This is a genomic window from Adlercreutzia caecimuris B7, from assembly GCF_000403355.2.
Classification (GTDB): Bacteria; Actinomycetota; Coriobacteriia; order Coriobacteriales; family Eggerthellaceae; genus Adlercreutzia; species Adlercreutzia caecimuris.
Map to the genome: position 1 here is coordinate 2,662,645 of NZ_KE159646.1, position 230,686 is coordinate 2,893,330.

Here is a 230,686-nt window from a genome sequence, read left to right on the forward strand (position 1 = left end):
ACTCCCCTCGGTTGCGGGGCGCATTCGGGACCGCTTCAAGGCTGGCAGCGGTTCTAACCACAAGGTGCCGGTGCGCAGGATGCCGCCTGTGGGCGGATGCGCCGACACCCTCGCTGTGGGGCCCGACGTCTGGAAGGAGCGTCGGGCCTCTGTGCTTTTTCCCGAGAGGATGTGCGCAAGTCGTGGCCGGGTATCCTCGATGCTAAAATAACGAATACCTATAACTGATGGAGGTATTCGTGGGTTCACGTGCAATGAAGCGCCGCAACGGCACTCGAACGAAAAACAAGAAGGCGCCGGTTCTCGGCATTATCTCGGTCATTGTGCTGGCCGTCGCGGCTGCCGCATTCGGCGTGTACAGCCTGTGCAACTCGTGGTTGGAAGATCTTCCCGACTATCAGAACGCCGACGCCTACAACACCGCGCAGCCCACCATGGTCTACGCCGCCGACGGCACGACGCTGCTCGCCGAGTTTCAGCTGGAGAACCGCGAACCGGTTGCTCTCGACCAGATCAGCGAGTACGTGCTGAAAGGCACGGTGGCCACCGAGGACGAGCGCTTCTACAGCCATGCAGGCGTTGACTACCTCGGTGTGGCCCGTGCGCTCGTGAACAACCTCATGGGCGGCGCGCTCGAGGGCGCGTCCACCATCACCCAGCAGTTCGTGCGCAACACCATCCTGTCCGACGAGATGCGCGACATCTCCTTCAAGCGCAAGATTCGCGAGATGTACATCTCCCAGAAGCTCGAGCAGCAGTACACCAAAGACGAGATCCTGCTCATGTACTTGAACACCATCAACTACGGCTCGGGCGCCTATGGCATCGAGGCCGCCGCCGAGCGCTACTTCTCGAAGGACGCGAAGGACCTCACCGTCAACGAGGCGGCCACGCTCGTGGGCATTCCGCAGTCGCCCACCTACAACAACCCCATCGACTACCCCGAAAACTGCCTGAAGCGCCGCAACCTCGTGCTCGACCGCATGGCGAAAAACGGTGTTATCAGCCCCGAAGAGGCGGCCCAAGTGAAGGAGGAGCCTATCGAGCTCGATCCCTCCGAGCCCTCCATGACCGGCATTCTGGCCTATCCCTACTTCACCAGCTACGTGCGCAACCAGCTGACCGATCCCAATGGAAAGTACGCCTATTCCACCTCCGAGCTGTTCAAGGGCGGCCTGAAGGTCATCACCACGCTTGACATCGATGTGCAGAAGGCAGCGGAAGAGGCTGCGGCCAAAAAGGAAGAGGAGGCTGGCGATCCCTTCGAGGTGTCCATGGCCGTCGTCGATCCGGAAAACGGCTACATCGATGCGCTCGTGGGCGGCCACGATTACGAGAAGTCCCAGGTGAACATGGCTACAGGCGAAGGCGGTACGGGCCGCCAGGCTGGTTCGGCCTTCAAGCTGTTCACGCTCATGGCCTGCCTGAAAGAGGGGATCGATCCCGACGTGCTCGTGGACGCCGGCTACAAGGTCGACCTCGAGGGCGGCGAGCCGGTGTACAACAACGACCGCGCCGACTTCGGGACGCGCACCATCAAGAGCGCCTTCGGCCTGTCGTCTAACACCGCGTTCATCCGCCTGCTGCTCACGGTGGGCGTCGACAAGGTCATCGAGACGGCAAAGGCCATGGGCATTCAGGCCGACATGCCCTCGGTGGCCGGTCTGACGCTCGGCATTGCCTCGGTCACCCCGCTCGAAATGGCCGATGCCTACGCGACGGTGGCCAACGGCGGCGTGCACTACGATGCCGAGTGCATCGTGAAAATCGAAGATCGCGAGGGCAACGTCATCGTGGACAACAGCGACCCCGAGGGCGAGCGCGTCTTCTCGAAGGAGGTGGCGCGTGCCGGCATCGACTGCATGGAGCTGGTTATCGACAACGGCACCGGTAAGGCCGCCAAGCCCAGCAACGGCCAGGAGGCGGGCGGCAAGACCGGTACCACCGACGACAAGAAGGACAGCTGGTTCTGCGGTATCACGCCCCAGTACTCGGTAGCCATTTGGCTGGGCGACCGCAGCGACTACTCGAAGGCGCAATCTCCCTGGACGACGGCGGCTAGCGTGTTCGGCGATTTCATCGATCGGGTGATTCCCTCCGACCAGATCGAGCCGTTCTTCGAAGCCGAGAAGCCCGAGTATCAGAAGGACTATCGCGACGAGGAGAACCACATCGGTGGTTACTACTACAGCAAAAACGATTCGGACGCCACCAAGGTAAAGCCGAAGGATGAGGACGACGAGGACGAGGAAAGCGAAGAAGGCGAAGAGGGCGAAGAAGGCGAAGAGGGCGGCGGCGATGACGGCCACGGCAATGGAAACGGCAACGGCAACGGTAATGGCAATGGGAACGGCAACGGTAACGGCAACGGCGGGAACGAGCCGGCCCCAGAGCCCACGCCCGAACCCGAGCCCGAGCCCACGCCCGAACCCGAGCCCACGCCCGAACCGACCCCCGAGCCTACGCCCGATCCCGGTGGCGAAGGGGGAGATGCGGCCGCATAACGTGGCCGTGGCTTAAATATTGCGATCCCGTGACAGCGGCGCCGTTGCCTGAGCGGGCTGCTATCATGGGTCGTGAACAACGAGCGGAGCGTCCTTGCGGGAAAGCTTCGATAGCACGGAGAAACGAGAAGCGCCATCGGGCGCATGACGGGAGTCCATTCATGAAACGCAACCTTATCCGTTTGATCGCCACGGTGTGCAGCACCGTTCTGCTTGCGGGGCTGTTGGCGGGCTGCATGTCGCCCAACACCGGCGCTACCGACCAGCAGCGGGCGAATCGCACATACATGACCAAGGTGAATCAGGCCATGGAAGACCTGAACAGCCGCTTGGGCGATTTCGACGATGCCGTGGCCCGCGGCGACGTTGTGACTATGCGCACCCAGGCCGACAATGCGTTCTCCGCTATCGACGCGCTTGCCGCCATCGACACCCCTGATGCCATGAAGGGCCTGCAATCGGGGTATGTGGACGGATGCAATGCGTTGAAGGGCGCCTTGAACGACTACATCGACCTGTATACCGAGATCGATAGCGCCACCGAGGAGCACCCCTTCGATTATGGCGCCTACGACGAGCGCATCAAAGCAGTGCAGGATAAGTACAACGACGGTATAAGCAAGCTGAAGGCCGCTGACGAAGAGGCCTTGAAGCTCAACGAGGACTAGGCTATTTCGTTGTTGCTGACGCAACAACGAGAATGCCGATGCTGCGGGCCCGACAGGCACCTGCCTCTGCGCTTCAAAGCTTACCCTCACGTACGAAGTACGCTTGGCCGCTTTTCAGCGCAGAGGCAGGTGCCTGTCGGGCCCTCGCTGAGTTCCTTGGGCGAACCTATGACGAGGATTGGGCGAACTTGCGTGATGAGGAGAGATAACGTGAAGCACGTGGAACTGCTGGCGCCGGCCGGGAATGTGGTGGCGCTCCATGCGGCGGTGGCGGCGGGGGCCGATGCGGTGTACCTGGGGCTCGAGACGTTCAACGCACGCCGCGGGGCCGACAATTTCACTATCGAGACCTTGCGGGAGGCCTGCGATTTCGCGCATCTGCGCGGCGTTTCCGTCTATGTGACCATGAACACGGTGATCCTGCCGGGCGAGGTAGATGCGGCGTTGGAATGCGTGCGCCAGGCCTACCGCGCCGGCGCCGACGGCTTCATCGTGCAGGATATCGGCCTGGCTGCCGAGATCACCCGCACGCTGCCCGAGGCATCGCTGCACCTGTCCACCCAGATGAACACCCACAATCTGGCCGGTGTGCGGGCGGCGGCCCGCCTGGGCGCCGAGCGTATCACGCTGGCCCGCGAGCTCTCGCTGCCCGAGGTGGCGCTGCTGTGCGCCGCCGCGGCCGAGGAGGGCATGGAAGTGGAGGTCTTCGCTCACGGGGCGCTCTGCGTGTGCTATTCCGGCCAGTGCTTCATGTCCTCCATGATCGGCGGCCGCTCGGCCAATCGCGGCATGTGCGCCCAGGCCTGTCGCTTGCCCTACGAGCTGAAGAACGGCGCGCTGCAGAAAAGCCTGCCCTCCCCGGGAGGTCATCTGCTCTCGCCCCAAGATCTCTGCACGGTGGATATGGTGCCCCAGCTGGTGGGGGCCGGTGTGGCCTCCCTTAAAATCGAGGGTCGCATGAAGTCCCCCGAGTACGTGGCCGCCGTGGTGGCCGTCTACCGCAAGGCCCTCGACGGCGCCCTGGCCGCCCGAGCAGCCGAAGATGCCACTGAGGATGCAATCGAGGCCCCCGTTCCCACGGCGCCGGTCACCGACGACGACCGCACGCGCCTGACCGAGGCCTTCTCCCGCGGCTTCACCACGGCCTATCTGGAAGGGGAGCGCGGCAACGCCATCATGAGCTACCAGCGCCCCAACAACCGCGGTCTGTTCCTCGGCCGGGTGGACGAGGTGCGCGACGGGGCCGCCTTCCTCAGCAGCTCCCAGGTCCTGGCCGAGGGCGACGTGCTGGAATTCTGGACCCGCAAGGGCAACGCCGTGGCTACCCTGGGCCCTGTGCGCACCGATCGGAAGGGCTGCTACCACATCCCCCTCGACAGCAAGACGCGCACGGTGCGTGCCGGCGACCGCGTCTTCCGCGTGCGCAGCGCCGAGGCCGCCTTCGCCGACGATGCTCGCGAGCCCCTGGTTCCCATCGTGGGCGTGGCCACGCTTCATGTGGGGGAGCCTCTTGCCGTGGAGTTCCACCCTGCGACGGTGGCCGATCTGCGGCAGGTCGGCTTCATCGACGATGACTCCCTGACCGAGGCCCTCGACAGCGCGACGACCGACGGCCTGGCCACCACGGCGGCCATCGCCCGCCGTCTCCAGATGCTTCCCGAAGTTCCCGTGGGCAGCGCCGAGGGCGCGCCGGTGGAAACGGCCCGCACCCGCCCCGTCTCCTTCGACGACGTGGCGGCCCACGTCGACCGCCTGGGCAACACCCCCTTCCAGTTGGTGCGCCTCACGGTGGATATGGACGACGGGGTCGGCATCGGCTTCTCGGCCCTTCACGGCGTGCGGGCCCGGGCCCTCGATGATCTCGCCGCAGCGCTGAACGCCCCCTGGGCCGGTCGCCGCCTGCCCCGGGTGGCCGATCGCGAGCCTTTGCCCGCAGCCCACCCGTCCGGCTGCCGCATCGCCGTCACCGTGACCAACCCCGCCTGCGCCCGCGCCGCCAAGCGCGCCGGGGCGCATCTCATCTACGTGCCGGCCCTCAACTACCGCCGGGGCGAGGCGGTCATCGCCGGCCAGAAGAATGCTGCCGCCGAGCAGGCCGGCTATCCCAAGGGCTGCATTCCCATCATGCCCGTGGTCGATCACGAGGCCGTCGGTCTGTCCCGCGAGGCCGCTGTGGCCTACGACGTGTGGAAGTACGCCGATGGGGGCAAGCCGCTCATGGCCGAGAGCCTCGCTTCCCTGGAGCGGGCCGATGAGGAAGGGGCGCTCATCAGCGTCGGTGCCCACGTGCCCGTCACCAACGAGCTGGCCCTGCGCACGGTGCGCGAGATGTACGGAGCCGAGCGCGTGTGGCTTTCCCCTGAGCTTACCCTGCGCCAGATCGAGGACCTTGCCCACGATGCCCCGCTGGAGCTGGGCGTGCTGCTCATCGGCGCCACCGAGCTCATGGTCACCGAGCACTGCATGCTCATGAGCCAGGGCCCCTGCAACGAGGACTGCGCCACCTGTTCCCGCCGCAAGAGCCCCCATTTCCTCAAGGATCGCAAGGGCTTCGAGTTCCCCGTCATCACCGATGCCATGGGCCGCAGCCATCTGTACAACGCCGTGGAGCTGGACGTGGCCTCGTCCATGCCCGAGCTCATGGCCGCCGGCATCTCCGCCTTCATGGTGGACGCTACCCTCATGAACGCCGAGGAGACCGCCCACGCCGTCGGCCGCGCCATCCGCGCCCTGCACGTGGCCCAAAACGACGGCAACGCCATCGCGAAAATGCCCAACACCACCTCCGGCCACCTCTACCGCGGCGTTTCCTAGCCAATCTCCGGTCAATCCGAAAGTAATGCAAAAGATTATGCAGTACAACATAATGTAACGCTGCATAATCTTTCCTTTCCTCTCCGAACGTGCTAGGATGACTCAGAGGTTTGGAGCTGACGCTGGGAGGTTCTCGTGGCTCGCTTTGTCGATCGCGTCTCTGAGATGGGAACGCTTGAGCAGGAATACCGTAGAGACGGCTCCTCTTTCGTTGTCGTCTACGGCAGGCGTCGTGTCGGGAAAACGACGCTCATCAACGAGTTCTGCCGCGGCAAGAGCGCCCTCTATTACTTGGCGACAGAGGAATCCGAAGCGCAAAATCGCATGGCATTCCGGGATATGGTGGCCGACTATCTGGGCAATCCGCTTATGCCTCAGGTTGCGTTCGGCCGTTGGGAGCCCCTTTTTGAGATGCTGGTGGCGGAAGGGCAATCCAGCGAAAAGCTCGTCCTCGTCATCGACGAGTTCCAATATCTCGGAAAGGCCAACGAGGCCTTCCCTTCAATATTCCAGCGTGTGTGGGACACTATTTTGAGCAGGCATAACGTGATGGTGATCCTCTGCGGCTCGCTTGTCACGCTCATGAGCTCGCAGGTGCTCGACTATGAAAGCCCCCTGTACGGAAGGCGCACGGCGCAGATTCACATGAGAGCGCTCCCGTTCTCCTATTACCACGAGTTTTTCAAGAAGAAGAGCCGCCGCGAACTCGTCGAATTCTATAGCGTGACGGGAGGTATACCCAAGTACATCGAGCTCTTCGAGGACGATGCTGACATCTACCGCGCCATCAGCCGCAATATCCTCAATCCCGACAGCTTTCTCTTCGATGAGCCCACGTTCCTCCTTCAGAAGGAAGTGACGGAAATCGGAAGCTATTTCTCCATTATCAAGGCCATTGCTGCGGGCAATCAGAGGGTGGGCGCCATAGCCACGCGGCTCGAAGTCTCTCAAACGGGGCTCTCCCGTCACCTCAAGACCCTGGTTTCCCTCGATGTGATTGAGCGCGAGGTTCCGGTGACCGAGAAGAGTCCGGAAAATAGCAAGAAGAGCCTCTACCGCGTAAAGGACAATTTTCTTCAATTCTGGTTTCAGTTCGTGCAGCCCGGTCTGAGCTATCTGGAATCGGGCCATGAGAAGGTGGTGCTCGAGCGCCTTAAGAAGAGCTTTGTCGATCGGCATGTCGCGTATGTGTACGAGGAAATTTGCCGCGGACGCCTCTGGGAATTGTCGGCCGAGGGTGTCGTCCCGGTGTTTCTCGAGAAAGTAGGCCGTTGGTGGGATGCTCACGACTGCGAGATAGACGTTGTGGGGCTTTCGGAAAGTGATAACGCGATTGTCTTCGGTGAATGCAAGTTTAAAACGCGTCCCATTGGCGTTGACGTGCTTACGGAACTTGAGGAAAAGAGTCGAAACGTAACATGGGGAAGCCCGAATCGGGTCGAATTTTTCGTCCTGTTCAGCATGAGCGGTTTCAGCGACGCTCTCAAAGCCCTGGCCGATGAACGTGCGGACGTTTTTCTGTTTGAATAGGTCTCCTATTTTCGGCAGCGTGCCCGCCACGTGGCCCAAAACGACGGCAACGCCATCGCAAAGATGCCCAACACCACCTCCGGCCACCTCTACTGCGGCGTAGCCTAGCCCTTAGCTTTCCATTGATGCCATGCGGAAGGCAGCGCTTGTGCTGTTTCCAGGATGGGATGCCAGATATGAAAAACGCCCCGGCAATAATGCCAGGGCGTAAGGGGAGGGTACGGTTATCGGACGCTTTGGGTCTAGATGCCCCGTGCCATGTTCTTGCCGGCGACATAGCCGTAGTACATGCACAGCGAGTGGGACATGCCGCTCATGGTGGGGATGTAGTTCACAGAGAACCTCTCGCCCTGGGTGTTGCCGGCAATGTAAAGGCCGGGAATGATTTCGTCGTTTTCATCGAAGACATGGCAGTCTTCGTCCCCGATGAGTCCCATAAGCGTAGCGAGATTAACGTTCATGCCGCCTTGGAATGCGTAGAAGGGACCGTTCTCGATGGGGAACATACGGCTCGCCGGCTTGCCGAAGTCGAGATCCTTACCGCTATGGGCGAGCTCGTTGTATCGTTCGATGGATGCCTTTGCCGCTGCCGCATCAGTAAGTCCTTCTAGCTTTGAAAGAAGCTCGTCTATGGTCTCTCCCTTGACGATGCTGAAGGGCCCCTCTTCTTTGCAGGCTTTCTCAATGGCGTCACGCGTAACGTAGGGGTGCACGTCGTTGATGAGCAGATTTTCTGGCGTCGGCGTATCGACCACGTAGTTGGTAGATGCGAAACGGGGCTGAAAGGCCTGAAGCTGCTCGGGCCATTTGGCATCGAATATCGTATAGAAAGCCTTGCCGGGGATGCGCTCGGCGGCGCTTTGGAACTGGAGTGCGCTGATGTCCTCGTTGGTGAAGCGCTTGCCGGTCAGGGTCAGGCTAAGGTAGGGGGCGGCGCCAATGGTCGACATGGCTCCCATATAATGAACCATGGGGGCTGCTTTCTGCTGAAGTTTTCCGCCAGCCCAGACGCCCATCTTCTCGCAATCGCCGGTGTTGGTGAAATTGCCTTCCACGTCCATGTCGGACCACATGTTCTGGATACCGTTCAATACCAAATCGGGCGCATAGTACGCATTCATCTCGAGGTTGTTGGAGATGTCGCCGCCGGCGAGCAGCACACCGTTGTTCGCCATTATCTTCTTGTAGGCCCCGGTTTCTGCGTTGCGGACAAATACGCCGGTTACTCGATTGCCCTCCTTGATGAGCTTCTCTGCGAAATGGCCAGTGTAGCAAATCGCACCCGCCTCTTCCGCCCTCTTCCAGTTCGCTGCAAGGACGGGCTGCTGGGAAGGGTTGAACGATACGCTGCTCTGAAATTCCTTGACGCGCTCTTTGGAAAGGTCGAAGTTCTCAGGCGCCGGATAGTGGCGAACCCATAGAGAGCAATCCTCTTCGGACGTAACGGCGGGGAGCGGATCGGTCGACTTTGCGCTGATGAACAAATCGGGTTTAGCGGCAATGAACCAATCGAACACCTCGCCGTTGTTGTGTGCCCATTTGCTTAGCAGGGTGCGGTTCGGATAGTACTGGCATTCCGTCATGACCGCCTCGACGACCTCATCGGGGTCGACATAGTTCGCCTGCCCTGCGCCGCGCTCCCAGCGCTTATTGGTTTCGCCGCCGATGACGGCCCATTGGCCGCTGCGACATACGGCCGCGTGGTCGGCCTTCTCGACGACGATGATCGAGGCGCCGTCCTCCGCCGCTGCTCGGGCGGCACAGGTTCCGGCTGTGCCGCAGCCCACGATGACCACATCGGCCGTCAGTTCCTCTTCGATATTCTCTGGGTCGGCCGGTTCGGGCCCGAGCCAGGTGAGGTCTCCCTTGGCTTGAGCGTCGCCTACGCTTGTAGGCTGTCCGGTCTCTGCTAGTCCGTCGTCGCTGGCGCCCGCGTTGGCCTCATTGGCTCGCGGCGCGCAACCGCTCAGTAGTCCAGCGCCCAGCCCCGATGCCGCCAACGCGCTCAGCCCAGCGCCCTTAAGGAATCTGCGACGCGAAATCTGCTCCTTGTTCATTTCAATCCTCCTTTGTTTGCCTCGTTGCTCGAGGTTCTTCTTTAGGCTTGGTGGCCTGTCTGAGAAATGATTTTGCGTGTCGTGGATGAGTGTTTCGACGCCCAGAATTGGTTATTTTTTGCACCAAAGGCATAACCGTTTTGGGTAATATCTAAGAAACCCCAGGTCGCGATTCTGTCAAAGATGGGCGATTTGCAAGATAATGAGCCCTATGAAAACGAACGCCATCACAGACCTGAATCCTATTTACGCCAGGAATCTTTTGATTCTCAGCGCAGTCATTGCGGGCAAAGCCATTGTATCCCTTGCGCTGTCTGCCCTTGTGGGGAACATCATGGCCGTTGACATCATCGCTTCTGCAGTGCTTGTTGCCGTTGTGCTTTTGCTCGTGAGAAGCAACGTGTTGCGATCGTCCTCTAGCGAGACCGACGACGATACCGCCCCGCTTTTCGGGAAGGATATATTGTCGTCCTTAAGGGCTGTTGCTATTCCTCTCGCAGGTTGCTTGGTGTGTCAATGCTCGTTGGGGATTGGGTGGGCGGCCATGATATTTGAGCACTACAGCATGGTGCTCCAAACACGAGATAGCTTTTTGTGCGTTTGCGCGGGGGCTCTTCTCTGCGCTCTATGCCTTGTGATGGTTCGCACTCACATCAGAAGTATCGTCAATTTTCGCTATTACGCCATTTTGGCCTGTCTGCTTCTCTTGGTGGTGCCGTGGGTGAGCGCAGATTTGTCTGGCGAGGCTCGCACTGTAAGCACGGCTCTCCCTTGGGGGTTCTCTTCTTCGTTTCTGTCGGCTATTGTCATCATGGATTTGGTGAGCATTCGTCGGAAAGCGTTTTATGCCGTTGGGCTGCTTATCGTGATTCTCAACGTGGCGGTATGGCTTGCGTCCGGGTTTTCCTTTGTCGTTCTTGGTGACGAGGTGGCTAATGCCCTTTGGCGTATTAGCCTCATTGCACTTATTGCTTTGAGTGCTCTCGAGATACTCCGGGAATATCGGCTTCTGGAGAAGCGCCTCGCTGAAACGTCCTCTGGAAAGCTGGATGGCGAAAAGCTCTCGCAGTTCAAGCTCACGAACCGTGAGAGCGAGGTGCTCGACCTTCTCATTCAAGGGAGGCGGGCCTCTTGGATCGCCCAGAAACTCTATATTAGCGACAACACGGCCCGGGCCCATGTCAAACACATCTACCAGAAGCTGGGGGTGCATACGCGCGAAGAACTTCTCGACTTTATCGAGTCGCTCGACTAATCGAACATCGCTCACATTCTTCTGTGCTAGAATTCCTACACTTATATAAGGCTACTAACCGATACACCAACGGAAAGCGAAGGCACCATGCTTATTCCCGAAGAGCAACTGCACATCATCAAGTCCGGTACGGCGCAGATCGTGCCCGAGGCGGCGCTTCTGGAGAAGCTCAAGCGCGGGGTTCCCCTGAACGCCAAGCTCGGCGTGGACCCCACGGCCCCCGACATTCACCTGGGACATGCGGTGCCGCTGCGCAAGCTGCGCCAGTTCCAGGACCTCGGGCACCAGGTCACGCTCATCATCGGCGACGGCACGGCGCTTATCGGCGATCCGTCGGGGCGCAACTCCACGCGCCCGCAGCTTTCGCGCGAGCAGATTAAGGAGAACGCCCAGACCTATGTGGACCAGGCCTTCAAGATCCTCGATCCCGAGAAGACCACCCTGCGCTACAACTCCGAATGGATCCTCGATCTGAACATGGAGTCCCTTCTCAAGCTGCTGGCGAACTTCACCGTGGCCCGCATCTTGGAGCGCGACGACTTCCACAACCGCTACACGTCCGGCCAGTCCATCAGCCTGCACGAGTTCCTCTACCCGGTCATGCAGGCCTACGACTCCGTGGTCATCAAGGCCGACGTGGAGCTGGGCGGCACCGATCAGCTGTTCAACCTGCTCGCCGGCCGCGAGCTCATGGAGAAGATGGGCATGGAGCCCCAGGTCTGCCTCACTCTGCCGCTTCTGGAGGGCACCGACGGCGTGAAGAAGATGTCGAAGAGCTACGGCAACTACATCGGGCTCACCGACGAGCCGGCCGACATGTTCGGCAAGGTCATGTCCATCCCCGACGAGCTCATGGTGAAGTACTACCGTCTGGCCTCCACCGAGTCCGTCGACGAGATTGACGCCATCGAGGCGGGGTTGGCGGCCGACGAGCTGCATCCCAACAAGGTGAAGCGGGCACTCGCCCGCAACATCGTGGCCGCATACCATGGTAGTCTTGTGGCTGAAGAGGCCGAGGCCGCTTTCGATCTCGTGTTCAAGCAGCATGCCGTTCCCGAGGACATTGCCGAGTTCGCCGCCGACCTGACCCCCAACGACGAGGGGCTCGTCTATGTGGCGCGCCTCATCCACCAGGCGGGGCTCGCGAGCAGCGTGAGCGAGGCGCGCAGCCTCATCAATCAGGGCGGCGTGAAGGTCAACGGCGAGGCTTTGGCCTCCAGGGCCTACAATGTGGAGCCGGCCCTGCTGGAAGGCGCCGTCATCCAGGTGGGCAAGCGCAAGTTCGTCCGCCTCGTGTAGGCCTTTTCGCGCCGGCACCGGACATTCCGAAAAGTTTTTCAAATTTCTTGCAAGGATTCGCAAGGCTGAATCGTGTTACTTGCAGAGATGGAAGAGAACTCGAGGAGGAACTTGAACCATGAAAAAGTCTACATTCGCCATTATCGTCGCGCTCGTTGTGGCCCTGTGCGTACCGGCAGTGGCGTTTGCCGCCCTCGCTCCGAGCCCGGTCTTCGCCCCCGCGGAGCCGATCGAGACGGCTCGTTCTGCTATACAGTCCAAGGTCGATCCGGCTCCTGAAGCTCCGGCCGAAGAGGCTCCCGCGCCCCAAGCTCAGCCCGATGGGTTCAGCGCCTACGGCTACCACCATCCTGAGGGTCGCTTTGGCGCATGCGGCGGTTACGTCGATGCCGACGGCGACGGGCTGTGCGACACCTGCGGTGCAGCGAGCCGCGCCTGTCCTAACTACGTCGATGACAACGGTAGCGGGGCGTGCGGCAGCTACGGCGGCAGCTGTCCTCGCGGTGCCGGTGCCTGCTCCGGTTACGCCGACGCTGACGGCGATGGCATCTGCGACAACTGCCTGGGCAACGGCGCGAACTGTCCCGGCTACGCCGATGCCGACGGCAACGGCGTCTGCGACAGCTACGAGGACGGCACCGCCGGCCGCGGTCATCACGGCAACGGTCACGGCCGCGGTCACGGGTGCATGCGCTAGCCGACCCTGATCGGTGCGACCTGCTGACGACATAGAGCAAGCCATGACGCGCCACGGCGACACCGTCTGGCGCGTCTGCCTTAATGCCCTGCGCCGTTTCGCCGATGCGGAAGACGCCTTCCAGGATGTGTTTTTGAAGTACGCTCTCGCCGATGACAAGGTCTTTGCCGACGAGGAGCATCGCAAGGCGTGGCTCATCCGCATCGCCGCCAATACCTGCCGCGATATGCAGCGACGAGTTGCATGGAACGCGCCTTCGCTGGAGGCGGAGGGCTGCACCGCCGACGCTCCCGTGTCCAGCGACCCCGCCGTCCAGCCCGATTCCCGTATCGCCGAGGTGCTCGATGCCATGAGCAACCTCGACGATCCGCCCCGCACCCCCGTGTACCTCGCCCTTTACGAGGGCTATACGGCCCCTGAGATCGCCGCCATGATGGATGTCCCGGCGAACACCGTCTACAGCTGGATCGCCCGTGGCAAGAAGACGCTGAAGGAGGCTCTGCGATGACCGATATCGAACAGCGCTTGCGCGAAGCCTACGACGGTCAGCACCTTCCCCCGTCTGTGCGGAATCGCGCCCTGGCTGCCATTGAAGAGGTCCGCGCGTGTCAAGGGGGAGCCGGCGAAACCTTGACACGCGAGCGGAGCGGCCTTCTTCCTTCCGCTGAAGAGGCAATCGTGCCTAGCGAAGCTCTCGCGTTCTCGGATTGTTCCGAAGCGCAAAGAGCGGCCGCGAAAAGAAACTCTGCGCCTGCGCCCTGGCGTCCCCGTCCCCGCTTCGTGGCAGCGCTGGCCGCGTGCCTTCTGCTGGTCTTGGCTGCATTCGGCGTCTATGGGGTGTACCAAACGCCTTCCGCCTATGTGGACATCGACGTAAACCCTGCCATCGAGCTAACCGTGAATCCCTTTGGCATCGTCATTGGCGCTGATGCTCTCAACGAAGATGGGCGCTCTGTGATCGACGCGGTGTCCGTGGTGCACCGCTCCTATCGCGAGGCCATCGACGCCCTGACCCGTAGCGAGATACTGGCCCGTTACGTGAGCGACGACAGTCTTATAGATATCAACGTAATCACTGAAAACGGTCACCAGGCCAACGCTCTTATAGAGGACAGCGATGCGGCGTTGGCCTCTATGCCCGGCGTCCATGCCTGTCACCGGGCCGATGCGGAGATGCGCGAAGAGGCATCGGCTGCCGGACTGTGCGTGGGGCGCTATAAGGCAGCGTGCGAGCTTATGGAGCTCGATCCTTCCTACACTCTGGAAGACTGTGCGGGGATGTCCATGCGCCAGCTGCGCGACCATATCGACGCGTGCCATGGGGAAAATGACGACCAAGGCGAAGAAATACCTGATAACTCGCATAATAACGGCCATGGGAAAGGCCATGGCGACGGGCATGGGCGTCATCGTAGCTAAAATTTTTTCAAAAATATTGAAAATACCTCTTGCGCTCCCTAGGCGAGAAGGGTAATATACTCAACCCGCGTTTGAGGAAGGCGCGGACGGCGACTCTCCATCGTGAGAGCGTTGGGCTCACCGAGCCGGCCGCAGGAACGGCAATCGAAAAAATTTCGAAAAAAGTTCTTGACAGTTGAAACGGATAAGCGTAAAGTACTTCCTTGCGCCGCTCGCGAGAGACGGCGGCGGGGAGAGGCCCCGCGGCACCTTCACAACCGGATACTGAGGATGGAAGCCCGAGATTCATCTCGGGCGTCAGACGGACATTCGAAGCGAAAAGCTTTACCAATTTCCCTGTCAGGGGCCGCGTGCCCCGACGGAGAGTTTTCAAACAGAATCGAGACTCACACGATCTGTGGCGCCCGGAAGGACGCTGTTTGAACGGAGAGTTTGATCCTGGCTCAGGATGAACGCTGGCGGCGTGCCTAACACATGCAAGTCGAACGGTTAAACCGCCCTCGGGCGGACATACAGTGGCGAACGGGTGAGTAACACGTGACCAACCTGCCCCGCGCTCCGGGACAACCGCTGGAAACGGCGGCTAATACCGGATACTCCGCGGCCCCCGCATGGGGGCGGCGGGAAAGCCCCGACGGCGCGGGATGGGGTCGCGGCCCATTAGGTAGTAGGCGGGGTAGAGGCCCACCTAGCCGACGATGGGTAGCCGGACTGAGAGGTCGATCGGCCACATTGGGACTGAGATACGGCCCAGACTCCTACGGGAGGCAGCAGTGGGGAATTTTGCGCAATGGGGGAAACCCTGACGCAGCAACGCCGCGTGCGGGACGAAGGCCCTCGGGTCGTAAACCGCTTTCAGCAGGGAAGATCCAAGACGGTACCTGCAGAAGAAGCTCCGGCTAACTACGTGCCAGCAGCCGCGGTAATACGTAGGGGGCGAGCGTTATCCGGATTCATTGGGCGTAAAGCGCGCGTAGGCGGCCGCCTAAGCGGAACCTCTAACCCCGGGGCTCAACCTCGGGCCGGGTTCCGGACTGGGCGGCTCGAGTGCGGTAGAGGAGAGCGGAATTCCCGGTGTAGCGGTGGAATGCGCAGATATCGGGAAGAACACCGATGGCGAAGGCAGCTCTCTGGGCCGTCACTGACGCTGAGGCGCGAAAGCTGGGGGAGCGAACAGGATTAGATACCCTGGTAGTCCCAGCCGTAAACGATGGATACTAGGTGTGGGGGGATCCCCCCTCCGTGCCGCAGCCAACGCATTAAGTATCCCGCCTGGGGAGTACGGCCGCAAGGCTAAAACTCAAAGGAATTGACGGGGGCCCGCACAAGCAGCGGAGCATGTGGCTTAATTCGAAGCAACGCGAAGAACCTTACCAGGGCTTGACATGCGCCTGAAGCCGCGGAGACGCGGTGGCCGAGAGGAGGGCGCGCAGGTGGTGCATGGCTGTCGTCAGCTCGTGTCGTGAGATGTTGGGTTAAGTCCCGCAACGAGCGCAACCCCCGTCCCGTGTTGCCAGCATTAGGTTGGGGACTCGCGGGAGACTGCCGGCGTCAAGCCGGAGGAAGGTGGGGACGACGTCAAGTCATCATGCCCCTTATGCCCTGGGCTGCACACGTGCTACAATGGCCGGTACAGAGGGTTGCCACCCCGCGAGGGGGAGCGGATCCCGGAAAGCCGGCCCCAGTTCGGATCGCAGGCTGCAACCCGCCTGCGTGAAGCCGGAGTTGCTAGTAATCGCGGATCAGCACGCCGCGGTGAATACGTTCCCGGGCCTTGTACACACCGCCCGTCACACCACCCGAGTCGTCTGCACCCGAAGCCGCCGGCCGAACCCCCCTGGGGGCGGAGGCGTCGAAGGTGTGGAGGGTAAGGGGGGTGAAGTCGTAACAAGGTAGCCGTACCGGAAGGTGCGGCTGGATCACCTCCTTTCTAGGGAGAACCTAGGCCGTCTTCTCCATTCCCCAGCATCCGGCTGCGAGGGCCCCTTGAGGCCCCCGGCACCTTGACAGCTGCATAGCGCGTGACATGAAAATGTCGCACATGATCAACACCTACATCAATTCCCTAAGCTGAGGCTTTAGGTTCGATGGGTGTTCGCATCATGGACACGACGATTCATCACGATCGCGAACGTATGTTTTTATCTTACGACGGATTTTTAATTCTCATAGATCTAAACCAGAGGACGAAGCCGGGGCCTTGTCGGCCCCGGCGCCTAGGGTATCTGAGGAAAGCGAAGATACCGAGGGCGCACGGCGGATGCCTTGGCACAGGAAGTCGACGAAGGACGCGGCAAGCTGCGATAAGCTGCGGGGAGTGGCAAACACACCTTGATCCGCAGGTCTCCGAATGGGGGAACCCAGCAGGGGTCATGCCCTGCTATCCCCGCCTGAATCAAATAGGGCGGGCGAAGGCAACCGGGGGAACTGAAACATCTAAGTACCCCGAGGAAGAGAAATCAACCGAGATTGCGCGAGTAGCGGCGAGCGAAAGCGCACCAGCCCAAACCCGGGCGCGTGTAAGCGGCAGGCGTTGCCGCCCGGGGGTTGCGGGACGCCCGTGCAGGAGCTGCCCTCCTGCGTGGGGTTACAAATCCGGCAGGTAGCGGAACGGCATGGAAGGGCCGGCCGCAGCGGGTGAGAGCCCCGTACGCGAAACCTGTCGGACCTCAGCGGCGTATCCCGAGTAGGGCCGGGCACGTGAAACCCGGTCCGAAGCCGGGGGGACCACCCTCCAAGGCTGAACACTCTCCTGTGACCGATAGCGAACCAGTACCGTGAGGGAAAGGTGAAAAGCACCCCGGGAGGGGAGTGAAACAGTACCTGAAACCGTGCGCCCACAAGCAGTCGGAGCAATCTTGCATTGTGACGGCGTGCCTTTTGTAGAATGAGCCAGCGAGTTGCGGTGTGCGGCGAGGTTAAGTTTGTAAACGAGCCGCAGCGAAAGCGAGCCTTTAAGATGGCGAGTGAGTCGCACGCTGCAGACGCGAAGCCGGGTGAGCTATCCATGGGCAGGCTGAAGCGGGGGTAAGACCCCGTGGAGGGCCGAACCCACTTCGGTTGAAAACGGAGGGGATGACCCGTGGATAGGGGTGAAAGGCCAATCAAACCCGGAGATATCTCGTTCTCCCCGAAATAGCTTTAGGGCTAGCCTCGGCCGTTCACCCGCGGTGGTAGAGCCACCGGATCGACGAGGGGGCTTCACCGCCTACCGACTCGAGCCGAACTCCGAATGCCGCGGGTACACAGGCCGGGAGTCAGAGGGCGTGGGCTAAGCTGCGCGCTCGAGAGGGAAACAGCCCAGACCGCCCGCTAAGGCCCCCAAGTCATCGCTGAGTGGCAAAGGATGTGCGTCTGCCCAGACAACCAGGATGTTGGCTTAGAAGCAGCCATGCATTTAAAGAGTGCGTAACAGCTCACTGGTCGAGTGGACATGCGCCGACAATTCACGGGGCTAAGCGATGCGCCGAAGCGGCGGACTGAAGATTCAGTGGTAGGGGAGCTCTCCGCAGGGGGAGAAGCCGAGGGGCGACCCCCGGTGGACCGTGCGGAGGTGAGAATGCTGGCATGAGTAACGAGAGCGGCGCGAGAAACGCCGCCGCCGTGAGCCTAAGGGTTCCTGGGCGAGGCTAATCCCCCCAGGGTCAGTCGGGAGCTAAGGCGAGGCCGGGAGGCGTAGCCGATGCGCAGCGGGCAGAGATTCCCGCACCGCCGACGGCGCGGCACTACCGATGGGGCGACGGAGAAGGGTAGCCGGGCGGGGTTCTGGACGTCCCCGTGAAAGCGCGTAGGGCGAGGAGCGTGGAAATCAGCTCCTCATGTGAGCCTGAGACGCGAGACGAAGCGACTTGGCGAAGCCGGTGAGCCCATGCTTCCGAGAAAAACCTCTAGGGAGTGCCGTCGGCGCCCGTACCAAAACCGACACAGGTGGGCGGGTAGAACATACCGAGGCGATCGGGAGAACCACGGTTAAGGAACTCGGCATACTGGCCCCGTAACTTCGGGAGAAGGGGCGCCCCCGCCGGTGAAGGACCTCGCGTCCGGAGCTAGTGGGGGCCGCAGCGAAACGGCCCAAGCGACTGTTTATCAAAAACACAGGACTCTGCAAAGCCGCAAGGCGACGTATAGGGTCTGACGCCTGCCCGGTGCCGGAAGGTTACGCGGATGGGTTAGCGCAAGCGAAGCCCTGAAGCCAAGCCCCGGTAAACGGCGGCCGTAACTATAACGGTCCTAAGGTAGCGAAATTCCTTGTCGGGTAAGTTCCGACCTGCACGAATGGCGTAACGATTTGGGCGCTGTCTCAACCGTGGACCCGGTGAAATTGTACTGTTCGTGAAGATGCGAACTACCCGCGGAAGGACGGAAAGACCCCGTGAACCTTTACTGCAGCTTGGCATTGGCATCTGGTACGGCGCGTAGAGGATAGGCGGGAGCCATCGAAGCGGGGGCGCAAGCCCCCGTGGAGGCGACCTTGGAATACCGCCCTCGTCGTGCCGGCTGCCTAACGCGCGGCCGTGATCCGGCGCGCGGACCGTGCCAGGCGGGTAGTTTGACTGGGGCGGTCGCCTCCCAAAATGTAACGGAGGCGCGCGTAAGGTCCGCTCAGGACGGTCGGCAACCGTCCCGAGAGCGCAAGAGTGCAAGCGGGCTTGACTGCGAGACTGACAAGTCGGGCAGGTGCGAAAGCAGGTTCTAGTGATCCGGCGGCCCAGAGTGGAATGGCCGTCGCTCAACGGATAAAAGGTACTCCGGGGATAACAGGCTGATCTTGCCCAAGAGTCCACATCGACGGCAAGGTTTGGCACCTCGATGTCGGCTCATCGCATCCTGGGGCTGAAGTCGGTCCCAAGGGTACGGCTGTTCGCCGTTTAAAGCGGTACGCGAGCTGGGTTCAGAACGTCGTGAGACAGTTCGGTCCCTATCCTCCGCGGGCGCAAGGGAGTTGAGGAGATCTGCCCCTAGTACGAGAGGACCGGGGTGGACGGACCTCTGGTGACGCGGTTGTCGGCCAACGGCACCGCCGCCTAGCTACGTCCGGCACGGATAACCGCTGAAGGCATCTAAGTGGGAAGCCGCCTCCGAGATGAGCTCCCTTTCCGGTAAGGGCCCTGGTAGAACACCAGGTCGATAGGATGCAGCTGCAAGCGCGGCGACGCGCTCAGGCGAGCATTACTAATAGCCCGAGCTCTTCGCTTACTTACACTCAGAGAGACGTACGTCTCGCGATCGTGACGGCATGGCGCGCGCATGCGGCCGCCAGGGCGCCGGGGACGCACCCGGGCCCCGGACGGGCGACATACAGTTGCCCGCGGGAGCGCCTCCCGCGAGCGGAACCACAGAGCGGGGGATCACCCGATCCCATTCCGAACTCGGCAGTTAAGCCCCGCCTCGCCGAAAGTACTGCGGCGCCAGGCCGCGGGAGGACAGGTCGTTCCGCTCGCAGGGGGCGCTTTTCTCGTTCGCTAGGAGATTTCTTGCTAACAAGCGATGTCGAATGACATCGCTTTTTTTGTTTAGGGATGAGAGCGGGCAAGGCTCATGGGCTCTCTCGCTCCTTTTTCAGAGGTATCTGGCGTATCTCGATGGGATGGAGGGCAGGCGCCTTGCGATGGTCTTTTGCCGTCCGGGCGAAGGCAGGGCTCCCGCCGACCGTTCGACAGGGGCCAAGCGCATCTGTTCTCGGCATCGGCGCGTATAATGCTCAGTGGAAGCGTGTGGACGGTCATGGCGAGCGAACAAGAGAGGATTGGTTCCCGTGAAAACCCAAACTCCTGAGGAAAAGAAGCAGGTTGAAGAGGCGATTGCGAATCCGGCGGCGCTGAACGAGTTGATCGAGGCGCTCTCCGGCGGGAGCCGACGCGGTCGTCAGCAGGCGGCTAAGGTGATTGCCGCTGTCGCTGCTGCAAATTCCGAGATACTGGTTCCCCATGCTGCGGCACTGGTGGATGCTCTCGAGCGTCCAGAGGCGCAGACGCGATGGGAATGCCTCGACACCTTGGCGCAACTCGTTCCGCTTGATGGGCGCACATGCGAGAAGGCGGTTCCGGGGGCGGAGACGGCGCTGTTCGACGAGGATAGCGGGCCTTTGCGTCTGGCAGCCATGCGGTTTCTGTGTCGCCTGGGCGCCACCACGGAGAAGCGATCGGAGAAGGTGTGGCCGCTTATAGACGAGGGTATCCAGTGCTGGCATGGCGATTTGGAGTTCCAGGATATGCTCATTGCCATCATCGATTTCTCTCAAGGCAAGTTGGCACCCGAGGTGAAAGCGGCTCTGGCCGATCGTATGCGCTTTGACGCTACCAACGGGCGCGGCATGCTGAAGAAACGCGCAATTCAGATCGTCGAGAACTGCGAGAAGTAGAAGGGGAGTTCATGAGCTTCGAGTCTTTGCTGAAAGTAGGCGACGCTGCCTACACGTATTACCCTGTGTCGGCCATTGAGGGTGCCGGCAAGTTACCGTTCTCGCTGACGGTGTTGTTGGAAAACGCGCTGCGTTGCGGGCGCACGCCCGAGGAGGCATCGGCTATGGCCGCTCGCATTGTGGGGGCAGGTTTGGCGGGCCAGACAGGGGACGAGGTAGAGTTCTCTCCGGCGCGCGTGCTGTTCCAGGACTTCACGGGCGTGCCGGTGTTCGTGGACTTCGCCGTGATGCGCGAGGCCTGCGCTGAACTGGGGGGCGATCCGAAGAAGATCAATCCGCAGGTACCGTGCGATCTGGTCATCGATCACTCGGTCATCGCCGATGAGGCCGGCTGCGCTGGATGCATGGACGAGAACATGAAGTTGGAGTTCGCGCGAAACAGCGAGCGCTATGACTTCTTGAAGTGGGCCCAGGAGTCCTTCGAGAACGTGCGCATCGTGCCGCCGGGGCAGGGTATCTGCCACCAGCTGAACATCGAGAAGTTCGCGAGCGTGGTCATGGAATCGCCTGCGGGTCTGACCGGCGCCGACGGCGAGCCAGTGGTGTACTTCGACACCTTGGTGGGTACCGATTCCCATACGCCCACGGCCAACGGCATCGGCGTGCTCGGCTGGGGTGTGGGCGGCATCGAGGCCGAGGCCGCGGCCCTCGGCCAGCCGATCACGACGCTCGTGCCCCGCGTCATCGGCGTGAAGCTGACCGGCGAGCTGGCGGCGGGCGTGTCGGCCATGGACGTGTCGCTGACGTTCGCGAGCATGCTGCGCGAGCGCGGCGTGGTGGGCTGCTTCGTGGAGTGCTTCGGCCCCGGCGTGAGCGGACTTTCCGCCACCCAGCGCGCCTGCATCTCGAACATGACCCCGGAGTACGGCAGCACCTGCACCCTGTTCCCCGTGGATGAGAAGACGCTGGAATACCTGCGCCTGACCGGTCGTTCCGACGATCAGGTGGCGCTCGTGGAGGCCTACGCGAAGGCCCAGGGCTACTGGAACGATCCCAATGCGGCGCCGCGTGTGTACAGCGATGTGATCGAGTTGGATCTGGGCAGTGTGCAGCCCTCCATTGCCGGTCCGTCACGACCCCACGACCGCATTGCCCTGGCCGATGCCGGCGAGCGCTTCCGCGCCATCTGCGCCGAGCGCGGCCTGGACGATGTGACGGCGCACGTGGAAATTGGCGGCGTCGACCACGAGCTGACCCACGGGGCCATTGCCATTGCCGCAGTGACGAGCTGCACGACGGCTACCGACCAGGCCATGATGATCGCCACGGGCCTTATGGCCCGCAATGCCGCCGAGCGCGGACTTGCGCCCGCGCCCTGGGTGAAGACCATTTTGGCTCCGGGCAGCCGCGCCACCGAGCTTCTGCTGGAGCGCGCGGGGCTGACCGAGCCCCTGCGTCAGCTGGGCTTTTTCACTTGCGGCTTCGGTTGCATGAGCTGCATCGGCAATTCTGGCCCGCTCATGGAGCAGATGCACGCCATCGCCGACGATATCGAGTTGGCAAGCGTCCTGTCGGGCAATCGCAACTTCGAGGGCCGTATCTCGCCGGATGTGTCGCAGAACTACCTGATGCAGCCGGCCAACGTGATTGCCTACGCCATTGCCGGCACCATGGATATCGATCTCGCGAAGGACGCCCTTGGCGTGGACGGCGACGGGAATCCGGTGTACTTCGCCGACATCGTGCCCGACGAGGCCGAAGTGGCTGCGCTGGTGGACCAGTACGTGACTGCCGACTTGTACGAGCAGGGCGCTGCCGGCATGTTCGAGGGCGATGCCGCCTGGCAGGCCCTGGGCGCCGAGCCGAGCGACACCTTCGCCTGGGATGAGGCGTCCACCTATGTGCGCCGGCCCCCGTACTTCGACGGCATGGGCCGAGCCGTGGAGGGCCAAGCCCCCATCGAGGGCGCCCGGGTGCTCGGGAACTTCGGCGACTTCATCACCACCGATCACATCTCCCCGGCCGGTGCCATTGCGCCCGATATGCCGGCGGCGGAATACCTCGAGGCCCATGGCGTGGCATCGGCCGACTTCAACACCTACGGCAGCCGTCGCGGCAACCACGAGGTGATGATGCGCGGCACCTTCGCCAACGTGAAGCTGGCGAACAAGCTGGCCGACGGCCGCAAGGGCGGCTGGACGCGCGACTTCACCACGGGTGATATCGCACCTTTGTACTATGCGGCTGAGCATTACCGCGCGGCAGGCGCCCCGGCGGCGGTGCTGGCGGGCAAGATGTACGGCTCGGGCTCGTCCCGTGACTGGGCGGCCAAGGGCCCCATGCTGCTGGGCGTGCGCGTGGCCATCGCCGAGAGCTTCGAGCGCATCCATCGGTCGAACCTCATCGGCATGGGCATTCTGCCGCTGCAGTTCGCCGAGGGCCAGAATGCTGACGAGCTGGGGCTTGACGGTTCCGAGGCTATCACCGTGGCTCCCATCGACTTCTCGGCGGGCCTGCCGGTCCCGGCGGTGGTGCAGGTGACGGCCGAGCGCGCCGACGGCAGCTCGGTGACCTTCGACGCCACCGTGCGCATCGACACCCCCACCGAGGGCCGCTACTACGAGAACGGCGGCATCCTCCAGTACGTCCTGCGCGACCTGATCGACTAGCAACTGGCTGTGGCTGGATGCTAGAAATAATCTCTCTAGAGAAAGGGGAGGGTTCGTGCCCTTCCCTTTCTTTTCTCCCTTTGTTAAAGTATCACTTAAGTGATATGTATGAGGAAGGGGAGCGGCATGTACGCGGCAAAGGAGTTCTTCGGGTGCGATGCGCTCGTCTTGTTTCACGGATCTCCGCAGGCCGTTCCGCGGCCCCAGTTTGGCAAGGGGTCGCCCTTCAACGACTACGGGCAGGGCTTCTACTGCACCGAGTCGCACCAACTGGCCAGCGAGTGGGCCTGCCCGACGCTGGAGGACGGGTGCGTGAACGAGTACTTGCTGGAATTGGAGGGGCTGAGCTTGCTGGATTTGGCCGCGCCGGAGTACTCGGTACTCAACTGGCTTGCGGTATTGCTGGCGCACCGCACGTTCGAAGTGGGGCCGGCCGGTAGCGTGGCGGCCCGTGACTTCCTTTTGGAGCGATACGGCGTTGATTTGAGCGGCGCAGACCTCGTGCATGGGTATCGTGCCGACGATTCGTACTTCTCCATTGCCCGGGATTTTCTGGCGAACACCATAAGCGTCGAGACATTGGAGCGTGCGTTGTTTTTGGGCGGCCTGGGGTATCAGGTAGTCCTGAAGACGCCGCAAGCCTTCGGGGCTCTGTCAAGTGCGGGGTGCGCCATTGCCGAGGGCGAACGGTGGAATCCCCTGCGCGTGGCGCGCGACGCGCAGGCGCGAGGGCAATACCGCGCCATTGCCGCCCAATCCATTGAAGCGGGGTTTGCGGGAACGTATCTTTTCGACCTGATGAGGAGGGCGTGATGGGGCGCATCGTGTACGAGGTCATCAATTTCGACTTCGAGTATCTCGACGACGCGCGAGAGACGCTAGGAGCGCTGTTTGACATCGGCGTGAACGAGTGGAAGGTGCCGGGGGATGATTTGGCCCAGGCCTTCCTGGCGTCGGGCGTGGCGGAGCAGTTCGAGCGGCGTAACCCGACCTACGTGTCGGGAAAATCGGCTCTCGATCTGCTGCGCCTGCTGGCCCCGTACCTCGATACCGAGCGTCCTGCGCCCGAGCATGCGCAGGTGGTGCCGCGTGAGGACTACTGGCTCGGCTGGATTCTGGCGTACTACCAGATGGAAACGGGACGCCCCTACCGCCAGGTGTTCGACGCCGTTCCCTATGAAGAGCTAGCGGGCATGTTCTATCCGCTGCACGAGGCGCCCGAGGGGAAGTTCGTCGAGGCGCTCAACCGTCGTCTGGCTGCGGCGCAGCTGCCCACCAGACTCTATCGTCAGCGGAAGATCTGCGGAATGTCGCAGAAGCAGCTGGCCGAGGCGTCAGGCGTCGGCCTGCGTTCCGTTCAGATGTACGAGCAGCGCCAGAAGAACATCAACCATGCCGCGGCCGAAACCCTCTACCGCCTGGCCTTTGCCCTCCGCTGCTCCATGGAGAATCTGCTGGAGCGGTAGGCCGAGTCTGGAGGAAAACCTCCTCCGTGCAGACGAACTTGAAATTCGAGCGTAAGGTCCCCTGCATGCTGATGCGCTCACAGCTGCTAGACTGCTTGCGGTATTGCGGCATAAGGCACATGCCGTCCCCACGGCACTGGCTGCGGAGAACGTGCGGAATAGCTGGCGTGGGCGGGGGATTTGCGATACGATTACGGGCACGTGATTTTTGACCCTAGGAGAACCGACGTAACTATGGAAGACTTCCGCAACGAATACTGCATGCATACGGCCACCTGCGGGCAGCTGCGTGCGACCGATGTGAACCAAGAGGTGACGCTGGCCGGTTGGGCGTGGCATACCCGCGACCACGGCGGGCTCATCTTCATCGACCTGCGCGACCGCGAGGGCTATACGCAGGTGGTCGTCGATCCGGATTGCGTGAGCGCGGAGGACTTCCATGCAGCCGAGCACTTGGGCCGCGAGTACGTGCTGAAGGTGACCGGCCGCGTGCGCGAGCGGGCGCCGGAGGCTGTGAACCCGAACATGATTACCGGCGAGATCGAAGTGCTGGCCAGCGCCGTGGAGGTGCTGAACACCTCGGTGACGCCGCCGTTTTCCATCGAAGACGGCATCGAGACCGACGAGATCACCCGCATGAAATGGCGCTACCTGGACATTCGCCGTCCTGAGATGCTCGCCAACCTGAAGCTGCGCCACACGGTGACCCAGGCCATGCGCCGGGCCCTCGACGAGCGCGGTTTCCTGGAGATCGAGACGCCGATCCTGGCGAACTCCACCCCCGAGGGTGCTCGCGACTACATCGTGCCGAGCCGTCCGAACCCGGGCAAGTTCTACGCCCTGCCCCAGAGCCCCCAGCAGTTCAAGCAGATGCTCATGTGCGCCGGCGTAGAGCGCTACTACCAGATTGCCCGCTGCTTCCGCGACGAGGACCTGCGCGCCGACCGCCAGCCGGAGTTCACCCAGGTGGACATTGAGATGTCGTTCGTGGAGGGCGACGATGTGTGCGACATGATGGAAGCGGTCATGGCCGAGACGCTTGCGGCCGTGGGCGTGACCGATGTGACCTTCCCCCTGCAGAAGATGCAGTACGCCGACGCCATGCGCCTCTATGGCTGTGACCGTCCCGACGTGCGCTTCGGCATGCTCCTGCACGATATTACCGACATTGTGAAGAACACCGGCTTCAAGGTGTTCTCGTCGGTGGCCCAATCTGGCGGCGTGGTGAAGGCCATCAACGCCAAGGGCGCGGGCGACTGGAGCCGCGGCGAGGTGGAGAAGATGGCTTCCATCGCCGAGGCCAACGGCGCCAAGGGCATGGCCTGGGTGGCGTTCACCACCGACGGCCAGGAGAAGAGCCCCATCAAGAAGTTCTTCACCGACGAGGAGTGGGCGGCCCTGAAATCCGAGATGGAAGTGGAGCCCGGCGACCTTCTGCTGTTCGCGGCCGACGCGCCCGAGATCGCCAATGCCGTGCTCTCCGCTCTGCGCCTGCACATGGCCGATGCGCTGAACGTGCCTCGCGAGGGTCACGCGCTTCTGTGGGTGGTGAACTTCCCCATGTTCCGCTACGACGAGGACGAGAAGAAGTACGCCGCCGAGCACCATCCCTTCACCCATGTGCTGAAGGAGGACTTGGATAAGATCGAGAGCGACCCCTTGGCCTGCGGCAGCTATTCCTACGACCTGGTGATGGACGGCTTCGAGGTGGGCGGCGGCACCATCCGCATCCACAACGCCGAGGAGCAGCGTCGCATCCTGCGCGTCGTGGGGCTCTCCGATGAGGAGATCGACGAGAAGTTCGGCCACCTCATCCGTGCACTCGAGCTGGGCGCCCCGCCCCATGGCGGCATCGCGCTGGGTCTGGACCGGCTGGTGATGCTCTTGGCCCGCAAGGACTCCATCCGCGACGTCATCGCCTTCCCGAAGACTTCCTCGGCGAGCGACCCCATGACCGGCGCGCCGAGCGCGGTGACGGGCCGCCAGTTGAAGGATGTGAACCTGCGCATTCTGTAGGGGCGCACGGCGCAAAAAGCTACGTGTCGGAGGACCCGTCTCCCGTAAGGGGGCGGGTCCTCTTACATGATGGTGCGGGAAAGCGGCTTGCTAAAGGTTTCGACGGGGTATCCGGTGAGGACGTTGCGGGCGGCCAGAAGATGCTCGGCGAAGGAGAGCTTGCCCGCCCCGTAGAGCCGGGCCGCCAGGCGCACGGCGGCTCCGTCTTCCATGGACACGTCGTCGGCCAGAAGCGCCATGACCGTGCCGATGAGCGAGCGCGGCACGTGGTAGTCGTTCTCGAGCGCCGCCACGCAGGCGACGATGGTTTCCGGGTAGGCCCGCGCCGCGCCGCCGGCGATAATGCGCCTTGCCTTGGCGGCGCGGCGCGGATCGTTGTCGAGCAAATAGTGCAGCAGGACGGTTTTGTCCACGATGACGATATCGCGGGAACGCCCCCGGGGCGTGCTTTTTGGCCGCTCGGCGTCGGATGCGCCCTGCTCCTTCAGCCATGCGGCGCGCTCGTCGCTCGACTGGGTCGGATTGCCGTAGTGACGCAGCTTGCCGAAGGCGCTCGTGGCTCCCTCGCTCTTGCTGAGATGCGGCGTGAAGGGGAGCCGCCTTCCGTTGACGCTCTCGGCTATGAAGAGCCGTACGGCCTCGGAGAGCGAGAGGCCTAGAGCCTCGAAGAGCTGTTCGGCCTCTGCCTTCATGGCGTCCTCGACGCGTACCTGCAAGGTGGCATGCTTGCCCATGGAGCACCTCCGAAAAAATTTTTCGCCCTGCGAAAGAGATCGAAAGCGGATGAAAATGCGCCGTATTGCGAGCGCTTTCGTGACATCTTCCCAGCAAAACGAGGGAAGATGTAGTGCAATTGTAACACACTCGGAAGGCCCCTGGATTCCCGCGCCGGAAGGCGGGATCGTCAGAAGCGGCGAAATAGGGGGTTGCCAATAGCCGTTGAGCGCGTTATAACGTCCCCAACAGGTCAAAGATGACTTTCCCGATGCGCAAACCCTGCGCGCTTTCCATAGATTCCAATCCGTTTCAGCAAGGCGTCCCACCGATGCCTTGGTCTCGTGCACCCCGGTTCTCGAGAAGGGGACAGGCAGGAGCGAAGCGGGGGAATAGATGCTTCGAGCTATGAGAAAGAGGAGGAGTTCATGGGTTCTAAATTCGTCATTGCCGACCCGGGCCTGTGCATCGGCTGCCAGACGTGCATGGCCGGCTGTCTGCTGAAGCACAGTGCGCCGGGGGACGTTGCGAAGCCCCGTCTGAACCTGATTACCACCCTGACCATCTCCGCGCCCATCGTGTGCCACCACTGCGCCGATGCGCCGTGCGTGGCCTCGTGCCCGGAAGGGGCGCTGTACTTCGACGAGGGTCGCGTGGCGGTGAAGCAGGAGCGCTGCATCGGCTGCCGCAGCTGCGTGCTGGCCTGTCCTTACGGTGCCGTGGACGTGGTCTCCCAAGAGGGCGCGGCAAAGCTGGGCGGCCTGACGGTGGAGTCGGCGCCCAAGGCTTTCCTGGTGAAGTGCGATTTGTGCTATGACCGCGAGGGCGGCCCGGCGTGCGTGGAGGCCTGTCCTACCGGCGGCCTTATGGTCGTCGACGAGGAGGAGCTTGCCGCTCGCCAGCGGGCCCGGCGCATGAAGGCCGCCGTGGCCTCGGGTGCGTTTGCCAGCGTGCCGCTGAATATGGATCTCAACTAGAACGGGGGAGTGAAACTATGGAAAAGCACATGGCCGTATGTCCCTACTGCGGCGCCGGATGCAAGCTCAACCTGCTGGTCGATGACGGAATGGTCATTGGCGCCGAGGGCATCGACGGTGTGACCAACGAGGGCGAGCTGTGCCTGAAGGGCCTGTCGGGCTTCGATTTCATCAACGATACGAAGATCCTGACGCCGCGCATCCTGCATCCGATGATTCGCCGCGAGAAGGGTGGCGAGCTGGAGCGCGTCACCTGGGACGAGGCGCTTGACTTCACGGCGCAGCGGCTGACCGAGATCAAGGAGAAGTACGGCCCGGACGCTATCATGCTGACTGGCTCCTCCCGCGGCCCGGGCAACGAGGCCAACTTCGTCATGCAGAAGTTCACCCGCGCCTGCATCGGCACGAACAACATCGACAACTGCGCGCGCACCTGCCACGGCCCCAGTGTGATCGGGCTTATGGACACCGTGGGATCCGGTGCCATGTCGGTGTCCATTCCCAACCTGGAGAACGCCGACCTCATCATGCTGTTCGGTTACAATCCCTCGGCCTCCCATCCCATTGTGGCTCGCCGCATCGTGAAGGCCAAGGAGAAGGGCGCCAAGATCATCGTAGTGGATCCGCGCTCCATCGAGACCGCCCGCATCGCCGATCTGTACATCCAGATCAAGAACGGCTGCAACCTCGCCTTCATGAACGCGTTCGCCAACGTCATCGTGTCTGAGAATATGCACGACAAGGCCTTCATCGATGCCCACACCAACGGCTTCGACGCGTGGTGGGAGACCATTAAGAACTACACGCCGGAATCGGTGGCCGAGGTGTGCGGCTGCGATCCCGACGACATCCGCAAGGCGGCGCGCATGTACGCCACGGCCCCCAACTCCGTCATCGGCTGGGGCATGGGCGTGACCCAGCAGCGCCAGGGCGTGAAGGTGGTGCACACCATCGCCGCCATCGCCTGCGTCGCCAACCAGATCGGTCGCGACAACGCCGGTCTGGCGCCGGTGCGCGGCCAGAACAACGTGCAGGGCTCCTGCGACATGGGCATGTGGCCGAGTCTTCTGCCGGGTTACCAGAAGGTGGAGAACCCCGAGATGCGGGCTAAGTTCGAGAAGGCCTGGGGCCTGCCGGCCGGCACGCTTCCCGCCGAGCCCGGCTTCAAGCTGACCGACCTGCCCCACGGGGTGAAGGAGGGCAAGATCCGCGCCTTCTACAACTTCGGCGAGGATCCGCTGCAGACCGAACCCGATTCCGCCGATATGAAGGAGACCCTGGAGAACCTGGATCTGCTCATCTCCCAGGACATCTTCATGACCCAGACGACGGCTTTGGCCGATGTGGTGTTTCCCGGCACGTCCTGGGGCGAGCACGACGGCGTGTTCTCCGCCTCGGATCGCACGTTCCAGCGCTTCACGGCCGCAGTGCCGCCCAAGGGTGAGTGCAAGCACGACTGGCAGATCTTCCAGGAGCTTTCGACGCGCATGGGCTACCCGATGCACTACGAGGATACCGAGGAGATTTGGAACGAGGTGCGCGAGCTGTGCCCCAACTTCTACGGCGCCACCTACGAGAAGATGGCCGGCACCGGTCATGCCCAGTGGCCCGTGCCCACGCTGGAGTGCCCCGGCACCCCGACGCTGTACAAGAACGGCCAGTTCAATACGGCCGATAAGAAGGCCATCCTCATGGCGCACGACTTCGTGGAGCCCACTGAGCTTCCCGATGACGCCTATCCGCTCGTGCTGTGCACCGTGCGCGAGGTGGGCCACTACTCCTGCCGCTCGATGACGGGCAACTGCAAGGTGCTCTCGATGCTGGCCGACGAGCCGGGCTATGTGCACATCAACCCTGCCGACGCCGAGGCGCGCAATATCCGCGACGAGGACCTGGTGTGGGTCAGCTCGCGCCGTGGCAAGGTGATTACCCGCGCGTGTTTGGACGAGCGCATCAACAAGGGCGCGGTGTACATGACCTACCAGTGGTGGATCGGCAAGTGCAACGATCTGACCATGCACGTGACCGATCCTCTGTCCGGCACGCCCGAGGACAAGTACTCCGCCTGCGAGGTGCACTCCATCGACGACCAGGTGTGGGCCGAGCGCCACATGCAGGCGCTCTACAGCGCCCTGAAGGATCGCCTGGCCGCTGAGGCTGCGCCCCAGAACGTGGCGCCGGCCGCCGAGGCGTCTGCGGAGTAGCCCGCGGCCGTCCGCTCTTTTTCACCCGAAAGGACTCTGATGAACACCTTCATCGCCATAGAGCCGGATAGGTGCATAGGATGCGGCACATGTCTCGCCGCCTGCAGCCATGGCCACCGTGTGGCCGGGCTGCAGGCGGAGCCCCGCCTCGCCCTGACATTCGCCCCGCAGGTGACCGCGGCGGTCACCTGTCATCAGTGCGAGGGGGCTCCCTGCTTGGCCGTGTGCCCCGTCGATGCCATTGTGCGCACCGACGAGGCCGTCGTTGTGAACGAGCAGGCGTGCATCGGCTGCAAGCTGTGCGCGATCGTGTGCCCCTTCGGCGCCATCCATCCGGCAGGCACGTCCACGGCAGGCGTTGCCGGCATTGCCTTTGAGACGCCGAGCCAGCCCCGGGGCACCTCCCCGCTGCTGGCCTGGAGCATCGGCGTCTACACCTGTGCCGTGAAGTGCGACTTGTGCTCCACGTACGACCCCGAAGGGGGTCCCCATTGCGTGAGGGCCTGTCCGACCAACGCGCTTTTTGTGCGAGATGCCACAACGCTCGGTGACGCTCGCAAGGACAAAATGAAAGCAGCCGCTACGGCCAATCAGATCATGATGGGCCGCTCGACCAACCTGAAGGAGGCCTAAATGCTGGAACTTATCTTCGTGTCCCTTGGGCTCTCCTGCGTCGCCGGCGCGCTGTCCCTGGTGGCGGGGAAGACCCCTGCCGCCTCTAAGACCATCGCCTGCGTGGGCGGCATGGCCTCGGCGGCCTGCGCCTTCATCGGCGGCGCCGGGGCCCTGCTGGGGCCAGCGGTGCACGCCAGCTGGGCGGGGCCCATGGCGTTTGCGAGCTTCACGCTGCTGCTGAATCCCCTGGCGGGACTGCTCATCGCAGTCATCTCGGCCCTGGCCTTCGTGGCATGGCTCTACGGTCTGTCCTATTTCGACGAGTATTACGAGAAGGGCATGGGGGTCATCGGCTTTTTCATGAACCTGTTCATTGCTTCCATGAACCTGGTCATTCTGGCCGACAACGCATTTTGGTTCCTCGTGTTCTTCGAATTGATGTCGCTTACCTCCTACGTGCTGGTTGTCATCGACCAGACGGAGAAATCGCTGCGCGGGGGCTTTTTGTACTTGATCATGGCCCATATCGGCTTTCTCATGATCGCTATCTCGTTCTTCGTGATGGCGTCGGCCGCCGGGTCCCTTGAGTTCGAGGCCTTCCGCACGAGCGCCTTTGCCCCCGGCGTGGCCACGGTGGCCTTCGTGCTGGCTTTCTTCGGCTTCGGCGCCAAGGCGGGCATGGTGCCCTTCCATTCGTGGCTGCCCCAAGCCCATCCGGCGGCGCCTTCCAATGTGAGCGCGCTCATGTCCGGCGGCATGATCAAGATTGGCATCTTCGGTATCTGCAAGGTGTGCTTCGATTTGCTGGGCGCGACCGGGGGCGAGATCGGTTGGGGCGTGCTCGTCATTATCATCGGCGCGGTATCGAGCGTGCTGGGAGTGGTGTACGCCCTGGGCGAGCATGATCTGAAGAGCCTGCTGGCCTATCACTCCGTGGAGAACATCGGCATTATCCTGCTCGGTGTGGGCACAGGCATCTACGGCTGGGCCGCGCATCTTCCGTGGCTTGCGGCCATCGGGCTTCTGGCCGGGCTCTACCACCTGGTGAACCACGCCATGTTCAAGGGGCTTTTGTTCCTGGGGGCCGGCAGCGTGCTGCATGCGACGGGCACGCGCAACATGGAGGTCCTCGGCGGGCTGGCGCGCCTGATGCCCGTGACGGCCCTGTGCTTCCTTGTGGGATCGCTGGCCATCTCGGCCATCCCCCCGCTCAATGGGTTCGTGTCCGAGTGGTTCACGTACCAAGGGCTCATCGGCGCGGCCATGGACGGCGACATCTTCATGCGCATCCTGTTCGCCTTTGCCGTGGTGGCCCTGGCCATTACCGGTGCTCTGGCCGTCACCTGCTTCGTGAAGGCCTTCGGCGTCACGTTCTTGGCTCGGCCGCGCTCTGAGGCGGCCGAGCGGGCCCGCGAGGTGCCCGCTCCCATGAAGGGGGCCATGGTGCTGCTCACCGTTGCCTGCGTCTTCCTCGGCCTGGGAGCGGCTCTGGTGACGCCGGTGGTGGATTCCATTGCCGCCGCCATGCTGTCGGTGCCCCCGGTGCCGGCCGTGGAGGGTGCGACGCTCGTGTCGCTGGATACGGCATCGGTGGTCTCGCCGCTGGTGCTGGCGGTGCTCATGGCCCTTGTCATCGCCGCGTGCGCCCTGGTGCGCAACAGCGCGAACCGCGCCGCCGGCATGAAGGACGATCCGCAGACCTGGGCCTGCGGCTACCAGGCGGACCTGACCATGGAGACGCTGGCCTCCACGGTGGGCGCCAACGTGAAGAACTTCATGGGGCCGCTGTTCGCCATCCGCTTCACTGTGAACCGTGCCGGTGCCGCCGTGGCCCGTCTGTTCAGTCGTGCCCTGGGGCTCGAAAAGACGGCTCCGTCCGCCTCCAAGGCCCCCGAGCCGGTGCTGTCCCGCTTCGACCGCGATCGCACGGTGGGCATCGCCGCGGCCCCGCACCGCGCTCCGGCGCTCTCGCACTCGGTGCTGTCCATCGTCAGCGATCTCGGTGCCTGGTTCAGCCGCATGGAGAGCGGCGATTTCCGCACCTACATCGTGTACATCGTCGGCGCCCTGGTGTTCTTCCTGGCGCTCATCATTCTGGTCCGATAGGAGGATGCCATGTCTGTCATTGTTGCGATACTCCAGGCTGTCCTCTTGGTGGCCGCCGCTCCGCTCGTGAGCGGCATCACGCGCAAGATTCGCGCCAAGATGCACTCCCGCACGGGTACCGACATCTTCCAGGACTACCGCGATCTGGCCAAGCTCTGGCGCCGGTGCGAGGTGCGCGAGGGCGGCAGCGGGCTTGTGTCCCGGGCCATGCCGCCGGTGTTCCTCGGCAGCTTCGTGCTCATTGCCGCGGGTCTGCCCCTGTTCATGCAGGCCTGCCCGGTGCCCATCCTGGGCGATATCATCACCATCCTGTACTTGATGGCCCTGCCGCGCTTCATGTTCGCCCTGGCCTCCATCGACTCTGCCGGCTCGTACACGGCCATCGGCGGTGTACGGGAGCTGCTGGTAGGCGTGCTCGTGGAGCCTGCGCTCGTGCTGGTGCTGTTCGTCATGGCCGTGGCCGCCGGTTCCACCAACACCGGGCTCATGGCTGCAGCCACAGGCTCGCTTCAGGCCCAGCCGCTCGTGGCCGTGGTAGTGGCCGGCGTGGCATTTGCCATGGCCTGCTACATCGAGATGGGCAAGCTGCCCTTCGACTTGGCCGAGGCCGAGCAGGAGATCCAGGAAGGCCCCCTGGCCGCCTATTCCGGGCCGTCTTTGGCCATGCTGAAGCTGGGCGTATCTGTGAAGCAGCTGGTGGTGGCGAGCTTGCTCGTGGCGCTGTTTCTGCCTTTCGGGGCCGCGGTGGACGCCTCGCCTGCAGCGGTGCTCGCGGGAATGCTGGCCTATGGCGCGAAAGTACTCGTCGTCATGGTTGCGGCCTCGATCATCGAGAACGCCGTTATGCGCGTGCGCTACAAGCTGCTCGGTCGTTATACCTGGTTCGTCACGGGGATTGCGCTTCTGTCCCTGGTGTTCCTCGTCATTGGAATTTAGGTGGTGATGAATATGTTCGGATACCCGTTAGTCAATGTGCTGGGGGCCTGCCTCATCATCACCTCGATGCTGGTGGTGCTCGCCCGCACGGGGCGCGCGGCGGCCTGGCTGTACTCGCTCCAGTCGCTCGTGCTCGTGGCCGTGCTCGCGTCGCTCGGCGCGGTGACCGGCTCGGTGGAGCTGTTCACCTGGTCGGCCACGGCCTTCGCCACCAAGGTGGTGCTCGTGCCCGCCATCCTGCTGTTCACCCTGAAGAAGATCGGCGATGACGCGCGGACGGATCTGCCGCCGAAGCTCAACCCCATGAAGTCGGTGGCCCTGGTGGCTGTGGAGGTGTTCGTGTGCTTCGTGGCCGTCTCCGGGATCGATTTGCCGACGGCTGCGGAGGTGCGCCCCACACTGGCGGTGTCGCTGGCCCACTTCTTCATCGGGCTCACCTGCATCGTCATCCAGCGCTCCATCTTCAAGCAGATCTTCGGATACTGCCTGATGGAAAACGGCTCCCACGTGACCTTGGCGCTCTTGGCGCCCCAGGCCCCGGAGCTGGTGGAGATCGGGGTGGCCACCGACGCCATTTTCGCGGTGATCATTCTGGCCGTGCTCGTGTGGCGCATGGCGCGCTACGCCCGCACCCTTGATGCCGACGACCTCTGCGAGCTGAAGGGATAAGCCATGGATTACTCTATTCTGCTAATCTGCCTGTTGGGCTGCCCGGTGGTTGCGGCCGCCGCCATGGCCCTGCTGCCCGCGAAGGCCACGCCCCGCGGCCTGTTCGAGGCCATTCACGTCCTGTCCCTGGCCGTTGTGGCCGTATCGGGGCTTTGGCTCGTGGCCTCGGTGTTCGCCGGCAGCGACCTCTTCGCCTTGGGCGGCTGGTTCCATCTGGACGGGCTGGGGGCGCTGTTCTTGGGCCTCATTGCCGTTATCGCGCCGGCCACGGGCCTGTACTCGCTGCCCTATGTGGCCCACGATGTGGCCGATGGGAAGCTCGGGCCCTCCCAGGTGAAACAGTACTACGTGTTCTTCAGCCTGTTCGTGTTCTCGATGATTCTGGCCGTCACCTCCAACAACATCATCATGATGTGGGTATCGGTGGAGGCCACCACCTTGTCCACGGTGTTCCTCGTGGGGGTGTACCGCACCAAGCTCGCCCTGGAGGCGGCGTGGAAGTACGTCATCGTCTGCACGGCCGGCGTGGCCTTCGGTCTGTTCGGCACGCTGCTCGTGTACGCGAACGCCGCCGACGTGATGGCCGACGCGCATCAGGCGGTGTTCTGGACGTCCATCCTACCCATGGCTCCCGCGCTCGACCACTCGCTCACGATGATCGCCTTCGTGTTCGCCGCCATCGGCTTCGGCACCAAGGCGGGCCTGTTTCCCATGCACACCTGGCTGCCCGACGCCCATTCCGAGGCGCCGAGCCCCGTGTCGGCCCTGCTGTCCGGCGTGCTGCTGAAGTGCGCGCTGCTCATCGTGCTGCGGTTCTACATTCTAGCCGCGGCCAATGTGGGGGCGGGCTTCCCCCAGCTGGTCATGGTGATTCTGGGTGTGCTCTCGGTGGGCTACGCGGCCTTCGAGGTGTACCGGCAGCGCGATATCAAGCGCAAGCTGGCCTACAGCTCGTGCGAGAACGTGGGCCTCATCGCCGTGTGCTTCGGCATCGGCGGTCCTCTGGGCATTATCGCGGGCCTGGTGCACTGCATCGCCCACGGCCTGACCAAGGCGCTCATGTTCTGCGTGGCCGGCAACGTGATGATGAAGTACCACACCCGCGATCTGGAGAAGATCAAGGGCATTCTGGCCGTGGCCCCTGTGACCGGCGTGCTGTTCGTGGCCGGTTGCCTCGCCTTGGCGGGCTTCCCGCCCTTCGCCATGTTCGTGAGCGAGATGGCCATGATCTTGGCCGGCATTGCCGCCGACGCCCTCTGGCTCGTGGCGCTTGTGCTGGTGGCTCTGGTGGTGGTCATCATGGCGCTTGTGACCATGATCACCGGATCGGCTTTGGGGCGTGCGCCCGAGGGGATGGCTCGCAAGGACGTGCCGGCCCTGGCCCTGGTGCCCGAATGCGTGCTTTTGGCTTTGGTGGTGCTGCTCGGCGTGGCCCTACCCGGCCCTCTGTTCGGCTCCATCGAGCGCGCCGGGGCCATCGTCATGAGCTACGAGGACGAGTACCCGGCGAGCGAGAATCTGTTTGAAGGGGCCCTGGCGGCCCTGGCTGGAGACGAGGTTGAAGAGGAGGTGTCCGAGTAATGGTCAAGAAGAAGGCGCCCTTGCGGGTGGGGGAAACCCACGTGCAGGCCGTGCGCGACACGTTCCCCGGAGCGGTGCTCGATGCCGCGTGGCAGGCCGAAGACCAGGTGACCGTCACGGTGCCCAAGGACATGCTGCCCGATGTGGTGGAGTTTCTGTACTACGGTCGCGGCGGCTGGCTGCCGAACATGGTGGCCAACGACGAGCGGCCCATCAACGGCAACTACGCCCTGTACTACCTGCTGTCCATGGAGGAGAGCGACCCGGGCTTCGTGACGGTGCGGGCCGAGGTGGACCCCCAGTCCATGGAGTACCCGAGCGTGACTCCGCGGGTGCCCGCCTGCGTGTGGAGCGAGCGCGAGGCCTTCGACCTGTTCGGCCTGCGCGCCCAGGGGCTGCCCGACGAGCGGCGGCTGGTGCTGCCCGACGACTGGCCGGCCGACCTGTATCCGCTGCGCAAGGATTCCATGGACTACCGCAAGCGGCCGGCTCCCGTCACCGATGTGGAGAACTACTCGTTCCTCTACGAGGGCCAGGCCGAGGAGGTCACCGAGGTGCCCATGGGTCCGCTGCACATCACCTCCGACGAGCCGGGGCACTTCCGCCTGTTCGTGGAGGGCGAGGAGATCATCGACGCCGACTACCGCTTGTTCTACGTCCACCGCGGCATGGAGAAGGTGGCCGAGAGCCGCCTGAACTACGACGCGGTCACGTTTTTGGCCGACCGCATCTGCGGTATCTGCGGCAATGCCCACTCCGTGGCCTATGCCGAGGCCGTGGAGCACGCCCAGGGCATCGAGGTGCCCGTGCGCGGCCAGTACATCCGCGCCATCCTGCTGGAAGTGGAGCGCTTGCACTCCCATCTGCTGAATCTGGGTCTCGTGTGCCACTATTGCGGTTTCGACACCGGCTTCCAGCACTTCTTCCGCGTGCGCGAGAAGACCATGGACTTGGCGGTGCTGCTGACCGGCGCCCGCAAGACCTACGGCCTGAACCTCATCGGCGGGGTGCGCCGCGACATTCTGGACGAGCAGAAGCTGGCCACCATCAAGTACGTGCGCGAGATTCGCAACGAGGTGGAGGCGCTGGTAGACATGCTCGTGTCCACGGCGAACTTCGAGTCGCGCACCGCCGGGGTGGGCCGGCTCGACCCGGCGGTGGCCCGCGACTACAGCCCCGTGGGCCCCTGCGTGCGCGGCAGCGGCATTGCCCGCGACGTGCGCTTCGATCACCCCTTCGACGGCTACAAGTACTTGAGCGGCATGAAGGCCCGCAGCCACGACGGCTGCGATGTGCAGAGCCGGACCTTGGTGCGCGTGGAGGAGTTCATGGACTCGCTGACCATGATCGAGCAGCTGCTGGACGGAGCTCCGGCGGGCCCGGTGCTCACCGAGGACTGGCGGTACACGCCGCACAAGTTCGCCTTGGGCTACACCGAGGCGCCGCGCGGCGAGGACATGCACTGGGCCCAAGTGGGCGACAACCAGAAGTGCTACCGGTGGAGGGCCAAGGCGGCCACGTACTCCAACTGGCCCATCTTGCGCTACATGTTCCGCGGCAACACCGTGGCCGATGCGGCCATCATCGTGGGCTCCATGGACCCGTGCTATTCCTGCACCGATCGCGTGACGGTGGTTGATGTGAAGAAGAAGACGGAGACGGTGCTCACCAAAGACCAGCTGGAGGGCTACTGCCGTCGCCGCACCCACTCGCCGCTCTCGGGAACGGGGGTGTAGGCGATGTTGAAGCTGTTCAAGGAAATCCGCAAGGCCGGCGACGCCACGACAGGCTATCCCTTCGAGCCGCTGGCCATGCCCGCGGGATTCCGCGGCAAGCCGGAGCACAACGAGAAGCTGTGCATTGCCTGCGGAGCCTGCGCCATTGCCTGCCCGGCCAACGCCATCACCATGGACTTGAACGATGATCAGTCCTATGTGACCTGGGATATCAGCTACGGCCGCTGTATCTTTTGCGGGCGCTGCCAGGAGGTGTGTCCCTTGTTCGCCATCGAGTTGACGACCGACTTCGAGCTGGCGGTGCTGAACAAGGCCGATCTGTCCGAGTCCTGCGCCTACGAGGTGGCGCGCTGCGCGGTGTGCGGCAAGCCCTACGCCGCCGCCAAGGAGGTCGACTATGCGCGCCGGGTTCTGAAGAGCGTGGGAGGTCCCGCCGCTGCCGATGTGGGGAAGCTGGACGAGTGCCTGGCCTGCCGTCGCCGCGAGGATGCCCGCGCCTTCCAGGCCCAAGCTCGCACCGAAGGAGGTGCCCGATGATCGAGAACGATTTCCCCGCGTCTCTCCAGTGGAGGCCGGACCCAGTGGCCCTGGACGCGTCGGTGGCTAAGGCCAAGGAGAAGCTGCTCCAGTCCATCAAGCGGTCGGTGTACGTGTACCGCGTGGACTGCGGCGGCTGCAACGGCTGCGAGATCGAGATCTTCGCCACCATCACCGCTGCCTTTGATGCCGAGCGCTTCGGCATCAAGGTGGTGCCCTCGCCGCGCCACGCCGATGTGCTGTTGTACACCGGCGCCATGACCCGGGCCATGCGCGAGCCGGCGCTGCGCGCCTATCAGGCGGCGCCTGATCCGAAGATCGTCATCTCCTACGGGGCCTGCGGCTGCACCGGCGGCATCTTCCACGACAACTACTGCGTGTGGGGAGGCACCGACCCCATTCTTCCCGTGGACGTGTACATTCCGGGCTGCCCGCCCTCGCCGCCGGCCACTATCTACGGCTTTGCCTGTGCCTTGGGGCTGCTCGACCAGAAGCTGCATGAAAGCCGCCATGTGGCCCCGGCTGGCGAGCAGGCGCCCGTGGCCTTCCCGGCGATACCCTACAAGGTGCGCACCGCCTTCGAGCGCGAGGCGCGGCGCATGAGCGGCTACTACTACGGCAAGCAGATCGTGGACGAGTTCATGATGACGCTCGCCAAGGACAAAACCGACGCTCTGGCCGCCGCCGACAGACTCGTCGAGCGCGAGACCGATACGCGAAAGAAGGCCGTGTTCATGGATTTGAAGGCGCTTCTGCTGAGTAAGGTCGTGCAGGAATGAGCGTGACGGTGCGCCAACGGCCGTCCGCGCCGGGTGCGGGGAGGGCGCCCGGTGCGGACGGGGGAACAGGAGCAGAGCGCGGACGGGCCGTGCGCCCGGCGGCGGCCCACACCACCGATGGGCGCACGGCCCGGGACGTGGTGTTCTACCGGCTGGGAAAGAAGTTCGTGGATCACGAGCGCTCTATTCCCGAGGACGTGCGTTCGGTGCTCTACTACACCCTGGCCATCGGGCACCATACCGGGGTCATCGACTGCCTCGAGCCGCGTCTGGCCACGTCCAGGGTCGTCTTCTCAGACGTGCTGGCGGCCCTCGGTACCGGCGAGGCGGCCGACAAGCTGAGGGGCATCGAGCGCTTCGGCGAGATCGAGCTGAAGAAGGAGCATGTCCCCCTGCTGAAACCGGCGGTGCTGGCGGCTCTGGAGGGCTGCGGTACGGTACCCGAGCCGGGGACGGCTGCCGCGGGCCTGGTGGTTGCCGCGGATGTGCCGTCGTGGCTGGAGGAGTTTCTGTTCCTGCTGGACGAGGTGCAGTGCGAGCCGGCCGTGTACGCCATGGGAAGGAGGGTGTCGTGAGCGCGAGCGCCGAGGACATCCTGGCCGCGAGCGAGGCCGGGGCGCGGGGCGGCAACGTCGTCTTCTGCGTGGGCAGCGTCCTGCGCGGCGACGACGCCGCCGGCCCGCTTCTGGCCAAGCGCCTGGAGGACGACCCCGTGGCCGGCTGGCTGGCGGTAGACGGGGGCCAGACGCCCGAGAACGATTTGGGCTATCTGCGCCGCCTTGCCCCGCAGCGTCTGCTCCTGGTGGACGCGGCGGCCATGGGGCTTGAGCCGGGGGCCGTCCGGCGTCTGCGCGCCGAGGACGTGGCGGTGCAGTCGCTCATCACCACCCACACGCTGCCCATCACCTACCTGCTGGGAGAGCTGGAGCAGATGTGCGGGGAGGTGACCTTCCTCGGCATCCAGCCCGGGGGTACCGAGTTCTTCGATCCCGTGCACCCGCGCGTGCTGGCGGCCGTGGAGTCGGTGTACGCCGCCCTTGCCGAGGGCGGCAATTTCGAGCAATACCCGTTTGTAACGTTATGATAGGGGAGGAATATCCATGTCAATCGTAAAAGAGGATCTGCTGTCCATCAGCCCCGATGCGCTGGCGCCGGCCGCCACCGAGGCCAAGGCCGAGGCTGTCGGCGTGACCAAGGCCTCCATGGGCGGTGCTAAGTGCTTTGTGTCCGCCATGCTGGCCGGCGCCTTCATCGGCTTCGGCGGCATGTATTTCTGCACGTTTCTGGGCGATACCACCATGGCCTTCGGGGCGCAGCGCCTGGTAGGCGGCTTGTGCTTCTGCCTGGGCCTGTGCCTGGTGCTCTGCTGCGGGGCCGAGCTGTTCACGGGCAATGTGCTCATGGCCTGCGCCAAGGCGTCGAAGAAGATCAGCTTTGCCGGCCTGCTGCGCAACTGGGGTATCGTGTGGCTCGGCAACCTGGCCGGCTCCCTGGTGGCGCTGGCTATCATCTACTTGTCGAATTTGCAGGCCATGAACGGGGGCGCTGTGGGCGAGGCCTTCGTCTCAGTGGCTGCCGGCAAGGTGGCCCTTGAGCCGGTGACCTTGTTCTTCAAGGCGGTGCTCTGCAACATTCTCGTGTGCCTGGCCGTGTGGATCGGCTTCTCCTCGAAGACCACGGCCGACAAGGTGCTCGGCATCTTGCTGCCCATTTCCGCTTTCGTGGCCTGTGGTTTCGAGCACTGCGTGGCGAACATGTTCTTCCTGCCCATGGGGCTGCTCCTGAACACGGTGGCCGGTATCGGGGCCGCAGGGGCCATCACCGCGGGGGGCGTGGCCTACAACCTGGTTCTCGCTACCCTCGGCAATATCGTTGGCGGCCTGGTGGTGGGCCTGGCCTACTGGTTCATCTACCATAAGAAGCAGGCTTAAAGAGGCTGCGACGCACGCTGCCGGGAACGGGTGAAGGGAAGAGGATCGTGAGAGTGGTCGACCGATATCGAGAGGGCGAGGCCGTGGAGGTCTGCGACGGTGCGCTGCTGCGTCCCGACGGATCCTTCGAGCCGGTGCGCCGGCCGGTGCTCGCCGAGCACGCTATGGAGGTGCTCGTGAACACCGTGCCCACCTTGCGGATGGTGTGCACCCCCGATCATCTGGTCGATCTCGTGGTGGGGCGGCTGTTCACCGAGGGCATTGTGGGGGATGTCGACGAGATCGAGGAAGTATATCTCTGCGAGCAGGGGACCCGCGCCTCGGTGCTGCTCGGCTGCAACCGGGCCGACTTCTCCCGCCGCGGAGTGGAGACGGTTCCCTCCTGCTGCACCGGCAACCGCACCTACAACCGCTATTTCACAAGCGACGCGCCCCCGGCCAAGGTGACGCCTATTCCCTGGGAGGCTGAATGGGTGCTCGCCGCGGCCCGGGCCTTCGCCGAGGATACGCCCCTGCATCGGCGCACGACCGGCACCCACAGCTGCTATCTGGTGCTGGGGGGTACTGTGGTGGCCTGCTGCGAGGACCTGGGGCGCCATAACGCCTTCGACAAGGTGGTGGGCCTGGCCTTGCGGCAGGGGATCGATCTGCGCGACGCCCTCATCTTCTCTAGCGGGCGATTGCCCGTGGACATGGTCATGAAGGCCATTCACGCCGGGGTTCCGCTGCTGGCCACCAAGGCGGTTCCCACCGACGAGACCATTCGCCTGGCCCGGGAGTTCGATCTGACCCTCATCTGCCAGGCCCGGCCCGACGGGGCCATCGTGTACAACGATCCGACGCGGCGCTGAGAAGTCGCCGCGGTCGCTGCGACAACGCGCTTTCCGTGCGCTGCGCGGGCGAGGGGAGACGGGAGACGGCAATGACGCGGCAGAGCGCGGGGGCCGGCGCGCTGCGGGGTATGTGCGCCAGCCTGCGGGCGGGCATGCGGCCGAGAGATGCCGGGGAGGGAGGTTCGCCGTGGGCGCAGGCAGGTCGCTCAAGCGGATGGGAAGGCTCATCGGCGCCGCGGGGCTTTTGGGCCTGGTGGTGGGCCTGCTGTCGCTTGGGCTGGGCGCGGCGGTCGATGGCGCCGCGGCGCTGTTCGCCGCCCAGCCGGGCTTGGGATGGGCCATGCCCGTGGCGGGCTTCGCCGCGTTCGGGCTTTACCGGTTGCTGCGCGTCGATTTCTCCTGGAGCACGGCCCGGGTTGTGAAGGCGGCCAGAGAAGGGGAGGAGGTGCCGCTCCGGCTGGCCTTTGCGATTATCGCCGGAACGGCCCTGACGATACTGGGCGGGGGCTCGGTGGGCAAGGAGGCCGCCGCCCTGCAGATGGGCGTGGCCGCCTCCGGGCCCTTGCGGCGTCTTGCGGCTCCTGCCCAGCGGCGCCTTCTCGCACCGGCGGCCATGGCGGCGGCCCTGGGTGCGCTTCTCGATGCGCCGCTGGCCGGTATCGTGTTCTCCTTCGAGGTGATGCGCAAGCGTCCGGCGGGGCCGGCCGAGGTGGCCTGCCCCGCTGTTGCGGCCCTGGTGGCTTGGGGCGTTGCGCGAATGGGGGGCGCTCGGCTTTTGCCGGGGTCCTTCCCGAAGGCGGCCCTTGTCGTTCCCGACGAGGTGCTGCCGGCCTTGGGGTTGGCGGTTGCCGTCGGTCTCATCGCTGCCGCCATGGCCCGAGTCTTCTGCGGGGCTCTGCATGGCCTGCGACGCGGGCTTGCCCGTTTGGGGGCGCCCCTGTTCGCCCTCGCGGTGGGAGGGGCGGCCACTTCCCTGGGCCTCGGCTATGCCGAGGTGTTCGGTTACGAGGGGCTGCGCGCCTATTGCGGTACCGGTGCGGCGCAGATTGCCGCGGCGCTGGCCGGCGATGCGCCCTGGTGGGGCTTTGCCGCGAAGGCCGCGCTCACGCTGCTCACGCTGGCCGGCGGCTACAAGGGCGGTGAGATCATGCCCGTGCTCGCCGTCGGCGCCTGCCTCGGAGCGGCGGTAGGAGAGGGGGCCTGCGCTCTCGCCGCGATGGGCGGTGCTGCTGTTCCATGTTCCAGCGGCCTTGCGGCTTCGGGCGCCCTTCCCGCTATCCTGGGATTCTCGGCCTTCTTCGCTGCCTGCGCGAAGTGCCCGCTTGCGGCCGGGGTCATGGCCGCCGAGCTTTTCGGGCCTGAGGCGGCGGCCGTCTCGGTGCCCGCCATTGCGCTGGCGTATCTTTGCTCCGGCCAAAGGGGCCTGTATCCCACCGCAATCGCCTTGCGAGATGATTGCGGCGCCCGGCGGGGCGTGTTGGGCTAAAACCATGCTCGCTGCCTCATCCTGGTGTTTTTGCCAAATTGCATGTAATATGCATGCATAAAGAATCAGCTTGGGAAGAGGAGGGGCGATGCCGGCTTTGCAGGTGCGGGAGTTTCCCGAGGAGCTGTACGAAGAGCTGCGGGCCTATGCGGCGCTGCACCATCGGAGCATGGCGCAGCAGACGGTGGCAGCTGTCGATAGGATGATTCACGGAGATGCGGGGAGCGAGCGGTCGAAGGGTTCTCGCATCGTCTCCTTCGAGTCTTCCGCCGAGCGCGAGCGTCGGCTGGAAAAGCGTCGTGGCATATTCGCGCGGGCGGAAGAGCGCCGGCGCGTTGCAGCGTGCCTCATGCCCGAACCGTCGGCTCTGCTGGCTGAGGCCCGCGCTGAACGCGACGCGCGGTTCGACGAGCTGGCTGCGGAGATTGCGGAGAAATGCCGATGATCGTCGTCGATGCCAACGCGGCCATCGCCATAGCGCTGGGTACGGTCTACGGGGATGGGCTTAAGCAGCTGCGGCTGGAAGACGAGCGCATAGCGGCGCCGTCGCTTCTGTGCGCGGAAGTTTCCCATGCCATGACGAAGTATGTGCGCGGCGGTTACCTGACGGCGGTGGAAGCCCTCGATTGCGGCCGAGACGCTATCTCCCTCGTAGACGATATGCGTGATGACGAGGATCTGTGGGCCGAGGCTCTCACCGAATCCGTTCGGCTTGAGCACTCCTCCTACGACCTCTTCTACCTGGTTCTCGCCCGCCGAGAGGGTGCGACGCTGTTCACCGTCGACCGCAAGCTCCAAGACCTCTGCGCGAGAAACGGCGTGAACTGCATCTGGCTCGAAAGGGAGTTTTGAGCCGCTACCCCGCTAGGGCGCGGAGGCTCGCGACAGCCTCGTCGGTGAGGCGGAGGCCCTCGCGCACGTAGGTGGGAAAGTCGCCGTAGCGGCGATCGATTTCGTCGAAGTAGGCGGCAAGGTAGGCCGGGCGCGCTTCGAGAAACGACAGGAGGCAGGCGTGCTCGTAGTCGGTCATGCCCGCATCCAGCCGCGACGCCTCGGCGGCGATAAGATCGGCGTGGTCCTCGTTCACGCGCAGGTAGTCTTCTATGATGGCGTCCTCGTCGGCGCCGGCCACGCGCAAAAGCGTGGCGCAGAGCACGCCGGTGCGGTCCTTCCCGTTCGCGCAGTGGATGAGCGCGGGCTTGCCCTCGGCGGCCATGGAGCGCAGCGCCTGGCCCACCAAGGGGTATTCGCTCACGTAGCGCCGGTAGTTGGCGCTCATGCGCTCCTCGGGCGCGCCGTACTTGCCGATGACGCCGGCCACGAGGCGCTTGTCGGCGTCCTTGCGCCGGGTCTCGGCGGCGGGGGTGAGCGCGATGGTCTTCATCCCCACAATGTAGGGCTCGGGATGCGCCGCTACCTCGCTGGCGGTGCGCAGGTCGTACACGGTGGCCACGCCGAGGGATTGGGCGAGGAAGGCGGCCTCCTCGGGTGTGATGGCCGCAAGCTCGCGGGAGCGGAAGATGCGCGCCTCGGCAAACGAGCCGCCTACACCGCGGATGCGCGCCGTACCGAAGGTGCGGGCGAGGGGGAGGGCCTCGAAGGCGAATCCGGCCACCAAAGGCGACGGCTCGCCGTCCTCGGTCACCGGCCGTACCTTCAGAAGATAACGCCCGGCCTGCGGCGGTGTGTAGACGAATCGCCAGTTCACACCTCGGGTCTTGTCCACAGCTTCGGTGGGATATGCCGTCCACGAGGCTCCGTCGTCCAGCGAGAATTCCATGGCGCGGATGGTGCGGTCGAAGTCGTCCACGTAGCCGGCGAACTCGATGGGGCGCCCCGCGTAGTACGGCGGTCGCGTGGCGGGAACGAGGGCGTTATCGGCGGCATCGGGCATGGGGTTCCTTTCCGTCGAGTATCTACACCAAGTCGCTGCGGATTTCGAAGAGGGTGCGGGCCAGATGGGCGAAGGCCTGCTCGCCGGCGGCGGAGTCGGGGGCGCTCGTCATGATGACCATGAGGTAGTCGCGGTCGTTGATGGTGACAATGCCCGAATCACAGACGGCATCGTCCTCTTCGCCGTCGATCCAGCCGGCCTTGTTGCGCACGACGATGTTCGTGCCGATGGAGGCCACGGTGGCCGTTTGCCCCTCGTCGGCATCTTCGACGGCTTCGTTGCCGCCGGCTTCCTGATCGGCATCTGACGCCGTGCTCTCTGCGCCTTCGGCGGCATCGATGAGCAGATCGGTATCCTTCTCGGTATCGCCGGACGAGATGGTGATGGCCGTAAGGCCGTTCTCGCCGCCGGTTTCGCTGGCGGCGGCATCATCGCTGTCGCCTTCGCTGGCGCCCTGCGTCGCGCCGTTTTCCCCGTCGCCGGTGGCTCCGTTGTCGCCATCGGCACCCTCGTCGTCCACGCCTTCTTCGGTGCCCGAACCTTCGGCGGGCAGATAATCGGTCTGCCCCGTACTGGTGGTGCCCAGCGCGCCGTTGCGCAGGAAGGAGACTTCCGTGCCCTCGAAGGTGTCCGACAGCCACTGGGAAGCCGAGGTACCGGCACGCTCCAGGTAGTCGTAGATCTTCAGCCACATGAGGGCCGCCTGGCGCCCGGTGTAGGCGGGGAAATAGGTGTCGTCTACGAGGTTCTCGTCCACGCCGGCCTCCGAGAGCCACTCGCGCATCCCGTCGGTGCCGAAATCACGGCGCAGCTGTCCGTAGGAGGCGTTGTCCGACCACATGATGGTGTTCTCGATTTGCTGTCGCCGCGAATCACGCACGCTGTTGATGTCGTTGGGCAGCTCCTTGTTCACCACGTAGACGCAAAACGGCCCCTTGAAAGAGCTTGCGCCGTAGATGGACGCATCCAGGTTGCCGGCGATGCCGCGCCCGGTGCCCAAGTCCATGAACAGGTAGCTGGCATCGTAGTCGTTGGCATCGTAGTAGGCGAGTGCGTTGCTGAGGCTGACAAGCGACCGATCGGACAGCACTGGCGCGCCGGCGGCATCGCTGTCCTCGCCCTGGTTCGCGTCCAGCGCGAAGGCGAAGGGAGCCTTTTGGTCGGAGAGCGCGGAAATCTCCTCGCGTGTGGGCGTGTGCGGAGTCAGCTTGGCTAGGTCGGGTTCGACAGGTCGGGCAAGGCTGACCTGCGTGGCGATATTCTGACCGACGTACATGGCATTGTTGGCCAGCCCGTCGATGCTCATGGCCCCGACGTGCTTGGAGTAGTCGCCGTGCTCCGCGCTGGGGGCGAAAGGCCCGACATGGGCTATGGCCATGGCGAAGACGGCGCCGAGCGCCACAACGGCCGCACCGGTGCCGATACGGCGCAGATCGAGGCCTGATCCGGGATGGATGCCATGGTTGCCGATGGTGTGCACCTGAGGGGCGAAGGGAGATAGGACATTCTTGAGCGTGGCCTTCCCCGTGCCCGAATGGCGGGTGCCGCTGCTGCGCGCCTGCTCGCGGCGCCCAGTGCTGCGGCTGTTCTCCTCGGAGTGGTTGCGGGGAGCGCGACCGGAAGTCGCGCGCTCGTCACGCAGGGGATTGTGCCGGGTCCGTCGCGCCTCGGTGGCGGTGCGGGGCCGACCCTCGAGCCGCCCGGTCGAGAGCGTGAGGCCTCCTTGGGGCCTTGGGCGGTTTTCCCCACTGGAGGGGTGGCGATGGTCGGTGGGGGCCATGGTCGTCCTTTGGAAGTGGTTCGTTTGAGTTGCGTGTTTCCGTGGGTTTATGGTAGCAATTTCCCGCGAAAAATCGAGAGTCTTACCAAAACCTTAACGCGAATGGCTCGCGAACAGCACGGAAAATGCGCACAATCGCGCGGAAGGGTATGGAAGTTTGGTCACGGGAAGTGCGAGCGGCGCCGTAAGGGGCTCCGATCGCCTATACTGTCTCGTTACGAGTTCGAGTGCCTCGAATGGGTATGGGCGGCGACATGTTCCGAACCTGGTCAGGTCCGGGAGGAAGCAGCCATAAGGGACCGCTGACGAGCGCCCATACCTATTCGGGGCACTTTTTCATGGCATTACGCGCCGCGGTTGCCGGCGCCGTTTGAAAGGTTCGAAGGCTCCATGGGCATTATCGACTTCTTCATCAATCTGCTGAAGGATCCGCGCGGGTTCATCGCCGGATGGATCATCGCGCTCGGGCCGGTGTGGGTGTACACGCCGCTGTTCCTCATCGTGTTCGTGGAGACGGGACTTGTGTTCTTCCCGTTTCTGCCGGGCGATTCGCTTCTGTTCGCGGCCGGCGTGTTCTCCGCCGACGGCGGCGGCCTGAACGTGTGGGCCACCCTCGTCGTGTTCTGGACGGCGGCCATTTTGGGCAACACCTCGAACTATTGGATCGCGCGCCTGTTCGGCAGCCGTATCATCGACTCGGGGAAGGTGAAGGCGCTCACGCCCGAGCGCATGGCCAAGCTCGACCACTTCTTCGAGCGCTACGGCGGCCTGACCATCATCATCACGCGCTTCATGCCGTTCTTCCGCACCTTCGCGCCCTTCATCGCGGGCACGGGGCATATGAACTTCGGGAAGTTCACGCTGTTCAACGCCATTGGCGGCATCACCTGGGTGAGCCTGTTTGTGCTGGTGGGATACTTCTTCGGGGGCATTCCGCTGGTGCAGGAGCATTTCGAGGTGATCGTGCTGGGCATTGTGGCCGTGTCGGTGGCGCCGGCGTTCGTGGGCGTTATCAAGGCGGCGATGAGCAGTCGCCGCGCCAAGGCGGGAGACCCGGTGGCCCAAGCCGAGGAACGGGTGAGCGAGGCCGAGTACGAGCGCGAGCTGACCGAGGAGAAGGTGCTGCGTGCCGAAGCCGCGGCGAAGGCCGAGGCCCGCGCGCGGGTGGCTGCCGAGCGGCAGGCGTCTTCCGCATCTGAGGAGAAAGACGGGGAATAGGCTATGGCAGAGGCTCTCTACCGCAAGTACCGACCGCAAATCTTCGAGGACGTGGTCGGGCAGGAGCACATCGAGCGCACTATTAAGAACGCCATCGCCCAGGACAAGGTGAGCCACGCCTATCTGTTCACCGGTCCGCGCGGCACGGGCAAGACCACCACCGCGCGTCTTCTGGCCAAGGCGCTGCTGTGCGAAAACGGCCCCACCGCCGAGCCCGATGGCACGTGCGACGACTGCGAGATGATTGCCGCTGGCGAGCATCCGGATGTCTACGAGCTGGACGCCGCGAGCCGCACGGGCGTGGAGAACGTGCGTGAGGAGATTATCGGGCGTGTGCAGTTCGCCCCCACGCGCGGCCGCTACAAGGTATACATCATCGACGAGGTGCACATGCTCTCGACGGCTGCCTTCAACGCGCTGCTGAAGACGCTGGAGGAGCCGCCGAGCCATGTGGTGTTCATTCTGGCCACCACCGATCCGCAGAAGGTGCCCGAGACCATTCACTCGCGCTGCCAGCGCTTCGATTTCCGCCGCATCTCCACCGAGGCCATGGTGTCGCGCCTCGGCGCTATCTGCACGGCCGAGGACGTGGAGTTCGAAGGGGAGGCGCTCGAGCTCATCGCGCACCGGGCCGAGGGCGGCATGCGCAACGCGCTCACCTCGCTTGAGCAGCTCATCGCCTTCGGCGACGGCGCGGTGACTATGGAAGTGGCCGAGCGCATGCTGGGCGCGGTGGACTCCACCGATCTGGCCGATATCGTGCGGGCCGTGGGCGCGCGGGATGCGGCCGCGTGCTTTAAGTGGGTGGCCGAGTACGTGGAGACCGGTGCCGACATGGCGCAGTTTGTGGGGAATCTGGCCGAGCATGTGCGCAACATGTATGTGATGGCCGTGGCCGGCGCCGACGTGGTGCTGGATGTGAGCGAGTCGACGCGCCGCGAGCTGGCCGAGGAACTGCCGCTGTTCGGTCCCGACCGTCTGGCGCGGCTCTTGGAGGTGCTGGGCGATGTGGCGAGCGATCTGAAGACGTCCACGAATCCGCGGCTCACCTTCGAGATCGCCTTGACGCGCATGGTGCGCCCCGAGTCGGACACCACTTTGGAGGCTTTGGCGGAGCGCATCGAGCGATTGGAGCGCCAGTTGGCGGGTGCAGCCGTGGTGGCTGCGGTGTCCGCCGGCACTCCGACCGTGCCGGCAAGTGCGCCTGCGCCGACGATGCCCATTGCCGCTCCGACTCCGGCCCCCGTGGCACCCGCTGCGCCAACGCCCGCTCAGTCGGCGCCTGCTGCGCCGCCTGAGGCTCCAGCTGCTCCGGCGCCGAGTCCCGCTCCTGCGGCCCCGGCGCCTGCCGCCGCGCCGCCGGCTGCCTCCGAGGCTTCGCCGGCTGTTTCGGCTTCCGCGCCGGCGCCGCAAGCCGCGCCTGCTCCTTCTGTTTCGGCCCCTGCCCCTGCGCCAGCGCCCGCATCGGCCCCGGCTCCCGCGGCCGCTTCCCCGGTCGCCTCGGGCGCGGTGCCCCCCGAGGTGGCGGCCATCCTGGGTAATGCCGCTTCGCTGCAGCGGCTGTGGGCCGGCGTGCTCGCCTCGCTCAAGAAGTCCAAGGCCGCCTATGGTGTGCTGTTCATGAACACCAAGGCCGTTTTTGACGGTCGGGCCCTCATTGTGGAGTTCCCCGCCGAAAACGACTTCGCCTTCCGCGCGGTGCAGAAGCCCGATGTGCAGCAGGAGCTGGCTGCTGCCCTGCGCCAGGAGGCGCGCTGCGACATTCCCTTCGAGCTGCGTAAGGCCGGCTCGGGCGCGGGGGCGTTTGCCGTGGCGGCCGCCGCGCCCTCGGCCGGCGGGGTGGCCCAGCCCAATCCCGTGGCCGCTGCCGCCGCCCGTGCCGCGGCGAGCGTGGGAGCTTCCGCTGCCGCGCCGTCTGCGCCGTCCGCTCCGCCGGCGAGCGCTCCGACTCCGGCCCCGGCTGCCCCCTCGCCCGCACCGGCGCCGCGCCCCGCTCCGGCGGCCCCCGAGGAGGTGCCCCCCTGGGAAGCTGCTCCTCCCGCCCCCGCGGCGCCCAAGCCCGCGGCCGCTCCCGTGCCGGCGCCCGACGACGACCGGCCGCCCTACGACGACTACGTTCCCTACGACGACGCCGACATTCCCTTCGAGGAGCCCGACGCCGCCCCGGCCGCCCCTTCCGCCCTCTCCGCGGCCCCGACACTTGCGCCGGTCGCCCCGAGCGCTGCGCCCGCACCGGCCATGGCGCCGGCTACGACGCTGCCGCCGGAGCCCGACTCGGTGTCGGGTCCGTCGCCGAACCCCGTGTCCGAGCCCGACGATGACGACCTGAACGCGTCTTTGGCCTTTGGATTCGGTGACGGCATCACATTCCAGGAAATGTCCTAGAGCCCGATGGCCTACAATAGTCCGCACCGTTCAACTCGACAGAAGGAGTCCCTTTTATGGATATGAAGAAGATGATGAAGCAGGCTCAGAAGATGCAGCGCGATGCCGCGGCCGCTCAGGAGGAGATCGCCGCCATGACCTTCGAGGCCTCCGCCGGCGGCGGCATGGTGAAGGCCACGGCCACCGGCGACGGCGCCATTACCGGCATTGTCATCGATCCGGCTGCCGTGGATCCCGAGGATGTGGAGATGCTCCAGGACATGGTGACGGCCGCCGTGAACGAGGCTTTGCGCTCTGCCTCCGAGGCGGCGAACGCCCGCATGAACGCCATCATGGGCGGCATGAAGATCCCCGGCCTGATGTAGTCGCAGGGGTTTCCCGTGCAGGCGGCGCCTTCCATCCAAAAGCTCCTCGACGAGCTGGAGCGGCTTCCCGGCGTGGGGCCCAAATCGGCCCAGCGCATGGCCTACTGGATCCTGAATACCGACGCGGCCGAGGCGCTGCGTTTGGCCGATGCCATCCGCGAAGTGAAGGCGGGCGTGCACTTCTGCGCCCGCTGCTTCAACTACGCCGAGGGCGACGTGTGCGAGATCTGCGCGAGTGGCAAGCGCGACGGGTCGGTCATCTGCGTGGTGAGCGAGCCGCGCGACATTCCGCCTATCGAGCGCACGGCGGTGTTCAACGGGGTGTACCATGTGCTTGGCGGCGTGCTCGCGCCCATGGAGGGCATCGGCCCCGATCAGCTGCACATTGCCGAGCTTATGGCGCGCTTAGGCCGCGAAGAGGTGAGCGAGGTGCTTTTGGCCATGAACCCCAACATCGAGGGGGAGACCACGGCCGCCTACCTGGCTCGGCTCATCAAGCCCTTGGGTGTGAAGGTGACGCGTCCCGCCAGCGGGCTTCCCGTCGGTGGCGACTTGGAGTTCGCCGACGAGGTGACGTTGGGCCGTGCTCTGGAGGGCCGCCTGCCGCTGTAAGCCGTGCCTTCGCACCTCTGAAAGCAAAAAGAGAGGCGCCGCTGCGAGCAATTTCGCAGCGGCGCCTCTTGCGTTTGAACACGGAGGTGCTACTTGATGCAGCAGGAGGGAACCTCGTGCTTCACGCGGTCGTGCTCCTCGGCGCGCTTGGCATCGTTGAAGCGATCCAGCGTGCCCACCAGATAGCCGGTGATGCGGCGGATGCGGTCGAACTTCACCGGGGCGAGCCCGTAGTGGATGCCCACATCCTCGCCGTCCACGTCCAAGGTGAGGGATTCCAGCTGGCCATGGGGGTACTTGTCGTGGGCGCGCTTGATGTAGGCGGCGATCTCCTCGTCGGAGACGGGGGCGTCGCTTGCCTGGGCGTAGTTCACGGCCACCTTCACGCCGTCGATGGTCTTGTTCTCCATGGGTGCTCCTTGCTGTCGGCGGAACGAGCGGTTAGCCGCTGCGATCCCAAATGTTCACCATATGTAGTTAGCGATTGAGAATACTACCACAATATCTGGGAGATACAACGGTTGTTCCCGAGAAGTTGAAAAGTTTCCGCGTATACGGGGAGAAGTTCAATGCCCAGTGGGAGCTGGACAACAACAGCGCGGCAGCTCATGAGTTCTCGATTCGCAAGAAGATCGTGCTGGTGATCTTTGTGATGGCCTTCGTCATCATGATCATCGGCGTCATGAACCTCGGCTGGTGGTTCCCGCAGATGGCAGCTGAGTTCGTGACCTTGTCCATTCTCGTGATGTTCATCGGCGGCCCGATGTTCGTGATCTGCTTGCTGCTTATCTTCTTCGTGCTCGGATTTGTGGTGCCCTCCTCCAGCGGTCTGGCCGTGCTGTCGATGCCCATCTTCGCGCCGCTGGCCGACACCGTGGGCATTCCGCGCTGGATCATCGTGGCCGCCTATCAGTTCGGTCAGTACGCCATGCTCTACATCGCGCCGACTGGCCTGGTGATGGCGACCTTGCAGATGCTGGACATGAAGATGTCCCACTGGTTCAAGTTCGTGTGGCCCATGATGGTGTTCACCCTCGTGTTCGGAGCCATCCTGCTGAGCGTCTGCTCCGTGGTGTTCGCCGTGTAGCGTCCCAGCCGCCATCGAGCGCCCGTTGCGGCTCTCTGCCATGAGGCCCTCCCCGCTATTCCGGAGAGGGCCTCCTTGTTGGCGCGGGGCCCAGGTCTACGTCCTGCGCCGCACGGGACCGTCCTGGCATTCGGGGCGATCCAGCTCGGGCATGTCCGGTGCCGTGCGGTTGCGCCGGCGCCCAGGGCTATGGTGTGGGCAGAGGAAGAGGTCGGGGAGCGAAGAGCGGAACCGGGTTAATTCTCAAAAGGTGTGTCTAAGAATCATACATTCTCCCAGATCATATAGCTCTTTTTAGGTCAAAAAGTTGGTACGGCCCAACTTTTGGGAGTCTCAAAAAGTGTGTCCGGCTTGCTCTTGACGTCCCTGTTCAGACATTCTTTTCCCAAAGAAAAGTTGAATCTGGACGGGAGCTTGGTGTGGACAATCCAAAGTGCGGCGCATGCGGGGCATCGATGAAGAGAAACGGCAAGACCGAAGCGGGTGCTCAGAGGTGGCGCTGCAAGTCCTGCGGGGCATCCAAAACCCATCGGATAGACAATTCCGCCAAGCAGCTTAAGGCATTCCTCGGGTGGCTCATGGGTAAGGGCTCGCTCAAGGAACAGAGGTGTTCGAAGGCGACCTTCGAGCGTCGGGCGCAGAGATTTTGGTCCCTTTGGCCGCTGCCGGACTTTGCCGGTGAGGTCCATGATGTCCTGTTCGTTGACGGGATCTATATCTCCAAACGGCTCGTGGTGCTTATCGCCTGCACCAAAAGGCATGTTGTGGCATGGCATCTGGCCGAGAGCGAGTGCTCGGCATCCTGGGCGGCCCTCATGGCCAAGGTGGCGCCTCCGACCATGGTGGTCACCGATGGCGGATCGGGCTTCAAGAAAGCGGCGAAGGCGATATGGCCCGACACCTCGGTACAGCGCTGTCTCGTCCATGTGAGGAGGCAGGTAATACGCAGGACGACCATGCGCCCGAAGCTCGACTGCGGCCGGGAACTGCTCGATCTTGCCCGCGCCCTTCCGAAGATCAAAGGAGCGGATGGCGCAGCGAAGTGGCTGGCGGATTATGCGGAATGGTGCTCCAAATGGGAGAGGTTCCTGCGTGAATTCACCTTGAAGGACGGCCGCAAACAATACGTCCACGAGCGTCTCAGGAGCGCGCGGCATTCCCTCAACGGTCTCGTCCGGGACAGGACGCTGTTCACGTTCGCCGAGATGCAGGAGAGTCTGGGAGGAGTATGGGACTCGACCAACAACGTGATCGAAGGTGGCGTCAACGCCCAGATTCGACTCATGCTTCAACATCATCGGGGACTTACAACCATACGCCGTGCCAAGGCTGCGTTTTGGTGGTGCTATCTGCACTCCGAGTACAAAGTCGGTGAAGCGGAAATGCTCAAGACGATGAAGACGGACGAAGAGGTCGCAGGGCTGTTCATGCTCGCCACCAATAGATCAGAGCACGAAGATGGGGCGCCTGATGAACATGGAACATCTCTGCCGGAATGGAGTGAGATGAGAATGAGTGGATCAAAGGAGACGGGTTGGTTCTAGACAGTAGTGAATAATACGCCTAGACACACTTTTTGAGACCTAACCCGAAAAGACAAAGGGTTCTGTCCCCTCCAAAAACAGAACCCTCATCTATGCGAAGCTTGGACGCTTCCTCGTAAGTCGTTGACCATTATAGCAGCATCATAGAAAAAGCAAAACAAAAACTTTAGCCGTTACTTTTGATGCCTACGGCCCTTCATGAGCTTGGCGCCGAAGGCGCAGATGTCGGTGGCGCCCAGGCCGATGAGCAGCATGGAGAACCCGGCCTTTAGGATTTGTTGGGCCGTGGCGCCGGTTTCGGACCAGCCGGCAGTGCCGTTCATGCGGTAACTGTCGAAGAACTCGCTCACCTCGGCGGGAGTGTAGAAGGCCAGCATGCACAGGCCGAACACGACGATGATGCAGCCCACCACCATGCCGCAGATGAGGAACACGCGCTCGGGATCGAGGCTCGCAGACTGCTTCTTGAGGGTAGCGGCTCGAACGGCAGCCTGGGGGTCGCAGACGCCGGCGTTGCCCGGGCCGGGCTGGCACGCTGCAGCGGCCGACTGCGAGGGCGCGCTGGGGGCACCGTAGGCTGCCTGGTAGGCTGCCTGATGGTTGGCGACGGTCGCGGGGGCGCCCGGAGCGATAGGCTGGCCGGGATAGGATTGGGCGAGGTTCTCGCGCTCCATGGCGCGGCCTTCGGCGACGTAGCCGGCATCGGCGGCGGGAACGGTGGGGGCCGCGCCCTCCAGGGGAACGGGCTCGTTGGTCACGGCCGGCTCGGCAGGGTTTAGCTCCTGGGATTGCAGCACTTCGCCGAGCATCTCGCTTGTGTCTCCCGCGGAGGCGAACTCAATGTCGCCGCATGCGCGGGCGGGCTCGCCGCACGATAGGCTCTCGGTCTCGAGAACGCGCCCGGCGGCCTCGTCGTCGGGAAGGGGGTGGGCCTCGGCGACGGGGTAGCTGCTGTTCTCGAGTGCTTCCTGCTCGAGCTCGCGGCCCTCGGCGGCGTAGCCGGCAGAGGTGCCAGGCGTCGGATGGGTGTTCTCAGCCATGGAAAGCTCCTCTCAGGGACGGGGACGATAGAACACCTGTCAGCATAAGGAGCGCGCCGCCCCGAAAACGGAGCGGCGCGCTAATCGTATGGCGACCGTAGGATTTCCGCCACCGTTTCGCAAAACGCCACGGTGCGCCTCACATGTCGCTTTCGGCCATGGCTTGCTCGCGGGCCTCGTTGTAGTTGGCGACGTACACGCGGGACAGCAGGATGGAGGCGCGCACGATGAGCCACACCGCTATCGCTATGAGGGCCATCATGAAGCCGCTCGCGATACCCTCGACGAAGTCCCCGCTCCCATCGGTGAGGCTCGCTCCCACGATGCCGACGAAGATGAGGAAGATGCCGGCGACGAGGTTGATCACAAAGGAGCGCTGGGTGGCGTGGCGGTCGTCGGCGGTATAGAAGTCCTGGACGTAGGGGTGGCTGCGCTGAAACTCTGCATGCTGGAACGAGGCCGTGAGGATGAGGGCGGTGCCGACGCCGATGCCGACGAATAGCGGAATGAGCGTAAGGGCCTCCAGGTTCGGATTGAAGCGCTCGGCGGCGGTGCCCACGAAGATAAGCAGCGACACGCCCAGGAGAATGGAGAAGACCCCGGCGGCGATCTTCGTGGCGAAAGCGCGCATATGCTCGTCGTAGCCGCATACGTCCAGGGGTGGGCCGCCGGCGTTCTCGCGCATGGCGGCAGCGGCGGCCTGGGCCCGCGGGGTGGGGGAGGTGGCAGTCAGGTCGCCCGTCACCAGCTCGTCCAAGGTGCAGTCGAATATCTGGCACAGCTTCAACAGCTTGTCCATCTCGGGGTAGGCGCGCTCGGCCTCCCATTTGGTGACGGATTGGCGGCTCACGCCCACCATCATGGCCAGCTGCTCTTGGGTCATGGCGTGGGTGGCGCGCAGATACTGCAGGTTGTCTCGGAAACTCATAGCGGGTCCTCTCGGGGTGAATATGCGATCGATCAGGCGGTGTCGACGCACTCCACTCTACGGTAGCCGGCGAGCCGAATCCACCAACTTGCGGCATCATTTTCAAGCGCCCTGCGGTTGCCAACCCCAGGTCAGGCTAGCGACTCGGTGCCGAGCGCGGCAGAGGGACGCGATTCCGTGGCCGACTTCGCGCTCATCCCCTTCCGAACGCGATCATGGCAATAGCGAAGACGACGCACGCATTTCGGTACCATCCCGTAATCGCCGATGCTGAAGTGGAAGCTATTGCCTGGCAATCGCGTTCTCCAGGGGGCGCTCAGACGTCCCCGGAATCGCGTCCCTCTGCCGCGCTCGACGGTGGCCCTTACCAGCTGAGCAGCTCGTAGCCGTCGTCAGTGACGACGATCTGCACTTCCCACTGGGCTGTCAGCGACCTATCGGCCGTGCGCACCGTCCAGCCGTTGGGATCGGTCATGTCGATCTCCTGGGCGCCGGCGTTGATCATGGGCTCGATGGTGAACATCATGCCCGGCACCATGATGGGGCCTTCTCCCGGCTCGGTGACGAAGCTGACGAAGGGATCCTCGTGGAATTCCAGGCCGATGCCGTGGCCGCCGAACTCGCGCACCACCGTGTAGCCGTGGGCCTTCGCGTACTCGTTCACCGCGGCGCCCACATCGCCCAAATGCCCCCAGGGCTTCACGGCCTTCAATCCTTCCTCTACGGCTTCCTTGGTCACGCGCACCAGGTCGGCGGCTTCGGGCGATACCTCGCCGATGCAGAACATGCGGGAGGAATCGGAGAAGTAGCCGTCCAGGATGGTGGAGCAGTCCACGTTCACGATGTCGCCCTCGGCGAGCACCTCGTCGGCGCTCGGAATGCCGTGGCACACCACCTCGTTGGCGGAGGTGCACACGCTTTTCGGGAAGCCCTCGTAGTTGAGCGGCGCGGGGATGGCGCCGTGCTCGACGGTGTAGTCGTGCACCCACGTATCGATCTGCTCGGTGGTCACGCCGGGCCCGATGCGCTCGGCCACGTAATCGAGCACGCCCACGTTCACGGCAGCCGAGCGCTTCACGCCCTCGATGTCGGCGGCGGTCTTCAGCAGATCGCGGGTCGGCACGTCCTCGCCGGCTTCGAAGAGCCCTTCTAGGCGCTCGTCGAAGTCGAGGTGGCACTTCTTGTACTTCTTGCCGCTGCCGCACCAGCATTCGTCGTTGCGGCCGGGGCTCGTCAGTCCATCGTACATGACGCATCTCCTTGCATGTTCGCTGAGGAAAACTGTTCAGCGCCCATGGTACTACAAGTTTTCCTCGCGCCGTTGCCGCGGAGCGTGCGCCGCGCTAGCGGGCCGTCTCGGCGTTCGAGATGTCAAGAGCGCGGTAGAGCCGATCGGGCACGAGGCTGACCAGGTCGTCGGTCCAGCGGGCCAGATCGGTGGGCTCGTCGGAGCGGAACCAGTCGTTCAGCACCTCGCATTCCAGCTTCGAGAACACCTCCACGATGAAGCGCAGGTTATCGGTCACGGGTACGTGCCGGTAGTTCTCCAGGGTGTCTAGCAGCACCGTCTTACGGTTCTCGGGCATGATGGTCTGGCCGAAAGGGGTGTTGATGGAGTACTGAATGGACTCGCGGAAGAAGTCGCGCTCCTGGGCGATGAGACGGATGTGATGGTAGTAGCCGGTCTGCCAATCGATAGTGCGGCCGATCTCGTTGAGGTAGAACTGGCGGCAGAAGATGGAGTACCACCAGGGAATGTCGTACTTGCTCTCGAAATGGCGGTAGAACGTCTGACGCGAGATGCCCGCATTGCGGCAGATTTCGGCGACGGTGATCTGGTCGAGAGATTTGTCCACGGCGTGCAGAATTCTCATCTTGGTGCTCAATTCCGGTGAACTGAAAATATTCTCGCCTAAGGTGAGGTCAGTGATCATGGGAACGCCGCCTTCTGCTCGGTTCGAGTACGCATATGTGGTCGGTCATGTTCTCCTCAAAAGCATAGTACCTGATCGATGTAGCTTTGTTGGCGACATGTCAACCAATGTATCCAGGGATGAACGACAGAAGTTCCCCCTTGTTCCAATTCTGTTACATTCTGCCCCTTTTGTCCTGCGATTCAAACAAAATCCCTCTGACATTCTGTTACGGGGAACAGGTTTAGAAACACGACCTTTGCGCTGGGCGCAAGGCGTCCCCCACAATCGAATGCACAGGAGGAGGTGCTCTTATCCAGTGCCTTCAGGATCGGATAGGAAAGAGGGTTCCTATGAACGAACGGGCAAAGTACAAGCTCATCGGATTTATCATGATGTTCGCCTCGTCATCGCTGATGGGCGGCATCGGAGCGTTCACGCGCTTCATCGACGCGCCGGGCGACTTCGTGTCGTTCTGGCGCAACTTCGCGGGCCTTATCGCGCTTACGATCATCTTCTTGTTCATCGGTGGGTTCAAGAAGGTGAAGGCCACGCGCTTCTCGGGCATGATGCTGCTCTCCGGCATCTTCCTGGGCCTGCTGTCGGGCCTGTACTGCCTGTCCACCCAGTACACGACGCTCGCGAACGCGTCGTTCCTCATCTATACCGGTCCTATCTACTCCACGATACTCGCCGCCATCTTCTTGAAGGAGAAGATCGACTGGCGCGGCATTCTCTGCATCGTGGCCGTGGTGATCGGCATGCTGTTCATCGTCGGCATCGTGACGCCCGAGGGCCTCACGCTCGATCTCGATCCCACCTATACCTTCGGCAACGCCATTGCCTTCGCCTCTGGCGTGGCCTACGGCCTGTACCTGTTCTTCTCCCGCTATCGCGAGGACTGCGATTCCAACGTGCGCTCCTGGTGGAACTTCCTGTTCGCCTCGCTGGCCATTCTCGTGCTGCTGCTGTGGCATAACTTCTGCCTGCAGCCGCTGTCCTACACCGAGAAGGTCAACGGTGTGACCCAGATCGACGCGGCCGGTCAGATCATCACCCATCCTTGGAACTTGTTCACCATGCCGCTCGATTCCTGGCTGTGGCTCATCGCCGCTGCCCTTATCACCGGCTTCGGCGCGTTCTACCTGCTCACTCATGCCACCAAGCGCCTGAAGGCCGGCGAGTTGGCCGCCATCTCCTACCAGGAGACCATCATGGCCTCGCTTTTGGGCCTGTGCCTGTTCGGCGAGACCATGACCACCTTCCAGCTCATCGGCGGCGCTCTTATCATTATCGGCGGCGTGGCCCAGATCGTCTTCGCCACCAGCGCGGCGAACAAGGAAGTGGACGATGCCGCCGTGGACGGCGAGGTGGCGCTTGCGGCCCAGGTGGGCGCGGGCGGCGCCGGCTTCATCGACGCCACCCCCGACGGCATGGATCCGAAGTTGGCCGCCATCGCCGATGGCGCCCAGGAGGCCGCCGACACCTATGAGAAGGAGCATCCGGAAGCCGATCGCTAGGCGACCGCTCCGCCAGGGCGGAGGCCGGGAGAGGGATTGCAGGCCCGGCCCTCCGCTCGCTCTACAGTCCATCGGGCCCGTGGGAGGGCGGGTCCCTGCTTTCAAGGAGGTACCATGAAGAAATCCGTGTTTATGGAAGAGATGGACGCGTTCACCTATCGCGACAAACTCGCCGGTGATGCCGTGGTGTTCATCCCCGTGGGCGCTCTCGAGCAGCACGGCAGCCACATGGCCATGTGCGTCGACGCGGCGTTGACGCGCGATATGGCCGGCGCCACCGCCGAGGCCCTGGCCGCCGACACGAACGGTGCCCTCCAGGGCATCGTGTGCTCGGCCATCAACTTCGGCTACCGCTCCCAGCAGCGCTCGGGCGGCGGCTTCCACCTTTCCGGCACGACCTCCCTTTCCGGCACGACCATCATCTCGCTGGCCCGTGACATCTGCTACAGCCTCATCGAGGATGGCGCCCGCAAGATCGTGTTCATGAACGGCCACTACGAGAACTACCAGTTCATCTTCGAGGGAGCCGAACTCGCGCTGGAGAAGGCATCGGCCGAGGGCATTAAGGACGTGAAGATACAGCTGCTGTCCTACTGGGACTTCGTGGACGAGGCCACCATCGAGGCGCTGTACCCCGACGGGTTCACCGGCTGGGATCTGGAGCACGCCGGCGTTATGGAAACTTCGCTTATGCTGCTGTTCCACCCCGACCTGGTGGATATGGATCGCATTGACGACGACCTGTACACCGGACTTCCTGCCGAGCTGCCCAACTACGATGTGCTGCCCATTGTGGCCGACTACACGCCGCCCTCGGGTTGCCTGTCGCACCCCGGCGCTTCTACGCGCGAGAAGGGCGAGATCCTGCGCGATGTGGCCGTGCGCAACATGGTGGCTGCTATCGAGAACGAGTTTGCCGGAACAGGTGATTTCCATGAGAACTAGCGATGGCCCGGCTTCGGGCGGCATGTCCGCAGGGGCCGACCAGCCCCATGGCGACCTGAAGCGCGTCGCCGCCTCTTCGTTCCTCGGCAACTTCATCGAGTGGTTCGACTACGCCACCTACACCTACTTCGCCATTACCATCGGCATCGTGTTCTTCCCCGAATCCGAGGTGAACTCCACGCTTCTGGCCTTCGCCATCTTCGCCCTGGCCTTCATCTTCCGTCCCTTGGGCGCGATGTTCTGGGGCAACATGGGCGACAAGAAGGGCCGCAAGCAGTCGCTCGCCATTTCCGTTTTGCTGATGTCCGGCGCTGCCTTCCTCATCGGGTGCTTGCCGTCGTATCAGGCCATCGGCATTGCCTCGCCTATCCTGCTGCTCGTGCTGCGCAGCGTCCAGGGCTTCTCGGTGGCTGGCGAGTACTCCGGCGCCGCTGTGTTCTTGGCGGAGTACGCTCCGCCTGAGAAGCGTGGCCGCTACTGCTCGCTTGTGCCGGCCTCGACGGCCACGGGCCTGCTCGCGGGTTCCACGATGGCCCTCGTGCTGAAGATGGCGCTGCCCGAGGCCGCCATCATCGAGTGGGGCTGGCGCATTCCGTTTTTGCTGGCCGGCCCGCTCGGCTTCATCGCCCACTACATCCGCACCAAGCTGGAGGATTCCCCGGCATTCAAGGAGATGGAGAAGGAGAACAAGGAGGCGGCTCATCCTACGCACCTCGTGTTCAAGAAGTACCGCAAGCGCCTTCTGTCTTCCATTGCCGCCACCATGGTAAATGCCGTGGGCTTCTACCTGGTGCTGACCTATCTGCCTACCTATTTGACGAGCTACACCGCGATGGAGGCCTCCCAGGCCCAGCTGGCCACGGATATTGCGCTTGTGGCCTATCTGTTCATCATCTTCGGCGCGGGCACCTTGTCCGACAAGGTGGGTCGTCGGCGCATGCTGCTCATTGCGTGCGGGGCGTTCATCGTGCTGTCCATCCCGTGCTTCCTCATGTTGGGCACGGCCGCCTTGCCCGTTGTCATCGTCGCCGAGCTCATCATGTGCGTGACGCTGTCGCTTAACGATGCCAACATCGCCTGCTACCAGGCTGAGATGTTCCCCACTGAAGTGCGCTACACGGGCGCTGCTTTGGGATCGAACCTGGCCTACGTGGTCTTTGGCGGCACGGCGTCGTTTGTGGCCACGGCGCTTATCGATGCGACCGGCAACGGGCTTATGCCGGCCTTCTATATGATGACCATCAGCGCAGTCGCTGGAATTATCTTGTACTTCACGGCCCATGATTATAATGGGGTACCCCTGGATGAAATCGAGTAGTTGGTTGGTTGATGCTGGCCCTGTGCCCTCTTTTGGGGTCAGCTCCCTCTGAGGTGCCGACTTTCGACGCTCTCCAGGCGGCGCGCGTCCTCGGTTTTCTGGCGTTTACCGAGGCGCGCTTCGGGACCCTGCGGCCTGCCCTGGCTGCGGGGTCCTTTTGCGTGAAGGCGTGCTTCGGCTCTTGGTTGTGGGAGGTTTCAGGATCGACTGCGGTTCATTGACGCATCTTCCATTTCATTCTGCGCGGCCCAGTGTTACCCTAGGGGCGTTGCCTCGGATGCGGAAGAAGGGAAGGGATGCGCGGTGGCGGCGGTGAGCCCGGGAGTGTACAAGAAGGTGCTGGCGGTGCGACAGGCCTATTCCTTCGATATCGCGTGTCTGCTCATGCGTTTCTTCGGATCCATGCTGAACATCGGCGTGGTCACCATGATCACGCTGTCGGGCTACTCGTTTCTTACGGCCGGCCTCTCCTCGTCGCTTATCGCGCTGTCCATTTTCGTGGTGACGCCGCGGGTGTCCAAACGCATCGACGAGCGCGGCCAGTCGGCCGTGGTGCCCAAGGCCGCTGCCGTGTCCCTGGCTGGCTTAGTCATTCTTGTGGCGAACGTGGCGCTTCATGGTCCGGCGTGGCCCCTGTTTGTCGGCGCACTGCTCGTTGGGTTCTATCCGAGTCCTCAGGCGATGGCTCGTGCGCGGTGGACCTACCTCATCCGCTCGGGACGTCTGGGCGAGGCGGCACCCGATCTGCGCACGATGTTCTCCTACGAGAGCGTGCTCGACGATGCGGCGTTTATCTTCAGCCCATCTATTTCCATCGCTCTGGCAGCGGCCATCTCGCCGGTGGCCGGCATGGTGACCGGCGGCGTTGCCTTTGCCGTGGGCGTGGTGCTGCTGTGCGCCTCCCGCTCCACCGAGCCGGTGCCGGGTTGGGGCGACGGAGGCGCCGGTGCGGCGAGCGCGGCGGCCGAAGTGGAGGGCGAGCCGGCGGTGGTTGCGGAGCAGCCCCCTCGCAAGAGCTTGCTCGCCACGTCGGCGGCGGTACGGGTGCTGTTCGTTACCTACGCCTTCGCCGGCTCCTTTTTGGGCCTGTTCGACACAGCCACCGTGTCGCTGTCGGAAGATCTGCATAGCCCCGATTTCGCGGGCGCCGTGCTCATGGCCTCGGGGGCGGTGTCTATGACCATGGGCTTTCTCTTCGGCATGGTGCGCTTGCGGGCGCCCTTGCCCAAGCAGTTCGTGGTGGCCGCCTGCGCGGTGGGGCTGTCTTTCGGCACGATGTTTCTCATCGACTCGGCGCCTACGCTCATGCTCGTGGCGCTTTTGGGGGCGGCCACCTACGCGCCGCTGCTCATCGTGGCCAACAGCGTGTGCGAGCGAGCCGTGCCCGATGCGCGCCTTACCGAGGCTATTACTTGGCTGAATGCCGGCTACACCTGCGGGGCCGCCTTCGGGCCCACCGTGGCCGGCGCCATCATCGACACCTTCGGCACCATGGCCTCGTTCAAGGTGGGCACGGTGCTCTGCCTTGGCATGCCCGTTACGGCTATTCTGTGCTACCGCATCGTGAAGCGCAATATCCTGCCTGCCTACACCGTCGTGGAAGAGCGCGGGGCGGGGAAGTAGGACGGCCGGCTGTTGGGGTTCTGCGCTTTGCGCGGCGGAGCGGTTTCGCCGTCCGGCTGCCCGTCTGGCCGTCTGACCGCCCGACCGTTCTACTGTCCGGCTGTCCGAACGCCTGACTGTCCGACCTCCTGGCCGCCTGACCTCCTGGCCGCCCGGCGGTGTTGGGTCTTGCGGGGCTGCGTGCGTCCCTTTGCAGAAAAAATGACGGTTTTCCTACTGATTGCATGTCAGTAAGCCCTACCTGTCACAATGGGCACGTGGGTTTCTCAGCCGTCTGGCGACAGGACGCGCGCAAGGCGTTTTCGCGCGAAACGAGCTGATGAACGGTGATGAGGTCGGGGCGCGTGCCCCCAAGAGAAAGGATCGCCATGGATCAGATGAACTATCAACCGCAGGCGCCGGCACCCCCTGCCGCCCCGCCGCCCGCATCGCAGCCGGTGTATGCCAAGGGATGTCTCAGCGCCGCCTGGGAGGACATCAAGACGACGCCGGGCTACGTCGGCAAACTGGTGGTGCTCGGCCTTATCATGTGCGTGCCTATCCTGAACTTCGTGGTTGCGGGCTATCTGCTGCACTGGGCGCGCGAGGTGCCCTTCGGCGGCCGTACGCCCATGCCGCCGAAGTATGTGACGGGCAAGAACTTCGAATACGGCTTCTATGCCTTCGTTATCGGTCTGGTGGTGGGTATTGTCGTCAGCGTGGCAGGAATGATCCTGGGCTTTATCCCGCTGCTCGGTGCCCTTGTCTCGTTGGCGCTGAGCCTGGCCGGTGCAGTGGCGGCGAGCCTCATGCAGATGCGCATGATCATGGGCTACACCATCGGCGACGGGTTCGCCGTGAAGGACCTGTGGGCGGTGGCTCAGCGCAACTGGGGCCAGCTGCTGTTGGTGACCCTCGTGCCCGGTGTAGTGGTCGGCTTCATCGTGGCGGTGGTGTCGATGGTGGTCTTGCTCTTCGCTATGCTGCTGGCCATGGGCGCTGCGATGCCGATGGCCGTTTCCGCCTCGGCGGCGTCCGATCCCTCCTTTGGCGAGGTAATGGGTCTGCTTGGTGTTATTGCGGGACCGACCCTGTTCGCAGCGCTCATCGTGTACGTGCTCGCCTGCTTTGCGGAGGCGCTGGCCTCGACCCTCACGATGCGCGGCCTCGGCCATTGGGTGGCCCGCTACGCCCCCGAGTGGACGACGCTTGTAGCGCCGGTGCCGCCGACGTATCCCACTACGCCCGCTGGTCCGCAGAATCCGGGCGTGCCCCAGTAGTGCTTCATGGCGAGATCGAACCGCCGACTTTTTCGCTTCCAGGGTTGGGGCGGGCTGGCGTGAAGGCCTTCCGACAGGTTTTCAGCAGGATCAGCCGGTTTTCGGCAGACGACCTGCGCAGATCGCGACCCGCTTCGCATTGATGCATAAAATGGGTCGATTTGTGCGGGTTGTCTGCATGGTTTGCCCTGATTTGTACAGATTCTCGATTGTAGAACGGTTGAAATCTGCACAAATCACGTCTTTAGGTGCATCGATGCAAGATGGAGTTCGATTCGTGCGGTGTAGGTGCATCGATGCGAGATGGGGCTCGATTCGCGCGGCTTCGATACAAGTTGGGCCCCGATCTGCCAGTTCCGATGCAGGTCGGGGCCCAACTTTACGCAGGGGCGTGCTTAGTTCAAGCCGATCTCCAGCGTCTTGATGCCGAAGGGGCACCAGCTCGTGCCGAAGGATTCCTCCATGGGGCCGCTGATGTACTTGATCTGGCGCCCGATGAGACTCTTGCCGTTGTCGTCGAGGCCCGATACTGCCACGGCAAGCGTGGTAAGACGGAAGTCCGTGCCGTTCAGCTTCAGCTCCACCGGCTGGCGCAGCTTCAGCACGAGCTGCACGTTGCCATCGGCATTGTCGGTGGCATTCTTGTTGCTGTATTTGTTGCCCTTGGCGAGATTGGCGGCCTTCTCCACCTTCTGGATGGTGCCGATGGCCGGTGCCGAGCTCGCCTTCTTGTCGCCAAGGGTAACGGTGTCACCGTATTTTACCGTGCCCAGCTTGATGGGATCGTTGGCGGAGGCTTCCACGGCGGCTTGGGCCCGGGCCTGGGCTTCGGCTGCTGCGGCATCGGGGATCTCGTCGCGCTGGTAGTCGATCTCGCCGGCGTCGGCCACGGAGACGACCCAGCCAGCCTCGGGCGACCAGGCCACGGCCAGCACCACATCGCAGGTGCGCAGCTCGTTGACGGTCGTGCCGTCCTCCTTCTTCTCCTCGATGGTCTTGGACAGGCTCACGGTAATGGGGCCGCCGTCGATGGTCAGCTCAGAGGTGGTCTTCACGATGGTGGCCTCGGCGATGGCCTCGCCGTAGGTGGCATCGTGGGCCATGAGGTGGTCGTCCAGGTCGGCTAGAATGTCGCTTGCGTTCGCGGAGGCCAGCGGCGTGGCAGTCGGCTCGCCTTGGGTCAGATCGCCGGGAACCCATGTCTCACCTTCGACGGAGTAGTCGAAAGGCAGCGTGACGGGCACGGTGATCTCGATGCCCTTGTTCTTGAATGTGGCCGTGGCGGTGGCGGTGCACTGGACGACCTGGTTGCTGGAGGCCCCCAGGTTCACCGGCTCATTCACGACGATGTCGTTGAACTTGGGGCCGATGAGGGCGTCCTGCGGCACGTAGGCGTACTTGGAGATGTCCGGCGGGTCCATGGTCACCTCGTCGAAGGCGGCCAGCACGCGGGCGTCGGAGAGGGGCACGCGCTGCGCATCGCCCTCCTCGGTGCTGACGCGATGGCTGAAGGTGCCGTTCGTGAACAGGAACGCGGCCACGCCTGCGCACACGAGCGCGCAGATGAGAAGCCCGATGACGATGGCCAGGCCGTGGCCGTGCTTGACGTTTTGGGCCTGCGCCTCGCCGACGGTGCCATAGGCCTCCTCGGCGCTTTGGGCAGCCGGGTTCTGCTCGGCACTTTGGATGAAGGCGGCAGCCGCTTCGCGGGCGGCGTTCGAAGGCGCGGCAGACGGCCCCTTCTGCGGATCTATATCGGTCATAACTCCTCCTGAACCTTGGAAGGGCGCGAGGAACCGCGGCCCTTAAGGGTGCATTGTACTCGACAAGGGTGCTCTTGGGCTAGAGCGTGGGCCCATCTTGCGGCGGACTTTTCCGCAGATTGTTGGCAATAACGGCGCAGATGACCATGAGCAGTCCGTTGAAGACGAGGGAGGTGGGCACTCCGGCGCCGGTGGCGTAGCACAGCCCCAGGCCAAGTACGGTGGCCACGAGTCCGGCCAATGCCGTGGTGTACAGGGCTCCAGCCCGGCGCTGGTTGCAGGAGGCAGCCACGCCCAGCACGCCGGCGGCGATGGTGACGCCCTCGGCCGCGATGGCCGCAATGCCGAAGACGGCCGAGCCAAGCGGCAAGGAGACCTCTGCGGCCCCTCCGTCGGCGAAGGCCTGGTAGACGATGGCGATGCCAGCGACGCACCCGATGACGCCGCAGAGGCCGAGGAGATAGGAGAAGGCGCGGAGATAGCGCATGCCGATGGGGGTCTGCCCTGATGTCACCGCGGCTCCTTTCGTCGGATGGAGGCCCCGTGATGCCCCGTGCGGCGCTGCGGTTTCAACTTGGTGGCAGCTTGCGGGCATGTTGTGGGCTTGGGGCCTGAAGATGGAGGTCATGATACCATAGTGCCATGGATTCGACGCTTCTCCAACAAACCCCCTTGCAGCCCGATCCCGGCATTGGTAGCGGGAGCGGTAGCGAGCGCACGCCTTGGGGCCTCAAGGTGTTCGGCGTGCTGCTCATGATAGGCGGTGTTTTGCTCATTCCGCAGGCGGTCGGCGTCGTCGTAGCGATGGTGGAGCTGTTCGCCGGTGGAGCCTACGGCGACGACTCGGTGTTGACGGTCATCCTCTCGCTCGTGCTGGCTGCAGCTGTGTGCTTCGCCATTGTAGCAGGGGTGGTGCTCGGCGTGCGCCTTGTGCGCGGCCGGCGTCGACGGGCGCGGCTCATCGCCGAGTCCATGGCCATCGCGCTTGCTTTGGCCTTTGCGAGCGACCTTATGCTCTACGGGGTGAATGAGGGCTTGTGGCTTTTAGGCGCGGCGGCCCTCATCTTGGTGGCGGCCCATGTCGCTGTGGATCCGTCGCTGTCCGACGAGCGCGAGCTGCAGCGCCGGCTGCGCCTCATGGAGACTCGCGATGAGCTGGAGGAGGGAATCCTCGGCCTGGACAAGTCGGGCGCGGGTTTCATCGAGCTCGACTTCTTCAACCTGTTCTGGATCTTCGTCATCGCCAGTGTGGCCGGGGTGGTGATCGAGTCCATCTACCATGTGCTCGTGGTGGACTTCGGCCACTACGAGGATCGCGCCGGGCTTCTGTGGGGCCCCTTCTCGCCCATCTACGGCTTCGGGGCGTTGCTTATGACGCTTGCGCTCAATCGGTTCCACAACGCTCCCGTTCCCGTGGTGTTTCTGGTGAGCGCCCTTATCGGAGGGGCCTTCGAGTACTTCGTCAGCTGGTTCATGGAATATGCCTTTGGCGCGGTGGCCTGGGATTACACCGGCACTTTCCTCAATATCAACGGGCGCACCAATTTCATGTTCATGTGCATGTGGGGCGCACTCGGGGTGGTGTGGGTGAAGTTGGCCCTGCCGGCGCTGCTGCACACGGTGAACCTCATCCCCTGGCGCTGGCGCTACTCCATCACGGCGGTGTGCGCCGCGCTCATGATTCTCAACGGCGTGATGACGCTCGTGGCGCTCGACTGCTGGTATTCCCGCTTGGCGGGCGCGGCGCCCGACAATGCGCTCGAGCAGTTCTGCGCCGAGCATTTCGACAACCAATGGATGGAGCACCGCTTCGAGTCGATGAGCATCGACCCGGGTGCGGCCCACCGGTCCTCCTAGGAGCGCACGACCATGGTAGACGACCCGTACAAGGTGCTGGGGGTTGCGCGCGACGCCTCTCCCGACGAGATAAAGAAGGCCTACCGCAAGAAGGCCCGTGAGAACCATCCCGACCTGAACCCCGATGATCCGCAGGCAGAGGAGCGCCTGAAGAAGATCAACGAAGCCTACGACCGCATTACGAACCCTGAGAAGTACGCGCGGGAAGACGCCCGGCGCCGCTACAGTGCGCCCTACAACCCCGGCTATGGCTGGGGCGGCCCGGGAGGCGCGGGCGGCAACCCCTTCGCCGGCGGCGCGGGCGGTGCGGGCACGGGGCCGGGCGGCTACCAGTACCAGTGGGTGGAGGTGGATTGGGACGATATCTTCAACAGCTGGGCCCGGGCGAGCTCCATCCCACGGCCCGAGGTGTCGGCCACCGATTCGGCCGAGCTGCGCCAGGCGGTGCTGTTCATCGATGCGGCCAACTACAAGGCCGCCCTCTCCGTGCTGGCGGCTCTGCCCCTGACCGAGCGCACCGGGCGGTGGTACTACCTGGCGGCTTTGGCGAACTACGGGGCCGGCAACGCCGTGGCCGCTGTGGACCAGATTCGCGCCGCCCGCAAGGCCGAGCCCACCAACGCCGACTACCGCCAAGCCGAGGCTGTCATCGGCGCACGGGCCCGGGCCTACCAGCAGGAGAGCGAGCGGCGAGGCTTCTCGGCCGGATGCGATCCCTCCACGTTGTGCTGCTGCGCCGTATGCGGTCCCACCCTCTGCCAGCCGTTTCTGTGCTGCCTGTAGGGGCGTGCTCTCGAGCTGTTTTCCCTGTGTTAAGATGAACGATTGACTGAAATGTGCGCCGCCTTCGCGGCGCTTCCCGTGTGAGGAGGTTTTCGTGCCCCAAGCGACAGATTGGGCCGACGTCCGCGTGGTGGGCATTCCGCGGGCGCTTCTGTTCTACCGGTTCGGCGTGCTGTGGACGACGTTCTTCGAGGGCATCGGCCGCACCGTCGTAGTGAGCGACGCCACCGACAAGGCCATCGCCGACGAGGGCGAGCGCCTGTCGGTGGACGAGTGCTGCTTGGCGTCGAAGGTGTTCATCGGGCATGTGGCGAGCCTTGTCGGTCGCTGCGACGCCGTGTTCGTGCCGAGCTATCCCACGGGCGACCATCGCGCCGGCTTCTGCACGAAGTTCCAGTCGGCGACCGATATGGTGAAGAGCACCTTTCGCGATCAGCACCTGCGCGTTGTCTCCTGCGAGGTGCGCGACGCCCGCAAGATGAAGGACGTGCGCCGTCCCTTCGAGGAGATGGCCGCGCGCATGGGGGTGTCGCCCCGCGACGGGCGCCGGGCATTCAAGGCGGCCTGGGATGCCCAGGAGGCCCACGACAAGGCCCTCTCCGATGCGCAGGTGCGCCTCATGCGCGCCCTGGACGAGCGCCGTGCGGCTGCGCGCGGGGCCGCCGGGGGCGCGGGCGCGGCTTCGGCCGACGCGGCCCCTCTGGGCATCCTCGTGGTGGCCCATCCCTACATCACCCACGACCCCTACCTGTCGGGCGCGGTGGTGGACGCACTTTCCGACATGGGCGCTACGGTGGTGCACGCCGACGCGGTGGACCATGACAAGGCCTACAAGAAAAGCTTCGAGTTCTCCGATACCATGCCGTGGCTTATCAACCGCGAGCTTATCGGGGCCATCCTCATGCTGGAGGATCACATCGACGGCATCGTGCTCATCAGCGCGTTCCCCTGCGGCCCCGACTCCATGACCGACGACGCCATCATGCGCTGCATCCAGGGCACGCCCATCCTGAACCTGATGATCGACGCGCAGTCGGGCACCGCCGGCGTGGAGACCCGCGTGGAGAGCTTCGTCGATATCCTGCGTTTCCAGCAGAAGGGAGGCTACGTCCGTGGCTAAGCCCCAGACCATGATCGAGCAGGTGCGCTCGAAGGTGTCCGTCGAGCGGGAGCGGCTGCGGCCGCCGAGCCTGCACGCCGATCGCAAGGCGGCCAAGCGCGCCCGTCACAAGGCCAAGCACCACAAGTACACCAAGGCGGCGTTCTTCCGCTACTGCTACTACGACCCGGCCTTCAAGTTCTTCTGCGAGCAGGTGCTCGACGTGGACTACCTGCCCCTGCCCGAGGCCACCCGCACCGCCAGCGAGGTGGGCGTGCAGAATTCCAGCGACTACGTGTGCACCCCCTTCAAGCACATTCTGGGCGACTTCGCCGAGGCGCTCGATTTGGGGGCCGACATCCTCATCCAGTTCGGCGGCCCGTGCCGGCTCGGCTATTACGGCGAGCTGCAGGACTCCATTTTGCGGGACATGGGCTACGACTTCATCATGCTGAACTTCGCCCATGGCATCGAGAAGGGCTATATCGGCTGGGCCAAGGAAGTGCTGAAGACCGTGAACCCGGATGTGGACATTCCCCACGGCGTGGTACAGATGAAGGCTCTGGCCCGCATGATTGCCCATCTGGACAGTCTGCGCGACTTCTATCTGGCCAATGCCGGCTTCGAGCGCGAGCGCGGGGCCTTCGACGCCGCCTGGGCGCGCGCCATGGACGCCATGCGCGCCTGCGCCGACGAGCGCGACATCGCCCAGGCCTATCGCGACGCCATGGGCGAGATGCGCGCCATTCCGCTGGACAAGCCGGCCGATCCCATCCGCATCGGCATTGTGGGGGAGATGTTCACCGCCATCGATGAGCGCAGCAATCTGGGGCTGGACCACAAGCTTGTGGCCATGGGCGTGGAAGTGCACCGCATGCTGAACTTCACCAACCGCTATCTGCGCTACAACGAGCCGAACCTGCGCGTGGGCGCGAAGGACTATCTCACCTACGATATGGGCCCCACCTCCACCTTAACGGTGCTCGCGGCGAAGAAGTACGCCGAGGGCGGCTTCGACGGGATCATCCACGCGAAGTCGGCGGGCTGCACCCCCGAGATCGACTGCATCCCGGTGCTGCAGAAGGTGAGCGAGGACTTCGCCGTGCCCATTTTGTACCTCACCTACGACTCCCAGACCTCCGATACCGGCCTGGACACGCGCCTCGAGGCGTTCTACGACATGCTCGCCATGAAGAAGGAGAAGAGAAAATGACCAAGGCTTACTTAGGCATCGACATCGGGTCCATTTCCACCAAGGGCGTCGTCATCGACGAGAATCGCACCATTATCGCGCGGTCGTATCTGTGGACCGAGGGCAACCCCACCGAGGCGTCGAAGAACGTCGTGCGCGAGCTTGAGGCCCAGCTGGCCGAGGCTGGCGACGACTTCCAGATCGTGGGCGCGGGCACCACGGGCAGCGCACGGCGGCTCGTGGGCGCCATGCTGGGCGCCTCGGTCATCAAGAACGAGATCACGGCCCATGCCGTGGGCACCACCTATCTGCATCCGGATGTGCGCACCATCCTCGAGATCGGCGGCCAGGACTCCAAGATCATCTGCGTATCGGACGGCATCGCCGTGGACTACGCCATGAACACCCTGTGCGCCGCGGGCACGGGCTCGTTTCTGTCTTCCCAGGCCCATCGCCTGGGCGTGGAGGTGGAGGAGTTCGGGGACGTGGCCCTCACCTCGAAGAAGCCGGCGAACATCGCCGCCCGCTGCACCGTGTTCGCCGAGAGCGACCTGGTGCACAAGATCCAGGTGGGCTACGCCCGCGAGGACATTATCGCGGGGCTCTGCAACGCCGTGGCGAGCAACTACCTGAACAACGTGGGCAAGGGCAAGAAGATCGCCGCGCCCGTGGTGTTCCAGGGCGGCGTGTCCAAGAACGCCGGCGTGGTGCACGCCTTCGAGGAGCAGCTGGGCATGCCCGTGGCGGTGGACCCGGACGGGCACCTCATGGGCGCCTTCGGCGCGGCGCTTCTGGCGGCCGACGCGGGCCCCATCGAGGGTGCCGAGTCGGGCCCGTTTGCGAGCGGCACCTTCGACTTCGAGGCCATGCTCGACTTCGACTTCAAGACCCGCGAGGTGGAGTGCAACAAGTGTGCCAACCACTGCGAGATCATCTGCGTCTACCGCGACAAGGACATCATCGACAGCTGGGGCAACCGCTGCGACAAGGGAGCCGTGAAGACCACGGCGTAGGGGCGGCTGCGGGAGGGCGGCGGGGCCGTTGTCCGAGCCCCCGCTCCGCTGTTCGCCTTCGGCTCAGGCGCTTCGCTCCTTCATGCTTTGACTGGGTGGTCTTCGACCACCCTTTCTTTTTGGCGTTCAGAGGCCTCGGCCAACGGCCCCGCCGCCCTCCCGCATCTTCTCTCGTTGGTTTCCGCCGATTGCGAAGAGGCCGCTTGCCGAGCGGCCTCTTCTCTTTTTCGGGAGAGTCGATAGCATCAGAACATTCGCTTTTTTCACGGACGAGACGAGAGAGGTTGGACGAGCATGGCTTTAGGCGTGGAGAGAAAAGAATTGGTTATGGTGGGCGTGCTTTTGGTGGGCGTGCTTCTGGCGGTGTTGAACCAGACGCTGCTGTCGCCGGCACTGCCGGCCATCATGAACGACTTGGCGGTGGACGCCACCACGGTGCAGTGGCTGACGAGCGGCTACTCGCTCGTGGAGGCGGTCGTCATTCCGCTGTCGGCCTACTTGATCGGGCGGTTCAGCACGCGCCAGCTGTTCATCTCGGCGTTCGCGCTGTTCACGGCTGGCAGCCTGGCGGCGGCTATTGCGCCCAACTTTTGGGTGCTGCTGCTGGGCCGCGTGTTGCAGGCGGCGTGCACGGGCATGTCGATGCCCATGGTGTTCACGGTGATCCTGCTCGTGTTCCCTCGCGAGAAGCGCGGCACGGCCATGGGCGTTATCGGGCTCATCATCGGCTTCGCCCCGGCCGTGGGCCCCTCTGTGGCGGGCCTGCTGGTGGACTCGGTGGGCTGGCGCGCCTTGTTCGGCGTCGTGACGGCGCTGTCGGTGGTGGTCATCGTGCTGGCCGTGGCAGTGCTGAAGAACTACGGCGACTTCGCCCGCGCCCCCTTCGACAAGCTGTCGGTGGTGCTGTGCACGGTGGGCCTCGTGTGCCTGCTCTACGGGCTTTCCACCTTCGCCTCCACCGATAACATGATCGTCACCGTGGCGCTCATGGTAGCGGGCTTGGTGCTGTGCCTGCTGTACGTGCGCCGCCAGCTGAAGCTGCCCGAGCCCATGCTGCAGGTGGGCATCTTGGGCACGCGCAAGTACGCCACCTCGGTCATCATTATCGTCATCGTGCAGGCGGCGCTTATGGGCACGGGCGTCATCACGCCGCTCTACATCCAGGGCGTGCTCGGCTTCTCGGCTACCATGTCGGGCGTGGCCATGCTGCCCGGAGCGCTTATCGGCGCCTTCATGGGCCTCGTGTCGGGCCGCATGTTCGACCGCTTCGGCGTGCGCCGCGTGGTCATTCCCGGCGTGATCGTGGCGGTGCTGGGCGCCTCGGGCCTGGTGCGCCTGGGCATCGACAGCGGATTCATCACCCTGACGCTCACCTACACGGTGCTCGTGGTGGGCCTGCAGTTCACCATGACGCCGCTGAACACCTGGGGTGTGAACTCGCTGCCCAACAGCGTCATCCAGCACGCCCAGGGCGTGTCGAACACCCTGAACCAGGTGGCCGCCTCCATGGGCACGGCCGTGCTCGTGTCCATTTCCGCGCTTGCTCCGGCCGTGGCTCCCGACGCCCCGGCGCTGGAGCAGTCGTATCTGGGTGACCACATGGCCTTCATCACCACCTTCGCGCTGATGTGCGTGGCGGCGCTGATCATCCTGTTCTTCGTGCGCGACAAGGCGCGCACGGCCGGGGCCGTAGCCGCGACGGCGGCCGAGCGCGGCCAGGAGCCCGTCGACTACGCTGCCGGCTTCGACGGCGTGACCGTGGACGCGACCGAGGGCGATGCCCTCGATCCGGATCACACCTATACAGCGGCCGAGGTGATGAACCGCGAGCCGGTGTGCGCACGGGACACCGCTGCCATGGCCGAGGTCATTCGCCTGATGGATGCCAACCAGACGAGCGGCCTTCCCGTGGTGAATGCGGCAGGCGATCTGGTGGGCTTCGTGTCCGACGGCGACGTGGCGAGCTATCTGGGCAAGACCGAGATCGCGCTGTTGGACTCCACGCTGCTGAACGGCTACCGCTACATCGATGACGAGACCGAGGCCAGCCGTCTGCGCGACCTTCTGGCCTTGAACGTCATGGCCGTGGCCACCAAGCGCGTGATCTCCGTGGACGCCGCCACGCCCGTCGACGAGGTGTGCTCGCTGTTCGCCGCCAAGCGCATCAAGAAGGTGCCCGTGGTGCAGGACGGCAAGCTCGTCGGCACCCTGTCCCGCCGCAACATCATGCGCTCCCTCGTGGAGGCCATCGACGCTTTGGAGAAGTAATTAGGAGAGCCTCTCAGCCCCTCTTTTTCACCTGATAAGCCCCGCTTTCTTTGGAAGGCGGGGTTTTTGCCGCTAAGTCAAGGGGAGTGTGCTATCCTGTGTCCCGCCAAACAGTCTAATACTACGCTCCCGCAAACACGGGTTTGCAGAAGGGTGTCTGCCCTCCCTGCAACGCGTGTTTGCGTGGTAAGGACTGTTTGGCGACATTGGGTGGACACCCTTCTCCAAGCGGTCGATATGCACTACCGCGATGCGAGCTAAGGATCCGCCCTCGGGTATTCGAGAGAGGATCCAGAACATGGTCGCCGCTTCTGCTTCTGCTGAGGTGCTTTCGCCACAGCGCTCAGTTCAAGATGCTCTGGCTTCGTATTATGGGCTTCGACAATACGTTGCACTCAGGCGTTTCGTTGAAGATGCTACTTCCTGCGTGTTTGCCGACAGAGAATTCCAACGAGCATTCAATGCTCTATATCGTGTGCGTCGGTCAGCGTCTTGGCAGGCAGCATTCTATGGCATCTTTCAAGAAGCGCGAACTACCCGTGAAATCGGTTTTCCCACGTTGCTGCATGAGGTTTACGAGAAAACAGGACGCGTTGAAGTATCTTTCGTGAGCAAGATGCTGGCAATGCTCGATGACGATCAGCCCATTTGGGACAGCCGAGTAGTTCGCCTGCTGAACGCAAGCGGCTATACCCATCTTGCGATTCCCTCTCACTATGCCAACTGTGCTGTGCGGCTTCAGGCGGCTGAGCAAAGCTATGCCGATTTGCAAAAGTTCTACCACCAGTTCTTGGCCAGCGACGAGGGCGGTGCTTTCATCGCTCAGTTCGATGCGCTTTTGCCGCGTTATGTGCATATTTCTGCAACGAAGAAAGCCGATTGCCTCCTCTGGGGAAGTGAGGCGTTGGAAAGGGAGCCACAGATCTGATGGATGATCTTGGTTGAGAGAAAGAGAGGTTAGCATGAGTGACAAGGTGAGGGCGACGAAGTTCCTCAAAACCGAAGATGAGGCAAAACGTGAGTGGTTGAGTCTCTTGACCGATGACCCGCATGTTCCTATCGATGTCGCTTACAAGGCCACGTGTGAGATCCGCCGGGAATATTATCCTTATGCAGACTATGACATGGTTTGCGCAGCAACCTGGACCGCGACGAGCATTAATGAGCACGAAGAAGAGTACCAGGTCGCCCGGGAAGAAACGGTCTATATTGACTATCGTGGGAAAGAGCACAAGACAGGAGGATGTGACTTCGAGAATATAGCTGGAGTACGAGAACCTGTAAAGCGTTATCGGCAGCCTCTTTCCCGAACAGTTTATGATACAAAGACGCGTACGGTGGTCGATGCGGTTTGGCAGAGTGACGGAGATGTCGGTCCCCTGAAGCTCATGCAGCGCGTTGCCACATGCGAGCTTCCGTCGCTCGATTGGGCGGCTCATTTCGAGAGCAATCAATTTATCGAGGCGGATGAAGATTATCTCAATGATTACCACCTCATGCCAGAGACGGTTTCGAAGGCTGATGCCCAGGAACGTGCGGAAAGCGAGTCTCTTTCGGACATGGCCCGATATGCTCAAAGGGACGTACCCGGTGATAGGTTCGAGGACTTTTCCCTCTGTTCTTTTAATGTTCGGGAAAGCACGAGATCCGATTTTCTTCTTGGTGTATATCACGTAGTCTATCAGTACGAAGGAGAATCTTACGAGTGTTTCCTCAGCGGCGGAGCCGCCGAGGGCGATTACCTATTCGGTCCTCGTCCTGTGGATGATTCAGTCAAGGAGCAATCTGAAGCGCTCGATGAGGTTCTTTCGAAGAATAGCGGCTGCTCGCGAAAGACCCTGTTTCTCTTGGCTGTTCCCGTGCTTCTCATTGCCTCTTGGCTCTTCTCGCTGCTGGGCTTCCGTACCCCATATGTGGCAGAGGACTATCTTGAGTACTCTATATTGGGGGCGATATCCATCTCTCTTCTCATCGCGGCGGTTTGTTGCGGAATGCGCTTTGCGCTCATGCAGATGACCTCCAATAAGATGAAGAAGGAAAAAAAGCAGTTTGAGTCCGATGGCCAACTTATGAGAAAGCAAGTGCTGGAGTTGGTGCAAAACGATGCAATTCCCGAAGCTGATAAGAAAAGCACCATTGAGCGATGGCTGACTGACCATTCGGGCAATGTGTCCATGAGCCGCGATCTGGTTGTTTCGACCATTGGAAAGCAGAAGAAGCAAGTGCGTTTACTCAATATGGTGACAATTGCGGCGATCGCAGTTGTTCTCGCCTTTGGCATTATTTCTGGCATAGTGGCATCCTCGAATCACATTGCTGAAGAGGAGCAGATAGAAGCCGAGCGTCAGTACCGGTATGAAAACCATTTCAGTGGCGGCGAAGATGATTCTTCGGTTGACCTCCAGTATCAGCCATAACCCACGACTCTTGCGAAGAAATCGGCGGTGATGGCTATGTCCTCTTTTGTTATAGAATGCCCACGGTGCGGAAAACCTGTGAAGGCGAATAAGGGTCTCTTTGCAAGCAAGCGTATTCTGTGCTCTTGCGGCCATACGATCAACGTCAAAAGCGAGGCGCTTGCGTCGCGGGAATGTCCCCAATGTGGCAACACTTTTGTCTATGACCAGACAAAGGGAAAAGATGCTGTCTGTCCCGTATGCCATACCAAGACGAGCGATTTCGCAACGGGGCAAAGGTTGGCAACGTTTTCTTGTAAACAATGCGGGGCCCAACTGTCGGCCGCGAAAGGGGCCGCTCATTATGAGTGTCCCCTTTGCGAGTTTGATAATGATGTGCAGGAGCGTCTTGCGTCTAAGGCGGTAAAGAGCGAAGAGCTTGCGAGTGTCATCAAGTATGAGGGCGACAATGGCGCGTTTGTGTGGAAATCGCCTATCGAGGATTTTCGCTATGGCTCCCAGCTCATCGTGCATGAAAGCCAAGAAGCCCTTTTCTTCAAAGACGGTCAGGCTCTCGACTTGTTTGGGCCGGGACGGTACACGCTGGAAACCCAGCAACTTCCGCTTCTGGACAAGGCCTATGTGCTGCCGACGGGGTCTGAAGGCACGTTCCATTCCGAGGTTTATTTCATCAACAAGGTCGTTTCGATGGCCGTCAAATGGGGAACACCCGACAAGCTGCGATTCATCGATCCCCTGACGGGCGTTCCCCTTCAAATTGGAGCTTCGGGTACGTTGAACTTGCTCGTGCAGGACTCGCGGAAGTTGGTGGTGAAGATCGTCGGCACTATGCGCGGTGTTGCATGGGGCGACGATGCTGGCTTTGCCCAATCGCTCTCGGAATCGTTCCGGCCGCTCATTGCGAACGAGGTTAAAACACAACTCACCAAGATCCTTTATGAAGAGGCCATAGACATTCTTGAGATAGATGCCTACTTAGAACTTATCTCCCAGCGTCTTCGGAAGGGGTTGCTTCCCGGGTTCGAGGAATACGGTCTGACCATTCCCCAGTTCTATGTCACCAATATCGTCTTACCCGAGGATGATCCTCATTTCAGACGAATCAGAGAGCTGCATACCATCACGCTGCAAACGCGGTTGTATCAGGCTGAGGCCACCGTGAAGGTCGCACAGGCTCAAAGTGAGCAGCAATACCGGACGGCTGAGGAGCAAAGCCAGGCCGCTATCGAAGCTGCGCGTCGCGAAGCAGTACTGCAGCGGCAGCTCACCGAAACCGAAGTGTTGAGGCGGGAGGCCGAGAGAACGGTTATTGCCGCTGAGGCTGAGGCAAAGGCGGTGAGTCTTGCCGGTCTGGCTGAAGCCGAGGTTATGAGGGCTCAAGGTTACAACGAACGTGATGTACTCCAGGCTGAGGTGCAGAAGGCCTATGCGGCCGGTATCGGAAACATGGGCTCTGTCGGAGGCGAGACCGGGGGTGGTGGCATCACGGGCGACATGATGGGTGTTGGCATCGGCCTTGCCATGGCGGGGGCCATCGCTCCACAAATAGGTAATGTCATGCAGAACATGAATCCGCAGAACGGTTTTGCTGGCAGAGGGGCATCGTTTGCCTCGCCATCGGCGAGCCTTTGGGATTGCTGTTGCGGGCAGCGGGAAAACATGGGCAATTTCTGCAGTAACTGCGGTCGGAAAAAGGGAGAGAACGATGAAAGTTAAAACTGCTCTTGCTGTCATCGCGGTTGCGGCAGTGTTCAGTCTCGTAGCCTTTGCAGTTCCCTTTATGCGAAATGAAGGATTTTGGATTGCCTATGGGTTCGGCATGATTGCTATTGCGGCACAGCTCTATTTTTTCCAGAGCGCTTTCTTCAGGCCGGGGACGTCGGCGAAAAGCAGAGTCTACGGGTTCCCTGTTGCGCGTATTGGTGTCATTTATTTGGTCGTGCAGTTTGTGGTCAGCGTCGGCGAGATGCTCCTTGCTGGCCAGGTACCGCTTTGGGTTTATCTTGTGCTCAACGGGGCCACTCTCGCTTTTGTGCTGGTAGGTGGTCTTGCGGTAGAGACGGCGCGTGGTGAAGTGGAGAAGCAAGATGCTCGGGGGAGGGCTGATACGTCTTCTATGCAAAAGCTTCGCATAGAAGCTGAGGGTCTGTTGTCCCGCTGTGATGATGCGGCCTTGCGGCAAGAGCTCTCGCAGCTTGCAACCGCCCTTAGGTTCAGCGACCCTGTTTCTTGTGAGGCGACGGTTCTGCTTGAGGGTGGGCTGGCGGCTGATATGCTGACGCTGCGATTTGCGGTGGTAACGGGCAATATTGCATCCGCAAGTATTGTGACGCAAAGGATGCTCGCCAATTTAAAAGAGCGAAACAACCTCTGCCGTCTAAGCAAATAACGTCGAAGCGTGCGGCAATACAGAACGGACGGGTTAAACCATGCCGATTTTGAAATGCAAGATGTGCGGCGGAGATCTCGATGTGACCGAGGGCGCATCGGTGTGTCAGTGCGGGTATTGCGGTACAAGCCAGACCGTTCCGAGTGCAGATGATAAAAAGAAACTGCGCATGTTCGAGCGCGCTGATAGCTTGCGCCGATCCTGCGAGTTCGATGCGGCGCTTAGGCTGTATGAGGGCATTATCGCCGATTTTCCCGAAGAAGCGGAGGCCCATTGGGGCTTGGTGCTTTGCCGCTACGGTATTGAGTATGTTGACGATCCGGCATCGGGGAAGAAGATCCCCACATGCCACCGCGCATCCTTTGAAAGCGTGCTTGAATGCGATGGGTATCGGCAGGCTGTTGTCCACGCCGATGCCGTGGCGAGGAGGGTCTACGAGAGCGAGGCGACGGAGTTAGAGAGGATTCGTGCGCAGATTGCGGGCATGGTGGCGACAAGCGATTCCTATGACATCTTCATCTGCTACAAGGAGTCCGATGGCGATGGCGGCAGAACCGAGGACAGCGTCATCGGCCAAGAAATTTACGATGCTCTGTCAGAGCGTGGCCTTCGCGTGTTCTTCTCCCGTATCTCACTTGAGGACAAGCTGGGAAATGAGTACGAGCCGATCATCTTCTCGGCGCTGCATTCAGCTCGAATCATGCTGGTGCTCGGAACGAAGAAGAAATACTTCAATGAGGTGTGGGTCAAGAACGAATGGCTGCGCTTTCTCAAGCTGATCGAGCAAGGCGAGAGAAAGACTATCGTGCCCTGCTATAAATACCTCAGTCCCGAAGAGCTCCCCAAGAAGCTTGCGCGATTGCAGGCGCAGGATTTGGGGAAGTTGGGGTATCTGCAAGATTTGGTGCACGGCGTTACGAAAATTGTCGGCGTCCGTCAAGAAAGGGCCTCGACGATCAGCCCGGTTGCCGCTGGTCCTGTGGCCTGCGGCGCATCGGCACTTTCGCAGCGAGGGAATATGGCCCTCGAAGACGGGGAGTTCGAGAAGGCGGATTCCTTTTTCGAACGAGCGTTGGACGCCGACCCGTCTGACGGTTACGCGTATTTGGGCAAATTTCTGGCGGCGAGACGGATTGCCTCGCTCGATGCGTTGAAAAATGACATCGTTGCTTATGAGGGAGATAGGAATTTCCAGAGAGCCATGCAATTTGCGAGTCCCGAGCTGATTCGCGTGCTTGCCGCTGCGATTGAGATAAATGATGTTAATGTTGCCGCGGCGAAAAAAGCTGAAGAGCTTGCGCGGCGCAAAGAACAAGAGGCAAGGAGGCGGAGGCGAGAGCTCGCGGAAGCGAAAAGGAAGTACGAGGCGGCTTGTATAGCGGTTGAGGCTGCCATACAAGAAGAGCTGGCACCTCTCGTCAATGCCATTATGGAACGGCATGAGCCGGAAATAGCGACGATCCGCGAACAGATAGGAGCTCTTGAGTCTTCGGTTATGCAAGAGAGGGTTCAATTGCAGATGGAGATTTCGCAGCTAAAACGGCAGAGGGCGTCGCTGCCTCTCTTTGATGTTCCTCGGCGTAGAGAGATCGATACTCGTATTGGCTGGGCAGACGAAAGAGTGAGAGCCCTCGACTCGACCGACGAGGCGAGGGAGGGGCACCGCACTCGGCTTAATGAGGCGCTCGCAAAGCGGGATTCGGAGATTTCGGCTACTGAAAACAGCGTGCGCAAGCGTCACCCCCTGCCAACTCTGGCAGAATTTGCTGCTACAGTTGCCTGAGATTGCGTGATCTTTTATGTGGCGCGGTGCTTAGCGCCAAGACGGTGTTTGCATCTTGGCAGTGGCAAAAGGGGATCTCCACTAAACTGTGAGCTGTCGAGTGTTTGGCGCATAATAGAAGCTGTTTAGTGAGGAGGAATCGGGGAGGCCAGTTCCCGGGCTTCTATAAGATAGGGGGAGGGCTTCGACGGTGCCGGGCGCGCCAGCATGTTCTGTTGCGACCCAGTGAAGCCCGGGCAGAAGGGAGGCCTGCGAGAAGAACCACGTGGAGCTCAGGGAGGTTATTCCCAAGGGCGCAGATCGCGACCGGCTCACGCAGCGGGACGTGGCCGTGGCATACGGCCACGCGAACTCGTGCGGGCGGAGCGCATAGGCGATACGGGCGTCCAGCTTGCTCGTGCAAACTTCGCCGGGACCCGTGTCAGCGCGCCCAAAACCAAGGGCGCGTCCGGGCTGCTGGCACGAAGAGAGCCGGAGGCCCGTTCTTCTTGACGGCCCCTGTTAGGTATGTTATACGTATAACAATCTTGATAGGAGGTTGCGATGGCCGCGAACGTACTGGTAAGCGCGCGGGTGCCGCAGGCGAAGAAGGACGCTTCGAGGGGCGTGCTCGCCTCCTTGGGGGCGAATACGTCGGATCTTATCAACAGCGCCTTCGATTACCTTCTCGAAAAGCGCGAGCTGCCGGCCGCCGCCGCTCCTCCGCGGCCGAGCGGGGAGGAACTCGACGCGTTCCTGGCGGCCTCGACGATCGACGTCGACTGGGGAGGCGATGCGCCCGATGGCGACTACCGGGCGATCCTGAGGGACGGAAAGCGGGAGCGCTATGAATCTCTTGCTTGATACCAATGTGCTCATCGACTACCTGGGTCGCAAGGAGCCGTTCTTTCCCGCTGCTTAGAAAGTGGTCATCGCGGGATTTTTTGGCGACGCGCGACTGTGGGCTCCTGCCCAGTCCTTCGTCGATGCCTTCTACGTCCTGAGCCGTTACGTCGAACCGGCGCGGTTGCAGACTGCCATTGCGAAGACGCTCACGGTAATAGCCCCCGTCGATCTGACGGGGGCCGCCCTCGAACGGGCAGCCCATCTTGGCTGGGACGACCTCGAGGACTGCCTGATCGCGCTTGCCGCCGAGAAGACGGGTGCCGACTACCTCATCACCCGCGATGCCAAGGGGTTCTCCCGATCCGCCGTTCCGGCGCTCTCGCCCGATGCATGGGCCGCGCTCATGCGCGAAGAGCGGAGCCTCGACTACGGCGAGGCTCCGCTCTAGGGAGGCGACCGCCCTCCGCCAGGTCTTCTTTCCCTATGCGGCGAAAGCTGATCGGGGATGCGGCGAAAGTCGAGCGAAACCTGCCCGCGATCAGGTGTTTTATCGGGCCATCACCAACCATGGGTGATGGCCCTTCTGATGTCTCTCTCACCAATGAATTCCCCCTTTTTCATCAATAGCGGACGTTTCGGGGCCCGATTGTTTCTCGGTAGAGTGCAGGCAACGCACAAGAGGCGAGGAGAGCCCCATGAACGAGAACACGACGATAGACGAAGCGCAGGCTCGGGCCGCCGAGGCCGTTGCCGCCGATGTGGCCCGACCGGCCGAGACTGCCGAGGAGGTTGTCCATACCTATGCCGAGGTTCGCGCGGCTGTGACAGCCAATCGCGCGAACACGCTCGCCCTGCTCGGATGCTTGCGCGAGGTGCCCGAGCCGCGCCCCTTCCGCGAGGCCGAGGCGGCCATGGAAGGCTCGCGTGCCATGGCCCTTACCATGCAGAACCCCCATGCGCTCTATGCCATCTTGCTGAAGTGCGGAGCCGTGGAATCCATCCCGGTGCCCGAGGACGATGCTGCGATTGCCGAGGCGCCCGAGGACGATGCCGCGGCAGCCGACGCCGAGGCGGTCGAGGCCCATGCCGAAGTTGGCGATCTTCCCGACCAGCCCACCGACTACCTGCTGGCCATCACCGACCTGGGCCGGGAGGCCCTCGACGAGTTCGAGCCCGCCAAGCGCTTCGGCGAGCTTCTGGCCGGCGAGCCCGAGGGCTATCGCAGCGCCTACGATACGGTGCTCGCCTGCTGCGAGGAGGGTGCCTCCAAGGCTGCCATCGAAGCGGCGCTAGCGGGTCACCCCGCCCTCGCGTTTCCCAAACAGGTTTATCCCGGCTACTTCATCTCCAAGCTGGAGACCGTTGACGGTATCTCATGGGACGGTGTCTGGCGCACGACTGAGGCGGGCCAGCGCATGCGCGCGCTGCTGGCCTAGCCGCGCCACCGTTTCTGGGACATAGACCAAGAGAGAAGAGAGAGTAGAAGGAGGAGGCTTATGAGCCAAGCCACGCTTACGCGCCGAGGATTCTTGAAATCATCGGCAGCCATGGGCGCGGTGGCGGCGCTGGGCATCAGCGCTGCCGACAGCCTGACGGCGGTTGATCCGGCCCACGCCGATGAGGCCGGCGAGGTGAAGATCATCAAGACCTCGTGTCGCGCCTGCATTGCCAGCTGCGCCGTGCTCGCCCACGTGCGTGACGGCCGTGTGGTAAAGATCGAGGGCAATCCGGAAAGCCCCATGTCCCAGGGCGGCGTGTGCGCCAAGGGTCTGGCGGGCATCCAGGCGCTCTACCATCCCAACCGCAACAAGTATCCCATGCGCCGTGTGGGCGAGCGCGGCACCAACCAGTGGGAGCGTATCTCCTGGGCTGATGCGCTCACCGAGGTGGCCACCAAGATCAACGAGGTGTCCGACAAATACGGCTCTGAGGCCATCTCCGTGTCCACGGGCGGTGGCGGAAACCCGCACTTCTCGAACGTGAAGCGCTTCGGCGAGGCCATCAACACCCCGAACGTGTGGGAGCCCGGCTGCTCGCAGTGCTACCTGCCCCGCATGGGCGCATCGCTTCTGGCCTACGGTGCCGGCAAGCCCAACAACCTGTCCTTCTCCGACTCCAACGGCTGGGACTACTACTACACCGATAGTCCCGTGACGTCCCTGGTGCTGTGGGGCACCGATCCGTCCAATTCCTCGGTGGCCACGGGCGGCCGCGCCCTGGCCGAGCTGCGCAACCGTCCGGAGGGGCTGCGCACGGTTGTCATCGACCCGCGCTATACCCTGGATGCCGCCAAGGCCGAGGTGTGGCTGCCCATCCGCCCCGGCACCGATGCCGCCCTGCTGCTCACCTGGACGCGCTGGATTCTGGAGAACGAGAAGTACGACGAGGAGTTCTGCCGTACTTGGACGAACATGCCCTATCTCATCAACCCCGAGACGCGTCTCACGCTGAAGGCCACCGAGGCCGGCCTTCCCGGCACTGACGAGGACTATGTCATCTGGGATCCGGCGAGCAACGCGCCGGTAGTGGTGACCTATCCGTTCAACGAGGGCGTGGCCGCACCTTTGTTCGGCACCTTCGAGGTAAACGGGATGCAGTGCCCCACGGGCGGCCAGCTGCTCAAGGAGTCCTGCGAGGAGTGGACGCTCGAGAAGGGCGCCGAGATCTGCTGGCTCGACGCGGGCCAGATCGAGCGCGCCCTGGAGATATACACCGACCCGAACGGCCAGTCCGGCATCATGCAGGGCGTGTGCATCGACCAGTACGTGCAGTCCCAGCAGTGCGCGCTGGGAGCCCTCAACCTCGAGTTCCTCATGGGCAACGTGGAAAAGCCCGGCACTATGCTCCAGAAGTTCGCTCCGGCCCCCTGCAAGGACCAGCTGGGCAACACGCCGCGCCTGCTTTCCAAGGAGAAGGTGATGAAGCGCTGCGGTACCATCGAGCACAAGGGCATCCTGTGCTGGGATATGGCGCACATCCCCTCGGTGTTCAAGGCCATGAAGGACGGCGACCCGTACCAGATCCATATGTGGATCGAGCGGTCGGGCAACAAGCACGTGGTGCTCGGCAACTCGTCGTGTCTCGACGAGATCGTGCCGAAGCTGGACTACGTGGTGCAGTGCTTCATGTACCCCACCGCCTTCTCGGTGCTCTGCGCCGACCTGCTGCTTCCCACCACCGAGTGGTTGGAGACCAACCTCACCATTCCGCAGCTGAACACCATCGTCATGCGCCAGGCGGTCACCCATCTGTTCGAGACCGTGGAAGAGGGCATCATCTGGACCCAGATCGTGCAGAAGTGCGCGGAGCTGGGCAATGAGCACTGCCCGAAGGCCTTCGACGAGGCGGCTTGCATGACCACTCCGTTCTATAAGAACGAGTACGAGAAGCAGAAGCAGCACCTGAACAAGCTGGAGATGAGCTGGGAGGATGCTTGCGAGCAGGGCGTTATCCAGTGGGCCACGCCCGAGGAGTACCGCACCTATCAGACCTATCTGGCCGACGATCCGGAGAATCCCGGCAAGCCCAAGGGCTTCGGCACACCCTCCAAGAAACTGGAAGTGTACTGCGAGTCGAACATCATCCTGGGTCGCACCGGTGCTCCGTGGTCGCAGTGTGCCGAGGAGGCGCCCCTCGTGCTGCCTCCGGCAAGCGCCGACTACGAGCCTCTGTGCTACTACCAGGAGCCGGCCGAGTCGCCCTTGACCGATACCGAGTACCCGCTCGTGCTCACCGAGGGACGCCTGCCCATGTACCACCACGGCACCCTGCGCAATATTCCCTACCTGCGCGAGATTTACCCTGTGCCCGAGATGTGGATCCATCCCGCCGATGCCGAGAAGTACGGCATCGCCGATGGCCAGTGGGTCAACATCGAGAGCCGCCGCGGCAAGACCCATGGCATGGCCCACGTGACCACGGCCATCGCCAAGGGCGTGGTGTACCAGGAGCGCTTCTGGGCCCCCGAGCTTTTGGATTCCGACGATCCGGCCCAGGCCTACAAGGTGATGAACATCAATGTGCTCACTAAGAACGACCCGCCCTACAACCCGGAGTACGGCACCTACACCCTGCGCGGCTTCCAGGTGAAGGTGAGCCCCAGCGACGACGAGATCTTGGACAGCGTGTGGGTGAGGCCCGAGCAGTTCCAGCCCTGGATGCCCGCCCCCAGCGATGCGACGGAGGATGTGTTCGACTATGGCGCGTAATTGTATTGTTGTGAACCTCGATCGCTGCACCGGGTGCTTCGGGTGCGAGGTGGCCTGCAAGATGGAAAACGGCGTGGCCCTGGGCGAGCGCTGGTCGAAGGTGCTCACCGTGGGGCCTGTGGGGGAGTATCCCGACATGACCCGCTACGCTCTGCCCACCATGTGCCAGCAGTGCGAGAACGCCCCCTGCGTGTCGGTCTGCCCCACCGGTGCCAGCTATCGCGACGAGGACGGCGTCGTGCTGGTGGACAAGGAGAAGTGCATCGGCTGCAAGTACTGCATGATGGCCTGCCCCTACGGCGTGCGCTCGTGGAACGCGGCCGAGAAGTGCGTCGAGAAGTGCACCCTGTGCGGGCACCTCACGTCTCAAGACAAGCTTCCTGCCTGCGTGAAGAGCTGTGCGGCCGGCGCTCGTTTCTACGGCGACTTGGACGACCCGAACTCCGACGCGTCCAAGGAGCTGGCGAAGTACGATGCAGCCGAGATCCACACTCTGCAGGACGTGGGTAACGCTCCGGCGACCCGCTATATCATGACCAGCATGATCGGGCAGTGGCAGGAGCGCGTAGAGCCCAAGGGCCACCCGCACACGGCCGCCTCTCCCGTGGCCGAGTAAGTTAGGAGCACCCATGGAAATTCAATGGTCCCTCGTACTGTTCACCGCTCTCTCCGGGGCAGGGGCGTGGCTTGTGGCCTGCGCCGGCCTCGATGCCTTCCGCGGCTTGGCCAGAAAGACCGTCGTTCCGGCCGTCATCTGCGGCATCGCGCTCATCATTGTGGGAGGCATCGCCTCGGCGACGCATTTGTCCCACGTCGATCGCATCATGGCCGTGTTGGCCCATCCGGCTCCGGGCATCTTCCTGGAGGCGCTGCTCCTCGGCATCGATGTGGTGGTGGCCGCTGCGTTTCTCGTGCTGTACAAGCGCGAGGCCTCAGCTGGGGCGCTCAAGGTTCTCGGCGTCGTGGCCGTGGCCATGGCCGCTATCTTCAGCTATTCCTGCGGGTCGTCCTACATGATGGCCTCGCAGCTGGCCTGGAACACCGTGGCGCTGCCCTTGGGCTACCTCGGTGGCGCCATGGCCTCCGGCACCGCCCTGTGGTACGTGCTGTGTGCCGTGCGCCGCGAAGAGGCCCAGGCCCTCTCTTTCGCCGCCCTCGAGACCCTCGTCGGCTCCGTTGCCGCTCTGGTGACGGCTCTGGTCTACGGCGCCGCTTCCGGCGTCATGGGCGGTGACGCCTCGGTGCTGTTCTGGCTGGGCGTCGTAATCTGCGGCGGTGTGGCCCCCCTGGCCTGCGCTGTGACGGGCCTGAAGAAGACCGAGGGCGCCCTGCCGTTGGCCGTTGTGGCTGCCGCCGGCGCGCTCATCGGGTCGGTTGCCTACCGCGTGCTCATGTGGACGGCATCTGTCGCGCTCATGTCGCTGTTCGGCGTGGGCATCTAGTCTCACTGTTTCCCGCCGCCCGGCCGCATTTCCCTCATCCGGCCGGGCGGTCACCGAGGTTTCAAGAGGAGTTGTCCTATGGAAGAGATGACGATCCCGCTTTGCGAGCGCGCCGAGGTGCGCGAGATGCGCGCGGCCAACGATGCGCGGGCCGCCTTCGCCCGCTTCCTTGCCAGTTTGTTCCTCTACGAGCTGACCGACGATCAGGTTGAGGCCTTCGCCGCTGTAGAGCCGGCCGGCGACGGATCGACGATCGACGAGGGTCTCGCCGCCATCCGCGAGTACCTGCGCCATCGCCATGGCGGTACGCGTCAGGAGCTTGCCGTCGACTATGCTCGGGTGTTCCTCGGCGCCGGCAGCTACGATCGTATCCTGGCGCCGCCCTACGAGTCGGTGTTCACCAGCGAAGAACGCATCCTCATGCAGGATGCTCGCGATGGGGCCGTGAGCTACTATCGCCGTGGCGGCCTCGATCTTCCCGCCGACAACACCACGCCTGAAGACCACCTCGGTTTCGAGTTGCAGTTCGTCGCCGAGCTGGCGGATCGGGCGAACGCGGCCATCGCCGCCGATGATGCAGGGGCCCTGGCCGATGCCGTCGATCTCGGGCGCAGCTTCTTCGTGCACCATCAGGCCAACTGGCTGCCGGCATTCTGCGATGCCGTCGACGAGTTTGCCCAGACGGATTTCTATCGCGCCGTGGCAACCATGACCCGCGGCTACGTTGAATCCGAGAGCGCGTTCTTCGCTGAGATCGCGGAACTTTTGGACTTGGGCGATGCGGTGGAGGAGGTTCGCCCGTCGTGGGCGGCCGAAGGCGAGGCCGCGTCGTGAGCGGCCTCACCCGCCGCAGCTTCGTGGGCCTTGCCGTCGCCTGCGCTGCCTGCGCCGGCGTCGGCGGGGTCGGCGTGGCCTTCGCCGGCGAAGGGGAGCTTCTGCGGCCTCCGGGCGGCCAGGATGAGCGGAACCTGGCGGCGGCCTGCCTGAAGTGCGACCGTTGCCGCAGCGCGTGCCCCACCGGCGCCATCGCCGTGGCTTCGGTGGGCGATGGGTTCCTGCGGGCCCGCACGCCTGTGCTCGATTTCCACAAGGGCTACTGCGATTTCTGCGACCGGTGCATCGAGGTTTGCCCCACCGGCGCCCTGCGCCCCTTCAACGAGGAGAGCGAGAAGCTGGGCGTGGCTGTGGTGCAGAAGGACCGCTGCCTGTCGTGGTTCCAGGGCTGCACCGTGTGCGAGGACTCCTGCGCCTTCGGGGCCCTTGCGTTTGTGGATGGGCATCCCGTTGTGGATGGAGTGCTGTGCAACGGCTGCGGGCAGTGCGAGTTCGAGTGCACCGCGCTCGTGTACGGCACGTTCGCCGGCGGTACGCGCCGGGGCATTGTGGTGGTGCCCCCCGATGTGGCCGGGGCCTTGGGCCGCACGGTCGTGGAAGACGGCAGCGAGATGGAGGTATAGGCCATGAAGCTCGCAACGAAGCGGACGTTGGCGGCTGTCGGCGTCCTGGGGCTGGTGGGCGTGGGGCTGGCGGTGCATACGGGTACGGGGACGCCCTCTGCCTGGGGCATTGCCGACATCGCGGCCATCTGTCCTTTGGGTGGCATCGAGGCGGCCATCGCCTCGCGTACCATCGTGCCACCGCTTCTGATCGGCCTTGCCGTTGTGGTGGCCCTGGTTGCCCTGGTGGGGCGCGCGTTTTGCGCTTGGGGCTGCCCGGTGCCGCTTCTGCGCCGGGTTTTCGGGGTGAAGGAGCGGCCGGCCGACAAACCCCGGCCGGCTGAGCGCGATGGTGCGAACGATTCGCGCAACTGGGTTCTCGGTGCCACGGTGCTTACGACGGCGGCCTTTGGGTTCCCGGTGTTCTGCCTCATCTGCCCGGTGGGACTCACGGTAGCCACCTTCGTCGCCCTGTGGCGCGTGTTCCAGTTCAGCGAGGTGACGCTGTCGCTTCTCGTGTTCCCCCTCATCTTGGTGCTGGAGGTGGTGCTGCTGCGCAAATGGTGCCATCGCTTCTGCCCCCTGGGGGCCCTGCTCGGTCTCATCTCGCGACTGAACCGCACCTTCAGGCCGGCCGTGGCCGAAGACGCATGCTTGCAATGCGCGGGCGGCACCTGCTCCCGTTGCGCCGAGGTGTGCCCCGAGGGTATCGATTTGCACCACCCGGCCGAGTCGGTCTCTCTGGCGGAGTGCACCAAGTGCGGCGAGTGCAAGGACGTCTGCCCGGCCCATGCCATCAGCTTCCCCTTCTTGGCACGCAAGAAGGCGCCGGTGTCGGAAGGTCTGCCGGCCGCATCCCCCTCGACTGCGGAGGCGTGCCTTTCGGAAGACGAGGAGCCCGTGGCCCTGGCCTAGGTTGGCATCGGGGGGCCGCCGGCATCTGCGGCGCGATCGCCCCTATGCGTCTGTGTATTCCGTCCAACGGAAAGGAAGCGTCGAAGGCGGCCGGTCGGTTTTCCGGTCCGCCCTGAAAAACGAGAAGGGGAGGGGCTGTGGCAGCCGTCGAGGGTATACAATGGGAGCCGTGGGAGGAGCGCTCAACGGGCGCCCACTCGGGTACGGTTGCGGCCGGGCGGTCTGCCCGCCGCCGGTCGTTGAGAGGGCAGATGTTCAAACGGTTCAGCGATAATCAGGAGGCTTTCGCCTCGAGCGGCGAACTCGCGCCGACGCGCCTCGGCATGGCTGTCGAGGAGCAATGGCCCGCGTTCAAACTTGTGGGCTTCGGCTTCTACTACGCCTGGATTTGGGTCTCCTACAACAGCAACGTGCTCGTGTCTCCCGCGGCAGCCTACGATTTGCCGCCCGACACCCTGTCGCTCACCTATCTGGTGTCCACGCTGGCCCTGGGCCTGTCGCTCATCGCGCTGGCCCTCGCTCGCGATGCCGCCCGCAGGGTGGTGGCGAGCAATGGTGCCTTGGGCATCATCGCCGTGGTGGTGGGGCTGGCTACGGTGGGCACGTATGCCTCGTCGAGTTTGGGCGTCGAGGGCAACCCCCTCCTCATCGCCAGCGCGGCGCTGACCGGCATCGGCACGTCGGCAATCGTGCTGCGATTCGGTGTGATTTACGCGAAGGTGCCGGCCCGCGAGGCGACCATGTACACGGCAGCCTCCTTCGTCTTCGCCATGATGATCTATTTCGTCGCCGTGGGGCTTCCCGATCCTGTGGGGGTGGGGTTCACGGCCGCGCTCCCCGCGCTTGCCGTGCTGTCCACGTTGACGAATCCCGAGTATGCGGGCATCGGATCTGCAATGCGGCCCGAGGGTCCGCGGGTGCTCAAGGGGTTCTTCGTTCGCCTGCTCATAGCGGTGGCGGTCTTCTCCGTCGTCGTGGGCGTTTCCCGCGGCTTCGCGGTGCCCCACTCGTCTATCGCCGCCCTCAATGACGAGGGCTCGCTTGTCATCTTCAGCACGGGCATGGTCGCTGCGGTCCTGTTCGCCATAGTGGGCCTCATGCGCCGTCAATTCGATGTGAGTCGCCTGTACTATCCCATCATCATCGCTGTGGCCGCCGGCATCCTCGTGACGCCGCTGTTGGGTGGCAACGGGTTCGGCAGCCAGTTCGTCACCGTGGCCTACAACTGCTTCGTGCTCGTCATCTGGTGCCTGCTTGCCTATGTGGGCTACTCGTCGGGCCTGTCTTCTATTCTGGTGTTCGGTCTTGGGCGCGGAGCTTCGGCTCTCGGTACAACTATCGGCTGGATGGGCGGCTTGGAGATCGTGCGCAGCCAGGGCGACGGCAGCCTGTCGCTGGAGGTCATCTCGGTAGCCATGGTGTTTGCCTTGCTCGTAGTTTCGATGCTTGTGTTGAACGATCGGCTCATCGGGGATGCCCTGCGCGTCGGTGGAGCCCGCGGCGAAGGCGGGAGCGTTCCAGTCGGCGCCGGGCGAGGGGCCGCGCATTTGGGAACAGGCGTGCTCGCTTCCGAAAACTACCCGCTCGAAGGCACCCCCCATGCTTCGGAGGGGTCTGAGACGGGGTGCGACGACGCGCAGGGCTCTCGGGGCTATGCAAGCGGCTGCCCTGGCGGCGCTGTCTCGGACGGAAGCGAGCGCGCTGCAGGGGAGGAGCAAGGGGACGGCATCGACCAGCCGCGTCGCCCCGGCCGCTACCAGCTGCGCTGCGATGCGGCGGCGGAGCGCTACGGGCTCTCGCCCCGCGAGCGCGACGTGTTCGACCTGCTCGTGCGCGGCCGCTCCATCGAGTACATCGCCCAGAGCCTCACTATCTCCTTCAACACGGCGAAGTCCCACATCCGCCATATCTATGTGAAGGCCGACGTCCACTCCCGCCAAGAGCTCCAGGAGCTTCTCGATCGCGAGGAGTAACCGGCTTGTCAATTGCTTGGGTAACTGGCCTCGGGCAATGCTGCCAAAGCCTTATTCCTGTTGCCGATGAGAAGGGTATGATGCTCGCCTATCTCTGCATGCGGGATGAGGCAGCGGTGTAAGCGGCGCGGTTTCCCGTTTGCCCAGTTCGCATTTCCGTCGGTTGAGCCGTGGCGACTCTTTCCAAACGTAGGAAAAACTTGATAGGGGTTGACTTAGGTTTCCTTCTGCGTAGAATGTGCTATTAGCACTCGTAACGGGAGACTGCTAACGTGGATGTCGCCGCAGGTCAACGACTGCCTTTCAGCGCTTGAGCACCGCGAGATCTTGCCCGTGCGCGGCCTACACTGAGGCGGTATGCGCTCCCACTCGTAGGAAAGAAGGAATGCCCGATGCGCAAGTTCAAGACCGAGAGCAAGAAACTGCTCGACCTCATGATCAACTCCATCTACACCAACCGCGAGATCTTCCTGCGCGAGCTTATCTCCAACGCCTCGGACGCCGTGGATAAGCTCTACTTCCGCAGCCTCACCGATCCGGATGTGGCCGTGGGCCGCGATGACTTGGCCATTACTGTGGGCTACGATTCCGAAGTCCGCACGGTCACCGTGTCCGACAACGGCATCGGCATGACCAAAGACGAGCTCGATCGCAATCTCGGCACCATCGCCCATTCCGATTCCTTCGAGTTCAAGGCCGCCCAGGCGGAAGCTGCCGCCGAAAGCGAGCCCGGCGAGGCCAAGGGGCTCGGCGATCTCACCGACGTGGACATCATCGGTCAGTTCGGCGTGGGCTTCTACTCCGCCTTCATGGTGGGCAAGAAGGTGCGCGTCGTCTCCCGTGCCATCGGGTCGGATGAGGCCTGGGCCTGGGAGTCCAACGGTGTCGACGGCTACGACATCAAGCCGGCCGAGCGCGCCGAGCACGGCACCGACGTCATCGTGTACCTGAAGGACGACACCGACGAGGAGTCCTTCGGCACCTTCGCCACCGAGCACGGGCTCATCCAGCTCATCAAGCGCTACAGCAACTACGTGCGCTACCCCATCAAGATGGAGGTAACGAAGAGCCGCAAGGTAGAGGCCCCCGAGCCGGCGGAGGGCGAGCAGCCTTCCGCGCCGACGTGGGAGAGCTACACCGAGGTGGAGACCATCAACTCCATGATTCCCATTTGGAAGCGCAAAAAGTCCGAGGTCAGCCAAGAGGAATACAACGAGTTCTACAAGACCGACTTCCATGACTTCGAGGATCCGGCGCGCACCATCTCGGTGCATGCGGAGGGCTCGCTCAACTACGATGCGCTCATGTTCGTGCCTTCTCGCGCGCCGTGGGATATGTACTCGAAGGACTACCAGCGCGGCCTGGCCCTATACTCGGCCAACGTGCTCATCATGGACAAGTGCGAGGAACTGCTGCCCGACTACTTCGGCTTCGTGCGCGGCGTGGTGGACTCCTCCGATCTCACGTTGAACATCTCTCGCGAGACGTTGCAGCACAACGGCCAGCTGCGCGCCATCGCCCGGCGCCTCGAGAAGAAGATCAAGGCTGACCTGGCGAGCATGCGCGACGATGACCGCGAGGCCTACGAGCGCTTCTTCGAGCAGTTCGGCCGCACCCTGAAGTTCGGCATCTACCAGAGTTACGGCATGGCCAAGGACACCCTGGCCGACCTGCTGCTGTTCTACTCTGCCAAGCAGCAGAAGATGGTCACCCTGGACGAGTACCTGGCTGATGCGCCGACCGGCTCCGATGCCATCTTCTACGCCGCCGGCGATTCCCGCGAGCGCCTGGCAAGCATGCCGCTCGTGACCACGGTGCTTGCCAAGGGCTACGACGTGCTGCTGTGCGATGCCGACGTGGACGAGTTCTGCATGATGGCCATGGGCACCTACGGCGAGCACGCCGTGGACGGCGACGACGAGAACAAGCAGCCCTACTTCATCAAGAACGTAGGTGCCGAGGATTTGGGGCTTACCACCGAGGAGGAGAAGAAGGAGGCCGAAGAGGCTACCGAGAGCAACGCCGAGCTGTTCGCGGCCATGGGCGAGGCTCTGCAGGGCAAGGTGGAGCGCGTCGTGGTGTCAACCCGGCTCACCGATGCCCCGGCTGTGGTCACCAGCGAGGGCGGGGTGTCGCTGGCCATGGTGCAGGTGCTCAAGAGCCAGCCTGGTGCTGATGACCTGCCCGATCTGCACCTGGTGCTGGAAGTGAACGCCAAGCACCCGGTGTTCGCCACCCTGCAAGCGGCCCACGAGGCCGGCGACGACGGCAAGGTGCGCACCTATGCGGGTCTGCTGTTCGATCAGGCCCTGCTCGTGGAGGGCATCATGCCCGACAACCCGCTCGCCTTCGCCCAGGCCGTAGCCGAGCTGATGAAGTAGGTGTGGCCGACAGACGCCGACGAGTACGGGGAATTCTCTCGAAGGGGCCGCGACGCGGCCCCTTTTCGTTGGGCGGGCCGCTCCTCTTTTGCGCCTCGGCCCCTGTTCCTCGGCCTTCGCGCCTCGGCCCTTGCGCTTCCGCCTCCGCCGCCCTTTTTTGCGCTTCCGGTCCTTTCCCTGCGCTTCGCCTCCCCTGCGGCGCCTTTCTTCGCCGCCCCGCGTCGGTGCGGCTCCTTTGCGTCTGAAAGAGCTAATTCTGTGCAGTAAACTCCGCGAAATAGATGTCAGGCGGCTCATGCGGCGCGATGATTTCAACGGCTATTCAAGAAACGCCTGTTCAGAAGGGGCAGGGTTGGATATGGCCGCTCAGAAACATGCCTGCGGCTCAACTCAGGAGTCTATCTCGCGGCGTTTGCCGCGCAAATTCCTTGTGAAGAGAAACACGGCAAGCGAGACGCCCATGAGCAGAAGCCCCGCGGCATCGAAGGCGATGAACAGGTCGATGCTGCTGGCAAGCAAATCGTGACCGGCGGGCAGGGTGGCGCGGATAGCGGACTCGCCGATAAGCCCGACGACTTGCTGGGCCAGTACCACGCCTGCGAGTGTAGTATGCCGTTGTGGCTTCCAAATGACCAGCGGATAGGTGCAGTTCCACATGAGGAAGGCCACGCCAATGCCCTGGGCGGCCACGCGCCCCGGCACGCCGGCCAGCTCGTAGGCGCCCATATAGGCTTCGGGCATGAGCGTGAACCCCAGGGCGCACTGCACGTTTACGACGAACACGAAGGCAAAGCACGCGCGCACGGCCCATGTGGCGACGACCATGGAGGTTGGGGGTTTCCGTCGGGGCGGCTTGTCCGCGCTGCCTTGGGCGGCTGCATTGCCTTGCACGGAGGCAGCGGAGCGAGGGGAGCGGGGCTCGTTCACGGGCTACCTCCCCAGCTGGCTCAAATGACGGAAGGCGTAGAAGGCCACAGCGCTCGATGCCGCCACGTTCAGGGAATCCACGCCGTGGGCCATGGGGATGCGCACGGTGTAGTCGCAACGGTCGATAGTGGCCGGAGCGAGCCCCTCGCCCTCGGTGCCGAACAAGAGCGCCAGCTTCGCGGGCGTGCCCGTAGCCGTTTCTCGCTCGGTCAGCAGCCCCGCAAGCTCATCGGGGGTGATCGAATCATCGGACAGGGCCATGGCAGCGCAGGTGAAGCCCAGTTCGTGCAGCTGATCGATTCCCTCGGCGCTCCAGGTGCCCTCGCCGGGGTGGTTAGGCACATCCAGCTCGCCGATACGCGTCCACGGCACCTGGAACACCGTGCCCATGGACACGCGCACGGCCCGGCGGTACAGCGGATCGTAACAGGCGGGGCTCGCGAGCACGGCATCGACCCCCATGGCCGCGGCGCTGCGGAAGATGGCCCCGACGTTGGTGTGGTTCGTGATGTCCTCCAGCACGGCCACGAGTCGCGCCCCTTCCAGTACGTCGGCCACGCTCGGCAACGCGGGGCGACGGAAGGCGCCCAAGGCCCCGCGGGTCAACTCGAAGCCCGTGAGGCGCGCGAGCTCATCGCGAGGCGCTATGAACACCGGCAGGCTATCGGGGTCGTCGAGCAGATGCGCGAGGGATGTCCCGGCCGTGCTTTGCGAGGCAAGCGCGCTAGTGGCCGGGCGGGCGGGTGCATATGCTGTTGCGCGGCGGCGTTCTTCCATCTGCGCGATGAGCGGGCCCATAGCCGCCAGCCACTTCTCCTCCATGAGCAGCGAAATCGGCTCCATGCCGCCCTCGAAAGCCCGCTCGATTACCTTCTCCGACTCCGCGATGAACAGTGCGCGCTCCGGCTCCAGCTTGCTGCGCAGCTGCGCCTCGGTCAGCCGTGCGTAAGCGTCCAGCCGCGCATCGTCGAGCGAGCTTACATATATAAGGGGCATGACGGTTCCTTCCAAAACAAAAGTGCCCGTCCATTATAGACGGGCACGGGAAAGCTTGCCTTTGGCGAAAGGTTAGGCCAGAGCGTCCTTCAGAGCCTGCATCTGGTTGGAGCCCAGACCCTGCAGACGGCGCTCGGCCGGAATGCCCAGCTCCTCCATGAGCTTCTCAGTCTTCACCTTACCGAAGCCGGGCAGGGCGTTCACGAAGGCCTTGACCTTCATGCGGCCGATAACCGGATCGCTGACCTGGTCGAGAACCTCGGCCGGGGTGGTCAGACCCATCGAGAGCTTGTTGGTGATCTCGGAGCGCTTGGCGCGGACGACGCGGGCCTTCTCGAGGGCGGCGGCGCGCTGCTCGGGGGTCATAGTAGGTGCGGGCATATCACATCTCTTTCTTCTCGTTGCCCTAGCTCTTTACCAGGGCATTCACTCGAGGAACGCTGACATTGCAGGGGGCAGTGTCAGCGTTCCTCGCTTTTAGCGTAGATGATAATAATGGAAAAGCCCCGCTTGTACACCCCTTTTCTCGGTAAAGTCGCCTTTTCTTCCCATTTTTCACTCTAATACGGTCGCGAAATGGGGATTTGGTGACGAAATGGCTTCGCTTTACATCGTAGGGCCACAATTATTTCGGGTAGCGCGGGCCGCTTGGTGCCCGGCGTTTTGGCGGCGCTCCGTCGATACGGCGCGCTATAATGGCGCGAAAAACCTCCCAGAAAGGATGCTCCATGACCGAGAAGTTCGTTGCCGAGGTGGAAGCCGTGCCGCACCCCGCCTTTGATGAGTTCGTTGCCACCATCGAGGCGCTGCGGGCACCGGATGGCTGCCCATGGGACAAGGAGCAGACCCATCGAAGCATTGCGGGCAACATGGTGGAGGAAGCCTACGAGGCGGTTGATGCCATCGAGGCGGACGATACGCCCCATATGCTGGAAGAGCTGGGCGACGTGCTGCTCCAGGTAGTGCTGCAGTCTCAGATTGCCGCCGATGCGGGCGAGTTCACCATCGACGATGTGTGCCGGGTGGTGAACGAGAAGATCGTGCGGAGGCATCCCCACGTGTTCGGGGAAATGACGGCGGGCGATGCCAACGAGGTGCTCGACGTGTGGGATCAGATCAAGATGGCTGAGAAAGAGGCTGCCGACGCTGCAGCTGATGCGGCGCCTGCGGGCTTGCTCGACGGTGTGCCGAAGAGCTTCCCCGCGCTCAAGCAGGCCCAGAAAATCTCGCGTAAGGCGGCGTCGGCCGGCTTCGAGTGGGAAATGGTTGACGATGTGTGGGCCAAGGTAGACGAGGAGATAGCGGAGCTGAAGGCCGCCTACGGGGCCGCGCCCAAGTCTCCCAACGGCAAGGTAGACGGAGCCGAGAACCCGGCTGCTCTGGCTGCGGTGGAGCTGGAGACGGGGGATGTGCTGTTCAGCCTGGTGAACGTGGCCCGCAAGATGGGCGTGCAGGCTGAGGAGGCCCTGCGCGCCACCTGTGGGAAGTTCCGCACGCGCTGGGCTTTCATGGAGGGCGCCGCCGCCGGGCAGGGACGCCGTGTGGAAGACCTCTCAATGGAGGAGATGGAAGAGCTCTGGCAGATGTCCAAGGCCCTGGAAGGATAGGACGGCCCCTCGATGCCCCGGCGAAGCAGGGGGCAGCCTTACCCGGTAAGACTGCCCCCCTTGGCGAAACCGATGGGGCGGGAAGCGCCGCCAAAGAGGATGGGACGGCGCGGCGGTCATCGCTGAACGGGCGCGTCCCGTGCCGTCTACGGGCGCTCGTACACCTTGCGGCCGCCCACGTAGGTGGCTTGCACCCGGGCCTGCTGCAGATTCTCGGGGGCCAAGGCGAAGGGGTTCGGCTCCAGAACCACGATATCGGCGAGCTTGCCCGGCTCCAGCGTGCCCAGCTCGTGTGCGCGTTGGGCGGCTACCGCGCTGCCGGCGGTGTAGGCGCGCAGGGCCTCTGCGAGCGTGATGCGCTCGGCGGGCAGCCAGCCGCCCTCGGGTTCGTGGCTGTCGGCGTCGCGGCGGGTGACGGCGGTGTATACCGCGTCGATGGGGTCGATGTCGGTGACGGGGGAGTCGGTGCCGAAGGCCAGCACGGCTCCGGCGTCTAGCAGGCTGCGGAAAGGCCACATGTAGGGTACGCGCGCAGGTCCCAGATCACGTTCGGGGCCCCCCGGATCCAAAGTGATGTGGCGCGGCTGCACGCTGGCCACGATGCCGGCCGCGGCCAACCGGGCAATGTCTGCGGGTTGGAAGTTCTCCAAATGCTCGATAGTGTGGCGGGGCCGCACCCCATCGCCTCCGTCGTCGGCCACAGGGTGTCGCTCGAAGATGTCGATGCAGCGGTGGATGGCCTCGTCGCCGATGGCGTGGATGCGCACGGGCGATCCTTCGGCTGCGGCCGGCGCCACGAGGCCCTCCATGACCTCGGCATCCACCGTAGGGCGCCCGCAGTCGCCCTGAAAGCGCGCGTTCGTGTAGGGCTCGCGTACCCAGGCGGTGTGCTGGCTCGACACGCCGTCGAAGAACTGCTTGAATCCGCAGGCGGCCACAAGGGGCCCGCGGCAGCGCTCGCGCAGGGCCGTCAGGCGCCCGCGGTCTTCCAGAAGGGTGGGGAACAGCGACACGCGCACGGTCAGCTCGTCAGCGGCTTCCAGGTCGGCATACAGGTCGTCGCGCACGAAGTCGAGCCCCGGCATGGCCATGAGCGATACGTCGCAGATGCCGGTAATACCGTGCTCGTTGCAGTAGGCCTCGAAAGAGCGGTAGGCGTCCAGCAGCTCCTCGCGGGTGAACTCGTCTACGATGCGCGGCATGAGCTCCATGGCTGCCGCCTCGCGCACGATGCCGGTCAGTCGGCCCTCGTCGTCCTTGTCGTAGCTGCCACCAGCGGGGGGCAGCGATTCCTCGGTAATGCCGAGCCGTGCAAGGGCGCAGGAGTTCAGCCACAGGGTATGGGCGTCTCCCGAGTACATGGCCACCGGCCGGTCGGGGTAGGCGGCGTCAAGCGATGCTCGGCTCGGCATACCGGCTGGGTTCCACAGGTAGTCGCGCCAGCCCTGGGCGAGCAGCCACGATCCTGAGGGGCGCCGTGCCGCAAGGGGGGCGAGCCGCGCCACGGCGTCGGCCTCGTTGTCGCCCACGAAGCGCTCGGCCAGGGGGGAGAGGTACAGGGCGGAATGGAACACGTGCATGTGAGCGTCGTGGAAACCTGGCATGATAAGTGCGTCACCGAGGTCTTCCACGGTGGTGTCGGGGCCGCGCAGGCCGTCGGGAAGCGTCTCGGCGGGCCCAACCCACACAATGCGGTCGCCGTGCAGCGCTACCGCACTGGGACGCGGGGCGTCTTGGGCGCCTGTAAAGACGGCACGGCTCGTCAAGATTAGATCAGCGGGTTTGACAGGGTTTTCCATAGACGATCACGCTTCCTTCCATCGCGTTCTCTTCGCTGTGCAGTATACGCGCTTCCTAAAAATTGTTCACGTGCACTACTACTTTTTTCATGCTGGACTGGGAAAAAGGAAGAGTCGCAGAAAAAATGCCCGATTTGAATAACCTGTTGTCGTAAAGTCCCTTTTTGTCAATAACTAGTCGCATTTTTGCTATATATAGATTTGGAAATAAAGTTTAACTGGGAATATATTGAACTCTAGTTGCCGTTCACCTGTTATAGCGTCCGCATGGTTGAGCCTCAATCTTCGGACAGCTCCAATCGTGGAATCTGATTGAATAAATAAGGGATTGGGAATTTTTTATTGCATGTGAACAAAAATGATGGTACTTTGAACCCGTCGGCGAAAGCAATATCGGCCAAGGGTATTAAAGGGGTCGAGCGGAGTCGACAATGCGCAAGGGAAGTTATCCGATCGTTCTGCTTCGGGTTTCATGACTTGACCTGGGGCAGGGGGAAATGTTCTAAGGGGCGTTTAAACGAGGTGTAGAAGGCGTGACAGGGGCTTAATTACAAGTTATACCCTCATCTACTACCGCTTTACCTCTTTTATCCTCAGGCGTTTCTGCGACATTGGGTGCATCCACCGCGCCGACCGCGATGGGCTGGGGGCGGCTGCCCGCAGCTTCTCAACTATGATGGTGCGCAGCAACGCGCCGGATTGGAGAGTCACATGCAAGGAGTAAACGTCAAGAGCGAGATCGGCAACCTCAAGAAGGTTATCCTCCATCGCCCCGGAGACGAGCTTCTCAACCTCACCCCGAACACGCTGGAGGAGCTGCTGTTCGACGATATCCCGTTCTTGGAAGTTGCTCAGGCCGAGCACGACGCGTTCGCCGACATCCTGCGTAACGAGGGCACCGAGGTGGTGTACCTCGAGGATCTCATGGCCGAGGTTATCGACGGCAACCCCGAGCTGCGCGAGCAGTTCCTCGACCAGTGGATTTACGAGGCGGGCATCCGCACCGATATCTACAAGAACATCATCAAGGATTACATCAATTCCGAGTACGCCGGCACCAAGGACATGGTCATGAAGACCATGGCGGGCATCAACCTTCAGGAGCTGCCCGGTTCCGACACCCACCTCTTGGTGGACATGGTGTCCGACCGCTGCAAACTCGTGTGCGCCCCCATGCCGAACCTGTACTTCACCCGCGACCCGTTCGCGATGATCGGCAACGGCGTGTCCATCAACCGCATGTACGCCCACACCCGCAACCGCGAGACCATCTACGGCGACTACATCTTCCGCTATCATCCGGACTTCGCCGGCACCCCGACCTACTACGATCGCAACGACACCTTCCACATCGAGGGCGGCGACATCCTGAACATCAACGACCACGTGCTGGCCATCGGCATCTCCCAGCGCACCGAGCCCGATGCCATCGACGCCATCGCCCATAACGTGTTCAACGATGAGACCTCCTCCATCGACACCATCCTGGCGTTCAACATTCCGAACAACCGCGCCATGATGCACCTGGACACGGTGTTCACCCAGATCGACTACGACAAGTTCACCATCCACCCCGGCATCATGGGCCCGCTGACGGTCTTCGAGATCACCCCCGACGGCAAGGGCGGCACCAAGATCCGCGAGCGCGACGAGGACCTGGAGTCCATCCTGACCGAGTACGTCGGCCAGCCCGTGCAGCTGATCCCCTGCGGCGGCGGCGACCGCATCGCCGCGGAGCGCGAGCAGTGGAACGACGGAAGCAACACGCTGTGCGTCCGCCCCGGCACCGTGGTGGTGTACCAGCGCAACAACGTCACCAACGACGTGCTGTACAAGAACGGCATCAACTGCCTGGAGATGCCGTCCGCGGAGCTCTCCCGCGGCCGCGGCGGCCCGCGCTGCATGTCCATGCCGGCCTGGCGCGAGGCCCTGTAGGCTTAGCGTGCAGCTGCGCACTCCGCGCCGGCGCCAGCGTCCGGTGCACCCGCGCCCTCGGGCGCATCCTGTAACGGCTTTTCCGGCCCAGTCTAGCCAGCCAGCGCTGGGCCGAAAAAGACGCGTGGGTTCCCCTGGTTCCCAGGGGGCCCGCGCGATATAACTTTCACTCTTTTCTAGGGAAAGGAAACAACATGCCTATCAATCTCAGCGGTCGCCCGTTCCTGCGCCTCCTGGACTTCTCCACCGAGGAGATCGACTACCTGCTGAAGCTCTCCAAGAACTTCAAGGACCTCAAGCGCACCGGCACCCCGCACCGCTACCTGGAGGGCAAGAACATCGTGCTCCTGTTCCAGAAGACCTCCACGCGCACCCGCTGCGCCTTCGAGGTGGGCGCCATGGACCTCGGCATGGGCGTGACCTACCTGGATCCCGGCTCCTCCCAGATGGGCAAGAAGGAGTCCATCGAGGACACCGCCCGCGTGCTCGGCCGCTTCTACGACGGCATCGAGTTCCGCGGCTTCGCCCAGACCGACGTTGAGGATCTGGCTGCCAACGCCGGCGTGCCGGTGTGGAACGGCCTGACCACCGAGTGGCATCCCACCCAGATGCTCGCCGACATCCTGACCGTGCAGGAGAACTTCAACTACGACATCAAGGGCAAGACCCTCGTGTTCATGGGCGACGCCGCCAACAACGTGGCCCGCTCGCTCATGGTCGTGTGCTCCAAGCTCGGCATGAACTTCGTGGCCTGCGGCCCGAAGGAGAACATGCCCGACGCCGAGCTCATCGAGACCTGCACCGCCATCGCCGCCGAGAACGGCTGCACCGTGAAGTGCACCGACGACGTGGCCGAGGCTTGCACCGGTGCTCATGTCATCTACACCGACGTGTGGGTGTCCATGGGCGAGCCCGACGAGGTGTGGGCCGAGCGCATCAAGCACCTCGAGAAGTTCCGCGTGACCAAGGAGGTCATGGCCATGGCTGACCCCGAGGCCATCTTCCTGCACTGCCTGCCGGCCTTCCACGACACCAACACCACCATCGGTGCCGACATCGCCGAGCGCTTCGGCGTGACCGAGATGGAAGTGGAGGACGAGGTGTTCGAGTCGAAGCAGTCCAAGGTCTTCGACGAGGCCGAGAACCGCATGCACACCATCAAGGCCGTCATGTACGCCACCCTCTGCGGCTAAATCGCTTAAGCGGGGAACGGGCCTGTGCGGCCCGTTCCCTTCCTTACTGTTTGCCAACGGACGTCATACGGGACGATGCCCGAAGTGGTGTCACCGTAGAACCGAATCCGTTGCATGTTCCATGTATCTTGTAACCGCTGTCTCGCCTCACTTACATGCAACCTATGGCTGGCACGCGGTTCATCGAAACGATTGAGGTGAAGTAAATGGCTTACGAAAAGGGCAACGGCAAGACCGTCGTCATCGCCCTGGGCGGCAACGCCCTGGGCAACACTCCGCAGGAGCAGCTCGAGCTCGTGCAGAACACCGCCAAGCACATCGTCGACATGATCGAGGAGGGCACCAACGTCGTCGTGTCCCACGGCAACGGCCCCCAGGTCGGCATGATCAACAACGCGTTCGCCTACGCCGCGGCCCACGACGACAAGACCCCGGACATGCCCTTCCCCGAGGCCGGCGCCATGAGCCAGGGCTACATCGGCTACCAGCTGTCCCAGGCCATCCTGAACGACGTGAAGTCCCGCGAGATCCCCCGCTCCACGGCCTGCGTCGTGACCCAGACCGTGGTGGACGCCGACGACCCGGCGTTCCAGAACCCCACCAAGCCGGTGGGCGCGTTCATGGACGAGGAGACCGCCAAGGCCAAGGCCGAGGCCATGGGCATCACGGTGAAGGAGGACGCCGGCCGCGGCTGGCGCCAGGTGGTGGCCAGCCCCATCCCCAAGCGCATCGTCGAGTTCGACGCCGTCAAGGATCTCGTGGACGGCGGCTACATCGTCGTGTCCACCGGCGGCGGCGGCGTGCCGGTGTTCGAGACCGAGGGCGGCTACGTGGGCACCCCGGCCGTCATCGACAAGGACCGCTCCAGCGCCCTCATGGCCTCCGAGCTGGGCGCCGACATGCTGGTGATCCTCACCGCCGTCGAGAAGGTGTGCATCAACTTCAACACCCCCGAGCAGGAGCAGATCTCCGAGATGACCGTCTCCCAGGCCCGCGAGTACATCGGGCAGGGCCAGTTCGCCCCCGGGAGCATGCTGCCGAAGGTGGAGGCCTGCATCGAGTACGTGGAGAAGTTCCCCGAGGGCAAGGCGCTCATCACCTCGCTGGAGTGCGCGGCCGCCGGCCTGCGCGGCGAGACCGGCACCGTCATCGTCGCCGATTAAGTTGCTCGAAATAGGGGGTTGCGCCGAAGGTGTGACCCCCTCTATAATGAATTAAATTTCAATGCAAAGCGCGTCTTCCGCGAGGGTGGAAGACGCGCTTTTTCGTTTGATTCGCATGCACAACGAGTCAACAAGAAAATATCTTCCAAACTGGGAAGTTTTTTGTTGCAGGTGAACAAAAATGGTGCTATATTATCGACATCGGCAAAGACAGTCCGATCACTTTTCTGGCTTTGCCGATTCATCCTATTCCTCATCGTCGCGAGCATGGTTAAGGCATGCTCAAGAAAGGAATGAACCATGGCAAAGATCGTCAGCTCTTGGAACGACTGGGATCCGCTGAAGCGCGTCATCGTCGGCCGCTGCGACAACTCCGTCATCCCGCCGGAGGAGCCCGCCACCTCCGAGAAGGTGCCCGTTGACTCCGAGATGCGCGGCATGTGGGGCCTGCGCCCGCTCGAGACCGTCGAGCGCGGCAACGAGTGCCTCGAGAACCTCGTGAAGATCCTCGAGGACCGCGGCGTCGTCGTCGACCGCCCGACCCCGCTGCAGTGGAACCAGGCCATCGGCACGCCGGACTTCCGCAACGACTCCATGATGACCTGCATGCCCCCGCGCGACATCCTGCTGACCATCGGCAACGAGATCATGGCCGCCGCCAACTCCTTCCGCTGCCGCTACTTCGAGTACCTGGCCTACTGGCCCCTCATGGAGATGTACTTCGAGCAGGACCCCGACTTCAAGTGGACCCAGGCCCCCCGCCCGCGCCTGACCGACCGCTCCTACAAGCACAACTACTACGACGAGAAGATCTCGCTGGAGGAGCGCCTCGAGCGCACCGCCGCCAAGGACTTCGTGACCACCGAGGTGGAGCCCATGTGGGACGCCGCCGACGTGATGCGCATGGGCAAGGACCTGTTCATCCAGCACGGCCTGACCACCAACCGCGCCGCCATGGACTGGTTCCAGCGCTACTACCCCGAGTTCCGCGTGCACGCCGTGAACTTCCCGGGCGACCCCTACCCGATCCACATCGACGCGACCTTCGTGCCGCTGCGCCCGGGCCTGATCATCAACAACCCGCACCGCCCGCTGCCCGAGCCGCAGCGCGCCATCTTCGAGGCCAACGACTGGCAGATCGTCGAGGCCGCCGACCCGGCCCACACCGAGCCGCCGGCGCTGTGCTACTCCTCCGTGTGGCTGTCCATGAACTGCCTGGTCCTCGACCCGAAGACCGTCATCGTGGAGGCCTCCGAGGTGCACCAGCAGGAGCAGATGGACAAGCTGGGCATGAACGTCATCCCCTGCGACCTGCGCGACGCCTACCCGTTCGGCGGCGGCCTGCACTGCTCCACCGCCGACGTCTACCGCGAGGGCGAGTGCCTCGACTACTTCCCGAACCGCGTCGAGGATCCCACCCTCGTGCGCCCCGAGATGTGGAAGTAAGCACTACGACGTTTGTCAACTGCTCTCAGATGCGACATGCGGCTTGAGAGCGCAACGTTCCGCCGGAATGCAGCTAAGGGCAGCTGCCTGACGGAAAGCTAGAAAGAAAGGGGAACAGGTTTCAACGCACCATGCGGCGGCCTGTTCCCCTTTTTTCGTACCTCGTTAAGGGCAATCGAGGCACGAAAAGGTGGTGCCGATCATGCGTCGGCGCCCCGACCTACATTCTCATTCACCTCAGAGGGAAAGAAAAAGGAGGGAAGTATGGCTCAGGATAAAATCGCTCCTCAAGGCGAGGGCAACGGCTTCCAGATGAACTATGCCAAGGGCCTCATCTTCATGCTCATCTCGGCGACGGGCATGGGCTTGGTGCCGCTGTTCTCGCGTTGGGCCACGCGCGTCAACATGTTCGACGGAACCGAGGGCCTTGCTGCCGGTGACTCCATCGGCGCACTTATGGCCTGCGGCCGCATGGGCATGGGCGTGCTGTTCTTCGTTATCTTGCTGTTTGCCACCAAGAAGGTGCAGACGTTCAAGGAACTGAAGCTCACCCCCGCCATTGCACTCGGCGGCCTGATGATCGGCATGTCGCTGGCCTGCTACGTGACGTCCACGCTGCTGACCACCGTGGCCAATGCCGTTATGTTCATCTACACCGGTCCGGTGATCTGTGTGCTGTGCGCCCGTATCTTCCGCAAGGAGCCCATGAGCGCCCTGCAGTGGGTCTGCCTGCTGATCGTGTTCATCGGCATGCTGTTCGGCGAGGGCCTGCTCGGCTTCGGCGTGGGCGGCCAGGCATTCGGCCTCGACTTCAACCTCGAGACCTCGACGCCCGAGTTCCCGCAGAAGGGTGTGGGCGACGCCTTCGGTCTTCTGTCCGGTCTGTTCTATGGCCTGTCCATGTTCTTCAACGGCTACCGCAAGGATGCCGACACCACCGCCCGCGGCGTGTGGAACTTCATCTTTGCCGTGCTGGGCGCGGGCATCATCACCATCATCCTGAACTCGCTGGGCAGCCAGCCCGGCATGGAGAACTGGGCGCTGTCCGTCCACTTCACCACCTTCAACTGGATCGGTGCGGTGCTCCTGTGGATCATCTGCGGCCCCATCGCCCTGGGCACCCTGCTCGTGGCCGGCCGCAACCTGCCGGCTATGGACTACGGCACCATCGCCTACTGGGAGGTGCCCGTGGCCATCTTCATCGGCATCGTGATCTTCGCGGAGCCGATGACCATCAACAGCTGGCTTGGCGTGCTGCTCATCTGCGGCGGCGGCGCCTTCCCCACGGTGAAGGCCATGCTCGCCCGCAAGGGCACAGGCTCGGTCGACCAGAAGACGCTCGAGAGCGTTCAGGCCGAGAACCAGGCCGAAGTGGAGACCCAGGATCTGCCGTAAGGCTGGGGTTTTCGCCGATCTGCCCGCAAGCCCGCGGGTGAACCAAAGCGATTCACGGCTTTTCAAAACGTGTAAAGGTGCTGGCTGGCACTACAGAGACTCCTAACAGGAGGAGTGCGAGCGAGTGCAAGGAAACGGAGGTCCGCATATCTGTGAGAGCAGAGGTGCGGACCTCTCTGTCTGAAAGGGGATGGTTCTCGTGAGAACCACGCAAAGCAAAAAGGGGTTTGGGAAGGATCTGGGTGATTTCCATGGCATCTAGTGACACAGTGACTGCGATCCATAGCGAGGAAGACGAGCACGCGACGCTGCGCCGTGTGGCGGTATCTTCCTTCCTCGGCAACTTCATCGAGTGGTTCGACTATGCGAGCTACTCGTACTTCGCGACAGTTATCGCGCTGGTGCTGATGCCGCCGGGCGACCCGACGGTGGCCCTGCTGGAGACCTTCGGCGTGTTTGCGCTGTCGTTCCTCATGCGTCCGGTGGGCGCGTTCTTCTGGGGCCACATGGGCGATAAGAAGGGTCGTAAGTGGGCCCTGGCCACCTCCATTCTCATGATGTCGGCCGCCACCTTCGTCATCGGCCTTTTGCCGACCTACGAGGCGGTGGGCATTCTGGCCCCCGTGCTGCTGCTTGCCCTGCGCATGGTGCAGTCCTTCTCCGCTTCCGGCGAGTACGCCGGTGCTGCCACGTTTTTGGCCGAGTACGCCCCGGCCAACCACCGCGGTCTGTACTGCTCGCTCGTGCCCGCCTCCACGGCCGTGGGCCTGCTCGTGGGCTCCACCCTGGCGACGCTCATGTTCGTGAATTTCGGCCACGACTCGGCCTTCGTGACTGAGTGGGGCTGGCGCATTCCGTTCCTTTTGGCCGGTCCGCTCGGCATCATCACGCACTACATCCGTACCCGCGTGTCCGACTCGCCGGTGTACCAGGAGATGCAGGACAAACTGGAGGCCAAGGGCGAGTCCGACGACCAGCCCATCAAGCTGCTGCTGACCAAGTACCTGCGCCCGCTCATCATCTCGTTCGGCGCCTGCATGCTGAACGCCGTGGGCTTCTACGCTGTGCTCACCTACCTGCCGAACTACCTGCAGGACACCGTGGGCTACGATGCGGGTGCCTCGTCGCTCATCACCACTATCTGCCTGGTGGCCTACGTGGCGTTCATCTTCTTCTCCGGTAAGATCTCCGACCACTTCGGCCGCAAGAAGATGCTCATCATCGCGTCGGTGGGCTTCGTGATCTTCACGGTGCCGGCATTCTATCTGCTGAACACGATGAACTTCGCGGTCATTCTGATCGCCGAGCTGTTCATGTGCCTGCTGCTTACTATCAACGACGGTACGCTCTCGAGCTATCTGTCCGAGACGTTCCCCACCGAGGTGCGCTATTCCGGTTTCGCGCTGAGCTTCAACTTCGCCAACGCCATCTTCGGCGGCTCGGCATCGTTCATCTCCATCGCGCTGATTCAGGCGACGGGTAACCCCATCGCGCCGGCGTGGTACATGGTGGTCATCTCCGTGGTGGCGCTTGTTGCCATGTGCATGACCCACGACAACTCCAAGAAGAAGCTGACCGACATCGAATAGGAAAGAATCTTCTCGAAGTGCTGAAGCACCGGCTTTGACCAGGCTGTTTCCCCGAAGCAGCCGTAATATCGACGGTGCTTGCCTCGGGTGAGCGCCCGGGCGGCAGGGGAGGGCCGCTCGGGCGCTTTTCGTTGTGCAGATGAACAATGAAGAATTGACTGGGAGTTTACTTCAATATTTCGGAAAATATAGCTTCATCAGGGCTTACAATGCTGTTGCATTTCTGTTAAAGTTGCACAAACGCCAACTATTTGAAAAGAGACTGCTATGACCAAGCCATTGGCCAAACCCAAGTCCCTGAAAGCCCAGATCACTCGAACCTCGTTGGTGCTGGCTGCGGCCGCGTTGTTGCGCGAGCGAGGGCCGGAGGCGGTCACCTATCGCAAAGTGGCGGAATGGGCCGGTGCCGCTTCGTCGTCGGTGGGTTACTACTTTGATTCCGTGACCGACCTGCTCTACGAGGCCGGTTGCTACAACATCGAGTTGTGGATTGCCCGCGCCGAGAAGGTGGCCCAGGCGGCCGATTCCCTGTCAACGGAGGAGTGCCGCGAGCGGGTGGTCGAGCTCCTGCTGGGAGCCTGCCTGCCCGACGACACCGTCTCTATGCCGGCACACTACGCGCAGCTCATTGCGGCGTCTGAGGCGCCGGTGGTGACCGAGGCCTATCGCAAGGGCCGCGAGGCGCTGGATGCGGCGGTGAACCGCATTCTCGTGCGCGCGGGCGTGCCCCTGGCTCCGTCGATCATCGGCGCACTTGTGGACGGAGGCGCGGTGAAGGCCATTTCCGAGGGTTACGATGTGCGCGAAATCGTGCGGGGGCTTTTGGAGGCGGCCATCAATGGCTAGCTGAGCTGTACTAAAGCGAAGAAGTGAGAACGGCTGAGGGCTCGCGTGCTGCACGGGCTCTCGTTGTGCATAGGGGGATGATAGGGGGCGCATTCTCGGCAATATCCTGGATGCGCGAGATGAGTTGACGACCTCCATATCAGGTATTGACAAGTTGTCTAAGTTTTTTTCTCATATTTGACTGAATATATCGGTAAAAGGCTTTTGTGCACGTGCAAAAAATGGTATAACGAATGCGTCTCGAAAACGAGGCGCATTTTGCTACTAGAGAGATAGGAGCACATTTATGGCAAAGATCGTCAGCTCTTGGAACGACTGGGATCCGCTGAAGCGCGTCATCGTCGGCCGCTGCGACAACTCCGTCATCCCGCCGGAGGAGCCCGCCACCTCCGAGAAGGTGCCCGTTGACTCCGAGATGCGCGGCATGTGGGGCCTGCGCCCTTCTGATACCGTTGCCCGCGGCAACGAGTGCCTCGAGAACCTCGTGAAGATCCTCGAGGACCGCGGCGTCGTCGTCGACCGCCCGACCCCGCTGCAGTGGAACCAGGCCATCGGCACGCCGGACTTCCGCAACGACTCCATGATGACCTGCATGCCCCCGCGCGACATCCTGCTGACCATCGGCAACGAGATCATGGCCGCCGCCAACTCCTTCCGCTGCCGCTACTACGAGTACCTGGCCTACTGGCCCCTCATGGAGATGTACTTCGAGCAGGACCCCGACTTCAAGTGGACCCAGGCCCCCCGCCCGCGCCTGACCGACCGCTCCTACAAGCACAACTACTACGACGAGAAGATCTCGCTGGAGGAGCGCCTCGAGCGCACCGCCGCCAAGGACTTCGTGACCACCGAGGTGGAGCCCATGTGGGACGCCGCCGACGTGATGCGCATGGGCAAGGACCTGTTCATCCAGCACGGCCTGACCACCAACCGCGCCGCCATGGACTGGTTCCAGCGCTACTACCCCGAGTTCCGCGTGCACGCCGTGAACTTCCCGGGCGACCCCTACCCGATCCACATCGACGCGACCTTCGTGCCGCTGCGCCCGGGCCTGATCATCAACAACCCGCACCGCCCGCTGCCCGAGCCGCAGCGCGCCATCTTCGAGGCCAACGACTGGCAGATCGTCGAGGCCGCCGACCCGGCCCACACCGAGCCGCCGGCGCTGTGCTACTCCTCCGTGTGGCTGTCCATGAACTGCCTGGTCCTCGACCCGAAGACCGTCATCGTGGAGGCCTCCGAGGTGCACCAGCAGGAGCAGATGGACAAGCTGGGCATGAACGTCATCCCCTGCGACCTGCGCGACGCCTACCCGTTCGGCGGCGGCCTGCACTGCTCCACCGCCGACGTCTACCGCGAGGGCGAGTGCCTCGACTACTTCCCGAACCGCGTCGAGGATCCCACCCTCGTGCGCCCCGAGATGTGGAAGTAAGTTTCGCATCACCTCTGCGCGAGAGCGTTTGCAAGGAACCCGCTTCGGCGGGTTCCTTTTTTTCGCCCGGAAGCTTCTCAGAAAATTGTGCACATGAGTAATTAGCTATTCTCGTCTGCACAAAAGTCCTGATGTGGTAAGGTGTAAAGCTAAGTCAGGGCATTATTGAAAGGAGAAGCCATGACCGCTTTCTGCTTGACACCCGAAGGGGCGGGTGATTCCCATGAGTAACGCAACCCCCGTGAAGAGCACCACCTACGCCGAGGCTACCGAGGCGGAGAAGCATGTCGTTCTGCGCAAGGTGACGGGGTCTTCCTTCCTCGGTAACTTCATCGAGTGGTTCGACTACGCGAGCTATTCCTACCTTGCCACTGTTATCGCGCTGGTGTTCTTCCCCGACGATGACCACACGGTGGCCGTCATGATGACCTTCGGCGTGTTCGCCCTCTCGTTCCTCGTGCGCCCGATCGGCGCAATCTTTTGGGGCAACATGGGCGACAAGAAGGGCCGCAAGTGGGCACTGTCGGTGTCTATCCTGCTCAGGAGCGGCGCTACGTTCCTCATTGGCTGCCTGCCGGGCTATGCCGTGCTGGGCGTAGGCGCGCCTTTGCTGCTGTTGCTGCTGCGCATGGTGCAGTCGTTCTCGGCGGCTGGCGAGTACGCCGGTGCGGCCACGTTTATTGCGGAGTACGCCCCGCACAATCATCGAGGCTTCTATTGCTCCATGGTGCCGGCCTCCACGGCCACGGGCCTGTTGGTCGGGTCGCTTCTGGCCACGTTCATGTTCTCGGTGTGGGGCGCCGATTCTGCCTTCGTGGTGGACTGGGGCTGGCGCATTCCGTTCTGGCTGGCACTGCCGCTGGGCTATATTACCCACTACATCCGCACGCATCTGGAGGATTCCCCGGTGTACGCCCAGATGCAGGACCGCATGAAGGAAATGGGCGAGAAGGTGGAGCACCCCATCCGTACCCTGTTCAAGAAGCACTTCAAGGTGCTGATCATCTCCTTCGGTGCCTGCGTACTGAACGCCGTGGGCTTCTACGCCGTGCTCACCTACCTGCCGAACTACCTGGAGACGACGCTGAACTACCCGGCGAGCGAGGCTTCTATCATCACCACCATCGTGCTGATCGTCTACATTGCCTTCATCTTCCTGTCCGGACGCATTTCCGACAAGTTCGGGCGTAAGAAGATGCTCGTCGGCGCCTGCGTGGGCTTCATCGTGCTCACAGTGCCGGCCTTCATGTTGCTCGGCACGATGAATTTCGGTGTGATTCTTGTAGTGGAGCTGGTGATGTGCCTGGTGCTGACTATCAACGACGGCACACTGGCCAGCTACCTGACCGAGACGTTCCCGACCGACGTGCGCTATTCCGGTTTCGCGCTCAGCTTCAACTTGGCCAACGCCATCTTCGGCGGCTCGGCCTCGTTCATCTCGTTCTGGTTGATCGATGTGACGGGCAATGCCATCGCTCCGGCCTGGTACATGGTGGCCATCGCGGTTATCGCGCTTGTCGCCATGCTCATGACCCACGATCATTCCGGCAAGAAGCTCGACGACGTGAGGTAGGCTTTTCGGTGCCGTTGGCGAGAAAGCCTGCGGTACCGTGGTTATGCGAGACTGGCTGGCTGGCAAGGGGCCCCGCATTGCGGGGTCCCTTTGTGTACGGGATGACCGACGGGCCGCGGGGATGGCTAGTGCGCCGCAGGGGAAGGCTGCGAGGCCTGCAGCTCTGAAACGCTTGCTTGCGGGAGGCGAGCCGTGCATCGGTCTCATGCGCTGGTAATGCGTGGCATGAGAAAAGCCCCGGGTGGGGCTTTTCTCATGGAATGGAAGGAAGGAGGCCTTTGGCGGAGGACTGTTCGGCGATTGCTTCCCGGTTCGGGGAAGGGGTTACTCGACGGCCTTCACGCCGGGGAGGTTGTTGGACTCGGCCATGGACAGCCAGCCCTCGGGCACTTCGGCCTGGGCGTGGCACTGGGTGCAGTACATGACCGAGGCGCGATGGGCCTTGTGACAGGTGGTGCATTCCAGCTCCTCGTGGTGGGCCCAGTGGGGGTTGTAGGTGCCCATGTCGGCCGTAAGCTCGTAGAGGTCGTCGCGGGTGAGGTTGTGGCAGCTCTCGTTCAGGCACAGCTCGTCGGCCTGGCGACCCGATGCCTCGGTGAGCTCGCTGGCCGTGCGTTCGACGAGGGGAAAGCCGTAGTTGCCGGTAAGCCACGCGGCGCCCTCGCCGATCTGCTCGCTTAAGGTGGGCACGTGGCAGTCCATGCAGTCGTCGCCGAGCTTGCCGTGGTAGGCGGCGAGCATGGTGTGCGGGTCTGCCACCTCGTTGCCCCACTTGTCGGTAGCGGGGCTGTTCAGGTCGGCCTCGTAGGTGGCCAAGTAGCTGTCCATGGGGGTGTGGCAGATGGCGCCGCAGAAGTTGGGCTGTTCGTGCCAGACCCACATACCGGCGCCAGCCACCACGAGGGTGGCCACTACCACGGCCGCCACCACGGCCGCGCGGCGTCTCCGACGCTTGGGAGAGGGGGCGCCGGCGGCCTCGGACGTGCCGGCGATGACGGGGTCGTGCTCGACGGGAGCCGCCGCGGAATTCTTCTCTTCGCTCATGATATCGCTCCTTTCAGCGGTTGGGCTAGGCGAGGTCGCCGGCCAGCAAGCGGGCCACATGACGGCCCTCGGTGCAGGTGCGGCCGCAGGCGCAGGCGACGATGTACTCGGGGTAGTTGTCGGAGTAGAAGCAGCCAGACACGTCACCGGCGGCGTAGAGTCCCTCGATCACCGAGCCGTCGGCGGTAAGTACCTGCATGTCCTCGTTGATGCGCAGGCCGTCCAGCGTGGTGAGCAGGGCGCCGCCGAACCAGCAGCCGTAGAAGGGCGGCTCGATGATTTTCGAGAGGCGGTGGGGCTCCTTGCCGTAGTCGGTGTCCACGCCCGATTCCACGATGTCGTTGTAGTGGGCGATGGTGTCCATGAGCTGCTGCTTGGCCTCGCCTTCGAAACCGAGCAGGCCGGCCAGCTCATCCAAGGAATCGGCCTTCTGCATGAGGCCGGTGCCCCCGTCCATGGCAATGAAGTCGTCGAGCGGCATGCCCATCTGCATAAAGGCGGTGGTGTAGGCGGCGCACCCCGTGGTGCCGAAGCGCAGGATGTCGTCCACGGCGTTTCCGTCGAAGATCTGACACCACACGCCGCCGGGCTGATAGCTCGCAGCGTTGCAGAGGGTGTCGTAGGGCAGGCTCTCGTTCACGAAGCGCTCGCCCTTGCGGTTCACCTTCAGGAAGGGCTGGCTGCCGATGTTCAGCTGGTAGTGGGTGGCGGGGAAGTGCTCGCGGCCGTCGGCGTCCACCACGTAGCCGCAGTCCACGCCGGCGGGCACGGCGCCGCGGTCGAAGATGACCGGCGCACCGTTCACGTCCTTCACGCCGCCGGCCCAAAGGCCTGCGCGCAGGCCGTAGCCATCGCAGCGCGGCGAGTAGCTGGCGGCGGTGCAGCAGGCGGGCACGAGTGGCAGGTTCGCGCGGATCATCTCGGGGTTGGCCGCGTAGCCGCCCGTGGCCAGCAGCGTGCCCTTGGCGGCGTTCACGCGCACGAGGCCCTCGGGGGTGGCGAACACGGCGCCGGTGACGCGGTTGCCGTCGTGGTCGAGCTTCACGAGGTCATAGTTGTAGCTGACCTCATGCCCCGCTTCCTGAATGTGCCATTCCAGAATATCGTTGCGCATGGGGTACTCGTAGGTGGGGTTGAAGAAGTGCTCGATGGTGGGTGCGAAGTAGTAGGTGCCCCCGGCGGGATGGTCGGCTTCCATGGGGGTGACGCCGAGGGTCTTGCCGTTGGCCTCCATGATGGGGGTGATCCACTCGATCATCTCCTTGCCCTCGTTCAGCCACGTCTTGATGACGCGCTGGTCCACGCGGCCCGAGGCGTAGCGCGTGAGCTCGTTGAGCACCTTCATCTCGTCGACAGGATCGGCGACCTCCAGCGTGTACTTGGAGTTGATGGCGCCCACGTACTCGCGGGTGTCGCCCACGCTCGTGCCCTTCTCGGCCACGATGAAATCGAGCCCGAGGTCGCTCGCGGTACCGGCGGCCATCATGCCGGCGTTGCCCGCGCCTATGATGAGGAAGTCGGTGTCGCGGGTGGCCACGATGTCGGCATCGGCCACCGTGGGCTCCTCGCCGAGCCAATAGGTGTGGGCCTCCTGCGAGGCGGTTTCGGGGTGCGGGGCCTCCTGGGCGCGCGGTGCGCAGCCAGCCAGCGCGCCGGCGGCAAGCGCCCCGGCTCCGGCCAGCATGCCTGCCTGCAAAAAGCCGCGGCGGGAAAGTCCGGACGAATCGGTCATGGTGAACCCTCCTTCTCGAGGAGCCGCCTCTTCTTCGTAGGAACGGCTCCGTGGCGGAAATCTCTCTGCCCGATACCTTAGGGCGACGCTCGTCCGGGCGCCCCACATCGTCGGGGCGGTTTTTCGCACGAGGGGAGAAAATGGGCAGGGTAGGGGCATCCCACATTCAGAATGTGGGGCGCGGGGGAGGCCTGCGTGGTAGGATTTATCGGATAGCGCACGAGAAGAGGGAGAGGGTTTCATGGGAGATGAGGTGCATCAGGGAGAAGAGCCGCAGGCCCGCGCCCCACAGGCGGGGAAGGACGCCGGCGCGGGAACGGCAGCGTCGGTGCGAGTGGCCGTGGCTATCGCTTGTGCTCTGTTCAGCTTCTTGGCCACCAACGGCAGCATCTACCCGGGCCTGGTGGCCATCGACCCGTGGGTGCGCGAATGGGCGACGCTCTTCGGCGTCGTGGTGCTCATGGCACTCGTGGCGGTGGCGCGCTACTGTCCCTGTTGCCTGCGCCCGCGCCTGTTCAACGGCGTGGCCTTGGGCGCTGTGGGCGGCTACCTTGTTTTGGGTAGTCTCGGATTTCGGTGGGCGAGCCCCGGCCTGCTGTTGGCGGGGTCGCTTTTAGACTCGCTCGCCGAGGCGTGGCTATTCGTGCTCGCCTATGTAGCTTTCGCGCAGCTGGAGGCGGCGCGTCGCCCCGTGGTGGCTATGGGGGCGTGCTTGGGCGCTTATCTGCTGCAGCCCTGGGCGAGCGTGCTGGCCCCGACGGCCGCCGTGGCCGCCAACGCCGTCTGCTTCGCGGTGCTCTTCATCTGCGTGCGTCCGCTCGTCGCGCGTCCGCTGCGGGAGGCCCAGCGCTCCGAGCCCCAGGCCGAGATGGCCGTGGCGAACCCCCAGTCGTTCCTGCCGGCAAATCACCTGCTGTTCGTGACCATCTTCGTGTTCAGCGTTGCCCAGGGCCTCGTGATAGCGTTGCCGGGCCCCTTCAACGACGCGCCGGCCCTGCCCGTGGCCTTCATACCGCTTGCGGTGATCCTCGTGGTGTATCTGGCGCGGCGGCGTATGCCGAATGCCGACGGCCTGTTCGCCCTGTGCGCGCTGCTCATCATCGCCGGCATGTTCCTGCAGCCGAGCGACCGGTTGGTCTCGGGAGGCGTCGCCTCGGCTTCCAACACGCTCATCGACGCGGGGGCCTCCTGCTTCAACTTGCTGCTCGTGCTGCTCGTGGGCAGCATCGCCGGGCGCAACCGCGTGACGGCGCTGCCCACGGCGGCACTCATGCTGGCGCTGTACTGGTCGGGGGTGGGTGCGGGCGCCGTGCTCGGCAACAGCGCCATGGCGCTGCTCGGCTGGACCGAGGAGGCGCTCGTGTGGACGAGCTTTGCCAGCGCCATGGTGTTTGTCACGTTCTGCTTCCTGGTGCTGAAGAATGTGAGCTTCGCTGAGACCATCGGCGCCATCCGGGCGCCCGAGCCTGCGGTGGTCGCGGTGAAACCCCAGGAGGAGGGCGTCGCTTCCGATGGGCCGGAGTCGGCTTCGGTCTCGGCGCGCTGCGATGCGGTGGCCGCGGCCTTCGGGCTCACCCCGCGCGAGAGCGAGGTGTTTGCACTGCTTGCCCAGGGACGCACGGTGGGGGTTATCCGAGAGAAGTTGGTCATCTCGCTGAACACTGCGCGGTTCCACACGAAGAATATCTATGCGAAGTTGGGGGTGCATTCCCAGCAAGAGCTTATCGATGTGGTGGAAGCCTCCGGTTCCGCATCGACCTCCTGACTCGCAAGAAGCTCTGCCGCGTTTGCTGGCTCTGCTCGGTATCCCCGGTGGTTCCGCAGGGCTTGAATTGGGCGAATGGGGATAGGTGGGCGCAATTGCCCGTTTGTCACCTATGCAAATCAGGCTCAAATACGCAAGGCTGCATGTTTTGGCTCGATCTGTACAGATTGGTTGCGCATTTTTCCTGATATGTATAGGTTTCGTCTTGTGAGGACTTCCGAGACTGTGCAAATCTCGCCAAAACATGCAACGAGGTGCGTTTTGGCGCGATTTGCACAGGCTCGCGAGGCGGGGCGGTCTGCGCGGATCGGTTCAGGTGGGTCTGGTTCTGCAGAAAATCAGAAACGTCGAAAATTGCCGAGAGCGGCAACCACGGTTTCCGAAACGCAAGAAATTGCCGAGGGCGGCAACCTCCCCCCCCCGAAACGCAAGAAACCCCGCCGCGCTGAGAGGGCAATGCGGCGGGGTTCTCACCTCAGAGGGCTGCGGGTAGGGCTCCCGCAGAACGGGCGGTTAACGCCCAGAGTGCTTAGCGGATGATGATGGGCCAGTCCATTGCGGGCCTCCTTATCGGAATGTCTCTTTCGATGAGTCTACTATACGGTGTGGGCTGGGTATTATCAATATCTAAATATCTGATAATAATAGAAATAGAAATTGATAGCACTCTGGTCAATCTCTAATATTTACATCGTCATAACTTAATAATAGGATAGGCAAAAGTTGAGAGTTTCCTGAAATGGGGACGTATGGGAAGGGGAGGGGTATGGCGAAGGGCGCTTCCTTGGCAGTGGACGAGCTGGTAAGGTTCATGTGCCACCCTGTGTTCTACGAGCTGCGCACTGCCGTGGATGTGGGCATTCTGCTCTTTGAGGACCTCGATGGGTTCTCGCTGCCTGAAGGCTATTCCAAAGACGACATCTGGCGCATTCTCACGGCCATTCGCAAGCAGGCTGCCGTGTTCATTCCCGAAGACCCCGAACGCGAGGCCGATATGTGGATGGTCACCACGAGCTCGCTTTCCTTTAACACCGAGATGCTGGAGGTGCGCTCGAAGACGGATTCGTCGCTCGGACGGTCGCTGTGCGAGATGCAGGGGTCGCCTTTCGTGACGCGGTTCATCGAGCGGACGCTCATCGGCGGCCTGCGGGCCGAGGGCATCGAGGCCGGCGAGGACCGAGTGCACGAGCTGTTCTCGGGTGCGGCGCCGGCCACCTCGCTCGATCGGCTGGTGGCGAACTATTTCCGCCTCTCCAACGAATGCGACAGCTTGGCCCGTCGCGAGGTGACCCATGGGCTTATCGAGACGCTGTACTACGAGTTGGTGGAGGGCGTGAATGTGGACGAGCTGCCCGAGCGGGTGCTGGCGCCTCTGGACCCGCGCCTGCCGCCGCCCCATTCCCAGGTGCTCATGGACCTTGTGTGCGCTCGGGCGCGCGAGGGCGGCGATGACATGCGCTTCGGGCCAGTACTGCGCATTCTCAATATCAGCTGGTTCTTCCGCTACTTCAACGTGCTGCCGCGCTTGAACGTGCTGGTGGGACTGCTGCTGCGCAACATCCTCGCCCTGAAATGGGACTTGCCGGTGCTGTGCTGGCTGCCGGAGGGCTTCGATCCTGCGCTGGAAGATGCCCCGGTGGATGCGGCCCGTTACCGGGCGGTGTTCGAGCACTGGTCCACCGACTACGGCTTCGGGTTCGATTTCACGCCCTACTTCGAGCTGAACGTGCGCCTGTACTTGCGCGAGTTGGAGCGCCTGGCGGTGTCCATCACCTACTTGGAGCAGCTCAACGAGCAGATCGAGCGCATCTTCGAGTCGCATATCAACGCGCGGCAGAAGTCGATTCTGGCGGCGCTGTGCCGCGAGCCGGGGGCCATTTTGCGCATCGCTCCCCACCAGCGCACCTTCCGCATCGCCTACGGAACGGCTCGGGCCGACTTCCTCGGGCTGGAGCGCGAGGGCTACCTCGTGCGCGAGCAGGAGGGGCGCGCCTTCGCCTTTCGGGCTCATCCCGATCTGCAGGATAAGATCGTCCAGCTGGGGGCCGCCGTGGTCGATTCGGCGGAAGCGACGCTGGGTGCATCGGGCGTTGTAGTATCCTGAGGGCGAATGTGCAAAAGGGCCGTTGCGGGCGAGGTACCTGGGGAAAGGAAGCGCTATGATTAACGAGAAGATGTATGGGCTCGGTGACGAGCCGAGCGCCATTCGCGAACTGTTCGCCTACGGGCTTGCTCGCAAGGCGGAAATCGGCGCGGAGAACGTGTTCGACTTCTCCATCGGCAACCCCTCGGTGCCCGCGCCCGCGCTCGTGGGCGATACGATGCGCGAGCTTTTGGAAACCGATCCGGTGCCGTTGCACGCCTACTCGCCGGCCGCCGGCCTTCCCGAGGCACGCGAGGCGGTGGCCGCCTCCATCGCCGAGCGCTACGGCGTGCGCGCCACGGCCGCCCACGTGTACCTGACTGCGGGCGCGGCGGCGGCTTTGGCGGCCTCCATTGCGGCGGTGACCGAGCCGGGTGATGAGGTGGTGGTCATTGCGCCGTACTTCCCTGAGTATCGCACCTGGATCGAGGCGGCCGGCTGCACCATCGTGGAGGTGCCCGCGGCGGTTCCCGCCTTCCAGCCCGATATCGAGGCGCTTGCGGCGGCCATCGGGCCGCGGACGAGCGCCGTTATCATCAACACGCCGAACAATCCGGTGGGCGCTGTGTACACCCGCGAGAGCCTGGAGGCCCTCGGCGCCATGCTGCGCGCGAAAGAGGCCGAGCTGGGCCGACCGCTGTACCTCATCAGCGACGAGCCCTACCGCGAGATTGCCTACGGTGCCGAGGTGCCCTGGGTGCCGAGCATCTACGACCGCACCATCGTGTGCTATTCGTACTCCAAGGCGCTCTCGCTGCCCGGCGAGCGCATCGGGTGGGTGTACGTGTCCGATTCCGCTGAAGACGGCGATGCCGTGACCGTGGCCGTGGCCGGTGCGGGTCGCGCGCTCGGCTACGTGTGCGCGCCGGTGCTGTTGCAGCGCGTGGCGGCCCGCTGTGTGAACGAGCCGTCGGATGTGGCCGCCTATGCCGAGAACCGCGCGCTGCTCACCGAGGGGCTCTCGGCGCTCGGCTACGAGTACGTGGAGCCCGACGGCGCCTTCTATTTGTGGGTGCGCGCGCTGGAGGAGGACGCTCAGGCGTTCTCGGATCGCGCGAAGGAGTTCGAGCTTTTGATCGTGCCGTCCGACAGCTTCGGCGTGGGCGGCTGGGTGCGCCTGTCCTACTGCATCGCACGCGACACCATCGAGCGCGCCATGCCGGCGTTTGCTGCGCTGAAGGCGAGCTACGCGGGGTAAGGGCGCCAATCGCTTAACGAGCGATGCCCGCTCTTGAACCTTGGTGCCATTCGTGAGATACTTTTGATATAGATAATATATATATTGGAAGGTGGCGTCATGACCACAGCAACGTTGACGAAGTGGGGAACGAGTGCCGGCATTGTTATTCCGAAGGCTCTGCGTCGCGACCTGGGTCTTGCTGTTGGAGACAAGCTCGAGATTCAGCGGGAGGGTGACAAGATCGTTCTTACTCCCCATGAGCAGGATTGGACTCTCTCGTCGCTTATGAGGGGCTACGATGGGCCTCCGCCCGAGGTGATTGATGCCGGTGAGCCCATGGGCAGGGAGGTCTGGTAGTTATGGCACTGCTCAGAAAGGGCGATCTCGTCGAGTTCGACTTCAGCCCGTCGAAGGGCCATGAGCCGGCGGGACGCCGTCCGGGGCTCGTGGTCAGTTCCGACGAGTTCAACTGGTCGACATCAATGACGCTCGTGTGTCCCGTTACCACGCGGGCCAACTATTTCCCCTTGCATCTGGAACTTCCCGACGAGCTTGACGAGCGCTACGGATGCGCGGCGCTCGAACAAGTTCGGGCCTTCGATATGGAGGCTCGAAACCCTGCGCTTGTGGCCCATTTCGATGAGAACTCTCCGTTTATGGAGCGCGTAACGAGCGTGATGAAGAGCTTCTTCGGATAGCTACAAGCGGCCGGCTGTGCGTTTTGAGAGCCAGAGCAGGACGGGGCAGGCGACGGCCAGCGCTATGAAGGTGGCGACGCGGCCGAAGCTGGGATCCTTGTAGCCGATGATGAAGACGCCGAGGCAGAAGGCGGCCATGACGGCGCAGAGGATGCCGAGCCAGCGCAGGTAGAGGGCCGCGCCCGTCAGGTTGCCGGATTGCTTGTTCGGTTGAGTGCTCATGGGCCTTCGCTTTCGGTCGGAGCGCGGCATGTTCGACGCGTCGCTCGCGTCATACGGCTGAAGAGGGCCCGGTGCAACGGGCAATGCCCTCAAGAGCCCCAGCTGGCCAGGTACTCGAGAATCTCCTGGCGGGAGTGCATGCCGCATTTGCCGTAGATGCGCTTGATGTGGCTGTGGGCCGTAGCGGGGGTGATGAATAGCTCTTCGGCCACTTTCTTCTGAGTATAGCCGAGGGCGTACAGGGTGAGCACGTCCACTTCGCGATCGGACAGGAGAAACTGCTCGCCCATGGCCCGCACGCGTTCGCGCAGCGGGTCGCTGATGATGGCGGCCGTGGGCGCGGTGACGTCGGCGATGCCCGCCTCGCGCCGCGTGCGCCCGAGGGGCGAGGCGCCGATGGGGGCTGCCGATCGGGCATGGGGGGCCGGGGCATTTGCGCTTTGCGGCTCGGCGGTCCGCGCCCCTGCCGGCTGCGAGGATGCGGACGCGCCTCCGTCGCGGGCGGCGGGGCGCTCGGGCGAGCAGCCCTCGGTGCAGTGCACGCAGCGCTGGGCCTGGGCGGCCGTCACGGCCTCGAAGGCGGCTTTCTGCACGGCGGCGACCGCCTCGGCCACGTGGGTCGCCTCGTGCTCGGCGGCATCGCGGGCGGCGCTGTCCAGGGCCCGCTCGGCATCGGCGAGGGCCAGTTGGGTGCGTGCCACCTCGGCTTCGGCATGCTGCAAATCGATTTCGACCTGGGCCTCGCGCTCCTCGGCCGCCGCCGTGTTCTCCTTATGCTCGGCGAGAAGGAACTGCACGAGCACCACTTGGGCCGACAGCAGGATGAGCACCCCGAGCACGGAGTTGATAAGCAGGTCGTTTCCCGTGAGCGGATAGGCGAAGTGCAGCACCATGCGCGCGACGGATCGGACGCCGAAGCAGACGACCCAGCCTCCCATAGCATAGAAGTACGGGTCGCGGCTGCCGAAATTCGTGAAAGCGATGATGACGTACCAACAGTAGGCGCAGATGACGATGTTCAGCGTGTTCACGAGCACCGCGCCGATTTCCCACTGGAAGGGGAAGGCCCCGAACAGCACGAGGGCGCCGGCGGCGAGCGCCTGCATGGTGACGAAGATGCCGACGGTCATGACGCGCTCGCGGCGACGTACCACGAAGATCGCCAGCAGGGTGCAGGTGACGATGGCCGCGAGGGCATAGGCGAAGCGGGTCGGCGGGGTGAAGGCGATGGGCAGCCCGTCGGGGTAGCCGCGCATAAAGCCGTCCACGAAGCTCAAGAGGCCCATGCCGACGGTGCAGGCTACGAGGAACCGCGCATCTTGGATGTGGCTGCGGGCGAAGGTGAAGAAGGTGCGGGCGCGTCGGTGGGCGCGCTCGGCGGCCAGCCCGTCGCGCAGCGCGGCGGGTCCCACCAAGGTCAGCTGGGCGAGGATGAGGACGCAGCCGAGGATATTCTGCGCGCGCAGGGGCAGAAACGCGATGAAGTAGACGAGGGCCACGCTGACGATGAACGCGCCGAACACGAAGAGCGCGGCGGTTACCTCGTCGGTGCCGCGCAGGCAGCGCAGCCAGTAGAACATGCACAGCGACAGGGCCAAGGTGTTGATAACGCTGAGGGCGAAGGCGATGCCGGCCAGAGCTGGGTCGGTGTTGTCCATAAAGGAGAGCGCGCCCGAGGCGGCCGCCGCCACCAAGGTGCTGCCCACGAGCGCCCACTGCACGGCGGTGTTGCTGAGCACACGGCGCGACGGCGTGAGGGCCAGAAGCGCCGCGGCGAAGATCACGCAGACGATGAGCATGGCGCCGTCGGTGAAGACGCCGTCGTCGGTGGCAGTATAGCTGCCGTAACAGGCGACGATGAGGGCCGTGCGCGCGCAGACGATGCCGGCCAGCATGGGCCAAAACGTCTTCAAGCGCGAGACGAGGCCCGCGAACAGGGCACCCATGGGACCCTCCTTCTCCTTATGCGAGGCGGTGCATCGCGACTGCGATCCTCCCGGCCGCCCTCCTCCTCAGAAACTCGTGCGAATGCACAAGCATGACCTATTGACTCCATGATAATCTTTCCCCGCCCATTATGCGGGCGCGTTCCATCTTGTTACGTATCCGCAAAATGACATCACCTGAAAGAGGGGAATCTGCGCAAAAAGGTCATGGTAGGCTGTGGGGAGCGAAGCCAGAAAGCGCGGCGGCTTCGGAAGAGGTGCGTCGCGCTGACCGAACGAGAGGGGCCCTATGAGCGAGCGCGATATCTACCATGAGCCGCCGACCCGCGTGCTGCTGCGCACGGCCGACGCCTATCAGACCGAGTCGATGGACGAGGTGACGGGCTATTCCGACAAGCTGCTGTCCATCGTGGCCGACTACCGCAACGGGGGGCGTCCTGATGGGGCCAACGCCCAGGCCATGGTGGGCAAGTCGAAGCGCGGGGAGGTGGCGTTTCGCTTGTTCGCGCGCATCAATCCAGAGACGCGCGTGATCGAGGCTGCGGGTTTCAAGACGCGGGGATGCTTGGCCATGACCGGTTGTGCGAGCGCGACCTGCGCGATGATCGAGGGGCGCACCCTTGAAGAGGCCCTAGCGCTGACGACCGACGAGGTGCGGGCCGCTGTGGGTGGTGTGCCCGCGGGCAAGGCGAACACGCTCACCTTCTCGGTGGAGGCTGTGCGCGCCCTCGTGGGCGACTTCCTCGTGCGGGAAGGCGCCGATCTGGCGGCCCTCGACGAGGTGGTGCCGTGCTCTCCCTACGGCGTGGAATGCCTTATGTGCGAGCACTGCTCGCTGCGGGACACGCGCAACGACCTGCTGATGAAGTCGCTGGAGGAATAGCCGTGCGCGAGGAAGACGAGATTCGGGCGGCGGTGATCGCGCTTGCCGAGGCTCAGGCGGCCGGCGAGGACATATCCGACGAGCTGCCTCACGGAGAAGTGGCGGCGGAAGCTGCCGAGGCGTCGCCCTTCGGCGATGATACGAGCGAGGAAGAGCAACGCGATGCAGCCATCGCGCTCGTGCTGGACGCGGTGCGCGCCGCAACGCGCGAGGGCCGGCTGGCCCAGCCGAGCGAATGGGAGCCGGCCGGTCTCGTGCCTACGTCCATGACGGCCGAGGACGTGGAAATGGCCGTTTACGACGCGCTCATGGAGCACGGCGACCCGATGCCCGAAGGGGCCTCAGCGACAGGGGAGGGCTCGGCCCAGGCAGCCCGCCCCGTGAACCGGCACGTGCATTCGGCCTTCTCCTCCTCCAACGGCCGCTGTGTGGGCACCTCCCCCTTCAAGCACAAGGCTGCCTCCGCGAAGGAGGAGCAGATGACTGAAATGGAACCGCTGGCTGATTCTTCAGCAGTGGAAGAGCCCAGAGGAGATGTCGGACGTTCCGACCGAGCGAGTTCCGCAGCGACTGGAACAGCCCAGTGGGCTGTTCCACCAAGCGAGGACTGTCCGAGCGAATCGGAATGCCCGGCAGCTCCGACCGAGATGAGCCGCGAGGGCGAATCGGAATGCCCGGGAGCTCCGACCGGGGCGACCGAGGCGGACGAAGCCGCCCCCCTTCCCTACGACTGCACCAACATCCGCCTGCTCATGGGTAAGGCGAGCTACTACCTCTACGATGCCTCCGCCATGACCGACGCCTACGGGCGCTGGGCCTTCCTCGCCGCCGAGGACGACCCGGTGACCGCCTTCGTCGAGTGCGTGCGCGAGGAGTCGTCGGTGTACCCGCGTCCCATGGCTCGCACGAACCTGGCCAACGACCCCTTCCGTATGGATGCCGAGGCCGTGGAAGCCGCCTTCGCCGAAGCGCGCGCCCAGGGCCGCGCCGACGACATTGAGCGCACCGAGGCCTCGAACGGCGATGTGTACTTCTACTCCACAGCCTATCTGAGCCCGGCTCGCGCCAAGGCGCTGGCCGAGTGGGATGCTGTGGAGCGCAAGCGCAACGTGTAGGGGAGCGCCTCCGCTTCCGCCCGCGCTTTCCGCTCGCGCCCCTGCTCGCGCTCGTCGAGAAGGGTCCCGTACCGAAGTGGTGCGGGACCCTTCGTTATGGGAGGGCGGCTTCCGGCTGCACGCAAGAAGGCCCCCGCACCGGTGATGCGGTGCGGGGGCCTCGTCACGAGGGGGCTCTTCGGGGCTCTACTTGGCGTCGGGGAGCAGGCCCAGGGCGGCCAGGTTCTCCTTCACGTCGCCCATCTCGTAGTAGTCAAGGCACTCGGCGGTGGGGCAGCCCAGTTTCGGATCCCAGCCGAAGCACTCGTACATCATGGTCAGGGCTGTCTGGAAGTCGTCCTTGTCCATCTTGATGGTGCCCTCGGTGAATACGGGGACGTCGGGGTCCTGGGTGAAGGGCCACTCGGTCACCACGTCGTGCACGGCGCGGAAGTCGTTGGTGCCCATCTTGCCCTCGGCGTCGGTCATGCCGCGGGCGGTGTTGGCACGCTGCAGGGTGGTGATCTTCGCGCCCATCTTGTACAGATCCTCGGTGGTCACGTCCTCGCCGGTGACGGCCTTCATGAACTTGGCCTCCAAATCCAGGTCGCCGCGATAGTCGCGAGCGGCCGTGGGGCTCATGGTCATGGGCCATACCCAGTTGCACAGGGTGAGCGAGTCGTGCAGCACGTCGGTGACCACGGACCACCAGGCGAAATTCGCCTTGTACTCGTTCATGGGGGTGTAGTTCTTGTCCGGGTCGATAGCGCTCGCGTCGCCCCATACCTCGGCGGCGATCTGCTGCTTCAGCTCGAAGGGCAATCCGCAGCCCTGGAAGTTCACGGCGGAGTGGATCATGTCGTCGCGGTTGAACACCATGTTGTAGAGCAGACCCACCTGGCCGAAGCACTCATGGGCGTGGTGCACCGGCCAGCCGCGCGGGTTGATGATGCAGGAGGCCACGGTGTCGTTCCATGCCTTGTCGTTCCAGCGGTCGGTCCACACGAGCGGGCCGTAGCCCACATAGGCGAGTTCGGAGTCGTTTTTCGCGATCTTCGTGAGCAACTCGGCCATGATGGAGGGGTCGTTGTTCTGGAACTTGGTCCAGTCGAAGGCAGCATACTCCTCGGCTGGCAGCACACGCTCGAATACGCCGCTGGCGTAGCAGTGGGCGATGTCGCGGTAGATCTGCCCGTAGTTGCACCACAGGCCCAAGTCGTCCATGACCGAGCCGGTCACCTGATCCCACACGAGCGCGTCCTCGCTGGCCGCCGCAACCGGCGTCTTGTCGCCCAGGATGCCGATCATGTAGTTGGTGAAGGGGAAGTTCGGCACACAGGTGTTGCCGGTGATCTCGTAGCCGCCGTTGGCCGCGGAGGCGGGCACGCGCATGTCGGAGTAGCAGTGGATGGGGCAGCTGTGGCAGCCGTCCATCTTGATGGTGTACTTCTCAGCCTCGGGGCCCTCGTCCTTGAACGACTTCATGCAGCGGTAGCCCACGGTGTTGATCTCGCCGGGCTTCGGCTCGCCGGTCTCGATGGGGCCGCCCTCGGCCAGCGCCCAGGTGAGGCCCTTCTGGGCCGTCCAGCGGCTGCCCTTGTCGAAGTACTCGGCCCATTCCTGCTGGGTGGAGGGCACCACGTGGTTGTTGTTCGAGCCCACGATCTCGCGCAGCATGTAGTCGGACAGATCGGCCACAGCCTGCGGATCGGCTACGTAGATGGGCTGGGTGCCGCGCACCACGAGCGCCTTCAGCTTCTTGGAGCCGAGCACCGAGGCGGTGCCGGCGCCGGCGGAATGGTTGCGAGAGTTGATGATGCAGGCATAAGGCAGCAGGTTCTCGCCGGCAGGCCCGATGGTGGCCACGCAGAAGTCAGTGCCCTCGCGGCGCGAGAGCGCCTCGGTGGTGGCGCGGGTGCCCATGCCCCATACCTTGTCGGCGGGCTTGATCTCCACATCGTCGTCGTCGATCTTCAGGTACACCGGCTCATCGGAGGCGCCCTCGATGATGATGGCATCCCAGCCGGCCTTCTTGATGGCGGCGCCGATCATGCCGCCGGTGTGGGCGTCCACCACCTGATGGTCTTTGGTGTAGGTGGAAAGGGAGGCGATGGTGGTGCGGCCGGCCAAAGGCACGCCGGTGGCCGTCAACGGGCCGACGGCGAAGACCACCTTGTTCTCCGGAGAGAGCGGGTCGGTGCCGGGGGCCACCTCGTCGTACATGATCTTGTTGGCGATGCCCATGCCGCCCAGATATTCTTTATAAGGGTCGGTCGGGGTCACCGAGACGGTTTTGTCGGTCAGGTTGACGCGGAGGATCTTGCCGGTCCAGCCGTAGGACTTGCCGGGATCCAGTTTTGAATCAGCCATGATGAAGCTCCAAATCTCTTCGTGTACTCGTGTTGCGTGGTATCAGTCGGCGATCTGGAGTAATCGTCGCTGGCCAGTATATATATGAGCGGGCAGGTCCCCTTCCCCTCAATGAGGGGATAGTTTTCAACGGAACCGTGACGGCGCGGCGAGCGGGCGCTCAAACGGAAACCTAACATTCGGTAATCCCCCTCAAAGAGGGTACACAGATCCTTCATTCATGACTATGATGCCTTTCGTTGCGTGGCGTCGCGATCTTGAGTTCTCTCTGAGACAAGCATCAGTTACAAGGGGGAGTTCAAATGTCAGACACCCAGAAAAACGAAACCGTGGCCACCGAGCAGCCTCCCGCTGCGGCCACCTCTGCTGCCGAGAGTGCCGGCGCCATGCCGGCCGATAAGAAGCAGCCCTTCTTCACCCGACGCACCGTGCTGGCCATGACCGGCTGCGGCGTTGCCGGCCTCGTGGTCGGCGGCGTGCTCGCATCGTGGGGCGTGACGACCCAGTCCATCGCCTCGGGCCGCATCGAGCTGCGCACCACTCCTGCGAAAATGATCGTCACCGACCGCGCTCGCTGCTCCGGCTGCCAGCGCTGCGAGATGATGTGCACCCTGAAGAACGACGGCGCCGCCCAGCAGTCCATCGCCCGCGTTCGCGTATGGGACAACTACAACTTCGGCTCCGGCGTCGATACCAACGACGGTATCTACGGCAACTGCCAGTTCACCGTGCAGTCCTGCAAGCAGTGCGCCGATCCCCAGTGCGCGAAGTACTGCCCGGTGCATGCCATCTCCGCCGACGAGGAGACCGGCGCGCGCGTGGTAGACGAGGAGGTGTGCATCGGCTGCGGCATGTGCTCGGCCGCTTGCCCGTGGGGCATGCCCCAGGTGAACGCCCAGACCGGCACCTCCACCAAGTGCGTATCCTGCGGCCGCTGCGCCGAGCAGTGCCCCAACGGTGCCATCAAGTTCATCGATTGGGAGGATATCGCGCAGAAGGCCATCGACGAGGGCGTGGTTTCCACGGCCACCATGGTGGAAGCGTAAGAGCGCATGCGCTCCGCTTTCGTTTTGTCGCCTTCGATTGAGAGGATAGAGCAATGACTCAGCCAATAACCAGGCGGACCTTCGTGGCCGCCAGTGCTGCGGGAGCCGCCTTAGCGGCATCCGGCGCGGCGCTCGCGGGTTGCGCGTCCAGCTCTGCGGTTGATACGGCCTACGCGGCCGAAGCGGTCAACACGCAGTGCGCCGCCTGTCCCAAACAGTGCAGCTATGCTGCCTACACCGTCGATGGCTCCATCGACAAGGTCGTGGGTAACACGACCGACCCGGCTTCGGCCGGCACCCTGTGCGCCCGCGGCTATGGCATGGCCACCGCCGCCACGTCGGCCGATCGTCTGGAAAGCCCGATGCGCCGCACCGACAGCGGCAGCTACGAGGCCATTCCGTGGGACGAGGCCCTCGCCGAGATCGGCAAGGCCCTGACCGATATCAAGGCCGACAAGGGAGCCGCGGCTCTGGCCGCCATCATCCCGGGCACGTCCACGGCCGATTGGTACACCGAGCGCTTCATGAACGCGCTCGGCAGCCCGAATGTGTACCTGAACGCCACGACGGCTTCGTCGTCGGTGGCTTCGGGTCTCGCCCTGGCCACGGGCTTCACCTCCTACGAGGTGGATTACGCCCAGGCGAAGATAGTGGTCATTCTGGGCGCGAGCACCGTCGAGATGCCCGATCCGGGCACGATCGCATCCCTCGAGGCGGCGAAGGCCGCCGGGGCGAAGATTGTGATGGTGGATTCGCGCATGCCCGCCTCGGCCTCGGTGGCCACTGAGTACCTCGGCGTGAAGGCAGGTACCGAGCTGGCGCTGGTGCTGGCCGTGGCCCGCGGCCTTCTTTCCAAGGACGACCTGGCCAACGCCGCCGCAGCCAAGATGGAGGGGCTGGCGGAATGGGAGCGCGCCCTGGCATCGTATACGCCGCAATGGGCCGCTTCGGTGACCGGCCTTGCCGAGGACCGCATCCAGAGCCTCGTCGGCGAGCTGGCCGCCGCCGCGCCCGCCGCGTGCATCGATCTGACGTGGATGGCCCTGTTCGGGGGCAGTTACGGCAACAGCGGCGAGCTCGCCCGCGCCGTGGCGCTGACGAACACGGTGCTCGGGTGCTGGAACGTTCCCGGTGGCGCCTACGTGGCTGCGCCGACCATCGACTGGTCTGCCACGGCCATGGCCCCCATCGCCGTGGAGGAGGCCGATGCGACGGCGGCCGAGTATCCTCTGGCCGCTGCCGGCTCTGCCGCCCAGGCGCTGCGCCTGGCCCACGACGGAGCCATCGCGGGGCTCATTCTGGTGGATGCCAACGTGGTGGCCGAGTACCCCGATCCCGATTACGTGCGCGAGGCCGTGGAGACCTGCACACTGTCGGTGGCCGTGACGCCCGAGATGACCGAGACGGCCCGCTGCTGCACCTACGTGCTGCCGGAGCAGGTGTGGGCCGAAAGCGCCCAGCTTCCCGTTGTGACCGGTGCTGTGCATCCGGCGTTGAAGGTGTCGTTGCAGGTGATCGATCCGGCCGTGAGCGAGGCTCGTTCCGTGTCCCAGATCGTGGAGGGCCTGGCCCAGGCCACTGATACGGCAGGTGCCTTCTCCTTTACCGTGGAGGACGCCGCCCGCGCGGCCTGCGAGTCCTGCGGTTGCGCCTACGAGGCCGCCGCGGCGCTCGGCGCCACCTCGCTGGCTCCGGTGGCGGCCGAGGCTGTGGTATGGCCCACCGCATCGGGCAAGGTGGAATGCGCCTGCGCTGCGTGCGAGACGGCTGGCTACACGGCTACTCCCACCTGGGTGGAGCCCTCCGTTTCTCCAGATGCCCTGGGCTATGGCTACTACCGCCTGACCACGGGCAACCAGGCTGTACAGGCTACGACCAAGACCGCGAATGCGGCGCCCGTGGCTGCCATAGCCGAGCAGTACGGCCTCGACGGTTTGTGGATGAATGCCGCTGCGGCAGAGGCTGCCGGCATTGCCGGGGGCGACAAGGTGGTTATCGAGAACGAGTATGCTTCCGCGCCGGTGCGGGTGCACGTGACCGAGCTCATCGAGCCGGCGGCCATGTACCTGGCAAGTCACTACGGCGTGGAAGATGACGAGCAAAGGCAAGCCGACGGGCTGGGCGTGCGCCAGGCGCGCTTCGCCACCTTCGGGCTTGAGCCGGGCTATGGCGCACCGCTTCTGCAGGAGACCATGGTGACGGTCGGAAAGGCTGGTGCATGATGACACGCTACGGAATGCTCATCGACACGACTAAGTGCGTCGGCTGCTACGCCTGCCGCACGGCGTGCCAGAGACAGAACAACCTGGAGCCCGACGAGGACTTCATCCGCTACGAGCGGGCCGAGACGGGAACCTATCCGAACGTGCGGGTGGAAACGGTGCCCCTGCAGTGCATGCACTGCGAGGACGCGCCCTGTGCGAGCGTGTGCCCGACGGGTGCGGCCCATGTGGGCGCCGACGGCATCGTGAGCGTGGATCAGGGCCGCTGCATCGGTTGTTTGTACTGCATGAGCGCCTGCCCCTACCAGGTGCGCGTGCGCAACTCCAAGACCGGTGCCGTGGACAAGTGCCGCTTCTGCGCCGTGCAGACGGAGAAGGGGGGCGCCACCTGCACCTGCGTGGATGCCTGCCCGACCCACGCCCGCATCTTCGGCGACTTGGACGATCCCGATTCCGAGCTGGCCCGCGCCATCGTCGAGAAGGGTGCCAAGCCCATCGCCGGTGACCTGACCCGCGCCAAAGTCTATTACGTGAGGTGATTGAGATGACCTACGAACCTATTTGGGGAGCCATCATCGCGTGGTATCTCTTCCTCGCCGGCTTGGGCGGCGGCGCTTTCGTGACGGCGGTGTTCATTCGCTTCCGCCACCCGGACTGCACCCGCCTCATGCGCATCGGGCGCATCATCGCCCCGGCGGTGGTTATCGTCGGACTGTGCCTGCTCATGTTCGACGCAGCCGCTGGCTTCGCGCATCCCCTGCGCTTCGCCCTGCTGCTGACCAACTTCGGGTCGGTCATGACCTGGGGCGTGGTATTTCTTGCCGTGTTCGTGGTGGTGGCCCTCGTGGTGCTCGTGCTCGACCTCTTGAAGAAGGCGGTGCCCGAGTGGCTCGATATCCTGGGCATGGTCATGGGTCTCGCCGTAGCCGTCTACACCGGCTGCCTGCTCGGCGTGTGCCAGGGCTTCCCGCTGTGGAACACCGCGCTTTTGCCCATCTTGTTCCTCGTGTCAGCGGTTTCCACCGGTATGGCGGCTGTGCTGCTGGTCGGGGTGTTCGCGGCTCCGATGGAGTTCAACGAGGTGGTGGTGCTGAAGAAGTTCCACTTCTGGCTGCCGGTGGTGGAGCTGGTGCTCGTGGCCGCGCTTCTGTTCGTGACCTCGGCCAACCCGAGCCCGGCCGGCTGGGAGAGCGTGGCGGCGCTCGTCATGGGCAACTGGGCTGCCTGCTTCTGGCTGCTGTTCGTGGTGATGGGCCTCGTGCTGCCCACGGTGCTGGAGTGCTGGATGCTGTGGATTGCCTCCCACGAGCTGGAAACGTCGCGCACGGGTCAGATGGTGAGCGCTCTGTCGGATGCGGGCGTGCTCATCGGCGGCTTCGTGCTGCGCCTCATGATTGTGAGCGCGGCGCTGCCTGTCACCATCGTTCAGCCCTGGATGCTGTAGATGCCCTCGGCCGGCGAGAGATTGCCGGCCGCCCGGCTCCGGATGCGGGGCAGAGGCGCCGTGCTCAAACAGTCCTCGCTCGGCGGAACAGCCCACCGGGCTGTTCCGTTCGCTGCGGAACTCCGCGCGGACCCCTGCCTCGCATCCGGAGCCTTCCGCCGGTCGGAGCCGCGCGGTATTCTGATTCGCTCAGACAGTCCTCGCTTTGGAGAGCAGCCCACTGGGCTGTTCTCGTCGCTGCGGAACTCGCTCGGTCAGAACACCCCGCGTCTCCTCTACGCATTGCCTTGATCGAGGTACTTTTCGATCCATTCTTCGAAGCAGAGGCCGCTTTCCGCTATGGCGAAGGCGGCCTCTTTGCCGACATAGCGGTAGTGCCAGGGCTCGTAGCCGATGCCGGTTATGGCGCTCTTGTCGGTGGGGTAGCGCAGGATGAAGCCGTATTTCGCGCAGTGCTTCATGAGCCATTTCTGGGTGGCCGTCTCCTCCTGCCTTTCGTCAAGCTGCTGGTAGTCGCCGTCGACGAGATCCACCGCGAGACCGGCCTCGTGCTCGCTTGCGTAGGGTGGAGCTACCCAGAAGGCAGCGTCGTCTTTGGCTTCCTGTCCGCGTTTGCCCTCGTCTTTGCTCTGGCTCACGCGGGCGCGGTACAGTTCGCGTTGGCGGTCGTGGCTGCGGAAGGCCGAGCAGACGACAGGATCGTGTCCTGCCTTGCGGGCGGCTTTCAAAAGTGCGGCCAGATCGTCGCGGATACGCACGTCCACGGCATAGCCGTCGATGATCTCCTCAAGATCGGGAAGGGGGAAGTCCTCATCGAGGGGATGGTCCTTGTTCACGAGGCGCAGGTTCCACGGAAGATCCTCCAAGCTCATGGAAGCCTTTGCCGCGGAATCGGCGACTTCCTCGGGAGAAGCGGCTGCGCCTTCGGGGGAGCGCTCCGATGCCGCCGCCTTCGGGTTTTCCGAGACGCCGGCCTCTGTTGAATCGCATGATTCCGACGAGCCTGCGCGCGCGAGGGAGGCCGGCCCGCTCATCGCTTCCGATGCGAGCACGCCCTCACCGAGGATAAGGATGCCGGCCCCCACGCCCGCAAGGGCGATGAGCTCGCGTCGTGTGAGAGAGGAAGGGCGTGGCATGGACTTTTCGCTCCTTCCTTGCTGCGTGGGTGATGATGGCCTCATCGTAGCACGCTGACCGTCATCGGCCGGGGTGTCATCGCGCGAAACCGCAGACCTTAAGCTTTTGTAAGTGCGCGGCGCAAGCTAGGCGCCTCGCTCGCGAAGAAGCTCGAGCCCCTCCTTGCCCGTCACCGATTCCAGATCGATGGCGATCACCTCGGTGCGATGGGCGGTGGTGGCTATCTCGTCGGAGACGACGGCATCAAGTCCCGGGGCGTACTTCGTCCCCAAGGCCCAGAGACCTTCCGCTTTCTCGTCGCCTTCCGCGCGGCGTGCGGTGCCAAAGGCAATGACACTGCAGAAGCGGTCGGTGAGCTTTTCCGGCACCGGCTCGCTTTGGGCGATGACGGTGAAGCAGACATGCGGATCGGCATCGAGCGCATCCAGCTTATGGCCTGTGGTGGCGCAGTGCAGAAAAATGCGTCCCCGTACGGCATCGGGTGCTGCGTCGTCTTCCGAGGAGGGAACGTAGGCGAAGCTCACTGGTACGGCGTAGGGGTAGCCGTCGGTGCCGGCGGTGCCGAGAACGCCGGCGGTGGCGCCGCGCAGGATGGCGGCGCATTCATCGGCGGGTAGTTGCTGCTTGCTGCGGCGCATGGGGACAAACATGGACTCGCTCCTCTCGTTCGACTTGTGGGTATAGTAGCACGTCGGCGTACCCACGGTATAATGCGAACGCGATAACCGATGGGAAGGAGGCGACGTGGCGAAACGGCGCGAGACGGCGCAGTCCGAAGTGGCCGACGAGACGATCGGCGAACGGGGCGATGCTCCGACAACTTCCATTCGCGTTTCGTCCGAGCCGGGACGCTACGATTTCGGCGTGGTGAGCACGGCCACGCGCAAGTCGATGCAAGGCAACAAGCGCCGCGATACCAAGCCCGAGATAAAAGTGCGTCGGATGCTGCGCGAGATGGGTTTCCCGGGGTATCGTTGCGACTGGAAGAAGGTACCGGGACATCCCGATATCGTGTTCGCCGGCCGCAAGCTGGCCATCGAGATTCGCGGGTGTTTCTGGCATCGGTGCCCCGTGTGCAATCTGTCGGTTCCCAAGAAGAACGTGGAGTACTGGGAGGCGAAGTTCGCCCGCAACCGTGAGCGCGATGCACGCAATCTGGCCACTTTAGAGGAGATGGGTTGGAAGGTGCTCGTGCTCTGGGAGCACCAGCTGAAGAAGAAGGAGCTTCCGGCCACCCGAAAGCTCCTCTACGATTTCGTGCGCCGCGAAGACGATCCGCCCTACGAGGAGGCCTTCCCCGAGGAAGCGGAAGGCGCGGCGGCTGCTCGTTAGGCGATAACCTCGCCGGTGATGGAGAACGTGACCACCGAGAAGGGGATGTCCTTGCCCGAGCGGGCGTGGGCCTCGGCTGCTGCACGCTCGAGGCCGCCGCAGCAGGGCACTTCCATGCGGGCCACGGTGACCTCGGTGATGTCGTTGGCGGCGATGATGGCGGCCAGCTTGTCGGCGTAGCTGCCCTCGTCGAGCTTGGGGCACCCGATGATGGTGACATTGCCGTTCATGAAGCGCTCGTGGAAGCTGGCGCAGGCGAACGCCGTGCAGTCGGCGGCGATGAGCAGGCCGCGTCCCTGGTAGTAGGGGGCGCTCACGGGCACGAGCTTGATCTGTGCCGGCCACTGGGCGAGCCGGCTCGGCAGGGCATCGGCGGCCGGGGCGGTTGCGGTCGCATCGGGCGCAACCAGGGTACGGGCGGCGCTGCCAGGACAGCCGCTGGGGGTCAGGGTACGGGCGGCGCTGCCGGGGCATCCCGCGCGCGGCGTGCGGACGACGGCGGCGTCGAGGATGTCCTCGGCCGAAGCCTCGGCGGATGCGCGGGCCGCGAGGTGGGCCTCCACGGCCGCCTCGTCGTAAGGCGCCGCCTCGCGCTCCACGAACGTGATGGCCTCGGTGGGGCAGGCCGGCAGGCAGTCGCCGAGGCCATCGCAGTAGTCGTCACGCAAAAGGCGCGCCTTGCCGTCGACCATGCCGATGGCGCCCTCGTGGCACGCATCAACGCATAGGCGGCAGCCGATGCACTTCTCCTCGTCGATCTGGATAATCTTTCGCAGCATGGTTCACCTTTCGCTTTACGGGTTCGTCGGGGAAGCATCATAGCGACCCGAGGATAAAGCGCAAGGCCCTCCACACAGATGGCGCGAACTTGTGAAGTGCCGCGTCGTGCCGGGGCTACTCGGCCAGCAGCTCCTCCACGGCTTCCACCTTGCGCGTGAGGGTGCCGGTATGCCCAGGGCGAATATCGGCCTTCAGGATGACCTCAGTGCGGATGCCCTGGTTGGCGAGGACCATGGTGGCGTCGCGCACGACGGCCATCACCTCGTCCCAGGGCCCCTCGATCTCGGTGAACATGGAGGTGGTGCGGTGCGGCAGCCCCGAATCGCGGATGATGCGGACGGCTTCGGCCACGTAGGGGGCCAGCTCATCGCCCACCCCGAAGGGCGCGATGGCAACGGCGACAAGGGTGTTCATGAAAGTCCTTTCGGATGGGAGCATCTCGTTCGGGCCTTAGGCTTCCTCGAAAGCGAGGGGCGCATCGGCGACTTCTTCGGGCGTAAGCGCGGCCAGCGCGTCGAGGAAGGCCACCTGGAAGCTGCCGGGGCCGCTGCAGCGCTCGGCCGCCTGGGCGCCGGCGCGGTTGTAGGCGACCGTGGCGGCCAGTGCCGCAGTGAGGGGGTCGGCCACGCAGGCGTAGACGGCCGCCACGCCGCCGAGGGAGCAGCCCGAGCCGGTGACGGAGCACATAAGCGGGCTTCCGCCCTCGGCCCGCACGACGACGGCGCCGTCGGTTACGAGGTCGGTGGGACCCGATACGGCCACGGCGCCGCCAGAGAAGCGGGCGATGGCCACGGCGGCGGCGCGGGCGGCCTCCACCGAGTCGGTGGCATCCACGCCGCGCGGGCCGCGTCCGTTGTCGGCGGCCGCATCGAGGCCCCACAGCTCGGCCACGGCGATGATCTCCGAGGCGTTGCCGCGCACGATGGCCGCAGGCCACGCCTTCACGGCGCGGATCAGCTCGGTGCGCAGGCTGCCGATGCCGACGCCCACCGGGTCGAGCACCCAGGGCTTGGCCGCCTCGGCGCAGGCGCGGGCCGTGCGCGGGACGGTTTCCTCGTACACGGGCAGAAGCGTGCCCAGGTTGATGTAGACGGCGCCTCCGAGGGCCGCCACGCATTCGCCCTCGTCGGGCAGGTACACCATGGCCGCCGAGCCTCCGACGGCCAGCTGGGCGTTGGCGACGAAGTTCTGGGTGACAGTGTTGGTGATAGAGGGCGCGAGCGGGTTGGTCGCGCGCACCTCGCGCACGGCGGCGGCCACAAGGCCGCGCTGCTCGGCTTCGGTGATCCGGGTCATGGGACCGATCCTTTCCGGAAGCAAAAAAAGCGCCCGCATGCGGAGCGCCTTATGCTGGTGGGCATGCTCCCTACGACAGTGTTAGCTGACAGGTTCGAAGGGTTGGGCGGCACCGCCCTCTCAACGGAAGGCCCGCGGCGTGCCGTGGACATCTTCCGTACCCCTGCATGGGTGCCAGCATAGCCTATAGCCCCCGTGCTATGATGGCGCCATGGACGAACGGATGGAAAATGCGCCCGCAAAGGCGCAGGGTAGGGCGCCTCTTCCCGGGGGAGCTTTCGACGATGCCGCCGCGGGCGCGGGCCCCACGGTGATGATGGCGATGAGCGGCGGGGTGGACTCGTCGGTGGCCGCCCTGCTTCTCAGTGAGGCCGGCTATGGGGTGACGGGCGCAACCATGAAGCTCTTCGGCGCCGATGTGGTAGCGCCCGACTGCGACTCGTCGTGCTGCTCGGCCGATGATGTGGAAGATGCCCGGGCCGTGTGCCGGCGCCTCGGCGTGCCCCACTACACGTTCAATTTCGGCGAGCTGTTCGGCGAGGCGGTCATCGACCGGTTCTGCGGCGCCTACCTTGGGGGCACTACGCCCAATCCCTGCATCGATTGCAACCGCTTCCTGAAGTTCGATGCTCTCCAGCGCCGCCGCCGCGAGCTGGGGCTTGGCTTTGTGGCCACGGGCCACTACGCTCGCCGCGCTTGGGATGCGCGAACCGGCCGCTGGCGGCTTCTGCGGGCGCGGGATGCGGCGAAGGATCAGAGCTACGTGCTGTACCACCTTACCCAGGACGCGCTCGCCCATATGCTCTTTCCCCTGGGCGAGCTGACCAAGCCCGAGGTGCGCGAGCTCGCCCGCGCCCACGGTTTCGCAACGGCCGAGAAGCCCGAGAGCCAGGACATCTGCTTCGTGCCCGACGGCGACTACGCCGCCTTCATAGGGCGGCGGTGCGGGTGCGGCGCAGCTTTCGAGCCGGGGGAGATCGTGAACCGCGCGGGGACAGTGCTCGGCGAGCACAAGGGGCTCATCCATTACACCGTAGGCCAGCGCAAGGGCATCGGCGTGGCTGCCCCCGAGCCGCTCTACGTGTTCGCGAAAGACGCGGCGGCTAATCGGCTCGTCGTGGGCACAGCCGCCGAGGTGCAGGTGCGCGAGGTGACGGCCCGCGATGTGAACCTCATCGCCGTCGAGCGCATCGAGGCGCCGCGCGCGGTGACTGCGAAGACCCACTACCGCCAGCGCTCCGTGGCGGCGACGGTGGAGCAGACGGGCGACGATGAGCTGCGCGTGGTGTTCGACGAGCCCCAGCGGGCCGCTGCGCCCGGCCAGGCCGCGGTGCTCTACGACGGCGACGTGGTGGTGGGCGGCGGCACCATCTGCTAGCCGATGACGGTGGCGATGAGGCGCTCGAGCCGGTGGATGTCGAGGGGCTTGGCCAAATGGGCGTCCATGCCGCTTTCCAGGGAGCGTTTCCGATCCTCCGAAAACGCGTTCGCGCTCACGGCGATGATGGGCACGGTGGAGCGCAGCGGGTCGGGCAGCGCGCGAATGGCTCGGGCGGCCGCATAGCCGTCCATCACGGGCATCTGGATATCCATGAGCACGAGATCGAACGCGTCCGGCGCAGCTCCGCCCAGCCGCTCGACGGCCACCTGCCCGTTTTCCGCTACTTCCACCGTGTAGCCGGCGTCCTCCAGAAGGCAGCAGGCAATCTCGCTGTTCAGCTCGTTGTCCTCTACGAGCAGGATGCGCCGCACCTCGCCGGTGCGCTCGCGGCGGCCGAAGGCCTCTCCCGCATCATCGGCGTGGGTCACGCGCAGCGTGAGCGTGACGGTGAACACCGAGCCTGCGTCCGGCGTGCTTTCCACGGAGAGATCGCCCTGCATGAGATCGAGGATGCTCCGCACGATGGTCAGGCCGAGACCGGTACCCTGCACGCCCGAGGCCGTCGTGTTGTTCTCGCGTTCGAAAGGCAGGCACATGCGGTCGGTGAAGGCCGCGTCCATGCCGATGCCCTCGTCGGCCACGGTGAGGCGGAAAGTGGAGAACCCGCCGGCACTGCCCGGCTCTTCGCTGGCGACGATGCGCACGGTGGTACGGGGCGGCGAGTACTTCACGGCGTTGTCGACCAGTTGGGAAAGCAGGTGCGTGAGGCGCACGACGTCGGCCTCAACGCGATCGTGCACGATGCCGGACACGTCGGCTTCCAGGGCGATGCCGCGGCGCTCCGCGGTCTCGGCGAAATCGCGCCGCACCTGCTCGACGGCGGAGGAGAGCGAGCACTCGGCCATTACCAGCTGCACATGGCCTGCCTCCATGCGGCTGATCTCCAGGGTTTCGTTCACCACATCGAGCAGCTGGTGCGAAGCGTCTAGCACGCGATCGGTGTAGGCGCGCACGCGCTCGGCTTCGTCCAGGTGCGCGCGGATGAGCTCGGCGTAGCCCACTACGGCGTTCAGCGGCGTGCGGATGTCGTGGCTCATGTTTGAGAGGAAGGCGTTCTTCGCCACATTGGCCGCTTCGGCTTGGGACAGCGCCCCGCGCAGCATGCTGCGATGCTCTGCCTCGCGCACGTGGGCCTCGGCGAGCTCGGCGCTTACGGAGGCGAGCTCTTTGCGATGCCGCTCGTGCTTCTCGGTGCCGTCGTTGATGAACACGTAGAAAAGGGGGCCGGCCTTGGTTTCCACATAGTGGCCGTAATCCTCGATCCAGCGCACGGCTCCGTCGGAGCGCACGATGCGGTACTCTACGTAGTCCATGTCGAACTGGTCGGCCGCGATCTGGCGGGCGATGGAGTCCTCAACCCGGACAATGTCGTCGGGGTGGACCATGCCGGGGAAGGTGAAGCCGGTGAGCCTTTTGAAGGCGGATAGGTCATCGCAGCCGAAGATACGGCAGCAGGCCTCGTTAGCGTAGATAAGGCCTTCGTCGGTATCGGCCCGGTAGACGAAAAAGCCGCCGGGCATGTGGGAGAGCACGCCCTCGATGCCCAGCGCGGCGAGGGCGGAGGCGCTATCGTCCGGCTCTGGGGCCATGGAAAGTTCCTTTACGACGAAACGGGTGTTGGCCCTATTCTACTACGGCCCCTGTTGTACGGTGGTTAAATTCCGCTATCTGCGAAATGTTCGTCCGCCGGCTCTCGAGCGACCGATGTGGAGAAAAGGGCAGGGGCCGCCCGGGAGGAGGGCGGCCCCTGGAAGGGGAGGGTGCGGGATCGTTTTACTTGCTGGCCACCGCGCGGCCGACGACGTAGCCCTGGGTGTGGCAGCGGCCCAGGGACAGGCCGGGCACCGTCATGGGGTAGTCGGGGCTTCCGAAGAAGTTGCCGGCGCAGTTGCCGATGGCGTAGAGGCCCTCAATGGGCTCGCCCTCGTCGTTGAGGGCCTGCATATCGGCGTTCACATTCACGCCGTGGATGATGGTGGACAGGCCGATGTGGCGATGGATGCCATAGAACGGCGGCTGCTTGATGGCCTTCAGGAACTGGGCGGGCTTGCCCATGTCCTCGTCGACGCCGCCTTCGGCCAGCTCGTTGTAGCGCTCGACGGTCGCGACGAAGGTCGGCACGTCGGTCAGTCCCAGCTTCTCGCCGAGCTCTTCCAGGGTATCGGCGGAGAAGGTGTTGATGAGGCTCTCGTAGACGCCGGTCTTCTCGCCCTCGACCTCGGGCATGTAGCTGGCCATGGCCTCCGGCGGCAGGGCCACGCCCGGCCAGCCCTCGGTGTCGGCCATATAGTTGCTGTCGAAGATCTGGGAGTACCAGCCCTGGTCGGCCTCGCTGCGCAGGAAGTTGCCCATGACGGCCATCTCGCAGGCTGCCTCGTTGCAGAAGCGCGTGCCGTCGTTCTTCACGGCGAGGAAGGGCATGTCAGCCATGGAGCCCGGGCCTGCATCGAAGTCGTGCTGCACCTTGGAGCCGCAGGCATCCTCCATCTTCGCCCCGGCCCAGACCATCATCTTCTGGCCGTCGCCGGTCTTGTTCTGCTCCTTGCGGTAGATATTGGCCATGGCCGGCTCGTAGTAGGCCATCATCTCGTCGTCGTTCTCGTAGTCGCCCGTAGCCACGATGACGCCCTTGGCGGCGTTGAACTGGATGTAGCCGTCAGCACCCTCGGCGATGACGCCGGTGACGGCGCCGGATTCATTCTGCACGAGCTGGGCGGCCGGGGTGGAGTAGAAGATCTCGACGCCCTGCTGCTCGGCCCAATCGGCGATGTCGCGCATGCCGTCGCCGGTGTTGTAGGGCTTCGGCCCGAAGTCGAAGGCGAAGTAGGACACGTCGTAGCCGTTGATGTTCTTGATGGCGCCGGTCCACTTCGCGGTGGAGTCCACCATCTGCGCGCCGGCCTTCTCACCGATGCCCCACAGCCACTTCAGGGCCTCGCCGGAGTTGTAGGCCCACAGGCGCACCTGCTCGCGATCGGACAGGTGGCAGCAGTCGGCGTTGACGAGGGAGACCACGGCCTCCACGCCGCCGGGAGCCGTTTCCTCGACGATGATGGAATCGCACGTGTTGCCCTGGGAGACCGCCGTGGCCTCCTTCTGCAGCAGGGCCACCTTGGCCCCCGCCTCGAAGGCGGAGATGGCGGCGGGTACGCCGGCGGCGCCGGCTCCGATGACGACGACGTCGTAGTCCTTCGTCTCGGCGATGTCGGTAATGGGCTCGGGCTTCACGAAGAACGCCGGGGTTCCGTCGGCGACGGCAGCGCTCTCGGAGCCGGTGCCAGTGGCCGCGGTAGGCTGCTGGGGCGAGCAGGCACCCAGCATGCTGGCACCCGCCACGCCGGCGGCCGCCACGCCGCCGAACTTGAACAGGTCGCGACGAGAAATGGTGGTCATAGTTTCCCTCCTAGTGAATAGACCGGTTGCGCCCCATCGCATTGCGGGCGCTGCTCGTACCCTAGCGCCTCGGGGCCGTCCTGCCCATCGTCCGTCGCGGGATTCGGGGGTGTAAAAAACGTAACCCCTTTCTGATCAGGTATATAACCCCCTGGTATAACCCCCTATTTTTCCAATTATGAGCAGAAGTATCCGCAATGAGGGAATAGCGCGGGATTCTATCTTCTATAATCGTGGAGTGGTCGGGGGCTCCCCGATGGCGGAGGGAGGTTCTACAGTGAGGGTGGATTTGCAGTGAGGGCTGAGCGCGGGTCGGCGGCGAGAGAGGACGCCGCGGTGGAAATCGAACGGGACGGAGAGGAAGCCGGCCGCCACAACGGTCGGCGCGTGCCGTGGTCGGCGCTGTGCGTGCCGGTGGCCTTTTTGGGGCTGGGGGTGTATCGCGCTTGGATCGAGATCGTCTTCGTGGGCTCGTTCGTCGGCTTTCCGGCCTCAAGCGTGCCGGTGCGCGACCTGTTCGACTGGACGATGGTGGCCACGGCCCTGGGCTGCACGCTGCTGGCGCGCCATATCGGCCCCTTCTTCAACAAGCGAAGCGTGTTCGCGCTGTGCGCGGCGGCCCTGATCGCCTCCACGGTGCTGATGTTCGTCTCCTGCTGGCACGTGGAGGCGGCCTCGGCTTTGGGGGTGCCCTCGGCGCTGCTCGGCGGCTTCGGCATTGCCCTCGCCATTCTCGTTTGGAGCGAGCTGTACAGCTGCCTGAATCCCCTGCGCGTCGCCCTGTACTACTCCGCCTCCATTGCGGCGGGTGCCTTGGTGCTGTATGTGTACCGCGGCTTTATGCTGCCGTGGCTGTTCGCCATGACGGCGCTCCTGCCGGCGGCGTCGTTGCTGATGGCGCGTCGGGCCTTTGCGAGCCTGCCTGCGGCCGAGCTGCCCTCCACATCGTGGAGCCGCTTCTCGGTGCCGTGGAAGGCGGTGCTGTTCATGGCGGCCTATGCCTTCGGTTACGGCCTGCTGGAGGGCGGTATGTACCAAGGTCCCTTCGGTCCCCATTCTGCGCCCGGGGCCGTGGTGGTGGCGCTGCTCGTCTACCTCGGCGTCGCCATGCGCGGCGGCCGCTTCGACTTCAGCCTCATATACCGGGTCGCTCTGCCGCTCGTGGTGGTGGCCCTCACCATCGTGCCGCTGTTCGGCTATGTGCAGGGCCAGGCCGCGAACTTCTGCATGAGCGGCGCCTATACGGCCCAGTCGATCATCATCATGCTCATCATGGCGAACATCTGCTACCGCTTCGGCGTGTCGGCTATCTGGCTGTTCGGCATCGAGCGCGGGGTGCGCCAGGTGGTCATGTGGCTCGGGCGCATGACGGCGGATGCGGTGGAGAGCCAGGAGGTGCTGGGCGCGATGGGGGATATGGCCGTGGCGTTGCTGGCCCTGGTGGCCGTGGTGGCGGCAACGACTATCCTCCTCTCGGAGCGTGATCTCACGAGCCGCTGGGGCGCGAATTTCCTCTCGGGCGGCACCGATTCGGCGGCCTTGGCCCGCAAGCAGGAGCTGGCCGACCGTTGCGCCGAGATAGCGCGGCGCTATAAGCTCTCGGCCCGGGAAGAGGAGGTACTGCTCCTCTTGGCGCAGCATAAGACCGTGGGCATCATCGAGCGAGAGCTCGTTATCGCCAACGGCACCGCGAAGGCCCACGTGCGCCATATCTACCAGAAGCTCGACATCCACACGCGCCAGGAGCTGTTCGACCTGCTGGATATGGAGCCGCGGGATTGAGAAGGCCGCTCGGCGGCTCTCGGGTGGGCCGCGGGCGCTGCCTACAGGCCCGCCAGGCCGATCTGGTAGCCTTCCACGAACAGGCTTAGCTTCTCGATGTAGCGTTGGGCCAAATCAGACAGCTGGCGTTCGTTATGCACGATGTAGCCCACGCGCATGAGCTCCTTGGTGGCCAAAGGAACGCTGGCAATGCCCGTGTGCATCTCGCTCGACAGCATGCCGGTGGAGATGGTGTAGCCATCATGGTGGGCCAGCAGGTTCGATAGCGTGCCCCGGTCGCTCACGGCGATGCGCTTGCCGTGGGGCAGCTCGGCGAAGGGCTCCTCGGCATAGAAGAACGAGTTGGCGTTGCCCTGCTCGAAGGCGTAGCGCGGCCAGGCTGCCAAGTCGTCCAGGGTGACCTCGGTTCGCTCGGCCAGGGGATGGCTCGCGCTCACGAAGATATGGGGCTGGGCGGAGAACAGCAGGTTGAACGAGAGGTTCGCATCGTCTAGGGCGTGGCCGATGACGCTCTCGTTGAACGACGACAGGTAGAGCACGCCCAAATCGCTGCGGAAATCGCGCACGTCCTCGATGACCTCGGCGGTGCGGGTCTCGCGCAGGGAGAAGTTGTAGGCGTCCTCCTCGTATTCCTCGGCCAGCTCCAGGAAGGCCTCCACGACGAAGGCGTAGTGCTGGGAGGTGATGGCGAGGCGCTGGGCCTGGTTGCCCCCATCGCCGCGACCGGAATAGCGCTGGGCCATGAGGTCAGCCTGCTCCACCACTTGCCGCGCGTAGCCGAGCAGCTCCACGCCGTCGCTCGTGAGCGTGATGCCGCGGTTGGAGCGCTCGAAGATGGTGACGCCGGTCTCGCGCTCGATGTCGCGCACGGCCACTGACAGGCTCGACTGCGACACGTAGAGCGTGTGGGCCGCGGCGCTGATGGAGCCGTGGCTGGCAATGGCGATGAGGTAGCGCAGCTGTTGGAGGGTCATGGGGTGCTCCGTGGTTCTCGGGTGCTCGTTAAAGTCTAGTAACTTTCTAGGAATTATATACCGCTATCGGGAAAGCGGCCTGGTGAAATTCTAAGCGGCGGCATCTGTTTCGCGGGATCGGCCATCGAAAACCCCTATGGCCTTCTCGGTTGACGGAGGTTCGTTGACAGGTACGATGGGCCCATCAAAAGTCACCGCCGGTCGGACTTTCGGGTAATGCTCAGTCGCTCGGACAGTCCTCGCGTACATGGGATGCACGCTGCGGAACTCGCTTGGTGAGCCCACCCGAAATTCCTCCCTGCCGCACCTCGGCTGAGGTAGAGCGTAGGGGGAACACGGGGCGTTCTGACCGAGCGAGTTCCGCAGCGACGAGAACAGTCCAGTGGGCTGTTCTCCAAAGCGAGGACTGTTTGAGCGAATCAGGATACCCCGTGGTCCCGACCGGGAAGAGTTGCAAGCGAAAGGACTTTCCATGAACGTGCACAAGAGCATTGCCGAGCTGATCGGGCACACGCCCCTGGTGGAGCTGGCCAATTACGAGCGGGCCTGCGGCGTGCCGGCTACGCTGCTCGGGAAGGTGGAGTCCTTCAACCCCACCGGCTCGGTGAAGGACCGCGCCGCCCTCGCCATGATCGAGGCGGCTGAGGCCGCCGGGCTCATCGACGACGAGACGGTGCTCATCGAGCCCACGTCTGGCAACACCGGCATCGGCCTGGCGGCTTTGGCGGCGGTGCGGGGCAACCGCATCATCATCACCATGCCCGAGACCATGTCCCAGGAACGGCGCAACCTCATGCGCGCCTATGGGGCCGAGCTCGTGCTCACCGAGGGCGCCAAGGGCATGAAGGGCGCCATCGCCAAAGCTGATGAGCTGGCCGCCGAGATTCCCAACTCGTTCATTCCCTCGCAGTTCACCAATGCGGCGAATCCCGCCGTGCACGAGCGCACCACCGGGCCCGAGATCTGGGAGGATACCGACGGGACGGTGGACATCCTCGTGGCCGGCGTGGGCACCGGCGGCACCATTTCGGGCACCGGGGCCTACCTGAAGGCCCAGAACCCGGACATCCAGGTGGTGGCTGTGGAGCCGGCCGGCTCGCCGGTGCTTTCTGAGGGGCGCGCGGGCTCCCACAAGATCCAGGGCATTGGCGCCGGGTTCGTGCCCGACACGCTGAACACCGACATCTACGACGAGGTGATCGCCATCACCGACGAGGAGGCCTTCGCCGCCGGGCGCGAGCTGGCGGCCCACGACGGCCTGTTGGTGGGCATCTCCTCGGGGGCCGCGGTGGCCGCGGCCACCAAGCTGGCCCAGCGTCCCGAGAACGCCGGCAAGACTATCGTGGTCATCCTGCCCGACACCGGCGAGCGCTACCTGTCCACCGCTATGTTCGACTTCGAGTAGGCGCAGCGACATCGGGAAGGCCGGATAGCCGCCTTTGCGCGGGAGGCACGGTGCGACGCTGCGATCGTCGATCCCGCGGCTTCTCCGGCCCCGTTTTGTTTCTGAAAGAAGTGAAATTGTGCAGTAAACTCCGCGAGATAGATATAGGCTGCTCCGGGTTCGCGCGTCGATGATTTCCATCTAGATGTTTTCCCAGGTGAAGGGAACCTCCCTGGCTGGCAAGTGCCAGGGAGGTTCCCTTCGCATCTATTTCGCGGAGTTTACTGCACAGAAAGTGCGATTACGGAAACGCAGCGATCTTGTGGCGTGCAGAGCGCCTCCTATGAGAGGGCGACGGTTGTGTCGGCGGTCTTGCGCGAGCGTCGTCGGCACGAAAGGCGGTTTTCTCGGTCGGAATGCTCGAGGCGGTCAGCCCTACGCGTAGTCTTCGAGGATCTCTCGCAGATAGGCCGCATACTCGGCGACGAGGGCGGCGGGCGCTTCGATGCGCATGGCGCGGCCGAACTGGGCGAGCCAGCCGAAGAACACGGGGCTCGGCGCCACGGTCACGTAGGCCCGCGCCGCGCCGTCTTCGGCCACGGTGCTCTCCACGTCCTTGCCGAAGCGGTCGATGAGGGCCCCCATAACCGACTCGTCCACACGCAGGGTCACGCGCTGCGTCGTGCCGCCGAACATGGAGAACGTGCGGGCGCTGTAGGCCTCGGCATCGAAGGTGGCGATGGCCTGGTTGCGGGCGGCCGGCTCGTCGGCGATGCGCAGGCCCTGCATGCGATCTACGCGATAGGTGGGGAAGCTCTCATGTTTGTCGTTGTAGGCGATAAGGTAGTAGCAGCCTTCCGAGTAGATGAGGCGCACGGGCGTCTCGCAGTAGGTGCGACCCTCCTTCTGGGGCACGGGGCGCTTGGCCGCATCGTACTTCACGTAGCGGAAGGCCACCTTGCGCCGCTGGCTTAAGGCCTCGTGGATGGTGTCTACGTGGTGGAACACCGACTCGTTCTGCATTTTGATGCGGCCCTCCACGTGCACGTGCTTCTTGAGCGAGCGCACCTGGTGGCGCGAACCTAAGGTGGCCACGCCGGCAGCCAGGCGGTTGGCCATGCGCTGGGTGAGGAAGCGCGAGGACTGCACCGCGTCGGTAAGCAGCATGAGTTCGGCGCCTGAGAAGGTGCGCGAGCCTAGGGCGTAGCTCACCGGGCGGGTGGGCAGCTTCACGATGTCCATGCCGAAGGAGCGCAGCGTCTCGATATCGCGGTAGACGGACTTGCGCTCCGCATCGATCCCGCGCTCGGCGAGGCCCTCGATGAGCTCCGGCGTAGTCAGCCCGTGGGCCTCGTCGGTTTGCTCGTAGAGCATTTGCATCAGGTACAAGAGCTTCAGCTTTTGACTCTCCGCGCCCACCGGGCACCGTCCTTTCCATTTGCGAGCGGCGGCTGCGGGCTGGTTTTGGCCGGTGTGCGACGGTCGCTCTGGCCATCTTCCCGTCCGTCCACGGGCTGCAAACCGCTTGTTGACAAAGGTCGCGACCGCTGATCCGAGCCGCGGGCGCTCCATAGAATACATGCTGTGCTCCATTGTAAATCCTTTGAGAAGCGAGGTGTTCCCGTGACTACAACAAACGCGAATTCCACCGCCCCCTTGGCGGGTATCAAGGTCATCGACTGGACCGAGGTTCAGTCGGGCCCCTCCTGCACCCAGCTACTTGCCTGGATGGGCGCCGAAGTCATTAAGATCGAGCGTCCTGGCGGCGACCCGACCCGTACCGAGCTGCTGGACATCGCCGATTCCTGGAGCGTGTACTACTTGCAGCTGAACTCCGGCAAGAAGTCGCTCACGCTGAACGTGAAGACGCCCGAGGGCAAGGAAGTGCTCACGAAGCTGCTGAAGGAGGCCGACCTGTTCATCGAGAACATCGGCCCGGGTGATGTGGAGAAGCTGGGCTTCGGTTGGGAACAGGTGCACGCCATCAACCCGCGCTGCATCATGGCGTCGCTGAAGGGCTTCGGCCAGAAAAGCCGTTTCTCTCACGTGAAGGCCTTCGAGCCCGTGGCCCAGTCGGCCGGCGGTGCCGCCTCCACGACCGGCTGGAACGAGGGCTCCTTCAACGTGCCCACCCAGTCTGCTGCGGCTTTGGGCGACTCCAACACCGGCATGCACCTGACCATCGGCGTGCTGTCGGCGCTGCTGCAGCGTGAGCGCACTGGCGAGGGCTGCTACGTGTACCAGTCCATGCAGAACGCCGTGCTGAACCTGTGTCGCATCAAGCTGCGCGACCAGATCATGTTGGACAACCTGGGTGCGCTGCCGCACTACGAGGTGTATCCCGATTGGAATTGGGGCCGTGCCATCCCGCGTGCCGAGAACACCGAGGGCGGTCAGGTCATCGGTTGGTGCTACAAGGCCAAGGGCTGGGAAACCGACCCGAACGCCTACGTGTACATCGTGGTGCAGAACTCCGAGAAGGCCTTCAAGGGCCTGTGCGAGGCCATTGGCAAGCCCGAGTTGGCCACCGATCCGAAGTTCACGCCGTGGAGCAACCGCCAGCTGCACAAGGACGAGCTGTATCCCATCATCGAGGAGTACACCAAGCAATACGACAAGTACGAGCTGACCGACAAGCTCGGCGCAGCCGGTGTGCCGGTGGGGCCGGTGCTCGATTGGTACGAGATCGAGAACGACCCAGACCTTCTGGCCGACGGCACTATCCCCGAGATCGATCAGGGCGGTGCCCGCGGCAAGTTCAAGACCATCGGCTTGCCCTTCACCATGTCTAACTTCACGCCCGATTACACCCGTGCGCCTGACCTGGGCGAGAACAACGCCGAGATTTTGGAGAGCTTGGGATATACCGCCGATCAGGTAAAGGAGTTCACCGAGAAGGGTGTGCTCGAGGCGCCCACCACGCCGAGCAATCCGGCGGTGAAGGTCATCACCTACGCGGAGTACCAGGCACAGCAGAAGGCGGCCAAGTAGCTTTTCCGTCCCACACAATGTGACATTTGTTGCCCGCGCCGAGCCCCTTTTGGGGCTCGGTGTTTGCATATTTGCCGCCATTCGCTCAGAGTTCATATATAACCGGATGATGTTTTCCAAGGCGCGTTAGCCTTGGGTTCATGAAAAATGTTTAGAGCAAAGTCGGCCGTCGTATTCGCGATATTCGCGTGTCCCAGGGCATACCCCAAGGGCAACTTGCCGACATGGCTCATATGACGAAATCCTATATGAGCGAGATTGAGGCGGGGAAGAAAAATCTTACGCTGCGCTCGACGGCGAAGATTGCCGACTGTCTCGGCGTAACGCTGGAGGAGCTTTTTCGCGGCGTGTAGCCGCTTCGCCGTCATCCAGGGGTTTGCGCATTGACGCGTTGGGGCATTCTTTAGGCTGATTCACCTGTAAGTAACATATATGATACTGGTTCCGTGGGCGCGGTCGCTACCCTTTTGCCCATGGGCGATACGAAACATATCATTGCGAGTCGCGTACGGACCTTGCGGGAAGAGCAGGGTTGGAGTCAGGCGGAGTTCGGTCAAATCGCCGGGCTGAGCCGGGTGCAGATTTGCCGTTTCGAAGCCGAAGAGGGCAATCTGACCCTGCGCAATCTGGATAAGATTCTCGACGGGCTCGGCCTGACCATCGAGAATCTTTTCGACGAGCACCCGAGAAACGGGAGAGACGACGCGCGGGAAATGCCCGAGCGATAGGACGGATGACGTCTTAACTTAAAGGCCGTCTTCGCAGAGGGATCCCTCGTCGAGATTCGCGAACGCGCACAATTCCTCATAAGCGGCGGAGACATTGCGCACATGCCGAGCGAAGGCGCGGCCGAACGAAGTGGCCTGAATGGAGCGTCCCTTGCGCTCGGTCAGCGGCTGCCCGCAGAGTTTTTCCGTTTCGCTCACGACCCTTGCAATGGCCTGGGGCGTGACATGAAGCAGCTCGCCTGCCTGGGCGTAACTCTCTAGCTCTACCGCATAGCGAATGTAGTTTAGCTGCTCGATGTTCATAGTCGCCTCAAAGTGTCATCGAAAAATGGTGATGAATGGATGATAAACATTGATTTGCAGAAAGGTGTTCCATATATGCTACTTTGGGCAAGAGCAGGCAAGGTAAATTTTCTCAGTGCTCTACTGGAGGAATTATGGGGCGATGATCAGTAGATATGTTGAGTTTATGAACAATCATCAATAAATCATTGTGAATCTGAGCCGTCTTGACGGCGAGAAATGGGGGACACTGTGGAGGAGCGTCTTTCATTCGGCAATTTCCGGTTTGGGCGAAAGCGGAGCAACGTGGAAAACGAGATAAGGTTCTTTCGGGTCGGGCGCGTTCCCATGATGGGCAATCCTGCCACCGGGCACCTGATCGGGCTGTCCGACGACGAGGTGGCTGTGGCCCGCGCCTTTGCCGCGGGCGAGGTGCCGCTTGACGCGGTGGCGGGCGTCCATGGGGCGCTGGCCGATCAGCTGCGGCAGGGCGCTTACGGAGCCCGGCGGCTGCCGTGGGTGCGCAGCGCCTACCTGCATGTGACCCACCGTTGCAATCTATGCTGCGAAGGATGCTATTCGTGGGAAGGGCATCGCAACCGCTTGCCCGATCCGACCGTGGGCGAGCTGAGGCGCGCTCTGCGCTTTCTCTCTCGCCAGGGGATCGACGAGCTGAACGTTTCCGGTGGCGAGCCCTTCCTGCGCGACGATCTGCCGGCGGTGCTGGAGGCGGCTGCCATCGAGTTCGGCATTCCGTCCATAAACGTATTGACGAACGGCACCGTGCTGGACCCTGTGCTTTTGCAGGCGTGCGCTCCCTTCGTTTCGATGCTGTCGGTCTCCTTCGACGGGGCCTCTGCCGATGATGCGGCATGGGTGCGGGGCGAGCAGCGCTTCGACGAGCTGGTCGCATTTGCGCGCGCGGCTCAGGATGCGGGCATGTCCGTTTGCATCACGCCCACGCTGCACCGCTGGAACATGGAGGACGTTCCGCGCTACATCGCCTTGGCGGATGCGCTCGGCGTGCAGGTGGGCTTCAGCTTGCTATCGCCTACGAGCACGGGGGAAGTGCGCCACGACCTGCTGCCGCGCGGGGATGATTTGCATCGGCTGGCCCGGCTGATGCTTGAGGCGGCCGAGGGCGGGGAAGAGGTGGCGGTGGAATCGCTGGCCTGCGGCCTGGCCTGTCGGGACAACTGCGGTGCAGGCATAACCTCGCTGAGCGTGGCGGCCGATGGGAGCGTGTACCCGTGCCACATGATGCACGATGCGCGCTTCTGCATGGGCAACGTGTTCACCGGCGACAGCCCGACGTGTGAGGAGCGGCTGGCAATGGCCGAGCGCGTCCATGCCTGGGATGCGGAGAGCGCATGTTCCGCCTGCGACTTTCGGTGGCTGTGCGGCGGCGGTTGCCGCGCCCGCACCTTGGGCGCCCAAACACGGGAAGATCCCTACTGCGAAACGCACCGTGCGTTTTTCAGCGGGGTTTTCGACCAGATAGAACGGCATCTAACAAAGGAGGATCATCATGCTGTTTCACACTAACCCGAACGTGAAGTCGATTTGCCACAAGATCGGAGTTGCTGGTATTTGCATTAGCCAAGGTTTTGCAAAGCTGCCCAAAAGGGAAGAGATGCTCACCGCCGCTTCGGAAAAAGCTGCAAACACCCGAGCATTTTCCAAGGTGCGGCTGGCTCAGATATAATACGCTTATAGCTAATTAGGGAAAGATCGAAAGGGCTGCGGTGGGAACGAACAGAGAGGCGCGGATGATAAACGCCTCGCTCAGTAAAGCAAATCGGGCTGGCAAGGTATTCTGCATCGTTTTCTCATGTGCAGCAGCTTTTTCGGCGCTGTTTGCCATTTTGTTTTTCGTGCTTCAGGTGGTTGTTGGGGAAAGCGTTTTTTCTGACCCGGCTCTTGCCGTAGGGGCTATCTACTCCCTCGTCGAGACAGCCGTTATGTTCGCTGTCTATGTGCTTTGTGCTCGTCTGGCCTATGATGTTTCGAGGGGAATGACACCTTTTTGCAAAGTGCAAGTTAAGAGGATTACGAGAGCGGGATGGCTTATGCTGGCCTTTACCCTCCTCGGTTTGGTTTGGGATCCCATAACCTCTCCCATTCTTGCGTCGTCGAGCTCACTTGCTGTGGGCTTCGAGGGCGGCCAGGATTCTATCGATTTTCATATTAACTTTGGCGCACTGGTGGCAACGGGGGCCTTCTTCCTGTTCTCGTATATCTTGAACTACGGCAAGACGCTGCAGGAGCTTGCGGATGAGACGGCGTAGGGTGGTTGTGTCATGGGCGTGATCGTTAACCTGGATGTCATGCTGGCCCGCCGCAAGATGGCCTCGAACGATCTGGCTGAGCGCATCGGATTGTCGCAGAACAACCTGTCGCGCATCAAGACGGGAAAGATCAAGGCCATCCGTTTTTCCACGCTGGGCGCTCTGTGCCGCGAGCTCGATTGCAAGCCGGGCGACCTCTTGGATTACATCTACGACGAAACCGACGAGCTCGACGACTTCGAGCCGGAAGAGTAGCACGCCCTGCCAGCTCCTTTCGAAGAGCCTCCGCAAAAGACGAACCGCCTCCCTTCTTTCATGTCAAAGAAATGGGAGGCGGTTCGTTGTCATAGTTGGGAGGCTTTTCACGTTATGGCACGAACTCTGGTCTCGCGCTGAATGGCCAGCTAACCGTAAGGCAACAGAAGAGCGATGCGGCTTCTTTCCCCTGGTCACGTCGGAGTATATTGGAGTGGCCAGTCAATGTTAAACGTTGATTGAGAGTTTTGCACAAGTACGAATAAAAAGGCAGTAATGGTGCGAGACCCTGATTGTTCGGGATGCTATCCCATGATCAACCTCAAGCAAAGCTAACGCCGGCGGCCTCATCGTCGCGTCCAGGACGTTAGGGAAAACCGTTAGGAGGAACATATGCACCAAGCGAACTCGCACATGGACCTCTTCAAGGCCGATTTCATGTACGTGGGCCCCGAGCGCATTCCCGTGGGCTTCATCGTCCCCCAATCCGACGACGATACCGAGAAGGACGCGCTCTCGTTCTCCTTCGACGACAAGGAGATGGCCGACCTCACGGTTGGGTTCTCCGTCCCGAAGAGCTGGCTGGATGCCAAAGACCGCGAGGGGAAGAATTACCTGGCCTACGGTCGCGTCGAAGGGGACTACCATAAGGACACCGAGGGCCTTGTTGTTCCGACTGTCCGCTACACCTGGCTCGACATTGCCGTCGCCTAAGGAAAACGGCGGCGAAGAAACGGAAGGCGCCTGTGCCGGTGGCTGCATCGGCGGGAGCGCCTCCCTCGTCTAGAGCCCCGCCTTCGGGGAACCGTCGGCGGGGCTCTGGTGTGTCGGAGCTGTATTTCGATGTGGCAGGCGCGCTTGCTCGAAGGCCCTTGTCGCTCTCGAAGGCCCTTGTCGCTCGCGGCCGATCGCGCCTGCAAGGGCTCCTCTGTCGGGAGATCGCCGGCTGTGCTCAGTTGCTCTCGGGCTCGTACACCTTTACTTCGCGTTCCAGCTCGGTGTACTCGCGGGCGAGGTCTTTGGAAAGCTCGCTGTGCAGCGTGCGGGCGCGGGCTGGGTCGCGGGCCAGCAGCGACGCGAAGCGGTCCTGCTTGGCGAGGAAGTCGTCAAGCCCATCATCGGGAGCCTGGTAGTCCACGGCAAGCGGGTCTTTGCCCGCGGCGGCCAGCATGGGGTTGAAGCGGAAAAGCGGCCAGTAGCCGGCGTGCACGCCCTCGCGGGCCACGCGCAAGTTTGTGCTCATGCCGCCCTTGATGCCCCAGCTGATGCACGGGCACAGCGCGATGACGATGGAGGGCCCGTCGTAGGCCTCGGCCTCGCGCAGGGCGCGGATGGTCTGCTCCATGTCGGCACCGAGGCACACCTGGGCCACGTACACGTAGTCGTACTGCATCATCATGCGGCCCAGATCCTTGCGCGGCGTTGGCTTGCCGTCTAAGGTGAAGCCGGACACGCTGCCCAGCTCCGTGGCCTTCGACATCTCGCCGCCGGTGTTGGAGTAGCCCTCGGTGTCCAGCACGAGCACGTTGATGTTCTCGCCCGAGGCCAGCACCTCATCCAGACCGCCGAAGCCGATGTCGTAGGCCCAGCCGTCGCCGCCCACGGCCCACACGCTCTTCTTCCCGAACATCTCGCCGTAGTCGAGGATCTCGTCGGCCAACGCGCGGGCAGGGTCGCTCTCGGCAAGGCGCTCCCGCTCGGCTTGCAGCGCCCGCTGGGCCGCCTGGCCCAGGTCATAGGCGGCGTCGGCGTCGTCAGCCGCGGCCAGCCAGTCGCGCAGAAGCGCCGTCGTGGTGGGGGAGAAGGCCGGCGTGCCACCTGTCGGCGTGCCGGCGCCCGACGCGCTCGGGGCTGTCTGTGCGGGCGCACCTCCGGCAATGCCTTGCTGCGCGTCCTCGCCGACGGGGTCGACGAACGTCGTCGCAGACGGGATCTCCTCTCCCACGGCCCGCTTCACGAGGTCGGTAAGATGGCGCCGGCGCACCTTCACGGCCTTGGCGATGCCGTAGCCGAATTCCCCGTTGTCCTCGAACAGCGAGTTTCCCCAGGCCGGACCGTGACCGTTCGGCTTCACCGTGTAGGGCATCGAGGGCATGTAGGCGCCCCAGATAGAGGAGCAGCCCGTGGCGTTCGCGATGATGAGGCGGTCGCCGAACAGCTGGGTGAGCAGCTTCACGTAGGGGGTCTCTCCGCAGCCGCCGCAGCAGCCGGAGAACTCCAGCAGCGGTTTCTGCAGCTGGGTGCCGGGAACGGAATCGGTGGGCACGCGGTCGTCCTTCAGCGCGATGTTGGCCTGGGCGAAGGCGAGGTTTTCCTTTTGGGTGGCAAGTTGGCTGGCCAGCGGCTGCATGGTGAGCGCCTTGCCCGGGGCCGGGCAGTTGTCGGCGCAGCTGCCGCAGCCCACGCAGTCTTCCGGGTACACCTGAATGCGGAAGGCCATGCCGGCCAGTTGCGGAAGCCGCGCGGGCTTGGTGGCGAAGGCGGTCGGCGCGCCGGCGAGCTCGTCGGCTGTGGCCACGTAGGGGCGGATGGCGGCGTGGGGGCACACGAGCGAGCATTCGTAGCACTCCACGCACTTGGTGGCGTCCCAGGCGGGAATCTCGTAGGCCACGCAGCGCTTCTCGCAGGCAGCCGACCCGGGCGGCACGATGCCGTCGGGGGCCAGGGCGCTCACGGGCAGCTCATCACCGCGCAGCTCGTCCAAGGGGCGGAAGACGTTCTTGATGAAGGCATCCTCCCCGGGCACTGACCCTAGGCGCACGGCCGGGGCGGTCCCGGTACCGGCGGCGTAGTCGCTCGGCGCGGCACCATCGTCGCGGGCGTGCTCCCAGCTTTTCGGGTAGCCGATTCTCACGAGGGCATCCGCGGCCTTATCGATGGCCTGCTGGTCGCGGGCCACCACGTCGGCTCCCTTCGAGGCGTACACGGTAGCCACGTTCTCCTTTAGCAGCTGCACCGCCTCATCGAAGTCCATCACGCGGGTCAGGCGGAAGAACACCGTCTGCATGATCATGTTGATGCGCGGCCCCAGCCCCTCATCGGCGGCCAGCTTGGCGGCGTCGATGACGTAGAAGTCGGCGTGCTTGGCGGCGATGGCGCGCCGCAGCTTCGCGGGGAGCGCCGCGTCCAGCTCGTGCACGGAGGCCCAGGGTGCGTTCAGCACGAAGGTGCCCCCGTCGCGCAGGCGATCGAGCATATCGTAGCCGCGCTTCACGTAGATGTCCTTGTGGCAGGCCAGGTAATCGGCGCTCGTGATAAGCCAGGGTTCGTGCACGGGCGCCTCGCCGAAGCGCATATAGGAGATGGTGAGGCCGCCCGATTTCTTCGAGTCGAACCAGGAGTACTCCTGCACGAACTTGCCCGCGGCATCGCTCACGATGCGGGCCGCCACTTTGTTGGCGCTCACGGTGCCGTCGGAGCCGAAGCCGTAGAAGACGGCCTGGGTGAGCGGCTGGGAGGGCGCGGGCTCCCAGGCGGGCACGGGCAGCGACAGGTGGGTCACGTCGTCGTTGATGCCCACGGTGAAGCGCGTCTTCGGCTCGGGTGCGGCCATGGTGTCGAAGACCGCTTTGGCTTGAGCCGGCGTGAACTCCTTGGAGGAGAGTCCGTAGCGACCCCCGATGACGCGCACGTTCGGGCGCACGGCGGCCACGGCGGCCTGCACGTCCAGGAAGAGCGGCTCGCCCAGGCTGCCCGGCTCCTTCGTGCGGTCCAGTGCGCACACGACGCGTGCGGTGGCCGGCAGGGCCGCCAGCAGGTGCTCGGCTGAGAAGGGGCGGTACAGGCGCACCTTCACGAGGCCCACCTTCTCGCCGGCGTCCACGAGGGCGCGCACGGTGGCCTCCACGGTCTCGCAGCTGGAGGCCATGGTGACGATGACGCGCTCGGCATCGGCGGCGCCCACGTAGTCGAACAGGTGATACTGCCGCCCGCACACGCCTGCCAGCGCGTCCATGGTCTTCTGCACGATGCCCGGCAGCGCGTCGTAGGCGGCGTTGGGGGCCTCGCGGTTCTGGAAGTAGATGTCGGGGTTCTGAGCGGTGCCGCGGATGGCGGGGTGCTCCGGGTCCATGGCGCGGTGGCGGAAGGCGCTCACGGCCTGCCAGTTCACGAGCGGCCGCATGGTTTCGGGGTTTATCACGTCGATGGTCTGCACCTCGTCAGAGGTGCGGAAGCCGTCGAAGAAGTGCACGAAGGGCAGGCTCCCCTCGATGGCCGACAGGTGCGCCACCCAGGAGAGATCCTGGCATTCCTGCACCGAGGCCGAGCCCAGCATGGCCACGCCCGTGGCGCGCACGGCCATGAGGTCCTGGTGATCGCCGAAGATAGACAGCGCGTGGGCCGCCAACGAGCGCGTGGTGATGTGGAACACGCCGGGCAGCATCTCGCCGGATATCTTGTACATGTTGGGGATCATGAGCATGAGACCCTGGCTCGCCGTCATGGTAGTGGCGAGCGCCCCGCCGGCCAAACAGCCGTGCAGCGTGCCGGCCACGCCCTTTTCCGACTGCATCTCCTTCACCACTACCGGGTGCTCGAAGAAGTTCTCGCGGCCCGCAGCCGCCCACGATTCCACCTTCTCGGCCATGTGCGAGGCCGGCGTGATGGGGAAGATAGCCGCCACGTCCGACAACGCATAGGCCGCACTCGCCGCCGCCTCCATACCCGTGACCGCTCTGCGCTGCGTGCTCATGGGAGCTCCTCTCGCTCTGTTGCAATCTCAATAGATCCCTGGCAAGGCCCAGTGTGTTCCAAAATGGAACACACTGGGCCAAGACGACAATCCGATTGAGAGCCAGTGTAGACTGGAGTAGACGTCCTGCGGCGTTGCCCTTTCATCCGTAGGCCAGCTGCGAGATAACTGTTGAAGATTTCTCATCGGGTTCAGGAGAGGGGGTATCGCAATGCCAAAAGAAGGCGGGCGTTTCGCTGACTCGATACAGGTGCAGAATTCCACCCGGTCAAATCGGCCCCTTTTCTGCATCAATGCGAGTTGGGGCTCGATATGAGCAGGTTTCTCGTGTCAGATTGCAGAAAATGTGGTCATATGACCAAGCTTTATGCAGCGGATCCGGTCAAATCGGCTTCGATTCTGCATCGATGCAAATTCGGGCCCGATGTGACCAGGAAATACTAGAGAGAAGTACCGGGGGATGCCAAGCAGGGGCATCTTTTCGGGGAGGTCTCTGAAGGAAGAAAACAGGACGCCTTACCGGGTAAAGCGTCCTGTTTTCAGGTGGATCTGGTTGTCGGGGTGGCCCTTATGCGCCGAAGAGGTGCTCGATCATGGGGGTTACGACGATCCAGAGGGGCATGGTGGCGGCGAAGGCCAAGGTGGACACGGCCACGGTGGACGCGCCCTCGCGGACGTAGATGTTGTAGCGGCTGGAGATGATGATGCCGGAGAACGCCGGGGGCAGGGCGATGGCCAGCACGAGCATCTGCAGCATCACGCCGTGGATACCGCACACCAGGCCCAGCGCCAGGCCGATGGCCGGGGTGAGCAGGTTGCGGTAGAACACGTTCCAGATGGTCTCCTTGCCCAGGCTGAACTTCACGGTGGACAGCGCGATGCCGGCGGCGAACACGGCCAAGCCGGAGTTGGCCTTGGCGATGAGGCTGAAGCAGGGGTCCAGCTCGGCGGGGAACTTGATGCCGACGAGCACCATGACCACGGCCAGGATAGGCACCCACACCACCGGCTGCTTCAGCGACTTGATGACGGCGTCCAGGTTGGAGTTGTGGGCCTTCTTGGCCGGTGCGGGCGCGGCGGACGTGCCCTTGCCCGCAACGGCGGCCGTGCCCGTGGCGGCGAGTTTCGTCTTGCCCGCGGCCTCGGCGTTCAAGCCCTTGTTCACCAGGTAGAAGCCGATGGGAATGGTAATGGCGTTCACGATGATAGCCACGATGGCCACCACGAGGCCCGTCTGAGTGCCGGTGCCGAACACCGGGTCAAGCACGGCGAAGCCCAGAAAGCCGATGGTGGGCGATCCGGCGATAAGGGCGCAGACGCCGGCCTCGGCGATGTTGTGCTTGAACATCTTCCAGCACAAAAAGAAGCTGAGCATGAACATGCCGATGACCACGACCAGGCTCACGAGGGTGAGGGGAAGGTCGCTGAACAGCATCTCGCGGGTGGCCTTGGTGATGGAGAGGAACAGGGCCGCCGGCAGGGCGATGTCCAGCACGACCTTGTTCAGGCCCTGCATCTGGTCGTTATCGAACTTGTGCAATTTGCCGCCGAGGTAGCCGAGGATCATGATGGCGAAGATCGGCAGGATGTCGGCGATGATGATGTTACCGATGTCTCCCATTTTGGGCCTTCTTTCTCGGTTGATGTTATCTTGGGACTCTGCGCCGGTCGGGGCCGTGGGGCACCTCGATTCGCTCTGCAGTCCTCGCTTTGGAGAACAGGACGTTTAGTCCTGTTCTCGTCGCTGCGGAACTCGCTCGGTCGAGGCGCCCCGCGGCCCCTCTACACTCGGTCATTGTCGAGGGCGCATTCGACATGGCTCGTGGGGAATGGGAGACATGTCAGCCGCAGTTGATGCCTTCCTTAATCGACGAGTTTGCCGTTCTCGCGGTGCTCGGCGAGGTCTTCTTGCTCGTTGCCGACGAGGGGGCCGGTGACGGGCTGCGGGTTCAAGTAGGTGATGTGGCCCGACTCCTTGCCGGCGTGGATGGACAGCTCGCAGCACACCATGGTGGGCTTGCCGCTGGCCACACCCTCGGCCACGTACTTCTCCGCCTCGGCCGGGGTGGTGGCGTAGTAGCCGGTGCCTCCGAAGGCCTCCATGAGCTTCTCGTAGTGGGCGCAGGCCGACAGCGTCAGCGGCGAGGGGTCGCCGTCGGTGCCGAGGTTCTTGAAGTCGCCGCGGTAGATGCCGCCGTTGTTCAGCACCACCACCGTCACGGGCAGGTTGTAGCGGCAGATGGTCTCCACCTCCATGCCGTCGAAGCCGAAGGCCGAGTCGCCGTGGATGGAGATGACGGGCTTGCCCGTGGTCGCGGCCGCGCCGATGGCGTAAGGCAGGCCCACGCCCATCACGCCCCAGGTGCCGCAGTCCAGGCGGTGGCGGGGCAGGTACATGTCGATGATGTCGCGGCAGTCGTCCAGCGCATTGGCGCCCTCGTTGGCGATGTACACGTCGTGGTTGGCGTCGGTGACCTTCTTGATGGCGCCGAGCGCGTTGTAGTGGGTCATGGGCACGGTGTCGGCTGCCTCCGCCCCGCTGAAGCGGGCGTTGTTCTTGGCCGAGTCGGCCTGGATGGCCTCAAGCCACGCGGGATCGGCCTTGTAGGGATGCGCGGCCAGGTAGTCGTTGAACAGCCTCACGGTGGACTTGAGGTCGCCCACCACGGGAGCCGCGATGTAGCGGGAGTTGTCGATCTCGGTGGGGTCGATGTCCACCTGGATGAACTTCACGTTCTCGTTCCAGTGCTTGCCCTTGCCGAAGTTGAGCATCCAGTTCAGGCGCGCGCCGAGCAGCACCACCACGTCGGCCTCGCGCATGGTCATGCCGCGGGCGCTGGCGGCGTTCTGCGGGTGGTCGTCGGGAAGGACGCCCTTGGCCATGGACATGGCCAGGTACGGTGCGCCGGTGGATTCCACGAACTGGCGCACCTCGTCCTCGCACTGGGCGTAGGCTGCGCCCTTGCCGATGTAGATGAGGGGTTTCTTCGCGCTGGCCAGAAGCTCCATGGCGCTCTCGATCACCGACGGGGCCGGAATCTGGGCCGGAGCGGGGTCGTTTACCTCGTACAGGAGGCTTTCGGCCACGTCCTGGGCGATGGTCTGGCCGAGCGTGTCGCCCGGCAGGTCGATGTACACGCCGCCGGGGCGTCCCGAGCAGGCCGCGCGGATGGCGCGAGCCACCACGAGCGGGATGTCCTCGATCTTATCCACACGGTAGGCGGCCTTCGAGAAGGGCTTGGCAAAGTTCAGCTGGTCCATGCCCTCGTAGTCGCCCTCGCCCATGTCGATGAGCTCGCGGGACGACGAGCCGGACAGCATGATGACCGGCCAGCCGTTCTCGGTGGCCTCCTTCAGCGGGATGAGGCCGTTCATGAAGCCGGGGGCCGATACCGTCAGGTACACGCCGGGCTTGCCGGTGATGAAGCCCTCGGCCGCGGCGGCGTTGCCGGCGTCGGACTCGTGGCGCAGGCCGATGTAGCGGATGCCCTTCGCCTGGGCGATGCGCGCCACGTCGGTCACAGGGATGCCGATGACGCCGTACATTCTGTCGAGGTGGTTCTTCAGCAGCGACTGGACGAGAACGTGGAACCCGTCGGTGAGGTTGGCGTTCTCGGCGGTCGTTGCGGTCGGTGCAGTGGACATAGGTGCCTCCTGATCTCGGGTACGGGCAGAGAGAAGCGGTGCTTCAGCAAGAGAATATAGCCCGCGGTAGGCGGTGTTCCGACTGTCTGGGAGGCGCTGTAGGCGGGAAGTTGCCGAACTGCATTGCAAAGGCTACTTGGCCCGAGACCATGCCGGGTTCGCCGGGGACTATAATCTGATATGAGCCAGGAAGGCGCACATAATATATCGAAGGTGATGGTTATGAATCGCGAGTTCGAGATCGTCAAGGCGAGCATCTATGGCATCGTGGGCAATCTGCTGCTCGTGGCCTTCAAGATGGCCGTGGGCTTCGCGTCCCACTCCATCGCCATCATCTTGGACGGCGTAAACAACGCCACCGATGCCCTCTCGTCCATCATCACCATTGTGGGCACGAAGCTGGCCGGGCGCCGCCCCGACCGCCGTCACCCCTTCGGCTACGGGCGTGTGGAGTATCTCACGAGCGTGGTCATCGCCGTCATCATCCTGGTGGCCGGCCTCATCTCGCTGCGCGAGTCGGTGGTGAAGATCATCCATCCCGGCACGCCGAGCTACTCGGTCCTTACCATCACGGTCATCGTGGTGGCCATTCTGGCGAAGATATTCATCGGCATCATGTTCAAGCGTTTCGGCGACAAGACCGACTGCGAGGCGCTCATTGCCTCGGGGGTGGATTCCAACTACGACGCCGTGTTGTCGGCGGGCACGCTGGTGGTGGCCGCTGCCCAGAACTTCTGGGGGCTCAACATCGACGGCGCGGTGGGCCTTATTATCTCGCTGGTGGTATGCAAGGCCGGCGTGGAGGTGCTGCGCGACGCGCTGGCGCCCATCATCGGGCTTCCCGAGGATAAGAAGCTCGTGGAAGCCATCGAGGCCTATGCGAACGGGTTTCCCGAAGTGCGCGGCACGTACGACGTGGTGCTCGATAACTTCGGGCCCAATGAGGTGATCGGCTCGCTGCACATCGAGGTGGACGACGACATGAACGCCCGCGAGATTCACGCTCTGACGCGCAAGATATCCGAGGGGCTGGCCGAGAAGTTCCGCATCATGGCCACGGTGGGCGTGTACGCCGCCAACACGACGGGCGCGTTCGCCCCGATGCGCGCCGATTTGGAGGCGCTGGCGAAGGAGGATCCGAAGATCTTGCAAGTGCACGGCTTCTACGTGGACGACCAGACCAAGACGGTGTACTTCGACATGATGATCGACTTCCACGCCGACGACGACGCTATCCGTACCCAGGTAACCGACGCTATGAAACGCAAGTACCCCGCCTACACCTACAACGTGGTGGTGGACACCGACTACGAGGACTAGAGCCGCCGCCGAAAAGAAGCCGGCCCGCGTTTCGCTGCGGGCCGGCTTCCTGGAATGATGCGGGTGAAAGGAGAGGCTACTTCTGCTCGTCCTCGGCCGAGGTCTCCTCGATGATGGTCACGCCGGCCTGGGCGTCCTCGATATAGTTGTCGGGAAGTACCACGGCGGGCTCGGCGGCGGCAACCTCGGTTGCGGTCACGGCCTCGGCGGCCACATCGGCGGCGGGGGTGACAGGAGCCGGATCGGAGACGAGAGTCTCTTCGATAGCCGCCACCTCGGCGGCAGGCGCGGTAGCGGGGGTGGCGGGCACGCCCGTGCCGGCGACGGCCTCGGCAGCTACGGCAGCAGCGACGGGCACGGCGGCAGCAGCAGCGACGGGCTGCTGGGGGGCGACGGGGGCCTGGGGCTGCACCGGCGCGCCGTAGGGCTGGGCGCCATAGGGCGTACCGTAGGCCAGGGCCTGCTTGTCCTTGTTGGCGAACACGGCCACGACGATGCACAGCACCAGGGTGACAAGACCGCCCGTGAAGAAGCTGGCCACTGCACCTACGATGTTCCAGACCATAACGCCCTTCAGCTTCTCGGGCCTATTGGAGCCGCGCACGCCCATAATGCCGGCGACGAGCACGAAGATGAAGCAGATAACGCCCAGGAACACGAAGATGCCCAGAAAGCCCAGGATGCCAGCCACATCTCCCGTCGTGACCACGACTCCATCGTCGGTGTAGACGTAGTCGTAGCCGGAGCCGGTGACGGCGTAGCCGCCAACGCCGAGACCGGCGCAGGCGATAAGGCAGCCGAAAATGCCGAGTGCGGCCAGGACGATGTTTGCGATGCTCATGCCCTTGATGGCCTTGGCATGGGTGGTGTTCATAATGCCTCTCCTTAGTCGGAAACGATTCTCAACGGTGACAGTATAGCCGTTAAAAGGTGAGGGGCAAGATCACCGATCGGCTGTAGACGGTTTGTTGATAAGAGGGTCTGATTGCCCAGCGCGGAGAGCCCGGCGACGGAGGCCTGCCCGGACGGGCGAGGGTTGCGGATGCCGTCCTCGGCGGGGGTTGCCGCTCATCGTGGTGAAACCGTTCGGAAACAATGGAGGGCGCGGGCGGCTGATACACTGACGCGAGTTTACCTCGAATCAGAAAAACGGCTGGACGGGGAGCGCCTAAGCCGTTTCGCGGGGCAGACGCCGAGAAGATCAAGAAGGGAAAGAGTGCCTATGAACCGACTCTCCATTGAGGCGCGGGCGGTGCACGATCGGCCGCTGCAAGCGTTTCTGGACCGCTTCGGCCGCCGCCTCGCGGCAACCCCGCCGGGTACGTGCCCGGTGGCGGTGACGACGACGCTGCTGGAATGCGCTGCCTCGCAGACCTGCGGCAAGTGCGTGCCGTGCCGCGACGGGCTTCCCCAGGCGGCCGTCTTGGCGCGCCGCGTGTTGGACTGCCGCGCCACCGACGAGGACCTGGCGCGCCTGCATGCTCTGGCCGAGCTGGCCTGCGAGGGCTCGGACTGCGCCATCGGCTGGGAAGCCGGCGAGGCGCTGCTCGCGGCCCTTTCCGCGTTCTCCGACGAGTTCGCCTCCCATGTGGAGCGCCACCGCTGCGCGGCGGGCGTGGGCCAGTCGGTGCCCTGCGAGACCGACTGCCCGGCCCATGTGAACGTGCCGGGGTATGTGGCCCTGGCCGGTGCCGGCGACTGCGCGGGGGCGGTGGCCCTCATCCGCAGGGACAACCCGTTCCCCACCGCCTGCGCCTTCGTGTGCGAGCACCCCTGCGAGACGCGCTGCCGCCGCACCCTGGTGGACGCCCCGCTGAACATTCGCGGCATCAAGCGCTATGCGGTGGACCACGCGCCGGCCGACAAGGTGGCCGTGCCCACGGCGCTGCCCGCGAGCGGCCGGCGCATCGCCGTGGTGGGCGCGGGCCCCTCGGGGCTTACCTGCGCCTACTACGCGGCGCTCATGGGGCACGAGGTGCACGTGTACGAGTGCCGTTCCCAACTCGGCGGCATGATGCGCTTCGGCATTCCCGCCTACCGTTTCCCGCGCGAGCGTTTGGACGAGGACATCGCGGCCATCCTGTCGGCCGGCGACATCACCGTGCACGCGGGCGAGGCTGTGGACGCGGCGGCCCTGGAGCGGCTCGCCGCCGAGTTCGACGCCCTGTACGTGGCCGCCGGGGCCCACGGCGCGAAGGCGCTGGGCCTTGAGGGGGAGGACGCGGCGGGCGTGCTCTCGGCCGTGGAGCTGCTCGGCGCCATCGGCGAGGGGGACGCCCCCGACTTCAGCGGCAAGCGCGTGGTGGTGGTCGGCGGCGGCAACGTGGCCATGGACTGCGCCCGCACGGCCGTGCGCTGCGGTGGCGAGGTGACGGTGGTCTACCGCCGCCGCCTGGAGGACATGACGGCCCTGCCCGCCGAGGTAGAGGCCGCCATTGCCGAGGGCGTGGAAATGCTGACGCTCGAGGCTCCGGTGCGCCTCGAGGTGAACGCCGAGGGTGCCGTATGCGCGCTCGTGACCCAGCCGCAGATGGTGGGTCCGGTGCGCGGCGGCCGGCCTGCGCCGGTGCCGGCGTCCAAGTCCGAGCGCGTCATCGGCGCCGATGTGGTGCTCGTGGCCGTGGGCCAGGGCATCGTGAGCGACCCCTTCGAGGCCTTCGGCATGACCGCCGCACGCGGGCGCCTGGCGGCCGATAGCTTCCTTGCAGCCGAGGGCTTCTCCAACGTGTTCGCCGGCGGCGACTGCCAGACCGGCCCGGCCACCGTCATCCGCGCCATCGCAGCGGGGAAGGTGGCAGCCCGTAATATCGACGCCTACCTGGGCTACCACCACACCCTCGACTGCGGGGTCGAGGTGCCGGCCGCGGAGCCGAACGACCGGGTTCCCACCGGGCGCGTGGCCCTGGCCGAGCGCCCGGCCCGCGAGCGGGCGCGCGACTTCGACGGGTGCGAGGAGAGCATGACATACGAGGAGGCCGTGCAGGAGTGCGGCCGCTGCCTGCGCTGCGACGCGTTCGGGTGCGGCAGTATGGAAGGGGGCCGGGTCCAGTATGCCTAACATCATCATCGACGGCCGCGAGGTGGCGGCTGAGCAGGGGACGACCCTGGTGGAGGCCGCCCGCGCGGCGGGCATCTTCGTGCCCACCCTGTGCTACCTGAAGGACGTGAGCGCCGTCGGCTCGTGCCGGGTGTGCGTGGTGGAGGTGGATGGCGAGCCCGACCTGGTGCCCGCCTGCAAGACGCCCGTGCGCGAGGGCATGGTCGTGCGCACCGACACCCCGCGGGTGGATGCCGCCCGGCGTCTCGCGCTCGACCTCGTCATCTCCAACCACGGCCTGAACTCCACGAACTTCTGCTTCAGCTGCCTGAAGAACGGCGACTGCGAGCTGCAGGACCTCTGCCGCGCGCTGGGGGTGGAAGCCCCGAGCTTCCCCGCGCCCGAGAAGAACGCGCCGGTTTTGGACGACAACCCATTCCTGCGCTTCAACGCGCGGCTGTGCATCGGCTGCCAACGCTGTGTGGGCGCCTGCAACAACCAGGCCCGCAACCACACGCTCACCGCGGCCAAGCGCGGCCTGCGCACGGCCATCGACGCGCCCTTCGGCCCCGACTGGCGCGCCACCGACTGCGAGAGCTGCGGCTGCTGCGCGGCGGCCTGCCCCACGGGCGCCATCGTGGAGAAGCGCCGCGCCGACTACCGCTCCTGGGAGGTGGGCTACGTGCGCACCACCTGCCCCCACTGCGCCACGGGCTGCCAGTACGACCTGGTGGTGAAGGACGGGCGCATCGTGGACACCCGCGCCGCCGACGGTCCGTCCAACCGCGGCCGTCTGTGCGTGAAGGGCCGCTCGGGCAGCTTCGACTTCGTGCAGTCGTCCGACCGCCTGACCACGCCTCTGGTGCGCAACCGCGCCACCGGCGAGCTTGAGCCGGCTTCGTGGGAGGCGGCTCTCGATTACGTGGCCGAGAACTTCAAGCGCATCATCGGCGAGACGGGCCCCGACTCGGTGGCCGCCTTCGCCTGCTCGCGCTCGGCCAACGAGGACATCTATATGCTGCAGAAGATGGCACGGGCCGCCTTCGGCACCAACAACGTGGACAACTGCGCCCGCGTGTGCCATGCGCCCACGGTGGCGGGCCTGGCCATCACGCTCGGCTCCGGCGCCATGACCAACACCATCGCCGACATCACCGACACCCCCGACGTCATCATGATGGTGGGCTCCAACATCGAGGAGGCCCACCCGGTCATCGGCATGCAGGTGCGCGCGGCGGTGGAGCGCGGCAGCAAGCTCATCGTGGTGGACCCCCGCGACATCCGCATTGCCTCCCGCGCCGACATTCACCTGAAGCTGCGCCCCGGCACCAACGTGGCCTTCGCCAACGGCTTCGCCCGGGCGCTCATCCACGCCGGCCTGGCCGACAAGGCGTTCATTGAGGAGCGCACTGAGGGCTTCGCCGCCTTCGCCGCCATGGTGGAGAGCTACACGTCCGAGCGCGTGGCCGAGATCTGCCACATCGATGCCGACGACTTGGTGGCGGCCGCCGAGCTGTACGGCCGGGCCGACCGCGCGCCCATCATCTACTGTTTGGGCGTGACCGAGCACTCCACGGGCACCGAGGGCGTCATGTCGCTTTCCAACATTGCCATGTGCGCCGGCAAGCTGGGCCGCCCCGGCTGCGGCGTGAACCCCATCCGTGGCCAGAACAACGTGCAGGGCGCCTGCGACATGGGTGCCACCCCGGCCGATTTCCCCGGCTACCAGAAGGTGGCCAACGCGGAGGTGCGCGCGAAGTTCGAGAACGCCTGGGGCGTGAGCCTGCCCGAGGCGCCCGGTCTTATGGCCACCGAATGCTTCGGGGCCATGAAGGACGGCCGTATCCGGGGCCTGTTCATCTTCGGCGAGGACCCGGTGCGCACCGATGCCGACACGAACCACGTGCTGTCGGCTTTGCGCTCGCTCGACTTCCTCGTAGTGGACGATTTGTTCCTCACCGAGACGGCTGAGCTAGCCGATGTGGTGCTGCCCGGGCGCAGCTACGCCGAGAAGGAGGGCACCTTCACCAACACCGAGCGCCGTGTGCAGCGCATTCGCCCGGCGGTGGAGATCGAGGGCACCCGCCCCGACACGTGGATCTTCACCGAGATCATGAACCGCATGGGCTATGCCCAGCCGCATCTTTCGGCCGCCGAGATCATGGACGAGGTGGCGAGCCTCACTCCCAGCTACGGCGGCATCAGCCATGAGCGGCTCGATGGCGCTGAAGTGGCCGGACGCGGGCTGCAGTGGCCCTGTCCCACGCCGGATGCGCCGGGCACGCCCATCATGCACGTGGGCGGCTTTACGCGGGGCCGCGGCACGTTCTCGGATGCCGAGTACCGTGCCTCCGACGAGCTGCCCTGCGAGGAGTTTCCCCTGGTGCTCATGACCGGGCGCGTGCTGCATCACTACAACGCCTGCGCCATGACGAGCCGCACCGAGGGGCTCAACGCCATCGGCGACAGCTCGTTTATCGAGCTGAACGACGCCGATGCTGCTGCTCTCGGGGTGGCCGATGGCGATGCGGTGCGCGTGGCGAGCCGCCGCGGCGAGATCGTCACCACGGCGCGCGTGTCGGCGAAGACCTCGCCCGGCGAGACGTGGATGCCCTTCCACTTCCAGGACGGCAACGCCAACTGGCTCACCAACGCGGCTTTGGACGACGTGTGCAAGGTTCCCGAGTACAAGGTGTGCGCCGTGGCCGTGAGCCGCGTCTAGCGAGCCTGCGAAGCTGACAAACCACCTCATCAAAGGCGGTTTGGGGCTCTGAACGTGGACAATTTATGGGGATGGGCCCCGCGGCCCCTGGAACCAAACGTTCCGGGGGCCGTTTTCGTTACCGATATGTGAAAATGCAAGGCGAAACGACACAGGCATCAAGAGCGCATATGAGGAGATCGGCGGCTATGGAACTAACGCGAAGGAGCTTTCTGGCTGCGGCCGGCGCGGTAGCGGCGGGAGCGGCTTGCGTCTCGGGCGTCGCGCCGGCGTGGGCCGATGAGGAGGCGTCCGAGGCCCAGGAGGAGCTGGCGTGGAAGACGGTCGTCTGCGAGGGCTGCCCCGGTGGCTGCGGCCTGCGCCTCGGCCTGCGCGAGGGGTCCATCGCGGCGGTGGAGGGCGATGTCGACCATCCGCTTTCCGAGGGCAAGGCGTGCCTGCGGGCCCAGGCGCTGACCGAGCTGCAGCAAACCGGGGGCGATGGACTCGGCGAGGCGATCGCCAATCCCCGCCGTCTGACGAGGCCCCGGGTACGCCGCGCCGGATCGGATCAGTGGGAGGATATTCCCTGGGATAATGCCCTGGCTGAGATCGCCGGCTTGGTGAAGCAGACGCGTGACGAGACCTTCGTGAAGAAGGAGGGGAAGGTGCCGGTTATGCGCACCGAGGCCATTGCCAGCTTCGGCGGCGCGCATCTGCCGGTCGAGGAGCAGTACCTTATTGCCAAGGCCCTGCGCGGCTGGGGCGTGGTGCATCTCGACAGCGAGATCGCCTTCGGTCGGCGCGTTTTCACCGAGGGCGTGCGGGCCACCTGCGGCATCGATGTGCCCGACGGATCGTGGGCCGCCATCGCCCAGGCCGACGTCGTGCTCACCGTAGGCTCCGATCATGCCGCCTCCCAGCCGCTCTCGACGCGCTGGGCGCGCCGAGCCCAGGAGCGCGGTGCCACCTGGATTGTGGTGGATCCGGTGCGCACCCGCACCGCGGAGATGGCCGACATCCACCTGCCGCTGCGCCCCGGTACCGACACGGCGTTTTTCGGCGGTCTCATCCGCTACATCATCGAGCAGAATCGCTGGCAGCCCGAGTACGTGCTGAACTTCACCAACGCCTCCTACCTGCTGAGCCCGACGTTCAGCTACGACGGGGGATCGGGCTTGTTCTTCGGGTGGAACCCCGTGGACGGCGCCTACGATAAGGAGCCGTGGAGCTACCAGATCGAGGGAACCGATACGTGGAACATGCGCTATGGGGGAGAGTTTGCCTGGGTGCGCGACGAGAACGTGCCGGTGTGGACCCTTCCCTCGGCGCCTAAGCCGCGGCGCAATATCACCTTGCAGGACGGCGCGAGCGTGTGGGTGCAGGTCAAGCAATTCTACGACCGCTACGATCTGGATACCGTAAGCGCGCTGTGCGGGGTAGACCGGGCGGTTCTCGAACGGGTTTACGAGACGTTCTCCGCTACGGGCACTACGGAGGCGGCGGGCAAGATTCTTGCCGGTCCGGGTCTCGTGCAGCATACGACGGGCGCCCAGGCGGTTCGTGCGGCCACGATGGTGCAGCTGCTCTTGGGAAACCTCGGCGTGCTCGGCGGCGGTATCTCGTACATGGGCGGCGGCTCGGGCGAGGCCGCGGCGGCGCTCGCCGGTCTCGATCCGACGAGCTTTCCCGGCGCCCTTCCCTGGCCCACGGAACGGACGCCGACGCTGCAGGCGTGGCTTGAGGCCCATACCGAGCCCAACGGCACCCATGCCCAAAGCGTCAAGGCCCTCGTGCCGGCCCTGAAGGAATGGTGGGGCGAGGCGGCCTCCTTCGAGAACGACTACGGCTTCAGCTGGCTGCCGAAACGCCGCGAGGGCGCCGACTTTCCCCTGGTGTGGGACGCCCTGGCCGCCGGCGGCGTGCGCGGGTGCTTCGTGTGGGACACCGATTTTCTGGCCGAGAGGCCAGGCTGCGCGACGCCGCAGCAGCTGGGCTCGTTGGAATGGCTTGTCGTCTGCGCGCCGACTTCCACCGAGACTGCCGAGTTCTGGCGTCATCTTGAGGAGGGTCCCCAGGCCGCGGCAACGACGGTGTTCGCGCTGCCGGCGGCGGCAGGTCCGGAGAAGGCCGGCACGCGTGTCAGCGGGGGCCGCTGGATGCAGTACGCGGCCGCGGCGGTGGAGCCTTTGGAGGAGGCGCGGAGCGAGGGCGCGGTTGTCGATGAGCTCTGGCGGCGCGTGCGCAACCTCTACGACACGAAGCAAGACGGCGTGGCCCCGAAGCCCATTTTGAACCTGAAGTGGGACTATACGAGCGGGGATGTACTCGATTTGGCCAAGGTCGCCTGGGCCTTCAACGGCTATGCGCCGGCGGAGAGCGATTTCTCCCAGAACATGGTGCGCCTGGCCGAAGGCCCCCAGAACCTGAAGGCCGACGGGTCCATCGCGTGCGCCGTTGCATCTTTTGCCGGGTGCTGGAACAGCGGGGCCGATGCCAAGGACGGCGCGGCTCAGCCGGTGGGCCGTCGCGACAACAGCGACGAGAGCGGTTTCGGCCTCCACGCCCAGTGGGGCTTCAGCTGGCCGGGAAACTGCCGCGTGCGCGGTAACCGCGCCAGCGCGAACTTGGCCGGCCAGCCGTGGAACGCCGAGCGCAGTCTGGTGCAGTGGGACGGTGAGTCCTGGGTGCTTATCGACAGTGCCGACTTCGTAGTCCAACGCGACGGGCGCTGGGTGGAGCCGGACAACCAGGCATTTCCCGGCGTGTGGGAAGAGGTGGGTCTGCTGTTCTCCGATCGGCTGGCCGACGGCCCGCTTCCCGAGCACTACGAACCTATGGAATCCCCGTTGAACAATATGGTGAACAGCGCTTTGGCCTCGCCCGTTGCCCTGGCCGCAGCCGGTCGGGCGGTGACGGCCGCCGCCGATGCCGCTGGCGACGAGGTTGCGGCCGCGCTGGCGGCAACGGGCGCCCAGGACTACGACGGCGTCTTGGGGCTGCGCTCCGACTATCCGGTGGCGGCCGTTGTCAACGACGGCTGGCCCGCCGACGGCATGGCCGCGGCGTGCGAGACCGTGGCCGCCTTCGAGCCCGGCATGTTCGTGGAAGTGTCCGAGCGCTTGGCCTCCATCAAGGGGCTTGCGACCGGCGATCGGGTGCGAGTTTTCAACGATCGCGGATCGGTGGAGGCACCGGTGCTGGTTACCGCGCGCGTGGCGCCCTTCCAGGGTCGCGAAGGCGAGGGCCACTACGTGTATTTGAACGGGACGGCAGCTCGTGCGACTGCTGCGACGGATGTGGCCGGAGCAGCCGGAGACGGTGGCGGCCGCGAGACGATCGGCGGGCACTGGATGACGTTGGCACCGTCGGTGACCTCGCCGGTGGGCGGGGCGCTGGATGCCAAGGGGTTCCTTGTCGATATCGAGAAGATCTAGGGGATATCATGGCGCAGAAAGCAATGCTGTTCGATAGCAGTCGCTGTACCGGTTGCCAGGCCTGTGCGGCCGCCTGCGGCGCAGCGCGTCGGGCGTCGCTGCCCGATGCGGAGACGACGGCCCCGCAGGGCGATAGCTATCAGCGCGTCGCCGACCTTGATGGCAATGCCGTTTTGGCGATCACCTTCTCGGAGCGAACGGTGGATCCCCACGGGCTTGTGTGGGATATAGGGCGCAAAAGCTGCGTGCACTGCGCGAGCGCCCCCTGCGTCGAGGTGTGCCCCACCGAGGCGCTCGTGCGCGACGAGGAGACCGGACTTGTGCTCGCCAACGACGGACGGTGCGTGAGCTGCCATATGTGCGCGCTAGCCTGCCCCGCCGACGTGTTGCGCCACGGGAGCGAGAAGGGCTCTATCGTCAAGTGCGACGGCTGCGTCGACCAGGTGCGCGCCGATGCGCCTCCGACCTGCGTGCAGGCCTGCCCGTTGGATGCCCTTGCCTGGGGCGAGCGTGAGGAGATCGTGCTGAAGGCCAACGAGCGCGTGACGCAATTGCAGGAGCGCGGCTTCGAGAGGGCGTGCGTGCTCGGCATTGACGAGCAGGGCGGCCACGGCGTGATCCAGGTGCTGAAATACGGTGCGGGGGACGGCGCTCGCGGGCTGCTGGCCTCTACGGGCGAGACTCCGTGGGTCGAAGGCATCAAGATGGCCGGCCCGGTATCGGTTGGCGTGCTCGGCGCTATGGCAGTTGGCGCTGTGGCGGCTCTGGCCGTCGAGACGCGCCGGGAGCAGCGCGCCCATGCGACTGCCAAGGGCGTGCCCATTGCCACGGTGCCCGGGATGATTCCCGTAGGCGACGATTTCCTAGCTGCCGCAGAGGCTGGATGGATGGAGGCGGCCGATATCCCCGCTGGGGCGGTCGGGGATCCTGTCGGGGACGACGCCTATCTCGATGGGGATTTCACCGACGAGGATGTCGCCCGCGAGACGGCGGCCCGCAAGGAGCGGGAGGCCGCAGAGCGCGAGGCGGAGAGGGCGGCCGAGACGCTTCCGCGCATCGTGGCGGCCACGCCGGCAGCCGCGGCGGCGGCAACGGCCGCAGAGCGCCACCTGTATCCGGTGGCCTTCGATGACGACCCCTATGGTGATGCGGGCGCTCCTTCCGAGGTGGACGAGCTGAGCGACACGGGCGAGATTCCCATTGTGGACGAGCTTAGCGACACCGGCGAGATTCCCGTGATTGATGAGCTGAGCGACACGGGCGAGATTCCCATTGTCGACGAGCTGGGCGACACCGGCGAGCTGTATGACGTCGATGACTTCCGCCGCCTTTTGGCGGCCGATATCGTGGCTCATCATCTTGCCAAGGAAAGCGCGGCGGCTGGCGAGGGATCGTCTGGACTTGCAGCAGAGTTGGAGCCCGATGGCGCCGATACCGCCGATACCGCCGATACCGCCGATACCGCCGATACCGATGAGGGCGTCGATGCTGGCGAGGGCACCGACGAAGTTACCGATGCCGATGGGAGCACCGATGAGGGGGCCGGAGAGGGCACCGATGCCGGTAAGGATGTCAATGAGGGCGCCGATGCTGCCGAGCGTGCTGATGCCGACGAATCTGACAAGGCCTCTGAGGAGTAGGCGCCCCTGACGAAGGCGCCCTGTCAGCCGAAGGCGGCTACTTCGTTTTGAGGTAGTCGAGCTTCGAGGTGAGCTTGCGGTAGTGTCGCCGCTCCTCTTCGGTCCACGGGCCGAAAAGGATATCGCGCAACGCCTCGCTTGCCAGGCCGTTATATCCTTCGCGAGGAAAGAGCTGTTCCTGGGCGCGGTTGTACAGCGCGATGCCGTCGAACAGCTCGCTTTCCTCGAGCACGGTCAAGTTTGCCACAATCTGATCGATGATCTTGTTGTGGTGGGCCGGGTCGGTGGCTCGAGGCGTCGTGCCCAGAATGCGCATCTCCTCGTAGCGGATTTGACAGCTTACCAGCGATATCTCCGGTTTGACCGCCATAAGGGCCAGTGAGACGTCGTAGCCTCTCTCACGAAGCAGCGTCGCTGACTTCATCGGAACCTCCGCCGTGCGCAACGTGCCTTCGATAATGAGGTTATAACCGAAGCGCGACAGGTGGTCGACGAGCGCCTCGGTCATACGCCCCGCCCACGGAGCGGTGTAATCAACCGATCGATCGCCGAAGGCCTGTTGCAGTTTTGCGAAATTTGGATGCGATGATCTGAATTCGTCACCGTTGATAATAATGACGTTATTTGCAAATTGCTGGCGGTAAATTTTATGTAGCGTTGTCTTTCCGGCCCCACTTTGGCCTCCAAGCAAAACAGCTCTCGGATGAGAAGTCGGGCCGATTTCGGATGGGAATGTTGCACTTTGGATCTCTTTAGCAAGTCGCTTCCGAAATTCATGGTCAGAGAACTCTCCTAGACGGGTCTTGCTCATGCGGCTCTCCTTTGAACACGATTGCATAGGGAGCGCATGCAATTCAACTCTCCGTCGATGCTTTGGAGAGTGTCCCAGTTTGCAGTTTCGGTGCTGGCGATCGTTGGCTTTAGGAGGGATAGCTGGGCGAACAAATCCTCGTAGACCATTTTCAGCCCTTCGTCGTTTCGCTCTTCAGCTTCGATGAGCCCATTGATGATGTCTCCTAGAATTTCTGCGGCTTTCTCGTTCAGCACCTCCTGCTGCAGGGTGAGCTCGTAGATGTCGGTCATGTCCATGATGTCCCCTTCCTCGTCGAAAGTTATTTCAGCGTAGACGATCTTCTCGACCGAAGCGCGTTGCTTGGCGCTGAGCGTATCGCCGTCCCGCTCGAGACAGCCGGCCATGAACTCGGGAATCATGGCCGCGCGAATGAGGTTGGCATTGGCTTTGGAGGGCGTCGCCCCGCTCTCGTAGCGAGCCATGCTGGCCTCACCGATGCCGAGGAGGCGAGCAAAGCCCTGCTGCGAGAGCCCGTATCGATTGCGAATGCTCTTAATAGAATCCGGGGTAATGTCGTCGATCATGATATTCCTCTCAAAAGAGTGATTTTATGAGAACATAGTATCATCAAATAGCAGTGAATTTATTAGATTTTTCTCTAAAATGAAAGAAATTTTAGGAAATTTATACCATCAAATGATATAAATTTTTTAGAGATGAGTGAATCTCTTACAACAAGAAAAACGGCCCCGGAGGGCCGCTTTTCTTGTGATGGGTAGGGTGCGCTCTCGGCTGCGTGCTCGGAGGCAGCGGCCTGCGCCGCTTAGTCGCGGGTGAGCTTGCGGTGCAGGCGGTGAGGCTTGGCGGCCTCCTTGCCGAGGCGCGCCTCGCGGTCGGCCTGGTAGCTCTCGAAGTTGCCCTCGAAGAAATGCCAGCGACCGGGGTTCTCATCGTCGCCCTCCCAAGCCAAGATGTGGGTGGCGATGCGGTCGAGGAACATGCGGTCGTGGCTGACCACCACTGAGCAGCCGGGGAAGTCGAGCAGGGCCGCCTCCAGGCTGGAGAGCGTCTCCACGTCCAGGTCGTTAGTAGGCTCGTCCAGAAGCAGGAGGTTTCCGCCCTCCTTCAGGGTGAGGGCCAGGTTCAGGCGGTTGCGCTCACCGCCCGACAGCACGCCCGCGGGCTTCTGCTGGTCGGCGCCCTTGAAGCCGAAGGCGGCCACGTAGGCGCGAGAGGGAATCTCGGTCTCGCCGACCATCATGTAATCGGTGCCGCCCGACACCACTTCCCACAGCTTCGTATCCGGGTCGATGCCCTCGCGGTTCTGATCCACGTAGGAGATCTTCACCGTCTCGCCGATCTCGAGCTCGCCGCTCGTGAGGGGCTCCAGGCCCACGATGGTCTTGAACAGGGTGGTCTTGCCCACGCCGTTGGGGCCGATCACGCCGACGATGCCGTTGCGCGGCAGCTCGAAGGACAAATCGTCGATGAGCACGCGGCCGTCGAACTCCTTGTGCAGGTTTTTCGCCACGAGCACCTTCGAGCCCAGACGCGGGCCCACGGGAATCTGGATTTCCGCGAAGTCGAGCTTCTTCGCCTTGCCGGCCTCGGCCACCATGGCGTCGTAGTTCGCCAGACGGGCCTTCGACTTGGCCTGGCGCGCCTTCGGGGACGAACGCACCCATTCCAGCTCGCGCTCCATGCGCTTGGCGAGCTTCGCCTGGGCCTGCCCCTGGGCGGCCATGCGGGCGGCCTTGGTTTCCAGGTAGGTAGAGTAGTTGCCCTTGTAGGGGAACAACTGCCCGCGGTCCACCTCGCAGATCCACTCGGCCACGTGGTCGAGGAAGTAGCGGTCGTGGGTAACGGCGAGCACCGCGCCCGGGTAGGTCTTCAGGAACTGCTCGAGCCACAGCACGCTTTCGGCATCCAGGTGGTTGGTGGGCTCGTCCAAAAGCAGCAAGTCGGGGGCTTCCAGAAGCAGACGGCAGAGCGCCACGCGACGCCGCTCGCCGCCTGAGAGGATGCTCACCGGCGCATCGGGGTCGGGGCATTGCAGCGCGTCCATGGCCTGGGAGAGCTGGGAATCAAGGTCCCACCCGTTGGCGGCGTCGATCTCGTCCTGCAGGCGGCCCATCTCGTCCATGAGCGCGTCGAAGTCGGCGTCCGGTGCGGCCATCTCCTCGCCGATCTCGTTGAAGCGGGCCACCTTGGCCAGCACATCGGCGAAGGCCATCTGGATGTTCTCCAGGACGGTCTTGTCCTCGTCGAGCGGCGGCTCCTGCTGCAGGATGCCCACGGTGTAGCCGGGGGACAGGCGCGCCTCGCCGTTGGACACCTCTTCCAGCCCCGCCATCACCTTCAGCAGGGTAGACTTGCCCATGCCGTTGGGACCCACGACGCCGATCTTCGCGCCGGGGTAGAACGACAGCGTGACGTCGTCCAGAATGACCTTGTCGCCCACCGCCTTGCGGGCCTTGTACATTTGGTAGATGAATTCTGCCATAGTGCTCCTGTTCCGTCGGGCGCCGCGCTCAAGATGCGGCGAGGTGTCTGTTGTTGACGGTATTTTCCCAGAAGCGCTGCACTTGCGCCACAAAGGCTGTGGGATACTGGAAGAAAACCGCGACTAAGGGAGATGCGTGATGATTCGAGTGCTGTTTGTGTGTCATGGAAATATCTGCCGGTCGACGATGGCGGAGTTCGTGTTGAAGGACATGGTGGCCCGTCGCGGGCTGGCCGACGAGTTCGAAATCGAGTCGGCGGCGACGAGCACCGAGGAGATCGGCAATCCGGTGCACCCGGGGACGGTGGGGGAGTTGCGGCGCCACGACATCGGCGGCTTCGAGAAGAAGCGGGCGCGTCAGCTGCGCCGGACCGACTACGACGCGTTCGATCTGATAATCGGCATGGATGAGGCGAACATGCGCAACATGGGCCGCATGCTCGGGGGAGACCCTGCGGGCAAGCTGCACAAGATGCTGGAATTCGCCGGCAGCACGCGCGATGTGGCCGACCCCTGGTACACGGGCGACTTCGACACCACCTACGAGGATGTCTGCGACGGATGCCGGGGACTTTTGGGGTATCTGGGATTTTAAGGTGTCCCAGAAATAAGAAACAAATGTTCTAAAAAGTTCTTGCAAAAATTGATGTATCGTGCAATACTTGACCCCTGAGGCGATCGGGGGAAGAGGTGTGCGATGAAGATGAAACGTGTGGGAAGCGCGGTCATGGCGTGTGTGCTCGCGCTGGGGCTCGCTCTGGCGCCTGCGTTCGGCGAGGAGGCCTTTGCGGCAACAGGGGGCTCTATGAGGTCTCTTAAGGTGAAGTGGGATCTGAAAAAGGGCAAGACGGTGACGGTGTCAGCTGCTTGGGCCGGCGCGGGCAGGCAGAAGGTGTCGGCACGGGTCGTGGGGCTGAAAGTCGGCGCATCCCCGAAGCGGGGCTATCGGAAGGCTTCCTTTACGGTGGAGTTCATGCGTCTCTTCAAGCCGACCAAGAAGCAGGTGCATGCGCTTGCCGGCCTCAACGGCGCCTCCAAGGCTGCAGGGTTCGCCTCTTTAGCGTTGGTGGATTACCAGACTGGGCGCGAGCTGGGCGCGGGCCGCAAGCGGAACGTGACGATCAAGGCGTCGAACTGGAAATGCTCGAAAGTGAAGAAGTACAAGGACGATCACGGGTGCTGGGTGCAGTATCCGACGAAGTACGCCATGAAGGTGACGGTGACATTCCCGCAGAAGTACAGAGGGCTCTGTCTGGGAATTATTGCGAACAACAAGCGAAGCGAGACCAAGGCCGACAGTGCCTTTTGGGAAGGGCGGGGGTCTTTCGCGAAGACCACGTACTACAAGAGCGGCAAGGGCAACTCCCATTGGATGCGCATTCGCTAAGGCGCAGCGGCTCCTACTTCTTAAGAAGATGGCGCAGTGCTGCCGCCGGATGGTGCCACAACATGCGTGGGCCGGCGTAACGCATAACGGCACGAATGCGCTCGCGCTCGGCGGGGGCGTAGCAGTGGTTGCCGCATTCCTCGCAGTTGGTCTTGCGATCCATGGAGCGACAGCGCTCGGTGCGCAGGACGCAGTAGTCGTCGATGGCCTTGCAGTCGGGGCACATAGCTTCGCCTGAGAAACCGGTTTCGGTGCGGGAGGCTCCTTTGTGGTTGCCGGCGCAGTAAATGGCCACCATCTGGGAGATAGTGCGCTTCTCGCGCTCGCGGCGGCGGGCGACGGTCGGGGTGTCGGGTGTCTTTGCCATGGAGCGCACTTTAGCAGAGGCTGGCGGCTTGGGGCTCGCAACGCCGCAAAACTACATAGCGGTTGAGGTTGTCCTGCTTGCCGTCATCGGAGAAGCGGGCGACTTCGCGGAAGGGAGGTGTGTCCGGATCGGCCCGGATTGCCGTGAGCAGGTCATCGATCTCGTTGTCGCCGGTGTGGTGGCAGAAGCGGTAGATACCCTCGGCGTGCTGCCAGCCGAGCAGGTGGTCGCCAGGTCCAAAGGGCGGCAGGCTGTGCGCGGCACAACCCTCGTCGGTGACGGCGGCGGCTTTGCCGGCCAGACGCGCATCGTTTAAGAACTGCCAGAACGAAGCGATGGCGAAGCCGCCGGGGCGCAGGCTGCGCAAGAGCGCTGCAAGAGCTTCGGTGCGTAGGGCGAACGTGGGGAGATGGTGCATGAGCCCAAAGGCGACGGCGAGATCGCAGGTGCCGTAAGGCAGGCGGTTGGCGAAGCTGCCGTCCAAAAGAGATTCCACGATATCGAATGGCCGGAAATCGACCATGGCACGTTCGCTGGCTGCGGGGCCCTGCTTCGCATGTGGGGGCACTGCGCTGTCGAGACTGTCAGCGGAAGCGCGCTGCCGACCCGCAGCTTGGGGAGACGCAGGGCGTGGTGCTGGTTGCCGGCCGTCCTTCACCAGAGGGGTGCAGTTGTCTACGGCTGTGACCGCAAGGGGGCCGCCCGCCCTTTCGGCGAGGAAGCGCTCGAAGCGGAGGTTGCCGCAGCCGAGGTCGAGCACCGAGAGGGCGCGTCGGGCCAAAGTCGGGTCTGCGGCGGCAGCGGCATCCCAGGCTCGCTCCCAACCGTGCCAGGGCGATTGGCGGGTAGCTGAGAACGAGGCGGCCTCGCGAGCGTAAAACTCGCTCGTGAGGGTGTTCAGCTGGCGGATGGTTGCGGTGTCATAGCTCACAGCGGGCGCCTCTGGTAGAGGCCGGCGTCGGTGAAGCCGAGGTTGCGATAGTAGACGCGGGTGCCCACGGCGCTGATGACGTTCACGGCGCCATAGCCCGCCTCAGCCGCCTGGTGACAGGCCTCTTCCACGAGCGCGCGTCCGAGTCCCAAGTGCTGGGTTCCCTCGCCTGTGCGGTGCAGGGCGGCCACCTTCCCGTACACGTGCACCTCGCGGATCATCGCTTCGCCCGGCATGGGGAAGGGATAGGAATCGGATGCGGAAGAATCCTCGTTTCGAGGATGGGGGTTGTTGTCGGGGCAGGAGGTGTCGAGGGGACTGATCAGCGTCGAGGCGTGTTCTGGAAGAAGCGTCTGATCGGGCAGCGACAGGCGGCAGAAGCCGGCGATCCTGTCTTCGGAGGTGACCCATTGCAGGAAGCGCTCCTCGGTGTTGGAGGTGCGGTAGGCGATGGTTTCCAGGGCAAGGTCTGCCAGGGAGGCTCCCTCAACGGATATTTCCCGCGAGCGTATCTCGCGTACCGCGGGCACGGCGGCCTTCGAGACAGGAGCGTCTTCGGGCGCACTCTCGGCATCCCATAGGGCAGAGGGCGCCCCGTCGCTTTTGGCTTCCGGTGCAGCGGGGGCCATCGGCGCGGTTGTGCCCTGCGCGGCGGCGTCCACGATCTGCCGCAGGTTCGTCTTCTTGTTGCCCACGAGGATGTCGGTGGCGGAAATGTCGCGGATCATGCGCGAAATGCGGGTCCAGGGCGGGGTGGCCAGCATGTCGGCCGCCAACACGCCCACCAGCTCCTCTTCCGTATAGGGACGCCATTGTCCGCGCTCGTAGGCTTCGGTCAGGCGGGCGCTTTCCACGAGGCAGCAGGGGTACAATTTCACCTCGTCGGGCAGGAATCGCTTGTCGGTCACCAGCCGCGCGTAGTCATCGATGTCGCCGGCGGGTGTGGCGCCGAGCAGGTTCGCCATGAAGTGCACGTGGCTCTTGAAGCCCCACAGCCGCAAGCAGGCCATGGCGCGGGCGATGCGCGCGGCGGTGATGGCGCGCCCGTTGACGGCGAGCAGATCGTCGTTCAGACTCTGGATGCCGATCTGCACCTTGGTGCAGCCGAGTGCCCGCAGGATGCGGCAGCTCTCGGGGGTGACGAGGTCGGGTCGCGTTTCCACTACCAGGCCCACCACGCGCTTGGCGGCCGTCTCGTTGGCGCGGTGCCGAGCGAACAATGCCTCCCAGGAGAGGCATTCCCGCTGCTTCTCGTCGGCGTCATGGCCGCAATGGGAGAAGGGGCTCTGATCGCCGGGGCGGGTGGAGCACTCGGAGCGCGCGGCGCGGGAGCTTGTCGGATCGCCTTCGGCATCGTTCGGGGCGTCTGCGCAAGTGCGGGCCTGCCCGTAGGCCGCTTTCCACGCCTCGTTGTAGGTGAGCTCGCCGGCGTTGATGCGCTTCTGCACGTCGGCGGTACGCTCGGCCAGCGCTTCGGGATCCCGCGGCAGCCCTCGTCTCTCGTACCAACGGCGGCGGGATGTCGCCTCGCTCTCGCGCTGCTCGTCGCTCGCGTTCAGGGCGGCGAACAGCTCGCCGATGAACCAGCGCTGGTAGTCCTCGGGGTAGTCGCTCCAGGTGCCGCCGAGCACGATGAGCTCTACCTTGTCGGTCACGTGCCCCATGGCGGTGAGGGCTCGCAGGCGGGTGGTTACCTGCAGATAGGGGTCGAACCAGCAGCGCTCGGCTCGCTGGCAGGCGGGCTCGTCGGCAAGATAGCTTTTCGGCATGCGGATGTCGCTCGGGCAGAACACGCAGGCGCCCGAGCAAGGCCAGGGCTTGGTGAGCACGGTGATGGTGGCCACGCCCGAGGCGGTGCGCCGAGGCTTGGCCTGCAAAAGGCGCATAAGGGCCGCATCGGTCGCCTCGCCCACGTTCCACGACCGCCAACGCTCGGGGTCGTCGGCCTTCACCTTCAGGTAGAAGGGCAGAAGCCGCCGCTTCGCCACCCGGCGCGTCCCATCGCGGGCGGCTCGGTTGTGGCGGCGCACCAGTTTGTCGAGCCAGGCGGCGTCAACGTCCTCGCCCGCATCCAGGGCGGCGATTATTTCGAGCAGCGCTTCTTCCATGTTGCAAACGATACCAGGTTCGCCCCAGGAGGTCAGCGAGGAGCGCCTCTTTCCCGCGAGGACGAACGAAACTACAGGGCGGCCTTGATGGCGGCCAGCAGCTCGTCGTAGGTCTCCAACGCGGGTAGCTCGGGGTGCTCGGCCTTGATGGCGTCGGTGGAGCGGAAGAGGAAGCCGGCCTTCGAGTTCAAGATCATGCCCAAATCGTTGTGGGAGTCGCCGGCGGCGATGGTCTGAATGCCGCAGGAGTGCAGCGCCCGCACCGTGGTGAGCTTGCTCTCGGGGCAGCGCATGCGGAAGTCGGTGATGGCACCGTCTGCGTCCACCACGAGCTCGTTGCAGAACAGGGTGGGCCAGCCGAGCTTTTCCATCAGCGGTTGGGCGAACTGCTCGAAGGTATCGGAGATGATGATGACCTGGGTAAGCGCCCGCAGCTCGTCCAGAAACGCGCGGGCTCCCTCCATGGGGTCGATCTTCGCGATGACGGCCTGCACGTCGGGCAGGCCCAGTCCGTGTTCGGCCAGAATGCCCAAGCGGAAGGCCATGAGCTTGTCGTAGTCGGGCTCGTCGCGGGTGGTGCGCGTAAGCTCGGGAATGCCCGACTCCTCGGCGAAGGCAATCCAAATCTCGGGGACCAGCACGCCTTCCAGATCAAGGCATACGACGTTCATGGCACACTCCTCACGCGCGGGGCTTTCGATGGGGAAAGCGTATCCGATGAGGGGGAAGGGCGTGTTTCGGAACGGCAAAATCTCCGCTCGGCGGCGGTCGCGGGCGCGCGGAGCGGCACGGTGCGCGAGAGCTGTCGGCGACACGGGGCGCCGTCGGCGCGCGGCGGGAGCGGCCCGGTCGCGCGCCAGTCGCCGTCGGCGCGCAGCCGGAGCACCCGGCTCGACTGCCGGCGGGGCGCGCGACGGCGACGGGGTCGTTGCCCATCTGTTGCGCCTGCGCCGAGTCGGTTCCTGCTATACTGGGCGCGTTTTGCTGTCTGCTGCCCGGGGAGCCGTTCCCGGGCGTCGAGAGGAGGCCCCGTGCACGACACTGCGTCCATTTTCCACGCTGATCTGGCCGTGCCCGCCGTTATCCGCACGGCACCGGGCGTCTTCGCGCAGGGGCGGCGTATCCGCTCGCTCGTGTTTTCCACCGATCTGGCCGTTATCTGCCACTGCGATGCCGACGCGGTGCTCGCGGTATACCCTTTCACCTGCCAGCCGGCTATCACCCAGGCGCTCGTGGCCGCCTCTCAGCGGCCGGTGCTCAACGGGGTGGGAGGTTCCATTACCCATGGCGAGCGCTGCATCGAGGTGGCGCTCCACTCCGAGATGCAGGGCGTGGCCGGGGTGGTGGTGAACACGAGTATTCCCATCGACACGGTGGAGGCGCTCGCCGAGCGCTTGAACGTGCCCGTGGTGGTGACGGTGTGCGCCGATGACGCCGTGGCCGCCTGGCAGATCGAGGCGGGGGCTACCATGGTGAACGTGGCCGCCGGCGCACGCACGGCCGAGGTGGTATCATCGCTGCGCCGCCGTTACGGGGATCTGCCTATCATCGCCACGGGCGGTCGCACCGACGAGTCCATCGCCCGCACCATCGAGGCCGGTGCCGACGCCATCAGCTGGACGCCGCCCGATATTCGCGTGCTCGAGCGCGCCGTTATGGAGAAGGCGCGCCGTTTGGCCGCCGAGCAACTGGAGGCGTAGAGGCCGCGCTCCTGTCGGCTCCGAGGGCCATAGGTCCGGCTGCCGGGCACCCGCCGGTCGCGAGGCCCCGCCGTCGTGCAGCGCCCGCCCGCCGAGCCGTCGGGCGCGCTTGGGCGGGTCGCTAGCCCCTGAGCATCCTCTCCATCAGGTAGCCCTCGCGGATGCCGTACTTGCATACCGTCACGTCCTCGCCGCCGAGTGCGGCCATGAGCGTGCGCACGATGACCATGCCCGGTACGAGCGTGTGCACGCGATCGGGAGCCGCCTTCACGGCGGCGTGGGCGAAGGTGGACGCATCGCTTTCGAGCAGGCCGAACAGTGCGTCCAGGGCGCTCCGCTCGATGCGCGCGGGCTTGGCGGGCATAGCGAGGGCCTGGGCCTGCATCTTCACGATGGCTCTCACCGATCCGCCGATGCCGTAGAAATGCCGATGCCGGAAGGCCGGCGAGAGCCCCGCGTCCGCCAGGAGGCTCCTCAAGTGCTCGGAGATGGCGGCGCACTCCTGGGCATCGGGCAGCACGAGCCGGACGAACTGCGCATAGGACGACACGCTGCCCAAAGGCAGGCTCGCGCTCCGCGCGTCCTTGTCGGCATGTCCCCGCTCGGCAAGCACGGTCAGCTCGGTGGAGCCGCCGCCGATATCGATAAGCGTGCCGAGCCCCATATCCTGGCCGATGCGCGCGCCCGCCAGGCCGAGCGCTGCCTCCTCTTCGGCCGACAGGAGCACGATGGCGTGCCCGATGGCCTCCTCGATGGTCGATACAGCCGCTTCCGAGTTCGAGCAGTTGCGCAGCACGGCGGTGGCGAAGATGTCCACGCGGTCGCAGTCGAGGTTGCGGGCAATGCCCAGATGGCCATCTAGGATGTCGGCGGCCCGCGCGATACCTGCGTCGGTGAACCGCCCTGCTTCCACATAGGCGGCAAGCCCCGCCATTTTCTTCTCGTCGGCCAAGGTGCGGAAGGGCTTGGGTCCGCGGAGATCCTTCTTCGCCTCGTAGATCACGAGGCGGACGGAGTTCGAACCGAGGTCAATGACGCCGAGACGGGCCATGAGCTTCCTTTCGTCGGGGGTGTGCGTCATTGTAGCGCGCAGAACAAGGGCCGTCCAAGCTGCGAAAAGCCGGACGGCCCTTGGGAGGGGAGGATGTCGCGCTAGCAGGCGATGACGACGCGGTAGTGGGCGTTGTCGCCGCAGCAGGTTTGCAGGATGATGGACTCCCCGTAGTCGGTCACGCGCGAGCGGATGTCTTCCCAGTAGGTATCGTCGGGCACGATGAACTCGTCGACGACGCGATAGGTGCGCGTGGCGCCCTCGCCGTCGCAAACGGTCACCGGGTCGCCGTTCTTCAAGGTCATCACGCAGGTGAAAGGACCGGGGTTGTGCCCGATGAAATAGCCCCAGCTGTCATCGGTCGTGCTGTCCGACCCCATCCACAGCCCCGCACCCGAGGTGGGAGCCGAGGCGCTCTCGAAGGAGGGGACATATTCCATGACGTCGCCGTTCACGTCGATTGTCGCCGGCTTCATCGCGCTGGGATCGCTTTCCGGTTCGTCGGAGATGGCCTTGAGCGGCTCGGTCACATCCACGGCCTCGACGGCGATCTGGCCGGCGGCTTCGCCGGCGCCGTCGTCGTCCGCGCTTGCCGCAGGCTCAGAGGCGGCCTGGCTCGATGCTGCGGCGCCGTCCTCGCGGTGCCGCTTGGCGATGGCCGCCCGCGATGCCACGGCATCGAGCGCGAGCTCGTCGTGAATTTTGTCGAACTCCGTCGCCATGGCGACCGCCTCCTCCTGATCCTCGTACACGATGATGGAGGCCACTTGCTTGGCGATGGAGGTATCTTGGGCCTTGTCGGGAAGGGGCAGCGTGGTGGGATCTGCAGGCTCGATGGCGTAGGCGATGCTGCCCGCCAAGCACAATGCGGCGACGCCGGCGACGGCGGTGGCGAGAATCTTCGGCGATTTCATGGCTCCTCCTCTCAAAGTTCCCGCTGCGGCGGAGGGGCGGCGGGCGCGAGTCGGTCATACGGCAGGCCCTCGGCCGGGGAGGGCGCGGGTGTGATCCTCGTTGGGGCTATCATAGGAGAAGCGGGTTGAATATAGCATCTGAACTGGCATCTGTTTGATCGCCGTGCGGTTAGCTTCACGGTTATGGAAGAAAGACGCCATTCTGTGGGCGCTTCGTTTGCACCCTGTTGACGTTGTTGACGCAGTGTGGGCAAGGGGCTGCCGATTTGCGGAAGATCAGCGAGGGGCCGCTCCCTAGCCGATAGGGGATTTTTCGCGAAGCGCGCGAGGTGGCACGCCTTTTCCCCTATAATGTATCGGCTAAGGAATTCCAACGGAGGCAACCGCGCGCGGCCCGTTCGGCGGCGCGCAGCCACAAACGAGCTTGAAACGCACGACAGACGAACAAGAGGTTGATCATCCATGGGAACGAACGAAGACGCTCGAGGTGCCGCCGGCACGCCCGGTGCCCCCGATTATCCCCAGGCCGATCCCGCGGGCGGCCGCCAGCCGCAAGGCTCGCGCGGCAAGATAACGACGCGCCCTTCACGGGAGAGTATTCTGCAATCCTACGCCTCCCAAGACGAGATGCGCGCCCGCAACGCGCGCCTGCGCTCCCAGCAGGCTGCCCAGTCCTATGTGGCGAGCGCCGCCCAGCGCGATGCCGACCGCATGGCTCGCCAGGAGGCGCTGGCGGCCCAGCAGCGCGAGCAGGAGGCCTACCGCGCCCAGCGCGAGGCCGAGCGCGCCGCGCGGCTCCAAGGGGCCGCCGGGCCGAGCGTCTCGGCGTCGCGGCGCACGCGGGTCGTACCCCCGCTTTCCTCCCAGGAGAGCTACGATATGACCCGCTCCTCCATGGAAAGCTACGAGCGGGCTCGCGCTTCCCGCGACGCCTTGTCCGAGACGCGTCGGAGCCGTGCGTTGAATCGCGAGGTCATTGACGGTCGCGGCAGCATCGACTCGCGTACCTTCAACGAGAGCCATCAGATCTCGGGCTATTCCCACGACGATCGCGACCGTCACGACCCCATGGTCGATACCGTTGCCGCTCGTACCAACTGGCGCAGCCGCGCCGGCCAGGGCTTCGAGGCCGTGTCCGACGGGGGTGTTTCGGCCCCGTTGCGATCCCGCGCCTCCCGGGCGAGCGAGGTGGGATTTTCCGGGGTCATGAGCGGACGTGCGAACTACAGCGCCCCGTCGGGCCCTCTGGCCGCAGTTCCCTCGTTTCTGAAGGTGACGGTGCCGATCATTGTTGTATTGTTGGCGATTATCCTTTTCCTCATCTTCTTCAAGTAAAGGCAGATCATGTACGCGAAACCGAAATGTCCGCCCCTTGTCAAGCTTATCGTCGTGGCCATTATCGTGGCGGAGCTCGTGGCCGTGGGCATGCTCGCCGCTGGCCGCGCCGGGGCTGCCGGTGCCTCGGCGAACGCGCAGGGCCCCGATGCTTCCGCTCCTGCCGCCCAGCCGAGCGATCAGCAGGTCGCCGCGCCGACCGCAGCGGGCGATGACCAGACAGCCCAGCAAGATGCAGCACCTGACCCGATCACCCTGACGGTCACGTTTGCCGGCGACTGCACGTTGGGATCAGATGTGAACTTCGACGGCTCGCGTAGCTTCAATACGAAGTACGGCGAAGTGGAAGATCCCGCCTACTTCCTGCAGAATGTGGCCGAGCTGTTCGGTGCCGACGACCTGACTGTGGTGAACATGGAGGGAGTGCTGACCGAGGGCGGCGAGCGGGCCGATAAGGAGTTCGCTTTCCGTGGCAAGCCGGAGTACTCCAAGATCTTAAGCTCCGCGAGTGTGGAGGCGGCCTCTATGGCCAACAACCACTCCAAGGACTACGGCGAGGAAAGCTACAACGACACCATCGAGGCCCTCGAGGGCGACAACGTGCAGACCTTCGGTTACGACCGCATCGCCTATATGGACGTGAAGGGCGTGAAGGTGGCCCTGGTCGGCGCCTACTTCCCCGAAGACAGCGATGAGAACCAGAAGGAGATGACCGACAACATCGCCAAGGCTCGCTCCGAGGGGGCCCAGCTCGTGCTGGTGTATGCCCACTGGGGCGTTGAGCGCGACTACAAGCCCTCGGAGGATCAGCTCAAGATGGGTCGGGTGGCTATCGATGCCGGCGCCGATCTGGTGGTGGGGTCGCATCCCCATGTTATCCAGGGCTACGAAGTGTACGAGGGCCGTTACATCGTCTACAGCCTGGGCAACTTCTGCTTCGGCGGCAACTCCAACCCCGAGGACAAGGACTGCATGCTCTTCCAGCAGACCTTTACCGTCACGGGCGACGAGGTGGCCAAAAACGACGACGTGAACTTTATCGCGTGCTCGGTGTCGTCGGAATCCGACCGCAACACCTACCAGCCCACCATTGCCGAAGGCGACGAGAAGGCCCGCATCGACGAGAAGATCCAGGAGTCCAACGACGAGATCGCCCAGATGGCCGCCGACTTGCCGTCCTCGGGAAGCGACGAGGGGGGCGAAGGCACCTCGGACGTCGCCGAGGGCGACGGCGCGCAGGACGAGAGCGCCGCTTAGACTTTGCCTGCAATGAGACTACGGAAGAGGCCCGCTCGACGAGCGGGCCTCTGTGCGTTCGGGGGCTTTCGGCTTGGATGCTAGATGCGGAAGGCGCAGGCGCCGGCGGTGAGCCCTCCGCCGAAGCCGGCCATGAGCGCGATGTCGCCGACGGCGAGCTTTCCTTCCACGAGCGCCTCGTTCAGGGCGATAAGGGCGCTTGCTCCCGACACGTTGCCCGTGTGGTCGATAGTCACCTGGAAGCGTTCCGAGGGCATGCCCATCTTCTTCGCGGCATAGCGGATGATGCGCTCGTTGGCCTGGTGCGGCACGTAGAGCGCCACGTCCTCGGGGGAAAGTTGGGCCCGGGAGAGCGCCTCCTCGATGCAACGCACCATGGCCGAGGTGGCGAACTTGAACACCGCCTGGCCAGCCATGCGCATGTAGGGATCGCAGGGCGCCTCGGCGGCCGCGCGGGCGGCCTCGTCACTGACGGCGTCGAAGGGCAGCGGCCGGTCGCAGAAGGCGCTGTCGCACCACAGCACGTGATCGGCGTCGTCGGTGTTCTCCATGTAGCTGGACAGCATCCCGTCCGCGTCCTCGCGCCATTCCATCACCACGGCGCCGGCTCCGTCGCCGAACAGGATGCAGGTGGCGCGATCGTTCCAGTCCACCAGGCGACTCAAGCGCTCGGTGGCCACTACCAGGATGCGGCGCAAGGGGTTGCGGCGCGGCGGCCGGCCCGCGGCCTTTGCGGCGGCGATGTCGGCGGCCGAGGCTGCCAGCAGCATGTCGGCGGTGGAGGTGCCGTAGACGCAGCCCGAGCAGGCGCAGGACATGTCGTAGCACACGGCGTTCACCGCGCCGATGCGCTCGCGGATGAGGGCTGCCTGGGAGGGGAAGGCCGCGTCGGGCGTGAGGGTGGGGCAGATGATCATGTCGAGGGAGGCCGGGTCGATGGCGCCCTCCTCGCGCTGCCAGCCGCCCTCGGCCTGGCCGAGGGCCCGCAGCGCCGCCTCGGCGCCCAGGTCGGTGCCGGTCTCGTGTACGGCGATGGCGCGGGTGTGGATGCCCGTGCGGGGCACGATCCACTCGTCGGTGGTGTCCACGATCTGGCCGAGCTCGTCGTTGGTGACGACGCGCGCCGGCAAAGACTTCCCCGAACCGATAATTACGCTGCCCACAGCTGTTCCTTTCCCGACAAATGCCCGTTCCTGCGCTATGATACTGACCGCATTAAAGGCAAGCTTCTCCATCAGCAATAAGATGTTTGGTGAAGATTTTAGACGCGCAGTCAGTTTTTTAGGCAAATTCCTTAAGATTTCTCAGATAGTTTAGCAGAGACGCGATGTGCGCGGCGCCGCAAGAGAAGGAGAGCACGCTTCATGAAGACCCGCATTACCGAGCTGTTGGGAATCGAGTACCCCGTGGTGCAGGGGGCCATGGCCCGCATCGCTGACGGCGGCCTGGCCGGTGCCGTGAGCGCGGCGGGCGGTCTGGGCATCATCGCCTGTGGCGGTGCGAGTCTCGAATGGATTCGCGAGGAGGTGGCCCGGGCCCGCGCGCTGACCGATAAGCCCATCGGCATCAACGTGATGCTCATGGACCCCCGTGCCGCCGAGGTGGCCGAGCTTGTGTGCGAGCTGGGCGTGGAAGTGGTCACCACCGGTGCTGGCAGCCCTGCCAACTACATGGCCGCCTGGAAGGAGGCCGGCGTGAAGGTGGTGCCCGTGGTGGCATCGGCGGCGCTCGCGGCCCGCATGGAGCGCCTGGGGGCTGACGCGGTGGTGGCCGAGGGCACGGAAGCCGGCGGGCACATCGGCGAGCTCGCCACCATGGCCCTCATCCCGGCCGTGTGCCAGGCGGTGTCCATCCCCGTCATCGGCGCCGGCGGCATCGCCGACGGCCGCGGCATGCTGGCCGCCTTCGCCCTGGGTGCCGAGGGCGTGCAGTGCGGCACCCGTTTCCTCACCGTGGAGGAATGCAGTGTGCACGATGCCTGGAAGGAGAAGGTGCTCGCGGCCAAGGACTCCGACACCATCGTCACCGGACGTGGCACGGGGCATCCCGTGCGCGGCCTGAAGAACAAGTTCGCCCGCGAGTGCCGCAAGATGGAGATGGCGGCCAAAAGCGGCGAGGAACTGGAGGGCATGTACGCCGGCTCGCTCGCTCGCGCGGTGGCCGGAGATGTGGAGAACGGCTCGGTCATGGCCGGCCAGGTGGCGGCGCTCGTGGCCGAGCGCGGCACGGCGGCCGGCGTCATCCGGGAGATGGTGCGCGAGGCCGAGGCCCTGGCCGGCCGCACCCTGGACGAGCTGGCGGCCCTGAACAGCCGCCGCGAGCGGGCCTAAGGGGGCGGCGATGACTTCACTGCTCGATGCGGCCCCTCTGGCGCCGCTCGGCCCGACGGGGCTCGTGTTCATGGCTTCGGGCCAGGGCTCGCAGCGGCCCGGCATGGGTGCCGACCTGCTGGACATCCCCGAGGTGGCCGCCACCTTCGCCTGCGCCTCCGACGTGCTCGGCCGCGATGTGGCGGCCCTCGTGCGCGATGCCGCGCCCGAGGAGCTGAACGACACCCGCAACGCGCAGATCGCCATCAGTGCCCTGTCCATCGGCATCGGGTGGGCGCTTATGGCCCGCGGCGTCGTGCCGGATGCGCTGCTCGGATTCTCCCTCGGGCAGATTTCCGCCATGGTGCTCGGCGATATGCTCGCCGAGGAGGCGGCCTTCGCCCTTATCGCCGAGCGCAGCCGTCTCATGGGCGAGGCGGCCGATGGGAACCCCGGCGTCATGAGCGCCTTTTTGAAGATCACCCTGGCCGAGGCCCAGGAGCTGTGCGCAGCCTGCGCCGAGGGCGAGGTGCTCGTGCCCGCCAACCTGAACGGCGGCGGCCAGATCGTCATGGCCGGCACCCCGGCAGCCGTCTCGCGCGCCGAGGAGGCCTGGGCCGCTTCCAAGGGCCGCTTCTCGCGCCTAGCCACCTCGGGTGGTTTCCACAGCCCGCTTATGGCTCCGGCTGCCGAGCCCTTCGCCGCCTACCTGGCCGGTGTGGACTTCCGCGAGTCGGCGGTGCCCGTCATCGGCAACGTGCACGGCGCGCCCCTTCAGGCCGCCACCGTGCGCGAGGAGCTGGTAGCCCATCTGGTGAGCCCCGTGCAGTTCGAGGCCAGTGTGCAGAAGTTGGCCGCCGCCGGGGCGCAGATGTTCGCCGAGGTGGGCTTTGGCGGGGTGCTCGCCAACCTGGTGAAGCGCATCGACCGCGCCGCCCCGCGCGCGGCCATCCAGGATCGCGCGAGTTTCGACGCCTTCGTGGCGGAAAACGGAGAGTAGGAGATATATGACTGAGACCCAAGAGCGCCGCGCCGCCGTCGTGACCGGATCGACCCGTGGCATCGGGCGCGAGATCGCCCGCGAGCTGGCCGCTGCCGGCATGAACGTGGTGGTGAACAGCTCGTCTGAGAAGAGCCTGCCGGCCGCCGAGGCCCTGGCCGCCGAGATCGCCGGTCAGTTCGGCGTGGAAGCGGTGGCTGTGGCCGCCAACGTGGCCGACGAGGCCGAGGCCAATGCGCTCATCGCCGCGGCCGCCGACGCCTTCGGCCGCGTGGACGTGCTCGTGAACAACGCCGGCATCACCCGGGACGGCCTGGCCGCCCGCATGGGCGACGAGGACTTCGACGCCGTCATCGACATCAACCTGAAGGGCACCTTCCACTGCTGCCGCGCCGCCGCCAAGGTGATGATGAAGCAGCGCTGGGGCCGCATCATCAACATGTCCAGCGTGGTGGGCGTCTACGGCAACGCCGGTCAGGTGAACTACGCCGCCTCGAAGGCTGGCGTCATCGGCATGACCAAGACCCTTGCCAAGGAGCTTGCGCGGCGCAACATCACGGCCAATGCCGTGGCTCCCGGCTTCATCGCCACCGACATGACCGACGCGCTCTCCGAGGCCCAGAGGGAGGCCATCGTGGGCCGCATCGGCAGCGGGCGCTTGGGCGAGCCGGCCGACATCGCGCACCTGGTGCGCTTCCTCGCCTCGGACGAGGCGTCCTACATTACCGGTCAGGTTATCTGCGTGGACGGAGGCATGTCCCTATGAGTGAGAACATGAGCGAGAGCGTGCAGACCCGCCGTCCCGACGGCACCCACCGCGTGGTCATCACCGGCGTGGGCGCGGTGACGCCCGCCGGCGTGGGCGTGGACGCGCTGTGGAACACGCTGATGGAGCGCGGCTGCTGCATCGGGCCCATCGAGCGCTTCGACACGACCGACTACGAGGTGCACATCGGCGCCGAGGTGCGCGACTTCGACGGAGTCGAGCACGGTCTTTCCAAGAAGGAGGCGCGCCGCTTCGAGCGCTTCGTGCAGTACGCCATCGTGGCTGCCGACGAGGCGCTGGCCCAGTCCGGTTTGGAAGTGACCGAGGCGAACCGCGACCGCATCGCCGTGGTGTTCGGCACGGGCATCGGCGGCATCGACGAGCTGCAGAAGAGCTTCGCCACCCTGGAAGAGAAGGGCCCCAAGCGGGTGAACCCGCTGTTCATCCCCACGATGATCGGGAACATCGCCGCGGGCAACCTGGCCATCCGCTACGGCATGCGCGGCGAGTGCCTGAACGTGGTGACCGCGTGCGCCACCGGCGCCCACTGCATCGGCACCGCCCTGCGCGACATCCGCCACGGCTACATCGACGCGGCGCTCGTGGGCGGCACCGAGGAGTCCGTGAGCCCCATCTGCATCGCCGGCTTCACGAACCTGTCGGCGCTCACCCGCGCCGAGGACCCGGCTCAGGCCTCGCTGCCCTTCGACGCCCGCCGCGGCGGATTTGTGGCCGGCGAGGGGGCCGGTGCGCTCGTCATCGAATCGCTGGAGAGCGCCCTGGCCCGCGGGGCTGCACCCATCGCCGAGATCACCGGCTTCGGCAGCACGGGCGACGCCTACCACATGACCGCCCCCGACCCGGAGGCCTCGGCCATCACGGCTGCCATGGCCGCCGCCCTGGCCGAAGGGGGCTTCACCCCGGCCGATCTGGGGCACCTGAACGCCCACGGCACCGGCACCCCGGCCAACGACGCCGGCGAGTCCAAGGCCCTTGCCAACCTCATGGGCAGCGCCGAGGCCGCCGCAGCGGTGCCCGTCACCTCTATTAAGGGCACGACGGGTCATATGCTCGGCGCCGCCGGCGCCGTGGAGGCCATCGTGTGCGCCCTGTCCGTGGCCCGCGACGCCGTGCCCCCCACGGCCGGCTTCGCCGAGCCCGCCGAGGACTGCCCGGTGGCCGTGGTCACCGAGGCTCTGACCGACTACCCCCAGAAGGTGGCCCTGTCCACGTCTTTGGGCTTCGGCGGCCACAACGCCGCTTTGGCCTTCTCGCCCTATAAGGGCTAGGGACCTATCGGCGCAGGGCATCCCGCAGGTGCCCTGCGCCTCCCAGTGCACAACCGCCCCGCGGGGCGCGGGAAGGACGGCGGCTGCGGGGCGCGCGTCCTGTCGAGGAGAACGATATGACTGACGAGACGACGCTGGCGCCGCTGCCCTGGGGGCGCGACGTTATCGAGAGCATCCTTCCGCACCGCGACCCGTTCGTGTGGGTGAGCCGCGTGGTGGCCATCGAGCCGGGGCAGTCCATTACCGCCGAGTTGGATGTGCCGGCCGACCTGGATATCTTCCGCGGACATTTCCCCGACCACCCGGTGCTGCCGGGGGTCATCATCATGGAGGCCTTGGCCCAGGCCGCATCCATCGCCATGCTGCAGGCGCCCGATCTGCGTGGGCATATCGGCTTTCTCGCCGGCATCGACGGCGCGAAATTCCGCCGCCAGGTGGCCCCCGGCGAGACCGTTACCCTGACAGGGCGCATCGTGAAGTCCTCGCGCCGCTTGGTGGTGGCCGAGGTGGAGGCATCCGTGGCCGGCGAGGTGTGCGCCACGGCAACCCAGAAGTACGTGCTCGCCTAGGGCGCGTCGGACCGAGAGCTAGAGGGATCGAATCATGGCTAAAACGGCATCCAAGTACATCAGCTTCGACAGCGACGGGCATCTGGTGGCCGACGAGGGGGCCGGCGCGGCATCGTCTGCGTCCGAGGTCGCCGAGGGTGCGTCTCTGAAGGCGGCCGTGGCCTACGCCCTGGACGCTATCGTGGATGCGGCGAGTGCCCTGCCTGAGAACGCCGCCGCCCTCATCGCCCCGGCCCAGCGCGAGGAGCCGGCCGACCCTGAGGAGGCCACGCTCACCGTGGCGCGCTACACGCGCTCTACCATCGGTGACGACTTCGCCGTGAGCCCCGAGACGGCTGCCCGCCCTCGGGCCCTCGTGGTGGCCTCGGCCAAGAACGCCCGGGCCTTCGTGGGCCCCATGGAGCAGGCCGGGCTCGACGTGGTGTTCGCCACCGTGGACAACCGCTCGCTCGACGGCTTCGCCCGCCGCCAGCTGCCCACCTACAACCTGGGCAGCACCTCGGCGGCAGTCAGCGCCGAGCAGCTGTCCGGCAACATCTACACGGTGCTGTCGGCGGCCAAGGAGTGCGGCGCGTCCCTCATCTTCCTGGACAGCCCTACGGCCGCCCTGGCCGAAGACGAGTACTTTCTGCGCCACGCCCGCAAGCGCGGCCTGCGCGTGTTCGCGCCGGCCGCCGAGGGCACCCAGCTCATGGGTTGGATGGAGCTGCTGCCCGCCGCCGATGGCCTGGCCGTGCCCACCGCTGCCCCCTGGGAGAGCGCCGCGCCCGCGGCCGCCGACGATGACGAGGGTCCCACCCACTGGCGCCGCTGCCATGCCTGCAAGCTCTTCTTCGACAAGGAGGAGATCATCTCCGAGGGCTTTACCTGCCCCGCCTGCGGCACCCTGCAGCGCCTCCGCTCCGACGAGCGTTTGGCCCTGACTGTGGATGCGGGCTCCTTCGAGGAATGGAACGCCCAGATGGCCGATTCCGATCCGCTCGCCTTCCCCGGCTACCCCGAGAAGATCGCCGACCAGCGCGAGAAGAGCGGCCTTGAGGAGGCCGTGCGCACGGGCCGGGCGACCATCGCCGGGCTGCCCGTGGCCATCGGCGTCATGGAGTCCGGCTTCTTCATGGGTTCCATGGGGCATGTGGTGGGCGAAAAGGTGGCGGCCCTTATCGACCGCGCCATCGAGGAGCGTCTGCCCGTGGTGGTGTTCTGCGCCTCCGGTGGTGCCCGCATGCAGGAGGGGCTCACCTCCCTCATGCAGATGGCGAAGGTGTCCTGCGCCGTGGAGCGCCTGGGCCGGGCCGCGCTGCCCTTCATCACCGTGCTCACCGATCCCACCACCGGCGGTGTGACCGCGTCCTTCGCCATGCAGGGCGACATCATCCTGGCCGAGCCGGGCGCGCTCATCGGCTTCGCCGGCCAGCGGGTCATCCGCGACACCATCAAGCAGGAGCTGCCCGAGGGCTTCCAGACCGCCGAGTTCGCTTTGGAGCACGGGCTCATCGACGCCATCGTGGAGCGCTCCCAGCTGCGCTCGGTGCTCGCCCAGCTTCTGGCCCTGCACGCGCCGAGCGATGCCGAGCGGGTCGTCACTTACCACAGCGTGATGGACGCCCTTCAGGTGGGCGCAGGGGCCTACGGCACTGTGTCGGTGGCGCTTGAGGCCCGCATGGCCGGCGAGCGCCTGCGTGCCGAGGAGGCTGCGAGCGGGTTCCTGCGGAAAGTGCCTGTGGTGGGCGGTCTCATCGGGCGCGGCGCAGGCGAGGGCGCTGCCGAGGAAGCCGACCGCCGCGAGCTGGACCGCCACGCCCGCCGCGAGGCGCGCCGGGCGGGCATCGAGGGCCAGGCCGCGGCCGGCAGCGCCTGGGAGAGCGTGCAGATCGCCCGCAACGTGCACCGTCCCACGGCGCGCCGCTACATCGACGGTATCGTGGAGGGCTTCATCGAGCTGCACGGCGACCGCTCCTTTGCCGACGACGGCGCCATCCTGGCCGGCGTGGGTTGGATCTCGGGGCATCCGGTCACGGTCATCGCCCAGGAGAAGGGCGTGAATTTGGCCGATCGGGTGGCTCGCAACTTCGGCTGCCCCCAGCCCGAGGGCTACCGCAAGTCGCTGCGCCTCATGCGCGAGGCCGAGAAGTTCGATCGTCCCATCCTGTGCTTGGTGGACACCCAGGGCGCCTTCTGCGGCACCGAGGCCGAAGAGCGCGGCCAAGGCAACGCCATCGCCGACAACCTGGTGGCCATGGCCGGCCTTCGGGTGCCGGTGGTGAGCGTGCTGCTCGGCGAGGGCGGTTCCGGTGGGGCCTTGGCGCTTGCCGTGAGCAACCGTGTGGCCATGCAGGAGCACGCCGTGTACTCGGTGCTCTCGCCGGAGGGCTTCGCCTCCATCCTGTGGAAGGACGGCAAGCGTGCGCCCGAGGCTGCCGAGGTGATGAAGATGAACGCCCGTGCGGTGTTCGAGGGCGGCATCGTGGATGCCGTCATTTCGGAAGGGGAGGGTCCGGCCCACGAGAACCCCGATGAGGCTGTCGCCGCCGTGCGCGACTACGTGCGCGAGGCCTACAAGGAGCTGGCCGATCTGACCCCCGACGAGCTCATCGCCCAGCGCCAGGAGCGCTTCGCACGGTTCTAGAGCCGTCGAGATAACCTTCCCGAAACGCTTGGACGGGCCGCCCGACAGGGGCGGCCCGTTCGTTTATGCTGGGTTTTCGGCAACGTTCGTCGATGGGAGCAGCTATGCATATGGGACCGCGGAAGGTTATCTGGATCGCCGGCGCTTCGGGGCGGGTGGGGCAGGCCGTGGAGCGGCTGCTCGATCATGGCGACTACGTCATCATCACCACCGATACCGAGCTGGACGTGACCGACCATGAGGCGGTGCTCCAGTACGTGGCGGTCAACCGGCCCAACATCGTCATCAACTGCGCCGCCATGACCGATGAGGCCGCCTGCGAGGCGCATCCGGTGGAGGCCTACCGCGTGAACGCCATGGGCGCCCGCAACCTGGCCGCCGCTGCCTGGTCGGTGGGGGCTTCCATCGTGCAGTTGACCTGCGATGACGTGTTTGCCGACCAGGGCGGCGAGCGCAACGAGTTCGACGCGACGCCGCCGCGCGAGAGCGTGTGCGCCAAGTCGAAGATCGCTGGCGAGAACTTCGTGCGCGAGCTGAACCCCAAGCACGTCATTGTGCGCTCCGACTGGATCTACGGCGCCGAACCCGGCTATTGGTTGGATTCGCTGCTCATGGCCGCCCGCACGGGTGCGCCCTTCGCCGTGACCACCGACCAGCTCGCCTCGCCGACCTCGGTGACGACCCTTGCCGCCTGCATCGTGGCCCTCATCGAGAGCGAGGAGTACGGGCTGTTCCACGCCGCCGATAGAGGTGTGACGAGCCGTTACGATTTCGCTCGCGAGGTCCTGCGTCTCGCGGGCCTTTCCGAGAGCTGCCTCGTACCCGAAAGCGACCCGGCGGCGGCACGCACTGTGCGCCTTGCGAACCTCATGCTCACCATGACGGGCATTTTCACCATGCCCGCCTGGCAGGACGACCTGCGCACCTACCTTGCCGCCCAAGACCTTCTGGTGAGGTAGCGCGCTATGGAGTTCACCAATCATCTGCAGCCGTCAGAAGAGTCCGAAGAATCCGATGGGCGCCGCCGCCTGCCGCGCTTGGGCCTCACGAGCCAAATTCTTCTGGCGCTCGTGCTGGGGCTTGCGTGCGGTGCGGTGCTGCACTATGCGGTGCCCGCCGGCGCCGTGCGCGACGACGTTCTGATCGGCGGCGTGTTCTACCTGGTGGGCCAGGGGTTCATCCGCCTCATGCAGATGCTCGTGGTGCCGCTTGTGTTCTGCTCCATCGTCTGCGGGGCAGCGGCCATCGACACGAAGACGTTGGGCTCGGTGGGCCTGAAGACGCTGCTTTTGTACCTGCTCACCACGGCGGTGGCCATCTCGCTGGCCTTAGGGGTGGGCAATCTCATCAACCCCGGCGAGGGCGTGGATCTCTCGTCGCTGGCCGCCCCGCCCGATAGCGCCGATGCGGCCCCGCTGGACGAGGCGGCCACGGCGAACACCATGGACACCCTGCTCAACATCATCCCCAGCAACCCCGTGGCAGCGCTCGCCCAGGGAGACATGCTGCCGCTCATCTTCTTCGCCCTGTTCGTGGGCATTGTGCTGGCTCGGCTCGGGCGGCGGGTGGAAACGGTGCACAGCTTCTTCGTGCAGTTCAACGACATCATGATGGAGATGACCTCGCTCGTTATGAAGGTGGCGCCTGTGGGCGTGTTCTGCCTGCTCGCCCGTACCTTCGCCAACGTGGGCTTCGAGGCCTTCCTGCCCATGGTGAAGTACATGGGCGGCGTGCTCGCGGCCCTGGTGCTGCAGCTCGGCGTGACCTATATGGTGCTCCTGTGGGTGTTCGCCCGCATGAGCCCGCTCATGTTCCTGCGAAAGTTCTTCTCGGTAGCCGCCTTCGGCTTCTCCACGGCCACCTCGAATGCCACCATCCCCTTGAACATCGAGACGCTGGAGAAGAAGATGGGGGTGGACCGGCGCATCTCGTCGTTCACCATTCCGCTCGGCGCCACCATCAACATGGACGGCACCGCCATCATGCAGGGCGTGGCCGTGGTGTTCACGGCCCAGCTGTTCGGCGTGCCCTTGGGGCCGGCGGAGTACGCCACGGTCATTGCCACGGCAACCTTGGCCTCCATCGGCACAGCCGGGGTGCCCTCGGTGGGACTTATCACCCTGTCCATGGTATTCGATGCCGTGGGATTGCCCTTGGAGGGCATCGCGCTCATCATGGGCATCGACCGCATTCTGGATATGTGCCGCACGGCCGTGAACATCACGGGGGATGCGGTGGTCACCTCCATCGTGGCCAAGCAGGCCGGGCGAGTGGATATGGCGGTGTTCCGCGACCCTGATGCCGGCCGCGAGGTGGATGACGTGCGCCTCGCCGTGCGCCAGTAGGTGCGAGGCGCGGCGGTGCGCCAGTAGGTGTGGGGCGGATGACGCGCGTGTGGCGGTGCGCCAGTAGGTGCGGGGCGCGGCGGCCCGTCGTAGCCGCGGAGCTTATCGCATCGCTCCGGTGTGAGTTCCCGTGCTTCCTTAAGTGCGGTTTTCGTGCAGTAAACTCCGCGAAATAGATGTCAGGCTCGATCTGTCATGGTGGGTCGGTTGCACGTCTTGTTGCTCACCAGGGGAAATGCAGAACGCCTCTCGGAGACGGTGTCTGTGGGCGCCCGCTCGGACGGGTACTGCATCTACTTCGCGGAGTTTACTGCACGAAAATGGCGTTTTCGGATTCTGCCGCGGAGGAAAGCGTTGGATTCCAAGTGAAAAGCGGGCCGCCGAGTGGCGACCCGCCGGGAAAGCGGCGCAGCGATTGCTGCGAAGATGGAGCGCGCGGCCGCGAAGTGTGTGCGCACGCGGCACGGGCGCGACGGTCATGGGGCGGGCGCTCCAGCCGTGAAGCGAGAGCACGCGGCACGGGCGAGACGGCCGTGGGGCGGGCGCGCGGCGCGGGCCGTTGAGCGTGCTCTCGCGGAGGCGGGGTACTGCGGTCTACAGCATGGTGGCGCGCAGCACCTCGGGCGTGAGGGGCGACAGCAGCGCCGGGGCGATATCGAAGATGGTGCGGCAGCCGGTCTCGCCGGCAGCGGCCATACGGGCGCAGGCGCGGGCGCAGGCCACCAGTACGCTGCCGGTGAACTCGGGGTTGGAATCGAGCTTCAGCGAATATTCGATCACATGGGTGTTCTCGCCTGCGGCCCCGGTGGTGCCGGTGCGGATGACCGAGCCGCCGTGGGGGATGCCGGCGTGGTCGCGGTCGAGTTCCTCCTGGCTCACGAAGGTGACCGTGGTGTCGTAGTCGGCGAAGTAGTTCGGCATGGTGACGATGGCCTCTTCGATGGCGGCGGTGTCGGCGCCATCGGCGGCTACCACGAAGCACTCGCGGGTGTGCTTCTGGCGCGTGGTCAGATCGGGGTTCGCGCCGGAGCGCACGGCCTCCAGGGCGGCGGGCACGGGCACGGTGTACTGGCGGGCATCCACCACGCCGGGGATGCGGCGGATGGCGTCGGAGTGGCCCTGGGATACGCCGCGGCCCCAGAAGGTGTAATCGGCGCCGTTGGGCATGATGGCGCCCGCGTACACGCGGCTCACCGAGAACATGCCCGGATCCCAGCCCACGGAGATGACGGCCACATGCCCGGCCTCGCGGGCAGCCGCGTCCACGGCGGCGAAGTGCTCGGGGATGTTCGCGTGGGTGTCGAAGGAGTCCACCACGTTGTAGAGCGCGGCGGCCGCCGGGGTCTGCTCGGGCAGGTCGGTGGCACTGCCGCCAGCCAGCACGAGCACGTCGATATCGCCGGTATGGGCGGCCAGCTCGTCGGCGGACCACACGGCCACGTTCTCGCCGTAGGGATGCACGGTGGCGGGGTCGCGGCGGGTGAACACGCCGACCAACTGGGTATCGGGGTTGGCGGCGCAGGCGAGCTCAACGCCGCGTCCGAGGTTGCCGTAGCCGAGGATGCCAATGCGAATGGGGTTCAAGGTTGCCTCCTTGCGTGTCTGCTTCTGGAACGGGGCCTATTATCGTTCATGCGCGAAGCGGTGGGTGCGGAGGGGGCTGCGGTGTAACGAGGTTTTAACGGAGCCGCCCCGCCTCGCCGCGTAGCCATCCGCTCGCCGATGCGTCCAGGTGCTGCAGGCTGCGCGTCGGAGCGGGGCGGCTCCGTGCGCTCGCCGGGGTGCATAAAGGATGGGGCGCCCGCGGGCCGCTGTCGGGGCAAAGCCGCGGGCCTGTCGGGTCGTGCTGGGGCCGGCCGCGATCCATGCGGCATAGCGGTTGTGCGCTGGGAAAGGCGGCCCGGGCGATTAGAAATCGGCCCGGACGTCGAGGCCGCGGCCGGGATCGACGCTGCGCTCGCGCCCGTGCCGGCTCTTCCCCGCAGTGCCTCTTCATCGCCGCGGGTGGGGATGCTCAGGGTGAACACGGTGATGCCGCGCTCGCTGGCCGCCTCAATGGTGCCATGGTGGGCTACGACAATCTCCCGGGCAATGGCCAGGCCGAGCCCTGCTCCGCCCGAGCGCGTGGTGCGGGCCCCGTCGGCGCGGTAGAACTTCTCGAAGATGGACTCCAGGTGCGCCTCGGATATTTCCCGGCCGCGATTGGCTACGGTGATGGTGGTGAGGCGTCCATCTTGGCGGGCCGCCAGCGCGATGGTGGAGTTCGCGTCGGCGTAGGCCACAGCGTTGCGCAGCACGTTGCCGAGGGCACGGGCCAGCTTGTCGGGATCGATGAAGAAGGTGTCGGCGCCGGTCACATCGATGGAGATGCGGATGTTGCGGGCCGATGCTTCGGGGAAGAAGGCCTCGGCCACCTGCTGGCAGAACAGGCGCACGCCCACGGTCTCGCGCTCGATGGGAATGGCCGACAAGTTGTAGCGGGTGATCTCGAAGAACTCGTTGATGAGCTGCTCTAAGCGCTCGGCTTTGGTGTAGGCGACATCGGCATACTTGCGCAGGGTGTCGCGGGGCAAATCGGTGGTCTCGCGCAGCAGGTCAAGATAGCCGAGCACCGAGGTGAGCGGCGTGCGGATGTCGTGGGCCAAGTAGGCCACCAGCTCGTTCTTGCGCTGTTCGGCAGCGTGGGCGGCCCGCTCGTCGGCAAGCGATTGAGAGCGGATGACCGCCAGCTCGTTGCGGGCGATGGACAGGTCGGCCGGCAGCTCGAGGGGGGCTTCCTTATCGGTGAGCAGGGTGGCCACAGCCCCCGACAGCTCGTCGAAGTAGCGCAGCGACTTGTTCAGCGAGCGAAGGATAATGAAGAGCCACCCCGCCACGAAGGCGATGACAATGAGTGGCAGCTTGAACGACTTGATGAACGTGTAGGTGGATATGTCGCGAATGGAGTATGTGCCGTTCTCGTCTTGGATGACCTGCCAGACGGGGTGCTCGTCGTTGACGCCGAGGGCTTGGGCCTCTTCGGCCGGGGTGAGGGCGACCCAGGCATCATAGGCCTGCGCCTGCGACTGACGATAGGCGCGGCCGAGAAGGTCGTCCAGGTCGGCTTGGGCGTAGCCTACGGTGGCGGCGGCCACGAGGATGCGCACGGCATCCTCCTCGGTGGTATCGGGGGGCAGATGCGGGGAGGACGCCGCTAGCGAAAGTCCCATCTCGAGAATGGTGGCCGTGGTTCGCAGGGCCGCCATGGCCTGGGCGGCGCTCGCGTCGTCGGGCTCGATCCCCTCGGCTTTCAGAATCGTGCGGTAGTCGAGAAGCGGGGGGAGCGCCGAATCGGCATCGGCAGTGTTGTTTCCGCTCTCCGCGTCGGTCTTTTCGCCGGTGTCCTCGGGTGCTTCCCCGTCTTTCGCCGTTTCGACGAAGAGGGACTTATCCGTTGCCGCGGACGCGTTCTCGTCGAAGACGACCCCGCCTCCTGCTGCGCTCGCGTTGGCGACGGGATCGACGAGGCCGAGTTTCTCCGCTTGGGCCTGGGCGGCCTTGACCGCCTTGGCGGCTGCGTCGACGGCCGCTTGCTTGTCGTTGGCTTGTTCGGCGGCGAGGAATTCTCCCAGGGCGTACTGCATCTCGTCGATCTCGTCCTGCACTTTCGCAGCGGTGCCCTCGTCGGCGGAATAACCGCTTTGGACGAACTCGTCAACCCACATGTCGTGGATCCCCCCGTCTTCGATCGAGAGCCCCTCGTCGGCAAGGGCCTGGGTGTACTGCTCGGAAGAGGGCAGGGTGTGCCAGGAGGAGGTGGAGTTGGCCACGTAGTCGGCCATCGAGGGCACGACGAAGGTTTGAACGGCCCCGCACAGCAAGGCGAAGGCGCCGGTGAACAGGACGAGGTTGCGAATGAGGCCACCGAGCACGCGGCGGCGCAGCACGCGGGCCTGCTCGCTCCTAAGCGCCATAGACGTCGGCTCCGGGGCCGCCGCGCAGCTTGTAGCCTACGCCCCAGGCCGTCTCGATGAACGCTGTGGACGCGTCGATGTCGGCAAGCTTCTTGCGCAGGCGCCGGATATGCACCATGACGGTGTTTGCCGCGGCATCGTCGAAGCGTTCGTGCCAGGCTCCCTCGAACAGGTCGGCGGCCGAGACCGGCGAGCCGGCCGACTGGGCCAGAAGGGCCAGGATGGCGAATTCCTTGGGCGTGAGGTGCAGAGGCTCGCCGTGGAGCGTGGCCAGATGGGTGCGCAGATCCACCTCGATGGCGCCGGCGGTGATGAGGGTGGCGTCGGCTGGGGCGGGAGCTGCGGCGCGCCGGCGCAGCCGTGCCTTCACCCGGGCTACCAGCTCGCGGGGGCGAAATGGCTTGGTGACGTAGTCCTCGGCACCCAAGGTGAAGCCCACCACCTGGTCGGCTTCCTCGTCCTTCGCCGAGAGGAAGATAACGGGAATGTCGCGCATCTGTCGGGCGCGCACGCACAGCTCGAAACCATCGATGCCGGGCATCATGATGTCCACGATGGCCAGATCGAACGGGGTGCGGGCGAGCATGTCGAGGGCGGCTTGCCCGCTATAGCAGGCCAGAGCGTCCATACCCTCGGCCACCAGCAGGTTCACCACCAAGTCGGCGATGGCCTGCTCGTCGTCGACAACCAATATGTGGGCGCGTTTCTCCATAGGTCCCATGGTACACGATTCGCCTGCGCTTCGCAGCCCGAGAACGGGCGGCGAAGCGGGGCTTCAGAAAAAGTTAAGGTCCCTGCCGGAATCGTCAGCATTTGCTATGGGACGTGTAAGCGACTCCTTCGATAAGGTTGATGTGCTCGATGATCGCCCCCTTGCCCTTTGGAGGGATGCCCTATGGATTCCGCCCCGTGCTATGAAGATGCCGCCCGGCCCGCGTCGTGCGCATCGCGCCATGCCGAGAACCCCTATGGCCGCGAAGCCTGGGTGCGCTCCCGTGCCGCCAAGGCGCCGCGCCCCGCGCCTTCGCGGCGGCGCGCGAGCGGCTCTCTCTCCCGCGGTGTCGGCGCTCCGGCGCCCGCGCCCGCGGTGCGCGACGGGCTGCGCCTCGTGCCGCTGGTGGGCGCGCTGTGCCTGGCGGTGTTCCTGCTCATTGCCGCGTTTCAGCTCGTCGGCATCTATGCCGGCGATGAGCCGGCCGTTGGTGCCGCGGTGCCCGGGCCGGCGGTCTCGGACGAAGGCGCCGCGGCGGCGAGCACGCCGGTCGATCAGTGGCGTGCCGGCGAGATTCCCTTCCTCTATCAGATAGACCCCCGCTATAGTGCGGCTCCCTACGCCGGAGCTAATGTGGGGGAATCGGGCTGCGGTCCGACAAGCTTGGCCATGGTCTACATTGCCCTCACGGGCAAGACTGACCGGGATCCGGCCGCCATGGCCGCCTTCAGCGAAGAGGGCGGCTACGTGGAAGACGGCCTGACGGCCTGGCGCCTCATGAGCGAAGGTGCTGCCGAGCTGGGTCTTTCCTCCCACGAGGTGCCCGCGGATGAGAGCCGGATCGTCGCCGAGCTCGAGGCGGGGCATCCGGTCATCTGCAGCGTGCGTCCTGGCGACTTCACCGACACCGGGCACTTCATCGTGGTGGCGGGGGTGGCCGACGACGGCAACCTGGTCATCCACGATCCCAACAGCCCGGCCAACAGCGCGCGCACGTGGGATGTCCAGCGCGTGCTGTCCCAGTGCGCTAACTTGTGGGCCTTCGAGCGCGCTTGAGATCGCGCATCGCCGGTTGCGCTAGAATGGCCCCATCTGTTCCTGAGAGAAGGAGGCCGTTGTGGAGCAACCATCCGCCATGGCGCCGGCGCCCCTGCCCTCGGCTGCGCCGGCGTCCCCGCCCCCGTCCCGTCCGTCGGCTCAGCCTGGGCCGCAGCCGCTTTCTGCGACTGCCGCCTGTCCGCCCCCGGTGCTGTGGTGCCAGAATCTCACCAAGGCCTACGGGGGCAGCGTGGCTCTCGACCGTTTCAGCATAACAGTGCCCGCAGGGCGCATCGTGGGTCTGCTCGGCCCGAACGGCTCGGGCAAGACCACATTGCTCAAGATGATTGCGGGCGTGAGCCACCCCACGGCGGGCGATATCCGCGTGACCGGGCTGCCTGTGGGCCCCCAGAGCAAGGCCGTCGTGTCCTATCTGCCCGAACGGCCGTACTTCTCGCGCTCCATGCGCGTGCGCGATATGGTCGCCTACTTCTCCGACTTTTACGCCGACTTCGACGAGGCGGCGGCCCACGATATGCTGGCGCGTTTGGGGGTGGATGCGGCAGCTCCCTGCTCGGCGCTTTCCAAGGGCACCGTGGAGAAGGTGCAGCTCGTGCTCGTGATGGCGCGGCAGGCAGCGCTGTACCTGCTGGACGAGCCCATCGGCGGCGTGGACCCGGCGGCGCGCGATTACGTGCTCTCGACCATCATCAAAGGCTACCGGCCCGCATCTACCATCATCCTCTCCACGCATCTCGTGCGCGACGTGGAATCGGTGCTCGACGACTTTATCCTGCTGCGCTACGGCACGATGCTTCTGCATGCGCCGGTGGGCTATGTGGTCCAGGAGAAGGGCATGACGTTGGACGCCTACTTCCGAGAGGAGTTCCGATGCTAGGCAAGTTGATGGCTTACGAGCTGCGGGCCCTCTGGAAGCCCGCGGCTGTTATGCTCGCCGTTATGGTAGTCGCGGGCGCGGCTGGAATCGGTTGTCTCGGCGCGACCCAGATGCTCAGCGAAGTGGCGAGGAGCGGCAGCGGCGCCGTGGCGGCGCCGATGTCCGGCAACGCCACGGTGGCGCTCTTCATGGCGGCCCTGTTCTGCGGCTTTCTCGTGTGGGCGGCTGCAGCGGCGCTCTATGTGTTCGTGGCGATGCGCTTCTACCGCACGATGTTCACCGACGAGGGTTACCTGACCCTTACCCTGCCCGTGCGCGCGGGCACGCTGATTATGGCGAAGTTCTGGGTTGCCTATCTGCTGCTTGCCGCGTTCTCTCTTGTGGCGCTGCTGATGTATGCCCTGATGGTACTGGCAATCAGCGGCGAGGTGGGCGCGGTTGCCGGGGTGCTTTCCATTATGGGGGGCTGGGGCGCGTTCGTAGCCGACGGCGATGTTGCCAGCGTGTTGGGTGGTATCGTGAACACATTGGTGACCTGCGCCTATGCCTTGGGTCTGGCATTTTGCAGCCTGACTTTGGGTGCCTGGTGGGCGCGTCGCCACAAGGTGGCCGCCGCCGTGGGCGTGTACCTGGCCGCGGGATGGGCGATCGCGCTGGTCTTCTCCATCGCGGGGGTTGTGGTCATGGCCGGCAGCGTCGCATACTGGGATGTCGCCCTGACGGTGGTGTCGCTGGCGCAGACGCTCGCGAACATCGGCGTGGCCGTGGGCGGTCTGGCCCTGGCGGCCCATCTCGTTCGCACCAAAGTGGACCTGGGCTAGAGTCCGCTCCCGCGGCGGGGCCGCGGCCGGGGTGACGGCCGAGATGCCGGCTGGGGCGCCGGCCGGCACCGGGGCCTGTGCCCTTGCTGCGAGAGCCCGCGGGAGGTGCGCTTCGAGGTCCTTGCCAGTCCCGAGCGCCTGGGCAGCGCTCGGGATTTTTATGCCTAACCTTAGCTGGCAGCTAATGAAACTGCCGCCGAGAACCGATACCCTTCTTCAAGCCTACGAGGTGAAATATCCATGAGAAGAAGGGAATCATTATGGAGAAGAAACCGACGTCCGGTCTTGCCGTGACGGGATTGGTGTTGGGGATCATCGCGGTGTTCAGCGCATTTGTGCCGCTGCTGAACCTGCTGTCGTTCCCGTTCGTGCTGCTGGCTATCATCTTCGGGATCATCGGGCTTGTCCAGACGATGAAGGGCGCCAAGGCCGGCAAGGGCCTCGCCATCGCCGGCCTTGTGCTCGGCGTGCTCGCTCTGCTGGTGACTGCGGCGATGTACAGCGGCGGCTCCTCCCAGGGCGCTTCTGCGGATGCCGCGGCAGGCGCGAGCGCGCCGGCTGCCGAGCAGACGCAGGGATCTGCCGGGGGCGCCCCTGACGCGGCAGGCAGCGCCGATGCCGCTGCCGAGGCCCAGCAGAACGAGCCCGCTTCCGATTACGCGGTGACCATCGACGGATGCCGCGTGACCGAGGACTACGCCGGCGCGCCGGTGGCGGTGGTCACCTACACCTTCACGAACAACAGCGAGAAGGCTACGAGCTTCGCGGTGGCCCTGCGTCCCCAGGCGTTCCAGGACGGCGTCGAGCTGAACACCGCCATTGGGTCGGATTGGGATTCGGAGAAGTACATGAAGGATGTGAAGCCCGGTTCGTCGTCCACGGTGGAGATCGGCTACAACCTGGAAGGCGAGAGCGATGTGACGGTGGAAGTGACCGAGCTCTTCAGCTTCGATGAGATGCTGCTCGCCGAGCAGACGTTCTCCTTGAAGTAACGGCGTCAATGCGACACAATGGTGGGCGGCGCGGTCCCTGCGGGCCGCGTCGCCCTTAAGGTGCAGAGGGCGCCATGGCACGGAAGAGGAGAAAGAAGCGCGTGGAAGAGCCGCTGACAGAAGATATGCTCGCTGAGCTTTTGGATGCGTCCGATCCGCGGGCGTTCATCAAGAAGCCCGAGGTGCGCCCGCGCGACCTGTCGGCCTATCTCAACCAGCTGCTTCAGGCCCGCGGCCTGAAGCGCGCCGCCGTGGTGCGCGACGCCGGACTGAACGAGACCTTCGGCTATCAGATTTTCACCGGCACGTGTCGGGCCTCGCGAGACAACCTGTTGAAGATCGCCTTCGCCTTGGGGCTGACGCTGCGCGAGACCAACCGCCTGTTGCAGGCGGGAGGGGTCAACGAGCTGTACTGCAAGAACCGTCGCGATGCCATTATCATCTTCGCTATCAGCCATGGCTATGCGCTGCAGAAAACCGAAGAGGAACTGTACCGGTTCGGGGAGGCGACGATCGGCTAGAGGCGCTTCGGACTGGAATCGGGCCGCCTCGGACGCCGCATGGTCGGCAATCGAGGCGGCCTTTGGTACCATAGAGGCTATGAGCAACGATCCGCTGGCGACATATCTGGAAGCCCTCGCACGGGACGACTGCTACCGCGTCCACCGTGTTTTGAAGGCGAGTGCGCACGAGACCACCGAGGTGGTCTTCTTTATGGGCGCCAACGACGCGGCGCTCGGCCCGTTCGTGCGCAAGCGCATCAGCGGGGAGGTGCCGCTCGGGAGCGCCTACGGTCTGATCATGGAAGCCCAGCGTGCCGGCCGGCGGTTCCGCCACCTGCCCCGCATTTACGACGTGCACGAGCGCGACGGCGACTTGGTGGTGGTCATGGAATTTGTGGGCGGCCGCACACTGCGCGACCTGGTCTACGAGCAGGATGCCTCGCCGGCGCTCGCCTGCGCGGTGTTCCCGGCTCTGTGCGACGGGGCTATCGAGCTGCACGAGGCGTTCGCCCCGCCCCTCATCCACCGCGATTTGAAACCGAGCAACATCATCGTGAGCGATGGCGGCCTCACGATCATCGACTTCGGTATCGCCCGCAGCTTCCGCGAGGGGGCCGGCGCCGATACAACCCACTTCGGCACCCGCTCCTATGCGCCGCCCGAGCAGTTCGGCTACGGTCAGACCGACGTGCGCAGCGATGTCTACGCGCTGGGCATGCTGCTGTACTACCTGGTGACCGAACGCGATCCGGATGCCCAGGTGGCAACTGCGGGCTTCACCGAGCCGGACGTGCCCTCGGTGCTGCAGCCGGTATTGCGACGGGCCTGCGCCTTCGATCCCGCGGCGCGCTTCCAAACGGTGCGCGAGCTGAGAGCGGCCTTTATGGCCGCGATGGCTCAGCAGCCTGGGGCTGCGGCGGTGCCGGCGCCTGCCGCCGCGCCATCGGCGCATGCGCAGGTGCCGATGGCGCCAGAGACGCGAGGCCCTGCCGGGACGCTGTTGTCCCATGGCGGCTCGGCTCTGGCCCCGGCAGCTTCCCCGCCGACGTCTGAGGCTGCGGACGCCCCGACGTCCAAGGCTCCTTTCGGGTCGGGGAGGGTGTGGACGGTCCGTTCCGTGAGCGCCGTTATCGTGTGCGGCCTGTTCGCGTTGGTGTCGGTGCTCTGCGCTTTCGGCTCCTCGGGCGATACGGCGACGTGGCCCTTGGGATTGCGGATGCTGTATTTCTGGCCGTTCGGCCTCTTGTTCTTCGGAGGCGCGGCCTGCCTGTGGATGGGAGACTCCCTTTTCGCGAAGCTGTTCGCGCGGTTCGGTCTGACCACGCGCGCCCGCAAGCGCTTGGCGGGGTGGGGGCTCATCGTGGCGTCTTCGCTTATCCTCACTGCAGTGGTCGGATTGGCCGAATCGCTCGGATACCCTACCTCTCGCGGCTAGCCTGCCCTCGGTCCTCCCAGCGGGTTTCCCAGAAGGCGACGGCGCTTGCGGCGGCCACGTTGAGGGAATCTACGCCGTGGGCCATGGGAATGCGCGCGGTCATGTCGCAGGCGGCGATGGTGTCCGCAGCCAGGCCGTCGCCCTCGGTGCCGAGGACGAGCGCTAGTTTCTCAGCCGATTTCAGGCGCGCGTCGGTGATGGGGAGGGCTGTGTCGGTCAAAGCGAGCGCTACGGTGGCGAAACCTGCCTCGCGCAGAAGAGCGCAACCTTGCGCCGCCCAGGTGCGCTCGCCTTCCAGATGCACCCAGGGCACTTGGAACACGGTGCCCATGGACACGCGGGAGGCGCGGCGGAAGAGCGGGTCGTGGCAGGCCGGCGTCAGCAGCACCGCGTCGATGCCGAGGGCTGCGGCGCTGCGGAAGATGGCGCCGATATTCGTGTAGTTGGTGACGTCCTCCAGCACGGCCACGCGATGGGCGCGCGTCAGCAGGGCGGCCAGATCCGGACGCGGGGGACGGTGGAAGCAGCACAGGGGCCCGCGGGTCTCCCGATAGCCGGTGACGGCACGCACTTCCTCGGTCGGCGCCACGATGACGGGGGCGGCCGGCGCGGCGGCGCGAATGCGCGCGAGGAGCGGCGCTGCTGCCCGCTCCCAACGCTTGTCGGTGAGCACGGCGAAGGGTGTGCAGCCGGCGTCGAGGGCTCGCGCGATCACGTTGACCGATTCGGCGATGAACAAGCCGTCGGCCAGTCGGTCCGGATCGGCGTCGGCATCGCAGGCGCGGGCGAGGCCGACCAGCTGCTTGGGGTCGCGCAGCTCGCCGTCGGTCATGGAGGCGAACGGGGCGAGGTGGGTGGGAAAGGACTGCTCGTCCTCAACGGGCGGCTTGCCGGCCTCGGCGGCGTCGGCCGTCCCGTGCCGCCCGGCCGCGGCGAGGTTTCGCGGCATCTCAGCTCACACCCTTCTTCACGATAATCGCCGGGGGTGGCGCCAGATAGCGGGCCGGGTAGATGATGGCGGCGGCCTTGCCGCAGCGCTCGAGTGCGGCTGTTACGAGCACGGGTGCGGCAAAGCAGGCGACCAGGCCCGCGGCAAAGCAGAGCCAGGGGGCGGCGCTGACGCTCAGCCCGCATGCCGACAGCCCCGCGACGGTCAGCTTCAGCGCGATGGGCCCCACGAGCCAGAAGGCCATGGTGTAGCGCGTGGCGAAACCGTAGAAGGCGTTTTGGGTGCCAGAGCGAAATGCCGAGGAGAACAGCGAGGCAAACCAGAAGATGCCGATGGCATCCAGAAGGGCGTGGGAGGCCTCGCCGAGCCAGCCGGCGATGAAGGTGATGACGCTGGCGGCGATCCACAGCGAGCCGAGGGCCCAGGCTTTCTCGCGGCTGCGCAGCAGCGGCAGGGCACCGAACAGGGAGACGGCCATGCCGGTGGCGAACCAGATCCAGTTCTCGGCAACCGACACGACGGCGTAGGGCAGCTGGGCGGCAGCCGGTGCGCTGCCGGGCAGCGAGAGCGCCGCGACGATGGCGAGCTTGCAGGCAAGCGCGGCAAACAGGAGGCCGCGGGCATTGCGGCGGCTGATCACGGTGGGAGTGATGGCGTAGAGGATGAGCGAGGTGTAGAGGTAGCCGAGGGGCTCCATGGGGCGAGCCAGGAGCGCATCGAGAAGCGTGGCGCCGTCCAAGACGCGCGCGCCGCCCGTGACGGTGCTCGCGGCCAGGGCAAGCACGGTGAAGACAGCGAAGGGCACCAGCAAGATGACGGCCTCCCGCCGCAGGTTGGCCATCCAGGCGCTGCGGGTGCGCACGCTGCGATAGCGCTGGTACAAATACCCGCTCGCGAAGTAGAAGAGGGGAAACTGCATCGGGAAGAGGCAGTCGATGGCCCATTCGGCGATACCGCCTTCGGGAATGGCGCCGAAGGAGGCGGCGAAGGCGAGCAGGCTGCCGAAGGCGATGAGGAGGGCGGCGGTGGCCTCCATGTTGACGACCCACGTGTCTTGCGGGTGGTCGAGTCCGCGGCCGTGCATCTCGTGGATGGCGGCGGGACGGTTCGCTGTGTCGGCAGTTCGGTTCATGGCGCCTTCGTGGTCGTGCGGGCGGGTCGGATCGTCGGTGCCGTTGCCGGCCTCGACGGTTGCCTCATCATCGCCGAGGCCGGCGTCTCCTTTTGCGGGACGGCTGCAAAAGGGGCGCGCGGGCGGTGGGCGGCGCGATCAGGCCTGCCTCTCGTGTTCGGTCGCCGATGGCCGGATACGGGCGATGCGCTCGTAGGGCTCGGGGCGATTCTCGTCGGCGAGCATGATCCGCTCGAATTCGCGGCGCCGGGTCACGTAGGCTTTTCGGAAAATATTCGAGGCGTGGAACTGCACGGTTCGCGGCGACAGGCGGCACATGACGGCGATCTCGTCGTAGCTGCGGTGCTGCAAGATGAGCTCGGCGATGGTCGTCTCGCGCGGGGTGAGGCCGAGTGCGTCAAGCTCGCGGCGTATCAGCTCGGCGCGACTTGCGAGGTGCACCTCCTGGCGGCGCAGGTCGCGCTGGCGCAGGGCGAGCATGATCCCGATGGCGATAAAGCCGGCGGCGCAGGCGAGGGCTCCGGCTATTAAGGAGAGGTGCAGCGCGTCGGTGGAAGCGGGATTGCCCAGCGCAATGGAGCAGGCGCCGCCGCCGAGGGCGCACGCCGCTCCGAAGGCGGTAAGGGCCCCGATGAGGTAGGGGAGGGAGCGGGGCGCAGACGCTGGCCTGGGCGGCGCGCCACGGAGGTCGGTGTGGAGGTGCGTGAAGGTCGCCCTGGCGACCGGAGTCGTTCTGCTCATGGCTCTTCCTTTGTCTTCGAGAATGCGAACGCCGGGGTTCGCGGTGCCCCCGAGCCGAAGGGGCGCACGTCTGCGCTGCGGAAGGTTGCGGATGCGGGGCAAAGGGGCACTTCGTCCCGCAAGCGGCGGCTTTCTCCTGGGCCATCGGGATCTCCGATCATAGTAGTGCGACGGTCGCCCTACCCGGCTGCGCCGTCGGCTTTCCCAAGCGATTACCCAGCGGCGAGGTTGCCGTAAAGGAAGGGGCCGCGGGAGGGCCGCAGGCGGGGATGTTGCGGCGCCCGCACCCGTTTCAAGGGGAGGAAAGGGGCCGATTGCGCGCGGAAGGCGGCCTCATACGGGGAGAATGCGGCGAGAGCGCAAAGGGCTCGCCGCGGCGGATCTGGGGTCGAGCCGTGTCCGTGAGGTTGTCCAAACGTGGACTTTCTCGGGAAGTGGAGGGACGCCTGCCCGTTCATGCTAGGATTTTGCGGCGATGCGCCCGAGTGCGGGCGCAGGATAGGGCGGCCTGCACGGGGCTGCGATCGAAACCGAGACTGAAAAGGTGCGAGCGTTCCCATGGATATGTTCATCGAGATTCTGAAAGCGTTCTTCATCGGCGTGGTGGAGGGCATTACCGAGTGGCTGCCTATCTCCTCTACCGGACATATGATCCTCGTGGACGAGTTCGTGAAGCTGAACGTGTCGCCTGAGTTCCTCGAGCTGTTCTTGGTGGTCATCCAACTCGGCGCCATCATGGCCGTGCTCATTTTGTACTTCCACAAGCTGAACCCCTTCTCGCCTCGCAAGACGGCGCCCGAGAAGCGCGGCACGTGGCGGCTGTGGGGCATGGTGGCCATCGGGTGCATTCCGGCGGCGGCCATCGGCCTGACCCTGGATGATTTTTTCAACGAGTACTTCTACAACGCCTGGACGGTGGCGGTGGCGCTTATCGTGTACGGCGTGGTGTTCATCCTGCTGGAGCGGCGCAACCGCAAGCGCGAGGCGGCGTGGCTGGCGTCCCGCGGCCCGCGCGCTTCTCGGGGCGCCCATGCGCGGCCGCTGCCCGTGGGCCCGGGCGATGACGGCGACGATGCCGAGGCCGCCCTGTTCCGCGTGCGCACCGTGGACGAGATCGACTGGAAGACGGCGCTTAAAATCGGCTGCTTCCAGATGCTCGCCATCATTCCGGGCACGAGCCGCTCGGGCTCCACCATCATCGGCGGCATGCTCTGCGGCTGCTCGCGCACGGCGGCGGCCGAGTTCACGTTCTTCTTGGCCATTCCCGTCATGTTCGGCTGGGGCGTGCTGAAGCTCATCAAGTACATCCTGGCCGTGGGTCTGGCCATGACCGCCACCGAGATAGCCGTGCTCGTCGTGGGCATTGTGACGGCATTCGTGGTGTCGGTCATCTCCATCAAGTTCCTCATGGGTTACATCAAGAAGAACGACTTCACCGCTTTCGGCGTGTACCGCATCATCGTGGGTATCGTGGTGTTGGCCTACTTCGGCGTGAAGGTGCTGCTGTAGGCTGGATGCGGAATCGTGGATCCCGCAACATCGGTAGTCAATTGAATTGTCTTATGATAATCTGGCCTCCAAGGAAAGGTTCCGCGCGGGCGGGTGCCGAGAAAGGGGAGGTCTGTGTTCAGCGAGCTGGTCGTGGCCTACCTGTTTCTCGGGGGCGCCGGTGCCGGCGCTTGCGCGGTTATGGCCGTTGCGGGACTGCTTGTCGACGGCGATCAGCTGCGCTTGTGCGCCACGTCGCGTTTTCTTGACGAGCGCGCCCGGGCCTACGGGCACTTTTTCGGAACGGGGCTTACCGCGAGCGTCGCGGTGCTCGTACTGGGAATGATCTGCCTTGCGGCCGATGCGGGACGTCCCGATCGGCTGGTGCTGCTCGCGGTTTCCGAGCCGACGAACTATCTTGTTTTAGGGGCGTGGTCCCTTTCAGCGTGCTTTGGGCTCGGGGTTTTGGCCGTTCTTGCATGGCGCGGGATTTTGCCGGCCACTCTGGCGGCTTTTCGTGTGCTGGGCGTATTGCTGGCCGTCGTCTCGTTTGTGACCATGGCCTACACGGGGCTGTTGCTCTCGAGTATGGCTTCGGTGCCGTTATGGCACAGTCTGTGGCTGCCGGTGATGTTCGTGCTTTCGAGCCTCTCGTGCGGCATCGCGCTGGTGCTGGCCAGCGCGATACTGGGGAGAAGCGCCTGTGCTTTCGCAAGCGTGCTGCGCATGCTCGTTCGCATCGACGGTCTGATTATCGTTGTCGAGGCGCTGGTTCTGGCGGCTTGGCTGGTTGCCGTATGTGCGGCGGCGGGCGCCGGGTCGGCAGATGCGAATGCGACATCCACCGATGCCGCCGCCCTTGCCTCGGTGCGCCTGCTGCTTGCGGGACCGGATGCGTTGGCATTCTGGGTGGGCTTGGTGGCCGTCGGGCTCGTTGTGCCGCTGGCCATCGATGCGATCGCCTCGTGCGCCCTCAGTTCGCCCCGCGCCTCCTTGGCGACGCTGTCCGGACAGACCGCGTTTCTGGCATCGGCGACAGGTGTCCTCGTCGGGGGCGCTTGTTTGCGCGCAACCATTGTGTCCGCTGCTCTTGTGCCCGCCGCCGTGAGCTTGCTCTAACCGCCCTCAAGAGAAAGGCCCCCATGTTTCCCTTCGAGATCGACGAATCCAGCGACGTGCCCCTGTGGGTGCAGCTGCGCAACCGCATCGCCTACCTTATCAACGACGGCTACTTCAAGCCCGGCGACAAGCTGCCCACGGTGCGCGGCTTGGCCTCGGAGATCTCCATCAACTACAACACGGTGAACAAGGCCTATCTGAGCCTGGTGTCCGACGGGTATCTGGAATCGACCCGCGGCCGCGGCGTGTTCGTGACCGACATGGTGGCGCAAGAGGGCGGCGAGGGCCGCGCCGAAGTAGAGGCGGTGCTCGACGAGTGTATCGCCTCGTGCCGTGAGATGGGCATGGACTACGACGACATCGAGCATGCCATGGGCCGCAAGATCAAGCGCCTGAAGCACGAGGAGGCCCGCGAGCGGGGCGAGGTGGCGGCCCGTATCATCGACTTCGAGCCGAAGCGCACCTTGCCGGCGCAAGAGGCCTGATCGGCGCGCCCGGCGCGCACGTTTTGACCGTCCAGAGTCCGAATTTGGCGCAGGGGCGGAGAAGGAAAGGGAGAAGGAGAGAACGATGCGCAGGCAGTCAAACGAGGCCGGCCCGTCCGAGAATCGCAGCCGCCGCTTTCGCGTGGCGCCCGACGCCTCCACGCAGGTGGTGGAGGAGCGGGCGTCGAATGCCGGGGTGCTCCTGTTCTCGGCAGTGCTCTTCGCCGCGGTGTTCCTCGTGGCGTTGGGCCTCGGTGGCCTGGTGGCGGGCGTCGTCACGCTGCCGGGCATTGCGGTTGCGGCTGTGGCGGCGGCGTTGGGGACGGCCAGCTGCCATGTTGCCCAGCAGTGGGAACGGGTGGTAGTGCTGCGCCTGGGCCGTTTCAACCGCGTGTCGGGCCCGGGGCTGTTCTGGACGTGGCCCGTCGTGGAGGCGAATACCCTGCGGGTGGACACGCGCATGCGGGTGACCACCTTCTACGCCGAGGAGACGCTCACGGCCGATCTGGTGCCCTTGGATGTGGATGCCGTGCTGTTCTGGCACGTGTGGGACGCGAAGGCGGCCTGCCTGGAAGTGGGCGATTTCACCCGGGCTGTGGAGATGGCGGCCCAAACGGCCCTGCGCGACGCCATCGGCCGGGCGGGGGCCGCCGAGGTGGCCATCCGCCGCGAGCAGCTGGACCGCGAGCTCAAGCGCGTGCTGGAGGAGAAGACGGCGCCCTGGGGCGTGACCGTGCTGTCGGTGGAGGTGCGCGACATTTTGCTGCCTCGCGAGCTGCAAGAGGCCATGAGCCTGGAGGCCCAGGCCGAGCAGCGCAAGAAGGCCCGCATTATCCTCATGGAGGCGGAGCAGGACGTCTTCGAGACCCTGGCCGAGATGGAGGACTTGGTGGGCGGCCCCGAGGCCGTGGGGCGTCTGCGCACCATGCACCTGCTGAACGAGTCGCTGCGCGAGGGCAAGGGCACCGTGGTTATCCCCAGCGCCTTCGCCGAGGGCTTCAACGAGGGCGTGGGCGACCTGCTCAAGGGGTAGATATCAAGAATCTTTGATATTCCGCCAAACCGCCAATTCGTCAAGAATATTTGACAGCCCTACAAACACGCAGCCTGATTCCAGGGTCGAATGCGTTTGAGCTCGGGGTGTATTGCAAAAATCGGACTATTGCGACTACGTTCAAGGGCGTCGATATGCGGTAGCGTGGTCTTCGATGGAATTGAGGGACGTGGGAAGGTGGCGACATGGCGGAGCATCGCGACGAGTTGAACATCGGTCGTTTTCTGGAAGCGCAGGCTGGTGGCATCTACGAGCAGGCGTTGGCGGAATTGCGGGCCGGCTGCAAGCAAGGGCACTGGATTTGGTTCGTCTTCCCGCAAGTGCGGGGTCTCGGGTTCAGTTGGGCGGCCGACTACTACGGTATCGGAAGCTGGGAAGAGGCCGAGGCCTACCTGGCCGACGAGGTGCTGAGGAGCCGTCTGCGCGAGGCGGCCCGAGCGCTGCTCGATCTGCCGGGGGACGACCCCGAGGCCGTGCTCGGACCTATCGACGCCCTGAAAGTGCGCTCCTCCTGCACGCTCTTCGAGCTGGTGAGCGATGCCCCGGAGTTCCCTGCCGTCCTGAATCGCCACTACGCCGGCGAGCGCGATCCCCTTACGCTGGAGATAGTCAAGGGCTTTCCGACGCACAACGTGCTCTTTCTTGATTTTGATGGTGTCATGCAGCCTGATTACGACAAAAGCCATGAGATGCCATTGGATGAATTTTGCGCATTGAGGACATGGGCGGCGGAAAACTATGAAGACGAAGGATTTCTCCACGTGGGAAATGATGATATAGCTGCTGCCCTGCGAGATTGGACGAACGAGGCCGTCGAAGGTGTCCGGCGTATCGCAGAAGAGGGGGATGCGCGTATTGTCATATCGAGTAGTTGGCGCTTTTACGACGAGGACGACAATCTTCGGTGCCTGCTCAAGCTCAGAGGACTCGACGGGCATTTCGCGGGCGCTCTTTCACGTAGCCATTCCCTGGAGAGAGAAGATGCCATACGGTTGTATTTGGCGCAGCATCCCTGTTCGGTTCGGAATTATGTAGCGGTAGACGACGCAAAGCTGATCGGTCTCGATGGCCATTTTGTCCGCATCCGCAAAGGATCGATTCGAGAAGAAGATGCGGAAAAGGCGCTCTTGGTTTTGAACGGAGAAGGGTATTGCGAGTACGAAGGCGATGACGAAGGTGACGAAGAAGAGGGGTTTTGGGAGCTTGACCCCGTTGTCGCCTCCTCAATAGAGTGGCGCATGTGAAAACTAATTGGAACCGTCAGGGCTGGATAGCGAAAATTGAAATCCTCTTGATGATTGAAAGTGGTATCGAATTCGAATAGAATATGAGTACTTGAATCGATACCTTTTGAAGGGAGTTAATCATGCCCTTGCCAGTTGTTGACATGCCTCGCACAACCCCGATCTATTCGTTCGCTGCTCTCAAAAGCAAGCAGCGAGAGGTTAAGGAACGCGGAAGTCGTGAAGTAGTGCACATCACCGAGAATGGAAACGCGGCCTATGTTTTCTGTTCGGAAGAGGTGTTCGCCGAAGAGAAGGCCCAAGCGGTGAGGGATGCACTCTACGAGCAGGAGCTTATTTCCCTTCTCGAGCGCGCGGAGGCTGACCGTGAAGCGGGTCGTGTCTATCATGGCATCGATGCTGTTAAGTGCGAAATAGGCAAGAGGCTTCAAAATGGCTGACATCGATTTTTCGGAGGCCTTCGTTGAGGGCATGCTCAAGGTTCGTCTTGAGTCAAAGCGCAACGAAATATTCGAAAAGATAGAATTGCTTGCGTTTGTGCCTGAGATGGGTTCGAGAATTCTGCCAGAATCTGTCGTGCGTCGTTTCGGTAGGGAAGTAAGAAAAGTCGTTATCGATCCTTTCGATATCATCTACCGGTATTTTCCCGAGGAAGATCTTGTCTTTGTGGAAGGTCTGCTTTATCAAAGGGAAGCTCAGTAGACGTGGGCGGACTCCAGGCGGCTTTGAATTCCAGGAGAACTGTCCTTACTGCGCTGTCAGATTAATTATCCTCAAAATAGATAACCCATTTCAAAATTGTCATATGATAATCCTTGCATTGTCATATGACAATTTGCTATAGTGTGCCCCGTGGAATTTGGCCAATTCTCAAGGATTACCAGTTTGAGGGGACGAAACAGCGGCCGCGTGAGGAGACGCGGCCCGCAACGCCGGGAAGGCGCGGTCCCTGGGAATTCAAAGGAGGAGAGATGTCGGGAGCACGAAACTCCACGCTCACCCGCAGGAGCTTCCTCAAGACAACGGGCGCGGCCGCTGCCGGGCTCGCCTGTGTGGGCGCCGCTGGTGCTGCCTTGAGCGGTGAGGTGCTGGCCCCTGCCCGGGCCCATGCAGAGGGAGAGGAGCGCACGGCTCATCTGTGCCACCAGTTCCATTGCTTGACGGGATGCAATCTGAAATGCACCATTCGCGATGACCGCATCACGCTGATCGAGCCGAGCGACTTGATGGTCGACAAGAAACACTCGACCATCTGTCTGCGCGGCATCGGCGAGGTCGCGCACATTTACGCACAGGATCGTCTCAAGGTGCCGATGAAGCGCGTTGGCGAACGCGGCGAGGGTGAATTCGTCCAGATTAGCTGGGACGAGGCCATCCAGACTATCGCCGACAACCTGAAGGAGGCCCAGCAGAAATACGGCGAGGGATCGGTCTTCATCCGCAAGTCCACCGAGGCGGGCATAGAATTCGACTTCCTGGCCCAGCTGATCCATGCGGATTCTGGTGGCAACTGGGGACTCGACCGCGGCCAGGCCAACGGCCTGGGGCCGGCTCTGGGCCCGTGGAGCTATCTTTCGAACCGCTCCCACTGGGAGTTCAAGGATGCGGCCACCATTATCGAGCTGAGCCACAATCCTTTGGAGAGCGCCATGGTATGGTCGCGCCCGCTGATGGATGCGAAGGAGGCGGGCACCTACATTGTGACCATCGACCCGCGCTTCACGGGCACGGCGGCGAAATCCAACGAGTGGCTTCCCGTGCGTCCCGGCACCGACGCGGCGATTATCCAGGGCATGCTGAAGGCCATCGTGGACAATGGCTGGTATGACGAGGAGTTCATGCTCGCACGTACTTCCTGCCCCTATCTGGTTGATCGCGCCACGGGAAAGAGCTATCGCAGCGCCGAGGTCGTGGCCCCCAACCCGACCGTGGTCGGCGCCGAGCCCGTGGGCGCCCCCTTCGTGTGGGACACCGTGACCAATGCCCCGGTTCTGTACGACAACGCGACCGCCGTGCCGGCCCTCGAGGGCGAGTGGACGGTGGACGGCATGCAGCTGGTTACCGAGTTCACGCTCATCAAGGAGTGGCTGGATACGATCACGCTTAGTTGGGCTGCGCAGACGTCGGGCATCGACGAGCAGGTTATCGTGAACTTGGCCGACCGCTATGCCAACAACGGCCCTGCCATTATCGACATCGGACTGGGTGGTGCCGACAAGTACACCAACGCCGATGTGCTGGGCCACTCGACGGCTCTGCTGGTGGCCTTGACCGGCCAGTACGGCAAGAAGGGCGCGGGCCTCGGCTCCTATTGCGGCTTGGGCTCCAATGATCCTTCGGCAACGCTCAACTACTGGGTTCTTCCCGAGGAGTACCACTACGGGGAAAGCCCGGTTGCCATGTACGACATGCCCTACCAGGAGAACAACATTCATGCGGCCCTGACGTTCGGCGATGCGTTCACCCTTGAGGCCGGAGCGGCGAACGACATGCTCGAGTGGGTGAAGTCCCTCGACTTCTTCGCCATCGTCGACCTGTACCACTCATCGGCGGTGGACTACGCCGACATCGTATTGCCTGCCTGTACGAAATTCGAGTGCGAGGAGAACGTGAAGCAGCTGCGCGACAGCATGGGCCACGTGATGCTGGCCAACGGCATGGTCGCCCCGCTGTTCGAATCGAAGAGCGACTTGCAGATCGAGCGCTTGCTCGCCGCCCAGTGGGGTCTTGAGGATCTGCTGCCCGAGACCTACGAGGAGCTCGCGCGGTTCATGCTCGACGGCGCGGCGGAGCTCGACCCGCGCATGGAGGGCATCACCTACGACGCTCTGCTGGCCAACGGGGGCGTCATGGCCCTGCCGGAAACCGGCGAGGACTACCTGCCCGACGGATTGGCCGAGGGCTTCCTGACGCCGTCCACGCGCATCGAGCTGTACTACGAGTATTTGGCCGACCAGGGCCATGGGCTGCCAGTTTACGAGGACGCGAACGAGGCCTACGAGAGCAATCCCAAGAAAGAGCAGTTCCCGCTGTACTTCACCCAGGGCAAGAGCCGTTATCGCATCCATGCCTACTACTCTGCGAACGAGTGGTTCCAGGAGGACTTCGGCCCCAGCCTGAACATGGCACCCGAGGATGCCGAGGCTCGCGGCATCGTCACCGGCGACGACGTGCGCGTCTTTAACGATCGCGGCTCCTTCGTGGCGACGGCGCTGGTGAACCGCTCGCTGCAGCCGGGCGTGCTCTTCATGGCCGAGACGACCTACACGCGCTACTACAAGGAAGGGTTCTTGCAGAACGTGACCAACTCGGCGCGGCTCGAGCGCGGCTATTCGATGTTCTTCGGCCCCCAGATTCCCTACAACGATGTGTTGGTGGAAGTAGAGAAGGCGTAGGTGAAATCATGACGAGATACGGAATGGCCATTAACCAAACGCGCTGCATTGGCTGTCAGACGTGCGCTTTTGCCTGCAAGATGCAGAATGGCGTGGCGAAGGATATGCGCTGGAACCGCGTGCTTACCGAAGGGGGCGGGGTGGCAGACGACGCCCAAGGGCAGTACCCGAACCTTACGCGCACGTACCTGCCGCTGGCGTGCCAGCATTGCGAGAACCCCGCCTGCCTGAAGGCGTGCCCCACCGGCGCCACCTACAAAGACGAGATGGGTCGCGTGGAAATCGACTACGACAAGTGCATCGGCTGCCGCATGTGCATGGCCGCCTGCCCCTACAACGCCCGCTCCTTCAACTGGGCAGAGCCGGCATTCGTGCCCGATTTCGTCTATGGCGACGGGCAGGTCGAGCGCCGGGAACGGGGCGTGGCCGAGAAGTGCACCCTGTGCAAGGAGCGCACCGACCGCGGCGAGGAGCCCCGCTGCGTGCAGTGCTGCCCGCTGGATGCCCGCATCTTCGGCGACCTGGACGACCCGAACTCCGAGGTGTCGAAGGTCATCGTCGAGCGCAAGGCCCGCGTGCTCTTGGAGGAGCAGGGCACCCGCCCGCAGGTCTACTACTTCGAATAGGGAGCGAGAAAATGGAACTGTTCAAGCGAAACAAAGCAGCTACGGCGGTACTGGCCGTGCTCGCCTGCGTCGGCGTGGGCGCCTGGATCTACCAGCTCGTGGGCGGCCTGGCCGTGACTGGCATGTCCAACGGCGTGTCGTGGGGAGCCTACATCACCATGTTCATGTTCTTCGTGGGCCTGTCGGCCGGAGGCCTCATCGTGGCCTCCTCGGCCAGCGTCTTCCACATCAAGGCGTTCAAGCGGGTGGCCATGCCGGCGGTTATTCTGTCCACGGTATGCATCTGCCTGGCCGGCATGTTCGTGCTCATCGACCTGGGCGGCATTCAACGCGTGTGGCGCATCGTGACCGGTCCGAACCCGGCGTCGCCTTTGGTGTGGGACATCTGCGTCATCACCTGCTACCTGGTCATCAACATCCTGTACCTGCACTTCATGCGCAAGGGGGCCGAGCGCGCCGTGGCCATGGTGTCTCGCTTCGCCCTGCCCTGCGCCATTCTCGTGCACTCGGTGACCGCCTGGATCTTCGGCCTGCAAATTGCCAAGGAGGGCTGGTTCACGGCCATCATGGCTCCTATCTTCGTGGCGAGCGCCATGGACTCGGGCCTGGCCCTGCTGCTCATCGTGCTGTCGGCGCTGAACGCCTCGGGCCGCTTTAAGACCCCCAAGGAGCTCATCGCGAGCCTGGCCGGCCTTTTGGCCACCTGCATCGCGGTGGATGCCTACTTCATCTTCTGCGAGGTGCTGACCATGGGCTATCCCGGCGCTGCCGGTGCCGAGACGCTGGCCCTCATGACGGCGGGTCCCACCGCCCCGTTCTTCTGGTTCGAAGTTATCGGCGGTCTGCTTATCCCCTTCTGCGTGCTGGTCTTCGCGAAGAACCGCGCGAAGACGGGGCTCGTGGTGGGCGCGAGCGTGCTGGTGGTGGCGGGCGTGCTGTGCAAGCGCGTGTGGCTGCTGTTCACCTCGTTCATCGGCCAGAATGTGGCCGGCGCCCCGGGTGTGATGACCGCCGACGGCTGGGCGATGGCCGGCTCCTATGCGCCCACGCTCGTAGAGGCGGCCATCATTGTGGGCGTGGTGTCGGTAGGCGCCCTCGGCTTCATGGCCCTGGCCTCGAAGCTGCTTCTGCCCGCGACTGAGGAGGAGACGGTTCCGGCTGCGACCTCCCGCGCTGGTGCCCCCGATCTGGAGTTTGACCCGCAGGTGGCGTAAGCGAGGAAGAGACGGGAAGGGGGCTTGGAGCTTCGCGGTTAGGTCGAGGCGCTGAACCCCTGCGGCTCGGTCGCCGCTCTTCCGAGTTACAACCTAGAACGTTTCCAACCGGGCCTCCGTGCTGCAACGGAGGCCCGGTTTTCATATCTTGATGGCCCGGGGTACCGAAGTTGTCAGATCGTCAACGGAATGATGTCCGCCGAGCGGCGTTGGTTACGTAACAGTGACGGGGCTAGCCCCTGTTCAACCGGTTGCTTTCAAGGCCCATGCGGTGAGCCTGATTTTGTGCGCGCGCCTTAACATGGTGTCCATAGGAGATGGTTCTGCTGTCGCTCGCACCGTAGGGAGGGCGGTGACACAACGGCAGGAACCAGGATACGGGCGTTACGGGCGCCGAGCGATAGGAGTTGCCTTATGGAGAAGATTTTGGATCTGGTGCGGTCGAACAACCTGGTGCAGGCGGTGCTGTGCATAGCCTTTGGCTTGTTCCTCATGATTTATCCCTCCATAACCATTCAGGGCATCATCATGCTGTTCGGCGTGGCCCTGGCGCTCATGGGTGCGGCCGGTCTGGTGTCCTACTTCCGCCAGAAGAGCGTGCGCTATCGCAATACGGGTACCCTCATGGGAGCGGTCTTCTACCTCATCATCGCCCTTATCGCCTTCGTGTTTCCCAAGGTGATTGCCGGGTTCTTCTCGGTGGTGCTCGGTGTGGTGCTCATCCTGTTCGCCATTGTGAACGTGGTGCGGGCCCTGGGGTTGCGCGCCTTCGGGGGCAGTATCTGGATCGCCGTGCTCGTGGCCGCCGTCATCGTGGGTGTCGGCGGTGTGCTCATCGTGGTGAATCCCTGGGGCGCTTCCATGACCTTCGTGCTGGTGCTGGGCGCGGCCTTCATCGCCAACGGTGCCGTGGACCTGTTCATCGAATGGTACGCCCGCGATTCCGCCAAGCAGGCCGACTTGATGGCGCGGCCCCGCTAAGGAGCGAGGCAGCCGGCGCGAGGGAGGTGCCGGACTGCGTGCCGGCCCCGTCGCCTTAGAGCGCGCTGCTCGGGCGGTCACCCCGCTGATCGAGCCGTGTCTCGGGCTCGGACGGCGCCTCCGCGCTGGCGTTCCCGCTCCTTCCGCATCCCGCTGGCTCGCATTCGATTTTACCGATGGCGGCCCGTCGTGGGCTTCTATAACTTAATTGCTCCATGACCCCTGCTCGCGCGGGGGTCTTTGCTATCATGGACGCCACGCGAGGGCCGCCTGCGCCGCGTGGGCGCGTCGGCCATGCTCGTTCAAGTTTTGGTACACGAAAGGAAAAGCGATGTCTGAAGAGAACAGCAATCTTGCCGAGATTCAGAAGCATCGTGAGCAGATCGACGCCATTGACCGCGAGATCGTCGCGCTTTTGAACAAGCGTGCCGGCCACTCGCTGGTCATTCGCGGTCTGAAACCCGGTGCGCATATGGGTCTGTACGACGCGCGCCGCGAGGAGGAGATCTTCGCGCGGGTGGACAGCTACAACGAGGGGCCGCTGTACAACGAGAACCTCCGCGAGATTTATGCCACCATCCTCAAGATCATGAAGGAGACGCCGTCCGTATGAGCGAAGTGAAGATTGCCCCCATCCCCGATCTCGGCCAGCGCACTGACGAGATCACCATTTACGCCGGGCCCTGCTCGGTGGAATCGACCGAGCAGTTCAACGAGGTGGCGGAGTGCGTCGCCGATCTCGGTCTTTCCTGGATCCGCGGTGGCGCCTTCAAGCCCCGCACCAACCCCCATTCCTTCCAGGGCTTGGGCGAAGAGGCGCTCAAGATCATGAAGGCCGCCGGCGACACCTACGGCCTGAAGACGCTCACCGAGGTCATGGACTCGGCCCACTGCCAGCTGGTGGCCGATTACGTGGACGGCCTGCAGGTGGGCGCCCGCAACTTCCAGAACTTCAGCCTGCTGAAGAAGATCGGCCAGGTGACCGCCGAGAGCCAGCAGATGGTGCTGTACAAGCGCGGTTTCGCCGGCACCATCGCCGAATGGCTGGCCGCCACCGACTACATCACCGATTGCGGCAACAACAACGTGGTGCTGTGCGAGCGCGGCATCCGCACCTTCGAGACGGCCACCCGCTTCACGCTGGACATCGCTGCGGTGCCGGTCATCCACAAGCAGTCGCTGTATCCGGTGTGCATCGACGTGTCGCACCCGGCCGGTCAGCGCGACCTGGTGCCGGCCCTGGCGAAGGCCGCCGTGGCGGCTGGGGCCGACTCGCTCATGATCGAGGTGCATCCGAACCCGCCGGTGGCCCTGTCCGACGGCCCCCAGCAGCTGACTCCGGCCCAGTTCCGCGAGCTCGTCGCCGAGCTGCGCGAGCTGGCCGCCTGCCTGGGCAAGAAGATCGTATAGCGGCTTTCCGCTGCTGCGTATTGCTGCTTAGAAGCCCATCTCGCTTTGTGCGAGGTGGGCTTTTCGCTTGTACGCTTTGTTGCTGAAGACGCTCGCCCCGCCCCCGCCGTTTGCTGTTTCGGGGAGGGTGGAGCTGCTTGCGCGTGGACCGGTGGTGGCGCGCTTTCAACGCCCAATCGCCGGCCTGCAACGGCAATGCGGTCGCTGTGCTTAGGCCGCTCATTGGCATTGAGCGCCGTAGTGAGAAGAAAAGCGCGGTTTTCGTAACTTTTAGTGCCAGGGGGTCGGGAAACCTCTTAGGGAGTTTTACGTTTTGCCTGGTCACGGTTCCACCAGCAAGCGATGCTGTTTCTGTCGCCTACGAAAACCGTCATTTTCTTCTCACTTTCAGCGCTTGCGGGGCACGTGTGGAGCATTGAAAACGCTTCATATCAGAATGCAGATGGAGCATGGCGTGCGTCGCGGATGTGCTTGGTGCGCAAGCGGCAAATGGGGGAAGGCCAATTTATGAAGGCGGTTTCTCTTCCTGAGCAAAATGGTCAGCACAGTGAATCCTTGGAGGAGGATTGAGCCCGTGGGGAAGCAGCTCGGTCCCTGCCGCTACACTTCGCCCATGCGAATTTTTCTCTATGGCATATCGTCTTTTTCGTATTGGCTAACAGCCGAATGTCGTCCGAATGCCCATTGCGGTGTTGGGGTATCGGCTTTGAAATCGTGCGTGCCTCATCGAAAGACAGTTGAGTATCTGGAGAAGGTATTTCCCTCTATCCCCCAACCGTATCACGTGACCGTGCCTGTTTCCTCGAAGAGCTCGGTCCCGCAGGCGATTGCCCATTTATCGCGCTTCGCGTTCGCGGAGAGGCCCTTCGTGCGCATCGAGAACGGTGTCTTTGCCAGTTGTCCCGAGCTCTGCTTTGTACAACTTGCTCTGACGCTTCCCTTTCACGAGCTGGTAAAAGCCGGAGATGCCCTGTGCGGCAGCTTCTACATCGATCCGACAGCTGACAACGGTCTTGGAAGTCGAGTGCCGCTTACTTCGAGGAAACGTATCGAGGCATTTGTTCGGCGCAATGTGGGGTTGAGGGGCGCAAAGCAGGCGCGGCGAGCGCTGCGATCGGTGGTCGATAATGCCGCCTCGCCTCCCGAGGCGTTTCTCTGGTCAGTTCTGAGTTTGTCGCAGCGTTATGGGGGTTATGGGATTCCCGATCTCGAGTTGAATCGTCGAATCAGGCCGAGCAAGCGGGCTCGTCGCATTGCCCGTCGCGAGACGCTTGTTCCCGACGTGAGTCACCGGGAAATACGGCTGGTGATCGAGTACGATTCGAATTCTGAACACCTGACGCCGTTTCAAATAGCGCGTGATGCCTCTAAACGGATGGCGCTTGAGGCCGACGGCTACAAAGTGATCTCGGTGACTACCCGGCAGCTTGCCGACGCGAGAGAAATGCGGAACGTGGCTGATCAGGCGAGTGGGCACTTGGGGCGCCGCCTCCAGATAAAGGCGAAACGGTTCCAGGATTCCCATCGAGTGCTGTATGCAACAGGCTGGTCGTTGGGGCGCTATCACCGTCGACTGTGGCTTGAGGGCGGTCGCGCTTCGGACGAGATGTAAGGCGGTTGCCTTTGGGTTGGGAGTGGAGCGACTCTCTTTGCGTTTGTTGCCGGGAAATGAGAAGAAAAGCACGGTTTTCGTAGACTTTTGAGTGGTTTATGGGTTGCAACTCTGAAATTTCGGGATGTTTTCCCAGGTAAATCGATTGTCATGATGACAGAGGAGAAGTCAGAGTTACGAAAACCGTGCTTTTCTTCTCAATTTGCAACAGGGAAGTGGTGTTGTGGCGGCGCCGGCAGGCCGTTGGCGGGCGATGGGGAAAATAGGGGCTTGCGCGATCAGGTTTCTGTGCTAAAGTACACGCAGCAATTGAATATACCTTAAACCGATGAGGCGAAGATCAAGCCATCCGGGCACTCACAGAGAGCGGGCGCAGCTGAGATTCCCGCAGAACGCCAGAGGGTAAATGGATCGCCGAGGGAAAGGGGAAAGGCCCACCGCCGTTTGTTCCGGCGAGGCCGAGTATCTGGACCGTGAGCCTGCGTTAAAGGCAGAGCGGGTGATGGCCCGTTCATGAGAGGGTTCGCTTCGGCGAATCAATTAAAGGTGGCACCGCAGATCAAGGGATCTGTCCTTTAAGCGAAGGACAGATCCCTTTTTTGTTGGGAAAAGCCGGGAACCTCTCAAGGCGTCGGATACGGGGCAATTGCTGACACAGGAAACGCTCGCAGGCGCGAGCACGAGGGGCAGCAGGGAAGCTGCCCGAGAAAGGACTGATTGACATGGCAGAACTCCGTATGACCGCTGACGCCGAGAACGCTCCCGCCCAGGCCGGCGGCGCCAAGCGCACCGTCGCCGCGACCGAGAAGAAGGGCCTGCAGGTGCAGGACCTCATCCTGGTGGCCGTGCTTCTGGCCGCCGGGGCCGTGCTGAAGCTGACCGCGGGCAGCCTGCTCGCCTCCTTCGGTATGAAGCCGAATTTCACCATCGCCGCCTACTGCCTGGCCATCATCATCATTCGCCCGAATGTGGCCCAGTCGCTGGCCATCGGCCTCATCGCCGGTTTGGTGTGCCAGATTCCGATGTTGAACGCCACGCCGCTACTCAACATTCCCTCGGAGCTTCTGGGCGCGCTCGCCTGCGGCCTGCTCATCCACGTGCCCATGAAGATCGGCGGCAAGCTGGACATCAACCCGCTCGTGAACACCTTCATCTCCACCTGCGTGTCCGGCTTCACCTTCGCGGCGCTGTCCGTCTACATCAACGTGGTGTCCGTGGGCGGCGACTTCGCCGTGGCCATGGCGGCCTATGTGGCCATCGTGCTGGGCACGGCCACCTTCAACTGCATCTTCGTCCAGGTGCTCGCCGTGCCCCTGAAGAAGGTTCTGAAGAAGTAAGTAGGCTATCGAGGAAGAGCAGCTATGATCGAGTTCAAAGAGTTCAGTTTTCGGTATCGGGAGGGGGAGGCGCCGGTGGTGCGCGACATCACGCTCTCCATTCCCGATGGGTGCTTCGTGGGCATCACCGGGGCCGCGGGCAGCGGGAAGTCCACCCTCACCTATGCCATCAACGGCATCATCCCGCACTGCTACCCGGGCGACTTCTACGGGTCGGTGACCGTGGAGGGGCTCGATACGGTGGAGGCGTCGCTTACCGATATCTCACGGGTGGTGGGCAGTGTGTGCCAGGACATCGATTCGCAGATGGTGTCCACGGTGGTGGAAGACGAGATTCTCTACGGCTTGGAGAACTTCGCGGTGCCCAAAGACGAGATTCCCGCGCGGGTGGACGAGGCGCTTGGCGCCATGGGCATCGCTGATTTGCGTGACCGCACCATCGACAGCCTGTCGGGCGGTCAGAAGCAGAAGGTGGCCGTGGCCTCGGTCATCGCTCTGCAGCCGCGCGTGCTCGTGCTGGACGAGCCCACCGCCGAGTTGGACCCGGCCTCGTCAGTGGCCGTGTTCGACCTGCTCGCCCGCTACGCCCGCGAGCACGGCACCACCGTCGTGGTGGTGGAGCAGAAGATCGCGCTTCTGTCCGATTACGCCGACATGCTCGTCATTGTGGACGGGGGGCGCATCCGCTTCGCCGACACGCCCGATGCGGTGCTGGCCCACTCCGACGAGCTTTTGGCCCTCGGCGTGAACGTGCCGCGGGCCACTACGCTCATGAACGCCTTGGGTGCCCAAGGGCTCTATGGCGGCCCGACGGTGCGCAACGTGGCCGGTGCCGCTGCGGCGCTGAAGGAGGTGCTCGCATGATCGAGTTCAAGAACGTGTCGGCCTCCTACGACGGGGAGCTCGCGGTGCTGCGCGACGTGAGCTTCACGGTGGGCGACGGCGACTTCGTGGCCTTCGTGGGCACCAACGGCGCGGGGAAGTCGACCACCATGCGCCTGGCCAACGGGCTTCTGAAACCCACGGCTGGCGAGGTGCTCGTGGACGGCGTGCCCACTACCGCTCTGAAGACGAGCGAGCTGGCGCGGCGCATCGGCTTCCTCTTCCAGAATCCCGACCGGCAGATCTGCTGCAACACCGTGCGCGAGGAGCTGCTCTTCGGCTTCAAAGCGCTCGGCGAGGAAGGACCGGCGGCCGAGGAGCGGGTGGACGCGATCATCGAGCGCTTCGGCTTCGACGCCGACGCCGAGCCCTATCTGCTGAACCGGGGCACGCGCCAGCTTCTGGCACTCGCCTCCATCATCGTGCTCGCGCCGCCCACCATTATTCTGGACGAGCCCACCACCGGCCTCGACTTCCGCGAGTGCGTGAAGGTGATGGACGTGGTGCGCGAGCTGAACGAGGGCGGCACGACTGTCATCACGGTGTGCCACGACATGGAAGTGGTGGGGGATTTCGCCCGCCGGGTGATCGCCATGACCGGCGGGCGGGTAGTGGCCGATGGCGCCACCTTCGACGTGCTGCGCGACGGGCGCGTGCTGAAGGAGGCCCACATCCTGCCGCCCCAGGTGACCGAGGTGTCCATGATTCTCGGGCGCGACGAGGGGTGCCCCGAGGCCATCGCCCAGGCCGATACGGTGCCCCAGATGGTGGCCGCCATCGCCCAGGAGCTGCAGCTCGAGGGCCGGGCTGCAGCCGAGGCCGCAGCTCTGGCCAACGACGTGGCGGCGGCTCTCTCTGCCGAGACGGTGGCCAGTGCCGCGGCTGTGGTGGAGGCGAAGGCGATGCTCGGAGATGCCGGTGCGGACGGGGAAGGGGGCCGATAATGGCGAAGTTTCTGGAATACGTGCCGGGAAACAGTTTTCTGCACCGCATGAACCCCTCGGTCAAGCTCATCTGCGCCGTGCTGTTCGCCATCGCCTGCTTTGCGACGAGCAACCTGGCGTTCCTGCTCGTGCTGCTGGTCGGGGCGCTTGTCTTGGCCGCCTCGTGCGGGCTCGGCCGCGAGACGGCGGGTTTGTGCCGGGCGGTGTTCGCGTTCTCGCTCATCCTGGCGGTGGTCATTCTGCTCACCACGCCCCACGGCGTGCCGCTTGTGCCGCTGCCCTGGGGCTTCATCGGCACTGGCAGCTTGCTGGCGGCCCTCACGGTGATCGTGCGCCTTATGGCCGCGGCCATTCCCTTGTTCCTCGTGTTCTACGTGACGAAGATGAACGACATCACGAACTCGGCGGTGAAGCAGCTGCATGTGCCCTACAAGTACGCCTTCACCTTCACGAGCACGGTGCACTTCATTCCGGTGTTCATGAACGATATGGCCGGCATCATGGAAGCGCAGACGGCCCGGGGCGTGGAATTCGACGGGTCGCTCGTGAAGAAGGTGCGGCTCATGATTCCGCTGTGCGTGCCGCTGCTCGTGAGCTCGGTGCGCAAGACGAACTCGGCCGCCATCGCCGCCGAGGTGCGCGGCTTCAACCTGCGCACCCGCGAGAGCGGCTACAAGGACTACCCGCTGGGTGCCGGAGACTGGGGTGCGCTGGCCGTATGCGTGCTCGTGCTGGCAGCGGCCATCGCGCTGGCGGCACTCGGGCTCTAGCGCAACGAGAAGTACTTGCTGAGCTTCACGCTGAGGGGGCCTTGGGTGAGCAGGAGCTTGGCGATGACGAGCAGCACAATGCCGGCGCCCAGGGCGATGAGCAGCGCCGGCAGCCCGAAGGCGGCCGCGGCGATGGCCGCTGCGGCGACCACAACGACGATGAGTGCGCCGAGGGCCCGGTGCACCGTGCGCGAGAGGCGGTGCCAGATGGCCACGGGGAAGGGCGAGGGTGTCACCTGCCCGGTAAGCGTGCTTCCGCACAGGGCGCAGCGGTCCACCTCCCCGGTGTAATCGAGGTGGCAGCGGTCGCAGTGCCTCATGGCCGGTCTCCCTTCGCGCGCTCGCCCAAGCGCCCCTGGTCGCGGGCGGGGGCGGCCGCCTTGTGCTCCTGCCACGCGGCGCCGATGGCAGCGAGACGCTCTTCCAAGGCCGATTCCCGTA

191 protein-coding genes, 3 rRNA genes, 1 other RNA gene and 1 riboswitch (1 of these 196 cut by a window edge) are annotated in these 230,686 nt (G+C 64.3%); of the genes, 143 read left to right on the forward strand and 52 right to left on the reverse strand.

Features of this window, described 5'->3' with window-relative positions; all coding sequences use genetic code 11:
- Positions 1 to 239: 239 nt before the first annotated feature.
- The 4 genes from C811_RS14480 (at position 240) to C811_RS14495 (ending at position 7,516) form a co-directional block, all read left to right on the forward strand.
- Positions 240 to 2,504: a transglycosylase domain-containing protein gene (locus tag C811_RS14480; RefSeq protein ID WP_016310448.1), complete on the forward strand. Its 2,265-nt coding sequence runs from the start codon at positions 240 to 242 to the stop codon at positions 2,502 to 2,504.
- A gap of 161 nt (positions 2,505 to 2,665) precedes the next feature.
- Positions 2,666 to 3,172, forward strand: coding sequence for a hypothetical protein (locus C811_RS14485; RefSeq protein WP_016310449.1), 507 nt, complete (start codon positions 2,666 to 2,668; stop codon positions 3,170 to 3,172).
- 210 nt (positions 3,173 to 3,382) lie between these two features.
- Positions 3,383 to 5,986 (forward strand): U32 family peptidase, encoded by a 2,604-nt coding sequence (locus C811_RS14490; RefSeq protein WP_016310450.1) that lies wholly within the window; start codon positions 3,383 to 3,385, stop codon positions 5,984 to 5,986.
- A gap of 135 nt (positions 5,987 to 6,121) precedes the next feature.
- Positions 6,122 to 7,516, forward strand: coding sequence for an ATP-binding protein (locus C811_RS14495; protein WP_016310451.1), 1,395 nt, complete (start codon positions 6,122 to 6,124; stop codon positions 7,514 to 7,516).
- 242 nt (positions 7,517 to 7,758) lie between these two features.
- Here C811_RS14495 and C811_RS14500 read toward each other — a convergent pair whose 3' ends face one another.
- The gene (locus tag C811_RS14500) at positions 7,759 to 9,573 is read right to left on the reverse strand and encodes an FAD-dependent oxidoreductase (RefSeq protein ID WP_016310452.1); all 1,815 of its coding nucleotides are present in this window, start codon (positions 9,571 to 9,573) and stop codon (positions 7,759 to 7,761) included.
- A 211-nt stretch (positions 9,574 to 9,784) separates the two neighbouring features.
- Here C811_RS14500 and C811_RS14505 point away from each other — a divergent pair, with 211 nt between their 5' ends.
- The 13 genes from C811_RS14505 (at position 9,785) to aspS (ending at position 26,755) form a co-directional block, all read left to right on the forward strand.
- Entirely contained in the window at positions 9,785 to 10,828 is a 1,044-nt protein-coding gene (locus C811_RS14505; protein WP_016310453.1) for a response regulator transcription factor, read from the forward strand.
- A gap of 87 nt (positions 10,829 to 10,915) precedes the next feature.
- Positions 10,916 to 12,127 carry a tyrosine--tRNA ligase gene (gene tyrS / locus C811_RS14510; RefSeq protein ID WP_016310454.1) on the forward strand — a complete coding sequence of 404 codons (1,212 nt, stop codon included), beginning with the start codon at positions 10,916 to 10,918 and terminating at the stop codon, positions 12,125 to 12,127.
- Between the two features lie 118 nt (positions 12,128 to 12,245).
- The gene (locus C811_RS14515; protein ID WP_016310455.1) at positions 12,246 to 12,824 is read left to right on the forward strand and encodes a hypothetical protein; all 579 of its coding nucleotides are present in this window, start codon (positions 12,246 to 12,248) and stop codon (positions 12,822 to 12,824) included.
- A 13-nt stretch (positions 12,825 to 12,837) separates the two neighbouring features.
- Positions 12,838 to 13,332, forward strand: a complete 495-nt coding sequence (locus C811_RS14520; protein WP_022926678.1) for an RNA polymerase sigma factor — start codon at positions 12,838 to 12,840, stop codon at positions 13,330 to 13,332.
- Positions 13,329 to 14,243 (forward strand): anti-sigma-I factor RsgI family protein, encoded by a 915-nt coding sequence (locus C811_RS14525; RefSeq protein ID WP_016310457.1) that lies wholly within the window; start codon positions 13,329 to 13,331, stop codon positions 14,241 to 14,243. The genes C811_RS14520 and C811_RS14525 overlap by 4 nt, the downstream gene beginning before the upstream one ends.
- Positions 14,244 to 14,663: 420 nt before the next feature.
- Positions 14,664 to 16,173, forward strand: a 16S ribosomal RNA gene (locus C811_RS14530).
- A 303-nt stretch (positions 16,174 to 16,476) separates the two neighbouring features.
- A 23S ribosomal RNA gene (locus tag C811_RS14535) occupies positions 16,477 to 19,439 on the forward strand.
- A gap of 129 nt (positions 19,440 to 19,568) precedes the next feature.
- Positions 19,569 to 19,683 (forward strand): 5S ribosomal RNA (rrf, locus tag C811_RS14540).
- Together the 16S, 23S and 5S rRNA genes form the textbook arrangement of a ribosomal RNA operon.
- A 315-nt stretch (positions 19,684 to 19,998) precedes the next feature.
- A complete protein-coding gene (locus tag C811_RS14545) occupies positions 19,999 to 20,604 on the forward strand; it encodes a hypothetical protein (RefSeq protein WP_016310458.1) in 606 nt (201 codons plus the stop codon).
- An 11-nt stretch (positions 20,605 to 20,615) separates the two neighbouring features.
- A complete protein-coding gene (acnA, locus tag C811_RS14550; protein ID WP_016310459.1) occupies positions 20,616 to 23,273 on the forward strand; it encodes an aconitate hydratase AcnA in 2,658 nt (885 codons plus the stop codon).
- Positions 23,274 to 23,399: 126 nt separating this feature from the next.
- Entirely contained in the window at positions 23,400 to 24,086 is a 687-nt protein-coding gene (locus C811_RS14555; protein ID WP_016310460.1) for a DUF3990 domain-containing protein, read from the forward strand.
- On the forward strand, positions 24,086 to 24,739 hold the full coding sequence (locus tag C811_RS14560; protein ID WP_016310461.1) for a helix-turn-helix domain-containing protein: 654 nt from the start codon (positions 24,086 to 24,088) through the stop codon (positions 24,737 to 24,739). The genes C811_RS14555 and C811_RS14560 overlap by 1 nt, the downstream gene beginning before the upstream one ends.
- A 234-nt stretch (positions 24,740 to 24,973) precedes the next feature.
- On the forward strand, positions 24,974 to 26,755 hold the full coding sequence (aspS, locus tag C811_RS14565; RefSeq protein WP_016310462.1) for an aspartate--tRNA ligase: 1,782 nt from the start codon (positions 24,974 to 24,976) through the stop codon (positions 26,753 to 26,755).
- A 62-nt stretch (positions 26,756 to 26,817) separates the two neighbouring features.
- Here aspS and C811_RS14570 read toward each other — a convergent pair whose 3' ends face one another.
- Positions 26,818 to 27,489: a type II toxin-antitoxin system RelB/DinJ family antitoxin gene (locus C811_RS14570; RefSeq protein WP_016310463.1), complete on the reverse strand. Its 672-nt coding sequence runs from the start codon at positions 27,487 to 27,489 to the stop codon at positions 26,818 to 26,820.
- 408 nt (positions 27,490 to 27,897) lie between these two features.
- Between C811_RS14570 and C811_RS14575 the strand changes: the two genes are divergently transcribed.
- From C811_RS14575 to C811_RS14650, 17 genes are all read left to right on the forward strand, one after another.
- Positions 27,898 to 28,446: a 4Fe-4S dicluster domain-containing protein gene (locus tag C811_RS14575; protein ID WP_016310464.1), complete on the forward strand. Its 549-nt coding sequence runs from the start codon at positions 27,898 to 27,900 to the stop codon at positions 28,444 to 28,446.
- 17 nt (positions 28,447 to 28,463) lie between these two features.
- A complete protein-coding gene (fdhF, locus tag C811_RS14580; RefSeq protein WP_016310465.1) occupies positions 28,464 to 30,650 on the forward strand; it encodes a formate dehydrogenase subunit alpha in 2,187 nt (728 codons plus the stop codon).
- Positions 30,651 to 30,689: 39 nt separating this feature from the next.
- Positions 30,690 to 31,283 (forward strand): 4Fe-4S dicluster domain-containing protein, encoded by a 594-nt coding sequence (locus C811_RS14585; RefSeq protein WP_016310466.1) that lies wholly within the window; start codon positions 30,690 to 30,692, stop codon positions 31,281 to 31,283.
- The gene (hyfB, locus tag C811_RS14590; RefSeq protein ID WP_016310467.1) at positions 31,284 to 33,371 is read left to right on the forward strand and encodes a hydrogenase 4 subunit B; all 2,088 of its coding nucleotides are present in this window, start codon (positions 31,284 to 31,286) and stop codon (positions 33,369 to 33,371) included.
- 9 nt (positions 33,372 to 33,380) lie between these two features.
- On the forward strand, positions 33,381 to 34,307 hold the full coding sequence (locus C811_RS14595; protein WP_016310468.1) for a respiratory chain complex I subunit 1 family protein: 927 nt from the start codon (positions 33,381 to 33,383) through the stop codon (positions 34,305 to 34,307).
- A gap of 6 nt (positions 34,308 to 34,313) precedes the next feature.
- Positions 34,314 to 34,976 carry a hydrogenase 4 membrane subunit gene (gene hyfE, locus C811_RS14600; protein WP_235715547.1) on the forward strand — a complete coding sequence of 221 codons (663 nt, stop codon included), beginning with the start codon at positions 34,314 to 34,316 and terminating at the stop codon, positions 34,974 to 34,976.
- Positions 34,977 to 34,979: 3 nt separating this feature from the next.
- A complete protein-coding gene (locus tag C811_RS14605) occupies positions 34,980 to 36,557 on the forward strand; it encodes a hydrogenase 4 subunit F (RefSeq protein ID WP_016310470.1) in 1,578 nt (525 codons plus the stop codon).
- Positions 36,557 to 38,293 (forward strand): hydrogenase large subunit, encoded by a 1,737-nt coding sequence (locus tag C811_RS14610; RefSeq protein WP_016310471.1) that lies wholly within the window; start codon positions 36,557 to 36,559, stop codon positions 38,291 to 38,293. The genes C811_RS14605 and C811_RS14610 overlap by 1 nt, the downstream gene beginning before the upstream one ends.
- A 3-nt stretch (positions 38,294 to 38,296) precedes the next feature.
- Positions 38,297 to 38,830, forward strand: coding sequence for a formate hydrogenlyase complex iron-sulfur subunit (locus C811_RS14615; protein WP_016310472.1), 534 nt, complete (start codon positions 38,297 to 38,299; stop codon positions 38,828 to 38,830).
- The gene (locus tag C811_RS14620; protein WP_016310473.1) at positions 38,827 to 39,609 is read left to right on the forward strand and encodes an NADH-quinone oxidoreductase subunit B family protein; all 783 of its coding nucleotides are present in this window, start codon (positions 38,827 to 38,829) and stop codon (positions 39,607 to 39,609) included. Before C811_RS14615 ends, C811_RS14620 begins: the two co-directional genes overlap by 4 nt.
- On the forward strand, positions 39,606 to 40,184 hold the full coding sequence (locus tag C811_RS0104220) for a formate hydrogenlyase maturation HycH family protein (protein WP_084811546.1): 579 nt from the start codon (positions 39,606 to 39,608) through the stop codon (positions 40,182 to 40,184). Before C811_RS14620 ends, C811_RS0104220 begins: the two co-directional genes overlap by 4 nt.
- Positions 40,181 to 40,693 carry a hydrogenase maturation peptidase HycI gene (gene hycI / locus C811_RS14625; protein WP_016310475.1) on the forward strand — a complete coding sequence of 171 codons (513 nt, stop codon included), beginning with the start codon at positions 40,181 to 40,183 and terminating at the stop codon, positions 40,691 to 40,693. The genes C811_RS0104220 and hycI overlap by 4 nt, the downstream gene beginning before the upstream one ends.
- A gap of 16 nt (positions 40,694 to 40,709) precedes the next feature.
- Entirely contained in the window at positions 40,710 to 41,540 is an 831-nt protein-coding gene (locus C811_RS14630) for a formate/nitrite transporter family protein (RefSeq protein ID WP_016310476.1), read from the forward strand.
- A gap of 47 nt (positions 41,541 to 41,587) precedes the next feature.
- Positions 41,588 to 42,391: a formate dehydrogenase accessory sulfurtransferase FdhD gene (gene fdhD / locus C811_RS14635; protein ID WP_198010046.1), complete on the forward strand. Its 804-nt coding sequence runs from the start codon at positions 41,588 to 41,590 to the stop codon at positions 42,389 to 42,391.
- A 169-nt stretch (positions 42,392 to 42,560) separates the two neighbouring features.
- On the forward strand, positions 42,561 to 43,859 hold the full coding sequence (locus C811_RS14640; protein WP_016310478.1) for a chloride channel protein: 1,299 nt from the start codon (positions 42,561 to 42,563) through the stop codon (positions 43,857 to 43,859).
- An 88-nt stretch (positions 43,860 to 43,947) separates the two neighbouring features.
- Complete coding sequence (locus C811_RS14645; RefSeq protein WP_016310479.1) at positions 43,948 to 44,304, forward strand: FitA-like ribbon-helix-helix domain-containing protein; 357 nt, start codon at positions 43,948 to 43,950, stop codon at positions 44,302 to 44,304.
- Positions 44,301 to 44,711, forward strand: a complete 411-nt coding sequence (locus tag C811_RS14650) for a type II toxin-antitoxin system VapC family toxin (RefSeq protein ID WP_016310480.1) — start codon at positions 44,301 to 44,303, stop codon at positions 44,709 to 44,711. The genes C811_RS14645 and C811_RS14650 overlap by 4 nt, the downstream gene beginning before the upstream one ends.
- 4 nt (positions 44,712 to 44,715) lie before the next feature.
- Here the strand turns inward: C811_RS14650 and C811_RS14655 are convergent, their stop codons facing one another.
- Together C811_RS14655 and C811_RS14660 are read right to left on the reverse strand one after the other, a co-directional pair.
- Positions 44,716 to 45,753: a tyrosine-protein phosphatase gene (locus tag C811_RS14655; protein WP_016310481.1), complete on the reverse strand. Its 1,038-nt coding sequence runs from the start codon at positions 45,751 to 45,753 to the stop codon at positions 44,716 to 44,718.
- Between the two features lie 22 nt (positions 45,754 to 45,775).
- A complete protein-coding gene (locus C811_RS14660) occupies positions 45,776 to 47,533 on the reverse strand; it encodes a hypothetical protein (protein WP_016310482.1) in 1,758 nt (585 codons plus the stop codon).
- 234 nt (positions 47,534 to 47,767) lie between these two features.
- Here C811_RS14660 and ffs point away from each other — a divergent pair.
- From ffs to recR, 5 genes are all read left to right on the forward strand, one after another.
- Positions 47,768 to 47,861, forward strand: an RNA gene (gene ffs / locus C811_RS16375) — signal recognition particle sRNA small type.
- Between the two features lie 62 nt (positions 47,862 to 47,923).
- Positions 47,924 to 48,751: a VTT domain-containing protein gene (locus C811_RS14665; RefSeq protein WP_016310483.1), complete on the forward strand. Its 828-nt coding sequence runs from the start codon at positions 47,924 to 47,926 to the stop codon at positions 48,749 to 48,751.
- A gap of 3 nt (positions 48,752 to 48,754) precedes the next feature.
- The gene (dnaX, locus tag C811_RS14670) at positions 48,755 to 51,136 is read left to right on the forward strand and encodes a DNA polymerase III subunit gamma/tau (RefSeq protein ID WP_016310484.1); all 2,382 of its coding nucleotides are present in this window, start codon (positions 48,755 to 48,757) and stop codon (positions 51,134 to 51,136) included.
- Between the two features lie 56 nt (positions 51,137 to 51,192).
- Positions 51,193 to 51,501: a YbaB/EbfC family nucleoid-associated protein gene (locus C811_RS14675; RefSeq protein WP_016310485.1), complete on the forward strand. Its 309-nt coding sequence runs from the start codon at positions 51,193 to 51,195 to the stop codon at positions 51,499 to 51,501.
- Positions 51,502 to 51,516: 15 nt separating this feature from the next.
- Positions 51,517 to 52,113 carry a recombination mediator RecR gene (gene recR / locus C811_RS14680; protein WP_016310486.1) on the forward strand — a complete coding sequence of 199 codons (597 nt, stop codon included), beginning with the start codon at positions 51,517 to 51,519 and terminating at the stop codon, positions 52,111 to 52,113.
- Positions 52,114 to 52,202: 89 nt separating this feature from the next.
- Here the strand turns inward: recR and nrdD are convergent, their stop codons facing one another.
- Positions 52,203 to 52,523, reverse strand: coding sequence for an anaerobic ribonucleoside-triphosphate reductase (gene nrdD / locus C811_RS14685; RefSeq protein WP_016310487.1), 321 nt, complete (start codon positions 52,521 to 52,523; stop codon positions 52,203 to 52,205).
- 125 nt (positions 52,524 to 52,648) lie between these two features.
- Here nrdD and C811_RS14690 point away from each other — a divergent pair, with 125 nt between their 5' ends.
- Positions 52,649 to 53,200 (forward strand): hypothetical protein, encoded by a 552-nt coding sequence (locus C811_RS14690; RefSeq protein WP_016310488.1) that lies wholly within the window; start codon positions 52,649 to 52,651, stop codon positions 53,198 to 53,200.
- Positions 53,201 to 53,619: 419 nt separating this feature from the next.
- Positions 53,620 to 54,744 (forward strand): IS1249 family transposase, encoded by a 1,125-nt coding sequence (locus C811_RS14695; protein WP_016308716.1) that lies wholly within the window; start codon positions 53,620 to 53,622, stop codon positions 54,742 to 54,744.
- A gap of 173 nt (positions 54,745 to 54,917) precedes the next feature.
- On the opposite strand, the gene C811_RS14700 is transcribed toward C811_RS14695, so the two are convergent.
- The 4 genes from C811_RS14700 to C811_RS14715 form a co-directional block, all read right to left on the reverse strand.
- Positions 54,918 to 55,784, reverse strand: a complete 867-nt coding sequence (locus tag C811_RS14700) for a hypothetical protein (protein ID WP_016310489.1) — start codon at positions 55,782 to 55,784, stop codon at positions 54,918 to 54,920.
- A 139-nt stretch (positions 55,785 to 55,923) separates the two neighbouring features.
- Entirely contained in the window at positions 55,924 to 56,712 is a 789-nt protein-coding gene (locus tag C811_RS14705; RefSeq protein ID WP_016310490.1) for a helix-turn-helix transcriptional regulator, read from the reverse strand.
- Positions 56,713 to 57,076: 364 nt separating this feature from the next.
- Positions 57,077 to 57,961: a type I methionyl aminopeptidase gene (gene map, locus C811_RS14710; protein WP_016310491.1), complete on the reverse strand. Its 885-nt coding sequence runs from the start codon at positions 57,959 to 57,961 to the stop codon at positions 57,077 to 57,079.
- Between the two features lie 94 nt (positions 57,962 to 58,055).
- Positions 58,056 to 58,586 carry a TetR/AcrR family transcriptional regulator gene (locus tag C811_RS14715; RefSeq protein ID WP_244874330.1) on the reverse strand — a complete coding sequence of 177 codons (531 nt, stop codon included), beginning with the start codon at positions 58,584 to 58,586 and terminating at the stop codon, positions 58,056 to 58,058.
- A 392-nt stretch (positions 58,587 to 58,978) separates the two neighbouring features.
- On the opposite strand from C811_RS14715, the gene C811_RS14720 reads away from it, so the two are divergent.
- The 5 genes from C811_RS14720 to C811_RS14740 all read left to right on the forward strand — a co-directional run bounded on the left by C811_RS14720 (position 58,979) and on the right by C811_RS14740 (position 65,290).
- Positions 58,979 to 60,145 carry a DMT family transporter gene (locus tag C811_RS14720; protein WP_016310493.1) on the forward strand — a complete coding sequence of 389 codons (1,167 nt, stop codon included), beginning with the start codon at positions 58,979 to 58,981 and terminating at the stop codon, positions 60,143 to 60,145.
- A 114-nt stretch (positions 60,146 to 60,259) separates the two neighbouring features.
- Complete coding sequence (locus C811_RS14725) at positions 60,260 to 61,090, forward strand: creatininase (RefSeq protein WP_016310494.1); 831 nt, start codon at positions 60,260 to 60,262, stop codon at positions 61,088 to 61,090.
- A 22-nt stretch (positions 61,091 to 61,112) separates the two neighbouring features.
- Positions 61,113 to 62,408 (forward strand): MFS transporter, encoded by a 1,296-nt coding sequence (locus tag C811_RS14730; RefSeq protein ID WP_022926683.1) that lies wholly within the window; start codon positions 61,113 to 61,115, stop codon positions 62,406 to 62,408.
- A gap of 303 nt (positions 62,409 to 62,711) precedes the next feature.
- Positions 62,712 to 64,031, forward strand: a complete 1,320-nt coding sequence (locus C811_RS14735; protein WP_016310496.1) for an MFS transporter — start codon at positions 62,712 to 62,714, stop codon at positions 64,029 to 64,031.
- 368 nt (positions 64,032 to 64,399) lie between these two features.
- Positions 64,400 to 65,290, forward strand: coding sequence for a DUF4013 domain-containing protein (locus C811_RS14740; RefSeq protein WP_016310497.1), 891 nt, complete (start codon positions 64,400 to 64,402; stop codon positions 65,288 to 65,290).
- Positions 65,291 to 65,685: 395 nt separating this feature from the next.
- On the opposite strand, the gene C811_RS14745 is transcribed toward C811_RS14740, so the two are convergent.
- Positions 65,686 to 67,053, reverse strand: coding sequence for a hypothetical protein (locus tag C811_RS14745; RefSeq protein WP_016310498.1), 1,368 nt, complete (start codon positions 67,051 to 67,053; stop codon positions 65,686 to 65,688).
- A gap of 79 nt (positions 67,054 to 67,132) precedes the next feature.
- A complete protein-coding gene (locus C811_RS14750) occupies positions 67,133 to 67,567 on the reverse strand; it encodes a hypothetical protein (protein WP_016310499.1) in 435 nt (144 codons plus the stop codon).
- 128 nt (positions 67,568 to 67,695) lie between these two features.
- Between C811_RS14750 and C811_RS14755 the strand changes: the two genes are divergently transcribed.
- The 22 genes from C811_RS14755 (at position 67,696) to htpG (ending at position 95,034) form a co-directional block, all read left to right on the forward strand.
- Positions 67,696 to 68,910 (forward strand): putative ABC transporter permease, encoded by a 1,215-nt coding sequence (locus tag C811_RS14755; protein ID WP_016310500.1) that lies wholly within the window; start codon positions 67,696 to 67,698, stop codon positions 68,908 to 68,910.
- A gap of 12 nt (positions 68,911 to 68,922) precedes the next feature.
- A complete protein-coding gene (locus C811_RS14760; protein WP_016310501.1) occupies positions 68,923 to 69,693 on the forward strand; it encodes a DnaJ domain-containing protein in 771 nt (256 codons plus the stop codon).
- 94 nt (positions 69,694 to 69,787) lie between these two features.
- Entirely contained in the window at positions 69,788 to 70,813 is a 1,026-nt protein-coding gene (locus C811_RS14765) for an acyl-CoA dehydratase activase-related protein (RefSeq protein ID WP_016310502.1), read from the forward strand.
- Positions 70,806 to 72,005 (forward strand): hypothetical protein, encoded by a 1,200-nt coding sequence (locus C811_RS14770; RefSeq protein WP_016310503.1) that lies wholly within the window; start codon positions 70,806 to 70,808, stop codon positions 72,003 to 72,005. Before C811_RS14765 ends, C811_RS14770 begins: the two co-directional genes overlap by 8 nt.
- Positions 72,002 to 72,997: an acyl-CoA dehydratase activase gene (locus C811_RS14775; protein ID WP_016310504.1), complete on the forward strand. Its 996-nt coding sequence runs from the start codon at positions 72,002 to 72,004 to the stop codon at positions 72,995 to 72,997. The genes C811_RS14770 and C811_RS14775 overlap by 4 nt, the downstream gene beginning before the upstream one ends.
- Before the next feature lie 306 nt (positions 72,998 to 73,303).
- Complete coding sequence (locus tag C811_RS14780) at positions 73,304 to 75,265, forward strand: MDR family MFS transporter (RefSeq protein WP_035009693.1); 1,962 nt, start codon at positions 73,304 to 73,306, stop codon at positions 75,263 to 75,265.
- A gap of 298 nt (positions 75,266 to 75,563) precedes the next feature.
- A complete protein-coding gene (locus tag C811_RS16775) occupies positions 75,564 to 76,193 on the forward strand; it encodes a hypothetical protein (RefSeq protein ID WP_016310506.1) in 630 nt (209 codons plus the stop codon).
- Between the two features lie 34 nt (positions 76,194 to 76,227).
- Positions 76,228 to 77,682, forward strand: a complete 1,455-nt coding sequence (locus C811_RS14785; RefSeq protein ID WP_016310507.1) for a hypothetical protein — start codon at positions 76,228 to 76,230, stop codon at positions 77,680 to 77,682.
- A 78-nt stretch (positions 77,683 to 77,760) separates the two neighbouring features.
- Complete coding sequence (locus C811_RS16085; protein ID WP_016310508.1) at positions 77,761 to 79,398, forward strand: SPFH domain-containing protein; 1,638 nt, start codon at positions 77,761 to 77,763, stop codon at positions 79,396 to 79,398.
- Entirely contained in the window at positions 79,388 to 80,071 is a 684-nt protein-coding gene (locus C811_RS14795) for a hypothetical protein (protein WP_016310509.1), read from the forward strand. The genes C811_RS16085 and C811_RS14795 overlap by 11 nt, the downstream gene beginning before the upstream one ends.
- 40 nt (positions 80,072 to 80,111) lie before the next feature.
- Positions 80,112 to 81,854, forward strand: a complete 1,743-nt coding sequence (locus C811_RS14800; protein ID WP_016310510.1) for a toll/interleukin-1 receptor domain-containing protein — start codon at positions 80,112 to 80,114, stop codon at positions 81,852 to 81,854.
- Between the two features lie 543 nt (positions 81,855 to 82,397).
- On the forward strand, positions 82,398 to 82,697 hold the full coding sequence (locus C811_RS14805) for a hypothetical protein (RefSeq protein WP_016310511.1): 300 nt from the start codon (positions 82,398 to 82,400) through the stop codon (positions 82,695 to 82,697).
- A 61-nt stretch (positions 82,698 to 82,758) separates the two neighbouring features.
- Entirely contained in the window at positions 82,759 to 83,127 is a 369-nt protein-coding gene (locus C811_RS14810) for a type II toxin-antitoxin system VapC family toxin (RefSeq protein ID WP_016310512.1), read from the forward strand.
- A 247-nt stretch (positions 83,128 to 83,374) separates the two neighbouring features.
- The gene (locus C811_RS14815; protein WP_016310513.1) at positions 83,375 to 84,115 is read left to right on the forward strand and encodes a hypothetical protein; all 741 of its coding nucleotides are present in this window, start codon (positions 83,375 to 83,377) and stop codon (positions 84,113 to 84,115) included.
- A 60-nt stretch (positions 84,116 to 84,175) separates the two neighbouring features.
- Positions 84,176 to 86,887 carry a molybdopterin-containing oxidoreductase family protein gene (locus C811_RS14820; RefSeq protein WP_016310514.1) on the forward strand — a complete coding sequence of 904 codons (2,712 nt, stop codon included), beginning with the start codon at positions 84,176 to 84,178 and terminating at the stop codon, positions 86,885 to 86,887.
- Positions 86,877 to 87,503 carry a 4Fe-4S dicluster domain-containing protein gene (locus C811_RS14825; protein ID WP_016310515.1) on the forward strand — a complete coding sequence of 209 codons (627 nt, stop codon included), beginning with the start codon at positions 86,877 to 86,879 and terminating at the stop codon, positions 87,501 to 87,503. The genes C811_RS14820 and C811_RS14825 overlap by 11 nt, the downstream gene beginning before the upstream one ends.
- 13 nt (positions 87,504 to 87,516) lie before the next feature.
- Positions 87,517 to 88,329: a DmsC/YnfH family molybdoenzyme membrane anchor subunit gene (locus C811_RS14830; protein WP_016310516.1), complete on the forward strand. Its 813-nt coding sequence runs from the start codon at positions 87,517 to 87,519 to the stop codon at positions 88,327 to 88,329.
- A 78-nt stretch (positions 88,330 to 88,407) separates the two neighbouring features.
- The gene (locus tag C811_RS14835; RefSeq protein ID WP_016310517.1) at positions 88,408 to 89,163 is read left to right on the forward strand and encodes a TorD/DmsD family molecular chaperone; all 756 of its coding nucleotides are present in this window, start codon (positions 88,408 to 88,410) and stop codon (positions 89,161 to 89,163) included.
- A complete protein-coding gene (locus C811_RS14840; protein ID WP_031325536.1) occupies positions 89,160 to 89,786 on the forward strand; it encodes a 4Fe-4S dicluster domain-containing protein in 627 nt (208 codons plus the stop codon). The genes C811_RS14835 and C811_RS14840 overlap by 4 nt, the downstream gene beginning before the upstream one ends.
- Before the next feature lie 3 nt (positions 89,787 to 89,789).
- Positions 89,790 to 90,680, forward strand: a complete 891-nt coding sequence (locus C811_RS14845; protein ID WP_016310519.1) for a 4Fe-4S binding protein — start codon at positions 89,790 to 89,792, stop codon at positions 90,678 to 90,680.
- 137 nt (positions 90,681 to 90,817) lie between these two features.
- Positions 90,818 to 92,653: a response regulator transcription factor gene (locus C811_RS0104250; RefSeq protein WP_016310520.1), complete on the forward strand. Its 1,836-nt coding sequence runs from the start codon at positions 90,818 to 90,820 to the stop codon at positions 92,651 to 92,653.
- Positions 92,654 to 93,045: 392 nt separating this feature from the next.
- Positions 93,046 to 95,034, forward strand: coding sequence for a molecular chaperone HtpG (htpG, locus tag C811_RS14850; RefSeq protein WP_016310521.1), 1,989 nt, complete (start codon positions 93,046 to 93,048; stop codon positions 95,032 to 95,034).
- Between the two features lie 390 nt (positions 95,035 to 95,424).
- Here the strand turns inward: htpG and C811_RS14855 are convergent, their stop codons facing one another.
- From C811_RS14855 to mihF, 3 genes are all read right to left on the reverse strand, one after another.
- Positions 95,425 to 95,859: a hypothetical protein gene (locus C811_RS14855; protein ID WP_022926691.1), complete on the reverse strand. Its 435-nt coding sequence runs from the start codon at positions 95,857 to 95,859 to the stop codon at positions 95,425 to 95,427.
- Positions 95,860 to 95,964: 105 nt separating this feature from the next.
- Complete coding sequence (locus C811_RS14860; protein WP_016310523.1) at positions 95,965 to 96,957, reverse strand: TrmH family RNA methyltransferase; 993 nt, start codon at positions 96,955 to 96,957, stop codon at positions 95,965 to 95,967.
- A gap of 72 nt (positions 96,958 to 97,029) precedes the next feature.
- On the reverse strand, positions 97,030 to 97,338 hold the full coding sequence (gene mihF / locus C811_RS14865) for an integration host factor, actinobacterial type (protein WP_016310524.1): 309 nt from the start codon (positions 97,336 to 97,338) through the stop codon (positions 97,030 to 97,032).
- Between the two features lie 347 nt (positions 97,339 to 97,685).
- On the opposite strand from mihF, the gene mazG reads away from it, so the two are divergent.
- Positions 97,686 to 98,564 carry a nucleoside triphosphate pyrophosphohydrolase gene (gene mazG / locus C811_RS14870; RefSeq protein ID WP_016310525.1) on the forward strand — a complete coding sequence of 293 codons (879 nt, stop codon included), beginning with the start codon at positions 97,686 to 97,688 and terminating at the stop codon, positions 98,562 to 98,564.
- Between the two features lie 146 nt (positions 98,565 to 98,710).
- Here mazG and C811_RS14875 read toward each other — a convergent pair whose 3' ends face one another.
- Positions 98,711 to 100,363, reverse strand: coding sequence for an amidohydrolase (locus C811_RS14875; RefSeq protein WP_016310526.1), 1,653 nt, complete (start codon positions 100,361 to 100,363; stop codon positions 98,711 to 98,713).
- A 711-nt stretch (positions 100,364 to 101,074) separates the two neighbouring features.
- Between C811_RS14875 and arcA the strand changes: the two genes are divergently transcribed.
- The 9 genes from arcA (at position 101,075) to C811_RS14920 (ending at position 112,935) form a co-directional block, all read left to right on the forward strand.
- Positions 101,075 to 102,298, forward strand: a complete 1,224-nt coding sequence (gene arcA / locus C811_RS14880) for an arginine deiminase (protein WP_016310527.1) — start codon at positions 101,075 to 101,077, stop codon at positions 102,296 to 102,298.
- 194 nt (positions 102,299 to 102,492) lie between these two features.
- Positions 102,493 to 103,491, forward strand: coding sequence for an ornithine carbamoyltransferase (gene argF / locus C811_RS14885; RefSeq protein WP_016310528.1), 999 nt, complete (start codon positions 102,493 to 102,495; stop codon positions 103,489 to 103,491).
- A 206-nt stretch (positions 103,492 to 103,697) separates the two neighbouring features.
- Positions 103,698 to 104,654, forward strand: coding sequence for a carbamate kinase (gene arcC / locus C811_RS14890; RefSeq protein WP_016310529.1), 957 nt, complete (start codon positions 103,698 to 103,700; stop codon positions 104,652 to 104,654).
- Positions 104,655 to 104,954: 300 nt separating this feature from the next.
- The gene (locus C811_RS14895) at positions 104,955 to 106,100 is read left to right on the forward strand and encodes a glycine amidinotransferase (protein WP_016310530.1); all 1,146 of its coding nucleotides are present in this window, start codon (positions 104,955 to 104,957) and stop codon (positions 106,098 to 106,100) included.
- Positions 106,101 to 106,364: 264 nt separating this feature from the next.
- Entirely contained in the window at positions 106,365 to 107,495 is a 1,131-nt protein-coding gene (locus tag C811_RS14900) for a DMT family transporter (protein WP_016310531.1), read from the forward strand.
- A gap of 251 nt (positions 107,496 to 107,746) precedes the next feature.
- The gene (locus tag C811_RS14905; protein WP_031325540.1) at positions 107,747 to 109,084 is read left to right on the forward strand and encodes an MFS transporter; all 1,338 of its coding nucleotides are present in this window, start codon (positions 107,747 to 107,749) and stop codon (positions 109,082 to 109,084) included.
- A gap of 267 nt (positions 109,085 to 109,351) precedes the next feature.
- Positions 109,352 to 109,930 carry a TetR/AcrR family transcriptional regulator gene (locus tag C811_RS14910; protein WP_016310533.1) on the forward strand — a complete coding sequence of 193 codons (579 nt, stop codon included), beginning with the start codon at positions 109,352 to 109,354 and terminating at the stop codon, positions 109,928 to 109,930.
- A gap of 286 nt (positions 109,931 to 110,216) precedes the next feature.
- Positions 110,217 to 111,362 carry a glycine amidinotransferase gene (locus C811_RS14915; protein WP_016310534.1) on the forward strand — a complete coding sequence of 382 codons (1,146 nt, stop codon included), beginning with the start codon at positions 110,217 to 110,219 and terminating at the stop codon, positions 111,360 to 111,362.
- A 223-nt stretch (positions 111,363 to 111,585) separates the two neighbouring features.
- Positions 111,586 to 112,935, forward strand: coding sequence for an MFS transporter (locus C811_RS14920; RefSeq protein WP_016310535.1), 1,350 nt, complete (start codon positions 111,586 to 111,588; stop codon positions 112,933 to 112,935).
- A gap of 324 nt (positions 112,936 to 113,259) precedes the next feature.
- Here the strand turns inward: C811_RS14920 and cgr1 are convergent, their stop codons facing one another.
- Both cgr1 and C811_RS14930 read right to left on the reverse strand, forming a co-directional pair.
- On the reverse strand, positions 113,260 to 113,979 hold the full coding sequence (gene cgr1, locus C811_RS14925; protein WP_016310536.1) for a cytochrome c-type protein Cgr1: 720 nt from the start codon (positions 113,977 to 113,979) through the stop codon (positions 113,260 to 113,262).
- A gap of 25 nt (positions 113,980 to 114,004) precedes the next feature.
- Positions 114,005 to 115,711, reverse strand: a complete 1,707-nt coding sequence (locus C811_RS14930; protein WP_016310537.1) for an FAD-binding protein — start codon at positions 115,709 to 115,711, stop codon at positions 114,005 to 114,007.
- Between the two features lie 241 nt (positions 115,712 to 115,952).
- Here C811_RS14930 and C811_RS14935 point away from each other — a divergent pair, with 241 nt between their 5' ends.
- The 5 genes from C811_RS14935 to C811_RS14955 all read left to right on the forward strand — a co-directional run bounded on the left by C811_RS14935 (position 115,953) and on the right by C811_RS14955 (position 121,497).
- Positions 115,953 to 117,476: a response regulator transcription factor gene (locus C811_RS14935; RefSeq protein WP_016310538.1), complete on the forward strand. Its 1,524-nt coding sequence runs from the start codon at positions 115,953 to 115,955 to the stop codon at positions 117,474 to 117,476.
- A 766-nt stretch (positions 117,477 to 118,242) separates the two neighbouring features.
- Positions 118,243 to 119,580: a hypothetical protein gene (locus tag C811_RS14940; RefSeq protein WP_022926693.1), complete on the forward strand. Its 1,338-nt coding sequence runs from the start codon at positions 118,243 to 118,245 to the stop codon at positions 119,578 to 119,580.
- A gap of 55 nt (positions 119,581 to 119,635) precedes the next feature.
- Positions 119,636 to 120,817 carry a pyridoxal phosphate-dependent aminotransferase gene (locus C811_RS14945; RefSeq protein WP_016310540.1) on the forward strand — a complete coding sequence of 394 codons (1,182 nt, stop codon included), beginning with the start codon at positions 119,636 to 119,638 and terminating at the stop codon, positions 120,815 to 120,817.
- Positions 120,818 to 120,916: 99 nt separating this feature from the next.
- A complete protein-coding gene (locus C811_RS14950) occupies positions 120,917 to 121,156 on the forward strand; it encodes an AbrB/MazE/SpoVT family DNA-binding domain-containing protein (RefSeq protein WP_016310541.1) in 240 nt (79 codons plus the stop codon).
- A 2-nt stretch (positions 121,157 to 121,158) separates the two neighbouring features.
- Entirely contained in the window at positions 121,159 to 121,497 is a 339-nt protein-coding gene (locus tag C811_RS14955) for a type II toxin-antitoxin system PemK/MazF family toxin (protein WP_016310542.1), read from the forward strand.
- Here the strand turns inward: C811_RS14955 and C811_RS14960 are convergent, their stop codons facing one another.
- Both C811_RS14960 and C811_RS16780 read right to left on the reverse strand, forming a co-directional pair.
- Positions 121,498 to 121,719: a hypothetical protein gene (locus tag C811_RS14960; RefSeq protein ID WP_022926694.1), complete on the reverse strand. Its 222-nt coding sequence runs from the start codon at positions 121,717 to 121,719 to the stop codon at positions 121,498 to 121,500.
- Positions 121,720 to 121,808: 89 nt separating this feature from the next.
- On the reverse strand, positions 121,809 to 123,665 hold the full coding sequence (locus C811_RS16780) for a LuxR C-terminal-related transcriptional regulator (RefSeq protein ID WP_016310544.1): 1,857 nt from the start codon (positions 123,663 to 123,665) through the stop codon (positions 121,809 to 121,811).
- Positions 123,666 to 123,954: 289 nt separating this feature from the next.
- On the opposite strand from C811_RS16780, the gene C811_RS14965 reads away from it, so the two are divergent.
- Both C811_RS14965 and C811_RS16095 read left to right on the forward strand, forming a co-directional pair.
- Positions 123,955 to 124,548 carry an iron-sulfur cluster assembly scaffold protein gene (locus C811_RS14965; protein ID WP_016310545.1) on the forward strand — a complete coding sequence of 198 codons (594 nt, stop codon included), beginning with the start codon at positions 123,955 to 123,957 and terminating at the stop codon, positions 124,546 to 124,548.
- A 2-nt stretch (positions 124,549 to 124,550) separates the two neighbouring features.
- Positions 124,551 to 125,663, forward strand: a complete 1,113-nt coding sequence (locus C811_RS16095) for a hypothetical protein (RefSeq protein WP_016310546.1) — start codon at positions 124,551 to 124,553, stop codon at positions 125,661 to 125,663.
- Between the two features lie 186 nt (positions 125,664 to 125,849).
- Here C811_RS16095 and C811_RS14970 read toward each other — a convergent pair whose 3' ends face one another.
- A complete protein-coding gene (locus C811_RS14970) occupies positions 125,850 to 128,012 on the reverse strand; it encodes an aldehyde ferredoxin oxidoreductase (protein ID WP_016310547.1) in 2,163 nt (720 codons plus the stop codon).
- Positions 128,013 to 128,314: 302 nt separating this feature from the next.
- Here C811_RS14970 and C811_RS14975 point away from each other — a divergent pair, with 302 nt between their 5' ends.
- The 4 genes from C811_RS14975 to nrfD (C811_RS14990) are packed head-to-tail and all read left to right on the forward strand — an operon-like array spanning position 128,315 to position 132,724.
- Positions 128,315 to 129,058 (forward strand): ferredoxin-like protein, encoded by a 744-nt coding sequence (locus tag C811_RS14975; RefSeq protein WP_016310548.1) that lies wholly within the window; start codon positions 128,315 to 128,317, stop codon positions 129,056 to 129,058.
- 53 nt (positions 129,059 to 129,111) lie between these two features.
- Positions 129,112 to 131,280 (forward strand): molybdopterin-containing oxidoreductase family protein, encoded by a 2,169-nt coding sequence (locus tag C811_RS14980; protein ID WP_022926695.1) that lies wholly within the window; start codon positions 129,112 to 129,114, stop codon positions 131,278 to 131,280.
- The gene (locus C811_RS14985; protein ID WP_031325544.1) at positions 131,280 to 131,819 is read left to right on the forward strand and encodes a 4Fe-4S dicluster domain-containing protein; all 540 of its coding nucleotides are present in this window, start codon (positions 131,280 to 131,282) and stop codon (positions 131,817 to 131,819) included. The genes C811_RS14980 and C811_RS14985 overlap by 1 nt, the downstream gene beginning before the upstream one ends.
- A 5-nt stretch (positions 131,820 to 131,824) precedes the next feature.
- Positions 131,825 to 132,724, forward strand: coding sequence for an NrfD/PsrC family molybdoenzyme membrane anchor subunit (nrfD, locus tag C811_RS14990; protein WP_016310551.1), 900 nt, complete (start codon positions 131,825 to 131,827; stop codon positions 132,722 to 132,724).
- A gap of 275 nt (positions 132,725 to 132,999) precedes the next feature.
- Here nrfD (C811_RS14990) and C811_RS0104265 read toward each other — a convergent pair whose 3' ends face one another.
- A complete protein-coding gene (locus tag C811_RS0104265) occupies positions 133,000 to 133,860 on the reverse strand; it encodes a M15 family metallopeptidase (protein WP_016310552.1) in 861 nt (286 codons plus the stop codon).
- 126 nt (positions 133,861 to 133,986) lie between these two features.
- A complete protein-coding gene (locus C811_RS14995) occupies positions 133,987 to 134,511 on the reverse strand; it encodes a pyridoxamine 5'-phosphate oxidase family protein (protein WP_016310553.1) in 525 nt (174 codons plus the stop codon).
- A 94-nt stretch (positions 134,512 to 134,605) separates the two neighbouring features.
- Between C811_RS14995 and C811_RS15000 the strand changes: the two genes are divergently transcribed.
- Positions 134,606 to 135,193 (forward strand): very short patch repair endonuclease, encoded by a 588-nt coding sequence (locus C811_RS15000; RefSeq protein ID WP_016310554.1) that lies wholly within the window; start codon positions 134,606 to 134,608, stop codon positions 135,191 to 135,193.
- On the opposite strand, the gene C811_RS15005 is transcribed toward C811_RS15000, so the two are convergent.
- From C811_RS15005 to thiM, 3 genes are all read right to left on the reverse strand, one after another.
- On the reverse strand, positions 135,190 to 135,972 hold the full coding sequence (locus C811_RS15005; protein WP_016310555.1) for an ATP-binding protein: 783 nt from the start codon (positions 135,970 to 135,972) through the stop codon (positions 135,190 to 135,192). The genes C811_RS15000 and C811_RS15005 overlap by 4 nt on opposite strands.
- 115 nt (positions 135,973 to 136,087) lie before the next feature.
- Positions 136,088 to 136,387 (reverse strand): MTH1187 family thiamine-binding protein, encoded by a 300-nt coding sequence (locus tag C811_RS15010; RefSeq protein WP_016310556.1) that lies wholly within the window; start codon positions 136,385 to 136,387, stop codon positions 136,088 to 136,090.
- Between the two features lie 36 nt (positions 136,388 to 136,423).
- On the reverse strand, positions 136,424 to 137,269 hold the full coding sequence (gene thiM, locus C811_RS15015) for a hydroxyethylthiazole kinase (protein ID WP_016310557.1): 846 nt from the start codon (positions 137,267 to 137,269) through the stop codon (positions 136,424 to 136,426).
- A 50-nt stretch (positions 137,270 to 137,319) separates the two neighbouring features.
- Positions 137,320 to 137,444, reverse strand: a riboswitch (TPP riboswitch).
- Positions 137,445 to 137,480: 36 nt separating this feature from the next.
- Between thiM and mnmA the strand changes: the two genes are divergently transcribed.
- Positions 137,481 to 138,647 carry a tRNA 2-thiouridine(34) synthase MnmA gene (gene mnmA / locus C811_RS15020; RefSeq protein ID WP_244874331.1) on the forward strand — a complete coding sequence of 389 codons (1,167 nt, stop codon included), beginning with the start codon at positions 137,481 to 137,483 and terminating at the stop codon, positions 138,645 to 138,647.
- Here the strand turns inward: mnmA and C811_RS0104270 are convergent.
- Positions 138,644 to 140,299, reverse strand: a complete 1,656-nt coding sequence (locus C811_RS0104270) for a PAS domain-containing hybrid sensor histidine kinase/response regulator (RefSeq protein ID WP_016310559.1) — start codon at positions 140,297 to 140,299, stop codon at positions 138,644 to 138,646. The genes mnmA and C811_RS0104270 overlap by 4 nt on opposite strands.
- Before the next feature lie 184 nt (positions 140,300 to 140,483).
- Complete coding sequence (locus C811_RS15025) at positions 140,484 to 142,103, reverse strand: FAD-binding protein (protein ID WP_016310560.1); 1,620 nt, start codon at positions 142,101 to 142,103, stop codon at positions 140,484 to 140,486.
- A 336-nt stretch (positions 142,104 to 142,439) separates the two neighbouring features.
- On the opposite strand from C811_RS15025, the gene C811_RS15030 reads away from it, so the two are divergent.
- Entirely contained in the window at positions 142,440 to 143,885 is a 1,446-nt protein-coding gene (locus C811_RS15030; protein WP_016310561.1) for a helix-turn-helix transcriptional regulator, read from the forward strand.
- A 41-nt stretch (positions 143,886 to 143,926) separates the two neighbouring features.
- On the opposite strand, the gene C811_RS15035 is transcribed toward C811_RS15030, so the two are convergent.
- Complete coding sequence (locus C811_RS15035) at positions 143,927 to 144,859, reverse strand: LysR family transcriptional regulator (RefSeq protein WP_016310562.1); 933 nt, start codon at positions 144,857 to 144,859, stop codon at positions 143,927 to 143,929.
- Between the two features lie 472 nt (positions 144,860 to 145,331).
- Here C811_RS15035 and cysK point away from each other — a divergent pair, with 472 nt between their 5' ends.
- Positions 145,332 to 146,264 (forward strand): cysteine synthase A, encoded by a 933-nt coding sequence (gene cysK / locus C811_RS15040; RefSeq protein WP_016310563.1) that lies wholly within the window; start codon positions 145,332 to 145,334, stop codon positions 146,262 to 146,264.
- 414 nt (positions 146,265 to 146,678) lie between these two features.
- Here cysK and C811_RS15045 read toward each other — a convergent pair whose 3' ends face one another.
- Positions 146,679 to 147,662, reverse strand: a complete 984-nt coding sequence (locus tag C811_RS15045; protein ID WP_016310564.1) for a helix-turn-helix transcriptional regulator — start codon at positions 147,660 to 147,662, stop codon at positions 146,679 to 146,681.
- Between the two features lie 204 nt (positions 147,663 to 147,866).
- On the opposite strand from C811_RS15045, the gene frc reads away from it, so the two are divergent.
- From frc to C811_RS0104280, 3 genes are all read left to right on the forward strand, one after another.
- Positions 147,867 to 149,234 (forward strand): formyl-CoA transferase, encoded by a 1,368-nt coding sequence (frc, locus tag C811_RS15050; protein ID WP_016310565.1) that lies wholly within the window; start codon positions 147,867 to 147,869, stop codon positions 149,232 to 149,234.
- Positions 149,235 to 149,407: 173 nt separating this feature from the next.
- Complete coding sequence (locus C811_RS16380) at positions 149,408 to 149,587, forward strand: helix-turn-helix domain-containing protein (protein ID WP_031325552.1); 180 nt, start codon at positions 149,408 to 149,410, stop codon at positions 149,585 to 149,587.
- 93 nt (positions 149,588 to 149,680) lie between these two features.
- Entirely contained in the window at positions 149,681 to 149,962 is a 282-nt protein-coding gene (locus C811_RS0104280) for a helix-turn-helix domain-containing protein (RefSeq protein WP_016310566.1), read from the forward strand.
- A gap of 18 nt (positions 149,963 to 149,980) precedes the next feature.
- On the opposite strand, the gene C811_RS15055 is transcribed toward C811_RS0104280, so the two are convergent.
- On the reverse strand, positions 149,981 to 150,265 hold the full coding sequence (locus C811_RS15055) for a LysR family transcriptional regulator (protein WP_016310567.1): 285 nt from the start codon (positions 150,263 to 150,265) through the stop codon (positions 149,981 to 149,983).
- 285 nt (positions 150,266 to 150,550) lie between these two features.
- Here C811_RS15055 and C811_RS15060 point away from each other — a divergent pair, with 285 nt between their 5' ends.
- From C811_RS15060 to C811_RS15070, 5 genes are all read left to right on the forward strand, one after another.
- On the forward strand, positions 150,551 to 151,789 hold the full coding sequence (locus tag C811_RS15060) for a radical SAM/SPASM domain-containing protein (RefSeq protein ID WP_022926697.1): 1,239 nt from the start codon (positions 150,551 to 150,553) through the stop codon (positions 151,787 to 151,789).
- Positions 151,773 to 151,949: a hypothetical protein gene (locus C811_RS16785; RefSeq protein ID WP_016310569.1), complete on the forward strand. Its 177-nt coding sequence runs from the start codon at positions 151,773 to 151,775 to the stop codon at positions 151,947 to 151,949. Before C811_RS15060 ends, C811_RS16785 begins: the two co-directional genes overlap by 17 nt.
- A 40-nt stretch (positions 151,950 to 151,989) precedes the next feature.
- The gene (locus C811_RS0104285; RefSeq protein ID WP_156997116.1) at positions 151,990 to 152,532 is read left to right on the forward strand and encodes a hypothetical protein; all 543 of its coding nucleotides are present in this window, start codon (positions 151,990 to 151,992) and stop codon (positions 152,530 to 152,532) included.
- A 12-nt stretch (positions 152,533 to 152,544) separates the two neighbouring features.
- Positions 152,545 to 152,787 (forward strand): helix-turn-helix domain-containing protein, encoded by a 243-nt coding sequence (locus C811_RS15065; RefSeq protein ID WP_016310571.1) that lies wholly within the window; start codon positions 152,545 to 152,547, stop codon positions 152,785 to 152,787.
- A 393-nt stretch (positions 152,788 to 153,180) separates the two neighbouring features.
- Positions 153,181 to 153,501 (forward strand): hypothetical protein, encoded by a 321-nt coding sequence (locus C811_RS15070; protein ID WP_016310572.1) that lies wholly within the window; start codon positions 153,181 to 153,183, stop codon positions 153,499 to 153,501.
- 238 nt (positions 153,502 to 153,739) lie between these two features.
- Here C811_RS15070 and nifJ read toward each other — a convergent pair whose 3' ends face one another.
- From nifJ to oxc, 3 genes are all read right to left on the reverse strand, one after another.
- On the reverse strand, positions 153,740 to 157,480 hold the full coding sequence (gene nifJ, locus C811_RS15075) for a pyruvate:ferredoxin (flavodoxin) oxidoreductase (RefSeq protein ID WP_016310573.1): 3,741 nt from the start codon (positions 157,478 to 157,480) through the stop codon (positions 153,740 to 153,742).
- A gap of 568 nt (positions 157,481 to 158,048) precedes the next feature.
- The gene (locus C811_RS15080) at positions 158,049 to 159,101 is read right to left on the reverse strand and encodes an AEC family transporter (RefSeq protein ID WP_016310574.1); all 1,053 of its coding nucleotides are present in this window, start codon (positions 159,099 to 159,101) and stop codon (positions 158,049 to 158,051) included.
- Between the two features lie 242 nt (positions 159,102 to 159,343).
- Positions 159,344 to 161,125: an oxalyl-CoA decarboxylase gene (gene oxc, locus C811_RS15085; RefSeq protein ID WP_016310575.1), complete on the reverse strand. Its 1,782-nt coding sequence runs from the start codon at positions 161,123 to 161,125 to the stop codon at positions 159,344 to 159,346.
- A 222-nt stretch (positions 161,126 to 161,347) separates the two neighbouring features.
- Between oxc and C811_RS15090 the strand changes: the two genes are divergently transcribed.
- A complete protein-coding gene (locus C811_RS15090; RefSeq protein WP_016310576.1) occupies positions 161,348 to 162,445 on the forward strand; it encodes a cation diffusion facilitator family transporter in 1,098 nt (365 codons plus the stop codon).
- Between the two features lie 76 nt (positions 162,446 to 162,521).
- On the opposite strand, the gene C811_RS15095 is transcribed toward C811_RS15090, so the two are convergent.
- Positions 162,522 to 163,319 carry a hypothetical protein gene (locus C811_RS15095; RefSeq protein ID WP_016310577.1) on the reverse strand — a complete coding sequence of 266 codons (798 nt, stop codon included), beginning with the start codon at positions 163,317 to 163,319 and terminating at the stop codon, positions 162,522 to 162,524.
- A gap of 348 nt (positions 163,320 to 163,667) precedes the next feature.
- Here C811_RS15095 and C811_RS15100 point away from each other — a divergent pair, with 348 nt between their 5' ends.
- The 4 genes from C811_RS15100 (at position 163,668) to C811_RS16100 (ending at position 173,260) form a co-directional block, all read left to right on the forward strand.
- Positions 163,668 to 165,503: an NAD(P)-binding protein gene (locus C811_RS15100; protein ID WP_016310578.1), complete on the forward strand. Its 1,836-nt coding sequence runs from the start codon at positions 163,668 to 163,670 to the stop codon at positions 165,501 to 165,503.
- On the forward strand, positions 165,496 to 168,204 hold the full coding sequence (gene fdhF, locus C811_RS15105) for a formate dehydrogenase subunit alpha (RefSeq protein ID WP_016310579.1): 2,709 nt from the start codon (positions 165,496 to 165,498) through the stop codon (positions 168,202 to 168,204). The genes C811_RS15100 and fdhF (C811_RS15105) overlap by 8 nt, the downstream gene beginning before the upstream one ends.
- Positions 168,205 to 168,392: 188 nt before the next feature.
- Positions 168,393 to 171,620: a molybdopterin-dependent oxidoreductase gene (locus C811_RS0104295; protein WP_016310580.1), complete on the forward strand. Its 3,228-nt coding sequence runs from the start codon at positions 168,393 to 168,395 to the stop codon at positions 171,618 to 171,620.
- An 8-nt stretch (positions 171,621 to 171,628) separates the two neighbouring features.
- The gene (locus C811_RS16100) at positions 171,629 to 173,260 is read left to right on the forward strand and encodes a 4Fe-4S dicluster domain-containing protein (RefSeq protein WP_016310581.1); all 1,632 of its coding nucleotides are present in this window, start codon (positions 171,629 to 171,631) and stop codon (positions 173,258 to 173,260) included.
- 37 nt (positions 173,261 to 173,297) lie between these two features.
- Here C811_RS16100 and C811_RS0104305 read toward each other — a convergent pair whose 3' ends face one another.
- The 3 genes from C811_RS0104305 to ettA form a co-directional block, all read right to left on the reverse strand.
- Entirely contained in the window at positions 173,298 to 174,071 is a 774-nt protein-coding gene (locus C811_RS0104305) for a zeta toxin family protein (protein WP_022926699.1), read from the reverse strand.
- On the reverse strand, positions 174,068 to 174,637 hold the full coding sequence (locus C811_RS15110; protein WP_016310583.1) for a helix-turn-helix domain-containing protein: 570 nt from the start codon (positions 174,635 to 174,637) through the stop codon (positions 174,068 to 174,070). Before C811_RS15110 ends, C811_RS0104305 begins: the two co-directional genes overlap by 4 nt.
- A gap of 239 nt (positions 174,638 to 174,876) precedes the next feature.
- Positions 174,877 to 176,556, reverse strand: a complete 1,680-nt coding sequence (ettA, locus tag C811_RS15115; protein WP_016310584.1) for an energy-dependent translational throttle protein EttA — start codon at positions 176,554 to 176,556, stop codon at positions 174,877 to 174,879.
- A gap of 139 nt (positions 176,557 to 176,695) precedes the next feature.
- Between ettA and C811_RS15120 the strand changes: the two genes are divergently transcribed.
- Positions 176,696 to 177,151, forward strand: coding sequence for a low molecular weight protein-tyrosine-phosphatase (locus C811_RS15120; RefSeq protein WP_016310585.1), 456 nt, complete (start codon positions 176,696 to 176,698; stop codon positions 177,149 to 177,151).
- Positions 177,152 to 177,253: 102 nt separating this feature from the next.
- Complete coding sequence (locus C811_RS15125; protein WP_016310586.1) at positions 177,254 to 177,943, forward strand: hypothetical protein; 690 nt, start codon at positions 177,254 to 177,256, stop codon at positions 177,941 to 177,943.
- A 13-nt stretch (positions 177,944 to 177,956) separates the two neighbouring features.
- On the opposite strand, the gene C811_RS15130 is transcribed toward C811_RS15125, so the two are convergent.
- From C811_RS15130 to thrH, 4 genes are all read right to left on the reverse strand, one after another.
- On the reverse strand, positions 177,957 to 178,310 hold the full coding sequence (locus tag C811_RS15130) for a nitrous oxide-stimulated promoter family protein (RefSeq protein WP_016310587.1): 354 nt from the start codon (positions 178,308 to 178,310) through the stop codon (positions 177,957 to 177,959).
- Between the two features lie 10 nt (positions 178,311 to 178,320).
- Positions 178,321 to 179,241 (reverse strand): class I SAM-dependent methyltransferase, encoded by a 921-nt coding sequence (locus C811_RS16105; RefSeq protein WP_016310588.1) that lies wholly within the window; start codon positions 179,239 to 179,241, stop codon positions 178,321 to 178,323.
- Entirely contained in the window at positions 179,238 to 181,349 is a 2,112-nt protein-coding gene (locus C811_RS17145; RefSeq protein WP_016310589.1) for an elongator complex protein 3, read from the reverse strand. The genes C811_RS16105 and C811_RS17145 overlap by 4 nt, the downstream gene beginning before the upstream one ends.
- Positions 181,350 to 181,420: 71 nt before the next feature.
- Positions 181,421 to 182,020, reverse strand: a complete 600-nt coding sequence (gene thrH, locus C811_RS15145) for a bifunctional phosphoserine phosphatase/homoserine phosphotransferase ThrH (RefSeq protein ID WP_016310590.1) — start codon at positions 182,018 to 182,020, stop codon at positions 181,421 to 181,423.
- Positions 182,021 to 182,380: 360 nt separating this feature from the next.
- On the opposite strand from thrH, the gene C811_RS15150 reads away from it, so the two are divergent.
- The gene (locus tag C811_RS15150) at positions 182,381 to 183,049 is read left to right on the forward strand and encodes a beta/alpha barrel domain-containing protein (RefSeq protein WP_016310591.1); all 669 of its coding nucleotides are present in this window, start codon (positions 182,381 to 182,383) and stop codon (positions 183,047 to 183,049) included.
- 121 nt (positions 183,050 to 183,170) lie between these two features.
- Here C811_RS15150 and C811_RS15155 read toward each other — a convergent pair whose 3' ends face one another.
- Both C811_RS15155 and C811_RS15160 read right to left on the reverse strand, forming a co-directional pair.
- Positions 183,171 to 184,100: a Ppx/GppA phosphatase family protein gene (locus tag C811_RS15155; RefSeq protein WP_016310592.1), complete on the reverse strand. Its 930-nt coding sequence runs from the start codon at positions 184,098 to 184,100 to the stop codon at positions 183,171 to 183,173.
- A gap of 101 nt (positions 184,101 to 184,201) precedes the next feature.
- Positions 184,202 to 185,014, reverse strand: coding sequence for a sortase domain-containing protein (locus C811_RS15160; protein ID WP_016310593.1), 813 nt, complete (start codon positions 185,012 to 185,014; stop codon positions 184,202 to 184,204).
- A gap of 462 nt (positions 185,015 to 185,476) precedes the next feature.
- Between C811_RS15160 and C811_RS15165 the strand changes: the two genes are divergently transcribed.
- Together C811_RS15165 and C811_RS15170 are read left to right on the forward strand one after the other, a co-directional pair.
- Positions 185,477 to 186,349 carry a V-type proton ATPase subunit G gene (locus tag C811_RS15165; protein WP_016310594.1) on the forward strand — a complete coding sequence of 291 codons (873 nt, stop codon included), beginning with the start codon at positions 185,477 to 185,479 and terminating at the stop codon, positions 186,347 to 186,349.
- Between the two features lie 9 nt (positions 186,350 to 186,358).
- Positions 186,359 to 187,606 carry a CapA family protein gene (locus tag C811_RS15170; protein ID WP_016310595.1) on the forward strand — a complete coding sequence of 416 codons (1,248 nt, stop codon included), beginning with the start codon at positions 186,359 to 186,361 and terminating at the stop codon, positions 187,604 to 187,606.
- 80 nt (positions 187,607 to 187,686) lie between these two features.
- Here C811_RS15170 and C811_RS15175 read toward each other — a convergent pair whose 3' ends face one another.
- Positions 187,687 to 188,769, reverse strand: coding sequence for a beta-ketoacyl-ACP synthase 3 (locus C811_RS15175; protein ID WP_016310596.1), 1,083 nt, complete (start codon positions 188,767 to 188,769; stop codon positions 187,687 to 187,689).
- Between the two features lie 201 nt (positions 188,770 to 188,970).
- Between C811_RS15175 and C811_RS15180 the strand changes: the two genes are divergently transcribed.
- The 8 genes from C811_RS15180 to C811_RS15215 all read left to right on the forward strand — a co-directional run bounded on the left by C811_RS15180 (position 188,971) and on the right by C811_RS15215 (position 198,510).
- Positions 188,971 to 189,936 carry a nitronate monooxygenase gene (locus tag C811_RS15180; protein WP_016310597.1) on the forward strand — a complete coding sequence of 322 codons (966 nt, stop codon included), beginning with the start codon at positions 188,971 to 188,973 and terminating at the stop codon, positions 189,934 to 189,936.
- Between the two features lie 10 nt (positions 189,937 to 189,946).
- On the forward strand, positions 189,947 to 190,915 hold the full coding sequence (locus C811_RS15185; protein WP_016310598.1) for an ACP S-malonyltransferase: 969 nt from the start codon (positions 189,947 to 189,949) through the stop codon (positions 190,913 to 190,915).
- A gap of 7 nt (positions 190,916 to 190,922) precedes the next feature.
- Positions 190,923 to 191,681: a 3-oxoacyl-[acyl-carrier-protein] reductase gene (gene fabG / locus C811_RS15190; protein WP_016310599.1), complete on the forward strand. Its 759-nt coding sequence runs from the start codon at positions 190,923 to 190,925 to the stop codon at positions 191,679 to 191,681.
- The gene (fabF, locus tag C811_RS15195) at positions 191,678 to 192,970 is read left to right on the forward strand and encodes a beta-ketoacyl-ACP synthase II (protein WP_016310600.1); all 1,293 of its coding nucleotides are present in this window, start codon (positions 191,678 to 191,680) and stop codon (positions 192,968 to 192,970) included. Before fabG ends, fabF begins: the two co-directional genes overlap by 4 nt.
- Positions 192,971 to 193,086: 116 nt before the next feature.
- Positions 193,087 to 193,539: a 3-hydroxyacyl-ACP dehydratase FabZ gene (gene fabZ / locus C811_RS15200; RefSeq protein WP_016310601.1), complete on the forward strand. Its 453-nt coding sequence runs from the start codon at positions 193,087 to 193,089 to the stop codon at positions 193,537 to 193,539.
- A 34-nt stretch (positions 193,540 to 193,573) separates the two neighbouring features.
- Positions 193,574 to 196,165: an acetyl-CoA carboxylase carboxyl transferase subunit gene (locus C811_RS15205; protein WP_016310602.1), complete on the forward strand. Its 2,592-nt coding sequence runs from the start codon at positions 193,574 to 193,576 to the stop codon at positions 196,163 to 196,165.
- A 104-nt stretch (positions 196,166 to 196,269) separates the two neighbouring features.
- Positions 196,270 to 197,124, forward strand: a complete 855-nt coding sequence (locus C811_RS15210) for an SDR family oxidoreductase (protein ID WP_016310603.1) — start codon at positions 196,270 to 196,272, stop codon at positions 197,122 to 197,124.
- Positions 197,125 to 197,130: 6 nt separating this feature from the next.
- Complete coding sequence (locus tag C811_RS15215; RefSeq protein ID WP_016310604.1) at positions 197,131 to 198,510, forward strand: dicarboxylate/amino acid:cation symporter; 1,380 nt, start codon at positions 197,131 to 197,133, stop codon at positions 198,508 to 198,510.
- A gap of 594 nt (positions 198,511 to 199,104) precedes the next feature.
- Here C811_RS15215 and C811_RS15220 read toward each other — a convergent pair.
- From C811_RS15220 to C811_RS15225, 3 genes are read right to left on the reverse strand one after another with little or no spacing between them, the layout of a single operon-like run.
- Positions 199,105 to 200,094 carry a diaminopimelate dehydrogenase gene (locus tag C811_RS15220; protein WP_016310605.1) on the reverse strand — a complete coding sequence of 330 codons (990 nt, stop codon included), beginning with the start codon at positions 200,092 to 200,094 and terminating at the stop codon, positions 199,105 to 199,107.
- Positions 200,091 to 202,463 (reverse strand): sensor histidine kinase, encoded by a 2,373-nt coding sequence (locus C811_RS16110; protein ID WP_016310606.1) that lies wholly within the window; start codon positions 202,461 to 202,463, stop codon positions 200,091 to 200,093. Before C811_RS16110 ends, C811_RS15220 begins: the two co-directional genes overlap by 4 nt.
- Positions 202,453 to 203,175: a response regulator transcription factor gene (locus tag C811_RS15225; RefSeq protein ID WP_022926701.1), complete on the reverse strand. Its 723-nt coding sequence runs from the start codon at positions 203,173 to 203,175 to the stop codon at positions 202,453 to 202,455. Before C811_RS15225 ends, C811_RS16110 begins: the two co-directional genes overlap by 11 nt.
- Before the next feature lie 183 nt (positions 203,176 to 203,358).
- Here C811_RS15225 and C811_RS16990 point away from each other — a divergent pair, with 183 nt between their 5' ends.
- The 6 genes from C811_RS16990 to C811_RS16115 all read left to right on the forward strand — a co-directional run bounded on the left by C811_RS16990 (position 203,359) and on the right by C811_RS16115 (position 208,862).
- A complete protein-coding gene (locus tag C811_RS16990) occupies positions 203,359 to 204,231 on the forward strand; it encodes a C39 family peptidase (protein WP_016310608.1) in 873 nt (290 codons plus the stop codon).
- A gap of 61 nt (positions 204,232 to 204,292) precedes the next feature.
- Positions 204,293 to 205,111, forward strand: coding sequence for an ABC transporter ATP-binding protein (locus tag C811_RS15235; protein WP_016310609.1), 819 nt, complete (start codon positions 204,293 to 204,295; stop codon positions 205,109 to 205,111).
- Positions 205,105 to 205,932 (forward strand): hypothetical protein, encoded by an 828-nt coding sequence (locus tag C811_RS15240; RefSeq protein ID WP_016310610.1) that lies wholly within the window; start codon positions 205,105 to 205,107, stop codon positions 205,930 to 205,932. The genes C811_RS15235 and C811_RS15240 overlap by 7 nt, the downstream gene beginning before the upstream one ends.
- A 260-nt stretch (positions 205,933 to 206,192) precedes the next feature.
- On the forward strand, positions 206,193 to 206,924 hold the full coding sequence (locus tag C811_RS15245) for a DUF5067 domain-containing protein (RefSeq protein ID WP_016310611.1): 732 nt from the start codon (positions 206,193 to 206,195) through the stop codon (positions 206,922 to 206,924).
- Between the two features lie 74 nt (positions 206,925 to 206,998).
- Positions 206,999 to 207,445, forward strand: coding sequence for a helix-turn-helix domain-containing protein (locus tag C811_RS15250; RefSeq protein WP_016310612.1), 447 nt, complete (start codon positions 206,999 to 207,001; stop codon positions 207,443 to 207,445).
- A gap of 79 nt (positions 207,446 to 207,524) precedes the next feature.
- Complete coding sequence (locus tag C811_RS16115; protein WP_016310613.1) at positions 207,525 to 208,862, forward strand: serine/threonine protein kinase; 1,338 nt, start codon at positions 207,525 to 207,527, stop codon at positions 208,860 to 208,862.
- Here C811_RS16115 and C811_RS15255 read toward each other — a convergent pair.
- From C811_RS15255 to C811_RS15265, 3 genes are all read right to left on the reverse strand, one after another.
- Positions 208,846 to 209,694 carry a TrmH family RNA methyltransferase gene (locus C811_RS15255; RefSeq protein WP_051127521.1) on the reverse strand — a complete coding sequence of 283 codons (849 nt, stop codon included), beginning with the start codon at positions 209,692 to 209,694 and terminating at the stop codon, positions 208,846 to 208,848. The genes C811_RS16115 and C811_RS15255 overlap by 17 nt on opposite strands.
- A 118-nt stretch (positions 209,695 to 209,812) precedes the next feature.
- Entirely contained in the window at positions 209,813 to 210,943 is a 1,131-nt protein-coding gene (locus C811_RS15260) for an acyltransferase family protein (protein ID WP_016310615.1), read from the reverse strand.
- A gap of 138 nt (positions 210,944 to 211,081) precedes the next feature.
- Positions 211,082 to 211,684, reverse strand: a complete 603-nt coding sequence (locus tag C811_RS15265; RefSeq protein ID WP_016310616.1) for a helix-turn-helix transcriptional regulator — start codon at positions 211,682 to 211,684, stop codon at positions 211,082 to 211,084.
- Positions 211,685 to 212,248: 564 nt separating this feature from the next.
- Here C811_RS15265 and C811_RS15270 point away from each other — a divergent pair.
- The 18 genes from C811_RS15270 (at position 212,249) to C811_RS15345 (ending at position 230,245) form a co-directional block, all read left to right on the forward strand.
- Complete coding sequence (locus tag C811_RS15270) at positions 212,249 to 213,193, forward strand: undecaprenyl-diphosphate phosphatase (protein ID WP_084811620.1); 945 nt, start codon at positions 212,249 to 212,251, stop codon at positions 213,191 to 213,193.
- A gap of 114 nt (positions 213,194 to 213,307) precedes the next feature.
- Positions 213,308 to 214,291: an NrfD/PsrC family molybdoenzyme membrane anchor subunit gene (nrfD, locus tag C811_RS15275; RefSeq protein WP_016310618.1), complete on the forward strand. Its 984-nt coding sequence runs from the start codon at positions 213,308 to 213,310 to the stop codon at positions 214,289 to 214,291.
- Between the two features lie 23 nt (positions 214,292 to 214,314).
- Positions 214,315 to 214,776 carry a GntR family transcriptional regulator gene (locus C811_RS15280; RefSeq protein ID WP_016310619.1) on the forward strand — a complete coding sequence of 154 codons (462 nt, stop codon included), beginning with the start codon at positions 214,315 to 214,317 and terminating at the stop codon, positions 214,774 to 214,776.
- An 85-nt stretch (positions 214,777 to 214,861) separates the two neighbouring features.
- Positions 214,862 to 215,809 (forward strand): slipin family protein, encoded by a 948-nt coding sequence (locus C811_RS15285; RefSeq protein ID WP_016310620.1) that lies wholly within the window; start codon positions 214,862 to 214,864, stop codon positions 215,807 to 215,809.
- 206 nt (positions 215,810 to 216,015) lie between these two features.
- Positions 216,016 to 217,074 (forward strand): DUF1810 family protein, encoded by a 1,059-nt coding sequence (locus C811_RS16390; protein ID WP_016310621.1) that lies wholly within the window; start codon positions 216,016 to 216,018, stop codon positions 217,072 to 217,074.
- Between the two features lie 122 nt (positions 217,075 to 217,196).
- Positions 217,197 to 217,514 (forward strand): hypothetical protein, encoded by a 318-nt coding sequence (locus C811_RS15290; protein WP_016310622.1) that lies wholly within the window; start codon positions 217,197 to 217,199, stop codon positions 217,512 to 217,514.
- Positions 217,507 to 217,776 carry a hypothetical protein gene (locus tag C811_RS15295; protein ID WP_016310623.1) on the forward strand — a complete coding sequence of 90 codons (270 nt, stop codon included), beginning with the start codon at positions 217,507 to 217,509 and terminating at the stop codon, positions 217,774 to 217,776. The genes C811_RS15290 and C811_RS15295 overlap by 8 nt, the downstream gene beginning before the upstream one ends.
- Before the next feature lie 269 nt (positions 217,777 to 218,045).
- On the forward strand, positions 218,046 to 220,469 hold the full coding sequence (locus C811_RS15300) for a molybdopterin-dependent oxidoreductase (protein ID WP_016310624.1): 2,424 nt from the start codon (positions 218,046 to 218,048) through the stop codon (positions 220,467 to 220,469).
- Positions 220,470 to 220,477: 8 nt separating this feature from the next.
- Positions 220,478 to 221,095, forward strand: a complete 618-nt coding sequence (locus tag C811_RS15305; RefSeq protein ID WP_016310625.1) for a 4Fe-4S dicluster domain-containing protein — start codon at positions 220,478 to 220,480, stop codon at positions 221,093 to 221,095.
- Between the two features lie 11 nt (positions 221,096 to 221,106).
- On the forward strand, positions 221,107 to 222,309 hold the full coding sequence (gene nrfD / locus C811_RS15310) for an NrfD/PsrC family molybdoenzyme membrane anchor subunit (protein ID WP_016310626.1): 1,203 nt from the start codon (positions 221,107 to 221,109) through the stop codon (positions 222,307 to 222,309).
- A gap of 414 nt (positions 222,310 to 222,723) precedes the next feature.
- A complete protein-coding gene (locus C811_RS15315) occupies positions 222,724 to 223,290 on the forward strand; it encodes an HdeD family acid-resistance protein (protein ID WP_016310627.1) in 567 nt (188 codons plus the stop codon).
- Positions 223,291 to 223,621: 331 nt separating this feature from the next.
- A complete protein-coding gene (locus C811_RS15320) occupies positions 223,622 to 223,903 on the forward strand; it encodes a chorismate mutase (protein WP_016310628.1) in 282 nt (93 codons plus the stop codon).
- Complete coding sequence (gene aroF, locus C811_RS15325) at positions 223,900 to 224,700, forward strand: 3-deoxy-7-phosphoheptulonate synthase (protein WP_016310629.1); 801 nt, start codon at positions 223,900 to 223,902, stop codon at positions 224,698 to 224,700. The genes C811_RS15320 and aroF overlap by 4 nt, the downstream gene beginning before the upstream one ends.
- A gap of 574 nt (positions 224,701 to 225,274) precedes the next feature.
- On the forward strand, positions 225,275 to 226,312 hold the full coding sequence (locus C811_RS0104335) for a hypothetical protein (RefSeq protein ID WP_016310630.1): 1,038 nt from the start codon (positions 225,275 to 225,277) through the stop codon (positions 226,310 to 226,312).
- Positions 226,313 to 227,034: 722 nt separating this feature from the next.
- Complete coding sequence (locus tag C811_RS15330) at positions 227,035 to 227,649, forward strand: hypothetical protein (RefSeq protein WP_016310631.1); 615 nt, start codon at positions 227,035 to 227,037, stop codon at positions 227,647 to 227,649.
- Between the two features lie 24 nt (positions 227,650 to 227,673).
- Complete coding sequence (locus C811_RS15335) at positions 227,674 to 228,513, forward strand: energy-coupling factor ABC transporter ATP-binding protein (protein ID WP_016310632.1); 840 nt, start codon at positions 227,674 to 227,676, stop codon at positions 228,511 to 228,513.
- Complete coding sequence (locus C811_RS15340; protein WP_016310633.1) at positions 228,510 to 229,475, forward strand: energy-coupling factor ABC transporter ATP-binding protein; 966 nt, start codon at positions 228,510 to 228,512, stop codon at positions 229,473 to 229,475. Before C811_RS15335 ends, C811_RS15340 begins: the two co-directional genes overlap by 4 nt.
- Positions 229,475 to 230,245 carry an energy-coupling factor transporter transmembrane component T family protein gene (locus C811_RS15345; protein ID WP_016310634.1) on the forward strand — a complete coding sequence of 257 codons (771 nt, stop codon included), beginning with the start codon at positions 229,475 to 229,477 and terminating at the stop codon, positions 230,243 to 230,245. The genes C811_RS15340 and C811_RS15345 overlap by 1 nt, the downstream gene beginning before the upstream one ends.
- On the opposite strand, the gene C811_RS15350 is transcribed toward C811_RS15345, so the two are convergent.
- The gene (locus tag C811_RS15350; RefSeq protein ID WP_016310635.1) at positions 230,242 to 230,565 is read right to left on the reverse strand and encodes a hypothetical protein; all 324 of its coding nucleotides are present in this window, start codon (positions 230,563 to 230,565) and stop codon (positions 230,242 to 230,244) included. The genes C811_RS15345 and C811_RS15350 overlap by 4 nt on opposite strands.
- A protein-coding gene (locus C811_RS15355; RefSeq protein WP_016310636.1) for a phthiocerol/phthiodiolone dimycocerosyl transferase family protein crosses the window boundary here: on the reverse strand, positions 230,562 to 230,686 show its 3' portion. Its footprint extends 1,252 nt past the window's final position; 125 of the gene's 1,377 nt are visible here — the last part of the coding sequence; its start codon lies off the right edge, out of view; its stop codon occupies positions 230,562 to 230,564. Before C811_RS15355 ends, C811_RS15350 begins: the two co-directional genes overlap by 4 nt.

Excerpts from the sequence above, each read along its gene's own strand:
- C811_RS14485 (WP_016310449.1), top strand. The coding sequence starts at position 2,666 with ATGAAACGCAACCTTATCCGTTTGATCGCCACGGTGTGCAGCACCGTT.
- C811_RS14500 (WP_016310452.1), bottom strand. The coding sequence starts at position 9,573 with ATGAACAAGGAGCAGATTTCGCGTCGCAGATTCCTTAAGGGCGCTGGG.
- C811_RS14505 (WP_016310453.1), top strand. The coding sequence starts at position 9,785 with ATGAAAACGAACGCCATCACAGACCTGAATCCTATTTACGCCAGGAAT.
- tyrS (WP_016310454.1), top strand. The coding sequence starts at position 10,916 with ATGCTTATTCCCGAAGAGCAACTGCACATCATCAAGTCCGGTACGGCG.
- C811_RS14515 (WP_016310455.1), top strand. The coding sequence starts at position 12,246 with ATGAAAAAGTCTACATTCGCCATTATCGTCGCGCTCGTTGTGGCCCTG.
- C811_RS14525 (WP_016310457.1), top strand. The coding sequence starts at position 13,329 with ATGACCGATATCGAACAGCGCTTGCGCGAAGCCTACGACGGTCAGCAC.
- acnA (WP_016310459.1), top strand. The coding sequence starts at position 20,616 with ATGAGCTTCGAGTCTTTGCTGAAAGTAGGCGACGCTGCCTACACGTAT.
- C811_RS14555 (WP_016310460.1), top strand. The coding sequence starts at position 23,400 with ATGTACGCGGCAAAGGAGTTCTTCGGGTGCGATGCGCTCGTCTTGTTT.
- C811_RS14560 (WP_016310461.1), top strand. The coding sequence starts at position 24,086 with ATGGGGCGCATCGTGTACGAGGTCATCAATTTCGACTTCGAGTATCTC.
- aspS (WP_016310462.1), top strand. The coding sequence starts at position 24,974 with ATGGAAGACTTCCGCAACGAATACTGCATGCATACGGCCACCTGCGGG.
- C811_RS14570 (WP_016310463.1), bottom strand. The coding sequence starts at position 27,489 with ATGGGCAAGCATGCCACCTTGCAGGTACGCGTCGAGGACGCCATGAAG.
- C811_RS14575 (WP_016310464.1), top strand. The coding sequence starts at position 27,898 with ATGGGTTCTAAATTCGTCATTGCCGACCCGGGCCTGTGCATCGGCTGC.
- fdhF (WP_016310465.1), top strand. The coding sequence starts at position 28,464 with ATGGAAAAGCACATGGCCGTATGTCCCTACTGCGGCGCCGGATGCAAG.
- C811_RS14585 (WP_016310466.1), top strand. The coding sequence starts at position 30,690 with ATGAACACCTTCATCGCCATAGAGCCGGATAGGTGCATAGGATGCGGC.
- hyfB (WP_016310467.1), top strand. The coding sequence starts at position 31,284 with ATGCTGGAACTTATCTTCGTGTCCCTTGGGCTCTCCTGCGTCGCCGGC.
- C811_RS14595 (WP_016310468.1), top strand. The coding sequence starts at position 33,381 with ATGTCTGTCATTGTTGCGATACTCCAGGCTGTCCTCTTGGTGGCCGCC.
- hyfE (WP_235715547.1), top strand. The coding sequence starts at position 34,314 with ATGAATATGTTCGGATACCCGTTAGTCAATGTGCTGGGGGCCTGCCTC.
- C811_RS14605 (WP_016310470.1), top strand. The coding sequence starts at position 34,980 with ATGGATTACTCTATTCTGCTAATCTGCCTGTTGGGCTGCCCGGTGGTT.
- C811_RS14610 (WP_016310471.1), top strand. The coding sequence starts at position 36,557 with ATGGTCAAGAAGAAGGCGCCCTTGCGGGTGGGGGAAACCCACGTGCAG.
- C811_RS14615 (WP_016310472.1), top strand. The coding sequence starts at position 38,297 with ATGTTGAAGCTGTTCAAGGAAATCCGCAAGGCCGGCGACGCCACGACA.
- C811_RS14620 (WP_016310473.1), top strand. The coding sequence starts at position 38,827 with ATGATCGAGAACGATTTCCCCGCGTCTCTCCAGTGGAGGCCGGACCCA.
- C811_RS0104220 (WP_084811546.1), top strand. The coding sequence starts at position 39,606 with ATGAGCGTGACGGTGCGCCAACGGCCGTCCGCGCCGGGTGCGGGGAGG.
- C811_RS14630 (WP_016310476.1), top strand. The coding sequence starts at position 40,710 with ATGTCAATCGTAAAAGAGGATCTGCTGTCCATCAGCCCCGATGCGCTG.
- C811_RS14645 (WP_016310479.1), top strand. The coding sequence starts at position 43,948 with ATGCCGGCTTTGCAGGTGCGGGAGTTTCCCGAGGAGCTGTACGAAGAG.
- C811_RS14650 (WP_016310480.1), top strand. The coding sequence starts at position 44,301 with ATGATCGTCGTCGATGCCAACGCGGCCATCGCCATAGCGCTGGGTACG.
- C811_RS14655 (WP_016310481.1), bottom strand. The coding sequence starts at position 45,753 with ATGCCCGATGCCGCCGATAACGCCCTCGTTCCCGCCACGCGACCGCCG.
- C811_RS14660 (WP_016310482.1), bottom strand. The coding sequence starts at position 47,533 with ATGGCCCCCACCGACCATCGCCACCCCTCCAGTGGGGAAAACCGCCCA.
- C811_RS14665 (WP_016310483.1), top strand. The coding sequence starts at position 47,924 with ATGGGCATTATCGACTTCTTCATCAATCTGCTGAAGGATCCGCGCGGG.
- dnaX (WP_016310484.1), top strand. The coding sequence starts at position 48,755 with ATGGCAGAGGCTCTCTACCGCAAGTACCGACCGCAAATCTTCGAGGAC.
- C811_RS14675 (WP_016310485.1), top strand. The coding sequence starts at position 51,193 with ATGGATATGAAGAAGATGATGAAGCAGGCTCAGAAGATGCAGCGCGAT.
- nrdD (WP_016310487.1), bottom strand. The coding sequence starts at position 52,523 with ATGGAGAACAAGACCATCGACGGCGTGAAGGTGGCCGTGAACTACGCC.
- C811_RS14700 (WP_016310489.1), bottom strand. The coding sequence starts at position 55,784 with ATGGCTGAGAACACCCATCCGACGCCTGGCACCTCTGCCGGCTACGCC.
- C811_RS14705 (WP_016310490.1), bottom strand. The coding sequence starts at position 56,712 with ATGAGTTTCCGAGACAACCTGCAGTATCTGCGCGCCACCCACGCCATG.
- map (WP_016310491.1), bottom strand. The coding sequence starts at position 57,961 with ATGTACGATGGACTGACGAGCCCCGGCCGCAACGACGAATGCTGGTGC.
- C811_RS14715 (WP_244874330.1), bottom strand. The coding sequence starts at position 58,586 with ATGAGAATTCTGCACGCCGTGGACAAATCTCTCGACCAGATCACCGTC.
- C811_RS14720 (WP_016310493.1), top strand. The coding sequence starts at position 58,979 with ATGAACGAACGGGCAAAGTACAAGCTCATCGGATTTATCATGATGTTC.
- C811_RS14725 (WP_016310494.1), top strand. The coding sequence starts at position 60,260 with ATGAAGAAATCCGTGTTTATGGAAGAGATGGACGCGTTCACCTATCGC.
- C811_RS14730 (WP_022926683.1), top strand. The coding sequence starts at position 61,113 with ATGTCCGCAGGGGCCGACCAGCCCCATGGCGACCTGAAGCGCGTCGCC.
- C811_RS14740 (WP_016310497.1), top strand. The coding sequence starts at position 64,400 with ATGGATCAGATGAACTATCAACCGCAGGCGCCGGCACCCCCTGCCGCC.
- C811_RS14745 (WP_016310498.1), bottom strand. The coding sequence starts at position 67,053 with ATGACCGATATAGATCCGCAGAAGGGGCCGTCTGCCGCGCCTTCGAAC.
- C811_RS14755 (WP_016310500.1), top strand. The coding sequence starts at position 67,696 with ATGGATTCGACGCTTCTCCAACAAACCCCCTTGCAGCCCGATCCCGGC.
- C811_RS14760 (WP_016310501.1), top strand. The coding sequence starts at position 68,923 with ATGGTAGACGACCCGTACAAGGTGCTGGGGGTTGCGCGCGACGCCTCT.
- C811_RS14775 (WP_016310504.1), top strand. The coding sequence starts at position 72,002 with ATGACCAAGGCTTACTTAGGCATCGACATCGGGTCCATTTCCACCAAG.
- C811_RS16775 (WP_016310506.1), top strand. The coding sequence starts at position 75,564 with ATGGTCGCCGCTTCTGCTTCTGCTGAGGTGCTTTCGCCACAGCGCTCA.
- C811_RS14785 (WP_016310507.1), top strand. The coding sequence starts at position 76,228 with ATGAGTGACAAGGTGAGGGCGACGAAGTTCCTCAAAACCGAAGATGAG.
- C811_RS14795 (WP_016310509.1), top strand. The coding sequence starts at position 79,388 with ATGAAAGTTAAAACTGCTCTTGCTGTCATCGCGGTTGCGGCAGTGTTC.
- C811_RS14800 (WP_016310510.1), top strand. The coding sequence starts at position 80,112 with ATGCCGATTTTGAAATGCAAGATGTGCGGCGGAGATCTCGATGTGACC.
- C811_RS14805 (WP_016310511.1), top strand. The coding sequence starts at position 82,398 with ATGGCCGCGAACGTACTGGTAAGCGCGCGGGTGCCGCAGGCGAAGAAG.
- C811_RS14815 (WP_016310513.1), top strand. The coding sequence starts at position 83,375 with ATGAACGAGAACACGACGATAGACGAAGCGCAGGCTCGGGCCGCCGAG.
- C811_RS14820 (WP_016310514.1), top strand. The coding sequence starts at position 84,176 with ATGAGCCAAGCCACGCTTACGCGCCGAGGATTCTTGAAATCATCGGCA.
- C811_RS14825 (WP_016310515.1), top strand. The coding sequence starts at position 86,877 with ATGGCGCGTAATTGTATTGTTGTGAACCTCGATCGCTGCACCGGGTGC.
- C811_RS14830 (WP_016310516.1), top strand. The coding sequence starts at position 87,517 with ATGGAAATTCAATGGTCCCTCGTACTGTTCACCGCTCTCTCCGGGGCA.
- C811_RS14835 (WP_016310517.1), top strand. The coding sequence starts at position 88,408 with ATGGAAGAGATGACGATCCCGCTTTGCGAGCGCGCCGAGGTGCGCGAG.
- C811_RS14845 (WP_016310519.1), top strand. The coding sequence starts at position 89,790 with ATGAAGCTCGCAACGAAGCGGACGTTGGCGGCTGTCGGCGTCCTGGGG.
- htpG (WP_016310521.1), top strand. The coding sequence starts at position 93,046 with ATGCGCAAGTTCAAGACCGAGAGCAAGAAACTGCTCGACCTCATGATC.
- C811_RS14855 (WP_022926691.1), bottom strand. The coding sequence starts at position 95,859 with ATGGTCGTCGCCACATGGGCCGTGCGCGCGTGCTTTGCCTTCGTGTTC.
- C811_RS14860 (WP_016310523.1), bottom strand. The coding sequence starts at position 96,957 with ATGCCCCTTATATATGTAAGCTCGCTCGACGATGCGCGGCTGGACGCT.
- mihF (WP_016310524.1), bottom strand. The coding sequence starts at position 97,338 with ATGCCCGCACCTACTATGACCCCCGAGCAGCGCGCCGCCGCCCTCGAG.
- mazG (WP_016310525.1), top strand. The coding sequence starts at position 97,686 with ATGACCGAGAAGTTCGTTGCCGAGGTGGAAGCCGTGCCGCACCCCGCC.
- C811_RS14875 (WP_016310526.1), bottom strand. The coding sequence starts at position 100,363 with ATGGAAAACCCTGTCAAACCCGCTGATCTAATCTTGACGAGCCGTGCC.
- arcA (WP_016310527.1), top strand. The coding sequence starts at position 101,075 with ATGCAAGGAGTAAACGTCAAGAGCGAGATCGGCAACCTCAAGAAGGTT.
- argF (WP_016310528.1), top strand. The coding sequence starts at position 102,493 with ATGCCTATCAATCTCAGCGGTCGCCCGTTCCTGCGCCTCCTGGACTTC.
- arcC (WP_016310529.1), top strand. The coding sequence starts at position 103,698 with ATGGCTTACGAAAAGGGCAACGGCAAGACCGTCGTCATCGCCCTGGGC.
- C811_RS14895 (WP_016310530.1), top strand. The coding sequence starts at position 104,955 with ATGGCAAAGATCGTCAGCTCTTGGAACGACTGGGATCCGCTGAAGCGC.
- C811_RS14900 (WP_016310531.1), top strand. The coding sequence starts at position 106,365 with ATGGCTCAGGATAAAATCGCTCCTCAAGGCGAGGGCAACGGCTTCCAG.
- C811_RS14905 (WP_031325540.1), top strand. The coding sequence starts at position 107,747 with ATGGCATCTAGTGACACAGTGACTGCGATCCATAGCGAGGAAGACGAG.
- C811_RS14910 (WP_016310533.1), top strand. The coding sequence starts at position 109,352 with ATGACCAAGCCATTGGCCAAACCCAAGTCCCTGAAAGCCCAGATCACT.
- C811_RS14915 (WP_016310534.1), top strand. The coding sequence starts at position 110,217 with ATGGCAAAGATCGTCAGCTCTTGGAACGACTGGGATCCGCTGAAGCGC.
- C811_RS14920 (WP_016310535.1), top strand. The coding sequence starts at position 111,586 with ATGAGTAACGCAACCCCCGTGAAGAGCACCACCTACGCCGAGGCTACC.
- cgr1 (WP_016310536.1), bottom strand. The coding sequence starts at position 113,979 with ATGAGCGAAGAGAAGAATTCCGCGGCGGCTCCCGTCGAGCACGACCCC.
- C811_RS14930 (WP_016310537.1), bottom strand. The coding sequence starts at position 115,711 with ATGACCGATTCGTCCGGACTTTCCCGCCGCGGCTTTTTGCAGGCAGGC.
- C811_RS14935 (WP_016310538.1), top strand. The coding sequence starts at position 115,953 with ATGGGAGATGAGGTGCATCAGGGAGAAGAGCCGCAGGCCCGCGCCCCA.
- C811_RS14940 (WP_022926693.1), top strand. The coding sequence starts at position 118,243 with ATGGCGAAGGGCGCTTCCTTGGCAGTGGACGAGCTGGTAAGGTTCATG.
- C811_RS14945 (WP_016310540.1), top strand. The coding sequence starts at position 119,636 with ATGATTAACGAGAAGATGTATGGGCTCGGTGACGAGCCGAGCGCCATT.
- C811_RS14950 (WP_016310541.1), top strand. The coding sequence starts at position 120,917 with ATGACCACAGCAACGTTGACGAAGTGGGGAACGAGTGCCGGCATTGTT.
- C811_RS14955 (WP_016310542.1), top strand. The coding sequence starts at position 121,159 with ATGGCACTGCTCAGAAAGGGCGATCTCGTCGAGTTCGACTTCAGCCCG.
- C811_RS14960 (WP_022926694.1), bottom strand. The coding sequence starts at position 121,719 with ATGAGCACTCAACCGAACAAGCAATCCGGCAACCTGACGGGCGCGGCC.
- C811_RS16780 (WP_016310544.1), bottom strand. The coding sequence starts at position 123,665 with ATGGGTGCCCTGTTCGCGGGCCTCGTCTCGCGCTTGAAGACGTTTTGG.
- C811_RS14965 (WP_016310545.1), top strand. The coding sequence starts at position 123,955 with ATGAGCGAGCGCGATATCTACCATGAGCCGCCGACCCGCGTGCTGCTG.
- C811_RS14970 (WP_016310547.1), bottom strand. The coding sequence starts at position 128,012 with ATGGCTGATTCAAAACTGGATCCCGGCAAGTCCTACGGCTGGACCGGC.
- C811_RS14975 (WP_016310548.1), top strand. The coding sequence starts at position 128,315 with ATGTCAGACACCCAGAAAAACGAAACCGTGGCCACCGAGCAGCCTCCC.
- C811_RS14980 (WP_022926695.1), top strand. The coding sequence starts at position 129,112 with ATGACTCAGCCAATAACCAGGCGGACCTTCGTGGCCGCCAGTGCTGCG.
- C811_RS14985 (WP_031325544.1), top strand. The coding sequence starts at position 131,280 with ATGACACGCTACGGAATGCTCATCGACACGACTAAGTGCGTCGGCTGC.
- nrfD (WP_016310551.1), top strand. The coding sequence starts at position 131,825 with ATGACCTACGAACCTATTTGGGGAGCCATCATCGCGTGGTATCTCTTC.
- C811_RS0104265 (WP_016310552.1), bottom strand. The coding sequence starts at position 133,860 with ATGCCACGCCCTTCCTCTCTCACACGACGCGAGCTCATCGCCCTTGCG.
- C811_RS14995 (WP_016310553.1), bottom strand. The coding sequence starts at position 134,511 with ATGTTTGTCCCCATGCGCCGCAGCAAGCAGCAACTACCCGCCGATGAA.
- C811_RS15005 (WP_016310555.1), bottom strand. The coding sequence starts at position 135,972 with ATGCTGCGAAAGATTATCCAGATCGACGAGGAGAAGTGCATCGGCTGC.
- C811_RS15010 (WP_016310556.1), bottom strand. The coding sequence starts at position 136,387 with ATGAACACCCTTGTCGCCGTTGCCATCGCGCCCTTCGGGGTGGGCGAT.
- thiM (WP_016310557.1), bottom strand. The coding sequence starts at position 137,269 with ATGACCCGGATCACCGAAGCCGAGCAGCGCGGCCTTGTGGCCGCCGCC.
- mnmA (WP_244874331.1), top strand. The coding sequence starts at position 137,481 with ATGGACGAACGGATGGAAAATGCGCCCGCAAAGGCGCAGGGTAGGGCG.
- C811_RS0104270 (WP_016310559.1), bottom strand. The coding sequence starts at position 140,299 with ATGGCCCCAGAGCCGGACGATAGCGCCTCCGCCCTCGCCGCGCTGGGC.
- C811_RS15025 (WP_016310560.1), bottom strand. The coding sequence starts at position 142,103 with ATGACCACCATTTCTCGTCGCGACCTGTTCAAGTTCGGCGGCGTGGCG.
- C811_RS15035 (WP_016310562.1), bottom strand. The coding sequence starts at position 144,859 with ATGACCCTCCAACAGCTGCGCTACCTCATCGCCATTGCCAGCCACGGC.
- cysK (WP_016310563.1), top strand. The coding sequence starts at position 145,332 with ATGAACGTGCACAAGAGCATTGCCGAGCTGATCGGGCACACGCCCCTG.
- C811_RS15055 (WP_016310567.1), bottom strand. The coding sequence starts at position 150,265 with ATGAACATCGAGCAGCTAAACTACATTCGCTATGCGGTAGAGCTAGAG.
- C811_RS16785 (WP_016310569.1), top strand. The coding sequence starts at position 151,773 with ATGCTGTTTCACACTAACCCGAACGTGAAGTCGATTTGCCACAAGATC.
- C811_RS15065 (WP_016310571.1), top strand. The coding sequence starts at position 152,545 with ATGGGCGTGATCGTTAACCTGGATGTCATGCTGGCCCGCCGCAAGATG.
- C811_RS15070 (WP_016310572.1), top strand. The coding sequence starts at position 153,181 with ATGCACCAAGCGAACTCGCACATGGACCTCTTCAAGGCCGATTTCATG.
- nifJ (WP_016310573.1), bottom strand. The coding sequence starts at position 157,480 with ATGAGCACGCAGCGCAGAGCGGTCACGGGTATGGAGGCGGCGGCGAGT.
- C811_RS15080 (WP_016310574.1), bottom strand. The coding sequence starts at position 159,101 with ATGGGAGACATCGGTAACATCATCATCGCCGACATCCTGCCGATCTTC.
- oxc (WP_016310575.1), bottom strand. The coding sequence starts at position 161,125 with ATGTCCACTGCACCGACCGCAACGACCGCCGAGAACGCCAACCTCACC.
- C811_RS15090 (WP_016310576.1), top strand. The coding sequence starts at position 161,348 with ATGAATCGCGAGTTCGAGATCGTCAAGGCGAGCATCTATGGCATCGTG.
- C811_RS15095 (WP_016310577.1), bottom strand. The coding sequence starts at position 163,319 with ATGAACACCACCCATGCCAAGGCCATCAAGGGCATGAGCATCGCAAAC.
- C811_RS15100 (WP_016310578.1), top strand. The coding sequence starts at position 163,668 with ATGAACCGACTCTCCATTGAGGCGCGGGCGGTGCACGATCGGCCGCTG.
- fdhF (WP_016310579.1), top strand. The coding sequence starts at position 165,496 with ATGCCTAACATCATCATCGACGGCCGCGAGGTGGCGGCTGAGCAGGGG.
- C811_RS0104295 (WP_016310580.1), top strand. The coding sequence starts at position 168,393 with ATGGAACTAACGCGAAGGAGCTTTCTGGCTGCGGCCGGCGCGGTAGCG.
- C811_RS16100 (WP_016310581.1), top strand. The coding sequence starts at position 171,629 with ATGGCGCAGAAAGCAATGCTGTTCGATAGCAGTCGCTGTACCGGTTGC.
- C811_RS0104305 (WP_022926699.1), bottom strand. The coding sequence starts at position 174,071 with ATGAGCAAGACCCGTCTAGGAGAGTTCTCTGACCATGAATTTCGGAAG.
- C811_RS15110 (WP_016310583.1), bottom strand. The coding sequence starts at position 174,637 with ATGATCGACGACATTACCCCGGATTCTATTAAGAGCATTCGCAATCGA.
- ettA (WP_016310584.1), bottom strand. The coding sequence starts at position 176,556 with ATGGCAGAATTCATCTACCAAATGTACAAGGCCCGCAAGGCGGTGGGC.
- C811_RS15120 (WP_016310585.1), top strand. The coding sequence starts at position 176,696 with ATGATTCGAGTGCTGTTTGTGTGTCATGGAAATATCTGCCGGTCGACG.
- C811_RS15125 (WP_016310586.1), top strand. The coding sequence starts at position 177,254 with ATGAAGATGAAACGTGTGGGAAGCGCGGTCATGGCGTGTGTGCTCGCG.
- C811_RS15130 (WP_016310587.1), bottom strand. The coding sequence starts at position 178,310 with ATGGCAAAGACACCCGACACCCCGACCGTCGCCCGCCGCCGCGAGCGC.
- C811_RS17145 (WP_016310589.1), bottom strand. The coding sequence starts at position 181,349 with ATGGAAGAAGCGCTGCTCGAAATAATCGCCGCCCTGGATGCGGGCGAG.
- thrH (WP_016310590.1), bottom strand. The coding sequence starts at position 182,020 with ATGAACGTCGTATGCCTTGATCTGGAAGGCGTGCTGGTCCCCGAGATT.
- C811_RS15155 (WP_016310592.1), bottom strand. The coding sequence starts at position 184,100 with ATGGCCCGTCTCGGCGTCATTGACCTCGGTTCGAACTCCGTCCGCCTC.
- C811_RS15160 (WP_016310593.1), bottom strand. The coding sequence starts at position 185,014 with ATGAAATCGCCGAAGATTCTCGCCACCGCCGTCGCCGGCGTCGCCGCA.
- C811_RS15165 (WP_016310594.1), top strand. The coding sequence starts at position 185,477 with ATGGGAACGAACGAAGACGCTCGAGGTGCCGCCGGCACGCCCGGTGCC.
- C811_RS15170 (WP_016310595.1), top strand. The coding sequence starts at position 186,359 with ATGTACGCGAAACCGAAATGTCCGCCCCTTGTCAAGCTTATCGTCGTG.
- C811_RS15180 (WP_016310597.1), top strand. The coding sequence starts at position 188,971 with ATGAAGACCCGCATTACCGAGCTGTTGGGAATCGAGTACCCCGTGGTG.
- C811_RS15185 (WP_016310598.1), top strand. The coding sequence starts at position 189,947 with ATGACTTCACTGCTCGATGCGGCCCCTCTGGCGCCGCTCGGCCCGACG.
- fabG (WP_016310599.1), top strand. The coding sequence starts at position 190,923 with ATGACTGAGACCCAAGAGCGCCGCGCCGCCGTCGTGACCGGATCGACC.
- fabF (WP_016310600.1), top strand. The coding sequence starts at position 191,678 with ATGAGTGAGAACATGAGCGAGAGCGTGCAGACCCGCCGTCCCGACGGC.
- fabZ (WP_016310601.1), top strand. The coding sequence starts at position 193,087 with ATGACTGACGAGACGACGCTGGCGCCGCTGCCCTGGGGGCGCGACGTT.
- C811_RS15205 (WP_016310602.1), top strand. The coding sequence starts at position 193,574 with ATGGCTAAAACGGCATCCAAGTACATCAGCTTCGACAGCGACGGGCAT.
- C811_RS15210 (WP_016310603.1), top strand. The coding sequence starts at position 196,270 with ATGCATATGGGACCGCGGAAGGTTATCTGGATCGCCGGCGCTTCGGGG.
- C811_RS15215 (WP_016310604.1), top strand. The coding sequence starts at position 197,131 with ATGGAGTTCACCAATCATCTGCAGCCGTCAGAAGAGTCCGAAGAATCC.
- C811_RS16110 (WP_016310606.1), bottom strand. The coding sequence starts at position 202,463 with ATGGCGCTTAGGAGCGAGCAGGCCCGCGTGCTGCGCCGCCGCGTGCTC.
- C811_RS15225 (WP_022926701.1), bottom strand. The coding sequence starts at position 203,175 with ATGGAGAAACGCGCCCACATATTGGTTGTCGACGACGAGCAGGCCATC.
- C811_RS16990 (WP_016310608.1), top strand. The coding sequence starts at position 203,359 with ATGGATTCCGCCCCGTGCTATGAAGATGCCGCCCGGCCCGCGTCGTGC.
- C811_RS15240 (WP_016310610.1), top strand. The coding sequence starts at position 205,105 with ATGCTAGGCAAGTTGATGGCTTACGAGCTGCGGGCCCTCTGGAAGCCC.
- C811_RS15245 (WP_016310611.1), top strand. The coding sequence starts at position 206,193 with ATGGAGAAGAAACCGACGTCCGGTCTTGCCGTGACGGGATTGGTGTTG.
- C811_RS15250 (WP_016310612.1), top strand. The coding sequence starts at position 206,999 with ATGGCACGGAAGAGGAGAAAGAAGCGCGTGGAAGAGCCGCTGACAGAA.
- C811_RS16115 (WP_016310613.1), top strand. The coding sequence starts at position 207,525 with ATGAGCAACGATCCGCTGGCGACATATCTGGAAGCCCTCGCACGGGAC.
- C811_RS15255 (WP_051127521.1), bottom strand. The coding sequence starts at position 209,694 with ATGACCGACGGCGAGCTGCGCGACCCCAAGCAGCTGGTCGGCCTCGCC.
- C811_RS15260 (WP_016310615.1), bottom strand. The coding sequence starts at position 210,943 with ATGAACCGAACTGCCGACACAGCGAACCGTCCCGCCGCCATCCACGAG.
- C811_RS15265 (WP_016310616.1), bottom strand. The coding sequence starts at position 211,684 with ATGAGCAGAACGACTCCGGTCGCCAGGGCGACCTTCACGCACCTCCAC.
- C811_RS15270 (WP_084811620.1), top strand. The coding sequence starts at position 212,249 with ATGTTCATCGAGATTCTGAAAGCGTTCTTCATCGGCGTGGTGGAGGGC.
- C811_RS15280 (WP_016310619.1), top strand. The coding sequence starts at position 214,315 with ATGTTTCCCTTCGAGATCGACGAATCCAGCGACGTGCCCCTGTGGGTG.
- C811_RS15285 (WP_016310620.1), top strand. The coding sequence starts at position 214,862 with ATGCGCAGGCAGTCAAACGAGGCCGGCCCGTCCGAGAATCGCAGCCGC.
- C811_RS16390 (WP_016310621.1), top strand. The coding sequence starts at position 216,016 with ATGGCGGAGCATCGCGACGAGTTGAACATCGGTCGTTTTCTGGAAGCG.
- C811_RS15290 (WP_016310622.1), top strand. The coding sequence starts at position 217,197 with ATGCCCTTGCCAGTTGTTGACATGCCTCGCACAACCCCGATCTATTCG.
- C811_RS15295 (WP_016310623.1), top strand. The coding sequence starts at position 217,507 with ATGGCTGACATCGATTTTTCGGAGGCCTTCGTTGAGGGCATGCTCAAG.
- C811_RS15300 (WP_016310624.1), top strand. The coding sequence starts at position 218,046 with ATGTCGGGAGCACGAAACTCCACGCTCACCCGCAGGAGCTTCCTCAAG.
- C811_RS15305 (WP_016310625.1), top strand. The coding sequence starts at position 220,478 with ATGACGAGATACGGAATGGCCATTAACCAAACGCGCTGCATTGGCTGT.
- nrfD (WP_016310626.1), top strand. The coding sequence starts at position 221,107 with ATGGAACTGTTCAAGCGAAACAAAGCAGCTACGGCGGTACTGGCCGTG.
- C811_RS15315 (WP_016310627.1), top strand. The coding sequence starts at position 222,724 with ATGGAGAAGATTTTGGATCTGGTGCGGTCGAACAACCTGGTGCAGGCG.
- C811_RS15320 (WP_016310628.1), top strand. The coding sequence starts at position 223,622 with ATGTCTGAAGAGAACAGCAATCTTGCCGAGATTCAGAAGCATCGTGAG.
- aroF (WP_016310629.1), top strand. The coding sequence starts at position 223,900 with ATGAGCGAAGTGAAGATTGCCCCCATCCCCGATCTCGGCCAGCGCACT.
- C811_RS15330 (WP_016310631.1), top strand. The coding sequence starts at position 227,035 with ATGGCAGAACTCCGTATGACCGCTGACGCCGAGAACGCTCCCGCCCAG.
- C811_RS15335 (WP_016310632.1), top strand. The coding sequence starts at position 227,674 with ATGATCGAGTTCAAAGAGTTCAGTTTTCGGTATCGGGAGGGGGAGGCG.
- C811_RS15340 (WP_016310633.1), top strand. The coding sequence starts at position 228,510 with ATGATCGAGTTCAAGAACGTGTCGGCCTCCTACGACGGGGAGCTCGCG.
- C811_RS15345 (WP_016310634.1), top strand. The coding sequence starts at position 229,475 with ATGGCGAAGTTTCTGGAATACGTGCCGGGAAACAGTTTTCTGCACCGC.
- C811_RS15350 (WP_016310635.1), bottom strand. The coding sequence starts at position 230,565 with ATGAGGCACTGCGACCGCTGCCACCTCGATTACACCGGGGAGGTGGAC.